The sequence below is a fragment of the Salinivibrio sp. ML323 genome (assembly GCF_001995745.1).
GTDB classification, from domain to species: Bacteria; Pseudomonadota; Gammaproteobacteria; order Enterobacterales; family Vibrionaceae; genus Salinivibrio; species Salinivibrio kushneri.
The window spans coordinates 1-230,686 of the sequence record NZ_MUES01000006.1 but is presented as its reverse complement, the minus strand read 5'-3'; the positions used below and the strand labels follow the sequence as shown (position 1 = coordinate 230,686).

Sequence of the window (230,686 nt, the reverse complement as noted above, 5' to 3'; positions counted from 1 at the left end):
TGGTTTTTCGATGGAAAACCGAATCAAACGGCGCACGCTGGATGAAGCTGAGATCGCCGCCGAGTGTGAAGCGATCAAAAAAATGGGCTTTGACAGTGTGCTCTTGGTGACCGGTGAGCATGAAACCAAGGTAGGGCTCGAGTATTTTCTCCGCGCCTTACCGGTGGTGAAGCAATACTTTCATCATGTGGCGATGGAGGTGCAGCCGCTGGATACCGAGGCGTATCGCGCCTTGGTGGCACAGGGTGTGGATGCGGTGATGGTTTACCAAGAAACCTACCACGCTCCAACCTATGGGGAACACCACAAGCGCGGCAATAAAACCGACTTTCACTACCGGCTGCAAACCCCAGATAGGTTGGCACAAGCAGGGGTCGATAAGATTGGTCTCGGCGCCTTGATTGGCCTTGAGGACTGGCGTACCGACAGCTTTTTTACCGCCCAGCATCTCGATTATTTGGAAAAGCAATACTGGCAAAGCCGCTATTCGCTATCTTTTCCGCGCTTACGCCCTTGCGCGGGGGCGTTACAGCCGAAATCGGTGATGACGGATAAGCAGCTGGTTCAGCTGATTTGTGCCTATCGGTTGTGGAATCCGCAAGTGGAGCTGTCGCTATCGACACGGGAGTCACCCCRCTTTCGCGACAATGTGTTACCGCTTGGCGTCACGAGCTTATCCGCGGCGTCAAAAACCCAACCAGGCGGTTACGCGAACCCTGAGCCACAATTGGAGCAGTTTGCTATCAGTGATGAGCGCAGCGCGGCAGAGGTGGCCGCCAGCGTCCGTGCCCTTGGGTTTGAGGTGGTATGGAAAGATTGGGATAACATCTACGATATCGCGCGTCAGGTGCAAATGGCTTCACAAACGGCAGCGGGTTAGCGACAATGCGGGCATGAAACGTATTACTTTATATGTGGGCCCGCGCTGTCCTCACTGTGAGGCGGCCAAAGCTTACTTGGATAAAAAGGGGCTGCGTTATCGTGTCGTCGATACGGCCACGCCCAAAGGCAAGAAGCTGCTGGCGGCAACAGGCTCGCGGGGTGTCCCAGTGATTTGCATTGGCGATACGACTTTGCGCGGCTTTTCGCCTAAAGCGGTCGAGAAAGCTCTGAAAGGGGAATAAAAAAAGCGTCCAATCGGACGCTTTTCATCTTTTCACACTCGGTAAAGACGCGACTTAACGGCTTAGTGGCGCGGTCGCTTGTTTTAACCAAGCTTGGTCTTGCTCATCTAAAGATGGGCTAACTTCATCCCACACGGTTTGATGATAGCGATTCCACCACTGGATTTCCGCCTCGCTGAGTAAGCTCACATCGACCAAACGACGATCGATCGGTGCACGCGTGAGTGAGGCAAACCCGAGCATCGTCATGTCGCCCTCGGTGGGCTTTTCTTCAATCAACTCGAGGTTTTCAATCCGGATCCCAAACGCCTCGGCGCGGTAGTAGCCCGGCTCGTTTGACACCACCATGCCCGGCAATAGCGCGACGCTATTGGGCGCTTTGGAAATGCGCTGCGGACCCTCGTGTACGTCCAAGAAATGCCCGACACCGTGACCGGTGCCATGGTCAAAATCATAGCCGTGTTGCCACAAATACTGGCGTGCTAAGGCATCAAGCTGGCTGCCTGAGGTGCCTTTCGGGAACAGCGCGGTGGCCAGCGCAATATGCCCTTTAAGCACCAGCGTGAAGGCCTTTTTGATCTCAGCGCTGCATTCGCCCACCGGCACGGTACGGGTAATGTCGGTGGTGCCGTCATAGTATTGGCCGCCTGAGTCGACCAAGTAGACGTTGTTGCTCTCAATCACGCTCGGTTTGGGCTGATTGTTGTGGTTATAGTGACACATGGCCGCATTGCCACCGGCGGCGGAAATGGTATCAAAGCTTAAGTCGACCAGTTGATCGTCTTGTTGGCGGAATTGATACAGGGTGTCTGCGAGCACGGCTTCATCAGGGCGTTCACCGGCGTCGACTTGACGGTCAAACCAGGCCAAAAAGCGAGTCACGGCAACACCATCGCGCACGTGACAGGCACGCATACCGGCGATTTCTTGCGGGTTCTTGGCCGCTTTTTCGAGCGCACATGGGTCTTGCGCTTCCACTACGGTGACTTGCGCTTGTTGGAGCGTGTCCAGTGTCCACGCATTGGCACCGTTTGGGTCGACCAATACACGTTGACCACTCAGTGCTTGCAGGGCATCAACTAGGCTGTCTGGGTGCGCGACGCTCACGCCTTCGCCCACGTGTGCATCAAAGCCTTCGGGCAGACGCGCGGGGTCGATAAATACGGTCACGTCACCGGATTGCTTGATAATCGCTTGGGTCAGTACCACGGGCAAACGTGGGATATCGCGACCACGGATATTGAGCAGCCAACAGACGGCAYCTGGTTGAGTGAGTACCGCGGCATCAAGACTCTGATCGGCCAGCTGCTGGCCAATAGTTTGACGCTTATCTAAGCTGGCGCGGCCGGTTTTCTCTTCACCCAGTAAAATGGCAGGGCTATTAAGCGGGGCGGGGCGATCGTCCCACAAGCTTTCAATCGGGTTTTGCTCAACGCTCACCAGTGTCAAAGCCCCATCCAGCGCACGTTGGGTGCGTTTGTACCAAGCAGCGCTATGCATGCGAGCGTCGATAGCCAGCTTGGCACCCTTGGGTAATTGTTGCTGGGCCCATTGCACCGGTGGCTCATCAATCAGATGGCAGTAGTCAAACAGGCCGGCGGGGACTTGCTTACGGACTTGAACCACATAGCGGCCATCAACAAAAATCGCCGCCTTGTCGCGGGTGATCACCGCGGCCCCTGCGGAGCCGGTAAAGCCGGTTGCCCAATGCAGGCGCTCATTGTGCTCAGGCACGTATTCGCCGAGGTATTCGTCTTCGTGGGGGATGAGTAAGGCGTCATAGTCGTGTTGAGCCAGCCAGTGTCTTAGCTGCTCAATACGCTTGGTAAGGGTCGCGTCCATTATTCTTCCTTCTTTAAATTGGGTGAACTTGCCATGTTCGGCCTCGCGTAAAAACCCGTGGATTAGACCCTAGCGCGATGGGCGATAGGTTGCAATTTTGCCGGGCTAAACTGCTGACAGCGCGAAATAATCAAGGCTTTCAGCCATTGGTGCCCCGGGTCATTTTCTTGATTTTGATGCCAAAACAAGGTGTACGCCATTGGCGGGATTGGCGTCGGTAACGGCCGCACCACCAAATTGAGCGACGCGGCAATATAATGCGCAAACTGGCTTGGTGAGGTAAACACCAGGTCGGTATAGGTACACAGGCTCGCCGCACTGTTGAAATCTGGCACGTACATGGCAATGTCACGCTCAATATTACGCTCTGCCAGTTTATAGTCCAACAGCCAGCGGTCATTCCCGTCACACTTCACCTGTACATGTCGCAGTCCAAGGTAACGCGCTTCATCCCATGGGCCCTTGAGCGCTGGGTGATCAGCGCGCATCAACACACACTGGTGATCTTGGCAAAGCTCTTGGTAGCGCACACCCTTGGGCGGCATCATGGTCAACATGGCATCGGCGGGATTTAAATCTTTACCGGTAATACCAAAATCGATATTGCCGCGGGCGAGGCCATCAAAGGTAGTTTGATCCCAAGCGGCGGTATTGAGGGTGATCGATGGGGCGGCCTCTAACATATCGCCAATAAATTGGGGCAGCAGTAATGGGTAGGCACTTTCTACGAGCGCAAAGCGAAAACAGCGATCACTTAAGTGTGGCTGAAAATGGTCAGGTTCGGTCATCGCCGCGATATCATTGAGCAAAGCGCGTAATTTAGGTTGTAAGGTTTGTGCACGAACCGTGGGTTTTAAGCCGTGGGCGGCTCGAGTAAAAAGCGGATCGTTAAATTGCGATCTTAGCCGGGCCAGATTTTTACTCACCGCCGATTGACTTAAATGCAGGCGTTTGGCTGTGCCCGTGACATTGCACTCTTCTAAAAGTACATGCAAACACACCAATAAATTGAGGTCGGTACGTTGCAGTTGGTCCAAATCCATCTTTGGTATTCTCCTTGGGAATAACTGCTTTTACTATAAACCATTATGGTTCATACCCTGAAGCCACTATACTACGTGCTTGTATAGAGGAGTAACCCATGTCACACACTGACTCACCGACATCAAATCGCTTACTGGTCGCCTTAATGGTGTTACTGGTGCTGTTTAGCCCGATGGCGATTGATATTTACCTGCCTGCATTACCGTATATGGCAGGTGACTTTAATGTGAGCCCAACCTTGGCGCAAGATACCGTCACTTGGTTTATGTTTAGTTTGGGTTTGGGCCAGCTGTTTGCGGGGCCATTGGCTGACCGCTTTGGCCGTAAGCCTGTCGCGATCATTGGTATTTCACTATACGGTCTTAGCTCGCTGATGGCGTGGCTCGCCACCTCGATGGATATGATGCTGGTGGCGCGTTTGCTACAAGGTTTTGGTGCATGTGCGACGTCCGTGTGTGCGTTTGCGGCAGTGCGTGACCGCTTTGGTGCAGAGCGCAGCGGCCATATGATTAGCTATCTCAATGGTGCGATTTGCTTTGTGCCCGCCTTGGCCCCGCTACTGGGTAGCTGGCTCACGCAAATGTTTGATTGGCGCGCTAACTTCACCTTTATGCTCGGTTATGCGGCATTGGGCTTGGTCTTGGTCAGCGTATTTTTGCCTGAGACGCGCCCGACACATACAGATAACGCTGGGCGCTTATTCAGCTTACGTCGGTATTGGCAGGTGCTACGCGTGCCGACATTTACCTATCACATTATTCTTTGCATGCTGGCCATGGCGGTGATCTTAGCGTATGTCACCTCCGCGCCTGTATTGCTRATGGATAGATACGGTATTTCCATGAACAGCTTCACTTTTTGGTTTGGTGCTAACGCGGCACTAAACATTGCCGCGGCGATGTTAGCGCCGCGCTATATGGAAAAATTTGGTAGCCGCCGTGCGCTCAATATTGGCTTGATGATGCTGGTAGGCTCGGGTGGGCTGATGCTGGCATTAAGCTCTATTGCGACGCCTTGGGCCTTTATGTTGCCGATTTTTACCTCATCATTTGGCTTTGCTTGGGTGTTAGGCGCGTCAGCCGGCGCCGCTTTAGCCCCATTTTCTGACCGTGCTGGCACAGCGGCAGCCTTGTTGGGATTGTTCCAAATGAGTGGCGCAGGGCTGCTGGTTAGCCTGACTCAGCGTTTAGGTTTATCCGCCAGTGATTTAATGACCGTGCATATGTGGTTGCTGCTACCTGGCTTAATTATTTTGTGGTCACCGAAAGGTAAGCAATGGCATGGGAAAGCAGTAAGAGATTAAATAATCAGTAAAAACGACAATTCAGTTGGCAAATATAATAAGACGTGCAAAACGCTGGGGTCTCGACAACCCATTATCCCTTTTCGCTGGCTTCGGCCAGCGTTTTTTTATTTTGCTAAAAACCCCAAATTGAGAGTATATTTACTGAGCAAACCAAATTAATGCTCATTCCTTATCGTTTTATATCCAAAGGTCAGTTACACACTATGTCATTATCGACAATCGAAATGGCGCGCGTCCTTGAGCAACTTGAGGAATCGCCCGAGAAAATCATGTTTGGCAAATTGCTGGCAGAATTAGGCAGTCAAAGTGAAGAGCGTGTACGTAGCGCCGCCCACCAGGTGCCACTGAAATATTTACGCGAACTGGTTTATCAATTTAATCAGGTGATAGATGAGCGCCGATCTGAGCGTATTGAAGAAATCACCCAAGGCTTGGCGCAAGACGGTTTATCTGCCGACGAGCTTTATGAATATGTAATCCAACGCAAGATGGGCTGATCGCCGCCCATCCTCAAAGGAATAAACAAGACTGAGCGGCGTGTGGCGCTAGGATCGTTAGGTACTCGCCGCTGGTTGTTTGCTATTTTTGGGTTTGCGTTGCTGAATCAGTAGGCCCACGACAATAAAGCTAAGACCGATCAGGGTGCTGATATGAATCGTCTCGCCAATAATGGTGGCCAATAACACCAAGGAGATAAAAGGCGAGATAAAAATCAGATTGCTGATCCGTGAGGCATTCTGAGTATATTTCATTGCGCTCAACCACAGCATAAAGGTTATCCCCATTTCAAAAAGCCCCACATAGCTCACCGCGAGCCAGCCTTGCCAGGGGATCCCTGCCCACGACGCTGTCATGCCGGCTAACAGTAATGACACCGGCAGCGACAGCATAAAACTTAACAGAATGCCGAGCACCGGGTCGGCAGGATTTTTAGTATTCAGTACCCAAAAACCTGCCCACAATAGCGTGGAGAGCAACGCAAGCCCAATGCCTAGCGGGCTGTCAAATTGTAGCGAGAGCAATTGGCCTTTGGTTGCTATGACCACCACACCAAAATAGCCCAACGCCGCCGCAATCCAATCTTGACGACGAATAGTATGGCCGAGAAACACCGCTGCCATTAAGGTCAAAGTAATGGCCCAGCTGTAGTTCAAGGGTTGCGCCAAGGAGGCGGGAAGAAGATCATAGGCTTTGAAAAGAACCAAATAATAAATTAAGGGATTAATCATTCCGAGCAGGCAATAATAGCCAGGCCGGCGACGAAACGTCGGCCACAGTGCCGATAGTTTGCCTTGCGCGGCGGCAATAGCGGCGAGTACGACGACCGATACCACGCTGGCGGCGGCCAGCATTTGAATCGGGGTCATGTAGCTTAAGGTGATTTTGAACGCGGTCGCGACTGTTGACCACAACAGCACGGCAGATAATCCAAATATCAGTGCTTTACGTTCATTGTGCATACTGCCTCCCTGCAAAGATGCCTTCGATTCCAGGCAGTCTACGGTATTCGTACGCACCGAGATAGACTGGACATCTATCCAGTATCCCATTAGCCTTGCTGACATCAGTGACCGTACAATAGAGAACCCATTATGCTTGATGGTCTGTCATTATCCACCTTGTCTATCCTGACGTTTTGTTTCGGCGTTATCAGTGCCTCAGGGCTGAGCTATTGGCTGCATCGACGCGTAGTCACCCAATATCAACAGTGGTTTGACACGCAATATGGCCAACAGCAGGCGACCGCTGACATGCAACAACAACAGCTTCGTCAGCAACTGGAACAACAACAACAAGAGTTGGATAGCTTGGATGTTGAACGCGATCGTCTAACGCAAGAGCTACGCCAGTATTACGGCAAATTAACTTCTGCTAGTGAGAAGCTACGTCAACTGGAGCAATTACGCCAAGACAATCAAGCGCTGTCAGACAAACTGGATGCGGTACGTGAGGATAAATCAGAACTGTTAGCTGAGCTTCGTGAAGTCAAAGCGAGTGCGGAGCAACAACTCAATGCGGCGAAAGAAAAGCACGCGTTATTGGAAAATGCGGAAGAGAGGCTGCGCACCCAATTTGAACAGCTGGCCAACCAGGTATTTGAGCAAAAAGTCCATTCTGTTGATGAGCAGAATAAAATGAGCTTAGAGAGCTTACTGGGGCCGCTGAAGTCGCAGTTGGAAGGGTTTAAAAAGCAAGTGACTGACAGCTTTGGCGAACAAGCGAAAGAGCGTCACACCCTGATTCATGAAATCAAAAACCTCCAGCAACTGAATGCGGATATGACCCGTGAAGCGCACAATCTGACCCAGGCGCTAAAAGGTGACAACAAGCAACAGGGCAACTGGGGCGAAGTGGTGTTGGCGCGTATTTTGGAAGAGTCCGGCTTGCGTGAAGGGCGTGAGTATCAAACCCAAGTGAGCTTTGAGAACGAGCAAGGTAAGCGTTATCAGCCCGATGTGGTGGTGAAATTACCCCAAGAAAAAGACGTGGTAATAGATGCCAAAATGGCCCTCGTCGCCTATGAACGTTACTACAACGCAGAGACCTTGGCTGAGCAAGATGCGGCGCTAAAAGAGCATGTACAAGCCATACGCCAGCATATCCGCGGGCTGGGGCGTAAAGATTATCATCAGCTTCATGGCGTGCGTTCGCTGGATTACGTACTGATGTTTATTCCGGTGGAGCCGGCTTTCCAAGTCGCGGTTGAGGCGGATGCCCGCCTGATCCGTGAGGCGATGGACAATAATATTATGCTGGTCAGTCCTACCACTTTGCTGGTGGCACTGCGTACCATCAATAATTTATGGCGCTATGAATACCAAAACCAAAATGCCAAACAAATCGCAGAGAAAGCGAGCAAGCTCTATGACAAGGTGCGCCTATTTGTTGGTGATATGGAAGCGCTCGGCAATGCGCTGGGTAAAGCCAGTGACAGTTATCAAGGGGCGATGAACAAACTCAGCCAAGGCCGCGGTAATATTATTCGCCAAGCGGAAGGGTTTAAAGCGCTGGGGGTGGAGGTGAAACGGGATATCAGCCCGTCGCTCGCCAGTGTCGCTACCGAGCCGGCGGCAGATGAACCTCTCAACCTGACCCAGGCCGAACGGGACGCCAACCAGCAATAATCATAATAAACTTGGCCGCACGCTTGGAGTCGGGATGGGCGATAAAGTAAACTGGAGCCAATATGTTAGGGGAATACAATGACAGATAAAAACGCGCACCAGGATCAAGAGACCATCGACTTTGGCTACCAGCAAGTCAAACGCCAAGAAAAAGAAAGCCTCGTGGCCAATGTGTTTCATTCGGTGGCGGCGAAGTACGATCTGATGAATGATGTGATGTCGATGGGCATTCACCGGATCTGGAAACGCTTTACCATTGATTGCAGTGGTGTTCGTCCTGGGCAAAAAGTGCTCGACTTAGCCGGTGGTACTGGTGACCTTACGGCAAAATTTTCTCGCCTTGTTGGTGAGCGCGGTGAAGTGGTGCTCGCCGACATTAATAACTCAATGCTCAAGGTGGGTCGCGACAAACTGCGCGACAAAGGCATTGTTGGCAATGTCAGTTACGTGCAAGCCAACGCCGAGGCACTGCCTTTCCCTGATGACCACTTCGATTGCATCACTATCGCGTTTGGTCTGCGCAACGTCACCGATAAAGATGCTGCCTTACGCTCAATGTTTCGTGTCCTCAAGCCTGGAGGGCGTTTGCTGGTGCTGGAGTTTTCCAAACCGGTTGCCGAGCCGTTATCAAAAGTCTACGACGCCTACTCTTTCCATGTGTTACCGAAAATGGGGCAACTGATTGTTAACGACCCAGACAGCTACCGTTATTTGGCCGAATCGATTCGCATGCACCCAGATCAAGAAACCTTAAAAGGAATGATGGAGCAAGCCGGTTTTGAACAAGCCAGCTACTACAATCTCACGGGTGGCATTGTAGCGCTGCACCGTGGATATAAATTCTAAGGAGCCCACATGGCGCTTGATTCACTTTTATGCGCGGCCCTGGAAACAGCGCTTAATGCGGTGATTGCCAAAGATGCCGATAGCCAGCGTCGCCTTGCGCGTCTAAAAGGGCGTTGTATCGGCGTTACGCTCCAAGAGCTTGATCGCCAACTGATTTTTATCTTCGACCAACGCATTGATGTACTCAGCCATTATGAGGGTGAGCGTGATGCTAATTTGTCGTTATCGCTATCGGCATTGCCGCAGTTACAGCAAAAGGCCAATTTAACCGCGCTAATCAAAGCGGATAAACTCACGCTGGAGGGGGATATCGATGTCGCCCAGCAGTTCTCTCAGTTGCTCAGTGGTATCGAACTGGATGTGGCAGAGTGGTTGGCACCGTATACTGGCGATGTGATTGCCCACACGGTGGTGAGTCACGCCCAGCAGCGCTGGCAGCAACTGCAACAATTGGCTCAGCGACAACAGCGCTATGCGGGGGATGTGATTACTGAAGAGTGGCGTTTAGCGCCAGGGGCGCTTGAAGTGGCCGCTTACAGTGACCAAGTGGACGAATTGCGCAGCGATGTCGCGCGATTGGAAGCCAGGTTTAAGCAGTTGGTAGAACGGGTGGAGTCTGCATGACGCTCAATGAAATTCGTCGCTTGCATTTTATCATCCGCACCTTACTGTTGTACGGTGTCGATGCTTTGTTGCCCAAACAACCTTTAACACGGCTGGCGCATCTTGGTCGTCAATCACTGTTTTGGCTGAAAAATCAGCACCCAGATAAGCCGGTAGGAGAACGTTTACGGTTGGCCTTACAAAGCTTGGGCCCGGTATGGGTAAAGCTTGGGCAAATGATGTCGACGCGCCGCGATCTCTTTCCGGGTGATATCGCCAACGAGCTGGCGCAACTGCAAGATAAGGTGGCACCGTTTGATGGCCACAAAGCCAAAGCGCAAATCGAAGCCTCGTTAGGCGGCCCATTGGAAACCTGGTTCAGCGATTTTGACCCCAATCCGCTCGCCTCCGCCTCAATCGCGCAAGTGCATACCGCTACGCTCAAATCGAACGGCCGCGAAGTGGTGCTGAAGGTGATCCGTCCCGATATTTTGCCGGTGATCCAAGCTGACTTGCGACTGATGTATCGTGTGGCACGGTTGGTGGCGCGCTTTTTGCCCGATGCGCGTCGGTTAAAACCGGTCGAAGTCATCCGCGAGTACGAAAAAACCTTGCTTGATGAGCTGGACTTAATGCGCGAAGCGGCCAATACCATTCAGCTGCGCCGCAACTTTGAAAACGACCCAGCGCTGTATGTGCCCGAAGTGTTCAGCGATTACTGCCGCAAAGACGTGATGGTGTCTGAGCGAATCTATGGCATTCAAGTGTCGGATATCGAGGCGCTACAAGCCAATGGCACTGATATGAAGCTGCTGGCTGAGCGCGGGGTGGAGGTCTTCTTTACTCAGGTGTTTCGTGACAGCTTTTTCCATGCGGATATGCACCCGGGCAACGTGTTTGTCTCCTACGAGCACCCGGATGACCCGCAGTGGATTGGGCTGGATTGCGGGATTGTCGGCACCTTAAATCGCGACGATAAACGCTATTTGGCGGAAAACTTTATCGCCTTTTTTAACCGCGATTACCGCAAAGTGGCCGAATTGCACGTCGACTCTGGCTGGGTGCCGCACGACACCAACGTGGATGATTTTGAGTTTGCCATTCGCACCGTGTGTGAGCCGATTTTCGAAAAGCCACTGTGCGAAATCTCGTTCGGTAATGTGTTATTAAACCTATTTAATACCGCGCGCCGGTTTAATATGGAAGTGCAGCCGCAGCTGGTGTTGTTGCAAAAAACCTTACTCTACATTGAAGGACTGGGGCGTCAGCTCTATCCGCAGTTAGATTTGTGGACCACGGCCAAGCCGTTTTTAGAGTCGTGGATGAAACAGCAAGTGGGGCCCCAAGCGGTGTGGGCAGCGGTCAAAGAGAAAGCGCCATTTTGGGCCGAGAAGTTACCTGAAATCCCAGAGCTGGTGTATGACGGATTGCGCCAAGGGCGACAAATTAACCAACGGCTCGATGCTTACTATCATGGTTATTTGCAAACCCGGCAACGTCATTCACGCGCCACCTACATGCTCGGCATTGGGGCCACCTTGCTGCTGACGGCGACCATTTTGTTCGCCAATCATGTCGAGACCTTGCCGGGCGTCGCTGCCACAGGTGCGGTGATCTTTTGGTTGTGGGGCTGGCGACTTTGTAATAAAACTTGTAATAAATAGCAGTTACACTGCTGCGCACATCAAGTTAACCAAACGGAAGAAAGGGAACCGGTATGGGTGGAATTAGTATTTGGCAGTTGCTGATCATTGCGGTGATTGTGGTGTTGTTATTTGGCACTAAGAAGCTGCGCAACATGGGTGGCGATCTTGGCTCGGCGGTCAAAGGCTTTAAAAAAGCGATGAACGATGACGACGCAAAGACCACTGACAAAGATGCGGATTTTCAGCAGCAGTCGTTGGATAGCAGTGATAGCGACGCGTCGAAAAAAGAGCAAGCACGCAAAGATAAAGAGCAGGTGTAAGCCGTGTTTGATATTGGTTTCTGGGAGCTAGTGCTGATTGCCATTATTGGCCTCGTGGTGCTTGGCCCGGAGCGATTACCGGTCGCGATACGCAATGTGTCGCGCTGGGTGGGGGCGGCGAAACGGATGGCTGGCTCCGTCCGTGATGAGCTTGAGCAAGAGCTCAAACTCAAAGAGCTCCAGGACAACTTACATAAGGCCGAACAAGCGGGGATGAAAGATTTGTCACCTGAGTTACAAGAGTCGGTCGACACCCTACGTCAACGCGCGGCGGATGTACAACGCCCTTATGCAGCATCACCTGCTTCTCATCACCCAGATGAAGGCGACGATGCGCCATCAACGGATAAGCGATAACGAGCCCGACGCTTTATGTTTTCGGTGAACAAACCACTATGTCTTCTGTGAACGATACTCAGCCCCTTATCAGCCACTTGATGGAGCTTCGTAACCGCCTGCTGCGCGCAATTATCGCCATCTTAGTGGTCTTTGCCTGCTTGGTGTATTTTGCCAATGATATTTACAGCCTGATTGCCCAACCGCTGATCGACAAACTGCCCGAAGGGGCGAGCATGATCGCCACCGATGTGGCCTCACCCTTTTTTACCCCCATTAAGCTTACGCTAGTGATATCGGTATTCGTGGCCATCCCTGTGGTGCTATATCAAATCTGGGCGTTCGTTGCTCCCGGCCTGTATAAGCATGAACAGCGGTTGGTGATGCCGCTTTTGGTTTCCAGTTCGTTGCTGTTCTACGCGGGCGTGGCATTTGCGTACTGGGTGGTGCTGCCATTGGTGTTTGGCTTTTTCACGTCTATTGCGCCAGAAGGGGTGCAAGTGGCAACGGATATTGCCAGTTATCTCGACTTTATCTTGGCGCTGTTCCTCGCCTTTGGCATTGCCTTTGAGATCCCCATCGCGATTATACTGCTGGTTTGGACAGGGGCGACCACGGCACAAAGCTTAACCCGCAAGCGGCCCTATGTGATTGTGGCCGCGTTTGTGGTGGGGATGATGCTGACGCCACCGGATATGATTTCACAAACCTTGCTGGCCATTCCCATGTGCTTGCTGTTCGAGCTGGGCGTGGTGCTATCGCGTTTTTACGTCCCACGTGAAAAATCAGAATCCGAGGAGGCCAGCGAATGATCGATATTGGTGTCAATCTGACCAGCACACGGTTTGATCAAGACAGAGACACCGTGGTGGCTGGTGCCAAACAGGCGGGTGTCACTGGCATGATTCTGACCGGCACCAGTGTTGAAGAAAGCCAAGCGGCGGCCGCGCTAGCGAGGTCTTATCCTGGTTTTGCCTATGCCACAGCGGGGATTCATCCGCATGATGCCAAATCGGTCGAGGCGACAGATTTAAGCGCTATTCAGCAATTAGCGCAGCGTCCCGAGGTGGTCGCAATCGGTGAGTGTGGGCTCGATTTCAATCGCGATTTTTCGCCGCGGCCGCAACAAGAAGCGGTGTTCGAGGCGCAGCTTGCGCTAGCGGCTGAGTTGTCGATGCCAGTGTTTATGCACTGTCGTGATGCCCACGATCGCTGGTTCGCCATTTTGCGGCCATGGCTCGACAAACTGCCCGCAGCGGTACTGCATTGTTTTACTGGCGATGACCGTGCACTGCGCGATTGCCTCGATGCCGGCTTATATATAGGGGTGACGGGGTGGCTATGCGACGAGCGCCGCGGACAGCAGCTGCAGCAACAGGTAAGCTGGTTGCCCGATGATAGGCTGATGATAGAAACCGATGCACCGTATTTGCAGCCTCGCGATATACGGCCGCGACCCAAACGCAGTCGCAATGAGCCGAAATATTTGCCACACATTGCCCAAACAGTGGCACGATTGCGCCAACAGCCTGTCGAACATATTATTGATTGTACAATAAAAAACACTCAGCGCTGCTTTTCGATTCAGTGACTGGGTGAACACTACACGAGGCAGTTCGCTGCCCCAAAGCCCAGGTCTGCAACTTAAAGGAGGATACTGTGACCGTATCCATTCAAGGCGCCTTTCCTGCTCGACGCCTGCGTCGTACACGCAAAACTGACTTTAGCCGCCGTATGGTGGCGGAGCACTCATTGTCCGCAAGCGATTTGATTTACCCAATCTTCGTGCTCATGGGTAAGAATCGTCGTGAGCCAGTGGCATCCATGCCCGGCATCGAGCGACTCTCGATTGATTTATTGCTCCATGAAGCGGATTACCTGGCCAAGCTGGGTGTCCCTGCCATTGCCCTGTTTCCTGTGATCCCGAAAGAGTTTAAAACCAGCTGTGCCTCAGAGGCATTTAACCCCGAAGGGTTAGTGCCACGCGCGGTGCGCTTGCTTAAAGAGCATGTGCCGCAAATGGGCGTGATCACTGATGTGGCGCTAGACCCTTATACCGTGCACGGCCAAGATGGGATCATTGATGAAGACGGCTATGTGATGAACGAGCCCACCACCGAGGTACTGATCAAGCAAGCCCTATCTCATGCCGAAGCGGGCGTCGATATTGTCGCGCCTTCCGACATGATGGATGGACGAATTGGTCGTATTCGTGAGTCGTTGGAAGCCAATGGTCATATCAATACCCAGATCATGGCGTACTCTGCCAAGTATGCGTCCAATTACTATGGCCCGTTTCGCGATGCATTAGGCTCGGCGGCGAACCTGAAAGGCGGTAACAAAGCCAACTATCAAATGGATCCGGCCAACAGTGATGAAGCCTTGCACGAAGTGGCGATGGATATTGCTGAAGGGGCGGATACCGTGATGGTTAAACCCGGGATGCCGTATTTGGATGTGGTACGCCGGGTAAAAAATGAGCTTAAGGTGCCAACCTTTGCTTACCAAGTATCGGGTGAATATGCGATGCACAAAGCGGCAATCGATAATGGTTGGCTAAAAGAGCGCGAGACGGTGATGGAATCACTATTGTGCTTTAAGCGAGCGGGGGCAGATGGGATCCTCACCTACTTTGCTAAGCAAGTGGCCGAGTGGTTAGCGGAAGACGCTGGCGTTACTTTGCCTCCCAGACCGGAAGAGACGGTCGGTTAACTCTCCTTTTATGACAGCGCCCTTGCCCCGAGCAAGGGCGTTTTTTTAGCCTGCCCAGTATCACCCCACAAAATTTAAGGGATCACATTGCGGTTAATGGGGTTCTGTAGTGAGATCAGTGTTTCGGTGGATTGCACTTCGTCGATGGCTTGTAGCTTGTCAATCAACACAAACTGTAACTCTTCGATAGAGCGACACATGAGCTTAACGAAAATATTATAGGCCCCCGTGGTGTAGTAGGCTTCTACTACCTCGTCGAGCTGATTGAGTTTGTCTAGCGCCGAGTGGTAATCCCGCGCCGCTTTAAGGTTGATACCGATAAAGCAGCACACGTCGTAGCCGAGTTTTTTGGTATTGACCAATATTTCCGTGCCTTCGATGATGCCCGCGGCTTTCATTTTCTCAACCCGCACGTGAACCGTGGCGGGACTGACATTAAAGCGCTTGGCCATTTCTGCGTAAGGGACGCGAGCGTCATCCAACAGGGTAGAGAGAATACGGCGATCTAGGTCATCTAATTTTGGCAACTCGTTCATTGTTTTAATCTTTTTGTTATAGCATGGCCAGACTTTTCGTTAACGCGGTTGCTTAGCTACTTCGTTAACGCCTAATGTAGGGTATCGCGTTGTTTAGCAAGATACCAACAAACCAACAGGAAGGGGATGTGGGGATCAAATACGTTTTCGGTGGTTTATTACTGCTTATCGCCAGTAGCGTCAATGCCGCACAAAAAGATGTGCTGGTGGTGCATTCCTATCATCCTGGCTTTTTTTGGAATCAGGCGTTGGTTGAAGGGTTGGAAACGGCGACACAAGGCGAAGAGATCGCCTTCCAGCATTCCTACCTAGAAAGTAAACGCTACCAATCGGATGCCTATCGCGAACAGCTTAAAGATGTTTATATCCATAAACTGACCAACCATGATTTTGATGCCATTCTCACCACGGATAATGCCGCACTCTGGCTCATCCATGAGCTGCATGAATACGTGGGAGAGACACCGGTGGTGTATGCGGGGCTCAATAACTTTGGTCGTCAACACTACCCCTTGTTGCCCAAGGTCACTGGGGTGAAAGAAGAAATAGACTTACCGCGCAACTTGTCGTTAATGAAGCGCTTACACCCAGATTTAAAGCGGGTGTACGTACTGCTCGATGAGACCTTTTCCAGTCGTCAGTATTGGAATGTGGTGAAGGCTCAGCTGAGAAACGATGGTAACGCGGGTGTTGAGGTTGTCAGGCTATCTAGCCTCTCTTTCCAAGCGTTGCATGACCGCATTCAAGCGATGCAGCCGGGCGAGGCGGTATATTATTTATCCTACTTTCGCGATAAAAATGGCACCTTTCTCGATAGGCTCAGTGGCATCAACTCACTGATCCAAAACGCGCCCGTGCCAATTTATGGTGCGATGAGCTTTATGCTGGGTCAGGGGGTGATCGGGGGCATTGTCATCGATGGAAAAACTCAAGGTCAGCACCAAGGTCAGCTGCTGTTGGATGTACTGGCAGGCAAGCTTCCTCCTGAGCGAGACAGTACTAACCTGATGTTATTCGATTACCCGGCGCTGAAAGATTGGGGCGTGGATGTGAGCGCCATCGAAGACGCTGTGGTGATCAATAAGCCTCAGCCGCTGTGGCTAAAGCACCAAGTTGCGTTTCAAGCCGTGGCATTGGCGGTGTTGGTATTGGGAAGCGTGATTGCCATGCTCGGTGCCAATATTCGCCAGCTACGCCGTAGTGAGTCAGCGTTAAAGCGCCACCGAGCGATGCTTAAAGGCATTTTTGATCAAAGTAACCAGTTTATTGCGCTGTTGGATGAGAACGGGATCTTGGTCTCAGGCAATGCCAGTTTTAACCAATTAATCAGCGTGAGTCACCCTTATCGTGGGCGGCCTTTGTGGTTTTGGCCGATTTGGCGTAACCCCGCCCGCCTGGAGGAGTACCTCAAGCTTACCGATTTCTCCCAGCCTCGCCGCTTTGAGCTTTGCCTCAGTGAAGCGCATCGTGAGGTGATCTTGGATGTAGCGGTCAAGGGGTTTCCCAGCGAAAATGGCCAACGGCGCGTCCTGTTAGAGGCCCGTGATATTACCCAGCGCAAACAAACCGAAGAGAAGCTACAACGAAGCGAAATTGAATACCGCATGTTGTATGAACAGCAACCTGTGATCCTATTAACCATTGATTACCAAGCACGTATTCAATCRCTCAATCAGTATGCCGCCGATTTGTTTGGTTATGACAAAGCCGCCTTATTAGGGCACAAGATCACCACTTTATATGTCGAGCATCAAGTGCCTCCCCATCGAATGATTAAACGCGATCACAACAACCAAGAGCAGGTATGGCGGCGTGAGATCCCGTATCGTGCCGGCAATGGTCATACCTTGTGGGTGCGTGAAACCGTGCGCGCGATGCATAATCAGACGCAGTTGCTGGTGGTGGGCGAAGACATCACTGCGCATCGAGAAATGGAAAACCAGCTGACTTATCAAGCCCATCACGACTACTTAACAGGGCTGTATAATCGTAGCTATTTTGAGCAAAAGCTCGCCGCGGCGCTGTTACAAGCGCGAGAGGAAGATCAGTGTCACGCGATGTACTACATCGATATGGATCAATTTAAGCTGATTAATGACACCGCCGGACATGAAGCAGGGGACGAGGCGCTCAAACAAGTGGCGCAGATTATCCAGCAACATCTGCCAACAGGGGCGGTCTTATCGCGACTCGGGGGCGATGAATTTGGCGTGATTGCCTATCATCACTCGGCCGAACGCGCGCTGACTTGGGGACACCAACTCCTGGCAACCTTGGCGGACAGTGAGTTTTTCTGGCATGGCAGCCGTATGCGCTTAGCATGCTCATTGGGTATTCGCCTTCTGGATCGCACCGCCGGTTCGCCGCAGCAAGTGCATGCGCAAGCGGATACCGCCTGCTATGCCGCCAAAGACGAAGGGCGTAACCGTTTACATCTTTATCACCCGGATGATGAAGAGCTGCAACGTCGCGAGCAAGAAATGGCGTATGTCAGCCACATTCATGATGCCATTGCCCACGACCGCTTTGATATCTATGCACAGCAGATCGTCGATATTCGACCGGGTAGGCAAGATACGCTCTACATTGAAGCCTTGGTAAGGATGCGCGATACCCAAGGCGGTTGGTTGCCGCCGAGCATGTTTATCCCAGCGGCCGAACGTTACAACATGGCGCATCAACTGGACACTGTGGTGGTGACCAAAACGCTAGCGTGGTTTGATGCCCACCCGGATCAAATTGCCAAGCTGGGTAAAGTGTCGATTAACCTGTCGGGACGGTCGATCACTCAAAAGGATTTTGTCACCTTCTTAATCGCTGCGATTAAGCAAACCCAAGTGCCTAGCGAGTGCATCTGTCTGGAGATCACTGAAACCGCGGCTATTACCAACATGAGCAGTGCGATCGAGCTTTTCTCGCAGCTAAAAGCCTTGGGGTGCGTGATTGCCTTGGATGACTTTGGCGCGGGGATTTCGTCGTTTGGATACTTGAAGCGCTTGCCGGTCGATATCATTAAGATCGATGGTCAATTTATTCGCGATATCGCCACCGATGACACCGATTATGCGATGGTGAAAGCCATTAATGATCTGGCCAAGCAAATGGGGAAACAAACCGTGGCAGAGTTTGTGGAAAATGCACATATTCTCAATAAACTGCGCGCATTGGATGTCGATTATGCCCAAGGCTATCACTTTAGCGTACCCACGCCCTTGGGTGAGCAGGTAAAAAATTGGTCGGCACGTCGAGAGACGATGAAGGAAAAAATCCATCTCTGATATACTCGGCGCATAACCAGCCGCGGAGAGCCAATGTGCAACTCAGTTTGATTTGCGACGCCCCTGACAAATCTGAGCAATTTGAGGGATTAAAAAGAAAGTGGTCACTGACACACACACCTGATTCGTCATTTGCGTTGATCATGACCGCGACACGCCTTGAGCTGCGCAAACAGGATGAGCCTAAGTTAGGCGCTGTGTATGTGGACTTTGTTGGCGGTGCGGTCGGCCATCGGCGTAAGTTCGGCGGTGGCAAAGGGCAAGCCATTGCCAAGGCGGTGGGGCTCAACAAAGGGGTCACGCCACGGGTGTTGGATGCCACGGCTGGCTTGGGGCGTGATGCGTTTGTATTAGCATCCTTAGGCTGTCAGGTGCAGATGATTGAGCGGCATCCCGTGGTCGCCGCGCTGCTCGATGATGGGTTACAGCGCGCCTATCAAGACACTGAGATTGGTACCTGGATGCAATCACGGATGACACTGCTGCATGCCAGTAGTGCGCAAGCACTCACTGATATGGCACAGACTCCCGGGCTACAACGACCTGATGTGGTCTACTTAGACCCCATGTATCCGCACAAGAAAAAAAACGCGTTGGTGAAAAAAGAAATGCGTGTGTTCCAAGCTTTGGTGGGCGCTGACACGGACGCCGATGCCTTGTTAGCGCCTGCGTGCCAGCTCGCGCGCAGCCGCGTAGTGGTGAAGCGTCCAGATTATGCTGAGCCCTTGGCGGCAACGCCACCACACTCTAGTATTACTACCAAGAAAAACCGCTTTGACATGTACATCAACGCAGCGTTAAGTGCGGAGGCGTAAATGGCGAAGTCTTTGTGTAAGTGGCGACGGGGTGAGGTAGAGGCCAACTTAAGTGCGCTCGCATCGATTACCACGCCACCGCGAGCGGCTTGCAGCAAGTGTGCGCGAGTCGCCAGTGAAAAAGGCTACCTCTGTCGCCCTGTGCCTCTTACCAGTGAAAGCACTAAAAAAGCGCAAAAAGCCAAGAATAAAGCGGACAAGAAAGATAAAAAGGGTAAAAAAGCGAACAAAGAAAAAAAGAAAGCGAAAAAACGGAAGGAAAAATAAAGGCTCCATAGCGAACTAGGGAGCCTTAGCGGGCTTAGTCGAGGCCTTTGACCATCAGTACGGTCAGCAGTCCGGTAATGACTGAGATGATCAGGCCAGAAACGATTAGCCAAGGCAACATATCCATCATGTTCTGCACTCACTTCTTTGTTATGAATTGGGGGAAAAGCGAGCATGATTGAGCCTGAGTTTAGCCACATTCTCAATGTGCTAGACGTAGACAGTTAAGCTTAGTAACGATTAGAAACAAGGTGGTGGCAAAGCCATCAATCCGCCCTCGTGGCACATCGGTCTATCAGTACAAAGGGTCCATCATGAGTGTCAATCAAGGAAAAGCCGACGTATCGGTTTGGGATAAAGAAGAAGCCTTAAGCCGGCTAATGGATAGCCCGGCGCTTCTTGATGAGGCTTGCAGTATTTTTGTTGAAGAAAGTGAGCAACAACTGCCAAGCATGGAAACGCAGCTTGCCAATGCCGACTATGCCGCCTTGGCGCGCGAAGCACATAAGATGAAAGGCAGTGCGGGCAACCTTGCCGCGCTAGAGCTGCATCAGCAAGCATTGACGCTCGAGCAAGCGGCCAAGCAGGAGGCTGCTGAACAAGCGGCTGCCGCGTTAGCGGATGTTAAAGAAGGCTTGGCACGATTTTGCGCGCAACTCACTCACTAGTCGCCTGTCTTATCATGCTCGCGAGTGACCTATAAAAAACGCCGTGTGTCGACACGGCGTTTTATTACCAGCCTGTCTTATGCGGTTTAGCGCATGGTGACAAACTCTTCTGACCCGGTAGGGTGAATCGCGACCACACTATCAAAGTCTGCTTTGGTGGCGCCCATCTTCATCGCTACCGCAAAACCTTGAATCATTTCATCAACGGTAAAGCCAATACCGTGCAGACCGACCACTTTTTCTTCATCGCCCGCGCAAACCAGTTTCATCTTACAAGGTTGACGGTGCTGAGTAACCGCGGTGTACATGGCCGCAAAGCTGGAGGTATAGACCTTAACGTTATCATCGCCGTACTTGGCGCGTGCCTCTGGCTCGCTCAAACCAATGGTGCCGATTGGCGGGTGGCTAAAGACTACGGTGGGAACCAAATCATAGTCCATTTTGGCATGCGTTTGGCCGTTAAACAGACGCTCTGAGAGTAAGCGTCCGGATTTGACGGCGACTGGCGTCAGCTCAATCCCGCCATCCATAATATCACCGACACAGTGAATGTGCGGGACGCTGGTGGTCTGATAGGGGTCAACCTTGATGTAGCCATCGGCCGTGGTCTGCACGTCGGTCGCGCCGAGGTTAATTTTATCCGTGGTCGGATGGCGGCCAATCGCCCAAATCAGGGTGTCCGTGTTGTGGGTGGTGCCGTTTTCAAAGGCTAGAGTCAGGCTACCATCACTTTCCTCTGTGACCGACACGGGCACATGTTGGGTGTGAAGAGTGGGGCCTTCTTTTTCCATCACTTCGACCAAGGTGTCGGTGACCATGGGGTCGAAGGTGCGCAGTGGGCGATCTTTACGCACAAACAAGTGGGTATCAGAGCCCAAGGCATGCAGTACACCGGCGATTTCGACCGCGATGTAACCGGCACCGACTACGGCCACGCGTTTAGGCTGCTCGGGAAGGGCAAAGAAGCCATCGGAGTCGATCCCTAATTCTGCCCCCGGAATATTGGGAATCGTGGGCGTGCCGCCGACTGCGATCAAAAAATGATCGGCGGTATAGTGCTCGCCATCCACTTCAACCGTGTGGTTGTCGACAAAGCGGGCAAAGCCACGGATGACATCGATATTATTTTTGCCCAGTACGTTGTCGTAGGCGTTGTGAATACGGCCGATGTAGGCTTCACGATTATCCACTAAGGTTGACCAATTAAAGCCTTTTACATCCACATCAAAGCCGTAGTCTGATGCATAGAGGTTAAGCGCTTCAGCGACTTGGGCGCCATGCCACATGACTTTTTTAGGCACACAACCTACGTTTACGCAGGTGCCGCCAAGGTGTTTTGCTTCAATAAGGGCGACGTTAGCACCGTGCATCGCAGCACGGTTGGCTGAGGCAATACCGCCGCTGCCGCCACCGATACAGATGTAGTCGAAATGCTTTGCCATGTCTTTCTCCATCTTATAGGCACTGGGTGCCTCTGGCATTGATATCGAGGTCAGCTTGTCGTGTTTGGCGCCGCTTGTAAAGCCACCATCTCTGACCCACTGAGCAATAGCATACCAAACCGGCAGTGAGGCAGCAGTCTCAGAATCATTTTGTAACGCTCGCAATACACGCCGGTAAACGGGGAGGGATTGAAAAGCGTCAAGAGAGACGGCATATAAAGAAAGTTACTTATCTGCCCGGGGCTCGCAATGTGAGCGCCTTATCAGCAAAAAGGAAGGCACTATGTCCAACCCGCTTCTTCAATTTGAGGATTTACCTCCGTTTTCCGCCATTAAGCCAGAGCATGTTAAACCGGCAGTGGAAGCCGCGATTGCTGACTGTCGCCAAGCGGTGGATGCCGCAGCGGCGGCCGAGCAACCAAGCTGGGATACTGTTAGCGTGCCCGTCACAGAGGCGGAAGATCGTCTTGGCCGCATCTGGTCACCGGTGAGCCATATGAATGCGGTGGTCAATAGTCAGCCATTGCGTGAGGCGTATGAAAGCTGCCTGGCGTTGCTGTCGGAATACTCCACCTGGCGCGGTCAGCATAAAGGCCTATACCACGCATACAAAGCGATGAAAGACAGTGCTGAGTTTGCCGCTCTCGATGTGGCGCAGCAAAAAGCGATTAACGATGCGTTGCAAGACTTTGAGCTGTCCGGGATTGCGCTTCCAGCCGATCAGCAACACCGCTTTGGTGAAATTCAAAAACGCTTGTCGGAATTGTCGTCATCCTTTAGTAACAATGTGCTCGATGCCACCATGGGCTGGAGCAGGCTGATTAGCGATGAAAGTGAGTTAGCCGGTTTGCCTGAATCGGCGCGCAACGCGGCGAAAGCCCAAGCCGAGAGCAAGTCGCAATCAGGTTACTTATTTACGTTGGATATCCCCTCGTATCTGCCTGTCATGATGTACTGTGATAACCGAGCGCTGCGCCAGGAAATGTATGAAGCCTTTACCACACGCGCCTCTGATCGCGGCCCGCAGGCAGGGCAGTGGGACAATACTGAGTTGATGAATGAGTCGCTACGCCTCAAACATGAGTTGGCACGTTTGCTCGGCTTTAATCACTATAGTGAGCTGTCATTGGCCACCAAAATGGCGGAAACCCCAGACCAAGTGATGGGCTTTTTAAACGATCTGGTTGATAAAGCGCGTCCGCAAGGTGAGCGAGAGTTTGCGGAAGTGAAAGCCTATGCCAAAGAAGAGTTTGGTGTTGATGTGCTCGAGCCTTGGGATATCCCTTACTACAGTGAAAAACTCAAGCAAGCCCGTTACACCATCTCTGATGAAGTGCTGCGTCCTTATTTCCCCGAAGCACGCGTACTCTCCGGCTTGTTCGAAGTCATGCATCGTGTGTTTGGCATGACCATTACCGAGCGCAAAGGTGTTGAAACCTGGCATGACAGTGTGCGCTTTTATGATATTCATGATAGCCAAGGCACTCTGCGCGGCAGCTTCTACCTTGACCTGTACGCACGTGAAAACAAACGTGGTGGCGCATGGATGGATGAATGTCGTGTCCGTCGCCGCAAAGCGAACGGAGAGCTTCAAACGCCAGTCGCATATCTAACCTGTAACTTTAACCCGCCAGTGGGCGATGATCCGGCGCTGTTTACCCATGACGAAGTGGTCACTTTGTTCCACGAATTTGGCCATGGCATTCACCACATGCTGACGCAAATCGATGTGGCGGATGTGTCGGGGATCAATGGCGTCCCTTGGGATGCGGTTGAGCTGCCAAGCCAGTTTTTAGAGAACTGGTGCTGGGAGCAAGAGGCACTGAGCTTTATCTCGGGGCATTATCAAACCGGGGAAGCCCTACCGGAAGATATGTTGGAAAAAATGCTCGCTGCGAAAAACTTTAACTCGGCGATGGGGATGTTGCGCCAGCTCGAATTTAGTTTATTCGACTTCCGTTTATTCAGCGAGTTTGACCCAGAGGTGGGCCCTCGGATTATGGAAACACTCAGTGCGGTGCGTGAGAAGGTCTCTGTCGTGCCAACCCCGGAGTGGAACCGTTTCCCACACGCCTTTGGGCATATTTTTGCTGGTGGCTACAGTGCAGGCTACTACAGCTATAAATGGGCTGAGGTGTTGTCGAGCGATGCTTACTCGCGCTTTGAAGAAGAAGGGATATTTAACCGCGATACCGGCGAGGACTTCCTGAATCATATTCTTAGTCGTGGTGGCAGTGAAGCACCGAAAGACTTGTTTGTGCGCTTTAGAGGGCGTGAACCAAGCTCTGACGCCTTACTGCGTCATAGCGGGATCACCACAGCGTAGTGTTGTCAGCGCTTCCATAAAAAAGCCCGCATCATCACTGGTGCGGGCTTTTTATTCACCGATGGGATTAGATGCGACGCTCGTCAGTGAGCACGACCAGGGGTAATCCAAGGCTTGATTGGCGCAGGGCTTCTTGCTCTAGCTCTGCGCGGAGCAAGGGACTGGCCTCGAGCAGTGTGGTATCCAAGTGGAGGGTCAGGGCGTCATCCTTGGCGGTAAGCGCTATCATCGGTCGGACGCGGCTGTCACGGCGATGGCATAAGATCACCGCAATTCGCAGTAGGCGCAACAGACGATTGGCGCTGGTGGTGGATAGCGCGTGCTGGCCATCAATCAACACCAATTGCTCTCGGTAGTAGCGGAGCAAGGTGGCGACTAATTGCTTCTGTGCTCGGGTGAAGCCGGGCAGGTCGAGATGGGTGATTAAATACGCGGCATGATCACCATCTTGCTTAAAGCCAATGCTTAAGCCAATCTCATGCACGCAGGCGGCGGCATGGAGCAAGCTTTTTGCTTCGGACTCTGGTACCCAGGATGTAGGACACTGGCTGAGCAGCTCGAGAGCGGTATCGGCGACATTAATACCGTGGGCTTCATCCAGCTGATAGCGGGATTGAATGCTGGCGATGGTACGGGCGCGAATATCACTGTGGCGCATCGCGGTCATCATTTCATAAACCAACCCCTCGCGCAGAGCCCCACCTGCTAAGGTCATGCGTGTCACCTCTAAACACTCGAAAATAGCGATCAGTATTGATAAACCGCTGGGAAAGACCAGTGCACGCTCTAAGGTCAAGCCTTCGATGTCCAGCGCGTCCATTTGCCCGCAGGCAATGGCTTGATCGCGCAGCCGGTGAAGCTTCTCTAGCGTGATCACTTCATCCATGCCTTGGGTGACCATGATCTCTTGCAGTGCTTGCACGGTACCGCTGGCGCCGACGCAGCAATCCCAACCGAGCGCACCATATTGCTCTATCAGCGGGGCTAATTCGGCTTTGGCGCCAGCAATCGCAGTATCGAAGGCGGATTGATTGAGCACCCGATCGGCAAAATAGTCTTCTAAAAAGGTGACACAGCCCATGTTGAGGCTTTGTAGCACGGTCGGCTCAAACTGCTCACCGATGATAAGCTCGGTGCTGGCACCACCGATATCGACCACCAAGCGCTTGCCTGCTCCGCCAGAGGTATGCGCCACCCCTTGATAAATAGTACGCGCCTCTTCTTCCCCGGAGATGATTTCAATCGGATGGCCAAGCAGGGTGTTGGCTTTCGCTAAAAACGCGTCGGCGTTACTGGCGCGGCGCAGCGCCGCGGTGGCGACGACACGAATGTTGTCTGCGTTGAAGTCTTGTAAACGCTCGGCGAACAAAGCTAAGCAATCCCAGCCACGCTGCATGGCTTCGTCACTCAGCTGTTGTTGGTTGTCCATGCCAGCGGCAAGACGAACTTTTCGCTTAATTTTCGCGAGCGTTTGCACGCTACCCGCCACTTGGCGCACCACCAGCATATGAAAGCTGTTGGAGCCTAAATCAATCGCGGCGTACAGCGACGGGGTCGATGTGGGATGTCCGTGACCACTCATGATGCGCTCTGACCTATCTGTCGTGAAACCTTATGCCGACTTTTGTGGACGACGACGTTGGCGGTTACGGTTGTTTCCGCCCCCTTTATTGTTGTTACTGCGACGCTGCGTATTGGGACGCTTCGCCATTTTCTTAGGCGGTGGCAAATCTTTTAGCAGTGCACTGCGGTCGAACTCGCTAACCGGGATGCTGTGTTCGATGTACTCTTCGATCGCGGGCAGGTTTACCGCATAGTCTTCACAGGCAAAGCTAATGGAGCTGCCACTGGCACCCGCGCGCCCAGTACGGCCAATACGATGGACATAGTCTTGCGCGTCGTCTGGCAGATCATAATTAAACACATGGGTCACTTGCGGAATATGCAGCCCGCGCGCCGCGACATCGGTCGCTACTAGCAGATCCAACTCGCCATTAGTAAATTGCTCGAGGATTTTCACCCGTTTTTTCTGAGGCACGTCCCCGGTGAGCAAACCCACACGATGGTTATCGGCGGCTAAATGGGCCCAAATTGACTCGCAGCGATGCTTGGTGTTGGCAAAAATGATCGCGCGTTCAGGCCAGTCTTCTTCAATCAAGGTTTGCAGCAGCGGCATCTTTTCTTTGTTTGATGGCTGGAACAACTCTTCTTTGATGCGATGGCCAGTAATTTGCTCTGGCTCCACCACCACATGCTCTGGGTTGGTCATATGCTCGAAGGCCAGCTCTTGAACACGATACGACAAGGTCGCCGAAAACAGCATGTTCAAGCGTTGAGCGGGGGCGGGCATGCGGTTAAACAAAAAGCGAATGTCTTTGATAAAACCGAGATCAAACATACGATCAGCTTCATCGAGGACCACGGCTTGAATGCCATGCAAATCAATCACTTTCTTTTTGTAAAAATCAATGATTCGACCGCAAGTTCCGATTAAAATATCAACGCCTTGCTCAAGGGTCTGTTGCTGTTTGTCATAACCTTCGCCACCATAGGCGAGGCCTGCGCTGATCGACGTATTGGCTAGCAGCGGCTCAGCATCGTTATAGATCTGAATCGCTAATTCACGCGTAGGGGCTAATATGATGGCGCGCGGTTGATTCTTTTTACGCGATGCAGGGGCATCGGTGGTAAGGAGGTGATGAAATGTCGCAGCCAGGAACGCCAGGGTTTTGCCTGTCCCTGTTTGCGCCTGCCCTGCAATGTCTTGGCCGGTGAGCAGGACCGGCAATGCCAAGGCTTGGATAGGGGTACATTGAGTAAACCCTTTGGCCTCCAAGCTTTTAAGAACATCGGCGTGCAAGCCGAGCTCGGCAAATTTCTGCTCTGTGATATGCGTCATTTTCATCCGGATAGAATATCAGCTTAGGCTTGCAATACGGAAGCGAATCCAGTCAAATAGTCCCATAATTTACTGGTCGCAATTTAGCCAGTAACAAAAACATGTATTGGAGTAGAAGATGAGCGACAAAATTATGCAGCTAACCGACGACAGCTTTGAAGCAGACGTTCTTAAAGCTGCAGGGCCTGTGTTGGTAGATTTTTGGGCAGAATGGTGTGGACCTTGCAAAATGATCGCGCCAATTCTGGACGAAATTGCTGAAGAATACGCAGGTAAAGTCACCATCGGAAAACTGAACATCGACCAGAACGCAGGTACACCGCCTAAGTTCGGCATCCGTGGTATCCCAACTCTGCTATTGTTTAAAGATGGCAGTGTAGCAGCAACCAAGGTTGGTGCAGTGTCAAAAACTCAGTTGAAAGAGTTTCTTGACGCCAACCTGTAATGCTAAAGTAACCGCCGCTGCCTCTCAGCGGCGGTTGTTTTTCTGCTAACTAGACGATACCCCATTTAGGTGCTACCTTATTGCACGGAATTTGTACTTCTGTTCATCTCTCGAACATACCACTGGTCTCGACACGCTAACTAATTTCAGACCTCAATTTTGACAAACAAGACACTCACCACTATGAATCTTACCGAACTGAAGACTCAACCCGTCTCGACGCTGGTTGCGCTTGGCGAAAGCATGGGACTTGAAAACCTGGCTCGCTTGCGTAAGCAGGACATCATTTTCTCGATCCTCAAACAGCACGCAAAAAGCGGTGAAGATATTTTCGGCAATGGCGTACTGGAAATTCTTCAAGACGGGTTTGGCTTCTTGCGCAGCGCAGACAGCTCGTATTTGGCCGGCCCAGATGACATCTATGTGTCGCCAAGCCAAATTCGCCGCTTTAACCTGCGCACAGGCGATACCATCGCGGGTAAAATTCGTCCCCCGAAAGACGGCGAGCGCTACTTCGCGCTATTGAAAGTTAACCAAGTTAACAGCGACAAACCAGACAACGCCCGCAGTAAAATCCTCTTCGAAAACTTAACGCCTTTGCACGCCAGCGAACGTATGGTGATGGAGCGCGGCAACGGCTCTACCGAAGACATCACTGCCCGTGTGCTCGACTTAGCCTCGCCGATTGGTAAAGGCCAGCGCGGCTTGATTGTGGCACCACCCAAAGCGGGTAAAACCATGTTGCTGCAAAACATTGCGCAAAGCATCGCGTTTAACCAGCCAGACTGTGAATTGATGGTGCTGTTGATTGATGAGCGTCCGGAAGAAGTGACCGAAATGCAGCGCCTAGTACAAGGCGAAGTGGTTGCCTCAACCTTTGATGAGCCGGCGAACCGCCACGTGCAAGTCGCCGAAATGGTGATTGAAAAAGCCAAGCGTTTGGTCGAACACAAAAAAGACGTGGTGATCTTGCTTGACTCGATCACGCGTCTGGCGCGTGCTTACAACACGGTTGTGCCATCATCAGGCAAAGTATTGACTGGTGGTGTTGATGCCAATGCTCTTCATCGACCCAAGCGTTTCTTTGGTGCAGCGCGGAATGTAGAAGAAGGCGGCAGCCTGACCATCATTGCCACGGCGCTGGTAGACACGGGCTCGAAGATGGACGAAGTCATCTACGAAGAGTTTAAAGGCACGGGTAATATGGAACTGCACCTATCCCGTAAGATTGCGGAAAAACGTGTTTTCCCTGCCATTGATTTCACCCGCTCTGGTACCCGCCGTGAAGAGTTACTGACCAAGCCCGATGAGCTACAAAAAATGTGGATTCTTCGCAAAATAGTGCATCCAATGGGTGAGCTGGAAGGCATGGAATTCTTGATTGGTAAATTGGCGATGTCCAAAACCAACAACGAGTTCTTTGATGCCATGCGTCGGCAAAACTCGTAACGGATGACGTAATAATGTTAAGCACTGCGCATTCGCAGTGCTTTTTTATTGCCCAGTTGATACTGAACTCGCACAATCATTGTCACCAAGGAAAGGTGGCGCAGGACGCGTGGCACCGAAGATAGGATTGCAACGGATGGCAAGACGTTTTCGCATCAAGCTAGTCGGGATATGCCTGGGGATAGTGGGCTTTGTTTCCCCCACTGTTTTGGCATCCAACGCGCCAGCGGCCGATGGGCAAATCGTGGCGCAGCCTTTTATTGAGCAAGTGTTAGATAAAGCGAGTACGGCGGATGCGATGCGTACTGCCTTTACCCTCCAAGCCAAGGGCGATATCAATGCGCTTGAGTCACACATTCGCCAGCTTCCTCCTCTGACGCGTGAGGCAACCTTGTATCGGCTGCTCTCCTCACCATTGCGGCTTGATAACGACAAGTGGCGCGAGTATCTCGTGACCTTAAGTCAGCAGCAGCCACACTTTCTGTTACGTCACCAACAAGACGGCTATTGGGTGACCACGCCCGCATTCCACTACGCCGCCGCGGCGCGCAAGCAGCTTAATCGCTATCGTCAGCAGCAATTAACCCAAGAGCTAGGCATGCTATTAAGCTATCGCCAGCTAGTCATTGCTGATTGGGTTCACCCCGACCAACCCGATTATCGCCAACGTCGTGATGCCTTGGTAACCATGATCGCCGACTATGACGACGATGGTTTAGCGTATTTAGCCGATCAGTACCTAAATGATCCGACCTTAATGTGGATGCCAGACAATGCGATTTTAGCCGCATTGGCGCAAGCCACTGAGCGTCCCGCGCTGTATGAAAGGTTATGGCGTCGAGGCACGGACTCGTATAGCCTCGCGGCCTTGCACGCGCTGCGAGCGCGCGGTACAGAACCCTTTGCACTGCAGCAGATGATGGCGGCGGCCGATAACCCCTCGTTGCGTGGACCTGCGATTCGCCAGCTGGCCAACTTATCGCCACTGCCTGCGCCGGTTGCCGATTTTCTGCAGACACAACTGTCGCTACGACAAGGCAACCAAGTGGCGCAGCTGCTGGTGGAGGCGGGGAAAGGTGATTGGTTGAGTAGCTTGCAAGATCAGTTAGGGCCGCTTGGGCAGCAGCACATTGCATCTGCGTTGTCGTCGCGCTAATGTCGAGCCTTTACCGATCCGGATACCGCTTAACTTGGTATCATAGAGGCGACCATTAACCCTTTGAGCCTGATATGAAACTTTCCGATCTGCGCGATTTTATTGACTACCTTGAAGCGCAAGGTGAGCTAAAACGCATTACCCAGCCGGTTGACCCCGATCTTGAGATGACCGAGATTTGCGACCGYACCCTACGAGCGGGCGGGCCGGCGCTGTTATTCGAAAACCCAGTGGGTTATGACATTCCGGTGCTGGCGAATCTATTTGGTACGCCCAAGCGTGTTGCCCTAGGCATGGGCCGAGAAGACGTGCTCGAGCTGCGTGACGTGGGCAAATTGCTTGCGTATCTCAAAGAGCCAGAGCCACCCAAAGGCTTTCGTGATGCCCTCGATAAACTGCCCGTATTTCGGCAAGTGCTTAATATGCCGGCCAAAACCGTGCGTCGTCCGCGTTGCCAAGAGGTGGTGCTGAGCGGCGATGAGGTCGATCTGGATAAGATTCCGGTGATGCGCTGCTGGCCCGGGGATGTCGCCCCCTTGCTGACCTGGGGGCTGACGATTACCCGCGGACCCAATAAAAAGCGGCAAAACCTCGGCATTTATCGCCAGCAAAAAATCGGCAAAAACAAATTGATTATGCGCTGGTTGGCTCATCGCGGTGGCGCGTTAGATTTGCATGATTGGATGCAAACGCATCCCAACGAGCCTTTTCCGGTCACCGTGGCTTATGGCGCTGATCCTGCCACCATTCTAGGCGCGGTGACGCCCGTGCCGGATACCTTGTCGGAATACGCATTTGCTGGCTTATTGCGGGGCAGTAAAACCGAAGTGGCTAAGTGTATCAGCAACGACTTGGATGTACCGGCCAGTGCGGAAATCGTGATGGAAGGCTATATCGATCCCAATGAGTACGCGGACGAAGGCCCTTATGGCGACCATACTGGCTATTATAATGAGGTTGAGCGCCACCATGTGTTCACTGTGACGCATCTGACCATGCGCAAAAAGCCGATTTATCATAGCACTTACACGGGGCGTCCACCGGATGAGCCCGCGGTACTGGGCGTGGCGCTGAACGAAGTCTTTGTGCCGATTTTGCAAAAGCAGTTCCCAGAGATTGTCGACTTCTATCTGCCGCCTGAGGGTTGCTCGTACCGCATGGCGGTGGTGACCATGAAAAAACAATACCCCGGTCACGCCAAGCGGGTGATGATGGGAGTGTGGTCCTTCTTGCGCCAGTTCATGTACACCAAGTTTGTGATAGTGTGTGACGACGACGTCAACGCGCGTGATTGGAATGACGTGATTTGGGCGATCACTACGCGTATGGACCCGTCGCGAGATACTGTGATGATAGACAACACCCCTATCGACTCACTCGACTTTGCCTCGCCTGTGGTGGGGCTGGGCTCGAAAATGGGCCTTGATGCCACCAATAAATGGCAAGGAGAAACCGATCGCGAGTGGGGCACACCGATCGCGAAAGACCCAGAGATCGTCGCACGTGTCGATGCGATTTGGGACGAATTGGGGATCTTAGACTAATCCTATTGGAATGCGCTAGCATTCACCGTTAACGATAAAACACAGCCAAGGCGGTAGTGATGCCGCCTCTTATAACCTCATCGGCTGTAGCAAAACGAACAGAGGAACAGAATGTCGATACTATGTGAAGTGACAGCCGTTGAGCCGTTGGCATGTCACACCTACCGCATTGTCCTGAAACCACAGCAGGCGGTGAGCTACCAGCCTGGACAATACGTGATGGCAGTAATGGGCGAAAAAGATAAACGCCCGTTTTCGCTGGCGAGTAGCCCATGTCGTGAAGATGGTGCCGAACTCGAGCTACACGTCGGTGCGGCGGACGAAAATCCGTTTGCCTTGGAAGTGGTAGAAAAAGCCAAAGCCGTGCTAGAAAGCGGTGAAGCGAGCTTTGAAATCACTGAACCGGCCGGCGATGCCTGGTTGCGTGAGAGTGAGCGTCCCTTGCTGTTGATTGCCGGTGGGACCGGTTTTTCGTATGTTCGAAGCATGGTCGAGCACTGTATTAATCAAGGAATACAGTCTCCAATCTTTATTTATTGGGGGGCACGCAATCCGTGTCAGCTTTACGCTCATGACGAGCTGCAAGCACTATCTGAATCGCATCGCAATATTACCTTTATGCCTGTGGTTGAACAGGCGGAAGGCGAATGGCGAGGCAAAGTAGGCAATGTGTTAGAAGCGGTGATGGAAGATTTTGTTAGCCTCGGCGCTTATGACATCTACATCGCGGGCCGTTTTGAAATGGCCGGTGTTGCACGCGACATGTTCTGCAAAGAGCGGGGCGTGAGCCGTGATCACCTCTACTCAGACGCGTTTGCCTTTATCTGAGTGAGTATTCGCTCTCGGGAAAGTAAACAGGCAGGGACTTCCCTGCCTGTTTTGCATTCGGGTCACTGAGGCTTTGGGACGGCCCACCGTGGGACGGCCTACCGTGGGACGGCCTACTGTGGAGTGGGCTATCGCTGGGCGGCCTACCGCTGGGCGACGACCCCCCGCTGGGTCTCGACGCGGCGCTTGACCCAGGTTTGGTTAAACCACAGCGCGGCTAAAATCAGTACCCCGCCACTGAGTAAGGGCAGCAGATCCGCATCGCGGTTCCAGATTAGTACATTGACCACAATCCCAGCTGGAATTAAAGCGTTGTTCATTACCGCGAGCGCCCCCGCATTGACCAGCGTCGCGCCTTTATTCCAAAAGAAATAGCCCAGCCCTGAGGCGATGGTGCCTRGATAAATTAATACGCCCCACTGGGTGGGTGTCGTGGGTAGCTTGTCACTGTTGCCGAGCAAGGCGAAAGCCAGCACGCCCACCACTAAAGCGCCAAGATAGAACCAGCCGAATACTGCATGTTGAGGCAGCTGAGTTTGCTCTTTCTCAAGCAGGTACTTGTAACCGACTTGGCCAATCGCAAAGCAAAGGTTCGCCCCTTGTACCACCAAAAAGCCGACCAGAAAATCTGGGTTGACGGTCGCATAGCGGATCACCACGGCACCGAGCACCGCCATCGCGGCCGTGAGCAGATACCAAGCGCTAAACTGGCGTTTTAAGGCATCGTAAATCAAGGTGACGTAAAGCGGGGTAAAGACGGTAAACAGCAGCACCTCTGGCACCGACAAAAATAAAAAGGACTGATAGAAAAAGCAGTACATAATACCGAGTTGAAAGGCGCCGACCAGCATCAGCTTGGCGGCAAACGCTGGTTTTACTTGGCGAGGGCGTAAAAAGGGCAAAAACACCAATCCAGCCAATACAATACGCATCAACACAGAAAAATAACTGTCCACTTGGCCGGCGAGATACACGCCAATCAGGCTAAATGAAAAGGCCCACAGCAGTGTGACGCCGCTAAGATACCCCATGACTTCGGTTCCTTCGATATCGTAAATAAAAAGGCAGTGTACCGTTTCATCGCGGGGACGCAATCGGTTCGTCTTGGTGTGGATAAGAGAGAAAGCAATGATGAAAGCAAGWAGGCGGCATCACCGCCTTCACAGGGCCTTCACAGGTAAGAGAGGCGGTGCAGCTAGTCGCGGATAGGCACCATTAACAAATCGACCGGTGTTTTATTGAGTAATTGCTTGGTGGAGGACAGCAGCGAGCTCCAAAAGTCTTGGTGGTGGCCGACCACGACCAGATCAATGCCCATGTTTTGAATCGACTCCGTGATTTCTTCGGCAAGATCGCCACTGCTGACCAAGGTATGTGTCACCGAGCTTTGCGCATCACTGGCCAGTTGATTCAGCTTTTGCTGCGCCTCTTCAATCACACGATTACGCGATTCGACCAAGTTGATGTCGATGAGCCCGGTGTAAAGCTCGGCGTAATTGACGTCGATGTGTACCAAAGAGAGCTGAGCGTCGAGGGCACAGGCTAAGACATCGGCTTTCTTGAGCAGGCGTTCACTGTCATCTGACAAATCGACAGCAACCAAAATATGCTTATATGACATAGGGTTATCCTTTTTCTATGAGGCTGTCATCGCAGTTTAGCGAGCTTGCGTATAAAAAACAGTCACTGTGATCGCATTCCGATCAACAATTCGACGATGACACGAGTCATAAATTCGATACAAGACTCGGTATCGATGCCGTTAGTCGGCGTGATCCGCTTGAAAACCAACGTGCTGCTGGTCAGAATGGCAGCTAACCCCAAATAAAGAGGATGTTTTATATGCTAGCACCTGCCATGGTTGACAGGCTCAATGAGCAGATCAATTTGGAGTTTTTCTCATCAAATCTATACTTACAAATGAGCGCTTGGTGTGAGGATCAAGGCTTCGAAGGAGCCGCGCGATTCCTACATAAGCACGCACAAGAAGAGATGCAGCATATGCAGCGCCTTTTTACTTACGTCAGTGAGACAGGGGCAATGCCTATTTTGGGTTCGATTGATGCACCGCGTCACGAATTTGCATCACTGGGCGAAGTGTTTCGTGAAACCTATCAGCACGAGCGCTTGATTACGGAAAAGATTAACAGCTTGGCGCACGTTGCGTTTACCACGCAAGATTATTCAACTTTTAACTTCTTGCAGTGGTATGTAGCGGAGCAGCATGAAGAAGAGAAGCTGTTTAAAGGCATACTCGATAAGATCGAGTTAGTCGGCGAAGATGGCAAGGCGCTGTTCTTTATCGACAAAGACTTGGCATCGATGGCAGTTGAAGAGTCTACGTCAGTGATGGACGGCTCAGCAGGGCAGTAATCGACTTACCTCTCCCTCTGAGCGCTATCCGGCGTAGCGGAGGGAGAGGTCTATGAACGGTGATATCCTGATCATGGCGGTATTTACTGTCATGCTAGTCAATTTCGCGCGCTACCTATCTTCATTGCGTGCACTGGTAGTGATGTTACGCGACGCCAATCCGCTGCTTTATCAGCAAATCTGTCGTGGCGATAACAACTTTTTCTCACTCTCACCCCAAGGCGATATCTCTCGGCAAAAACGCTTGTACCAGTACATTCGTAGTCAGGAGTATCTGCATCATCACGATGAAGTATTCGTGGGAAAATGCAACAAAGTACGCCACTTGTTCATCCTTAACGCTGCGTTGTCTGGTGCCTTGCTCGCGACCTTTTTTCTCGTCGCTTTTGCGGGCTTGTAAGCGGACGCCAATAATTTCGACAAAATGCTGACCGAGGTCAGCATTTTTTTTGTTAGTCTGACAAGCATAAACGCCTAGACACCGTAATCGTGAGGGAAGCATGCAAAGCCTAATCCAATGGTGGCAATCACTCTATCAAGCCGCCGCGTGGGACTGGATCTCAGATATTGTCATTTTGATGGGGCTTGGAGCCGTCGCCTGGGCGCTATGGCGTGTGTTGATGGGGCGCTTAAAGGCACTGGCAGAGCGCACGCAAACACGTTGGGATGATGTGCTGTGGCCCGCGATTGATACGCCATTTTCCCTCTTAATCTGGGGCTGGCCTGCGTTTCATGCTCTAGAAATTTTTCTTGATAATACCGCAGGTCACTTGAATTTAAGCTGGGTGAGCGTGATCAGAGAGCTGCTGGTCGTGTTCTTATTGATCTGGTTTTTGCTCCGATTGGTCAACAGTGGAGAGCAGCTGTTATTTGACGAAGGGCGCCGTGATCACACCACGATTAACGCCATTGGTAACGTCTTACGCGCACTCGCCGTCTGCATTGGCGTGATTACGCTGCTACAAAGCCTGGGTGTCAGTGTCTCCGGGTTACTCACGGTTGGTGGTGTGGGGGGCTTAATTGTCGGTCTTGCCGCCAAAGATTTGCTTTCCAACTTTTTCGGCGGGGTGATGATCTACTTTGATCGCCCATTTAAAGTCGGCGACTGGGTGCGCTCCCCTGATCGCAACATTGAGGGCACGGTGGAGAAAATTGGTATTCGCATGACAGTGGTTCGCACCTTTGATTTGCGCCCTTTATACGTGCCCAACTCGGTATTCAGTAACGTGGTGGTGGAAAACCCCTCGCGGATGCTGAACCGTCGGATTTACGAAACCATTGGGCTGCGTTATCAAGACGCCGATAAAATCAGTGCGGTAATTGATGATGTGTATGCGATGTTGGAAGCGCATTCAGATATTGAAACGCGGCAAACCTTGATTGTGAACTTCAACAGTTTTGGCCCGCATTCACTTGATTTCTTTATTTACACCTTCACCAAAACGGTCAACTGGCAGCGTTACCATCAGGTAAAACAAGACGTGTTATTAAAAGCGATTGAAATTATTCATCAGCACGGTGCGGATATTGCTTTCCCAACCCGTACGTTGCATATGGACCCTAGTATGATTGAGCAAAACGCAGGTGCCATGATGGCACCGCCTGACGCGCAGACGCGTTAAATCGCGCTTGCCGCTCACGTGCGGGCTGCTACAATGCCGCTCCCACAGGGTGAGCAGAGAATAAACAGGTAAGCGTGTGACTGAGTATGATGTAATTGTGATTGGCGCCGGTGCCGCCGGATTGATGTGTGCGGCACAAGCTGGCCAACGTGGTCGCCGTGTTTTGGTGGTGGACCATGCCAAAAAGCCGGGCCGCAAGATCCTGATCTCGGGCGGCGGACGCTGCAATTTCACTAACTATGATGTCACCGCCAATAACTTCTTGTGTGAAAACCCGCACTTCGTCAAATCCGCATTGGCGCAATACAGCCAATGGGACTTTATTGGTCTGGTGGCCACCCATGGTGTGGCCTATCACGAGCGTGACCATGGCCAGTTATTTTGTGATGACAGCGCCAAAGATATCGTTAACCTGCTCTTGGCCGAATGCGACCAAGCCACCATCAGTCAACGCTATCGCTGCGAAGTGCATGATATCGAACAAGAAGAAGCCGGCTTTCGCCTTAAACTCAATGGCGAGTCGGTGCGCTGCCAGTCGTTGGTGGTCGCCACGGGCGGCCTTTCCATGCCCAAGCTCGGTGCCACGCCCTTTGGTTACCAGCTTGCCGAACAATTTGGTTTAAAGGTACTGCCCACCCGCGCTGCCTTAGTGCCGTATACCTTGCACCAAGAAGACAAAACCCGCTTTGCCGATATTTCCGGGGTGTCGGTGCCGTGTTCGATCACCACCGAGTCTGGGGTGTGCTTTAGCGAGAACCTGCTCTTTACCCATCGCGGCTTATCAGGGCCGGCGGTCTTGCAAACCTCCTCGTTTTGGCAGCCGGGTGAAGCGGTCACCATCGATTTACTCCCCAGTGAGTCGCTAAAAGACGTGCTGGTGGCGATGCGTGATAAGCACCCCAACCAAACCTTAAAAACCGCACTGTCTCGCCTATTCCCCAAACGCTTGGTCGAGGTCTTGATTGCGCGCGATAGCTTGCCGGATAAACCGCTCAAGCAGCTCGATGACAAGCAGCTTGATAGGCTTCATCACTATTTTCACCAGTGGTCTATTGCCCCAAACGGCACTGAAGGTTACCGCACCGCAGAAGTGACGCTTGGTGGGGTAGATACCCACGCAATTTCCTCGAAAACCCTTGAAGCGCGAGATATCCCCGGCCTGTATTTTATCGGTGAAGTGCTTGATGTCACCGGCTGGCTCGGCGGCTATAACTTCCAATGGGCTTGGAGCTCCGGCTGGGTCGCCGGTCAGTATGTGTGACGGAGGGGTCAAGAAAAACCACCAAGTTGATGCTTGGTGGTTTGTCGGAGCGTCGATGGTGTTATGTGAATTTACCGATGTTGTTTAGCTATATTCGACATCCCTTTAAAAGGGTTCGTCACCCGTATCGGCCTTGATGAAAGCCTTGGTGTGCTCAGCGGTAAAATCTTCTTCGTAGTTTCTGCCAGTCCAACTATAAGACGGTTTTATCTTACCGCCGTTTAGCCTGATGGGCTGAAAGTTTTCATCTGTAAACGTGGTATATTTTGTTTGTGCGATTACGATTTTTTGGCCTGTTGTTTTGATCTCGAATGCTGCCCCTGGGACGAAAACAAAATAGTACTTGTTGCCAATCATTTCACGGGCTTGCTCTGCATCCGCTTTAATGAACGTTGCCGCGCGTTTGGTATCGGCATAGCTTTTTCGTGCGTTTTTAACAGGATCGAACTTAGGGCGCGCTTTGTGGTGCGAAAAACCAACGTGTCGCCCGTAGCGATTGTGCTGCGTGATAAGGCTCGACATCAAATAGACATTCTTTTCAACGTCGTCAGTAAAACCCATGAAATCTAGCCATGTCAGCTTATCTTGTTTCTCGGTGAGCGGGTTTTTACCGCCGCGCATACCTCTGGTTTTGGCGTATAGGTCAGAAATGGGCGTATCAATCGCCGCCACGGCCATGCCGCGCAAGATCTGGCGGTTGTATTTTGAATAATAAATGTCGTCTGACGTGTGACTGTTATACAGGTTATTGGTGGACAGAATTGCGAAATCTTCGAGTGGTTTTTCAATCGCGCCTTTTTCCAACAACCATTGACTGTCGAGCGCGATGGAAAATCCGTTGTAGTCACCGTTATACATTTCAGGTGTGAGCGTGACTTCTAAGCTGAGGTATCGTGGCTCCATTTGGAGGTCGATAATTTGCCGAGCGGCTGAATACAATGCCTGATCGACATATTCTTGCTCCCCTTGAAATTGATCTTCTTCGATATTGATAGGGGTGGTGTTATCAATAATATCTTGTACGACTGCGTTCGTTATCGGCTTTGCCGCTAGCGCCGCTTCTCTGTTTACATCGTAGGTTGATTTGCAGGCCGTCAATGATAAGGCGGCAAGCAAGATTATCATTTTGTATTTCATGTGTGCCTCAAAGGTAAAAGTATCGTGGTACACGTCGTTAACGGTTGGGTGTTGCTGTCGTTAGCGACGTGTTTAAAAAGGTTATCATAACACAGTGATTGTACAGTTAATTAGCTGTCTTTTAGGCGTCCTCAACAATATAATTACGTCCGTTCTAGTGAGAGAAGTGAGTTAATTGCGTCACGTAAACGCCAATTGCGATCACGGTAGTGGATGCTGCTAACACCCAAGCTAGCTCACTTGTGCGAGGGTTAAACACATTGGTGAACAAAACGAGTCCGCTTAAATTCATAATCATATGAATGGCATTAAAGTGCGTGAAATTTGCCGTAATTAGCGTCAGCATCGAGGCCAAGTTCTGCTGGGCTGGGTCGGTATACACATAAGCGAACCGTACCTTTTAAAAATGCAACCCCACCAGTCTTGTTCTGTAAGTGGCTGATTGTATGTGGCCGCTTTGTACAAGCGTTATTGTGCGAACACAAACGTTAGTTCTAAATAATACCTACTTGACTGTTTTTTAACTTAAAAATAGCAATCCTTTCTCAGTATTGATACATTAGCGCGCTTGCCATGTCGGATAAAAATTATTCGGCGCTGTGAACCCGCGATGCGCTGGATGGGCTCGCGGTACCCTAGGGACGGGGTGACGGCTGTTCACTATTGCTACCTCGGTTATCGGGGAGTTTGGAATTAACCTGTCGTTGCTTTGAGAGCCGTTCCCATGCAGTTATCACTAAAACAAAAATTAATTGGGGCATGCTTATCTGCTGTATTGCTGATGGCCGCCTTTCTCACCTGGCTTGCGGTAAGCCAAATTCAAGCCCAAACCCAGTCGAGCATCTATAGCCGCGTCAGTGGTATCGCCGATGCGGCGACTGAATCGATCAGCGGTTGGGTGCAAATCCGTGCTGATATCACCAGTGCCTTTACCGATTACACCAGCAGTAGCCATCGTGTGAGTTATTTGCAGCAAGCGCGCGAGGCCGGTGGGTTTGACGATATCTACTTTGGCACCCCAAAAGGCGCCATGTATCGTTCGCGTCCTGAGCGCAACCGCGATGATTATGACCCTCGCGTCCGTCCGTGGTACAAGCAAGCCGTGAGCGAAGGTAGCCCGATTATTACCACTGCTTACAGTGATGCGATTACCGGTGCGATGTTGGTGACTTTGGCCGAGCCAGTACGTCGCAATGGTGAATTGATGGGTGTGGTGGGCGCAGATGTGTTGATTGACCAGCTGATCCGTGACGTGACCCAATTAAACGTGGGCAAAAATGCGAACGCGATGCTGTTAGGCGCTGATGGCACTTTTCTCGCCCACAAAGACAAAGCGCGCCTGCTAAAACCGTATCGCAGCTTGTCTCCTGAGCTGAATGAAAACCGCGTGCGTCAGGCGTTGGCACAGCAATCGCTGGTAGAATTGCCTGTCGATGGCGTTGATAAACTGTTTTACTTTGCCTCGGTTCCTAACACCGATTGGGTGCTGGCGATTGAGCTGGATAAGCGCACCGAATACGCCAGCCAGGGTGATGCCTTGTTCGATCTTATACTGACAGCCCTCGTTATCACCTTGCTGGTGGCCGGTGCTGTGACGTGGTTGATGCACGTGTTGTTCCGTGATTTGCTCAATGTGTCCGCCGCGCTAGAAGAAATTGCCTCCGGTGAAGGGGACTTAACCCAGCGCCTTGAGCCACACAGCAATGATGAAATTGGTAAGCTCGCCAATAACTTCAACCGTTTTGTCGGCAACATGCACACCATGGTGTCGCATTTACGCCAGCTGTCTGGCTCGCTCAAGCAACAGGCCGAGCTGACCGCGGCACAAGCCGAAGAGCGCTCTACCCGGATTGGTCATCAGCAAGATGAAATCAATATGGTGGCGACCGCTATCCATGAAATGGCCTCGGCGACCCAAGATATTGCCGGCAATGCGGATAACACCGCGCGCACCGCCCAAGAGACCGAAAGCGTCGCCAACGATGGCGGCCAACAAGTGGAGCAAAGTAAGCACTCGATTACCGAGCTTGCCCGTGAAGTGGAAGCGGCGACCGGTGTGATTGGTGAGCTCGACCAGCATGCGCATAGCATAACTAGCATCTTGTCGACCATTCAAGAAGTGGCCGAGCAAACCAATCTGCTGGCGTTGAATGCCGCGATTGAAGCAGCACGCGCCGGTGAGCATGGCCGTGGTTTTGCGGTAGTGGCTGATGAGGTACGGATATTGAGCCAGCGTACTCATGCTTCAACCACCGAAATTCAGCAGATGATTGATACCTTGCAGCAGGCAACCGGTCGCGCGGTGACCATGATGCAAGATAGCCAGCAACGTGCGCATGCCAGTGTGGACGATGCCAGCGCGGCGAACGAAAGCTTGAGCCAGATTGTTGCGGCGGTGAGCCAAATTAGCGATATGGCCACCCAAATTGCCTCGGCAGCGGAAGAGCAATCGAGCGTCACTGCGGAGATCACCCGTAACTCAGAGGGCATTCGCGATGTGTCCAATGAGCTATCGACCGAAGCGGATGAAGCCGCGCGTCAAGCCGCGACGTTATCCGAGCTTTCTCATAGCCTTGAGCAAGAGATCAGCCGCTTTAAGCTGTAGCCCATAAACGACTTAAACGCCGAGCATGGCAGTGCGCTGTGCTCGGCGTTTTTTGTTCATTCTTTTGGGGGCAGCATCTTTGGGGCGGCGAGCGGTGTGGTGTGATGGTGGCGATCGGCCTCGTAGCTCTTCATAAAGTGGACCAGAAAATGGTCCAGCTGCGTGGCGGCGTTCACGTCGCCTTGGCTTCGTAGTAATGCACTCACCGCTTCACTGGTACACAAGTGTCCCGGTGGTTGGTTGCGCCTGAGTGTATATTGTGAGGCCGCAGTCGACGGCAAACTGACCCGCGGCAGACGATGGAGCCACGGGCTTTTATTGAGCATTTTTTGCGCCTGCTGCCAAGTCGCATCCAGCACCACAAACTGTAACGGCGCGCGAGGCGCTTTGGTGGCGGCTAACGCCTCCGCGCAAGAGACTGACCCATCCGCGCAAGAGACAGACCGAACCGCGTCAGCAAATAGCCTATCTGCCGGGATAGCATCACCACTGGGAAACAACAACCAAGGTGACACATCACCGCGCGCCCAGCTGTCGAGCAAGGCTTGCGGTGGTTGCTTGCGTTGCCAAATTTCGATTTTCGTGTCGGGCAGCGCCGCTTTAACCAGTTTGCCGGTGTTGGATTGGCGCGCCGCTTCGTTTTCGTGCATCACCAGCACGCATTGCAATTGGCTTTCCAGCGGCCAATAGCAGTGACAGATACAGTGATAGGTAAAACCGCATTGGCGGCAGGGCGAACGGGCCATCAGACTCTCCTCAAGGTGTCAGGTTGCTATTGTGCGCAAGTCCGACAAGGAATGCGAGCTCACGTGCCACGGTCGCGCGCGTCTACGTTATTCTTCTCCCAATACCGCCCCTTGCTGGGTGGCATAGATGCCATCGGCAAATAAGGCGGTGTCTGAGCCATCCGGTTTGGGCGCGCGAGGCGCAGTGCTGGGGTTAAGTGGATAACGCTGCCCATCAAATCGCATCACATGGTGGCCTGCCGGCGCACCACCGCCACCGACCGGCACGATTAGATCATGCCAACCCTGGCTTTGGTTGCGTGCTAATAAAAGCGGCACATGCACCAGTGTCATGCGGCTATTAAACTGCCAGCCTTGCGCGTCGCCTTTAAACACCAATAAGGTGCAGCCGCCACTGCCACAGCTGTCGGTCAAGACCAACAGCTCAGGCTGCCCGTCTTGATTGAGATCGTGGGTGAGCCAGCGATAGGTGAGTGGGCCGGTTTGGCCGTTATCGCTGAGGTAGTCTTTGAGTGCTTGCTCAACGCGCGGGTTTTTCTCGGCGCTGCCTTTAATGCCGGTTTGGTTTGATACGTTCACGGCATCCCCGACTTTGAGCCTCAGCGTTAAGCCGTCATGACCTAATGAGTAGGTATTGCCATTAAAGGTTTCCTCGGAGGCGGTGAGGGTAAACCCGTTACGTGTATATATGCGCTCAGACACCACCATTTGCTCACCACTGCGAGTAGTGAGCACTTGCACTTGATTGTCCCCGATCGGCTGCCAAATCCCGGTTTCTTTGGTCACCGCTTCCCCTTGTGGGTGGTAGCTGGTGATGGCGCTATGATCGGGCAGCAAGGTCAGTTGTGTGGTCAGTGTCGGTTGGCCGGGCGACTGGCTGGTACCTTGGTATTCGCCCGCCCAATGCTGACTGGTATCCACTGACGGCAAGATCGCACACCCTTGGTAAGTGCCTTTCGCTGTTTTTAAACGTGCTTGCCAGCCATAGAGGGTGTTAGCGCTTTGTTGGCAGCCTTGCGCGCTAAGCGTTAAAGCGGCTTGTTGGGCTCGGAATTGTGCTTGCTCTTGGCTCATGCTTTGTCCGCTGAGCGGGCGCTCTTGTGAGTCTTGCTCGCTTTCCCAAGCGAGGTGTCCTTGACCGACGGCCGCCGACCAGGTGGTCGGGGTCTGTCCTTCCGCCAACAAGGTATTACGCGGTTGCGCGCATCCCTCTAGTTCGCTGGTGAGCATATTTAAGCGTGTCATGGTCACCGCGGCGGGGTAATCAGCACTGTATCCGCGGCGTGACACCGGCGTAAAGTAGCCCTCAAATTCACTGTATACCGGCCCGGCCTGCTGGGATAAGGTTGCGCGTTGATCGGCGGTTAAATCCAGCCAATATTGCTTTTGACTGCCGCACGGCGTGAAGCTAGCTGTTTCGGGACTGACAGAGATTTGGCCGGTTTGCATAAAAGGCTGCGGCGTATGAACCAGACCCGTGTCAACTTTATCGCTACGATGCCCAAGCTCTACGGGGCCCGAAGGACTGCTGCTGCAAGCTGCGAGGGTCAGCATACTGACCGACACGATAATAAGAGGGCGAAAAGATGGCACGAAAAACTCCTTGTACTGAGCGAAAAGAGAGGCTTGCGCCTGGATTACGGGCAGGGCAAGATTGCCGCCATCATCCGGTTAAGAGCAAGCTAGCATGAGTTATTGGTTATTTAAAACAGAGCCAGATACCTTTTCGATAGACACACTAAAGCAGCAAAAGGTTTCATGTTGGGAGGGCGTGCGCAATTACCAGGCACGCAATATGTTGCGTGATGAGGTAAGCGTTGGCGATGAAGTGTTGATTTATCACTCCTCGTGCAAACACGTGGGTGTGGTGGGGATCGCCACCGTCGTGCGCGCGTGTTACCCCGATCATACTCAGTTTGAGCCACAAAGCGGCTACTTTGATCCGAAAGCCACGCCTGAGACACCGCGTTGGTTTATGGTGGATGTGGCATATCAGCGTCATCTGCCACTGATTAAGTTGGCTGAAATGAAGCAAAACCCGGCACTGGCTGAGATGCCGTTGGTGAAAAAAGGTAACCGGCTGAGTGTGATGCCGGTTACCACAGCGCAATGGCAGGCAATCTTGGCGATGGCGGGGGAATAGTGCATCGCTATCAGACGCCTGTTGGCTCACGGTGAGAGCCAGGTCGCTTATAAAAGTGAGTCTAATAGGTGCGCTTTCAAATAGCGCGCTACCGCCTCATCAGCGTGACTACCAATAATGGCTTTATCTGAGAGGGTGGATTTGACACGTGCTTGGGCGGTAGCCATCACCAAACCTTGCCCAGCGGCGCGCAACATTTCCACATCGTTCATGCCATCACCAAAGGCAATACAGTCGGCCAAGTTGAGCTGATGACGACGTGCCACTTCCTCTAACGCCGCGCCTTTGGACACGCCATTACCCATGACTTCCAAGCAGAATGGCGTCGAAAATGCCACGCTGATGCTCTCGCCATACTGGGACAAAAACTGGTGTTCGTATTTGAGTAAGTGGTCGTGATCGTGGCGAATAAAGAAAATCTTCGCGATGTTATCGACCGGTGGGTTGTCGACATCAAACTCCTGGGCGTTAAAGCCAGAGTCTTTATGATAGCGGGCGAGCTCTTCATCCATTTTGCTCAGCAGCCAGTCATTATCGCGATACAGATGAATAGTGACGGTCGGATCTTGTTTCACCTCATTGATGAGGTTGGCAACAATCTCAGGGTCAACATTGTGTTGGAATACCAAATTGTCATCGCTGTCATGCACGCGTGCGCCATTGGAGGTGATCATGTATGCAGGAATGCCGACGGTCTCACGAATGCTAGCCACGTCAACATGATGACGCCCGGTGGCAAATACAAAGTGGATGCCTTGCTGATGCAGTTGTTCCAACACCTGTTTGGTATAGGGCGCGATACTGTGCTCTGGGGTGAGCAGGGTACCATCGAGATCAGAAGCGACGAGTTTGTACATCATGTCCTCATTAGTTAGGCGATCACAATCACAGTATGTTTGAGTCTACTGCAACTGACGACGGCGAAAAAGGGAACCTTCTCACTGTTCGATTTCCGCTTTTAACGTTGGCACTGAGTTTGAAAAAAATCATCGATGGCCGTGAATGCTGCTTGGCGATGTGTATCGGTTTCAAACAAGATTTCGTGCCGCGCACCTTGGAAAAACTGCCATTGACTCGGCTGATTGGCTTGCCGGCGTAAAAAATGGAACTCGGCCATGGCGGGATTAGACACAATCTGTTCGCCGCCGGCTTGGCAAATAAGTATCGGGGTCGCCAATTGGGGGGCGATGGCTAAACAGTGCTGGGCCGCTCCCATGCCCTCGGCAATCCAGCGCGCACTTGGCCCGCCGATTTGCAACTGAGGCTGATTGATGTAGAGCTGACGAAACCAGGCGTAGCGTGCGCGTGAATGGGTTAAGCGGTTTTGCTCAAACGGCACATGGCGATAACCCACTTGGCCGGGCCCAAAGCGAGGTGGATGCTGATAGCGCGCTAACGAGCGGCATAGCCAAGGCGCGATACGCCCAAGCCAAGGATTCACTTGCACGCCAAACATGGGTGCGGTCATCGCAAGCCCGTCTATGGCATGGGGAAATTGGTGCGCATAGAGTGTGGCGATGGCTCCGCCCATGGAATGGGCGAGCATAAATGTTTGGTCGTATTGCCGATGCGCGGCAATAAATTGCATAAAAGTCGCTAGATCAGTGACATAGTCGTCAAAGCGTTCGACATGACCCAGATCGCGCGGTTTGATCACGAGCCGCTCGGACAACCCTTGGCCGCGGTGATCAAAGCTGTAGACGTCATAGCCCATCTGAAAGAGGTCATAAAAAATCTCTTGATACTTCATCACGCTTTCTATGCGGCCATTGACCACCACGACTGCCCGCGTGTTCTGCGGATGGGTAAAGCTGCACCAGTGCAAACGCAACCCGCCCTCACCGTGGAAGTAGCCTTGTTCACGCTGTTGCCAAAAAGGTGTTATCTGGTGTTTAAATGCATCGCTCAGCACTGCTTCACGGGCGAGAGAGTGCGCATCAAAAGCCGGCTGATCCTGACTGTCGGCGAGATCTGTCATCTTGGTTTACCATCACTGAGATAGACTTACTATAACCGTCTTGAGGGATGGATGAAAATGACACTTGTGGGAAAAGCGCCGCGGCAAAAAGAAAAGGCAAGCGCGAGCGCTTGCCTTAACACCGAATAACGATAAGTTACTGGTTGAAGTTGTAGTAGGTTTCTGCGCCAGGGCCAACGGGTAGACCGAGCACGAACACCCATACGTAGAATAGGATGCTCCATCCAACCATAAAGATCATCGAATAAGGCAACATGGTGGCAATCAAGGTACCAATCCCCAGATTTTTCACATAGCGACACGCCACCGCCAAAATCAGCCCGAAGTAACTCATCATCGGGGTAATGATGTTGGTCACTGAATCGCCAATTCGATAGGCCGATTGAATCGTCTCTGGGGCATACCCGACCAGCATTAACATCGGCACAAAGATCGGGGCAGTGATCGCCCACTGCGCGGATGCTGAGCCGACCGAGAGGTTAATCAGGCCACACATCAAGATGAAGGCAAAGAACAACGCTGGCCCTGTTAAACCGATGGTTTGCAAGAAGTCAGCACCGCCGACGGCAATCACTTGGCCAAAATTAGTCCATTTAAAGAAGGCCACAAATTGCGCGGCGAAGAACACCAGCACGATATACATGCCCATGGCGCTCATCGACTTAGACATCGAATCAATCACGTCGCGATCGTTATTGATGGTGCCGACGGTGCGGCCAAACACGATACCTGGGACGGCAAAGAACACCATGATAAAGGCCACAATGCCTTTCAAAAACGGCGAGCCTGCCACTTCATTGGTCTCGGGGTGACGCAGTGGTCCCCACTCAGGGACGATGGTAAGCGCTAAAATACCGCTGACAATCAGCACCGCAATCCCGGCATTGCGAAGACCGCGTTTCTCGTCATCATTCAGCTTGCTCGCGGAGGCGGCGGCGACATCTTCAGAGGCTTGGTCGTGGTCATACTGTCCCAGCTTAGGCTCGACAATCTTATCGGTGATCCACGCGCCCACAATGGCAATGAAGAAGGTAGAAATGAACATAAAGTACCAGTTCATTTCAGGCCCAACGCTGTAATCCGGGTCAATCATCTGCGCGGCTGACTCGGTGATCCCTGAGAGCAAAGGGTCGACAGTTCCCAACAATAAATTGGCTGAATAGCCGCCGGATACACCCGCAAACGCGGCGGCAAGCCCGGCTAATGGATGGCGGCCTAATGAGTGGAAAATCATCGCCGCAAGCGGGATTAACACCACATAACCAAGCTCTGAAGCCGTATTCGAGATAATACCGGCGAACACGATGGTAAAGGTCACGGTGCGACGCGACGCGCCCATTACCAGACCGCGCATCGAAGCGGACAGCAGCCCGGAGTGCTCTGCGACTGACACACCGAGCATGGCGACCAGCACGGTGCCGAGTGGGGCAAAGCCGGTAAAGTTTTTCACCAAATTGGTGACGATCATTTGCAAGCCTTCGGCGTTGAGCAGGCTTTGCACATAAATCATGCCATCGGCCGCGCGCCCTTTGGCACCCTCTGGGCGGGGGTCGGCGACAGACACATCAAAGTAGCCAGCAATACCCGAGGCGAGCAGGATAGCGACACAGAAAATCGCGAATAAAGTCACTGGATGAGGGAGCAGGTTACCGAGCCACTCGACGGTATCGAGAAAGCGCGTAAACAGTGTGCGCTTGTGCGGCCCACCTTGTTGCTCAGTGGTACTTGAGTGCATGGGATTGGTCTCCTTGGTTGTACTGCATTTCCCGTCTATGGGAAAAGGAGGCCGAATGTTAATTGTTTTTTAACTTAAATAGCAAGATTAAAAGCTAGTTATTAAGGTTAAAACGCGATCTGTGTGCTGCTAATTAACTTAAAAAACAACATATTTGACTGGATAATGACTTTAACGGACATCATTTGACGGGAAGTTGGCGTATGATGGATGGGTGCTCGAACCGGTAACGGGTTAAAAGTGTTAACAAATGCAACAGACTAAAACACAGACACATATTGATTACCTCGACATATTGCGTGTCCTCGCCGCTTTTTTCGTGGTGGCGATTCATGTACTCGGCCCGTATCGGTTTCAAATCGGTGATATCGCGCTGAGTGATTGGACCGTCGCGGTGGGGCTAAACAGTGCGAGTCGCTGGGCAGTGCCGATTTTTATCATGATTTCCGGCTTACTGTTGCTCTCGTCGACGCGCCCTTTCAGTTTGCGCCATTTTATCCGCCGCCGCGTGGTTAAGGTGGTGGTGCCCTTTTTGGTGTGGTCGTTGGCTTTTGCGTGCCTGTCTGGACTGACGCCGGATGGTTTTTCGTGGCAGACCGTCGTTCAAACACTCGAGGCGGCGCCTGATCATGAAACCTATTATCACCTCGGTTTTTTTTACTATTACATTCCGCTGCTACTTTGGGTGCCCTTGCTGCGTCCGTTAGTGCCACGCTTACCGCCATGGTCAGTGGCGTTGGTTGGCATGGCGTGGATAGGCGTCACCGCTTGGTATTTAACCGGCGCGCATGGCTGGTGGCGGAATGATTTTATCCTGTACGGCGGTTACTTATGGCTCGGCTATTGGCTGCACCAAGCGCCACGTGCGTTGTCACTGTGGTGGGGGCTGGGCCTGTTGGCATTGGGGATGACCGAGTATCACGTGTTGACCACCAGTGTTACGCATCAACAATATATTACCGAGGGGTGGCTGTCGTATACCACGGTTAATACGGTACTGATCAGTGCTGCTCTGTTTCTGGCGGTGAGGCAATGGCGAGCGGGGAAAGCAACCCCATCGTGGTTGGCGACCTTAAGTCGTTATAGTCTCGGGATCTACCTGATTCACCCGGTGTTTCTCTGGCCCGTGCGTGCTTATTGGCCCACCTTATCGCCCGCACTGGTTTGGATCCCCTTACTGACGCTGTATGCCTTTGCGGGGGCGGCGTTGACCACTGCTGTACTCCAGCGTTATCGCGCCACCGCGTGGTTGGTGCCATAAATGATGACACTTTTGACGACAAGGGCGGTCATAACTGATTGAATATAGGATGACAGGATCAGATCGCAATCATGAAGCCTGATGCCCCTAAATGGTATAAAAACCACCATACTTATAAGGTGGGGGCCGGTAAGGAGAGAGACCATGGATGACGTCGCAGTGGTGATTAAGCACAGTAAGCGCCTAGAAAGCTTGCTGCGTGAGCACTATCACGCCGAAGGGAAAGGGCTCCATCAGCTTATCGACAGTAGCCAAAAACGGCTGCCGCATGAGGTGATCAAGAAATTGCGCTTTGTGGCGACGATTCGTAATAAGGTCGTTCATGAAGAGGGTTACGAAGTGGACGATATACGTGAATTTATATCGGTGAGCAAATATTGTGAGTCAGAATTAGTGCCGCGAAGCAACCGATTGATTTGGCGGCTTGCCGCGGGGCTTATCCTGCTGTTTACCGCGGGGGCAATTGGTTTTTACGCGCAAGTGTGGCCGCAGTGGAGTGGTTAGCTAACCATAATGATCGGTTGTCACCTCACGGTTAACGTTACGATTTTTTTAAACTGGATCTTGTTCTCATCAAGGGACGCTGGACATCTCCGCCAGCCTGCCTAGACTTGGCGTCCTTGTCTTGAAAGGAATGATACTCATGTGGAGCTGGTTCGCTGTCTGTTGTTCTGGACTGCTGCATATCTCCGCAGCCTACCGGGGCCCGCGTTGGCAGTTTTATCTGTTTAAACCGCTGACTATTGCGATGCTAATGGCGATAGTGGGCACTCACATTAGCGCCTCTCATTATGCGCAATGGGTGTTCGTCGCGTTGTTGTTTTCCGTGGTGGGTGATGTCTTTTTAATGCTCCCTAAAGACAGATTTGTGCAGGGGTTAACCAGCTTTTTGCTCGCCCATCTTGTCTATATCTTCGCGTTTTGGGCACAGTTTGATGGCCATATGGTGTGGTGGTTGCCCGCTATGCTATCGGGACTGGGCATTATCGTCTTTCTTTTACTGCTCCCAAACTTAGGCCAGCTCGCGCTGCCTGTGGCCGTGTATATTGCCGTGATCACCCAGATGGTCTGGGCGGCGGGTGAATATTGGCTGAATACCCACTCGCCCGCGGCGGCGCTCGCACTGGCTGGCGCTATCTGTTTTATGGTGTCAGATACGGTGCTGGCGTTTGTCCGCTTTAAAGGTGAATTTCGCCCTGCACAAGCGATGGTGATGTCGAGTTACTTTTTCGCGCAAGCACTGATCAGTGCCTCGGTGGTGATCGCTCAAGGAGGGTGAGGATGGAAAAAGTCTATCAAGCGATGAATACACTGGAGGCCCATAGCCTAAAAGGCCTGTTAGCCAGCCACCACATTGATTGTGTATTGAAAGGCGAAGCGTTAAGTGCAGCAGTGGGCGAGTTACCCGCCGATGTGCAAGGTGTGACCTTATGGGTTGCCCCAGAAAACGTCGCTCAAGCAAGACAATTACTGCAGGCGTATGAAGCGCAAAGCGAGACGCACTGGGTATGCGAGCACTGTGGGGAAGAGAACGCCGGCAGTTTTGAACTATGCTGGCAATGCCAGCATAGTCGTGAGTGAGGGCTACATCATATGCTTGCGGCGAATATCGAGCAGCGCAAAAATCCCAAAAATTAGGATTGACCACTTTTCCCAGCGGCTCATGGCAATTTTATCGCCAAACGCCCCCAAAAAAATCAGCATTTGTAGCCCGTGCATGACCAGCAAAAAACCCGTCATAATATAAAGTGCCATGGCGGCCACACCCGGAAACGGATGGACAATATTGGCAATCAATACGAGCCACACAAAGGCGATGGCGGCTTTGGCGAGTAAAATTAATCCTTTCATTGCGTTTCTCTTATGCCTTGTCGTTGAAATAGAGACGGAAGTTGACTTGTCCAGCACGCTTTTCACGGTGGCAGTGCCAGCTTCCTGGGACGTGATAGTCATCCAGCTCACTCTCCGCTTCAACGTAAATACATGCCCCAGGTGCGAGCCATCCGTTGTTTTCTAGCGCAGCCAAGGTGTCGTTAAGCAACCCTTGATGAAACGGGGGATCGACGAAGACCACATCGAATGGGCCGTTTTTCGGCGGGGTCGCGAGAAGCGCTAGGGCATCGGTGCTGTCTACTTGCGCATTCTCTGCGCCAAGCTGCGCGAGGTTATCTCGCAGTTGCTTGGCTGCCGCGGGGTTTTTTTCGCAAAACTGCGTCCAAGCGGCGCCGCGAGAGAGGGACTCAAAGCCCAATCCGCCACTGCCAGCAAACACATCCAGACAGCGTGCCCCCGGTAAATAGGGTGCCAGCCAATTAAACACGGTTTCTTTTACCCGGTCGGTCGTCGGGCGTAACCCTTGCGCATCTTGCACCACAAGCTTACGGCCACGCCAGCGGCCAGCAATAATACGAACAGACCCAGCTCCCCGAGAGGCGTGAGCCGATGAAGATTTGCGGTTGGCGCGTTTAACCATAGATTTTTTGACCGTAAAGAAGGTGATAGACTATGTCGATTCGGTATTGAGTCGCTGATTGTATCAAGCATGCTTTAGGATTTGCCAATGGCAGAAAAAAAGAAACGTGGATTTATGTCATGGTTGGGTTTGGGTCGGAAAAAAGACCAGACACAGCCTGAACCAGAACAAGCGTCGCCAACGACTGCGTCAGACGGGGCGGAAGAGACGGCAGAGTCAACCACATCGGTAGAAACACCGATTGATGAGGCGAGCCCGCAACAATCGCAAGAAACCCTTGCATCTGATAGCSARAGCCAGAGCCAGAGCCAGAGCCAGAGCCAGAGCCAGAGCCAGAGCCAGCTGCGGTTCGCGAGCGTGAAAAACCGCAACGCGAAGGCTTCTTTACCCGCTTAAAACGTGGCTTACAAAAAACCAAAACCAACTTAGGGTCGGGGTTCTTTGGCCTGTTTAGCGGTAAGAAAATCGATGATGACTTGTTTGAGGAGCTCGAAGAGCAGCTGCTTATCTCTGATGTGGGGATGGAAGCGACCACCAAAATCATCGATAACCTGACCGATAAAGCCAGTCGCCGCGATTTAAAAGATGGCGAAGCCTTATATGGCATCCTCAAACAAGAAATGGCGAACATGCTGGAAAAGGTCGAGCAACCGCTGGTGCTGACCGATCAAAAGCCGTATGTGATCTTAATGGTCGGGGTCAATGGCGTGGGGAAAACCACCACCATTGGTAAATTGGCGCGCCAATTCCAAGACCAAGGCAAGTCGGTGATGCTGGCTGCCGGTGACACCTTCCGTGCGGCGGCGGTGGAACAGCTGCAAGCCTGGGGTGAGCGCAACCAGGTGCCTGTGGTCGCGCAACACACGGGCGCCGACAGTGCCTCTGTGCTGTATGACGCGATTGAAGCGGCCAAAGCGCGCAACGTCGATGTGGTGATTGCGGATACGGCAGGGCGCTTGCAGAACAAAGCCAATTTGATGGAAGAGCTGCGTAAGATTGTGCGTGTGATGCAAAAGCTGGATGTGGGGGCCCCACACGAGGTGATGCTGACACTGGATGCTGGCACCGGGCAAAACGCCATCAGCCAAGCCAAGTTGTTTAATGAGATTGCACCGATAACGGGTATTACGCTGACAAAATTAGACGGTACTGCCAAAGGCGGAGTGATTTTTGCCGTGGCAGAACAATTTAATATTCCGATTCGCTATATTGGTGTCGGTGAAGGCATTGAAGATTTACGCACCTTTAACGCCAACGACTTTATCGAGGCGCTCTTTAGCCGGGAGGAATAACCGTGATTCAGTTTCAGCAGGTAAGTAAAGCCTATCGGGGCGGTCGTCAGGCGCTGCAAAAAGTCAGCTTTGAGCTTCCCAAAGGGGATATGGCGCTGTTAACCGGCCATTCTGGTGCCGGAAAGAGCACGCTGCTGAAACTGATCTGCGCCATTGAACGCCCCAGCGATGGGCAGATTTACTTCAATGGCCATGATATTTCCCGCATTCCGCGCCAAGATATCCCCTTTTTGCGTCGCCATTTAGGGATCATTTTTCAGGATCATAACCTGCTGATGGACGCGACTGTCTACGAGAATGTGGCGTTGCCGTTGCGTATTGAGCAGCAGCCAGAAGGTGAAATCAAAAAACGTGTGTCAGCGGCGTTGGATAAAGTGGGGCTGTTGGATAAAGCGCGTTGTTTCCCGATTCAGCTATCAGGGGGCGAACAGCAGCGCGTTGGGATTGCCCGGGCGGTGGTCAATCGCCCGCAAGTCCTGTTGGCGGACGAGCCAACGGGGAATCTCGATGCCGCGTTATCAGCGCAAATCATGGAGCTTTTTCGCCTGTTCAACCAAGTAGGCGTGACCATTCTCATGGCAACCCATGACACTAGCTTGCTGGAGCAATATCGTCATCTTAGGCGCTTTGACCTTCAGCAAGGCAGTTTGGCGGAGGTCAGTCATGGCTGAATCTTTTATGCAGACGCAAAAGCGTCATGCCTCGACGGCCTGGCGGGATCTGTTTCAACGCCCGATGGGGAATCTACTCACCTTGATGGTGTTAGCGGTTGCACTTTCCTTACCCGCGACCTTCTACTTATTGGCCAAGAATGTGGTGGCAGTGAGCGCGCAGTGGCATAGCCCTGCTGAGCTCAATGTGTTTTTAACCCCCGAGCAATCGTCGCAGCAAGGTGAAGCACTGGCGAAGCAGCTGGGGGGTTGGCCCGCCATTGATAGCATTGAGTACATCTCGCCCGACCAAGGGATGGCGTCGCTCAAACAGCAGCGAGGCTTTAATCAAGCGGTGAGCTTGTTAGATAATAATCCTTTGCCTGCTGTTTTGGTGGTGGTACCTGACGTGACCCGTGCAGACGGAGAAGACGCCATCTCTTTGACCGCCCGTGTTGAAGCTTTGTCCGACAAACTTTCGGCACTGGCTGAAGTCGACGAAGTGCGGTTAGATACGGATTGGCTAGCACGGTTGGACGCGATCAAAACGCTGGCCATTACGCTTGCCTGGCTTTTTTCYGGGTTGATGTTGGCAGCTGTCGTGCTACTCGTGGGGAATACCTTGCGGTTGCAGGTACTCCATCATCGTGCACGGATCCAAGTGATGAAAATGGTCGGAGCGACCGATCGTTTTATCTTACGGCCTTATCTTTATATGGGCGCATGGTTGGGCGGACTGGCGGCGATCGTCGCGTGGTTACTCACCGGCTTAAACACCTGGTTAATGGATGGGGCGGTGCGGCAATTTGCACAGCTTTATGACAGTCCCTTTACCCTTAGCGGACTCAATTGGGATGAATCTTTGCTATTGTTAATGGGCTCCATCTTACTTGGGGTGTTGGCGGCGCTGCTGGCGACGCGCCGACATTTAAAAGAAATTGAACCTGTGTAGGGTGAATATGGTCATAGACCCACAACACACAGATAAAGGCTTGCAGTTTGCCCCTGCTTGGGTATATTTTTGCATGCTTAATCAGCAATTCGGTCTTCGACGATTCGGAAACGAGGTTTGAATGACAAAAGAGATGAACGCATTGGCACCGATTGTTCAAGATAACATCGACGGTTATCTGCAAGCGGTAAACAGCCACCCTATGCTCAGCGCTGAAGAGGAGCATTCGCTGGCCGAGCGTCTCCATTATCATGGTGATCTGGAGGCGGCGAAGTCGCTGATCTTATCTCACTTGCGTTTTGTTGTTCATATCGCCCGTGGATACACCGGATACGGTCTCCCGATGGCAGACTTGGTACAAGAAGGCAACATTGGCTTGATGAAGGCGGTGAAGCGTTTCAACCCAGAGGTTGGCGTGCGCCTCGTGTCCTTTGCTGTCCATTGGATCAAAGCTGAAATTCACGAGTACGTATTGCGTAACTGGCGTATCGTTAAAGTGGCAACCACCAAAGCGCAGCGTAAGCTTTTCTTTAACTTGCGTAAAAACAAAAAGCGCTTGGGTTGGTTTAATAACGACGAAGTGAATATGGTCGCAGAGCAACTCGGCGTGGAAGCGTCTGAGGTGCGCGAAATGGAAGCGCGGTTGGCCGCACAAGATGCGACCTTTGAAGCGCCGGCGAATGCCGACGATGAGCGCGAAAACGGTCCAATGGCCCCTGTCTATTATCTGGAGGACAAAACCTCCGATATTGCCGCGTCGCTAGAGGCGGAGAACTGGGAATCGCACGCCAATCGCCGCTTGGCCAGCGCACTCTCGGCACTGGACGAGCGCAGCCAACATATTGTTCGCTCGCGTTGGTTAGACGATGATAAGGCCACATTGCAAGATCTCGCGGATCATTATCAAGTGTCGGCGGAGCGTATTCGTCAACTTGAGAAGAACGCGATGAAAAAACTGAAGCAAGCAATGGGTGATGCGCTGTAAGCGCGCAGTCAATCGAAGATGAACCGGCCACTAGGCCGGTTTTTTTATGTCTATCGAATAGATGAAAACCGTGATATTAAAAAGTTATTCACAGCTTATCCTGGATCCTTACTACATCTAGTGGATCCTAATCAAGGATCATCGCTTATCAACGCAATCCACACCTTTTTCCACAGTCGATCAAAAAACGCACGTTGCTGGTTTGGTGACGCAGACGTGTGCGCGCAAACTCAGGTACAATGCAGGTTCACCGTGAGGAGCACGTTATCGCCGTGTGACGTCAGTTGGGAATAACTTTGTGAGTGAAGAGGTAAAAGGTATGGATCAGTTTGCACACATCTCTGTGACCGATGCGTGGGAAATGCTGCGTGATGATCAGCAAAATGCAGTATTAGTGGATATTCGCGATCCGCAAACATTTCAGGTTGCTCACCCTCAAGATGCGTACCACCTGACTAACGATACCTTGGTCTCGTTTATGGATCAGGTCGACTTTGATCAGCCGGTGCTGGTGATGTGTTATCACGGGATCAGCAGCCAAGGCGCGGCACAGTATTTGATCAATCAAGGCTTTGATGCGGTATACAGTGTCGATGGTGGCTTTGAGGCTTGGCAGCGCCAAGCGCTGCCGACCGCGTCGGGTATCGATCTTAAATAGTGATCATCAATAGGACACGTCATGCAAAAACTCGCGGTACTGCCAAATGCACGCTTGGCACAGGCGTTTGTCGATTATGCGGCGGCGCATCGGGTCAGTCTTGAGCTTGCCCCCGAGCCARACGCACAAGTGGCGATTTGGTTAGTCAACGATGATGATAAGGCGTGGGTGGATAGCGAGCTGGAACGATTTATCGCTGATCCCATGCACAGTCGTTATCAAGCGGCATCTTGGCAAGTCGCCGAAACCCGTCATGCCCGTTTTCATTATCCGTCAGCCGGATTGTGGCAAACCGTTAAAGATAAATCTGGCCCGGTCACTCTAATGGTTATGAGTGCCAGCGTGGTGTTGTTTGCACTTATGACGCTCGGTGGGTTTGAGGTCGTGGTGCGCAGCTTGCTGTTTCCGGCAGACAGTGAACAGCGCTGGCAGCTGTGGCGTCTATTCAGCCATGCACTGCTGCATTTTTCCGCGTTGCATATTATTTTCAACTTACTCTGGTGGTGGGTGCTTGGTGGTCGCATCGAGCGCCTCGGCAGCAGCAGTAAGCTGGTTCAAATCTTTTTATTCGCCGCGCTTTTCTCGGGACTCGGCCAGTATTGGTTGGAAGGGCCTTACTTTGGTGGTCTCTCGGGCGTGGTTTACGCGCTGTTAGGCTATTTATGGTGGATGACTTGGCTGGCGCCATCGCGTGGTCTCACGGTAGAAAAGCCGTATGTTGTCTTTATGCTGGCATGGCTGGTGATTGGCTTTTTCCAGCCGATGGGCATGAACATTGCCAATATGGCGCATTTATTTGGTTTGATCATCGGCTGTTTGCTGGCGCTTTGGGATGCAAAACGCCATTCAACGGGCTGAAAGGGGTCTACACGTGGTGGGTTTATCCGCCGTTGATAGAAAAAAGAGCAGGTATCTGCTCTTTTTTTGTTCGTAAGCGCAATTTTATTGCGTCAGATCTATGTTTTTATGTTCGCTTTCACGGTTTTTGTTTTCAATTTGAGTGATTATTCTACCTGTTGAGCGAATACGAAAATTTATTGCTCACTTCTTTGATTTTTATCCTTTTATAAATCCATCGCGTACATCTTACTGAGGACCCTCTCATGTTTGGAATCTTCCGTCCGGCTGCTCACCGGCAAAGATTGCCCCAAGCGCAGATCGGTGACACCTACACTCGACTGCGTTGGCAATTGTTTATTGGGATTTTTATCGGCTACGCCGGTTATTATCTCGTGCGTAAAAACTTTAGCTTGGCCATGCCGTATTTGATTGATGAGTATGGCTTTAGTCGTGGTGATTTGGGGGTGGCGCTCGCCGCTGTGTCCATCGCTTACGGCTTATCAAAATTCTTAATGGGCAGTGTCTCTGACCGCTCAAACCCACGTTATTTCCTCAGTGCTGGGCTGTTAATGTCATCGTTGGTGATGTTCAGTTTTGGTTTCCTTCCTTGGACAACCAGCAGCATTGCCATCATGTTTGTCTTGCTGTTTATTAATGGCTGGGTACAAGGCATGGGCTGGCCTGCCTGTGGGCGCACCATGGTGCACTGGTGGTCACGGAAAGAGCGTGGTGAGCTGGTGTCGGTTTGGAACGTGGCGCACAACGTCGGGGGTGGCTTGATTGGGCCGCTATTCTTGCTCGGCTTGTGGCTGTTCAATGATGACTGGCGTGCGTCTTTTTATGTGCCCGCATTTTTTGCCGCATTGGTCGCTGTGTTTATCTGGTTAACCCTACGTGACACGCCACAGTCGTGTGGCTTGCCACCGATTGAGGAGTATAAAGACGATTACCCAGAAAACTATGACGAGGACGCGTTCGAGAAAGAGATGACCGCCAAAGACATTTTCGTCACCTACGTGATGAAAAACCGTCTGCTGTGGTACATCGCGATTGCTAACGCCTTTGTCTATTTGATTCGTTATGGCGTACTCGATTGGGCACCGGTTTATCTTGATGAAGCCAAAGGCTTTACCGTGGATAAATCCTCATGGGCCTACTTCCTCTATGAATGGGCGGGGATCCCAGGCACCTTATTATGTGGCTGGATGTCTGATAAATTCTTCAAAGGGGCACGGGCGCCAGCCGGTGTGTTGTTTATGGTGCTGGTGACCGTGGCAGTGTTGGTATACTGGTTTAACCCAGCTGGCAATCCGGGCATCGACATGGTCGCACTGGTGGCGATTGGTTTCTTGATTTACGGGCCGGTGATGCTGATTGGTCTGTATGCCTTGGAGCTGGCACCGAAAAAAGCGGCGGGCACTGCGGCCGGCCTGACCGGTTTATTCGGCTATCTGGGTGGCGCGGTTGTCGCGAATATCGCGCTTGGCTATACCGTCGACCACTTTGGCTGGGACGGTGGCTTTATGCTGCTCACCGGCGGGTGTGGGTTGGCCATCTTCTTCTTGTGCTTAGCCTGGGTTGGGGAGCATCGTGTGCGCCGTGACACAGCTGTGCACGCTGCCTAAATGATCTGTCTTGGCATCGCCTAGTGGCTAGGCGTAAACTAGGAAGCCCTCGTGTTCGCGGGGGCTTTTTTGTAAGGGGAGAAGCAGTGAAGCAAAACAAACGTCATCAGCAAATCATTGATCTGGTTAAGTCACAAGGATACGTGAGCACGGAAGACTTGGTTGAGCGCTTCAATGTCAGCCCGCAAACCATTCGACGCGATCTTAATGAATTGGCGGCAGAGAACCATATTCGTCGCCATCATGGGGGCGCAACGGTGCCGTCCAGCTCTGAAAATACCGCGTATGCCACCCGTAAAGTGCTTCAGCAGCACGAAAAAGACACCATCGCCCAAGCGCTTGTTCAACACATTCCCGATGGTGCCACCTTGTTTATCGATATTGGCACCACACCTGAAGCCGTGGCACGGGCGTTGTTAGATCACCAAAACTTACGGGTAGTGACCAACAACTTGAATGCCGCCGCGATCCTGATGCCAAAGCAGGATTTTACGGTGATTATTGCGGGCGGCGAAGTACGTAACCGTGATGGCGGGATTGTGGGTGAAGCCACACTCGACTTTGTCTCTCAGTTTCGGCTCGACTTTGGCATTCTTGGTATCAGTGGCATTGACGATGATGGCTCACTGCTCGACTTTGACTACCATGAAGTGCGGGTCAAAAAAGCCATTCTTGATAATAGTCGTTGTGTGATGTTAGCGGCAGACCATACCAAATTCGGCCGTAATGCCATGGTGAATCTGGGAAATATCACCCAGCTTGATATGGTCTTTACTGACGCGACGCCACCGGCACAGATCCGCGACATGCTAAGCGCGCAGGGGAKCCATCTTGAGGTGATCAGCCACCCTGGATGGGTCGCTGACGTCACCGCCGAGTCATTGGTATAAGTATTTAGTGAATAATAGGTCGGTGAGCATGCGGCGATTGGTTTCGGCGAGTAAGAGCTCATTGACCTTCTCTAAACACTTTTTCCTAATCGTTTCCCGGCCAGACAAAGATTTTATCTGGGTAGCGGTTTGCTGGTTCAAGGTTTCAATAATCACATCGCGGATCAGGGGAGAGTGATACTCAAGCTCACTGACGAGCTTGGGGTTATCGACCATCAACTCCACTTTTATCTTGATAAAGCCGAGCCGGCGACCTTCGGTCACATAGTTGGTGGTGATCTCAGGCTCCAAAGAAAAGTAACTGTATTTAGGGTTACGCTCACCCTCTTCTTGTGCATGGACGGCGGCACTAAGCCAGAACAACACGCTCAGTACGACCATTAATAGGGGTTGCTTTTTACTCATAGTGACCCAGTTATTCCGTTCATGGTGTGATAAGGGTAGGCCGAGCGCATTCTCCAAACGCAGCCAGCCTGATACAATTACCAGCCGAGTATAGCAACATTGTCCACCCCTTAGCGGTAAGGACAGGCGAATTTTGCGCGATGTGGCACAGGAAACAATGTCGGAATTAAATCATACCTATTTAGAAGCGCTGCAAATGGCACGCTGGGAGCGACCAGATATTGCGGCGCTAAAGCGCACCGCAGAGGGCAGTTGGTTACTCGAATCGCACTCGATGACAGCGAGGCTAAAGCGCCACTGTCATGATTTTGATGTGGATGTGATTGCTGTTTATCAATTAACCCCAGATAAACTGACCGACGGCGAAATCGCGCTGATTGGCCAAGAGGCTTGTGTGGTGCGCGAAGTGGTATTAAAAGGGGATGGGCGTCCTTGGCTGTGCGCACGCACCCTGATGCCCGCTTCCACCTTAGAAGGGCAAGGAGGACACTTGCACGCGTTGGGCACCGAGCCATTGGGTCAACATGTATTTAAACAGCGCGCCTCTCGCCGCGATGCGATTGAAACCGCCAATGTGGCGTGTCTATCGCATCAGTTACATGCGCGTCGCTCTCGCCTTTGGCTTCACAATCGGCCAATGTTAGTGGCGGAGCTGTTTTTGCCAGACTCACCTGTGTATGGAAAGGAGATCCCGGCATGAGCGCAAAACTGGCGGCCTTTGGACAGTTAGCACGTTTAGACCGACCTATTGGCACCTTACTGCTGTTATGGCCCACTCTATGGGCTTTGTTTTTAGCGGCGGAGGGTCTACCGCCACTATCAACTTTAGCGGTCTTTGTGCTCGGTGTGTATATGATGCGTGCGGCAGGTTGCGTGATTAATGACTATGCAGATCGCCACGTCGATGGCCATGTTAAGCGTACTAAAGACAGGCCGTTACCGGCCGGACGGATCAACGAAAAAGAGGCCATTGGCTTTTTTGTTGCGTTGGTATTGGGCGCTTTTTTGTTGGTGCTCACTCAAAACCGTTTGACCATTCAACTTTCTTTTGTCGGCGTTGCGCTGGCGTTTATTTATCCTTTTATGAAGCGCTACACCCATCTGCCCCAGTTAGTATTAGGGCTGGCGTTTAGTTGGGCGATCCCGATGGCGTTTGCGGCGGCGCAAAATGCGCTGCCCCCCGTAGTTTGGCTGTTGTTTCTGGCTAACATTTGTTGGACTATCGCTTACGACACCTTGTATGCCATGGTCGACAGAGACGATGACGTTAAAATTGGCATCAAATCGACCGCCATTTTATTTGGCCGCTGGGACAAAGCGGCAGTGGGTGGCTTGCAATTATTCACCTTGGGGCTGCTGATGCTCGCTGGGCAGTGGTTAGCGCTGTCGCCAGCCTATCAGTGGAGCTTATTGGCCGCTTTTGCCTTGTTTGTTTATCAGCAATACCTTGCCAGAGAGCGCGAGCGAATGGCGTGCTTTAAAGCCTTTTTGAACAATAACTATGTCGGCTTAGTGATTTTTATTGGTGTATTGCTGGGTGTGTACGGTTAGCCCAATTTGAAAAGAAAGATAAGAAAGGCGCTTCTTGGTAAAGCGCCTTTTTTGATCAGGGTTGATTGGTGAACGGACGGTTTCGCTTAGCTTTTGTCCGTCTTGTGCGTACCTAGTGGCTGATTAAGCACCGCTTGAATGGTCAATTGCACTTCCGGTGAAATTAACCCACACACCAGATCGTTGAGTGCGGCGATACGCTCGGCATTGGCTTTGGCATCATCATCCAAATAGCCTTGCTCACGGAGCGTGTCGACGAAGGTGCTAAATACGCCTTTGTCAAAAAACTCAGGTGCATTAATACCGTGTAAGCGGCTCAGACGCTGCGCCAGCATTTGGCTGTGTTTTTCCAAATCGCGCTTATCAATGTGCGGCTGGTGGCTGAATAAGGTGAGCGTAATCGCGTAGCGCTGCAGCGTTTCGGCAATGGTACGGCCAAGTAATTGCAGCTCACCGAGCTTGGCATTATTCATGGTCACTTTGCCATCGTCACAACATAGCAGCGACTGCTCGTGCATCGCATGTAGCAAGGCATCGAAATAGCTTTCGAGTCCCGCGTTATCAAAACTCATAAAAAGTTCTGCTTTGAGCAAGGGATACAGCTGCTGTACGCAGGCGCGTAAGCCCGATTGGCTAATCGATTTGTGGGTCACCAATATTTGCGCGATCAGCGACGGCAGCGCCACCAGATGAATCATATTGTTGCGATAATAGGTCATTAGGATCGCTTGTTGGCGATCTAAGGAAATCACCTCGCCCATGGTGTCTTTTTCGACCACCAATTTGTTGAGTGATAACGCGTGATCGACCAAATCCGCCGGTGATGCTTGAGGCACGCTGCTGCTTGGTGAGTAAGGCGCTTGCGTTAACAAAGCCTTATACACACCCAGTTGTGTTTCCAGTGCTTCACGGCTTAAGGCGCGCTGGCGCGAGGCGAGTAATGCAGTGGCACATAAGTTGAGGGCATTCGTGGCCGCCGCATCGTTAATGTGGGTCATCACCTTGGTGGCCAAATCGCTGACGACTGGGTTCATCCACGCCGGCTTTTGTGGCTCGATGGGATTGACGTAGTCGTGCCAATCAGGGACTTGTTCATTAAGGTGCTGATTGAGGGCAATGGGCTCGCCAAAGTTAACGTAACCGAGGCCATAATTACGCAGTTTGCGCACAATACCAAGCACCTGGCCAAAGCTTTCTTTCTCTTTGCGTTGGCCTTGGAGCTCTTTGGCGTAGGTGTTGACCTCCATGACGTGCTCGTAGCCGATATAGACAGGCACCAAGGTAATGGGACGTTGTTGACCGCGCAGCATGGCTTGCAAGGTCATGGCGAGCATGCCTGTTTTTGCTGGCAGTAAGCGGCCTGTGCGAGAGCGGCCACCTTCGGCAAAGTACTCGACCGAGTAACCTCGGGCAAATAACTCGGCCAAGTACTCGCGGAAAACGGTGGAATACAGGCGGTTGCCCTTAAAGCTGCGGCGAATAAAGAAGGCACCACCACGACGGAAAAGCGGCCCAGCGGGGAAGAAGTTGAGGTTCACGCCAGCGGCAATATGCGGTGGCACCAACCCTTCTTTGTACAGCACATACGACAGCAATAAGTAGTCCATGTGTGAGCGGTGGCAGGGCACATAAACGATTTCATGACCGTCTTGTGCTAACTGACGTACTCGTTCGGCATTATTGACGTTGATGCCTTGATAGAGCTTGTTCCAAAGCCAGGTAAGAATGCGGTCACTGTAACGGATCAAGCGATAGGAAAAGTTAGCGGCGATCTCTTCCATCATATCGACCGCTTCTTTACGAACTTTTTCAACCGATACATCACGGCTTTGCGCTTCGTCGTGGACGACTTTGTCGATGGCCTTTGATGCCAGCAGGCGTTTGAATAGCAGAGCGCGATTAGGCAAACGAGGGCCTGAAGCCGCGAGTTTTTGCCGCGAGAAGTGGATCATCGCCACCCGCGCCAATTTATGGGCGATGGCTTGGTCGGTGCCGTGCTTGTCGGCCATGTAGCGCAGCGACACCGCTTGGCTAAGTCGCACCATGCCATCACGGCCACGGGTAAGAATGGTCCACAGCTTCTCGGGGCCATTCATCGCGCGCAGAATGGCTTGGTGGCGCTGGGTCTCATTGCCCGGATCGCGCTGCCAAAGCACCGAGGCAGGCACAAGTTGAATATCTAACTCGCTGTCTTGCCGGTGTAAGTGGAGTAAGTCTTTAAAATGCGCGAGCGAGCGCGCAGGCAGATCGTCATCACCGGAAAACACCTTGCGTCCGTGACTAATAAACACGTAGCGCGGCAAGGTGACATCGCCAATGGTCAAGGGCGTTAACGGATCGGGAAGCCCTTGACGCAGACAGGTACGCCGTAAGGTTAATAAATCCGAATGAGACCGAAACGGCAACACATACACGATGGGGCGTGCGAGTGACAGATTAAGCTGTTCGACCGGTTCAGAGGGAATACATTGGGTTTTTACCCAGGCAGAAAGCGGCAAATTCAATAGCTTGTAATAAATCTTTTGCCAGAGCGCCATGATTGTCAGTGCCTCAAATTCAAAATGCGCGCCAAGGATAGCAGAAAAGTGCCGCGAACTTGCAAACAAAGGTCGAGATTGACCGCTCTGCTGCGCGTCATCGGCGGCGTTCACGAGAATGAGATCCGCTTCTCCTGGGCATAATTAGTGCTTTTCAAGCTGCAGTTTACTGGATATACTCACAGTTAACTGTATAAAAAGACAGGTAAGAGCATGAAGCCGTTAACCGCGAGACAGCAACAGATCTTCGATTTGATTAAAGCACACATTGAAGAGACAGGAATGCCCCCCACCCGCGCCGAGATCGCCCGTCAATTGGGGTTTCGTTCGGCGAATGCCGCTGAGGAGCATTTAAAAGCCTTGGCCCGCAAAGGGGTACTGGAGATTATCCCAGGCGCCTCGCGTGGTATTCGTTTGATCAGTGAAGAAGAAGTGGTGACGCCGGAAGAGCAAGGGCTGCCCTTAATTGGTCGTGTCGCCGCCGGGGAGCCGATACTGGCGCAAGAGCACGTGGAAAGCCACTATCAGGTCGATCCTGCGCTATTCAAGCCTAATGCTGACTTCCTGCTTCGTGTGAATGGCATGAGCATGAAAGACATTGGTATCCTCGATGGTGATTTGCTCGCCGTCCACAAAACGCAAGATGTGCACAACGGCCAAGTGGTGGTTGCCCGTGTTGATGACGATGTGACCGTGAAGCGTCTTGAGAAAAAAGGCGCACAAGTGGTCCTTCATGCTGAAAACGATGAGTTTATGCCTATTTCGGTGGATTTAACCGCCCAGTCGCTGACCATTGAAGGCGTCGCTGTGGGAGTGATCCGTAATACCGACTGGATGTAATCTGAACCTTGGCGGACGATAGCGTCCGCCATTGGAACGCGGTTAAAAAAACACCTTTGCATTCTTGCTCAGCTAAACGATAATTATTATCATCAGTGATTATCGTGTGTGGAGGTGTCCGTGCGTACTCAACAGCATTCTGTTCCCAGTAAGCTATTTAAGCCCATGTGGCTGCGCAGTCGTGAGAGCCTGACTGACGACGGGGTGATCTATGATCCTATGGCGGCCGCTGCCTGTCAGGGGTGCGTGTTGCAGCCCGAATGCGATTGGCGCAACCTCGATCAAACCCAGCTGCTATATGCCACACTCACTAGCCAATGTGATGCCATCGTCAAACAGTTTTTGGCCCAGCATCCCACTGCGTGGATTATTAACGTGGGTGGCGGATTAGATACCCGCTTTTATCGATTGGATAACGGCCGCTGTCGCTGGTTGGAAGTGGACGTGGACGAAACCCTGCTCTGGCGTGAGCGCCTCTTTCATACCAGTGAGCGGTTTCGGATGGTGCAAGGCTCGGTCAAGCAGCTTGACTGGTTGGCGCAGTTGGCGGTGCCGGCCGGTCACCCGACGATGCTGATTTGCGATCAAGCCTTGTTAGAATGCACTAACCAAGACATTTCTGCTTTTTGCCACCATATTAGCCGTTATTTCCCCCAACTTGAGGCTTGCTTGGTCTTGGCGGGGGACAAATGTCATACTCGCATGGGCCAAAAGCTCGGCTGTGAGCGCTACCAACACGGGTTCACCGACCCCAGAATGGCGATTATTAATGCGTTACCTTGGGCGTGTCGCGTGGAAGAAAAATCCCCGCTCGATAAGCCGTGTCCGCGTTGGCGACTTTGGCAGCGTGCCCTGGCGGCGATGCCGCGTTACCGTCTGCGTTTTACCCCGGTGGTTCTGCACCTAGAACTCTAGTGCGGCGTGGTTCGCCGCCTGCCGCGCCTGCGTGATGTATCAGTATGTGCTTGGCATCACGATCTTTTTCTGCTGTTTTTTTGTCCTTTAGGCAAACCTCTCCTAAATTAAATGTAAATAAAACGTTAATGAATGTGACCGGCTGTATCGCGTTTTTTCCTTAACGACGGCTTGCTGATATCGCCACTCTGACTGCTATTACGGCGTGAGACGTTGGTATGTGGCCATAGGCAGCGAGGCTTTGCATTGATGCCGTGAGGCAGGAGGGAGCCGTGCTGAGGCACCAACGACGAATCCTAGCATTGGGAATGGCTTTGCTCAGTGGCCCAGCGCTGGCCGCCGAGCGTGAAGGCTGGAACCTCACTCAAGGGGTCACGGCCATCAGTCAGCAGGTGTATGACCTGCATATGACGATTTTCTATATTTGCGTGGCGATAGGGGTATTGGTGTTCGGCGTAATGTTTTGGGCCATTATCCGCCATCGTAAATCCAAAGGCGCCAAGCCTGCCTCGTTTCATGAAAGCACCAAAGTAGAAATTGCGTGGACGCTCGTGCCGTTTTTGATTTTGGTGGGCATGGCAATTCCGGCCACCCAGGTGTTACTCGATATGGAAGATACCAGCGAGCCGGCACTCACGGTGCAGGTAACGGGCTCACAATGGAAGTGGCATTACCGTTATTTTGACCATGACGTTGCCTTCTTTTCACTGCTTGCCTCGAGTCCGGAACAAATCCGCAATGAAAGACAAAAGCGTGATACCTATTTGCTCGAGGTCGATCAGCCTTTGGTGTTGCCAGTTGGGCGTAAGGTGCGCTTTTTGATCACCTCACAAGATGTGATTCATTCGTGGTGGGTGCCCGCCTTTGCGGTGAAGAAAGATGCCAACCCCGGCTTTATTAACGAGGCGTGGACCAAAATTGATAAGCCTGGCATTTACCGCGGCCAATGTGCAGAGCTGTGCGGGAAAGACCACGGCTTTATGCCGATTGTGGTGATCGCCAAGCCCCAAGCGGAATTTGATGCTTGGGTGCAAGAAACCGCCTTGGCACAGCAGAAAGCGCGCGAAGAGGAGCAACGCTTGCTGGACATGGAAATGCCGATGGATGAGCTGATGGCGCTCGGCAAACAAGTGTATGACAGCCGCTGTGGCATGTGTCACCAAAGCGAAGGGCAAGGGATGCCGGGCGTGTTCCCCGCGTTGGCCGGCGCTGAGATTGCTACTCAACCGGATAGATTGGTCGACCATATCGATATTGTCGTCAACGGTAAAGCGGGCACTGCCATGCAAGCGTTTGGCCCGCAATTGTCGCTCAAAGAATTGGCAGCGGTGGTGACCTATGAGCGTAATGCGTGGGGCAATGACACTGGTGAGACCGTACAAGCTGCGCAAATCAACGCGGTAAAGTCAGGTGAAGATCTTTAGGAGCGCGTGATGACAGATACTACCCCAGATAACCTGCATGACGATCATCACCACAAACCACGTGGGATCATGCGTTGGGTGTTGACCACCAACCACAAAGACATTGGCTCCATGTACCTGATTTTCAGCTTCACCATGTTTTTACTGGGTGGGGCAATGGCTATGGTGATCCGCGCTGAGCTTTTCCAGCCCGGACTACAATTGGTTGAGCCTAACTTTTTCAACCAAATGACCACAGTGCATGGCCTGATCATGGTGTTTGGCGCGGTGATGCCCGCGTTTACCGGTTTGGCTAACTGGATGGTGCCGATGATGATTGGGGCGCCGGACATGGCGCTGCCACGGATGAATAACTGGAGCTTTTGGATCCTGCCGTTCGCATTCTTGCTACTCATTGGCTCCTTGTTTATGGAAGGCGGCGGCCCTAACTTTGGTTGGACTTTCTACGCACCGCTGTCGACCACCTATAGCCCAGACAGTACCGGCTTATTTGTATTTGCCCTGCATATCATGGGGATCAGCTCGATCATGGGGGCCATCAATGTGATTGTCACCATCACCAATATGCGTGCGCCGGGCATGACCTACATGAAAATGCCGCTGTTTGTTTGGACGTGGCTGATCACCGCCTTTTTGCTCATTGCAGTGATGCCGGTATTGGCGGGCGCGGCCACCATGGTGCTTACCGATAAGTACTTTGGTACCAGCTTTTTCGATGCCGCGGGGGGCGGCGATCCAGTTTTGTTTCAGCATATTTTCTGGTTCTTTGGTCACCCCGAGGTCTACATCATGATTTTGCCAAGCTTTGGCATTATCTCGGCCATTGTCCCTGCGTTTTCACGCAAGCGCCTGTTCGGTTATAGCTCCATGGTGTATGCCACCGCCTCGATTGCGGGGTTGAGCTTTTTGGTGTGGGCGCACCATATGTTCACCACCGGGATGCCGGTGTTTGCCGAGCTGTTTTTCATGTTCTGTACCATGCTGATTTCGGTGCCCACTGGGGTGAAGGTCTTTAACTGGGTCGCCACCATGTGGCGGGGATCCTTGACCTTTGAAGTGCCCATGTTGTTTGCGATTGCCTTTATTGTGCTGTTTACCATCGGCGGGTTTTCGGGCTTGATGCTGGCCATTACCCCGGTCGATTTTCAGTATCACGATACCTATTTTGTGGTCGCACATTTCCACTATGTGCTGGTTTCGGGGGCGGTGTTCTCGATTATGGCCGCCGCTTACTACTGGCTCCCCAAGTGGACGGGTCATATGTTTAATGAAACCTTGGCCAAGTGGCACTTTTGGTGTTCGGTGATTTCGGTGAATGTGCTTTTCTTCCCCATGCACTTTCTGGGACTGGCGGGAATGCCACGCCGGATCCCCGATTATGCCCTGCAGTTTGCCGACGTGAACGCCATTGTCAGTATCGGTGGCTTTGCCTTTGGTCTGTCGCAACTTATCTTCTTGGTGGTGGTGATTCAATGCGCACGGGGTGGCGCGCCAGCGGCCGCTAAACCGTGGGAAGGTGCCGAAGGGCTGGAGTGGACTGTACCTTCACCGGCACCGTATCACACCTTTGAGACACCGCCTGATCTCAAGGAGGTGCGAGATGGCCACTAAATCAACCCGCTCCGCTCGCCGATTACTGCTACTCGCAGTGGTGATGTTTGGCTTTGCCTTTGCCTTAGTGCCTTTGTATGACGTGTTCTGTGAGGTGACGGGGATTAATGGTAAAACCGATACCGAGGCGGCCGCATCCAGCGCAGGCATTGACCAAGACCGCTTGGTGACCATTGAGTTTATCGCCTATATCAACCCCGGCATGCGTTGGACGTTTGAGCCCCAAGTCAACCAGATGCAAGTGCACCCTGGTGCGACTCATACGATTAATTATCTCGCAACCAATAACGCGCGCTACGACACCATTGGCCAAGCCGTGCCTTCGGTCTCGCCGGGTCTAGCGGCGCAGTACTTGAACAAAATTGAATGTTTTTGCTTTAACCGTCAGCCATTACCACGTGGGGAGGATGCTGCGTTGCCCCTGGTTTTTTACGTGGATCCTGAGTTGCCGGATGACATTAACCACTTAACGCTGGCTTACACCTTGTTTGATGTGACCGCCAGCGCCGAGGAATAAGGAGGCGCTCATGGCGACGCCTGAACGTTATTATGTCCCAGCGGCGAGTATTTGGCCGATTGTCGGTGCCGTGGCGCTGTTTTTAATCGCTGCTGGCGCGGGGGCGACCGTGGGTGGTTTATTTGGTGGCAGTGGCCCTTGGCTGTTGCTGGCAGGCACCGTGCTTATTTTGATTATGCTCACCGGCTGGTTTCGCGACGTGATCCGTGAGTCCATGCAAGGGCTGTACTCGGCGCAAATGGACCGCTCTTTTCGCCAAGGAATGAGCTGGTTTATTTTCTCTGAGGTGATGTTTTTTGGTGCCTTCTTCGGTGCGCTCTTTTATGCCCGCTTTATCGCCGTTCCGTGGCTCGGTGGTGCGAGCAATAACGCGATGACCGCGGCGGTGCTGTGGCCGGATTTTGTCGCTCAGTGGCCACTTACGTTGACCCCGGGCGGAATTGAAACCACTGCGATGCCGGCAATGGGACTGCCCTTGCTTAACACACTTATCCTACTGACCTCATCGGTCACGCTCCATATTGCCCATACCGCGATTGAAAAAAATCAGCGCGAGCGACTGAAAGGCTTTTTACTGGTCACGGTATTGCTTGGGGCACTGTTTATGTTCTTTCAAGGTGAAGAGTATGTGCACGCCTATCAAGAAATGAATCTGCGTCTCGATTCCGGGGTGTATGGCAACACCTTTTATTTATTAACTGGCTTTCATGGCCTACACGTTACATTAGGTACCATCATGCTGTTGGTGGTTTGGCTGCGTGTGATGCGGGGGCATTTTAGCCCTGAGCATCACTTTGGCTTTCAAGCTAGCGCCTGGTATTGGCACTTTGTCGATGTGGTCTGGCTATGCTTGTTTGTCTTTGTGTATATCTTGTAGATCAGTAAGGACGCGGGTTAGGGGCTATCCAGCCCAGGGAGAGCGCAATCAGCAATAATACGAAGACAACCACGGAAAACAGCACACGCCGACCGAGATAACGCGATAAAGGCACGGAACTATCGCCTTTTAGGAGTACCGGCAAGGCACGAAAAAGATTAAACAGAATAAAAACCAGTAAACAAATCAGAATAGCTTTGACCAACATAAGCGCTCCTTAGCGCAATAGGTAATCATGAAACAAGGACGGCGAATGGGGTTTGTGATATTGACTGTGGTTGTGGTCCTGCTGCTCGTCAAGTTAAGCCATTGGCAATGGACGCGTGGCGAGCAAAAAGCCCAACATCTGGCACAGTTTGAGGCCAATCAAGCACCGGAATCGCTCTCAGGCTCGGTGCAAAAAGGGCAATACCTGGCGATTGATGGCCAGTTTCGTCCCGAGTTTGCCGTGTGGCTCGACAATCAGACCCATCAAGGTCGCGTGGGCTACCGCCTTTTTCTTCCCTTCATTCCAAGCCAGCAGCCATCGCAATGGTGGTTGGTGGAGTTGGGCTGGATGGCCGCGCCTGCGCTGCGCCGCTTGCCGGCGGTGCCAGAGTTGGCATCGCGTTACCAGCTGTCTGGCTTCGTTGATACACCGTCTAAGCGGGTGGTACTCAAAAAAGAAACGGCATCGCATGATTGGCCCGCTCGGAGGCAGCGCATTGACTTACAAGCCTTGAAGGCCCAATTGCCAACGCTTAATCCGCAGTGGCTGATACGGACAGAAAAACTGGTGGATGTGACCACGCCGAGCACAGATGCCTTGGCGCAAGCTGGGGTGACGCCAGTGTGGCAGCCGGTGGTGATGCCGCCAGCAAAACATTATGGCTATGCTTTGCAATGGGCATTGATGGCGCTCGCGGTCAGTATTGGCGCAGGTATTTGGTGGTACAAAACAAAACAGAGGGAAGCGATGTGAAAGGACGCATGACGCTGGTGGCATTGATTGGCATTTTTGTCCTGCCCGTGGTGGTGGCGAAATTGGTGCTGGAGAAAAGCTGGTATGAAAAAGGGGTCACCAATTACGGACAGTTTCTCTCTGAGCCAGCGACCCTAAATTGGTTACCCGAACAAGGCCAGTGGCGGTTGATTTATCGGGTGCCAGAGCAATGTGATTCTGTGTGTGAACAAGCGCTGTTTCAGTTAACACAAATTCCCATTGCGGTGGGCAAAGAGCGAGACCGGGTCAGTAGCGTGGCACTGACGAGCACCGCCCAGAAAGCGCCGGAGGTACTGACACGGCAAACCCTGACGACGGAGCAGGCGCAGGCATGGCAGCAGCAAGCGTTTGATAAAAATACCATTTATCTTAGCGACCCGATGAACAATGTGGTGCTGGCCTATCCAGTCAGTGACGACAAAACGAAGTGGGTGGCGCAAGGCAAAGGCTTATTGCGCGATCTCAAACGGCTTCTCAAGTTGTCTAAGGTAGGCTGATTATGGCAACGCGTCGCTACCAACTCGCCGTCTTATCGACACTGATGCTGGCCGTGCTGGTGGTTGGACTCGGCGCGTATACCCGCCTGACTGAAGCGGGACTGGGCTGCCCAGACTGGCCCGGCTGCTATGGCCATTTAGGAGTGCCGGCCAGTGACAGCGCGCAATCGGTCGCCGTGTCGCGTTTCCCAGATGCGCCGCTCGATATCAATAAAGCGTGGAATGAAATGCTGCACCGCTACGTGGCCGGCACCCTAGGGCTGGCGATGTTTGCGTTGGCCTGGATCAGCTGGCGACGTCCTGACTATCAGGCGTTGCGACCGCTGACCACCTTGCTCAGTGTGGTGGTCATCGCGCAAGCCGCCCTAGGGATGTGGACGGTGACCCTAAGTTTAATGCCGGTGGTGGTAATGGCGCACTTACTCGGTGGTTTCACCACGGTATGCTTGCTGGTTTGGCTGGCGGTGGCAACAGGCGCGCTCCGATTGCCGGCAATTGCGGTGTCGTCATCCGCACGTCGTGTGGGCACGTTGGCCTTGGTGGCGGTGATTATACAAATCGGACTCGGCGGCTGGACCTCCGCCAACTATGCCGCCACTGTATGCACTCAGCTTCCTATCTGTGAAAGCCCTTGGTGGCAGCTTTTCACCCCTTCCGCTTTTCATCCTGTCAGTCCGCTTAGCGATACCTATCAGTTTGGGGTGCTGAACCATGCCGAGCGGGTGACCATTCATGCCACGCACCGTCTGGGCGCCATGGTGGTCACCGCGTTAGTGCTCGCTTGGGCATGGGGGCTGTGGCGTGCTGGGGCGCGTGCGCTGGCAATGAGTGTCAGCGCCGTGTTGGCGATGCAAATTACGCTGGGCGTGACCAATGTGGTCGCGCTACTGCCGCTGAGTGTGGCGGTGGCGCATAACCTCGGTGGATTGTCGCTATTGGCCACATTGCTCCTCACCCGATTTTTATGTCTTTCAGCGTCGACCCGACAAGGAGCCCGTGATGGCACAGTTTCAACGTACCGCTAGTGTTTCGACGCCTGCTGGCGCCAGTTGGCGAGATTATTATGAGCTGACCAAGCCGCGCGTGGTCGCCATGTTGCTCCTCACTGCGCTGGTGGGAATGTGTTTAGCCACCCCCGGCTGGCCACCTTGGTCGGCCGTATTGGTAGGGTTATTTGGCATTGGCGCACAAGCCAGTGCGGCGGCGGTGTTTAATCATGTTATCGACTGGAAAATTGATACGAAAATGCAGCGCACCCGCCATCGTCCCGTTGCCGAGGGGCGAGTCACTCAAGGCGCCGCGTTGGCCTTTGCGGTAGGGCTGATGGTGAGCGGTTTTATCGCCTGTTGGTGGCTGAACCCGCTCACGGCTTGGCTAACGTTTGCTAGCCTGGTCGGGTATGCGTTGGTGTATACCCAGTGGCTTAAACCCGCGACCCCGCAAAATATCGTGATTGGTGGTTTGGCCGGTGCAATGCCACCACTGCTGGGCTGGACCGCGGTGACCGGAGAGCTTCACGCGCATGCGTTGCTGTTGGTGATGATCATTTTTACCTGGACGCCGCCTCACTTTTGGGCGTTAGCGATACATCGTCGCCATGATTATGCCAAAGCCGATGTGCCAATGCTGCCGGTCACTCACGGGGTAGGGTTTACCCAAACCATGGTGTTGCTTTATACCCTACTGCTGGTCATCGTGGGCATTTTCCCTTGGCTGACTGGAATGAGTGGTTGGCTGTATCTGGTAGGGGCGACCACGCTAAACCTGGTCTTTGTTGGCTATGCGTGGCGACTGAAAACCCAGTCGCAAAAAGGCATCGCGTGGCAGACCTTTAAGTTCTCGATATGGCATATCTTCGCGACCTTTTTGGTGCTGCTTGCCGACCACGCGTTGCGCTATTGAGTTGCGCTATGGGAGGGACTATTTTAGCCCTTTYGCCGACAGCACGGTGGCTTTGTCGGCGACAAACGAGACTTTGATGTGTTGACCATCACCACCCCATACACAGTGGGTCAATCCCATGGTGTCGTCGCATTGGCTTGGCTCGCCAATGTGGCTCACAACCACGTCATAGCTCATGCCGACTTCAAGTTGATCATAGTTTTGCTTGGTGACTTTCGAGCAGCCCGCGAGTAATACCACCAACACACAAGCAAAAAATACACGCATAACCCTTCCTTATTCATTCAGTGATGAGGGCAGTTGACCCAGTGTAACTGACGCAGTGTAACTGGCGCAGTGAGGCTGCCGCTCGTCGATGAGATTGCTGCAATGGTACACTGCTGCACCCATCAGGGCTACCCAAGGATGTGAGCGCTTGTCGATGCAATCATGTTCTTTATCAAAAATAGATTATCTCCCCCACTCAGTGTGGGTTCTTTAAGATTCAAAACGAGGCAGTATGTGGCAGTCTTTAACTCAGCGTGAACTTCACTGGCGCGTTTTATCGCTGGCTTTACCCATGGTGATCTCCAACATTACCGTCCCCTTGTTAGGGCTCGTGGATGCCGCGGTGATCGGCCATTTGGAGCATGCGTGGTATCTAGGTGGCGTGGCGGTTGGCAGCACCATGATTAATGTCACCTTTTGGTTGTTGGGCTTTTTGCGCATGGCGACCACCGGGTTTACCGCGCAAGCCTATGGCGCGAATGATAACCGTGAGCTGGCAGCGACCTTTGTGCGTGGCGCGACCTTAGCGGGTCTGTTGGCTACGCTATTAATCGCACTGCATGTGCCCATTTTAGAGGGGGTCATGCACTTTAGTGATGCCAGTGCTGAAGTCAAACATTACGCGAGCCAGTATTTCTCCATTCGGATCTTTAGTGCGCCGGCGACCTTGATGAACTTGGTGATCATGGGCTGGCTACTAGGGGCGCAAAATGCGCGTCAGCCGATGTGGCTGCTGATTGTGGTTAATAGTGCCAATATTATCCTTGATTTGCTGTTTGTAGTGGGTCTCGATATGAAAGTCGAGGGGGCCGCGGCGGCGAGTGTGGTTGCCGATTATCTCGGCCTCATGCTGGGGCTCTATTTTGTTAAAGGCATCTGGCAATCGCGCCAGTTACCGACCGTTCGGTCGGTGTTTGAGCGCGGGCTGACTGGGATGAGCCGTTTGCTAAAGCTTAATCGAGACATCTTTTTGCGCAGCCTTAGTTTGCAGTTGGCGTTTACTTTTATGACCTTCCAAGGGGCGACGCTTGGTGACGAGATTGTGGCCGCCAATGCGGTATTGATGAGCTTTCTGATGCTGATTTCCTTTGCGATGGACGGCTTTGCTTATGCGATGGAGGCGATGGTGGGGAAAGCGGTTGGCGCGCAGAGTAAGTCTGCGTTGTTGGTGTCACTGATAGGCAGCACTTTTTGGTCGTTGGTGATTTGCTTGGCGATCACGCTGGCGTTTGGCGTGGCAGGCCATCACATCATTGCGCTGATTTCCGATATTGAGGCGGTGCGTGACCAAGCGGCACGCTATTTACCTTGGCTAGTAGCTATGCCTTTGGTGTCGATGTGGTGCTTTTTGCTCGACGGTATCTTTATTGGCGCGACGCGGGGTAAAGACATGCGCAATGGGATGTTTGTCGCCACTGCAGGCTTTTTTGCTGCCTGGTGGCTAGCGCAAGGATGGGGCAATCACGCCTTGTGGTTAGCGATGCTTACTTTTATGGCGCTAAGAGGGCTCAGTCTCGCGGTGTGCTTTGTTTACCACTGGCGACGAGACAGCTTTTTTGATGTCACCCGCTGAGTCCTATCAACCAAAAAAAACAGGCCAGTTGGCCTGTTTTTGCGATAAGAGACGGCGTTTATTAGTAGTAAGAATGATCGCCACGGGCGTGCTCGGTGACATCACGCACGCCGTTTAACTCGCCGCTGAACTCAGCCAGCAACTGCTTTTCGATCCCTTCTTTTAAGGTCACGTCTACCATTGAGCAGCCATTACAACCGCCACCGAATTGCAAAATCGCCACCGCGTCATCGGTGATTTCAATCAAGTTCACATGGCCGCCATGGCTGGCAAGCTGTGGGTTAACTTGGCTTTGAATCACGTAATCAACCCGCTCCATCAAAGGCGCATCGGAGGCCACTTTCCGCATTTTCGCATTCGGTGCTTTCAACGTCAGCTGTGAGCCCATTTTATCGGTGACAAAGTCGATTTCCGCTTCGTCTAAAAAGGGCAGGCTCATCTCATCGATAAAGGCCGAAAAGCCGTTAAATTTGAGTTCGGTATCGCTGCCTTCTATCGCTTCGGGGGGACAATAAGAAACACCGCACTCGGCGTTTGGCGTGCCTGGGTTAACCACAAACACGCGAATATTGGTGCCCTCGGGCTGTTGCTCAAGCAGCTTCACAAAGTGGCTTTGTGCATTTTCTGAAATATTGACTTCTGACACGACAAATACCTGACTAATCCAGTGTGTTTTATACAGTGTACTCCGGTTTGCGTTGGCTATCACCCCTTGAAGCATGTGGCTACTTTATGAGCATGGATAGCACGCTTTCCGTTAGGGTAGATCGGTACGTGCCAAACAGTAAATATCGATCGTTTCTGCTCCCGCACGGCGTAATAACCGGCACAGTTGTGACACCGTTTGTCCGGTTGTTACCACGTCGTCAATGATAGCCACATGCGAACCTGGCAGCTCGCCGTTGATCGCAAACGCATGTTTCAGATTAGAGAGCCGCGCCTGTCGGCTTAAACCTTGTTGTGGCGCAGTATGGCGATGTCGGACTAAAACGTTATCGACGACGTGAGTATCCAGGTAGTCGGCCAGTGCCCAGGCTAAATGCCCGCTTTGATTAAAGCCGCGCTGCCAGCGGCGCCGCCAATGGAGTGGAACAGGCAGCAATACGGGGGCGGGGTGATGGATACGTTCACTTAACTGGCGGGCAAAAGGTATCGCTAATTCAAAGGCCTGTTGGTATTTAAATGCATGGATAAGCTGCGGCAGCGGATCCTCGTAGGCACTGATCGCGACCAAGCGGTCCCATGCTGGAGGGTGGCTAAGGCAGACACCACAGCGTGCTTGTGGGGTTGGGACCGGTAGGCCGCAACATTGGCATAGACAATAAGAGTAGTGCGCATCCCAGCAGGCGGCACAGCATAAAGCCGGGGTGGCACTCTCGGGTGCGGCATCCAATGACAAGTGGCAAACCGGACACTGAGAGGGCAAGAGTTTGCCTCCCCAGTGGGTGAGTAAACGCGTGAAGCGCCGTGGTGTGATTGCTGATATCATAGGCACCTTGATTGAAAAGCAACCAAGGCAGTGTAAAGCATGGCGTTATGTGATTGGCAATCTCACGGGCAAGGTCCCGATCTGGTTCTCATTCATGGCTGGGGAATGAACAGCGCTGTCTGGTCAATGCTAATCCCTTACTTGACCGCGCACTATCGTGTTCACTGTGTTGACCTGCCGGGTTTTGGCGACAGCGCCCACCAACCGGATCTTGATATCGAGAAACTGGCACAAGTGTTGCTTAAAGAATCACCAGCGCATGCAACTTGGATAGGTTGGTCACTGGGCGGATTAGTGGCAACACAAGCCGCACTGTTATCGCCACAGCGCGTGACTGGATTGGTCACTATCGCCAGCTCACCCAAGTTTGTCGCAGAGCCAGGGTGGCGTGGGATCAAGTCGGCGGTACTCACCGACTTTGCCGACCAGCTTGAGCGTGATTTTTCGCAAACGGTGGAGCGCTTTATGGCGCTACAAGCCATGGGGTCACCCACGGCGAGAAAAGATGTGAAAGCGCTCAAACAAGCGGTATTTTCGCGCCCGGCGCCCGACCCTCGCGCGTTGGCGGATGGCTTGGCGATGCTGGCAAACACGGATCTGCGCCAGCAGTGTGAGGCGGTTTGTGTGCCGTGGCTGCGGTTATACGGGCGGCTAGACGGTTTGGTGCCTGCGTCGGTGGCGGAAGCTGTCTCTGCGTTAGCGCCTCATTCGCAATGTGCGGTATTGGCACACAGTGCTCATGCCCCCTTTGTGACGGAGCCTGACGAAGTGGTGGACAAGCTACTTGCCTTTTTAGGCACAAACTTGCCGCCCAAATAGTGTGCGCTGATCGTTTTTTGGTAGAATTGACTAAATCCTGTCATGGTTCTGCCGATAAGTTAACTATGTCACTTGCTCTGACATTAGGAGAGACCATAATGAACGTAGGTAACGTTGGGCAGTCTCAGGCGTATCATCAACAAACGATGAAGCCAAAAGCGCCGACACAACCGCAACAAAATGCGGACAACGCGGCCAAAGACACGAAAACAGCCAAGGCGGCTGAGACGCTTTCCGCTGCCGAGGCAGCAAAAGAAAGCAAAGATGTGAAAGCAGCGAAAAACGCTGAAGGTGTTAAAAAGCCAGAAGAGAAATCATCGGTTGAATCCTTTACCTATGGTGCGTTGGGCATGGACCACCCGGACAAAGTGAAAGAAAACGATGATGCGGCCTATGGTGCTGGGCAGTTTTTGTCTGCGCTGGGCACAATAGGTACCATACTTGCGGTTGTCGTCTAAACTATAAGGAGACGAGGCCGCACTGACAATTAGGCCTTCAGCTGATGTTGGGAGGTAGCATCAGATGAATATATCGCCAGCAAGCGTCAGTATCCCAACTGTCGCGCCATCGGTGAACCCGCCAACTGAACAAGTTGCGCGGGGTAATCGCATGCGCGAAAAAATTGTCCCTACCAAGCAAGCCCCAGAGCCAGAACACGGCAAAGCGGCGACCGATCAAGGTAAGCAGCTCGGCCGCTCATCCTGGGATCCGTCACAGCACCCTAATTATTCGCTCGACTACAGTCGCGAGTCCTTGTCCGACGCTGATTACGACGGCGCCAATATTGCTGGGCGTGTTGATGCCATGGCACGTAATGAACCTGGAGAGCAAGCACGCAAAGACAACGGCTACCCCTTGGGGTTGAAAATGCCGGAAGAGGTGCTGGAGAAAGTTGAAGAGCTGAAAAGGTTCGAGCAAACGCGTGCGGTGGTTGCCATGCGTTATCAGCAAGCAACCGTGGCGAACATGCCCTCAGAAGTGCTGATTGTGATATAAGTGGTGTCCATGATGCCACGATGAAAAAGCCCCACGATGTTGCGTGGGGCTTTTTGGTTAGGAGCGCTTGGCGCGGGCAAAGGCATCGGCCATGCTGCCCATTGCGGTGGGTTTGTCCTGGCGCTTTTTCGGACTTTTGTCACGCGGCTTAGGGGCGGCTGCTGAGGGTTCGCTGGCGGCTGGGGTATCGTCGAGGCGCATCGATAACCCAATTCGCTTGCGCGGCGCATCCACCTCCATGACTTTCACTTTCACCACGTCACCGGCTTTGACCACGTCGCGTGGATCGCTAATAAAGCGGTTTGATAGCGCGGAGATGTGTACGAGGCCGTCTTGGTGAACGCCGATATCGACGAACGCACCAAAGTGCGTGACATTCGTGACCACGCCTTCGAGTTGCATACCTGGTTTTAAGTCACTGATTTGATTGACGCCCTCGGCAAAGGTTGCGGTTTTAAACTCAGGGCGCGGATCGCGGCCGGGTTTGGCCAGCTCGTTCAATACATCGGTGACGGTGATTTGGCCAAAGGTGTCATCCGCGTAGTCACTGGCGGTTAAGCTTTGTAATAAGCCCGTGTTACCCACTAAGGCATCGATGGCCTTGCCAGTCTTTTGGGCGATATGTTTGACCAATGGATAGGTCTCTGGGTGGACACCCGAGCGGTCAAGCGGGTTGGCGCCATCCATTACCCGTAAAAAGCCAGCGCATTGCTCATAGGCTTTGGGGCCAAGACGCGGCACTTTCAGCAGGGTTTTACGATCGCCAAATCGACCATTTTCATCGCGAAAGGCAACAATGTTTTGCGCCATGGTTTGGCTAAGGCCTGCCACCCGGGTGAGCAGCGGCGCGGACGCGATATTGACATCGACCCCTACGGCGTTCACACAGTCTTCCACCACTGCATCAAGCTTTTTCGCCAGCTGGTGTTGAGAGACATCGTGCTGGTACTGACCGACGCCAATCGATTTAGGATCAATTTTAACCAGCTCGGCGAGGGGGTCTTGCAGGCGGCGAGCGATAGAAACCGCGCCACGTAGCGAGACATCCAGATCGGGAAATTCTTTGGCTGCCAGCTCTGACGCTGAGTAAACCGAGGCACCGGCCTCACTGACCATCACGGTTTGGATGCTCAAATCGGCTTGTTTGAGCATGGTGGTGACAAAGTGTTCGGTTTCACGTGAGGCGGTGCCATTGCCGACCGCAATCAAGTTCACGCCATGGCGATCAATAAAACGGCGTAGTGTTTTACTCGCCCCTTCAATATCGTGTTTAGGCGCGGTGGGGTAAATGGTGGCGGTGTCGAGCAGTTTGCCCGTGCCATCCACCACCGCCACTTTACAGCCGGTACGTAGGCCTGGGTCTATCCCCATGGTGCAGCGAGGGCCAGCCGGTGCAGCCATCAATACATCTTTTAAGTTGGCGGCAAACACATCAATGGCGTCGTTCTCTGCGCGCTCTTTCAGGTTGGCCATGAACTCGGTCTCAAGATGCATCAAGATTTTTACTCGCCAGGCAAAGGCGATGACTTGTTTGCGCCAACGGTCTGCCGGGGCGGTGCCCAAAGACAGCTGATAGTGTTGAGCAATCATGGTTTCGCACACGCTTTGCTTGCTGTCTGGTGCTTGGTCGGGGTCAGCAACCAGTGCCAGCTGTAGCACGCCTTCATTGCGACCACGAAGCATGGCTAAGGCACGATGAGACGGCACTTTGGCAATTGGCTCTTGGTGAGCAAAGTAGTCTTTGAACTTGGCACCGGCTTCTTCCTGGCCAGCAACCACGGTGGCGCGCAGCACCGCGTATTGCTTAAGGTATTGGCGCAGCGTCTCTAATAAGCTCGCATCCTCGGCAAGGCGCTCCATCATAATGGCGCGGGCGCCATCCAGCGCGGCTTTGCTATCAGCGACGCCCTTTTCCGCATTGATGTATTGCTCAGCAAGTGTGTCAGGGTTGTGTGAGGCGTCTTGCCATAAGGCCTCAGCCAAGGGTGCTAGGCCGGCCTCAATCGCAATTTGGCCTTTGGTTCGGCGCTTGGGTTTGTAAGGCAGATAGAGATCTTCTAAGCGGTTTTTACTCTCGGCAGCGAGAATATCGCGGCGCAAGCTCTGGGTCAGTTTGCCTTGCTCGTCAATCGATTTGAGAATGGTATCACGACGAGCGTCCAATTCGCGCAGATAGACCAAACGGGTCTCAAGGGTGCGCAATTGCGAGTCATCCAGGCCCTGGGTCGCTTCTTTACGATAGCGGGCGATAAAAGGGACAGTGTTACCATCGTCAAGCAGATCGACCGCTGTCTTAACTTGACCTGGTGCGACATTGAGTTCGTGCGCCAGGGTGTGTGTAATGGATGTGTGCATGTGTTTCCTTTTCTCTACAAGCACGGCAGGGGAACGCCCTGCCAAGGGATAGCATTTTTGACCGCGATGGGGACGAAGGTTCCCTCAGGTGTTACTGAGCGTCGCTGTCACTGGGTTTCGGGTAGGTAATGGTATTCACAAACCATTGCTTTTCGCCTTCAGGGGTTGAGACCACCACCTCGTCATCAACGGCTTTTTTTAATAGCGCCCGCGCCATGGGGGCATCGATAGAAATGTAATCTTTGCGTTCATAAATCTCATCAGGACCAACGATTCGAAATTGCTTGGTGTCGCCGGCTTCGTTTTCAATTTCCACCCAGGCGCCAAAAAAGACCCGTCCTTCTTGCTCGGGCGCGTAATCAACAATAGTTAAGTCATTGAGACGTTTGCGCAGATAACGGACGCGGCGGTCTATTTGGCGTAACAAACGTTTGTTGTAGGTGTAGTCTGCATTTTCTGAGCGATCACCCAAACTGGCGGCCCAACTGACAATTTTGGTCACTTCTGGGCGCCGTTCGTGCCACAGGTAATCGTGCTCGGCTTTGAGCGCGTTAAACCCTTCTCGGGTCACCAATTTGGTTTTCACGTTACCTCTCCTTTCGCTAGCCATTCGGCGTCGCGCGATATAACCTTGTCCAGGAAAGTACAAGAAGCGGGCAAACTTGTCGAGGCAACACTCGGTAACAATTTACCCTTGGCTTGGCGTCAGACAAACACGCGGTCTGAAAGAGAACTGTGGCAAAATTCAGTATGATATAAGTGACGGTCAATCGATGGCCGGGCAACGATCAGCATTGAGGGCTTAGCATGCAAGAGAACTATAAAATTCTAGTGGTGGATGATGATATGCGTCTGCGCTCGCTACTGGAACGCTACCTGACCGAGCAAGGTTTTCAGGTGCGTAGTGTGGCCAATGCCGAGCAAATGGATCGCTTACTCGCGCGTGAAGCCTTTCACCTGATGGTGCTGGATCTGATGTTGCCGGGGGAAGATGGCCTGTCCGTGTGTCGCCGTTTACGTCAAGCGAATAACCAGTTGCCCATTTTGATGTTGACCGCCAAGGGCGATGAGATTGATCGCATTGTCGGTTTAGAAGTGGGTGCCGATGATTACCTACCCAAGCCTTTTAACCCGCGTGAACTATTGGCGCGGGTACGCGCAGTATTGCGCCGGCAGACCATTGAAGCGCCAGGCGCCCCGAGTGCAGACTCTACCACGGTGACCTTTGGCGAGTTTCGTCTCAACCTCGGCACCCGGGAAATGTTTCGCAATGATGAGCCCATGACGCTCACATCCGGCGAGTTCGCAGTGCTTAAGGCCTTGGTCACCAATGCGCGAGAACCTTTGTCACGTGATAAGCTGATGAACATGGCGCGTGGCCGTGAGTATTCGGCGATGGAGCGCTCGATTGATGTACAAATCTCGCGTTTGCGTCGGATGATAGAAGAAGACCCGAGTAAACCGCGTTACATTCAAACCGTATGGGGGCTCGGCTACGTATTCGTGCCGGATGGAGAGGTATAGCGATGCGGATGTCACCGCGGACTAACTTTGCACGTACCTTGTTTATCTTGGCTGGCTTATTAATTGCCAGCCAAGTTTTTTCTTATCTAACCATCGTTAATTATGCCTTGCTGCCCAGTTTGCAGCAGTTCAACAAGATCCTCGCTTTTGAAGTACGCTTGATGCTGGAAGAAGACTGGTATCTTAAGGGTGGTGAAGTCCTTCACCTGGGTGAACCCGTGCGGCGGCAATTGTTGGAGCAGATTGGGGTCACCTTGCATGCGCCCAACAGTGAGCCTGCGGCGGCGTTTAAAGACGCCATGGAAATTGATTATTTAAGCGAACATATCAGCGAGGAGTTGGGCACCCAAACCGAAGTGCGCTTGGTCAGTGGTGAAGACAGCTACGTGCTGTGGCTGAAGTTTGACCAGATTGACGATTTTTTAATGCGGATCCCGCTTTCCGAGCTGCATCAAGACGACTTTGCGCCTTTATTTCAATACAGCTTAGTGATTGCCCTGTTGGTGATAGCGGGCGGGTGGCTATTTATCAAGATGCAAAACCGCCCACTTGTGGCCCTTGAGCGCGCGGCGTTAGATGTGGCGGATGGCCGTTTTCCTGACCCTGTCACACCACGAGGGGCATCAGAAATTCAGGCGGTGACGGTCGCGTTTAATAAAATGTCAGCCGGTATCCGTAAGTTGGAAGAAGACCGCGCCTTACTGATGGCGGGTGTGAGCCATGATTTGCGCACGCCACTAACGCGCATTCGCCTTGCCACTGAAATGATGTCATCGGATGACGCCTATTTGGCCGATAGCATTACCGAGGACACCGAAGAGTGTAATGAAATCATCAACCAGTTTATGGATTACTTGCGCGCCGTGCAGCAGCAAGACCCTGATCCTGTCGACTTAGCGAGCATTTGCCGCGATGTGGCGAGTAATCAGCAACAAATGGGGGTCGATATTGATCTCGATTTAGGGGCATTGCACGGAGAGTTATTTGCTAACTCGGTAGCGTTAAAGCGTGCGGTGACCAATTTGGTGGTTAATGCGGTGCGATACGGTCATGGCTGGGTCCGTCTCGGTTGTGGCAGCAATGCCGATCACACCTATCAGTGGGTGGAAGTGGAAGACAATGGCCCGGGGATCGAGGCGAGTTTAGAGAATTCGCTATTTCAACCTTTTACTCGCGGTGACACCGCTCGCGGCAGCGAAGGAACGGGGCTAGGACTAGCGATCGTGAAACGGATTGTGGAACAGCTTCATGGTGATATTCGCTTGTCGTCACGCACTGAAGGTGGGTTAAGAATTCAGATGACATTTCCTGTGGGCAATAAAAAATAACGCCCTTGTGTGCGTGTGACCACGTTTTTAGCCGCGGAAGTCGCGGAACCAGGGGGGTAGGCCATACTGTCATAGAGACTCAATACACTGGGAAACGGCCATGCGTTTATCGCTAGACAGTCAGGATCCGACGCCTAAATTTCAGCAGCTGATTGATCAAATTCAACGGCAAATTGCCAGCGGCACCCTCTACCCCGGTGCGCGACTTCCCTCAGTGCGGCAACTGGCCAAAACATTGGCGATGAACCCAATGACGGTGTCGCGCAGCTATCAACAATTGGCCGATGAGGGGTGGCTTGAGCGCTTGCCTGGAGTGGGCATGCAGGTGAGTGAAACCATGCGCCCGGCTGAACCCGAGCAGCGTTTGCACTACGTTGAAGGCGCACTGGCGCACTTTATCCAGGCGGCCAGTGAAGCGGGATACAGCAAGTCAGAAACCATGGCGCTGATCATGACGCATTGGGAGCGTTATAGCGGCGATCAGGCATTGGAGTAGTGGGTTTTATGCCCCAGCCAGCGGCGAATAATCGCTTGAGCATGTTGTGGGTAGTGTTGATGTAGGTGCGTGGCCAGTTTTTGCACTTCAGGGATCAGCCCCTGATCTCTGACCAAATCGGCAATCTTAAACTCAGCCAGCCCGGTCTGGCGGGTGCCGAGAAGCTCGCCAGGTCCACGAATATCGAGATCGTGCTGCGCAATCACAAAGCCGTCATTGCTATCGCGCAGCACCCCAAGCCGATGACTGGCGGTTTTGGATAAAGGGGCATGGTAAAGCAGCACACAATGACTGGCGACGGAACCACGGCCGACACGGCCACGTAGCTGGTGGAGTTGTGCCAGCCCGAGTCGCTCGGGGTTTTCGATAATCATTAGGCTGGCGTTAGGGACATCGACGCCCACTTCAATAACCGTTGTCGCCACCAATAACTGTAACTCGCCTTGTTTAAAGGCTTCCATGACCGCTTGCTTTTCTGCCGCTTTCATTCGCCCGTGAACTAAGCCAATCTCCAGGTTGGGGAGGGCTTCTTTAAGCGCGGTGGCTGTGTCTTCCGCGGCTTGCGCTTCTAAGGCGTCGGACTCTTCAATCAAGGTGCACACCCAATATGCTTGTCGACCGGCTGCACATGCGGCACTGACGCGGGCGATGATATCGTCGCGGCGGGTGTCGGGGACGGCGACGGTTTGGATGGGTGTGCGCCCCGGGGGTAATTCATCGATGACGGACGTTTCAAGATCCGCATACGCGGTCATCGCCAAGGTACGGGGAATGGGGGTCGCGGTCATGATAAGCTGGTGCGGATGGGCGCCTTGCTGCTCGCCTTTTTCACGCAGCGCGAGACGTTGGTGAACACCAAAGCGGTGTTGTTCATCAATAATGACCAACGCTAGGCTGTCGAACTGGACGCTCGCTTGAAACAAAGCATGGGTACCGACCACCATTTTCGCTTCGCCGTCAGCAATGCTTGCCAGGGTTTGCTCCCGCGCTTTCCCTTTTAGCTTGCCGGCCAGCCAACCGACTTGAATGCCCAGTGGTTCGAGCCACTGAGCGAAGTTAGTGGCGTGTTGCTCGGCCAATAGCTCGGTCGGTGCCATCAACGCAACTTGATGGCCTTGTTCAATCGCTTGCAAGGCGGCGAGCACGGCGACCAAGGTTTTACCTGCCCCCACATCGCCTTGCACGAGGCGCATCATCGGAAACGGCTTGGCCAAATCGGCGCTGATCTCGCTCACCACCCGAGTTTGTGCGCCGGTGGGAGTGAAAGGCAGGTTGTCTAAAAGGCGCTGCCCTAATGACTGACTGGGTGCGAGGGCAAAGCCTTTCACTTGTTGGGCTTGGTGGCGCACAGACAGCATCGACAGGTGTTGGGCAAGGAGCTCTTCAATGATCAAGCGTCGCTGAGCAGGGTGTTGCCCTGCTAATAAGTCTTCCAACACGGTCTCGGGCGGCGGACGATGCAAAAGGTGTAATGCATCGCGCAGCGAAAGCTGTCTATCGTACAAGCCTTCGGGCAGCAGCTCGTCGACGCCACTTTTGTCTAACAAAGCCAGGGCTTGATCGGTCAGGCTACGCAGCGTCGCTTGGCGAAGCCCCTCCGTGGTGGGATACACGGGGGTGAGGGTTTCTTCCATCACCAACTCGGTAGGCTCGGAAAATACCTGATACTCGGGGTGAATGATCTCCAGCCCGTGCTTTCCGCGCTTGAGCTCACCGTAGGCTTTTACTTGCTTGCCTACGGCTAAACTGTTTTTCATTGCGGCATTAAAGTTGAAAAATCGCAGCGTTAATGCGCCACTGCTATCTTGCACCCGAACCGTGAGCATCCTGCGACGACCAAACACGGTGTCATTGTGGGTGATTTCACCTTCGATGGTGGCATGTTGGCCCGGTAAGAGACTTGCGACCGGCCACACACGGGTGCGATCTTCATAACGATAAGGCAGGTGAAATAAAACATCCTGCACCGTATGCAGGCCTATTTTCGCCAGTTTTTCTGCCATTTTGCTGCCAACGCCACTTAAGGTATCAACAGTCACCGCACTTAGCATCGAAGATCGCATCCGTTTCTCTATGGGTTCGCTCTGGCTCGCGTGTCGGACTAACGTGGATGTTTGGCCGCCTGCATCTGTGCCCACCACGCCTCGTCGGCCACAATTTGACCGTGTTCATCTAAGGGCGGATAAGGCAAGCCTTTTTGTTTTGCCACGCGGGCAAGCACCGGGTGACCACGCTCGAACAAAATGTGGTGAACCTCGTGGTCGGGCAAGCGTGTCTTATCCAACTGATACATGCCAGCCGCTTGGCGTTGGCGCTGTGCTTCGTACAAAATCAAGGCACTGGCCACTGACACATTGAGTGACTGTACCATACCTACCATAGGAATGAGGATGTCTTGGTCCGCTTTGTCGAGCGCTTCGCGACTGATGCCTTGTTTTTCTTGCCCCAGCACGATGGCCGTCGGACGGGTGTAGTCGATCTCGCGAAAATCGACCGCGGTATCCGACAAGTTAGTGACTAACACCTGCATCCCTTGGGCGTGCATGGCATCAAAGGCTTCTTCCGTGGTGTTGTGAGTGACCACATCTATCCAGTTGCGCGAGCCGGCCGATGTGCCGCCGAGAGTGCGCATCTTGGTGCCTTCTGGCCATACCGCATGCATGCGGTGAATGCCTACCGCGTCGGCCGTGCGAATGATAGCGGAAATATTATTGGGCTTGTGAACTTGCTCCATGCAGACAGTGAGATCAGGCTGGCGTTGGGCCAAGACCTGATGAATGCGTTCAAAGCGTTCAGGGGTCATGATTCAATTCCGTCAATAACAGGCAAAAAACGGTGACGCCCGCCAAAGGGCGGGCGACGGGTAATGATGGGTTGGGGCACTCAGTTTTTCTGGCGGCTTACTTTCACCACATTAGGCATCACGCGAAGGCGACGCATAATGTTGGCCAAATGCACTCTGTCTTTGGTCGTTAAGCGAACAAAGATAGTGTATAGGCGACCATCACGCTCTTCGGTGGTTAACCCTTGGATATTGGATCCGGTTGCGGCGATGGTGTTGGTGAGGTCGGCCAATGCTCCCTGGTGGTTTTGCATATCCACGCGTACCCGGGTGCTGAACTCTTGTTCAAAATCGTCCGCCCACTCGACCGGCATATATTTATCCGGCTCTTGGCGGTGGCCGCGGATGTTAGCACAGGTTTCACGGTGGATAACCAAGCCTTTACCTGGGCTGACATGCGCAATGATGGGGTCACCTGGGATAGGACGACAGCAATTGGCATAAGTGACCAAGATGCCATCTGCCCCGCGAATCGGCATTTTGCCCTCGGTAGGGGCGGCCGGATCTTGATCTAGCAAGCGACGAGCGATCACCACGCTCATGAGTTCGCCAAGACCAATCGATGCCAGTAAGTCGTCACTGGTTTTGAGCTTCAAGTCGCTCAGTACAGCGTCAACGCGTTCAGGATTAATATCCGCTAGATTTTTCTCTCCGAGCGCGTGATTGAGCAGGCGACGCCCTAGGGTGACCGACTCTTCTCGGCGCATGGTTTTTAACACCTGACGGAWTTTCGTTCGTGCTCGCGCGGTGACCACATAGTTAAGCCAAGCGGCATTCGGACGCGCCCCCGGTGCGGTGATAATCTCAACCGTTTGACCATTTTTGAGCGGCTGGCTCAGCGGGTAAGGCTGACGATTAACCCTTGCCCCAACACAGGTGTTGCCGACATCGGTGTGGACGGCATAGGCAAAGTCGACCGCGGTGGCATCGACAGGCAGCTCGACAATCCGCCCTTTGGGGGTAAAGACGTACAGCTCGTCAGGGAAGAGATCCGATTTGACGCTCTCGATAAATTCGAACGAGCTGCCGGCGCTTTGCTGCAGCTCGATAATGTTCTGCATCCAACGCTGCGCCCGTTTTTGCGCGGTGGTGCCAGAGGGTCTGTCGGTGCCACTTTTGTACGCCCAGTGTGCCGCGACCCCTTTATCCGCCATTTGATCCATGTCTTCGGTACGAATTTGTACTTCCACCGGGACACCATGTGGGCCAATCATAGAGGTGTGCAGTGACTGGTATCCGTTGGCTTTGGGCACCGCGATATAGTCTTTGAGCCGGCCTGGGCGTGGCTTATACAAGTTATGCATTTGCCCCAGCACGCGGTAGCAGGTATCGAGATCACCCACAATCACCCGAAACGCGTATAAATCCATGATGGTGTGGAAACGCTGCTCTTTGTTCTTCATCTTGTTATAGATGGAGTAGAGATTTTTCTCTCGGCCCAACACACGGGCTTTAATTCCTGCATCTTCCAAGCGGCCTTCAATTTCCGCATGGATTTTTTGGATCATCTCTTTGCGGTTGCCCCGCGCTTGCGCGATCACCTTTTTAAGCACGCGGTAGCGATTGGGGTACAAGGCCTCAAAGCCGAGCTCTTCAAGCTCGACTTTTATATTATGGATACCCAGACGATGGGCGAGGGGCGCGAAGATTTCTAGCGTTTCACGGGCGATACGGCGCTTTTTATCTGGGCGTAGGGCGCCCAAGGTACGCATATTGTGGGTGCGGTCACTCAGTTTTATCAGGATCACGCGAATGTCATGGGCCATCGCCATGACCATTTTGCGGAAGTTCTCGGCCTGGGCCTCTTTGCGATCGCGGAATTTAAGCTTATCAAGCTTAGACACCCCGTCCACCAAGTCGGCTACCACATCACCAAAGCGTTGCTGCAGATCGTCTTTGGTCACCTCAGTGTCCTCAATCACATCATGCAGCAATGCCGCCATCAAGGTTTCACAGTCCAAGCGCATTTCTGCCAAGATCCGTGCTACCGCGATGGGGTGAATAATATAAGGTTCGCCGGTTGAGCGAGTTTGCCCGTCGTGGGCATCCCTGGCTACTAGATAAGCTTGCCGAAGCGCTTCAAGCTGTGACTCCGGCAAATACTGGCTAGCAACTTCTTTCAGGCTATCAAATAGATACAAACGGCCTGTCCCTGATAAATGCAGCGTTTAACGTTGACCAGAAATGGTGCTTACCGCGGCCATTTCAGCGGCTTCTTGCTCTTGCTTCTCCTGACGCTCACGTGCGTCGAGGACTTCTTTGTTGATCAGTCCTTCTTCAACTTCACGCAAAGAGATCACTGTGTACTTGTCGTTTTCTTCTGCGACGAGGGCATCTTTGCCGCCCGTTTGCATTTGACGGGCGCGGCGAGCCGCAACCAGAACGAGATCGAAGCGGTTACCAATTTTTTCAACGGCGTCTTGAACAGTTACGCGTGCCATGAAGGACTCCAGCTATGTCATCAATAGGTCATTCAAAATGACCGAAAAGTATACAAAAGGCCGCGACCTATTGCCAGCGTTGGCTGGGGCAATGGCCACGTCTCAATGTGGTGGTTAGTCAGCCAACAGTTCGTCGATCATTGCATGATACTTGCTGGCTTGTTTGGCTTGTGCCATCCGCTCGGCACGGATGATGGCCTTAATATCCATCAATGCGACATCAAAGTCATCATTAATAATCAGGTAATCATAATCAGCATAGTGAGAGATCTCGGTGCGTGCTTCCTGCATGCGTTGCGCAATCACTTCCTCACTGTCTTGACCACGTGTCGTGAGGCGTCGTTCTAACTCTTCACGGCTGGGTGGCAAAATGAAAATACTCTTGCTGTTCGGCATTTGCTGACGAATTTGCTCAGCGCCTTGCCAATCGATATCGAGAAAAATATCGACACCATTATTAAGCATTTTTTCAATCCATACGCGCGAGGTGCCGTAATAATTGCCAAACACTTGCGCGTGCTCTAAGAACGCTTCCTGTGCAATCAGTGACTGAAATTCTTCCTCGGAGACAAAATGATAATGCACACCGTTTTCTTCACCAGGACGCATAGCGCGCGTCGTGTGAGACACAGACACTTTCATGTCATAGCGAGGGTTATCATTCAGCAGCGCTGAAATCAGACTAGATTTGCCCGCACCACTTGGGGCGGAAACAATGTAAAGCGTACCTTGGCTCATGGATTGATCACTTTCACTGGCTGATGCCCATCCGCAGTATAGCGTATACGTACAGGCGTCGATCGACGAATAGATAGTTGTTCCCCGTGGGAGGTGCGCAGGGTAGCACGAACTCATTAGGATTTGAACGGGAACGGTGTGAAAGCGATCCGCAGGATCCTTCGAGAGGCATGATGAGGTTGTGGTGTGACAAAGGTTCACTGTTCGATGCTGAGCTGATAGGGTAGGTCGCCGTTATCCAAGAAGATGCATAGCACGCGTTGGGGGTTGATTTTCAATCAGTCACCCACATTTGTGTTGTGCGCAATTCACGCCCTTTAGGGCCTTAAACAGCGAGAAGATATCACTAAAAAACGAACGACATGAAGGAGGTGTCAATAATGGAAGGTACACCCGATTTGTATCCCTCACGCGTCAATGGAAAAGAAACCCTCTCCCCACGTCTAGACCCTGTTGTGTACGGCGGTGCGCAGCCAGAGGTACCACATAGCTTAAGCCCGCACGAGCTGGATACGTTTGATCGCCAAGGCTTTTTGGTGATGAATGACTATATGCCGGAAATGGTGGCACCGCTTAAACGTGAAATCGCCCGTTTACGCGATGATATGGCCGGCTATGAAGAGCTATATACCGAGCCGGATAGTGACGAGCTGCGTACTATTTTTAAACCCTTTGCCTACAGTGACTTAATTGATCGCTTCTCACGTGATCCGCGCATTCTCAATAAAGTTCGGCAAATTTTGGGCTCGGATGCATATTTGATGCAATCGCGCGTCAATATTAAGCCTGCGTTTAAAGGCAAGTCGTTTCCTTGGCATTCTGACTTCGAGACTTGGCACGTTGAGGATGGAATGCCACGGATGCGAGCCGTGACTGTATGGCTGATGTTAACCGATAACACCGAGCATAATGGGCCTTTGTATGTGATCCCCGGCTCGCACCATCACTATGCGTCTTGTGAAGGCAATACCGGCGAGAAGAACTATCAGCAGTCGCTGAAAAAACAAATGCTGGGCGTGCCTAAGCCAGAGACCATGGAGGCATTGTTAGAAGACAATGGCATTGCCTCGGTAACGGGACAAGCCGGTACCTTGGTGTTCCATGATTGTAACTTGATGCATGGCTCGCCCGATAATATCGCCAACGACCCACGTTCGATTTTAATGTTTGTCTATAACAGTGTGGAGAATAAACCGGTGACGCCATTTAGTGGGTTGCCACCGCGCCCCCACTATTTATCCAATCCCGACCAACGCCCTCTGCAGGCGGTTGAGTCACTCTGGCCGCTGGCCTCTTAACCGTGCTAACGCCCACGTTGTTGTGGGCGTTTTTAGTTTTTTTCGCTTTGAATCAGGGTTTTGCTATGCTGTCTCGATAATTGAACAAGCGTTTAATTATCTCGCTAATTTCAACGACATTAAGGAGTTTCCGTTGAACACATCATCAAAAACGACCCTGAGCGTGACTGTTGCCGCCCTGAGTGTAGCCAGTGCCGTATCCTTCTCTTCTTTTGCTCAAGCCAGTGACAGTGCGCTTAGCGAACAACTTGGCATTGCTGATCATGCGGTGATTGCTCACCGTGGTGACTCTTACAATGCGCCAGAGTCGACCTTGCCGGCCTACCAACTTGCCTGTGAAGTGGGCGCCGATTATCTCGAGCTTGACCTGCAGCGCACAAAAGACGGCAAACTGATCGCGGTGCATGACGACAACCTTAAGCGCAACACCAATATTGAGACAGTCTATCCTGAGCGTGCCGGCGACCCGGTCAATACCTTTACTTGGGCAGAGCTAGAAAAGCTGGATGCGGGCAGCTGGTTTAATCAGTCATACCCAGAGCGTGCGCGTGAAAGCTTCCGCGGCTTGAAGCTAGTGACGCTGGATCAGGTACGTGAAATCGCGGAAGACTGTGCGCACCAGCCTGGGCTTTATATTGAAACCAAGGTGCCTGAATTCTTCCCAGGGATTGAGCAGGATTTGAAGCAAGACTTGACCGAGCATGGTTGGTTAGATGACGACGCCAAAGGCAAAGTGATCCTGCAGACTTTTAACAAATCGAGCCTTGAAACATTGCAAGATGTGATGCCGAATGTGCCAAAAATCTTGCTGCTATGGGCAGGTGATGGCTATATTCCCACCAAAGATAGCGCACCGAAAGCGGATGATGAGTCCTACGCCCAGTACTACGCGCGTCAAGAAGTGGCCTCGAAAGCGGACTACGCAGAGTGGTTGGATTATGCCAAGGAGCACGGTGCCATTGGTGTAGGCCCTTCAGGCACCCAAGCCAACTTTGATGATGCTTGGTCAAGCCAGTTTAGCTATATGGATCTGGCGAAGAAATGGATGGTGGACATGAGCCATGAAAAAGGCTTGCTGATGCACATGTATACCTTGGACGATCGCGAAGATTTGATCCGTTACCGTGAGCGCGGCGTGGATGGCTTCTTTACCAACCGTCCTAACGTGGCGGTCAAAGCCTTAACCGACAGCGACGGTAAAGACATTGAAGCGACCTTAACGCAACTGGGTTATTAACCCGGCGCGTTAACTGTATTTACCCTTTGAGCCCGCCTTTTATTAGCGGGCTTTTTTCGTTGGGGGCAAACGCTAGAGAGGGTTCGGTTCGGCTTATTTCGCTAAGCAGACCCTCCGCGCCATGGATGGCGCGGCGGAGCCTCCAGGGATGGATTGACGGCGTGTCTGTGTGCGACTGAGCCGATGCCCCAAGGTTAACTTTTTGGCTATCTACTCGCTCGCCATTAGTTTAGCCAGCGTACGTCGGTACATGGCATAAGCCACTGCGCCCGCAAGGAGGTTACCGATTAAGGCACCGGCAAACAGGCCAAACAGCTCGCCAATTTGTGCCCCCAGCCAGAGGCAGGGCAGGAAAAACGCAAATAGGCGAAGCGCAGAAATGGTCAGCGCGGTGTATGAGCGGCCCAATGCATTGGTAATCGACACCATCAACATACACACCCCTAGCGCGCCCAGGCTAAACGGCACTAGCGTAAGGTGAGTGTACAAGATATTGGTGACTTGTTGATCGCTGGTCATCAAATCGGCGAGGGGAGCGGCAGCAAGCCAGGTCACCACGGCAATCAGCAATTGAAAGCCGAGAATAAACTGACAGGCTAACTTGACCAAATGGCGCACTTCGGTCAGATCGCCTTTACCCAGCAAACGACCCACCATGGGGGGCATCGACATAGTCAGCGCCAGCACCGAGACAATGGCAAAGAATTCAAAGCGTGAACCCAATGCCCAGGCGGCCACTGCCGCTGAGCCAAAGCTGGCGAGCAGCTTGGTGGCCAGCATGGATGACACAGGCGGCAGCAGCTGGCTTATCATCGCTGGCCCCATAATATGCCCAATCGAACCCACACTTTGTTTAATGTTTAAGTCCTGCCAGTCAAACGAAACCCAACCTTTACTAAACACGCGGGGCGCGACAATGGCAATGCCAGTGCCAAAAGCAATCAGAGTAGCCACCGCCGCGCCATTGATGCCCCAATCGAGCCAAAAAATAAAGATAGGATCGAGGATAAGGTTTAATAAGCTGGTAACCACCATCATGGAGCCGGGCAACATGGTGTTGCCATTAGCGCGAGCCAAGCTATAGAAGAAGTAAAGCACCGCCCCTGTCCAGGCACTGACGAGCCAAATTTGCCAATAACTATCAATCACCGGAAATACCTTGTCTGGCGCATCGAGCAACATCAAGATCGGGTGGCGTAAGGCATAGAGCAAGCCGGCAAACAATGCCACGCCTGTGGTGCCAATAAATAAAATCAGCCCGCCTAGTTGTTGGGCATAGTGACACTGATCGGCCCCGATCGCGCGCGAGATCACCGCCGTGGTCGCAATCCCGAGTCCGACTTGAATGCCGATAATGATCATCTGAATCGGCAAAGTGAAGCCTTGCGCCGCGAGGGGGAGCACGCCCAACTGACCAATGAAGGCACTATCGACAAGTTGAAAACTCATCAGCGACAGCACACCAAACAGCATGGGGAGGGTGGTCGAGAACAAGCGCTTTGCGCGAGAAGCAGACTCCATCAGGCACTCTTTGCGTTAATAAAGGGAAAAAAGCCGAGCATTGGCATGCTCGGCATAGTCGCACCAATTGTAGAGGATTGCTGAAAATTACCAACCCCTAATGAATGCGGGTATTCAGTGCTTGAGCWCCTGATACTAAGTGTATGAGGGCGTTTAGGGGCGCTACTGCACATAATAATTGATGTCAGTGATTTGTGCTGGTGGTTAAGTTTCATGGTGAAATAAATCACTATTACTGACGCGATAATCTTGGTGAATGAATATGAGAGTGAGGTGAGGCCGGAGAAGGGTTTGCCTTTTTATCAAGACAGGCAGTCACGGTGGGTTATTAGTGCGTGAAGTGATGAGAAGACATAATATTTAGGTGAAATGTCAGTTTTATTGCATTTTAAACCAAACTTTTGTGACTATTGAGTGAAATATTTATTGCTTTTAGTGATAAAAAAGCTAGTACAACGCAGTAGAGAAACGGCATGACTTTCGCTGCTTTTTAGCAAAAAAATTACTTTTGACAGGCTGTTATCGTTGATCGTGACCAAAATTCAAGATAAATATAGACCATATTATGTAAGTGTGTAATACGTATTGTTGCTTTCAGTGCTTAGGATGGCCAAGAGAGCACAACGGCAGGTTCCATGACCTGCAAAAATATCAGACAGTGGACAGGGAGTAGTGGACTATGCTGTCGTACTTTTTACGCCGGTTACTGTTGGTGATCCCGACATTTCTTGGCATTACCATTTTGATTTTCGGTATAACTCGCCTAGTACCGGGTGGGCCGGTCGAACGAATGATGACGCAAATGCAGGCACAAGCCGATGGCGGCTCGAGCTTGCAGCGTGCTGGTGACAGCTCGGCGTTATCGGACGATCAGATTGCTGAACTCAAGGCATTTTACGGCCTCGATAAACCCGTTCTAGAAGCCTATGTCGATTGGCTGGGCAAACTGGCCAACTTCGATTTGGGTGAGTCGACTCGCTATTACGAGCCGGTTACCGACATGATTGCCGAGCGTCTGCCCGTCTCCTTGTTTTACGGCGGCATGACCTTCTTTATCAGTTATTTTATCTCTCTTCCGCTCGGTTATTACAAAGCCCTCAAACACGGCTCGGTGTTTGATTCTTCCTCCTCGGTACTGATCTTTATCGGGTTTGCCTTACCTGGCTATGTGGTGGGGGTATTGCTGATCACCTTATTTAGCTATCACCTCGAATGGTTCCCGATGGGGGGCTTTGTTGGCGATGCTTACTACGACGCTACCAGTTTTTGGGAACGCGCCAAAGATGTGATGTGGCATGCGGTACTGCCGCTGATTTGTTATCTGATTGGTGATTTTGCCACCCTGACCATGACGATGAAAAACAACCTGATGGAAAACCTCTCGGCGGATTACATCCGCACTGCGATTGCCAAAGGGTTACCGTTCCGCTCGGCGGTGCGCAAGCACGCGCTGCGCAACAGCTTGATCCCGGTTGCTAGCCATTTTGGCAACTCGTTATTGTTTTTTATGACCGGCGCGTTTTTGATTGAAGTGATTTTCAACATCAATGGTATCGGCTTACTTGGCTATGAGTCGATTATGGAGCGTGACTATCCGGTGGTGATGGGTATTGTCGCCATCAATGCGCTATTGCTGCTGGCCGGCAACATTATCTCCGATATCTGTGTTGCCTTGGTTGACCCTCGCGTGAAGTTTGGATCTTGATATGTTGACGTTTAGCCCTTTAACTCAAAAGAAAATCCGCAGCTTTAAGCAAATTAAACGCGGTTACTGGTCGTTTATTATCTTGACCACCATGTTGGTGTTATCGCTGATTGCTGAGCTTTTTATCAATAGCAAAGCATTAATGGTCAAATACGGCGGCGAGTATTATTTCCCCGTACTGAGTGATGTGTACTTGGCGAGCGATTTTGGGCAGGTAGGAACCAGTGAGGCCAACTATCGTCAGCTCGCGAAAGCCTTTGCCGCGCAAGGCGGTGACAATTATGTGGTGATGCCCCTAGTGCCGTGGAACCCGCTTGAGCAAGACTTTAGCGGTGACTTCCCGCCGACAGCGCCGAGCGCTGAGCATCAGCATTACCTCGGTACCGATGAGATTGGCCGCGACATTCTCGCTCGCTTGGTGTACGGCTTTCGTATCGCCATGGGTTTTGCGTTACTCACCATGGCCGCTTCCTATGCGATTGGTACAGCCGTCGGCTGTGCGATGGGCTTTTGGGGCGGCAAGTTTGACCTTTTCTTCCAACGCTTTATCGAAATCTGGTCGATGGTGCCGTTTTTGTACGTGATCATGATTCTGGTTTCGATTCTTCAGCCCACCTTTGCCCTGTTCGTTGCGATTAATGTGCTATTCGGCTGGATGGCGATCACCTGGTATATGCGCACCATGACGTACAAAGAATCAGCGCGTGATTATGTGATGGCCGCGCGCGCGTTGGGTGCCTCAACTAGCCGTATCTTATTCCGGCATATTTTGCCCAACACCATGGTGATGATTGTGACCTTGGCGCCCTTTACCATCGCCCTCAATATCACCGCGCTAACGGCGCTGGATTATCTTGGCCTAGGACTGATGCCACCGACACCCAGTTGGGGCGAGCTGTTGCAGCAAGGCAAATCAAATTTGGACGCGCCATGGATTGTTGCGTCTGTGGTGACCTCACTGGTGGTGGTATTGGTGATGGTGACCTTCATTGGTGAAGCGGTTCGCGCTGCGTTCGACCCGAAAAAATTCACCCGTTACGACTAACGTTAAACACAATGTGCAATGTTTGAATCACGATAAGGAAATCACGATGAAAAAACTGATCCTTGCGACCTCAATCTCAATGCTTAGCCTGACTGGCTGGGCGGCGGATTTGCCTGAAAACCTCAATTGGCAAACTAACTGGGATGCGCCTAAAATCGGCTCTCCCGACGCCAAGCGCGGCGGTACCTTGCGTACCCACTTGCAGAGTTTTCCGCAGACATTACGCACTGTGGGGCCGGATTCAAACTCAGGCCTGCGCAGTTACTTTCTTGATGAAATGCCCTCACTGGTAAAGCGCCACCCAGATACACTGGCATGGATCCCGGATTTGGCCAACGAGTGGGCCTATGGCGACGATAATAAAACCATTTATTTTAAGCTCAACCCTGAGGCAACCTGGTCGGATGGCGAGCCCGTCACCGCCGATGATTTTGTCTTTATGATGCAGTTCTACCGCTCGAAAGACATTGTTGCGCCTTGGTACAACGACTATTACACCAACACCATTGGTGGGGTAGAGAAAATTGATCAACACACCATTGCGATATCGACCGCAATAGAGAAAAGTGACGAAGATCTGATGTATACCTTGGGTAGCTTGGTCCCACGTCCGGCGCACTTTTACGCCAATCCGCGTAAAGATGACAATCAAGATGGCATTGCCGACGACTTTGTACGTCGCTATAACTTCAAAGCGACCCCCACCGTGGGCCCGTACGAGTTAGCGCGGGTGCAAAAAGGCCGTAGCGTCACCTTTGAGCATGTGGATGACTGGTGGGGCTACACCAACCCCTATTATCAACACCGTTATAACGTCGATAAGATCCGTCTGCGGGTGATCCGTGATAATGATATCGCCATGAAGCACTTTGAAAAAGGCAACTTGGATGTGTTCGATTTGGTACTTCCAGATATCTGGCATGAAAAAACCCAATCTGAACCCTATAAAAAAGGCTATATCACCAAGTTCTGGGGGTATAACGAAATGCCGGTTGGCGCGGGCGGTTTGTGGATGAACTCGGCCATGCCAATGCTGGATGACATTAATGTACGCAAAGGTATTCTCTATGCCACCGATTTTGACGGCATGATTGAAAAGATCACCCGTGGCGATTACTCGCGTAAACCGCATGCGATGGGCTTTGGTCATGGTGAATATGACAACGATGGTGCGACACCGCCAGCGTTTGATCCTGAAAAAGCGATCAGTTATTTCAAAAAAGCCGGCTTTGACCAAGTGGGCCCGGATGGTATTCGTGTCAACGACAAAGGCGAGCGTTTAAGCTTTGCCATCACTTATGGGTATCAGCAGCATACGCCACGCATTGCTTACTTGAAAGAGCAAGCGAAAAAAGCAGGGTTGGACTTTACCATTCACCTGGTTGATGGCTCATCGGCGTTTAAATACGTGCTGGAGAAAAAGCATCAACTGGCGTTTCTTAATATGGGCACCGCAGAAATCCCAGCTTATTGGGAGTACTTCCACTCGGATAACGCCAATAAAAAGCAAACCAACAACCATACCAATTATAGCTCCCCAGCGCTGGATAAGCTGATCATGGCGTACAAAACTGAGTTCGATATGGCGAAGAAATACCAGCTGTCGCACCAGATCCGCGCTAAGATCTCAGAAGCCAGTGTGATTGTACCTGGCTACATGGTGCCGTATGTGCGTCAAGGCTTCTGGCGTTATGTACAAATCCCAGACAACGCGATGACCAAGCGCACCGAAAACATGGTCACCAGTGGCCGCGTGATGGGTTTTGGCACCTTCTGGATTGATCAAGAGATGAAAGAAGCCACCGAAGAGGCCATGGACGACGGCAAGGTCTTTGAGCCGGTGACCATCATTGATGACAGATACAAGCTGTAGAGGCGATTATGACGCAGGATGTCATTCTTTCGGTTAAGGATTTGACCGTTAATTTTACCACTGACGATGGCCCCCGTGAGGTACTTCACGGGGTAAGCTTTGAGGTCAAAGCCGGGCGCACGCTCGGCTTGGTGGGCGAGTCGGGCAGCGGCAAAAGTGTCACGGCAATGTCAATTATGGGCCTGCTCCCTAAGCCTTACGGCCAGGTGACGGGCGGCGAAATCTTGTACCGCGGAACCGACTTGGTGACCTTGCCCGCCAAAGAGCGCTATGCGATGCGTGGCAACCGGATCTCGATTATCTTTCAAGACCCGATGACAGCGTTAAACCCAGTGCATACCGTGGGTCGGCAAATCAATGAAGTCTTGATGTTGCACCGCCCGGAGCTGGATAAAAAAGCGCGCGCGGCATGTGCACTGGACATGCTGGCCAAGGTAAAAATCCCATTGCCTGAAAAGCGTCTCAATGAGTATCCGCACAACCTGTCTGGTGGGATGCGCCAACGGGTCATGATTGCCATGGCACTGGCCTGTAAGCCCGATATCTTGATATGTGATGAGCCAACCACCGCCTTGGATGTGACGGTGCAGGCCTCGATTTTGGACTTGATTAACGAGCTGCAAGAAGAAACCGGCATGGCGGTGATTTTTATCACTCACGATCTGGGGGTGGTCGCCGAGGTGTGTGACGATGTGGCGGTGATGTACGACGGGCAAATTCGCGAACGGGCCGATATTTTTACCTTATTTGACAACCCTGCCCATCCGTATACCAAGCGTTTGCTGGGGTTAATGCCGGGGCGTACCCACCAACCCAAGCAGATGATTGATATTCGCCCGTTGGAAGACTTTGATGCCGCGCCATCATCGACATAGTTGCAGGAGAACGCGATGAGCAAGGAAGTCCTCAGAGTAGAAAATCTGAAGCAGCATTTTGTCTCGGGCAAAGGCCTGCTTCGTCAAGGCTACACCATTAAAGCCGTCGACGGTGTATCGCTGTCGGTGTCACAAGGTGAAACCCTCGGGCTGGTGGGCGAGTCGGGGTGTGGCAAAAGCACCCTGGGCCGTACCATGCTTAAGCTGTTTGAGCCGACCGAAGGGAAAATTTTCTTTGAAGGTAAAGACATCACCCAGTTGTCGCCACGTCAGATGCGGCCTCTGCGTAAAGATATGCAGATTGTCTTTCAAGACCCGCTCGAGTCGCTCAACCAGCGTCATAACATCGGCGGGATCTTAGAAGAGCCCTTTATTATTCACAATATAGGCACCGCGAAAGAGCGTCGTCAGTGGGTGCTTGAGCTATTAGACAAAGTCGGCTTGCCCCACGATGCGGTTAACCGCTATCCGCATGAGTTTTCGGGCGGTCAGCGCCAACGGATTGGTATTGCCCGGGCGATCGCCCTTAAACCGAAACTGCTTATTTGTGATGAGTCGGTCTCCGCCTTGGATGTGTCGGTGCAGGCACAAATTCTTAATCTGTTGCTGAAACTCCAGCAAGAGATGAACTTGGCGATGATTTTTATCTCGCACGACTTATCGGTGGTTCGTCATATCTCCGATAAGGTGGCGGTGATGTATTTTGGTCATGTGGTGGAAGAAGGGCCGACTGAAACCGTCTACCATCAGCCGCAGCACGAGTACACGCAAAAGTTACTCTCTGCCATTCCGATCACTCACCCCAAATACCGCAAACACAAGCGTCGCGCCGAGCAACCGGTGGCCGAAAAAAAGCCTGAAGCGGTGAGTTAAGTACACGCCCAGGCCCCTCTGGTAAAAATGAGGTAACCCCCAGTAGTTGGATATCCAACATTGGGGGTGCTTCATCAGCAAAAGCTTACTGTCACCCGTACGTTAAGTTCAGGAGAGCAGGTTGCTGTAGGGATCTTGGCTCAGAATCGGCAAGGTGTTTTTTTTCCAGTATACAGACGGCTATTTGCAGCAGTTTGGCAATTTATCACCGTTTACAAGAAAATACCGCGCTGTTTCTATAACAAATAAGAGAGGACAGTAATGAAGCTCGGTCGCAACGATCCTTGCCCTTGTGGCAGTGGTAAAAAATTCAAACGTTGTTGTATGGACGGCGTGTCTAAGCAACATGCGCAAGTCGTTGATGACGCTGAAACCATGCTGGCGAATAACCCAGGTATGAGTATCGATGAACTCAATGCTGTGTTACAGCGCCAAGTGCAGGATCGCAATAATCAACCTCATCCCGATTTTTGTGGTGTGACACCCACGCAAATGACCAATTGGCTTTATGCGCCGTTTGATCAATTACAGTGGGTGACGATCACGACACCCGCCGATCTTTCCGCCAGCCCAGTGATGCGATATTTGGCTCTGATGCTTGAACATGCGATGGCGCAAGGCGGTGCTTTTAAAGCAACCAACAAAGGCAACTTACCGGCTAAGTTGGTTAAACAAGCCAGTGAATTATTGCCTGAGTTTTCAGTTTCTCAATTCCAACGCCACATTAGTATCAGCGAGTTTGCTGGGTTTAACGAAGACAAATTCAATGCCTTGCACTATACCCGCGTGCTGGCCGAAATTAGCGGTATTATCTACCGACGCAGCGGCCGTTATCATGTGAAAAAAACGGCGCAAAAACAGTATCAAGACATGGGCGTGCAAGCCTTTTTTAAGCCGATGCTGGCAGCGGCAACCGGCAAATATAACTGGGCGTATTTAGATAGCTTTGAATACGATGTTGATTTGCGCACCTTTTGGGTATTCATGTTGTGGCGCATACAAGCGCATCACAGCGTCGATCAGCTTACTCAAGAAGTGATGGTTGCTTTTCCTGATGTGTTAAAGGCGTTCCCAACGGACGATTATGCCCCGCCGGAAGCGTTGTTAAGCGGACTTATCGAAACGCGATTTATTGCGCGCTTTTTGCAGTTTTGGGGATTTGTGACGATGGATCCAAGGCGTTTTATAAACGGCGAACCCATTGCGCTCACCGCTCAGGCTCAGCCGCTGTTGGAGCAAACCTTTCAATTCCACCTTAACGGATAGCAGGACATTGTGAGCGAATATCAATACTATAAATTCGAGCGTTTAGATGGGCATTTAGACAGCATCGCGCGCCAAGCACTCAGAGCCATTTCACGCCGAGCCGATATCACGGCAACGTCTTTCCAGGTGGTTTACAACTTTAGCGATCTAAAGGCTAAGGCATATGAGATCATGCTAAAGCACTTTGATATCGGTTTTTACTATGCCAACTGGGGCTCGGTGGATGCCTACATCAAACTACCTGTTGGGACCATTCCCGATGCCATGCTTGGGTTATCGAACGATGGTTTTAAGGTTCGTCAAACCGATGAGTGGCAATTGCTCACTTTCTCTATCGAAGAGTATGGTGCGTATTTTGATGATGGAGATGCTGACGATTTTTTCCAGCATTTACCCGGTCTACGCAATCAGTTAATCCAAGGTGACTGGCGGCTTATGTACTTAGCGTGGCTCAAAGCGGTAGATGACGATGATGAGCTTGACGCGATACCGTTAATCCAATTCGATTTTGAGCGCCTTAGCGAAGGATTACAGGCTTTTGCTGCGCTGTATGCGATTCCCTTACCTTGGGTTAAAGCGCTTACGATGGTGCTGAATGAACAGCCCAGTCACCCAGCCAAACACACTCAGCTTCAGTTTGAAGATTGGCTCAAAACGCTCACGGAAGCGGAGAAAAACACACTATTACGCACGTTGTTTGAGCAAGGCCAATTAACTCGTCACCAAGCCGTAGCGCTGACGCGAAAAGAACCAGCCAACAAAGACGAAACTTATCAGTATTGGTTAAACCCCGACCTCGTGGCTCCCTATATTGCAACCGCACAACGACAGTTTGAGCAACAACAAGCTGAGGCACTTGCAAAAAAACTAGCCATTGAAAAAGCAGAAAAACAAAAAGCCTTAACAGACATCTACAATCAGCGTGATCACTACTGGCAGCAAGCGCACGAGCAAGCGGATCGCACTTGTCCTAGTGGCTATGATGCGGCGTCACGCTATTTACATCAGCTCTTTGAGGCCTATCAGCTTCACGATAATGCTGCGTCCTTTGAACAGCGGTTAAAGCGCTTTGTGACAGCTAATAGGCGTCGTAAAGCACTGTTAAATCGCTTGAGTGATTTGCTTAAATGATTGGGTCCACCTCACCTTTCATAACGCCTACAATCCGTGGTTTGTAAGGTGATGCAGGCTTATAGCGTGGAAGGAAAAAATGCAGCAGATCGGAATTTACGAGCAGCTGGTAACGCAGCTTATTGAGAGCCGTATTGATCGAGAAAGATTTTATGTTGGCGAGCGGACGCTTACCAGCAACGAGGCGTCAGTTTGGTTGTCTCGCTTTTTATCGCATGTTTTGCACCATGTGCTCGACGCCGTGCCTGCCAGTGATGATCGCCTAGCGCAGCAAATCACACTATCCAACCAATTCTTGCTGTGGCTGAAAACCCAGATCCACGATAAAGACATTATCGACGATAATTTGCTCGCGAGTCAGGGGAAAATCCTGACGGCCCTTTATGAGTTTGAAAACCCGATAGCGTCTGATTTAGCGCGCTATGTGCAAGGTATTTTCCCACTCACCGGCTTAACGCAAAGTGAGCTTTTTTGTGGCAGTAATGCGGGCCTTTCATTGGAGTCAGAGCTGAAAAGAGAGATTTTATCCGCAGACAAAATCTATTGGTTGGTATCATTCATCAAGTGGGCGGGGATAAGAATTTTTCGTAAAGAGCTGGAAGAATTTACCCGCAGTGGTCGCGAGTTAAAGATCATCACTACGTCATACATGGGCGCGACAGACGCGAAAGCGGTGGAGTATTTAGCCAGCCTACCTAATACCGAGGTGAAGTTAAGCTACAATACCGAGCGTGAACGTCTGCATGCAAAAAGCTATTTGTTTTTACGCGAGACCGGCTATCACACCGGTTATATCGGATCGTCAAACCTCTCACATTCTGCACTGACGAATGGGTTGGAGTGGAACCTCAAAATCACCTCGCAAGAAATTCCCCATATTATCAATAAATCACTCAGCACCTTTGAAACGTATTGGGCGTCGAATGAATTTGAGCGGTTCGACGGGGATGCAAAAAGTACCGAAAAACTGAATCAAGCCCTTCGGCAGCAGCGCGGTGGCGAAGAAGATGGTACTACGTTTTTCTTCGAGCTCTCTCCTTTCCCGCACCAACATGAAATTCTGGAGCAGCTGACGGTTGAGCGCCAGACTCATCAACGCTTTCGCAATTTAGTGGTGGCGGCAACAGGTACTGGTAAGACACTGATCTCTGCGTTTGATTTTGCTCGTTTTTTGAAAACCCATCCTGATGCCAACTTTCTATTTGTAGCCCATCGTGAAGAAATTCTTAAGCAGGCGCGTGCGGCTTATCGGGGGGTATTACGTAACAGCACCTTTGGCGAACTGTGGGTCGGTGGTCACACGCCAGATCATTACCGTCAGCTGTTTGTCTCGATTCAAACATTGAACAACCAGCTCGATACGCTCAACTTGACGGCCGATTACTATGACTACATTGTGATTGATGAAGTGCATCATATTGCCGCGAGCAGTTATCGAGCGGTTTTGAACCACTTTTCGCCGTCAATACTACTGGGTCTGACGGCGACACCCGAGCGTCACGATGGCGGCGATATTCTCGCAGATTTTGGTGGCGTCATTGCGGCTGAGGTTCGGTTGCCAGAGGCGATTAATCGGCGTCATCTTTGCCCATTCCAATATTTTGGTATTGATGATGATACCGATCTACGGACCATCCCTTGGCAGCGTGGCCGCTATGATATTGCACAGCTGACTAACCTCTATACCTCCAACCAAGCGCGGGTGGATAAGATATTACTCAGCATGAACGAGATCATCACGGATCTTAGCCGGATGAAAGCGCTCGCTTTTTGTGTGAGTAAAGAACACGCTCAATACATGGCTCAACAGTTTTCACTGCAAGGGCTTAAGGCGGATGTGTTGACCAGCGACAATCGGCATGATCGCCAGCGAAAGCAGCAATTGCTGCGCGCCGGTGAGGTCAATGTGCTTTGTGTGGTTGATATTTTCAACGAGGGGGTCGATATCCCAGAAGTGGATACCTTATTGTTTCTGCGTCCCACCGAGAGTTTAACCATTTTCCTTCAGCAGCTAGGCCGCGGTTTACGATTAGCCGAGGGCAAAGAGTGCTGCACCGTCCTCGACTTTGTCGGTCATTCGCGTCCCGAGTATGACTTTGCAAACAAGTTTCGGGCGCTGGTGGGCAAGAGCGCTCGAGCGATTAACCGTGAGATTGAACAAGGCTTCCCTCATGCGCCTTTGGGCTGTCGCATTGAGCTTACGAAGCGCACCCAAGAAATGGTCTTGGATAACATCCGCAAAGCGTCGCTAACGCTAAGGCGCTTAGTGGCAATGGTTCGGCAATATCCTCAGCACACCCACCTGCCGCTGACGCTAGCGAACTTTCTAACCTTGTATCCGCATATTGATTTGAACGAACTATACAAGCGAGGCTGCTGGTCAGAATTGGTGTTCAAAGCAGATCTGCAGGTCAATGATTCTCCTGTTGATGAAAGTGCATTTAAAACAATCAAGAAAGCGATATTTCAGCGGATTTTAACTACTGATGATTATGCGTATCTACAGTTTTTAAAGCAGCTTTGCCAAACAGACTTTGCGCCTGATACGGGTAGCGAACGGCATCTACTCATGTGCCATTATGATGTTTGGCAACAAACCGGGCCAGCTCTTGGCTTTTCATCCATTGCGCAAAGCTTTGCCGCGTTAAGGCGGCTGGGTATCAACGCAGAATTAATGGACGTGTTGGACTGGAAACTGTCACAAACCAAGCACGAGCAGTTGAGGATGGACGATTTGCCTGATGTGCCATTGCGGCTCCATGCTCGATATGCGCGTGAGCAAATTCTAGTTGGGTTTGGCGCTACCACCTTGGAGCGGCAGCCACCTGCACGAGAGGGGCTCTATCCGCTGAAAGATCAAAACATCGAACTGTTATTTGTCACCTTGGATAAAAATGAAAAGCAATTTTCCCCGACGACCATGTATCACGATTATGCGATCAACGCATCACGCTTTCATTGGCAATCGCAAAACAGCTCGCGCCCTGATAAAGGCCGAGGCAAAGATTACATTCAACATCAAAAGATAGGGAAGCGCCTGTTTTTGTTTGTACGAGAGCAAACTAAAGATGAGTACGGACGTACCATGGGATTTGTGAATTTTGGCGAAGTGAATTATATCTCGCACACCGGATCTCAGCCGATGGATATTACGTGGGAGCTAGTCACTCCGATGCCAAACTTTATGTGGCAGCAAGCGGCGAAATTGGCGGTAGGCTAGTTGAGATGGCAGTGGCATTGGGTGATCAACGTGCCACATCGCCCAATGAAAAATTCGATGAAACTTACAACCCTCACCCGCCTAGAGAGTGTGACTACGTTTGCTGAGGTCGAAAAAGTCTACCAAGAAGCAATGGTGTGAATAAGCGTGTTCTATCAATGATGCAGAAGGTGAAATGAATGACAGAGCATATCCCTCAAGCTCCACAAGGAGAGTTTGTTCTCTTCACGAGTGCAGACGGTCAAACTCGTGTTGAGTGCCGTTTTGAATCCGATACATTATGGCTTTCTCAGGCTGTAATGGCGGAGCTGTACGATAAAGATATTCGTACGATTAATGAACACTTGGTCAATATTTACAAGGAAGGCGAGCTTGCTCAAAGTGCAACCATCCGGAAATTCCGGATAGTTCGATTGGAGGGGAGTCGCCAAGTATCTCGCGAAATCGATCATTACAATTTGGAGGCTATTCTGGCGGTGGGCTATCGAGTTCGCTCACAACGTGGTACTCAATTTCGCCAATGGGCTACGCAAACGCTCCAAGAATACCTCATTAAAGGCTTCGTAATGGATGACGAGCGCTTAAAAAATCCGCCTGTTGGGTCGTCTGCTGTTCCAGACTATTTTGATGAGATGCTGGAACGCATTCGCGACATTAGAGCCAGCGAACGACGAGTTTATCTGAGGGTGAAAGAGATCTTCACAATGGCGGCGGACTATGAGCCATCCAATCAGGAGACTAATCGTTTTTTTCAAATCATTCAGAATAAACTGCATTATGCTTGTACGCATATGACCGCTGCTGAGCTTATCGCTAGCCGTGTGGATGCCAGTAAACCAGACATGGGGTTAACCAGTTATAAAGGTGACGAAGTACGCAGGACAGACGTGACCGTTGCCAAAAACTATCTGCGTGAGAACGAAATCAAGGAACTGAATCGTATTGTTAATATGTGGCTTGACTTTGCTGAAGACCAAGCTCTTCGCCGAAAACAGGTTTTCTTGCAAGATTGGGCGGATAAACTGGATCAGTTCTTAAGTTTTAACGACCGAGAGGTTCTAAGCGGTGCCGGAAAAATATCCAAAAAAGCAGCCAATGATAAGGCGAAATTGGAGTTTGAACATTTCGCAGAACAGCGCCGTCGTTTAAAAGAGGCTGAGGGCGAAAAGGTCAACATTGCTGCGCTCAAGGCTGCGCTCAAAAAAGGCAAATAGCTGTATTAGAGATGTCACTCGTAGCGACGAGCATGGCAGCTCTCAAGAAACAACAAAGCCCATTCTTAAAATGGGCTCTGGCTGTATCACACTTAAACGATTATTTAGTGATTATTCAATATTCTGGATCTGAATGTGGGTTTTATTTAAATATTGCTATTTATCAGTTATTTATGATGGCTTCTCTCTTGAATATCGATTGTTACCCACCATGTTACCCACCTCTTGGTGAGGTGGCATATTTTGTAGCGAAATGGGGCTAGTCATTGTTGTCATTGAAAAGACTGTTGGCCACCAGCTACCAGGGATGCTTAGGGTGTACAACCACTATGATTATCTCGATGAACAGCGGGACGTCTTAGAGGCTTGGGGTGACAAGTTGCTGTCTTTAACGCAGGAGGATGTTCACCCGTTACCATCGGCCAAAACAAGTTAGCAGGGGCTTTTAAGGCTGGCAGCGAGAGCCAGCCTCTTCATGCTCAAACGCATCATCATCCCAAACGCTCTGTGTCAGTCTTTTATTTCAAAACCGTACCGTTCACCTTCTTCACGAATCAATGTCTCTACAAGCTCGTTGATACGCATTCCTTTTCTATCGGCTAGCTCGTCGAGCATTCCCTTTGCTGTTTCAGTTAAGCTGATGCTGTAAGGCTTTTTGCCGCTCTTCTTATCTCTGAACTTCTTTTGGCTCCAAGCCCTTTTCATATTTAAGATGAGCAAGTCCTTTTTGTCTAAGTTCTCGCTCAGTAAGTCAAAGCCTGTTATTAGCGCCTGTTTCTTATCACTCTTCGCTAAGAACCTGAGCAGTCTATCTCTGAAAAAATGTTGATAAGTCAGATAATCCCAAGCCCATTCAATTTGGATCTCGTTATCAGTGATCCATTTCACTATCCGCTTGTCACTCTCTATCTCTAGCCATTCCTCTACCAGGAGTTTTTTGACATCCTCAACTTCCGTGTTACTCATTTCAGAGAAGATAAAGCTGTTTTCAATCTCCTCTCTTATTCTTTTTATGTCTAAGGATAGGTCATTGAGTTCTTTTTCTGATATCGTTTTTATTTTTCTTCCTACTCTGTTAGGTCGGTCTATAAGCATAGGTGGCGACAAAGCTTCATGGATATCCTCTTTATGTTTTTTCATAAAAGTTAAAGCCCAATATAGAAACCTTGGCTCAGCTTCTTTTACCCAATCGAGAGCGCCGTTTTCTTTTCTGCTGTTGATGAACGCTTTCTTCATTTTTTTAGCAAGGTCAGAATCCCCTCTCTCTCGCTATTTTTTTATCTGCTCTTTTGAATGTGAGAGCTGGATCCTCCAGCAATGAACCCTTTTTTATTCCTAGGTTTTCTTGCAAGTAATTAATGTAAAACATCCGCTCCTTTGATGAGCGTATTTTCAACTGTGGTTTGAGGGGTTTAGTTTTCTTTATGCGAAGACTCATTACCATTACCTTGTAACAAAATATGCCCTATATCGTACATTACTAAAGTATTACTGTGTAGTATTTATCGTGGTTTTATGACAAATGTCTCGTGGTTTTACAGAGTGTTTATCGTGGTTTTATGCTAACTTTATAGTGGTTTTGAAGTGATTTTATTAAAGGGGTATACCCATAGAAACCGCTCTGAAACTGGGTTTTTATGCCTTTAGATAGGGTTCATAACTTCCACATACTCAGTTCGTCGGTCACAGAGGGAGAGGCTAGGTTGGCTGGTGGGTGACATGGTCACAGTGGGAGGGGGTGTTGTCGGTATAGTAATATACGTATTCGCTCTTCTCTTCATATACCCATTACCAGTAAAGAAGATAAGGTAAAAAATAATATAACCAGTGTTCCTTTGTAGTACTCACAGAGGAGCATGAGATGGACACACATACCTACAAAGACTTTCCTATCCTTCTACCTATCAATGAATCTAAGGCACGTTACTTAGAGAAAATACGCAATATGTTAGCTGATGGTTATCAGGACTATAATAACCTCACTGTTGCTCGTCTTGACTTAAGGTTTCCAGCTACTGATGAGTCTGATGACTTTCTGAAGCGTGATGAGGCCCTCTCTTTCGAGCGATGGAAAAAAGGCACGATTAAACGATTTATTCGAGCTATTGAATTAGAAATGGCAAAGCAAGAGTGTGAGAAGCGAGCGAAGGGTAAGCGGGTGCATCGTTGTAAGGTGCGATATGCTTGGGCAAGGGAGCGTAATCATTCACACAACGATCATTATCATTTCGCGTTGGTTTTAAATAAGGATAGGTTTTATTGCTGGGGGAAGTTTGAGAACGTCGAATGCGGTGATGGTTTATATAATATCATTGTCCGTGCCTGGGCGAAGGCAATCGGCCTGTGTAACCATCAAGCGATGGGGTTAGTGCATATCCCTGATAATAGCATTTACTACCTTCACGGTCGTCCTGAGAGCTCTGAGCGCGCTGAGCAGGAGTATAAAGATATATTCTATCGACTAAGCTATTTAGCCAAAAAAAGAACCAAGCGTCGCAACGAGGGGTTTCGTTGCTTTGGTTCTAGCACCAAGTAAATCGTGCATAATCGTTTTTTATTGATGATATATATTTAAAATCCCGTCGGCCGTACTGTCATGGTGCGGCCTTACCTCATATCTCTAAGGCAATAAAATCATTGTCGACATCCTCCTGTGTAATACCAATATAACGAAGCGTGATGCCTTCTGAGGTATGGCGCAGCATTTTCATCACCCGACCAATATCTTTTGTAGCTTGATACAGCATATAACCGCGTGTTTTTCGCATTGAGTGCGTCCCTAACGAGAGGTTGAGCTCTTGCCCGACCTGTTGGAAAGCGAGAGTAACAGCGCGCCGAGAGAGCGGTTTAGGTGGCAACTGCTTAATCTGCTGACAGCGGTGAGATTGAAACAGGTAGACGTGGTCAGGATGGTCTGCCCGTATCTTTTCAATGCGCGCCAGTGTTTTCGGGTTGAGCTGGATATCAGCAATCTTACCTGTCTTACGCTCTTTGATTCGCAACCGGTCACCGTGGATATCGTCGAACCGAATCGCAAGCAGATCGGAGATACGTAACGCCAGGTTTAACCCGATATACCAGACGTCGGCCATTTGGCGATGATAACGAATACTCAATAGGTGGCCGATAAGCTGAACAGTCTCAGCATCTTTGATGGCTTGAACTTCTGACATGGCTTACTTCCTTTTTTCTTCACAGATGGAGGTTTTGAGAAGCACAGCACGGCAGCGACAGCCGGACCCTTGTTGCGCCTGGGTTGGCTGCTTCCCGTTTTAACATAATGAGAAGCAGGGAAAGGTATCGCTGCCTGTGTGCATGTGTGACGTGTAAAAATGGGCTGTGAAGCCGCTACACGACTGGGATCCAGCCTCGCTCGGCGAAAGACACACAGTCTTCACCGACAACCACATGATCTAAAACGCGAACATCAATAAGGCCCAACGCTTTGATCAATTTGTCAGTGATGTGACGGTCTGCTTGTGATGGCTCGGCAATCCCCGATGGATGGTTGTGCGCAAAGATTACGGCGGCTGCATTGTGACTCAGTGCCGCTTTCGCCACTTCGCGTGGATAGATAGACGCGGCATCAATGGTGCCAAAGAACAGGATATCGAACTGGATCAGCCGGTGTTGGTTATCCAGCAGCATCAACGCAAACACTTCACGATCGTACGCGCCGAGTTTGAGCTTTAAGTATTCCATCACGTTGTTAGGGCTCGTGAAAGTGCCCTCGCGTTTGTACTTTTGTGCCAGTGCTTCTGCCGCGTGCTCTAGGAGCTGATTCAACTCAGAGGGCTGATGGGCAGGGTAGTTGTCTGCAGGGGTAAACAGGGGAGTGTGTGATGTACGCATAGGGAGTCTCCTTTAAGTGATTGATGTGGCTATGCGTATCGATGACATATATCTGAAATCAGGTTGGTTAAGGGAGCGGATACCCCAAAGGCTAATCAAGGTAAAAATTAACGCATGGGGACTTGTTATGAGTTGAACTACCTAACAAGGACCAATCATGAAGCTTTTAAAACTACAACAAGTTATGGAAAAGACCTCACTGTGCAGCAGTAGCATCTACAACTTGATGAAAGAAGGCGACTTCCCCAAAAACATCTCTGTGATGGGTAAGCGTAAGGCCTGGTTGGAGAGTGAAGTTGAAGAGTGGGTGATGGCAAGGATAGAGGAGAGAGATATAACCTTGATCAAGGAAGATGATTGATTTTACGTAAAAACAGGATCATGATTCTTATCATGAAAGTGGCTCTAAACAAACAGCAGAAGCGTAAACTCGGCCGTCAACATGAGATCATCTGTGATATGGGCGAGTGCGCGATCGTATCAAGGCAGTGCTACTCGCATCTGAAGGTTGGAGCACAGCGATGATTTCTCAAGCACGGTGTATTTATGGAACAAAGGTACGGCGTCACTTTGAAGACTACGCTATTGCTGAAATACTCAATCCCGAGAATGGTAGCTCAGGGGGTCGTTTGCCCGTTCGCCCCTCAAACATTGGCGATGAGGCTAAGCAATACGGATTTGTTGAAGCCAATGAAGCGCTTAAATCACGCTGCGGAACAGATGAAAACATTTTTTATAGATGCTGTTCATCCGACTCAAACAACACAAGTGACACAAGGTTGGATACGCACAGGACAAAATAAAGCAATAGAGACAACGGGGTGTCGTAGTCGCCTCAATATTGATCTGCATTACCTTCCATCTTATCGCCCAAACCTTAACCCGATAGAGCGGTTATGGGGGATCATGAATGAGCATGCAAGGAATAATCTCTACCTCAAAACCAAGCAGGATTTGGAACAAGCGATTGACCAATTCTTTACTGCGACTCTACCTGATATTGCAGGGTCTTTAACGTCTCGCATCAACGATAACTTTAAGATGTTCAATCATGCATCTTAAAGTTAATTGGGTATACAATGTTACGCGCAAAGGTCGCAACTCCCAAACTCTCAAATAGAAAACGGATACTCAATGGCAATAAAAAAATCCCAACTCTACAGCTCCCTCTGGCAGTCCTGCGACGAGCTGCGCGGCGGCATGGACGCCTCTCAGTACAAGGACTATGTTCTGACGCTGCTGTTCATGAAGTACGTCAGCGACAAGAAGGACTCGCTCATCGAGGTCCCCGAGGGCGGCAGCTTTGCCGACATGGTGGCCCTCAAGGGCGACAAGGAGATCGGCGACAAGATCAACAAGATCATTGGCAGGCTCGCCGAAGCCAACGACCTTAAAGGCGTCATCGACCAGGCGGATTTCAACGAAGAAACAAAACTCGGCTCCGGTAAGGACATGCAGGACCGGCTCTCCAAGCTCGTTGGCATCTTCGATCAGCTCGATCTGGGCGCCAACCGCGCCGACGGCGATGACCTGCTGGGCGACGCCTACGAATACCTGATGCGCCACTTCGCCACCGAATCCGGGAAGAGTAAGGGCCAGTTCTACACCCCGGGCGAGGTTTCCCGGGTGATTGCCCAGGTGGTGGGCATCGGGCCGGATACTCTTCAGGACGAGACTCTGTATGACCCGGCCTGCGGGTCCGGGTCGCTGCTGTTACGTGCCGCCTATGAGGCCCCACAAGGGATGAGCATCTACGGCCAGGAAAACGATAACGCCACCTGGGCCCTGGCCAAGATGAACATGATCCTGCACGACTACCCTACCGCCGAGATTTGGCAAGATAACACTCTCTCGCGCCCTTATTTTAAGAACGCGTCACACTCTGACGAAGGCAGCCTCAAGACCTTCGATTACGCCGTGGCCAATCCGCCGTTTTCCGCCAAATCCTGGACCAACGGCCTGGATCCGGCCAACGATGAGTTCGGCCGCTTTGAATACGGCATCCCGCCGGCCAAGAACGGTGACTACGCTTTTCTGCTGCATTTCATCAAGTCGCTCAAGTCCACCGGCAAGGGCGCCATCATCCTGCCCCACGGCGTGCTCTTTCGCGGCCACAAGGAGGCCGACATCCGCCGCAACCTGATACAGCGCGGGCTGATCAAGGGCATCATCGGCTTGCCGGCCAACCTCTTCTACGGCACCGGAATCCCGGCTTGCATCCTGGTCATCGACAAGGAGCATGCGAATAGCCGCGAGCACATCTTCATGTGTGATGCCAGCCGCGAATTCATAAAGGACGGCAACAAGAACCGACTGCGATCGCGTGACATCCACAAAATCGTGGACGTGTTCAACCACCAACGCGAATTGCCGGGCTACGCTCGCCGAGTGCCTTTGGCCGAGATTGCCTCTGAAGCCAATAACTACAACCTCAACATCCCGCGCTACATCGACGCCGGCGAGGCGGAGGACCAGCATGATCTCAGTGCGCACCTGAAAGGGGGCATCCCCGAGCGCGACGTGGACGCGCTCGAGCCTTACTGGTCCGTGCTGCCCGGACTGCGCAAGGCGCTATTTCGAGACAGCGATCGGGCCGGTTATCTGGAAGCGAAGGTCGAAACCCAAGAAGTTAAGCCCACCGTGCTGGATCACGCCGCGTTCATGGCCTTCGCCGAGCGTGTGTCGGGCGTCACCGACGACTGGCAGACGGCCCATCGCTCGGATCTTTGGGCCCTGCAAGCGGGTGATAAGCCCCGCAAAGTGATATATGGCCTGTCCGAGGACCTGCTGCAACGCTTCACTGATGTGCCCCTGCTGGATCGCTACGCCGTCTATCAGCGCCTGATGGACTACTGGGCGGATGTCATGCAGGACGATGTCTACCTTATCGCCGCCGAGAACTGGGTCGAAGCGGCCCGGCCTCGAGGCGTGATAGAGAACAAGGAGCGCAAGATCAAGGAAGAGCCAGATCTGACCGTCGGTAGAGGTAAGAAGGCGAAAAAATACAAGCTCGACCTAATTCCGCCCGAACTCGTCATCGCCCGCTATTTTGAGGATCAGACAAACGAAATTGAAGCATTAAAGACCAACGTTGAGGAGCTTCAGCGGCAACTAGAGGAAATGGAAGAAGAATATGGAGATGAAGACGCTCCGTTGTTCGAGATCCGCGACGGAAATAAGAAGCCCACGAAAACTGACGTTGAAGACCGACTATCCAGCTATGAAGCTTTACTGTTAGAAAGCTGTCGACCCGATGTTGTTCAAGGCTTGAGGGATGCGCAGAAAGAATTGGAAGACAACGAGGTCGAAAGGAAAGCGATTGAGGAAGACCCCGGTCATGTTCCCTACGTCTCACCGTTGTTAGGCAAACAGGGCAAAGTGACCAAGAAAAACCTTAAGGATCAACTAAAGCGATTGTCTGAAACGGAGAGCGTCGAGCGCAACGTACTTCAAAATTTGTTTGACGCTATAGAGGCGGTTGCAGGAGCTAAGAAAACACTCACACAGAAGCAGAAGACGGCCAAGCAAACCGTGGAAGAGTTGGTTAATAGCGTTAACGACGTGCCGGAAGTAAAAGACGTAATTGTTCTGCGCCGTTATTTAAGTCTCACGACAGAGATTCCAACGGCAGAAAGCCGACTGAAAGATGCCCAGGCCGAGCTCGACCAGGCCGTCTTGGCTCGCTACTTTGATCTCACCGAGGACGAGATCAAGCAGCTCGCCGTGGACGACAAATGGCTGGCCGACATCCGCGCCGCCACCGAATCGGAAGTCGAGCGCATCACTAACCAGCTTGCCGGCCGCGTGCGCGAGCTGGAGGAGCGCTACGCCGAGCCACTGCCAGATATCGAGCGCGAGGTGGAGACGCTAGCCACCCGAGTCACTGGCCACCTGAAACAGATGGGGGTGCGGGTCGATGGCTGAGCGCAGCGAGGCAGTGGAAAAGCAGGCCGTTCGGAATGAGTCGCCCGGCTATCCGTTGGAGACCGGGACGGCAAGTGCTGAGGATGTGCCGCCCGGGTATAAGCGGACCGAGGTGGGGGTGATTCCGGAGGATTGGGATTGTGCCGAGATATCGCAATTGCTATCCGATATTTCAATGGGACCTTTCGGGTCTGACATCAAAGTTTCGAATTTCGTAAACGAGGGAGTCCCTGTGTTGGACGGCTTCAATGTCAGACAAGAGAGGCTGTTGGACGATTTCTCAAAATTTGTCACGGAGTCAAAAGCAAAAAGCCTAAAAAAGGCCGTTGCTCGTCGCGGCGATATTGTTGTCACTCATCGAGGTACGATTGGTCAGGTTTCATATATCCCATGCGACTCCGAGTTCGCTGAGTATGTAATTTCCCAGAGTCAGTTCAGAGCTAGATTTGATTCTTCTGTTCTTCCTCAGTGGGTAACCATCTATTTTCTCTCCGAGAAAGGATCGCAAAAACTACTGGAAGGAAAAGGTCATACGGGAGTGCCAGCAATTGCACAACCGACTACGACCTTCAGAAAGCTAAGACTTCCTTTGCCTTCAACTGATGAGCAACGCGCTATTGCCACCGCCCTGTCGGACGCGGACGCGCTGATCGAATCCCTCGACCGCCTGATCGCCAAAAAGCGCGCCATCAAACAGGCCGCCATGCAACAACTCCTCACCGGCCAGACCCGCCTGCCCGGCTTCACAGGCGAGTGGGAGACGAAGCGGTTGGGGGATGTCGCCGAGATCGATCCCGAAAATCTCGGTTCCAGCACGCCACCTACTTTCACTTTTAACTATATCTCCCTTGAGCAGGTAGAACAGGGACGACTGTTGGGTTTTTCTGTCGAGAGGTTTGCCACTTCGCCATCAAGAGCGCGGCGAGTGCTGCGTAGTGGGGACATTCTGGTATCTACAGTGCGCCCAAATCTCCAGTCACATTATTACTTTGATGGCGGCTTGCCTAATCCGGTCTGTTCGACAGGGTTCGCAGTTGTGCGGTGTAATACACAGTTCGCCAATTCAGGCTATGTCTATGCACATCTGTTTGGATCCGAGGTTAATCGGCAAATTGATAGAATAATTGCCGGGTCCAACTATCCAGCGATTAGTAGCGGCGATGTTAAACGACTGAAACTACCGTTTCCGTCTCTCGAAGAACAAACCGCCATCGCCACCGTCCTGTCCGACATGGACACCGAAATCGAATCCCTGGAGCGCCGGCGCGCCAAGGCCCGCCAAATCAAGCAGGGCATGATGCAGCAGCTCCTCACCGGGCGGGTGCGGCTCGTGGAGCCAGAGTCATCAAAGGAGGCAACTGTATGAAGGCAACGGAAGCCAAGATGCTCGATTTCCTTAAGAAATCGCCGCAGTTCATTATCCCAATCTACCAGCGTACCTATTCCTGGACGGAGCCGCAGTGCCGGCAACTCTGGGATGATGTACTCCGTGCCGGTACGAACGATGCCATCAGTGCTCATTTCATCGGCTCTATCGTTTACATCGAGCAGGGCTTGTATCAGGTGTCTAGCCAGTCGCCGTTGTTGGTCATTGATGGCCAGCAACGGCTGACGACGGCGATGTTGATGATCGAGGCGCTCTGTCGCCATCTTGGCGACGATGAGCCGATCGAAGGTTTTTCGGCGAAGAAGTTGCGCAACTATTACCTGCTGAATCCGCTTGAGGAGGGGGAGCGTGGCTTCAAGCTGCTGCTCACCGAGACGGACAAGGAGAGCCTGCTGGCGCTCTTTCGGCAGAAGCCGCTCCCGCCGGAGGGTTCTCTGCGCATCAAGGAAAACTTTGAATGGTTCGAGCAGCGCGTAAAGCGCCTTGACGATTTGGGTCCGTTGTGCCGTGGACTAGCGAAGTTAATGATCGTCGATATAGCCCTGAGCCGTGACCAGGACAACCCCCAGCTCATCTTCGAAAGCATGAACTCGACTGGCCGGGAGCTGAGTCAGGCGGACCTTATACGCAACTTTGTTCTTATGGGGCTGGAGCCCGAGCACCAACGTCAGCTCTATCAAGACCATTGGCGCCCGATGGAGCTGGACTTTGGCCAGGAGGGATACGGTGCCCATTTCGACTGGTTCATGCGCCATTATCTGACCGTGCGTACGGGCGAGATCCCGAAGATCGGCGATGTCTACGAGGCCTTCAAGGCATTCGCCCGAGCGCCAAAACAGGTCGAGCGGGGTGTCGACGCGCTGGTCGCCGAAATCCATGCGTTTTCGGGCTATTACTGTGCCATGGCGCTTGGTAAGGAAAGCGACAAGCTACTTGCAGAAGCCTTTCGGGACTTGCGCGAGCTGAAGGTGGATGTCGCCTATCCCTTTCTGCTGGAGTTGTACGAGGATTATAAGGCCAGCTTGCTGCAGCGGGAGGACTTCGCCGCTGCCGTTCGGCTAGTGGAGGGATATGTGTTCCGCCGCGCTGTGTGCGCTATTCCCACCAATTCCCTCAACAAGACATTTGCCACCTTTGGTCGGGCGCTCAAGAAGGACCGCTATCTTGAGAGCATCCAGGCGCACTTGTTGAACCTTCCGTCGTATCGCCGTTTTCCGCGGGACGAGGAGTTCCGACGCGAGTTGATGACGCGGGATCTGTACAACTTCCGCAGCCGCAGCTATTGGTTGCGTCGGTTGGAAAATCACGACAGAAAGGAACGGGTGCCGGTGGACGAATACACTATCGAGCATATCCTGCCGCAGAACGAGAACCTGTCTCCAGAATGGCAGCACGCCTTGGGCGAAGACTGGCAACGTATTCAGGAGACCTGGTTGCACACGCTGGGCAACCTGACCCTGACCGGCTACAACGCCGAGTACAGCGACCGGCCTTTTGCCGCCAAGCGGGATATGAAGGGCGGCTTCAAGGAGAGCCCATTGCGCGTCAACCAAGGGCTGGGTGCGTTGGAAACCTGGAACGAGACCACGATAAAAGAGCGTGCCGAGCGATTGGCTACTGTCGCCGCAAATGTCTGGCAGGCGCCGCGTCTGAGCGAGGATGTGCTTTCAGCTTATCGGTCCGAGAAAGCACGTCAAGCGGCCTATAGCCTGGACGATCACCCGCAACTCGTGGAAGGCGCGCCCATGCGGGAGCTGTTCGAATCCTTGCGCAAGGAGCTGCTGGCGCTTGATCCGGGGGTGACCGAAGAAGTTCGCAAGCTCTATATCGCCTTCAAGGCTGAAACGAATTTTGTGGATGTGGTCCCGCAGAAGAGCCGGCTGCGCCTCTCGCTCAACATGGCATTTCATGAGCTGCATGACCCGAAGCAGTTGGCGAAAGATGTGACGAATCTCGGCCGCTGGGGGAGCGGCAATGTTGAGATTGGGCTGAGTTCACTGGACGATCTGCCCTATGTGATGGGGCTGGTGCGCCAGGCCTTCGAGAAGCAAATGGGTGATATGGAGGTCGAGGGATGAGTCAGGTTGGTGCGCGCGAACGCCTCACCCAGCAGCAGGTGCTGCGCTTCTTCCAGGATGAGCTGGGTTACCGCTACCTGGGCGACTGGAAGGACCGGGATGGCAACCGCAATATCGAGGAAGACCTGCTGCGCGACTGGCTGGCACGGCAGGGCCATGAGGAGCGGGTGATCAATCGCGCCCTGCGCGAGCTGGATCAGGCGGCGGCGATTTCGGGCAGCAAGACGCTTTATGACGCCAACCGCGCTGTCTACGAGAAGCTGCGTTACGGAGTCCACGTCAAGCCGTCGGTGCAGGAGCAGACGGTCACCGTCTGGCTGATCGACTGGGACAATCCCGGGAACAATGACTTCTCCGTGGCCGAGGAGGTTACGGTGGCCGGGGCGAATATCAAACGCCCGGATGTAGTGCTCTACGTCAACGGCATCGCCTTGGGCGTTCTGGAGCTCAAGCGCTCCACTGTGGCGGTGGCGGAAGGTATCCGCCAGAGCCTGGACAACCAGAAACCCGAGTTTATCCAATCGTTTTTCGCCACCGCGCAGTTGGTAATGGCTGGCAATCCCACTGAGGGACTGCGCTATGGGGTGATCGAGACCCCCGAAAAATTCTGGATGGAGTGGGAAGAGCAGAACCCTGATTGGTCACCGCAAACGCCGGTGGAGCCGAAGCATCTGTCTCCCTGGAATGCTGGTACTGAATCGAAGCTCGAATCCCAATTGGGTTGGATGTGCAGTAAAGCCCGATTGCTCGAAGTCATTCACGACTTCATGGTCTTCGACGCGGGTATCAAAAAGACCTGCCGCCACAATCAGTTCTTCGGCGTGCGTGCTGCGCAGGATCATGTGCAGCGTCGTCAGGGTGGCATTCTATGGCATACCCAGGGCAGCGGCAAGTCACTGACTATGGTGTGGTTGGCGAAATGGATTCGCGAAAACGTGCAGGACGCCCGTGTGCTGGTAATCACTGACCGCACAGAGTTGGACGAGCAGATCGAGAAGGTCTTCAAGGGCGTGGACGAGCAGATCCACCGTACCCGGAGCGGCGCCGACTTGATTGACGTGCTTAATCGTAGCGACGAGTGGCTCATCGCCTCGCTGATTCACAAGTTCGGGACGTCCGAGGAAGGTGATGTGGATGCCTTCCTCAAAGACATCCGCAGCCATTTACCCAAAGATTTTTCGGCCAAGGGCAATTTGTTCGTGTTTGTGGACGAGTGCCATCGAACCCAGTCCGGCAAGCTGCACGAGGCGATGAAAACTCTGCTGCCGGATGCCCTGATGATTGGCTTCACCGGCACGCCGCTATTGAAGCAGGATAAACGCAAGAGCATCGAAGTCTTCGGCCCCTACATCCATAGCTACAAGTTCGACGAAGCGGTGCAGGACGGGGTGGTGCTGGATCTCCGCTACGAAGCGCGGGACATCGACCAGCATGTAACTTCGCAGGCAAAGATTGACCAGTGGTTTGAGCTCAAGACTCAGGGCCTTAACGACTATGCCCGCGCCCAGCTCAAGAAGCGCTGGGGCACGCTGCAGAAAGTGCTTAGTTCACGGGATCGGCTGGAGAAAATCGTCTCCGATATCCTCTGGGACATGGCGACCCGTGATAGGCTAATGAGTGGCCACGGCAACGCCATGCTAGTAGCCGGCAGCATCTACTCGGCTTGCCGTTTATACGAAATGTTCGAGAAGACCGAGTTGAAGGGCAAGTGCGCCATCGTTACCTCCTATATGCCCTCTACCGCCGATATCAAGGGTGAGTCCACCGGCGAGGGCGAAACCGAGAAGTTGCACCAGTACGACATCTACCGCCGTATGCTGGCCGAGCACTTTAACGAGCCGGAAGACACGGTCGTCAACAAGGTGGAGATCTTCGAGCAGGAAGTGAAGAAGCGCTTTATCGACGAGCCTGGCCAGATGAAGCTGCTGATCGTGGTGGACAAGTTGCTTACCGGCTTCGACGCGCCGCCGGCCACCTATCTTTATATCGACAAGCAGATGCGCGACCACGGTCTGTTTCAGGCCATCTGCCGGGTCAATCGGCTGCACACGGAAGACAAGGAAGTTGGCTATATTGTCGACTACAAGGACCTGTTCAAATCTCTGGAGCAGTCGATTCAAGACTACACGGGTGGAGCCTTTGATGCCTTCGATGCGGATGACGTGGAAGGCTTGCTGGAGGAGCGATTAGACAAAGCGCGGGAACGGCTGGAAGAGACCCGCGAAGCGGTAAAAGCATTGTGTGAAGCGGTGGAGCCGCCCAAGGACAGCCCCGCCTATCGACGCTATTTCGTCGGTCCCAGCGACACGCCTGAGGTACAGAAGGACAACGAGCCGAAGCGGCTGGCTCTTTATAAACACGTTGGAGCCTTCCTGCGTGCCTATGCCGACTTGGCCAACGAAATGCAACAGGCCGGCTACAGCGAGGCCGAGGCCGAGGCTATTAAAGCGGAAGTCGAGCACTACGAAAAAGTTCGGGAAGAGGTGAAGCTAGCCAGCGGCGACTACATCGATATGAAGGTGTACGAGCCGGCTATGCGGCACCTGTTGGACACCTACATCCGGGCGGACGAGAGCGAGAAGCTCTCTGCTTTCGACGACATGACATTAGTGGAGCTGGTAGTCGAGCGCGGCGAGGACGCAGTCAACAGCCTGCCGACCTCGATAATGGGCGACCGCGAAGCGATGGCCGAGACCATCGAGAACAACGTCCGACGGCTGATTATCGATGAGATGGCCGTCAATCCGAAATACTACGAGAAGATGTCGGAACTGCTCGACGCCCTGATCGAGCAGCGTCGGCAGGAAGCTCTGGAGTACAAGGAGTACCTGCGCCGCATCGTGGAACTGACGCGCCAGGCTGCCCGGCGGGAAGATCAGAACCGTTATCCCAGTGAAATAAAAACTCGGCCACAGCGGGCTCTTTACGATAACCTGGGAGCGGCAGTTTCTTCATCAGTGGCTGAATCACAGGCGCCTTATGGTGAAACCCACACAGCCACAACGCGGGTCGACATTGTGCTCGCATTGGACCATGCCGTTCGGTCAGTCAAGAAAGACAACTGGCGTGGCAACCGATTCAAGGAGCGCGAGGTACGTAACGCCATCGCCAGGGTGCTGGAGACGCAGATGCATGAGACTGAGCTCCCCGACGTGGATACCGTGTTTGAGCTGGTAAAAAACCAAAATGAATACTGAGCTCAGTCATATTGAGGTAAGCGGCATCTTCGTGGAGATTCGCCGTAAGACGATCAAGAACCTGCACCTAGGCGTTTATCCGCCGGACGGCAGGGTGCGGGTGGCCGCGCCCTCATACCTGGACGACGAGGCAGTACGGCTGGCCGTTATTTCGCGCCTTGGCTGGATTCGCCGTCAGCAACAGGGCTTTGTGCGTCAGGCACGCCAGTCCGTCCGGGAGATGGTGACCGGTGAGAGTCACTATTTCCAGGGCAGGCGTTACCGCCTGAACGTTGTGGAGCGACCGGGCAATCCGCGAGTACGCTTGATCAACAACAGCACCCTTGAGCTGCAAGTCCGCCCAGATACCGGCCGGGCCGCTCGGCAGGAGATGCTCGATCGTTGGTACCGGCGCCAAATCAAAGCCCGCATTCCCGAACTTCTCGCCACCTGGGAGCCGGTTGTGGGTGTGAAGGTTTCGGACTGTCGTATCAAGCGAATGAAGACCCGCTGGGGGAGCTGCAATATCGAAGCGAGGCGAGTCTGGCTGAACTTGGAGCTTGCCAAGAAGTCGCCTCGCTGCCTGGAATACATACTCGTGCACGAAATGGTGCACCTGTTGGAACGTCACCACACCGAGCACTTTCGTGCGCTAATGGATCATTGCATGCCGGATTGGCGCCTGCGCAAGGATGAGTTGAACGAGACCCCACTGGCATATGACGAGTGGGATTACTGACGCCGCGCGGATTCAACCGCGAAGTGCAACACTCTCGTCTTGATGTATATATCCAGTGCTACTATGTAACCGTTTTTGTTCATAAAAGTGCTGAATATATTTCCTGATGTTCTCTCGTGAGGGCGGCTATTTGAAGCCACAGCGCAGCGAAAGAGTAGTCGCTTTGCTGACATTAGCTAGGCAATAGTATGAAGTGTATAAACTGGCCACTGGTTTATATAGTTAATCCAGTATTTGCGCTTGAGCCTGCGAAAATGAATGGTAACCATAAGTCGGTACCCATTCTGTCTTCAAACTTCTGAAAAAGCGCTCCATTGGTGCGCTATCCCAGACGTTACCTCGGCGGCTTAAGCTTTGCTTTATTTGGCGCTTCCACTACAAGTGTAAGCTATTCGCTAGAGCGGAAAGTGCTTCTTTCCGCTCGTCAAAGTAATCATACCGATCATAGATCCCTTCAACGCCTTTGAGTTTATGGTTTAGGCATCGTTCTGCAATGTGACCAGGTGTGCCTTGTCGTGCCAGTAATGTCCGGCATGTACGGCGTAAGTCGTGCACGGCAAAATGTGGCATGTCGCCCATTACATTCGGTGCAGGTTTTTTTTTGCCTGGCTCTTTACCGAATAATTTTGAAATCGCACGATTGAGCGTATCTGGGCCCATATGAGGTCGCTTGCTGGCGCGTCGGCTCGGAAATACATAGTCTGAACCACAACCTCGGATTTTTAACTCTTCTAACCAGGTAACGACCACTGGCGCTAAAGGAATATCTAACGCAACGCCGGTTTTACTGCGCTCTTTAGGGAGCATCCATACCCCCGCTTCTAAATCAAACTCTTGCCACTTCGCTTCACATAGCTCTGATTTTCGTACCCCCAAGCAAACCAATAACGCACAAGCGAGATAGTTATCGCGACCAAAACTAGTTTGATATGCCTTTGCCGTAGAAAAAAACTGGTTTAGTTCCTCTGGGGTCAAGGCTCTATCCTTGCTGTGCTCAACACCACCAGCGTCTCTTACTGTAAAAGCTGCCGCTGGGTTGCCGTTCATAAGATCGAGTTTGATGGCATGGTTAAAGAGTTGTTTACAGTAACCTAATGCATCATTCGCGATTGTTGGTCTACCGGAATTTGTAATCGCATTAATAGTAAAACGGATATCTCGCGCTGTGACTTGGTCGAGTAAGATCTCACCAATATGCGGCGCAATGTCTTTTGTGTAGATGCGTTTAGGAATATCGGGGTATTTGAGACGTATAACGAGAGTGGGGTACCAATCTTCGAAAAGGTCGTTCACTGTTTTTATTTGTACTTGTTGGACTCGTTTTCGTTGCAATAGCGGATCGAACCCATCCCGCAGTTGTTTCATCTTGGCGGCAGCGTCTAATCGAGCATCCTGGAGCGATACATCTCGTACCTTCCCGAGGCTCATCTCTCGTCGCTTTTTGTTTGAGGTATAACGTAGCATCCAGCTTSGAAGACCGGAGGCAGGTACAACAAGGTATAAGCCATCACCGTCAGCATAGCGTTGAGTCTTCTCAGCTCTTGTTTTAATCAGTGCGTCAACTTTTTTTACCGTTAGCTTTCCCATTGCATTCTCCATACCCGCAACACGATTACCCACCACCTTACTGATAGTATAATCTCATTACCCACCATATTACCCACCATTTAGTGGTGGGTAAAGGTGGTTGGCTATGTAATGCTATGGAAGTTGAATTGTCTATAAAGTGCTGTTTTTAAGTGATTATAAGGTGTTTATGTTTAGATATGGAATTTATTCAATATTTTGGATCTGCTCGCGCATTTGTTCGATAAGCACTTTGAGTTCGACGCCGGAGGCGGTGATCTCGGTGCTGATTGATTTAGAGGCGAGGGTGTTGGCTTCGCGGTTGAACTCTTGCATCATAAAGTCCAAGCGTCGGCCGCAGGCGCCGCCTTTTTTGAGGATTTTGCGCGCCTCTGRAACGTGTGAGTCTAAGCGGTCAAGCTCTTCGGCTACATCCACTTTTTGCGCCAGCATCACCATTTCTTGCTCAACGCGGGCTGGGTCGAGTTCCACTTGTGCTTCTTCTAAGCGCGTGGTCAAACGTTCACGCTGCCACTCAATCACGGTGGGCATCTTTTCGCGTACTTTGATCACTTCAGCGTTAATCGCATCGAGTCGTTGCTCAATCAGGGCTTTCATGTTCTCGCCTTCGCTGGCACGTGCGGCGATAAAGGCATCGAGCGCGTCATCAAGGCCAGCCAATAAGGCGCGGTGTAGCTCGTCGGTGTCTTGCTCCGGCGCTTCCATCACCCCTGGCCAGTTCAGGACTTGAAACGGATTGATGTTGCCTTCGCCCGCAGTCTCTTTCACCCATTTCGCTGCGTGAATCACTTGCTTGGCCAGGGCTTCATTGATGGTGAGCTTATCTTGGCTGGCTTGTGAGGTATCAAAGCGCAGGTTGCATTCCACTTTGCCGCGGGCTAGGCGCTTGCGAAAACGCTCGCGTACCACAGGCTCAAGGCTACGTAGCTGCTCAGGCATACGAATGTAGGTTTCGAGATAGCGCTGGTTGACGGAGCGGATTTCCCAAACCGCGTTGCCCCAATCGCCCTTGAGTTCTTGTCGGGCGTAGGCGGTCATACTGTGGATCATGTGTACCTGCTCTTGTGTGCTGAAGGTGAATGGCAAAGATTATACGCATCCACGCCCCTGTCGTCAGCTGTCTTGGTCTGTGGGGCGGACAGGGATCGCAAGCGGGCGGAGAAACACGTATAATCGCGCCCACATTCTGTCAGTCAATAAGGTAACTTGCATGCGCCCAAGTGGAAGAGCACTCGACCAAATTCGTCCCGTTAGCTTTACCCGCGGTTTTACGGCCCACGCAGAAGGCTCTGTGTTGGTGTGCTTTGGTGATACCAAGGTGATCTGTAATGCCACGATCGAGGAGGGCGTGCCACGCTTTTTGAAAGGCAAGGGCCAAGGTTGGGTGACTGCCGAGTATGGCATGTTGCCACGTGCAACCCACACCCGTAACCGTCGTGAAGCGTCAAGCGGTAAACAAGGTGGCCGTACCGTCGAAATTCAACGTTTGATTGGGCGCAGCTTGCGCGCCGCGGTCGATTTAAAAGCACTGGGTGAGCGTACCATTACGGTTGACTGTGACGTGATTCAAGCAGATGGCGGCACGCGCACGGCGTCCATTTCGGGGGCGAGCGTGGCACTGGCGGACGCACTTAACGCGCTGGTACGCGATGGCAAGCTTGCGGCCAACCCGATGCGTGGCCATGTGGCTGCTGTGTCAGTGGGTATTTATCAACAAACGCCGATTTGCGACCTTGAATACGTGGAAGACTCGGCCGCAGATACCGACATGAACGTGGTGATGCTCGAAGATGGCCGTATGATTGAGGTGCAGGGCACTGCCGAAGCCGAGCCGTTTACCCCCGATGAGCTCAATGCCATGCTGGCACTGGCCAGTAAGGGCATTGATGACATTGTCGTCGCGCAAAAATCGGCACTCGCCGACGCCTAACAGATTAAGTAGCTCCCGCATCGGGGGCTATTTTTTTATCTATCCGACCCCGGGTGACATGTGGCGTGTCACCAAGACAACCAAGAGAGGAACGAATGAAAGCCTATCAGCGCCAGTTTATTGAGTTTGCCTTAGAGCGTAGGTATTAAAGTTTGGCGAGTTTACCCTTAAATCAGGGCGGAAGAGTCCGTACTTTTGTAATGCCGGCTTGTTTAACACNGCCTAACAGATTAAGTAGCTCCCGCATCGGGGGCTATTTTTTTATCTATCCGACCCCGGGTGACATGTGGCGTGTCACCAAGACAACCAAGAGAGGAACGAATGAAAGCCTATCAGCGCCAGTTTATTGAGTTGCCTTAGAGCGTGAGGTATTAAAGTTTGGCGAGTTTACCCTTAAATCAGGGCGGAAGAGTCCGTACTTTTTTAATGCCGGCTTGTTTAACACCGGGCGCGATTTGGCAAAGCTGGGTGAATTTTATGCGGCCGCGTTGATGGATGCAGGGATTGATTACGATGTGTTGTTTGGCCCGGCGTACAAAGGGATCCCGATTGCGACCACCACGGCGGTGGCACTTGCTGCGCATCATGATGTGGATACGCCTTATTGTTTTAACCGCAAAGAGGCCAAAGACCATGGTGAGGGCGGCAACTTGGTCGGCAGCGCGCTGAGTGGCCGTGTGATGTTGGTGGATGATGTGATCACCGCCGGTACTGCCATTCGCGAGTCAATGACACTGATTCAAGCGCAAGGGGCGCAGCTGGCCGGTGTCTTGGTGGCAATTGACCGCCAAGAGCGTGGCCAAGGCGAGCTGTCGGCGATCCAAGAAGTAGAGCGTGACTTCGATTGTCAGGTGGTGTCTATCATTAGCTTAGCGGATTTGGTCACTTACTTAGAGCAAAGCCAAGCCGATCCGGCTCAGCTAGCGGCGGTGAAAGCGTACCAGGCGAGCTACGGGATTTAAGTTACACGTGTGCTGCTGGCTGGCTTGAGTACGCCAGCTGCACTGCGCTCGTTGCACTACGCCAGTTGCACTGCGCCATTTACTGTAGTTGGTTGGTGAGCAGCTGCCAATATTGCTCGAAATTGGCAGTCGGTAGCTGCTTAAATGATGAGCGCACGTAGCGACAAAAGCCGCCTTCCACTTGGCTAATCAATTGGCTGGCGAGTATCGCTTCATCCAATGGGAACCCTTTTCCTTCGCGTAAACGACGCTCGCGCAGTACTTGCTTTAGCTGCGCCTCGACGCGTTCAAACAGCTGGTTGATCCGCGCTTGTAATCTATCTTGCTCAAACATCAAGGCATGACCTGTCATGATGCGCGTGAGCCCCGGGTTGCGCTCACCAAAGGCCAGCAGCAATTGCAAAATCAGTTTGAGGCGCACCAAGGTGTCCTTTTCTTCCTCAATGATCAGGTTGATGCGGGACAACAGTGAATCTTCAATAAATTCGATGAGCCCCTCAAACATCCGCGCTTTACTGGGGAAGTGGCGGTAGAGTGCCGCCTCAGACACCCCGACTTGCTCGGCGAGTTTGGCCGTGGTGATGCGTTGGCTGCCTTGGTTGGATTCCAGCATTTGCGCGAGCGCTTGAAGGATCTCTTCGCGGCGATTACTTTTTTTTGGGGCTGCCATGGATGCGATTCCTTTGTCTTTTTATCTGTCACACTGGCGACCGGTAAAGGAGGCATCATGGAGAGGTGCCGCCATGTGTGGATTTTTCCCCTATCTTAGCGACGAGGTCTCTGTATTAAAAGCAAAAAGCGTGGCCATTGCGCACGCTTTTGAACTTGTATTTTGGCGATAAGTAGGTTGCCCTCTCACCCGCGTCAGTGCTCATCCTGGATGGTTTGCTGTAAATAGCGTGCATGTATGTGCGTCATCACTTCGTCGGCTAATGTACGCTTTTCCGCGACAGGTAGGGCCTTGTCTCCCCCAGGCCAGAACAGGTGTAAGGCATTTCGATCGCTGTTAAAGCCTTGGTCGGACTGGGACACATCGTTCGCACAAATCATATCAAGCTTTTTGCGCGCCAGCTTGTCACGCGCGTAGGCCGCGACATCTTGGGTTTCGGCGGCAAAGCCGATCGTAAATGGACGATGTGACGTTAAGCCCGCAACCGAAGCAATAATATCGGGGTTTTTTACCATGGTGACCGTCATCGCGTCTTTATCCACTTGCTTTTTCATTTTCTGTTCGGCGATGTGTTGTGGACGGTAGTCCGCGACCGCGGCACAGCCGATAAAAATATCTTGGTCGGTGATGCTCGCATGCACCGCATCATGCATTTGTTGGGCGCTGGTGACATCAATACGCGTGACACCTGTCGGCACTGGCAATGCGACTGGGCCAGAGACTAAGGTGATATCGGCCCCTAAACGGGCTGCCGCCTCGGCGAGGGCATAGCCCATTTTCCCTGAACTGTGGTTAGACAGATATCGGACTGGGTCTAGCGCTTCGCGGGTAGGGCCGGCGGTAATCATCACGCGCTTGCCTGAAAGCGGTTTAGGGCCGGCCCAACGTTCGCATTCAGCTACTAAGGCCAGCGGCTCGAGCATGCGCCCAAGGCCCACATCGCCGCAGGCTTGCGCGCCACTGTCGGGGCCCCATATCAGGCAGCCGCGTGTACGTAGCCCACTCAAGTTCGCCTGGGTGGCGTGGGCGCGATACATTTGCTGGTTCATCGCCGGCGCAATCGCCAGAGGGGCATCGGTGGCCAAGCACACGGTAGTGAGCAAATCATTGCCCATGCCAGCGTGGATCCGAGCAATTAAATCGGCGGTTGCGGGGGCAATCAGCACGAGATCCGCCCATTTAGCCAATTCTATGTGCCCCATAGAGGCCTCAGCCGCGGGGTCGAGTAAGCTATCCGATACCGGATGGCCAGAAACGGCTTGCAGGGTCAATGGGGTAATAAACTCTTTTGCAGCATGAGTCATCACCACCTTGACGGTAGCGCCACGCTCGATGAGGCGGCGGGTGAGATCGGCACACTTATACGCGGCAATTCCGCCGCCCATGCCAAGCAGAATACGTTTACCGGCCAGCGTCTGGGCTGGCTGCTGTGAACTATTGGCCATAATGCTCTGTGTGTTGGAACATGAATGACAAAACCATACCATAATCCTTAGCGCAAAAAGCTTGTTTGAGCGCATGAATCCGCATGGGGTGTGATGCGCGTTGGATGTGATATGGCTAGCGCACGGCTGAAAGCGTTAACGGTGGCTCATGATAAAATCGCGAACTCGCCGCAGTTACACGGAAAAGTCGTTGCGGCGTGAAAGGCGCTTACTTTAACTGGCGGCAACGTTGAAGAGGAATCACCATGAGCCTAAAAACCTTGCCGCAAGATTGTCGCCCCAGAGAACGCTTGTTAGCACGGGGAGCGGAGAGCCTCTCGGATGCCGAGTTATTAGCGATTTTTCTACGCACGGGCGTCACAGGGATGAGTGCGGTGGCGCTGGCCGACCATCTGTTGCAGGATTTTGGCTCGCTCCGGGCGCTGATGGGCGCGGACCAAGGGGCGTTTTGTCAGCGAAAAGGACTGGGTAGCGCCAAATATGCCCAGCTGCAGGCGGTACTGGAGTTGAGTCGACGTTATTTAAAAGAAACCTTGAGCAAAACCGACGCGCTGACCAGCCCGGACCATACTCGCCGTTATCTCTCGACCTTACTGCGCGACCGGCCTCGCGAGGCGTTTTACGTTTTGTTTCTTGATAATCAGCATCGCGTGATAGCCGATGAGCAACTTTTTGAAGGCACGCACAATGCGGCGAGCGTTTATCCACGAGAAATTGTCCGTCGCGCGCTTGAGTTGCATGCCGCAGCACTGATTTTGGCCCATAACCACCCATCCGGTGTGGCAGAGCCGAGCCAGGCAGACCGACATATTACCGATAGAATTGCCAATGCCTTGTCATTAGTGGATGTTCGCGTGCTTGATCACCTAGTGATTGGGGACGGAGATGTGGTATCGTTCGCCGAACGAGGTTGGTTGTTATCCCCTTAAGGATCGCCATTGGCGAAAAAAACGATCAAAAAGCGCATAAAAGGATCTGCTCGGGACTTGAGCAATGTGAATTCAGTTAGTATAATGCGCCACCTTTGATAGCCTTGACCTTCGACCTGACCTTAACGATGCAGGACTGGCGGACAAGGTTGATATCGAGCCGAAACGATTTTGGAGAGACTTTCATGTCACGAGTATGCCAAGTAACTGGCAAGCGTCCTGTAGTTGGTAACAACCGCTCTCACGCTAAGAACGCCACCAAGCGTCGTTTTCTGCCGAACCTGCAAACTCATCGTTTCTGGGTAGAAGGCGAAAAACGCTTCGTTAAACTGCGCCTATCCACTAAAGGTATGCGCATCATCGACAAAAAAGGCATTAGTTCTGTACTGACAGAAATGCGTGCCCGCGGTGAGAACGTATAAGAGGAATTAGAGAATGGCTAAAAACGGCGTTCGTGAGAAGATTCGTCTAGTATCCTCTGCAGGTACTGGTCACTTCTACACCACAGACAAGAACAAACGTAACATGCCTAGCAAATTCGAGATCAAAAAATTTGATCCTGTAGTTCGCAAGCACGTTATGTATAAAGAAGCCAAAATCAAGTAATTTGATTGACGCTTTGAGAAAGACCCAGCTTCGGCTGGGTTTTTTTATAACTAAAATCTGGTCACATTTACGGTTATACTGCGAAAGACACGCGTAACGTCCTCAGGTGAACCGACATGAAGCTAAAGCGGCAGACATGGAATAACATCCTGATTCTCTCAGTGGTGGTTTTTTTTGGCTTAATGTTGCTGCCAGATTATTTGCGCCATCAACGCCAAGCACGGGCGACGCCTGAGGGAGTGATAGCGCTGGTTGAATCGCGCAGTGATGTGCTGTCGTTGCGGTTTTCCCATTTAACCCTGACGCGTACGTTAGAGGCCTGGCAATCGGATAAACCCTTAGTGATTAGCCCGACAGAGCTTGCTCAGCGCTGGCTGGGGCTGACTGGGACACAAATCGATGACACCACCTTGCAGTCGTTGCGACCCCAATTAACCTCTCCCCGTACGTTGGAGCTTACCCGCAGCCCCGACCAAGAGCCCATTCGCATTACCTATTATCAACAACCCCAGTTTTGGTTGATGCAAAACGAACACGGCCAATGGTTAGCCGTGTCAGTGGATAGTCGGTATCTTTTCCCGCTATCAAAGTCGTAAATATTAAGAGCTGTGTTATGCCCGAGTTACCTGAAGTAGAAGTAAGCCGTTTAGGTATCATGCCGTATGTCGAAGGGCAAACGGTCACCGAGATTACCATTCGTCAGCCCAAGCTACGCTGGCCCATTCCCGAAACGTTACAACAGTTAAAAGGCCAGGTGATACGTCGCGTCACGCGTCGCGCCAAGTATCTTTTATTGGAGACGGATGTCGGTACGGCGATTGTGCATTTGGGGATGTCAGGCAGTTTGCGGGTGCTTCCCACGTCACTGGCACCGGAAAAGCATGATCATGTTGATGTGACACTCAGCAATGGTCGCTTAATTCGTTACCACGATCCGCGCCGCTTTGGCGCCTGGTTGTGGCAGGAGGGAGATTTGCCGCATCCCGTGTTGGGAAAACTCGGCCCTGAACCACTCACCGATGCGTTCAATTCAGATTATTTGCTGGCCAAGGCGGCAGGCAAAAAAATGGCGATGAAAAGCTTTATTATGGACAACGCCGTTGTGGTAGGTGTGGGGAATATTTACGCCAACGAATCGCTGTTTTGTGCTGGTATCCACCCTAAACGCCCTGCCGGTAGCCTGACGCAAACAGAAGCGACGGCGCTGGTGGATGAGATAAAAACGGTGTTGGCCGCGGCGATCACGCAAGGCGGCACCACGCTGAAAGACTTTACCCAGGTAGACGGGAAGGCCGGTTATTTCGCTCAAGCGCTACGTGTTTACGGTAAGTCGGGTGAGCCGTGCCCAACCTGTGACACGACCCTTGAGCGCATAGTCATCGGCCAGCGAGCAACCGTGTTTTGCCCGCAATGCCAGCCTTTATGAACGCTTGTCTTGCAGCTTTTCTTGCAAGGCGGTCAGTACGCTAGGCGCGACAAACTCACTGGTATCACCGTCGTGTAACGCCACTTCTTTGACCAACGTCGAGGAAATAAACGAATGCTCCTCTGACGGAGTCAGAAAGACGCTTTCCAGTGCCGGCATCAGCCGGCGGTTCATATTGGCGAGTTGAAATTCATACTCAAAGTCGGAGACCGCCCGCAAACCGCGCACTAGAATGTTGGCCTGGTACTGCTTGGCAAAATTGACCAACAACCCTGAAAAGCCAACCACAGAGACATTGGATAAGTGCGCGGTGACCGTTTGCGTCAGGGCGACGCGTTCATTCAGATCAAAAAGCGGTTGTTTGCTTGGACTGGCGGCAATGCCCACAATCACATCGTCAAACATTCGTGCCGCGCGCTCAATCAGATCCAAGTGACCGTTGGTGATCGGATCAAATGTGCCCGGGTAAATCACGCGGGTATGTTGTTTTTGTGTCAAAGCTGTCTCCCTTTTTATTAGGTCCGGAAATTTAGCTGTCATACTTATAATCCCGCGCCGCGCTATCCCATGCTATCCCTTGCTTAATTAACTTCGCAGGATTTCCACCATATATACTATGAGTGGAATCTAGTACACCACATACATTAGCATTAGATGCGATAATAGAGTGGCTTGGGATATAGCTGCCTTTTAAAATGTTACTTCGAGCACATAACCACACGGAATTTTCAGTTTTAATTGCTTTTGGTGGGTTTATTGGTAAGCCAATATTACCTTTTGAATAGATGTCGTGAAGATCACTATCTATAACTTGTACTCCCCAAGATATTAAATTGTAATCGCCGAAAGTTATTGATTTAGTACAGTATATTAAACTTTCCGCCGACAGATTAAACCTGTTTCCTAAATTTAACCTTCCCCCTTTGCATACGACTAACTTTCCGCCGTGACCCACTTTCGCGCGTCCAGAAAAAACGATCGTTCCCTCATTAAAAAAGATACTTCTACTTCTCTTTTTATCAAAAGCAGGTACATCACCAAACCCAATGCGTATKCCACCCGTTTTTATTGTATTGCTGATGATAACCGTGCCGGACATTTTTTTTAAGTAGGTGCGATGCGATATAATTACGGGTAGCTTTAATCCTTTAATACCAAAGTAGGATAAATTAAAAATCAAACTCTTGGGTAAAGATAGAATATAATCAATCGCCTTCATGAGCTAGCCTGCATAAGATATTGGAAAAATGAGAGTAGGTCAGACGCACTTTTCTGAGAAGATAAGTCCTTAATCATTTTAGCTTGTGCTAGGTTACCCATGGTTTGGCATTGTTCTGGACGTTTGTAGAGAAACTTAATTTTTTCACTGATGGCATAGGAATCTCGAGTCGGCACCACAAAGCCGCTCTGAGCCTCATCAATAAACTCCTTCGCGCCACCGGTGGTGGTAACAATGGATGGAATAGCCATTGCCATGGCTTCTACAAAAGTTTTTGGTAGCCCTTCCCCAGAAATAGAAGGTTGAACCTGTACATTGCTGGCCGCGATGAGTGCAGGCACATCATCACGATAGCCAAGAAAATGAATCCGCTCTACCATGCCACTGTCATTGGCTAATTGCTTATGTGCCTCGGTATCCATATTGCGACCAACCAGTAAGAGATGAAGACGGTTTAGCCCTCTGAGTTGCTTGGCACTTTCGAGTAGGTAAGCGACCCCTTTACTAGGCCTAGTATTCGCGATGCAGATGACGCAAAAAGCATCTTCGGGAATATGTAAACGTTCACGACAGGCAGGCTTCGTTTGGTACCAAGCAATATCATGCCCTTTATAGACAGTGGTCACTTTATCTTTGATACGCCACACTCTGGTTTTTAAATCTTTTTCCACCGCGTTGGACACACAAGCGATACCATCGACTCTTGGATGTAAATGCGTCAGATATGCGGAAGGGTCAAGGCGATATACACCACCTACTGTCCCACGGTAGGTCACAAGTTTAATACTATCAAATCCGATACACGCGAACGCAGCATTTGCAATCGTTCTTGAGTTCATGGCATAGACGATATCGATTGGCTGCTTAGCAAATAATGCTCTGAGATATTTGATCGTTTTTAAGCAAATCTTCCTCTTTGGATAATGGTCGATAACCGTAATGCCATTGGCCTTGAATCGTTGAACATAGGCGGCATCTTCTTGCGTTAAAATAGTGACGTTATGACCCGCTTTTGCGAGGGCTATAAATATTTCTGCTTCTGGCCGTACACTATTCCAAGCGTCATTGTATGAGCTTAAGACCAAGATATTCATTTATCAGTACCTTATTTACCTGAAATGTCCGATAGGATGAGTTTGCTGTGTTGTACGCTGACGGTTATGATATATGACCTTGACCCCGTATCCAAACAGATAACCATGGCTACCAAGCAGCGAGATAAAGCGTGGCGCTAGAAATGATAATTCATCAGCAAGAAAATGAGTGCATCTGGTACGATCCTACCTTGGTGGTCGGGGAGCCGCGCCAGTATTTTGATATTCATTTTTGGCACCAACAGGCTGCCGTCACCGGCTCGGTCAAAGGGCGAGGGATAACCTTTTTTGTCCGTGGCCCGAAAATGGAGATGGCACTGCGGCATTATTATCGCGGCGGCCTTTTCGGCAAATTGGTGAAAGACCAATACTGGTTTACGGGCTGGGAGGAAACGCGCTGCGGTGCGGAGTTGCGCTTATTGGCTTATTTGCGCGAGAAAAAGCTCCCTGTACCGCGCCCCGTCGCTGCTCGTGCGGTAAAGACAGGCCGTACCTATCGTGCCGATATCTTGGTAGAAAAAGTCCCAGGAGCCCGTGACTTAGTGGCGATATTAAGCGAAAACAGCTTGCTAGCTCACGATTATCACGCCATTGGCCGCTTGGTGCGTCGTTTACATGATGCCGGCGTGTGCCATTCTGATCTGAATATCCATAATATCCTTCGTGATAGAAAAGGCAAACTGTGGCTGATTGATTTTGATAAGTGCCAACAGCGTGAAGGTGAGCAATGGAAAGAAGACAACTTAGCACGCTTGCATCGCTCTTTTAAAAAAGAAAAAGAGAAGCGCCAAATCCGCTGGCAGCCCGAGGATTGGGCTGCGGTCTTAAAAGGTTACAACCATATTCGAAAGTAGTCGCCACTCAGTGCGAGTGTCGAAGCCAAGGGGTGAGTGCTTGTAAGGTTCGCTCAACGGCGCCACGGTTTTCTTCGACCACCGCCAAACCGGCTTTTCCTGCTTGCGCTGCCAGTGGCGGTGCATTAAAAAAAGCGCCAATCTTTGCCGCGAGATCTTGGCTATCGTTACATACTTGCAGTGCGCCTGCGTCTATTAAAGCATCACCAATGACTTGGAAGTTATAGTAACTGGGTCCGCTTAATAAGGGTTTGCTGAGCGCTGCGGGCTCTAACAGATTATGACCGCCAACTTTGGCGCCTAAAAAACTCCCTGCCATGACAACCACATCTGCACTGGCGAGATACATCATCATCTCACCCATGGTATCGCCAAGGTACACTTGCGTGCTCGTGGTAAGCGTCTCGCCCTGAGTCTGTCTTTGTATACTGAGGCCCTGAGCCGCGACTTGTTGCGAGACATCATCAAAGCGCTCAGGGTGGCGAGGGACCATAATCAATAAAGCATCCGGATAATCACGTAGCAAAATACGGTGGGCGGCTAACATGATGGCATCTTCGCCTGAATGGGTGCTGGCCGCTATCCAGCAAGGGCGTTCACCGCGAGCGTCACGAAGCGCAGCGCCTAAATCAGGATTTATCGCCTTGATATCAAACTTCACCGACCCAACTGCGCTTAGTTTTTCTGCGGGGACCCCCAGTGCGGCAAAACGTGCTTTATCAGTGGTATGCTGACACAGTATGAGATCGATATGCTGACTCATGGCACGAAAGAGCGGCGCAATTTTTTGATAATGGTTACATGCCTTTTCAGAAAGCCTCGCATTAATGATCGTAATGGGAACACCGGCACGACCGACATGATGCAAAGTATTGGGCCAAAGCTCGGTCTCCATGATCACGCATAGCCTTGGAGAGACTGCACGTAAAAAACCACGAATCGCAAACGGAAAATCAACCGGCATATAGCGATGGTTCACACCTTTGATGCGCATTGCCTGCTCGGCCCCAGTGGCTGTGGTGGTGGTGATGAGGATAGGAACATCGGGATAAGCTTGTTGCAGCGCGCTAATCACCGGCTTGGCGGCGAGGACCTCCCCCACGGAAACCGCATGCAACCAAATCGGCGCCCCCTCAATGTTGGGTGTGCGACCAAAGTGCTCTTGCCAGCGCTCCCCCACCGCCGGCTTACCGGGCCGTTTACGATAAAGCCCGACAAGCAAAAAAGGGGCAGCAAGCGTGAGTAATAATGTGTATAACCAGCGCACAGGGAAACTCCTATGGACGTTTGGGTGCGATAAATAGTGGCATACTCTCCAATCGAGCTCCAGGGTCTAATACTTATCAGACACTCGTCATACAATCTAGGATCCGTCTTTTATCGTTTGGTATAGAGATTGATAGGTTAGGACGGTTTGATTGATATCACAGGCTTTAGCTTGTTCGAGACCACCGACAATAAGGCGGTTTCTAAGAGTCGTATCATTGGCTATATCTTTGATAGAGCTCGCTAGTTGATCAGCGTCTCCCACTTCGATAAGCCGTCCAGATACACTATGTGTGATGATATCAGGGATCCCGCCAGCACGCGTTGCAACAACAGGGAGCCCGGCTGCCATTGCTTCTAAAATGACCGAGCCTAAGCCTTCTGAATAGGAAGGGTGGACGAGTAAATCGGCCGCTGCGAACCAATCGCCCATATTCGTTTGTTTACCAGCAAAGTGAACGTTGCTGAGTCCTTTCGCTTGAAGCGCTAACGCTTCACGCTCTTTACCATCACCAAGCAAACAAAACTGGATGTTGGGCGATGTGTTACCAAGTAACCGTGCCGCTTCTATCGTGACATCAAAGCCTTTATGCGCATACATATTGGCGGCATGAATCACTAAGAACTTCCCATGAAATTGCGCTTTGATTTTCTCAACCTTATCTTGCGATACAGGGTAGGTGACAGGAGAGCTAGGAATTTTGACTAACTTGGCATCAGGGTAACGTTTTTCTAGTTGATGGATGATCTCCGAACTCAAACCGACCAGGGCACTCGCTTCGCGTATGCAAGTTGAGATAACCACTTTTTCTTTAAAGGATTATTAATGCGGCGTGTCACGATATAAGGCACATTGTGTAATAAGCGCTGGAGCAATGCCCAATAAATCGCTCGGCCTTCGTGGACATGGACCAGATCACATGTTGCGGTGATTGAGCGCGCTGGCGTTGTTTTCCAAACCCACGCCAGTCTGAAGCTACGTAGACTTTATCCGTATACTGTTTAGCTATTTCAGTTGTGTTATCTGAACTTCCCGCGTCCAGTACAACGATTTCATCCACCCAATTGCATACAGACTGCAAACATAGATCAATGTTATGTGCCTCGTTTTTAACGATAAGTGCAACGGCAACGGTTGTATTCCCTTCACTCATGACGCTTTATCCATTTTTATTAAAGAAATAACGCGGCTAGGGTCCAAATCCTTTAAACACTTCAAATGCCCAAGTGGACATTCGCGTTGAAAGCAAGGGCGACATTCAATATCTGTATGCACAATGTCGACCTTACTGGTTAAAGGCGGCGTGTAATCGGGGGACGTTGAGCCATAAATGGCAATGACCTGGCAGTTGACCGCCGCGGCGATGTGCATCAAGCCGGAGTCATTACTGACGACGGTTTGGCAAGCGCCTAATAGATCAACAGCCTCAATTAAATTGGTTTTACCCGCTAACACATGAATATTCGGTGCGTTGTTGGCAAGGGCGGCAATTTTTTCACAGGTGTCGATATCTTTGGCTGAGCCAAACAGCCAAACTTGAAACCCCTTAGCATGCATCTGGCGAGCGACCTCGGCATAGTGTTGCTCAGGCCACTTTTTGGCTGGGCCGAACTCGGCACCCGGGCAAAGACCCACTATGGGTCTATCTTGGTTTAAGCCCAGCTTAGTGATCACAGCCGCTTGTGCGTCAGGATCAATGGTTAATTCAGGTTTTGGTAGGCCTTCAAGGCCACCGAGTGAGACCGAACTTTGCATCGTGGCGCGTGGGTGTGCCAGGGCAACATAGCGCTCAACCATATATTGAAACGCTTTTTTATTGGGACGCAGGTCGTTGAGCAAACCATAACGCATTTCACCTTTCCAACCGGTACGTGTTGGGATCCCAGCAAACCAAGGGATCAGCGCCGATTTGGCGGAATTAGGCAATACATAGGCATGGTCATAGCCATGTTTTGCTAAGCGTTTACCTAATTGGTAGCGCTTACCGAGTGCAAATTCTCCATGACCCAGTGGCATGTCGATACTGCGATTAACTTCTGGCATACGCGCCAAAATAGGGGCGCACCATCCAGGCGCCATCACGTCAATGGTGGCGTCAGGGTGTTGTTGTTTGATGGCTTTATACAGTGATTGCGACATCACCATATCGCCGACCCAAGACGGGCCAATGACGAGTACTCGTGTCATGATGCCCGTTTCCTTTTTGCCTCTTGGTAGATATTACGGCCGTCTTCGCGTGTGCGGAGCAGTTTTAGGATCCACATGTATTGGTCGTATTGACCCTCGAGCATGGTTTCGATGTGTTGGTTCATCATGTGGGCGTCCGTTTTGCTATCACCGGTTGGAAACTCGCTAAATGCTGGATGGATGGTAATGACAAACCGGCCGGTTTTGGCATCAAAGCCAGATAGCACAGGCACGATATGCGAGCGGGTGACTTTGCTTAATTTCCCGAGGCTGGGCAAGGTCGCTTTGGTGGTAGCAAAAAACGGCACAAACTCGCTGCTCTCATCGCGCATATCTTCGTCGGGCAAGTAGTAGCCCAAAAAGCCGCGTTTAACTGCGCGGATAAAGGGCTTAATCCCTGCTTCGCGCTCATAACAATTGCCGCCATATTGCACGCGTTGACGGTGCATGAGCCAGTCCAGCAGCTGATTTTTTTGCCGTTTTGAGAATGCCGCCACGGGGAGCCCTTGAGAGGCAAATAAAATCGCGGCGGCATCAATGGCCCAAGTATGCGGCACAAAGAGGATCACCGCTTCGTCGTTATCAGTGTGCCGAGTAATATGTTCCATGCCAATCACATCACAGTGGTCCTGAAACCACTGGCGACTGCGCAAGGTGATCAGCGGAAAGCTCAGCAAAAAAGCCCCGGCGGTGGTCAAGGTGTCGATTAATACGGTCTCACGCGCTTGCGCGGATTTCTCGGGAAAGCAGGCTTCAAGGTTGAGCCATGCATTCAAAATCGTGCCTTTTTTCTTTTTCACCAGTTTGCGTGCCACCCATTGGGCAAAGCGATACTTTGCTCGCGCAGGCACCAACAAACAGATTGGCAAGGCAGCCAATAACATCAGCCAGGTGCCCCAATATTTCGGTGCGAGGAAGGCACGCGAAAATTCGGGGTTATAGGCATTTGGATCGTAATCGGGTCGCTGTTTTGTCATTATTCGATTTTCTCATACGCCAAGCGTCACGGCTTGGCGTAAACATCATTATATTAGCGATTGATTTCGGCTAGGTAAGCGGCGACACCTTCTGCCACTGTCTTAAAGGATGCCGTGTATCCCGCTTCACGTACCTTGGTCAGATCGGCTTGTGTGTAGGCTTGGTAGCGACCTTTTAGGTGGTCGGGAAAGGGAATTTCCTCTATCTCTCCTTGACCGTGGAAGTCAATCACCGCGTTGGCAACGGCGCTAAAGGGCTCGGCACGACCGGTACCGCAGTTGTAAATACCGCTGATCTGTTGTTGCCAGAACCAAATGTTCATTGCGCAGACATCACCGACATAGACAAAGTCACGCTTGAACGTATCACTACCCTCAAAAAGTTTAGGGTTTTCACCTTTTAGAATTTGTTGATTGAGGTGATAAGCCACTGACGCCATGCTGCCTTTGTGCTGCTCGCGCGGACCATACACATTAAAGTAGCGGAAGCCCGTAATCGGTGGCAGTGCCTCGCCATGGGCCTTAGCATCTTCTTGCACGCGACGGACATAGTTGTCGAATTGCTGTTTGGAATACCCGTACACATTCAGCGCGCCTTCATACTCTGGCGCTTCAATAAAGTCACTGTCACGTCCGCCATAAGTAGCCGCTGACGAGGCATAAAGAAAGGGGATATCGCGATCAATACAATAATGCAACAGCTCTTTGGAGTACTCGTAGTTGTTGAGCATCATGTATTTGCCATCCCACTCTGTGGTGGCCGAGCAGGCACCTTGGTGGAAAATGGCTTCGATCGGGCCGAAATTTTCACCGGCCATGATTTGGGTAAGGAAATCTTCCTTATCCATATAATCTGCAATGTCGAGGTCAACCAGGTTAACGAATTTGGTGCCGTCTTTGAGGTTATCGACGACCACGATGTCACGGTAGCCTTGCTCGTTCAGTGCTTTTACTAAGTTGCTGCCAATCATGCCAGCACCACCAGTCACAAAAATCATATCGTTACCTAATTCATCTTTATCTGACGACAGACCCCGTCGCCATTACTGTTGACTGTGATAGTATGGTTGCTCATCAACCGGGCAGAGGACTGAACCATACATGAAAACCCGAGACCGAATTATCCATGCTGCACTGGCTTTATTCAATCAACATGGTGAGCCGAATATCACCACCAACCATATCGCGGCAGATCTCGGGATAAGCCCGGGCAACCTTTACTACCACTTCCGTAATAAAGAAGCGATTATACACAGTATATTCGACCAATACGCGCAAGATCTTGCCCTTGCCTTTGATCCTAGTCAGCCTCGTGACGATACCCAAGCTTTATTGCAGCACTATCTCGACGCGACCTTTAGCTTGATGTGGCGTTATCGATTTTTTTACGCCAATTTGCCGGACATTTTGCGCCGAGACGATGCACTGCAGCAAAAATACCTGGGAGCGCAGCAACAGCTGCAAACCAACTTGATGACCATCTTGCTCCACTATCGGCAAGCCGGTTGGCTGAGCCTCAACGACAGCGCTTTGTCTGCGGTGGGAGAAACGCTTAAGCAAGTGGCGTCGAGCTGGATTTTTTATCAAAGTGCACAAGCTCCCCAAACGCAAATTCATGCAGGGGTGATCTACAAAGGTATTTTGCAGATGTTGGCATTGCTTCACCCGCTGACATCGGCACAGGGACAAATGGCCATCACTGCGTTAATAGACCACTACGAGCAGCAGTTAGTTCGCCAAGACTCACGCTCACTGGATACATTGAACTGAGCTATCTCTCTAGGCGGTGATCGCATTGCGCGATATTCGTCCAGCTTGCCAGTGATTACACGATATGAATCACTGTCTAGCGCCCCTTGTTGGCACAAAACACGCGAACGTGCCATGATAGCAAGCATTCATTCGTCGTACACAATGTGTGCGGCGGCCTTCCCAAAGTAATCATCACCAGCATGGAGATTGCGATGACGGCTGCCTTCTATCAGCAAATGCGTCATCAGCTTGAGCAAGTAAAAGCTGATGGCTTGTACAAAAGTGAACGCCTTATTACCTCACCACAAGCGGCCAGTGTCGCCGTCAATCATGAACAGCAGGTACTGAACTTTTGCGCCAATAACTACCTAGGGTTAGCCAATCATCCTGCTTTGGTTGAGGCTGCCAAAGCGGGGATGGATGAGCACGGCTTTGGTATGGCGTCGGTGCGATTTATTTGTGGCACGCAAGATGCTCACAAAACGCTGGAAGCCAAGTTATCTGACTTTCTCGGGATGGAAGATACCATCCTGTATTCCTCATGCTTTGATGCCAATGCGGGATTGTTCGAGACCATTCTCGGCCCAGACGATGCCATTATTTCTGATGCGCTTAACCATGCGTCAATTATTGATGGCGTGCGCTTGTGTAAAGCCAAGCGTTTCCGTTATGCCAATAATGATATGGATGAGTTGGAAGCCCAGTTAAAAGCGGCGAAAGCGGCGGGTGTGGCCAATATCTTGATTGTCACGGATGGTGTCTTCTCGATGGACGGCGTGGTGGCGAACTTGCCGGCTGTGTGCGATCTGGCGGAGCAATATGGCGCGTTGGTGATGGTGGATGACTCCCATGCGGTCGGCTTTATGGGTCAGAACGGTCGAGGCACCCACGAATACCATCAAGTGATGGATCGTGTCGACATCATCACCGGTACCTTGGGCAAAGCCATGGGCGGTGCTTCAGGAGGCTACACCTCAGGCAAAAAAGAGGTGATTGATTGGTTGCGTCAACGTTCGCGCCCTTACCTTTTCTCCAACTCGCTGGCCCCCGCGATTGTATCTGCCTCTATTCGCGTACTGGATATGCTGGCCGAAAGTGATCACTTGCGTGAGCAGCTTTGGGATAACAGCCAACACTTCCGTGCACGCATGACGGAAGCGGGCTTTACCTTGGCGGGCGCTGATCATGCCATTATTCCCGTGATGCTCGGTGATGCCAAAGTGGCCAGTGATTTTGCCGAGCGGATGATGGAAGAGGGCGTCTATGTGGTGGGCTTCTCCTACCCAGTGGTGCCCAAAGGGCAAGCACGTATTCGCACCCAGATGTCAGCCGCGCATACACGTGAGCAACTGGACCGTGCCATTGATGCCTTCATCAAAGTGGGCAAAGAGATGAAATTGATTGGGTAATGTCATGACACAAACAACCATGAAAGCCTTGGCCAAACTCAAGGCGGAGCCCGGCATTTGGATGACGGAGGCCGAGCTTCCTGAGCTGGGGCATAACGATCTGCTGATCAAAATTCGTAAAACGGCCATCTGTGGCACCGATGTGCATATTTATAAGTGGGACGAGTGGTCACAAAACACCATCCCTGTTCCTATGGTGGTCGGCCATGAATATGTCGGTGAAGTGGTCGGCATTGGCCAGGAGGTACGCGGTTTCTCATTGGGGGATCGCGTATCGGGTGAGGGCCATATCACCTGTGGGCATTGCCGTAACTGTCGTGGCGGTCGTACTCACCTGTGCCGCAACACGGTTGGTGTGGGCGTCAACCGTGAAGGTGCGTTTGCCGAGTACTTGGTGATCCCTGCGTATAATGCGTTCAAAATCCCCGATGAGATTTCGGATGACTTAGCCTCGATTTTTGACCCATTTGGCAACGCCGTCCATACCGCGCTCTCGTTTGATTTGGTCGGTGAAGACGTATTAATCACTGGCGCGGGCCCGATTGGCATCATGGCCGCTGCGGTGGCGCGCCATGTAGGGGCGCGTCATGTGGTGATCACCGATGTGAACGAATATCGCCTCGAGCTTGCCCGAAAAATGGGCGTGACCCGCGCGGTCAACGTCGCCAATACCTCGCTGGAATCGGTGATGGAAGAGCTGGGGATGAGTGAAGGCTTTGATGTTGGCCTCGAAATGTCCGGCGTGCCCGCAGCGTTTAATAGCATGCTGGCAGCCATGAACCATGGTGGCAATATTGCGCTTCTTGGGATCCCACCCAGTGATATGGGGATTGATTGGAACCAGGTGATTTTTAAAGGCTTGGTGATCAAAGGCATCTATGGCCGTGAGATGTTCGAAACCTGGTACAAGATGGCGTCGCTCATCCAATCAGGGTTGGATTTAACCCCGATCATCACCCATCACTACAGCGTGGATGACTTTCAACAAGGCTTTGATGTGATGTGCTCAGGCCAATCAGGCAAGGTGATCCTCGATTGGCAAGACTAATGCCCGGCAGCCGGAACCATGTTTAGCCGTGTTGATGCGCGCTAGGCACGAGTGAAAACGCCCGCCTACCCGGTGGGCGTGTTTAATCCAGCCAAGGGATGGGGTTGGTGGTGTTGCCTTTGCGGCGAATTTCGAAATACAGAGAAGGGGTGGATTGGCCACCGCTGTCGCCCACCAAGGCGATAGCTTCCCCGGCGGTCACCGTATCGCCCACATCTTTGAGCAAGGCTTGGTTGTAGCCATACAAGGTCATGTCCCCTTTACCGTGATCGACGGCAATCAACAGGCCATAGCCACGCAACCAACTCGACAGCACCACTTTACCGGCATGGGCGGCTTTGACCTCGGTACCGCGCTTGGCACCAATCACGATACCATTCCATGACACCTCACCGGATTGGCGCTCGCCAAAACGATGGAGCAGCTTCCCTTGGGTGGGCCAGTGAAGTTTGCCTTTGGCCTTGCCAATGCCCGCCATTTTTACTTGCGCACGCCGCGCGGCCGCGGCGATCTGCTCTTGCAGCCGTTGCTTATTGGCCTTGAGTTCAGCTAAATAAGCATTGTCGCTGGCAATTTTGGCCCGGATTTTTTTCGCGGTTTGGCTTTGCGAGGCTTGCTCCCGTTCCAACGCTTGTTTTTTCTCGGTTAACTCTGCGACCAAGCTCGCCTGCTTATCACGTTGCTGTTTGAGCTGATGGGCCGTGAGTTGGTAATCGGTGCGAGTCGCAGCTAGTGACTCGATCGCCTCCCGCATGGTGCTTGCAAGTACCTCAGCGTACTTTGTGAGGCGGTCAAGTTTCGCGGGTGACTCTTGGCTAAGCAGACGTTTAAGCTGATCATGCTCGCCTTGGCGATATTGAGCATCGATCAATTCGGCCAACTGTGCCTGCTGGGCAATCATCTCTTGTTTGAGTCGCGCTTGTTTTTTGCTGAGGCGCGTGATTTGAGTATCAGTCTGCTGCAGGGTTTGCTGGGCTTGTCGTGTTTTTTTAGACAGGGTATCAATGCGTGTCGACTGTGCTTTTAGATCGCTTTGTAACGCATTGAGCTTTTTATTATGCGCCGCCAATTGCGATTGCTGGCGTGCAATTTCATCGCTCACTCCCTCTAGCTCAGAGTTGGCATTGGCTGAGCCAATCAACAGGCAGAGAAAAACGCCAGTGCATAATGCACTGGCGCGGAGGGTTTGGCGTAAGCGTGTTCGTTTTTCCCGCATAGGGGGATTATTTCAGATCGAACAGTGGCTTGCCAGTCATCTCTTCAGGAATCTCCATACCGGTCAATGCCAGCATGGTCGGTGCCAGATCAGACAGCTTACCGCCCTCTTTCAAGGTCACTGGTTTGCTACCCACATACATCAGTGGCACTGGCAAGTTGGTGTGTGCGGTATACGCACCACCGGTCTCTTCGTTGACCATCATCTCAGCGTTACCGTGGTCGGCGGTGATCAGCATCTGACCATCGACTTCTTTGATGGCTTCCAAGACACGGCCGATGCAATGATCGACAGCTTCACAAGCTTGAACTGCCGCGTCATACACCCCAGTGTGGCCCACCATGTCACCGTTTGGATAGTTACAGATGATCATATCGAACTTACCAGACTTAATCGCATCAACGAGCTTGTCGGTCAGCTCTTCTGAACTCATTTCTGGTTGCAGATCGTAGGTAGCGACTTTCGGTGAGGCGACCAAGGCACGCTCTTCGCCTTCAAACACGGTCTCGATACCGCCGTTGAAGAAGAAAGTCACGTGTGCGTACTTCTCGGTTTCAGAGATACGCAGCTGAGTTTTACCATTTTTTGATAGCCACTCGCCAAGGGTGTTGGAGAGGCTTTCAGGTGGGAAGGCCACCGTGGTATCGATGTCGGCTGCATATTCTGTCAGCATCACAAAGTCAGACAGCTCGGCGTATTTTTTACGCGTAAAGCCATCGAAATCCGGCATAAAGGCACGCGTCATTTGACGGGCACGGTCGGCTCGGAAGTTCATGAAAACGACCGCATCGCCATCGTTGATGGTCGCTTTGTTGTCACCGTCACGGTAAATTTCCGTCGGGGCGACGAACTCATCATTTTCTTCACGTGCGTAAGCCGCTTCCAAGCCTTCTACGGCGCTGGTCGCAGTGAATTCACCTTGCGCTTGGGTGAGCAAGTCATAGGCGCGCTCGACACGGTCCCAGTTGTTGTCACGGTCCATGGCGTAGTAGCGACCAACCAGTGATGCGGTACGGCCTTTACCCAGCTTTTCAAACAGGGCATCGAAGCGCTCTAGCGATGCTTTTGCACTGCGTGGCGGCGTATCACGGCCATCCAGGAAGCAGTGTAGATAAATCTGATCGGCGCCACGCTCTGCGGCCAGTTCAACCATGGCGGCAATATGATCTTCATGGCTGTGCACACCGCCTGGCGACATCAGGCCCATGATGTGCACGGCTTTGCCCTTATCGACGGCTTTATCAACAGCGGCGGTCAGTGCGGGCGTTTGATTAAACTCACCGTCCGCAATGGATTTGGCAATACGGGTCAAGTCTTGGTAAACCACGCGGCCAGCGCCGATGTTGACATGGCCAACTTCTGAGTTACCCATTTGTCCATCAGGCAGACCCACATCGAAACCGGACGCTGAAATCAGTGTGCTGTTATCGGCCATGAGGCTATCGATCACAGGCGTGTTGGCGTTGGTAATCGCGTTATCACTTTGAGGGTCGCGATAGCCCCAGCCATCGAGAATCACCAGTGCAAGTGGTTTTTTCGCAGACATGTTACGTCCTCTTAATTCAAGCAAAAGACTGACATTGGATGCCAATGACATTGGATGTCATGGAGCAACCACTGAGGCATGGAGCCAGATTCATGGCTAGCTTCAGGACTCAGTGTGTGCGTAATTTTACAACATTTTACGGGCTGATATGTAGGCTAAGATCAATTATCCCAGCTGACAAGTTAACCAGCAAGCCTTGGTTCACTTGCCTTCGACCCTTGACTCCCCTCATTATGGCGAAGATCGCCGCTGTGCGCGAATGGCTTGGCTCAATTTCTGCGATTGATGAAACCTTCTTTCTTTTCAAGTTATTGAGCGGAAGGTGAAAACGCGTGGACGTGCGTATGAGTGAGCAAACGCGCGATTTCGTCTCGGCAGGCTGTAAAACCATGGCGAGCAGGTTATACTCGACACTATTTTCACCCTTGATGGACTCTCGCCTTTGGCGAGACAAGCAAGCAGTATAGAGCAAAGGTTATGCAGGAATATATTGATTTTGTCTCCAACAACATGATTCTCACCCTTGTCTGGGTGGGTTTGGCGGCCGCTTTACTGATGTCGCTGATTAAACAAAAAACGGCTGCCTACAAAGTGGTCGGTCCTAATGACGCGGCGATCCTTAACAACCGAGAGAATGGGGTGTTTGTCGACATTCGTAGCCACGATGAATTTCGCGCTGGTCACATCACGGGTGCGCTTAATGTGTTACCGAGCGAAATCAAATCACAGTCGTTTGGTGAACTTGAAAAACACAAAAATGACCCCATTATCGTGGTATGTAAAACTGGTCAAACGGCGACTGACAGTGCCAATCAACTGGCGAAAGCGGGCTTCGAATCCGTGTATATTCTCAAAGACGGTTTGACCTCTTGGAACGATGCCAAAATGCCACTTGTTCGCGCCAAAAGCGGCAAGGGCAAAAGCAAAAAGAAAAAGTGATCCTTCACTCAATTCTCGAGCGACCGCATGACGCGGTGGCTCGCATTTTTTAATGTGCCAGGCGCATTTGCAATTTTTTAAATAAGGACGAACCATCATGGCTGAAGCCGAAAACAACCAACAAGCCGAGCAAAATTTTGCCATTCAACGCGTTTTTCTCAAGGACGTGTCTTTTGAAGCGCCAAACTCTCCAGAAGTGTTCCAGCAAGATTGGGCGCCAGACGTTAACCTCGATTTGGATACGCAAAGCCGCGAGTTGGGTGAAGGCATCTATGAAGTGATCTTGCGTTTGACCGTGACGGTGAAAAACCAAGAAAGTAATGCCTTCCTTTGTGAAGTGCAGCAGGGTGGTATTTTCTCTGTGTCAGGCATGGAATCGCCTCAATTGGCACATTGCCTGGGCGCGTTCTGTCCTAACATTCTTTTCCCTTATGCGCGTGAAACCATTTCTAGCCTCGTTGTGAAAGGGACCTTCCCGCAGCTAAACCTGGCACCGGTTAACTTTGATGCCTTGTTCATGAACTACCTGCAGCAGCAGGCAGGCGAAGCATCTAGCGAAGAAGACGCGCAAGCGTAAGGTGTGATGATGACAGATCTTGCTCCCACTCAAGACGCAGCGATTACGGTTCTGGGCGCTGGCTCTTACGGGACAGCGCTGGCGATCTCGTTGGCCAGAAACGGCGCTAACGTGGTGTTATGGGGGCACGATCCGAGTCATGTCGCGCAGCTAGAAATTGATCGCGCCAACCAAGCGTTTCTTCCCGATGTGGCGTTTCCAGACTCATTAGTGCTCTGTGCGGATCTTTCTGTTGCGGTTAATGCCAGTCGCGATTTGCTTGTGGTCGTTCCCAGCCATGTGTTTGCTGATGTACTGAGCCAGGTGCGCCCTCACTTACGGGCCGACTCTCGCATATGTTGGGCGACCAAAGGCCTAGAACCGGAAACCGGGCGCTTATTGCAAGAGGTGGCGCGGGAACAATTGGGTGACGATATTCCGCTCGCGGTGTTATCTGGCCCTACGTTTGCCAAAGAACTTGCCGCGGGCATGCCGACCGCGATTTCGGTGGCCTCGCCCGATACAGAGTTCGTGAGTGATTTACAAGAAACCATTCATTGCCAACACAGCTTCCGTGTGTATGGCAATCATGATTTTATCGGTATGCAGCTTGGCGGCGCGGTGAAAAATGTGATTGCGATTGGGGCAGGGATTTCCGATGGCATTGGCTTTGGCGCCAACGCACGGACGGCATTGATTACCCGCGGGCTTGCCGAAATGACCCGGCTGGGTGAAGCACTGGGCGCCTCTCGAGATACCTTTATGGGGATGGCGGGATTAGGGGATTTGGTGCTGACCTGCACCGATAACCAATCACGTAACCGTCGCTTTGGCCTGGCATTAGGCCAAGGTGAAGATGTGCAAGGTGCCCAAGACAACATCGGCCAAGTAGTCGAAGGGTATCGCAACACCAAAGAAGTATGGGCACTGGCCCAGCGTGCGGGGGTTGAGATGCCGATTGTTGAGCAGATTTATCAAGTGCTGTATCAAGGCAAACTGGCCCACCATGCTGCGCGCGATTTGCTGGCACGAGACAAAAAGTCCGAATAACAGCAAAGACAAAGAGAATAACGCGCGGGGTGAGAACCGCGCGTTTTTTTTATACACTGGCGTGGGGCGGTGTTGTCGCCTGAGTGGTAGATCATTTGGGATAAGGATGAAGGCAGTGAATCAGGCCAAAAAACAATGCCAACAAGATCGTGTCTGGCAAGCAGTGAAAAAAGAAGCGCGTGAGCATTCAGAGCGTGAGCCGATGTTGGCGAGTTTTTACCACGCCACCATTATTAAGCACGACAATTTAGCCAGCGCACTGAGCTATATTCTCGCCAACAAGCTTTCCACGCCCTCGATGCCTTCAATGGCGGTGCGAGAGGTGATAGAAGAAGTCTATGCCAATGATGCTTGTGTCGCGGAATCCGCGGCGTGTGATATTTGTGCCACCGTTGAGCGCGATCCGGCTGTCGAATTGTATTCAACGCCACTTTTATACTTGAAAGGCTTTCATGCGTTGCAAGGCTTTCGGGTTGCCAACTGGCTATGGCGTCAAGGACGCAAAGAGTTAGCCACTTACTTACAAAACCAAATTTCGGTGACCAGCCAAGTGGACGTTCATCCAGCGGCCTGTATTGGTCGTGGCATTATGTTTGACCACGCCACGGGTATTGTTATTGGTGAAACCGCGGTCATTGAAGACAATGTGTCTATTCTCCAAGATGTCACCTTGGGCGGCACCGGCAAAGAGGGCGGCGACCGCCATCCGAAGATCCGCACTGGGGTGATGATTGGTGCAGGGGCGAAAATACTGGGTAATATTGATATCGGTGAAGGCGCGAAAATTGGCTCTTGCTCTGTGGTGCTTAACCCCGTACCGCCTCATACCACGGTGGCTGGCGTACCGGCAAAGATCGTAGGTCGACCCAGCTCGCACATGCCATCGCTGGATATGGATCAAGAATTTAATGGCTCGCACAAGACATTTATCTCGGGAGACGGGATATGATGCGGCTTGCATAAGCGCGGATTGCATAATCGCGGATTGCATAATCGCGGCTTGCATAAGTGCGGATTGCACAAGCGCGAGTATTGTTTTCTAGAGTGACGGGATAATGCGCCGACTCAAGTGTGGGGTCAGAACGAAAAACGGAGCCCTCGGCTCCGTTTTGGCAATAGATGAAAGCTTCGCCGCGAGTTAGAACAGCTTTTCAGCGACTTCGTATAAGTCATCGCGGAATGGGCGCTTCATGTTTTCAATCGCATCAACGATGTCATGGTGCACCATTTTGTCATTCTGAATACCGACACAGCGTCCCCCTTCACCTTGTTGCAGAAGGTCAACGGCGTAAGCGCCCATGCGCGAGGCAAGAATGCGGTCAAAGGCGCCGGGCTGGCCACCACGTTGAATATGACCAAGAATGGTCGCGCGTGTTTCGCGGCCAGTTTCTGTCTCGATGAACTTCGCGAGTTCATTCGCGTCGGTCATCAGCTCAGTGATCGCGATAATCGCGTGTTTCTTACCTTTGTAGATGCCTTCTTTCACTTTGGCGAGAAGCTTGTCTTTATCCAAGCCGATCTCTGGGGTGATGATGTATTCACAGCCACCGGCAATCGAAGCCATCAAGGTTAAGTCACCACAATGGCGTCCCATCACCTCAACAATAGAGATACGCTGGTGAGAAGATGAGGTGTCGCGCAGGCGGTCAATGGCGTCAATCACCGTGTTCATCGCCGTCATATAGCCGATGGTGTAGTCCGTCCCCGCAACATCATTATCAATGGTGCCCGGCAGGCCAATACAGGGGTAACCCATTTCGGTCAGTTTCTTTGCCCCCATGAATGAGCCATCACCACCAATGACGACCAAGGCGTCGATACCGTGCATCTTCAGGTTCTGAATCGCTTGCTCACGGACTTTTTCGTCGGCAAACTCAGGAAAACGTGCCGAACCTAAAAATGTCCCGCCGCGGTTAATCACGTCGGAAACACTGGTGCGGTTGAGGCGTTCAATACGGTTTTGATGCAGGCCGAGAAAGCCATCATAAATACCACATACTTCTAAGCCTTCGCTGAGCGCGCTGCGAACCACACCGCGAATCGCTGCGTTCATACCTGGCGCATCACCGCCACTGGTCAAAACACCAATTTTTCTAACCATGGGTTACCCTCTAACTGTTCGTCACTTAATTCGTGCCGATTGCGGTAATGGCAACCTGCTTGCCCCAGTGAACCCGCAATGACGATCGCTTAAACTGTAATTTTCCTACTTCTGTAATAGTATTACAATTGCTATAGAAAAAAAGTTGATACATGTCAGCCCGATGAGCTTTTGTTCAGGTTACCTCTCACGCCTTTGCCTCTTTTGGCACCACGGATTTGGGATCTTGATGGATGATCACATCTGCCCCGGGAAAGGCGACGAGCAACCTATCTTCCACTTCATCGGCGATAGTATGTGCATCCACTAAGGGTAGCTCGTCATCCAGCTCTATGTGTAATTGGATAAACTTTGTCATCCCCGCCTGACGTGTGCGTAATTGATGAATGCCGTGCACCCCAACCACTGAGCTGGAGAGCACGGCAATTTTTTCTTGCTCTTCAAGCGGTAATTGCCTATCGAGTAGTGATTGGATGGCCTCATAAGCCATTTTAAGCGCTTGCGATAAGATAAACAGGCTGATGGCAATCGCAAACCAGGCATCGGCGTGTGTCCAGCCGTACCAACTCAGTCCAAGGGCAATAATAATCGCGACGTTCATTAATAAATCAGATTGATAATGAAGGGCATCGGCGGCGATGGCGGGGCTGGCGGTTTTGCGGATCACCCACTTTTGAAACAGCACCAAGCCGAGGGTGATCACGGTGGCACCGACACTGACCATAATCCCCAGTTCAGGGGCGGCAATCGGTACAGGCTTGAACAAACGTTCGAGTCCACTGAGCAGCAAGAAGGAGGCGGAGCCAATAATGAAGGTGGATTGCGCCAAGGCGGCCAGTGATTCGGCTTTACCGTGGCCAAAACTGTGTTCGCTATCTGCCGGTTGTACTGCATAGCGCACCACGAGCAAGTTGGTGAGCGAGGCGAGCAAATCGAGCAATGAGTCAACAAACGAGGCCAGCACACTGACCGAGCCGGTGAGCCACCACGCGATGAGTTTGGCTAACAGGAGAAGGGTCGCCACACAGGTGGCTGCCCACGCCGCGGCTTCAACCCAAAACGCATACTTTTTTGTCATACAGAGGGCAGTCGGTTAATTAACACTGCCCTCAGTATATATGCCATTGACGGCAAACGTATGACACGGCGCAGGTTTAGCGCCAACAGTCACCTTTTTGACCCGGTTGACGATTCTCCCCTTTACCACGGTGACCGTGGCCGCGTTGCGCCCGCTTTTCCGTCATCGCATCAAAAAAGGCGCTCTGTTGCTCAGCGGTCAGCACTTGTAACATCGCATGCTGATGGCGGGCATGACTAACGCGTCGCTCAAGATTAGGTTGTGACTGAGACGACAATAGGTCGCGCACCGCTGCTTCATCGAACGTCTCTTGGGTAAGCAGTGTATGCATATTGGTATGGAAGTCGCTTCGTGCTTGTTGACGCTGGGCGCGATAGTCATCTCGCAATGCTTCAAGCTGCGTCTTTTGCTCAGCGGTCAAATCCAGATCACGCCACAGACTGCGGTCCATGCCACCACTAAAGTGCGGGGCAGCCAAGGTGGGAAGGGTCACTGCCGCAAGTGCTAAGCCAATCGTAAAGCGTTTCATCATCTCTCTCCTAATTGGAATGTTTACCCTGTTAGCCTACGGACTGGGATGTAAAGTGACGTTATTGGGTGTAAAGATGGGTAAAGTCACGCATGTGTGTGAGCCGCTATGATAGAAATACACCCTGTTGGGTGTCACAAACACGCCACCTTGGGAGTGAGTGTAAAAGCATGTATCAGGTTTTAATCATCGATGATGACACAGCGTTAACGGACCTTCTGAGCGAACTACTGTCTTTGGAGGGATTTGCGGTGCGCTGCGCGGATAACGGCCAAGTGGGGGTGGAGATGGCAAATGCGTCCCCGCCCGATATCATTTTGCTGGATGTGATGATGCCAGTACTCAACGGGATGGAAACCTTGCGCCAGCTACGCGCGACCTCCAACGTGGCGATTTTGATGCTCACTGCGCGAGGTGAGGAAGTGGATCGTGTGATGGGACTAGAATTAGGCGCGGACGACTATTTGGCTAAACCCTTTAGTGATCGTGAACTGCTTGCCCGAATGCGTGCCATTTTACGCCGGACGCAGGGAGATGGCGTTGAACCGACGCAATCGGACGAGGAGCCTGTCCTCGCCCACCATGACGTGCGGGTCTACCCACGCCGGTTAGAAACCCTATGTCAAGACAGGCCCGTGGAGCTAACGGGGATGGAAACCGAAATGCTCGCCTGTTTACTTCATCACCCTGGCGAAGTGGTGAGTAAATCCTTGCTCAGCGAACAGGTACTGGGCAAGCGCTTAATGCCGTTTGATCGGGCGGTCGATGTGCATATCTCCAACTTACGCAAGAAGCTGCCCGAGCGCCTTGATGGTAAGCCAAGGATCAAAACATTGCGCGGGAAAGGTTACTTATGGGTCGATTAATAGCGCTGCGGCAGCGTATCGGTGAACGTTGGGCGCGATTACCCTTTCTTGGCAGCCTTTATGGTCGGGTTTTTATTATTTTTTGGCTCACTTTGCTGGTGGTGCTCGCGGCAGTGATGTGGGCACAGCGTGGTGACCCGCGTAGCTTACATGCGATCTCATCCGTCGAAAAAGCGCGCATACAAAGTCAGATTGAGAAATTGATGGCCATCGCGCAGCGCCGAGAGGTACCGCTCTCTGTGCTGGTGGCACGGCAACATCAATATCGCGGACACCGCCGCACACCGTACAAGCTCTACTGGGTGCCTGACAGCGCACCGCTCGACGCGCTTCCTCGCGAGTTACGCCACTTTATGTCACGAACGTCAGACACTGCCGAGCCTTTGCAACGCCTCTATCATCGCCACATGTTCGCGGGGCCGTTTCCGGTCCAGACCTCCGATGCGTCGGGGCGTTTTTATCACGCCAGACGCTGGCAGCCCAGACTGCCCTTTGTCCTGAAAATATTGGAAAAGCCGGAGCATCTATTAGGTGTCACCATGTTGGTGAGCACACCTTTATTATTGTGGTTAGCGTATACCTTAACGCGCCCGGCCAGGCGCTTTCAGGCGGCCAGTCAACGGGTGGCCCACGGGGAGTTAGTGACAGACTCTGATCTTGAGCAAGGCCCGAGGGAGTTTCGCGACGCGGGGCAGGGCTTTAACCAAATGGTGACCGCGCTTAATCAGATGGTGACCGGACAACAACAGCTGGTCTCAGATATTTCTCATGAATTACGCTCACCGCTCACGCGTTTGCAAATGGCGCGGGCCCTCGCTGCGCGTGAGCTGGGCGATAGCGAGGCGTTAGCGAGAATTGAACGCGAAGCGAGCCAACTTGAGGCGTTGATCAGCGAGTTACTCACTTTGTCACGCTTACAATCCCAAGGCCACCTGGCGCGAGAAAGAATCAGTGCTGATGCCTTGTGGCAAACAGTGATAGAGGATGCCCAGTTTGAAGCCGGTCAACAGGGTAAGCAGGTCACCAGCAAGGGGATCCCAGATGCCATGCTGACCGTCAATGTGCGCCTGGCGCGTAGTGCCTTAGATAACGTATTACGCAATGCCATTCACTATGCCGGCCAACACGTTCACATCACGGTGGAACGAGACGCGGGACAGCTCTGCCTCTCGGTTGTTGATGATGGGCCTGGGGTGCCAGAGAGCATGTTAAAAGACATTTTCCGCCCGTTTTACCGGGTATCGGCCGCGCGCGATCGCCACAGTGGCGGCTCAGGATTGGGACTGGCGATTACCGCACAAGCGATTCAACAGCACGGTGGGCAGGTTAACGCATCCAACCGTCCACAAGGTGGGCTAGCGGTGTGTTTATACTGGCCATGTGGTTAATATTGCGCAATCCACAAGCGGTTGCGACAATACCGCCTTTGCTGGATTTTGCAGGTTACTGCCATGTTTGATATTGCGCTCTATGAGCCTGAAATTGCACCGAATACGGGCAACATTATTCGCCTGTGTGCCAATTGCGGCGCGCACTTACATCTGATTGAGCCGTTGGGTTTTGATCTTGACGAGAAGAAAGTCCGTCGCGCGGGATTGGATTATCATGATTTGGCGCGTGTGACACGTCATCAGGACTACACGGCGTTTGCAAAAGCGATGGCCGGCCGGCGGATCTTTGCGTGTACCACCAAAGCCACCCAGTTTCACACTGAGGCGACGTTTGCGGACGGTGATGTGTTGTTGTTTGGGCCAGAAACGCGCGGCTTACCCGATGCGTTGATCCAAGCATTACCAGACGCGCAGCGGTTACGCATTCCAATGCAGCCAGAGGCACGTAGCCTTAACCTGTCTAATGCCGTGGCGATTATTGGGTATGAAGCGTGGCGGCAGTTTGGTTTTAATGGCGCGCAATAAAAAACGCCCCCAGCGATGGCTGAGGGCGTGGATCTTTCATGTCTTCGGCGCGTAATTTACGCTTTTTTCGCTTCTGCCGCGGCTTTAGCAATCGCCGCAAAGCCAGCAGCGTCAAGCGCGGCACCGCCAACGAGCGCGCCGTCGATGTCTGGCATTGCAAACAGCTCAGCGGCGTTGCCGGCTTTCACAGAACCACCATATTGAATCACGACTTTGCTTGCCACGTCTTCACTATAAGACGCAATATGCTTGCGGATCGCTGCATGGATATCTTGTGCTTGCTGCGCGGTCGCCGCTTTACCGGTGCCAATTGCCCAGATTGGCTCATAGGCGATCACGGCATCGTTCAAGGCTTCAACCCCTTGTGATTGGATTACAGCGTCAAGCTGACGTGCGCATACCGCGAGAGTTTCACCCGCTTCGTTTTGCGCGTCAGACTCACCGATACACAACACAGGCGTGAGGCCGTTTTCTTTCAAGAAAGCAAATTTCTGCGCGACAAATTCGTCAGACTCTTGATGATACTCGCGACGCTCTGAGTGGCCGATAATGATATGGGTCGCACCAAAGTCTTTCAGCATCTCTGCAGAGATATCACCGGTGAATGCGCCGCTGTTGTGTGTATCGACGTTTTGCGTACCGAGTTTAATCGCGCTATCAGCCAGCAGTTGCTCAGCTTGTGCCAAATACATCACTGGTGGCGCAACGGCCACATCGACGCCTTCAACGCCTTTCAGTTCAGCGTTAAGGCCGTTAAGCAGTTCAGTGACCATGGCTTTGCTGCCATTGAGTTTCCAGTTACCCATTACCAATGGACGGCGCATAGGAATTCCTCCGCGGTTTAGTTGATTTGAAGTCAAAAGATGTAAAGAAGGTAGTCTATTGTAGCGCGGCCTTCTCTGTTTAAAATCATAGAATGGCGAGAATGCTTTCGTTTTTACCCGTTTTAGGCCAAAAAGGGAACCTTAGGTAGTAAATTTTCATCATAAGGGCAGGCGGGTATCGACAAAAGTGTGACAGTCGCGCTCGTGGTAAGGCAAGACTTTCGGCACTATACGCGTGGGCGTGTTTAATGGAGGGAGGTTTTATGCCCCATCTGGTAATGGAATACACAGACGCATTGGCCGAGCGCGTCAATATTGATCAACTGGTGGATGACTTACACCATGCTGCGATTGCTACCGGCAGCTTCGACCCCGAGGCCTTAAAATCACGCGCGGTACCGTGCGGTGTTTGGCGTGTGGGGGCACAGGCAGATCGCAGTGAGTTTGTTCATGTTGAATTTCGGTTACTCGCGGGGCGCAGTACCCAGCAAAAAGAAGCGATCAGTGATGCGTTGACCGTGCCGCTGCGTGAGCATGCCGGGCACGTCAGTAGTCTTACGGTAGACGTCCGTGATATGGATACCAGTAGCTACCGTAAGTGGGTGGGGACCACGCGCGCGATGTAGCGCACTTATGCGGGGGTAGGGCTCTCACACAAGGGTGACTAAGTGGGACGGTCCGATCCTTTTGTCGCGCCTTTTTTCGCGGCCTGCCCAACGCGAAAGTCCATAATGTCCGCTTGATGACGGCATAGTTCATCGGGTGCGGTAAACGCGGTGGCAAAGCGCGAATACTGGCGCGTCAGTGCTTGGAACAACAGCATATTGACGTGTAATGGGTTCTTACCATGATCTATCATTCGATTGATATGGCTTAACATCGCATGTAGCTGAGGTTGGGTGGCGTAAGATGCATTGGCGATGACATCTTCACTCATACTAAGCCTCAATGCTTCTAATGCGTGTGGGTCTGACTCAGCCAGTGCCGCCAACTCATCGAAAGAGGGTAGGGTCTTCATCGCTTACTCCTTACACGCCGCCGATCATCTGATCGTGTTACCAAAGCGTTAATTTAACTATGAGCCGGAGGCTGGAGGGGATCAAATAAGCGATGTCTGGCTATATTGGCGGCCTGAATGAGGATGCAGACGGAGGCGGGGGCAATCGACTGAATCCGAATGGGTTTTTGTGATTAATTCTCGTCGATAAAAATGCCCTGCTTTACCGTATGCTTGTCAGCAAAGCAGGGGAGCGGCTTACCAGTAGTGCTCGGTGGTCACGTTGCCTGGTTTACGGCGCAGGTTTTTGCTCAGTCCTTTACCTTCTAAGAGTGTTTTCACTTCTTTGACCATGGCCGGGTTGCCACACAGCATCACTTGGCTGTGTTCAGGCGTGAGGGGCAGACCCACTACCCGCTCAAGTAGCCCATCTTCCAGTGCGTGGGTCACGCGTCCAGAGAGCGCGCCCGCGGTTGGCTCGCGGCTGACGAAAGGTTGAACCACCAACTGATCGGGATACTTTTCTTGCAGCGCGTTAATGCGTGCTTGATAGGTTAAATCGGCGGCGAAGCGTACGGCATGCACCAATATCACTTTACGAAAACGTGACCACAGATCGCCTTGTTCCATGAGTGAGATGTACGGGCCGATTGCCGTCCCAGTGGCAAACATCCAAAGGTGTTGGCCTTGCGGCACTTCATCGAGGGTAAAGTAGCCAGCCGGATCTTGCGTAATCATCACGTTGTCACCCGGCTCAAGCGCGTGGAGGCGGGGTGACATTAACCCGTCGGCGACACGGGTGGCATAAACTTCTAAATATTTACTTTGTGGAGGATTCACGAACGAGTAGGCACGCTGGATCAACTTGCCATCGATCTCCATGCCGAGTTTTGTGAATTGGCCTGCCTTAAACGGCTCGACAGGGGCGGATAACACCAGGCTGAAGAGATCCTTTGTCCAATGTTGGTTCTCCACGACCTCAGCCTTAATCCAAGTGGCCATATTACCTCCTCAGGTCTTTTCTCCAATACGATATGTGCAGCGGTGCTGTCCAGAGACAATGTGCTCTTCGCGTTCGACCCGATAGGCCTCACCGAGCAGGTGGCGGAATAACTGGATTTCTGAGCGGCATAACGCCGGACAGGACTTTGCTGCATGACAGATAGGGCAGTGATGTTCAATCAGTATATAGTCGGTGCCGTCTTGATGAAGCTCGGCCATATATCCCTCGCTCTCTCTAAGATACGTCAAGGTTTGCAATTTAGCCTCTAAATTATCGCAATCTTTGAGCGCGTCTTGATATTGGGCAAAGGTGGCGGCTTCACGTTGGGCAATGACATCGGCAACACCTTGCTCGCCAAACACGTTTTGCACGGAATCGATAAGGGTAACCGATAAATCATGGTGGCTGTCGGCAAACCGCCGATGACCCTGGGCGGTTAGGGACCAATGACGAGAAGGTCTGCCCACTTTAGCGCGGATATCCTCAAAGTCGACCAAGCCATCGCGCTCTAAGCTTTGCAAATGCTGACGTACGCCCATGGTGGTCATGCCGAGCTGATCGGCCAAGAATTTCGCACTTACGCTGCCTTCGCGTTTGATGGTGTGTAGAATGCGGTCAGTGGACTTCATGATTCGATTTCGATTACCCCAATCGTGTCGTCGCAAATAAATAAAGTAAACTCTTTATAAAAGGATAATCGAAATCGACGGGCTTGACCAGTCTAGGGCCGTATTCACGGCCACTGGGGTTACAGGATGTGCGGTTTGATCGCCGTATCTTTGCGACTTAAATAATGGGTCGAACGGATCCGACGAATGGTGCGGCATTGCCCGCGTACCACCAAGGTTTCTGTGGTGGCTAAATCCCCGTGTCGGGTAATGCCATCGAGCAGATCGCCCTTGGTGATCCCAGTCGCCGCGAATACCACATTATCACTGCTGGCCATGTCCGATAGCGTCAACACCTGATGAGCGGCAATCCCCATTTGCGCACATCGTGTCATTTCTTGTTCACCGAGCAAGCGGTTGTCTGGGGTATCCCCTTTCACGTCGTGACGTGGTAGCAATCGTCCTTGCATATCGCCGCCCAGGGCCCGGATCACGGCCGCGGATACCACACCTTCTGGCGCACCGCCAATGCCAACCATCACATCGACTTCACTTTCTGGCATACAGGTGAGAATAGAGGCCGCCACATCCCCATCGGGGAAGGCAAAGACACGGATCCCTTTGGCCTGCATGCTGGCAATGATTTCATCATGACGCGGTTTGGCCAAGGTGGCGACCACCAAGCTGTCGAGTGGTTTACCCAACGCTATCGCGACGTTTTCGAGGTTGTCGAGCAAAGGCTTATTGAGGTCAATCGCCCCTTTGGCACCGGGGCCGACCACCAGTTTTTCCATGTACATATCAGGGGCTTTTAAAAAGCTGCCTTTCTCGCCAGCGGCGAGGACTGCCAATGCGTTGGCTTGCCCCATGGCTGTCATTCGCGTGCCCTCAATCGGGTCAACGGCGATATCGACCGCATCGCCGCCTAAACCAACCTGTTCGCCAATGTAGAGCATGGGGGCATCATCGATTTCACCTTCCCCTATCACGATTTCACCGTCGATATCGGTGAGGTTAAGCAGGGTGCGCATTACTTCAACCGCCGCACCATCGGCCGCGTTCTTGTCTCCACGTCCCAGCCATTTGTACCCAGCCAATGCTGCGCCTTCGGTTACGCGCGAGAATGCCAATGCGAGATCACGTTTCATCAGTACTCCGGAAATGTCAGCCACACTAAGACGGGCCTTAGCCCAATTTGCGCGCAAGTCTACCAGAAAGAGAAAACGTTTGCGTGGAGTCGGGGCGCGCGTTTTTGTCTCATCCGGAAGGGGGATGACAAAAGGCGCTGCTTTTTTGCGCACTTGTACGCGAGCAGGTAGCGAGAACAGTGGCAGTCTGGTATCACCTGAGTACAATAAAGCCGGGGTGCACGTTCCGTTGCACGGGTTGCTGCGCATGAGGCAGTAACGGGATCAATCGTCAGAAATAAGGTGGCCTTGATGTCATTGGAAGTATTAGAACAACTCGAAGCGAAAGTACAAATGGCGGTGGATACCATTTCGCTGCTACAAATGGAAATCGAAGAACTCAAAGAAACGAACGGCTCACTAGAGCAAGATGCCGCCGCGGAAAAAGAGCGCCGTGAGCAGCTTGAGCAGGAGAACGCCAAACTGCGCGATGAGCAGCAAGCATGGCAAGAGCGCATTCGGAGCTTGTTAGGTAAGATTGAGAACGTTGAATAAACAAAAACAGAGCCAATTGGCTCTGTTTTGCTATTCGGTATCAGACGACGAGTCAGTCGTCTTCCGCATCGTCGAAGTCTTCGTCTGCCATGGTCAGCGCATCCGGTGAAAGGATCACGCCAGTGGTGTCGGCATAAACGTGATCATCGGGCAAGAAAGTGACGCCGCCAAAGTTGACGGGGACATCCGTTTCACCGATACCTTGCTCATCAGTCCCCACTGGAATCGAAGCCAGTGCTTGAATGCCGATATCGATTTCATCGATGGTATCGACATCACGAACACAACCGTAAACAATCATGCCAGCCCAGTCGTTGTCAGCGGCAAGCTGCGCAATCTCGCCGTCAATAAGGGCGCGACGTAACGAACCGCCGCCATCAATCAGCATAATTCGCTGCTCGCCGGCTTGCTCGGCCATTTCACGAATTAACCCATTGTCCTCAAAGCATTTTACTGTGGTAATTTGGCCACCAAACGAGCTGCGGCCCCCATAAGAGCTAAACATTGGCTCCACGACATCCACGTGTTCGGGGTACATGTCGCATAGTTCCGAGGTATTATATTCCATAGTCTAACTTCTTGTTGAGGCAGAAAAAGGCTGGCAAGCTAGCGTTGCCAACATGGCAAGTCCAAGTATAACGAGCCCATAAGGGTTTGCAATGTTAAAGCGGTCAATCTGTGGCCTAATTAGACCAACAGCATACCCGTCATAAATAGGCCATTGGTGATCAGTGCACAACGCACCATGGTTCCCATCATGGGGCGCAGGGCGCTGGCATTAGTGGCTTGATAGACGTCACGCCCATGGCGCGCCAGAAATGGGACACCAGCGAGGAACAACCAACCCAACCAAGCTTGCAAGGTAAGGGCAGCAAACAAGGAATAACAAACGATGGCGCTGGCCAGCAAGATCACGTGATACTGACGCCCGCGCTCCGGCCCTAAACGCACCACCAAGGTATGCTTACCACAAGCGCGATCGTTATCAATATCTCGTAAATTGTTGATGTTTAATACGCCCACCGCCAGCAAGCCGCAAGCGGTGGCAGGAAGTATGATTAAAGAATCAATATGGCCGACCTGCAAATAGTAGGTGCCAGCCACCCCGAGCCAGCCAAAAAACATCAGTACCGATAAATCCCCTAACCCGCGATAGCCATACGGTTTGTTGCCCACGGTGTAGGTAATGGCTGCCACAATCGCCATCACGCCAAGCAGCAAGAAACTGATAATGTCGGTCGGTTGTTGGCAGGCTATCGCAATCAGTGAGCCACCACTGAGTAGGGTCAAACCAATATTGAGCATGAGCGCGCGGCGCATGGTGGTCAGGCTGACATGGCCGGATTGGATGGCACGCATGGGGCCGATACGCGTCGCGTTATCCGTGCCTTTTAGTGCATCACCATAGTCGTTCGCGAGGTTAGACAGGATCTGCAGCAATAAGGCAGTCACCAGCGCCATCAAGCTGATTGACCATGACAGGCTCCCTTGTGAAGCGGCGACAGCACTGCCGGACAAAATCGAGGTAACGGCCAGCGGTAGGGTTTTAGGTCGCGCCGCATCCAGCCATATCGCAAGAGTAGAAGGCCGCATAGCGATCCTCAAGACGAAAAAACGATGCCACTATTATCGCGCAAGCGGGGAGAGGAGTAACCCATTGTTGGCTGAAATCCGACTTGCTATTGCGCTAGCTCAACTTTTGATGCAAAAAAGGGCAGCGTTTGCTGCCCTAGTGTTGTGGTCTCTCGCACGCTTAGAGGATGAAACGACTCAAATCTTCGTCGTCAACTAACTCTTCGAGGTGGCGGCGGACATAATCGGCATCGACGGTGACGCTTTGACCGGCACGCTCGCTGGCGTCGTATGAGACCTCTTCCATCAAGCGCTCCATCAAGGTATGTAGACGACGGGCACCGATGTTTTCGGTTTTCTCGTTCACACGCCATGCGGCAGAGGCCAGCTCATCAATACCACTTTCCTCAAACGTCAGATCAATGTCTTCGGTTTTCAGCAGTGCGGTATATTGCTGGGTGAGCGAGGCATTTGGCTCGGTGAGGATCCGCTTGAAGTCATCGGTAGATAGTGCTTCAAGCTCAACACGGATGGGCAAGCGGCCTTGCAATTCCGGGATCAGATCAGACGGCCGTGATACTTGGAAAGCGCCTGAGGCGATAAACAAGATATGGTCGGTTTTGATCATCCCGTGCTTGGTGGACACTGTGCTGCCTTCGACCAATGGCAAGAGATCGCGTTGCACCCCTTCGCGAGACACATCGCCACCGCTGGTGTTGCCTGATTTACAGATCTTATCGATTTCATCCACGAACACGATACCGTTGTTCTCCACCATGTGGATGGCTTGCTCTTTGATTTCTTCTTGGTTAACCAGCTTGGCGGCTTCTTCCTCGGTCAGCGCTTTCATGGCGTCTTTGATTTTCATCTTACGCTTTTTGGTGCTGTTGCCACCGAGGTTTTGGAACATGCTCTGCAGCTGGTTGGTCATCTCTTCCATGCCTGGTGGCGACATGATTTCTACGCCCATTTGTGGGGCGGCGACATCGACTTCCACTTCTTTATCATCAAGCTGGCCTTCGCGTAACTTTTTACGGAAGCTTTGCCGCGTTGAAGAGTCCTCTTGGCTGTCCTCGTTTTGGCCCCATGCGTCGCGTGCTGGTGGCAGCAAGATATCGAGGATACGATCTTCTGCTTGTTCTTCTGCGCGGAATTTGACCTTTTCCATCGCTTGCTGCTGGGTCATGTTCATCGCCACATCCGCGAGATCGCGAATAATGGTTTCTACTTCTTTCCCTACATAACCCACTTCGGTGAATTTGGTGGCTTCCACCTTGATAAAAGGCGCGTTCGCGAGTCGTGCCAACCGGCGAGCGATCTCCGTTTTACCCACACCGGTTGGACCAATCATCAAGATGTTTTTCGGGGTGACTTCCGCACGCAGCTCTTCGGCAAGCTGCATTCGGCGCCAGCGGTTTCGCAGTGCGATCGCCACCGCACGTTTGGCATTGTCTTGACCGATAATGTGACGGTCAAGCTCATGCACGATTTCGCGTGGAGTCATTTCAGACATCACTAATCCTGTTTCTTACTCTCGAGTTCTTCAACGGTGTGCTGCTGGTTAGTAAACACACATATATCACCGGCGATGGTTAGCGCTTTCTCTGCGATCTCGCGGGCATCTAACGCCGTGTTTTCAAGCATAGCAACGGCGGCGGCTTGGGCATAGTTGCCGCCAGAGCCAATGGCGATCAAGTCGCGCTCTGGTTCAACCACATCGCCGTTACCGGTAATGATCAATGAGGCGGTTTCATCGGCGACGGCCAGTAGGGCCTCTAATCGACGTAGTGCGCGATCAGTACGCCATTCCTTAGCAAGTTCAACGGCCGCTTTGGTTAGGTGCCCTTGGTGTAATTCAAGCTTGCGCTCGAAGCGCTCAAATAAGGTGAAGGCATCAGCAGTGCCGCCAGCAAATCCGGCGAGTACTTGGCCGTTATACAAGCGGCGAACTTTTCGGGCATTGCCTTTCATGACAGTATTGCCGAGTGACACTTGGCCATCGCCAGCAATAACCACTTTACCTTCGCGACGAACGGAGACGATTGTAGTCACGGTAACCTCTTTCTTTGTGTCTGGTACACCAGATGGGTGATTACTGTATGAGGTTGGGCTTTACCGATCACTTTTCAAGGGGTGAGGAGAGGATTTCAATCAAGGCTGGGCAAGGAATAGACTTGGCCCAGCCGATACAATGCAGCAGTGTTATTCCCAGTACCAAATGGCACAAGGTTCAACTCCGGCGCGTCGGAGCATATTACGGTCACGCTCTGCTTGACGCTTACGCGGGTAAGGACCCAATACCACGCGGTACCAGGTGCCTTTTTCCCCTTGGCTTATCTTGATTTGGCTTTCTAGCCCTTGAAAGGCAATGATCGCTTTACGCTCATTCGCCTGATCTTGACTGCGGTACGCGCCGCATTGCATCAGATAAGGACGCGTGGATTGTGGCAGTGCTTTGGCCTTCACTTCCACCTCTTTACTCTCCAGCTCCTCGATGTAACTCCATTTTTCTTCAGGCTTTTTAGGCAGATGTGCCTTATCGCTCTGCGCGGAAGGCTGAGGCTGTGCGTTTGTTGCCGGTTTAGGCGCGGGCGCGTCAGTGTTGCTCAATAGGTACAGGCCATAGCCAAACGCGCCAACCAAGCAGACAGCCAGTAATGCCCACTTTAATGGGAAACGAGCACGCGCTTTGGGTGGTTGCCGACGGGTATTTTTTTTACGCGGTGCTTTACCACGTTTTACGTAATCACGAGTTGCCACAGCAAATATTCAAATTCAAAAAGCCAGTAAAGCGTTCATGTTACTGGCTTCGACCCGTGCTGACCAGTCTTACTACCGAGACGGTGGGGCAACGCTCTCACGGATCACTAACTTGGCATCTAAAAGCCGTGATCCTGCGTTCACTTCACGTCCTTGCAAGGTGTTGAGCAGCATTAACATGGCCTGACGACCAATGTCATAGCGAGGTTGGGAGACGGTGGTCAGGGGAGGATCGCAATATTCCGCGAACTGGATGTCATCAAATCCGACAATCGAAATATCTTGCGGTACGCGCATGCCTAAGCGTTTGGCTTGTTGCATTGCGCCCACGGCCATCACGTCGCAATGACAGAAGACGGCGGTGGGTGGCTCGGGCAGGGAGAGTAGGTTGGTCATTGCCCGTGCCCCCGAGGCAAAGCTGAAATCCCCCACCACGCTGTAGGCTGGGTTGACGGTAATCCCCGCGCGCTGTAGCGCTTGTTGATAGCCTTGCGAGCGGAATTGTGTCAGTGCGGTTTCTGGTACCCCAGTAATATTGGCGATACGGGTGTGGCCGACTTGGGTGAGGTAATTGACCGCCTCAAACGCGGCAGTTAGGTTGTCGATATGCACCGTCGGCAGTTCAAGATCCGGGGCATACTCACAGGCCATCACCAGCGGCGGCAGGTTTTTCTGCTCGGGCTTACTCACATCAAAGGGCACATCGGCGCCCAGCAGTAGCATGCCGTCTGCCTGCTTGGTGAACACCAAGTTGACGAATGCGTTTTCGCGGTGGTGTTGTTGGGCACTATCGCCGAGCAAAACCAGGTAACCGTGCTCCATCGCCGCTTCTTCGATCCCACGGATGATCTCACTAAAGTAAGGATCGCAGATATCTGGGACAATCGCGACGATGGTTTTGGACTCGTTGCGGCGTAGATTACGCGCAAGTGAGTTAGGGGAATAGCCAGCTTCTACGACCGCTTGCTCAACCTTTTTACGGGTTGTGGCCGAGACCTTTTCAGGGTTCATCAGCGCGCGTGATACGGTTGCTGTAGATACACCGGCAATGTGGGCAACGTCCTTCATTGTCGCCATAGTGACAGTCCTCTTGTTATCTGTATTGTGAGATCAGACAGTTATTAGCTCATCTGACCTGTTCTCTTAGCCAATTGCGGCCTTATTCTACCTAGCCTTGTCCGATTTAAACACGGACAAGCTAACACTTATTGCAATGAAAGTGTGATTGCTGTCGCTTTACTGCAAGGGAATATTAAGAAAGGTCTTGCGGCTCGACGTCTAATGACCATCTGACTTTACGTGACAGGGGGAGCTGTTGGATGGCCGGAAGTGCCACCTGGAGCCATTGCTGCATCACTTTTCGGCTGGGCGCTTGAATGAGGAGTTGCCACCGATAGCGACCCGCGCGTTTCGCCATGGCGGCGGGCATCGGCCCCATAATATGACAATCATCCTGTTGAACCGGTGAGGCAGCCAGTGTTTGACGGACTTGTTGTAAAAACTGCTGGACACTGTTTTCTTCATGCCCATCGGCGCGAAAGAGGCTAAGAAACGTGTAAGGCGGCAGCCATGCCTGACGCCGTTCATTTAACGCCGATTCGGCAAAGGCTTGATAGCCTTGGTGCACCAAAGATTGGATCAGGGCGTGCTCTGGATGGTGGGTTTGTAATAACACAGTACCTGGTTTGCTGGCGCGGCCGGCGCGCCCGGCCACCTGAACCATCAATTGGGCTAAACGCTCAGGCGCGCGAAAATCATTGCTGAACAGCGCCCCGTCCACATCGACTAAGGCGACCAGGGTGACGTTAGGAAAGTGATGGCCTTTGGCGAGCATTTGCGTGCCCAGTAGAATTTGATACTCACCTTTTTCAATATCGGCCAAGTAACCTTCAAGGCTCCCTTTTCGCCGGGTATTATCGCGATCAATGCGAACGGTATTGTATTCGGGAAATAACTCGCCAAGCTGGGATTCGAGTTGCTCGGTGCCTACGCCAACACTAATCAACTGGGTAGAACCACAGTCGCCACATTGCGGGGGCACTCGTTTTTGGTGGCCGCAGTGATGGCAGCGTAACTCTTGGTGTCGCTGATGAAGGGTGTAGTAGGCATCACAGCGTTGGCAGTTCGCCAGCCAGCCACACTCATGGCACATCATCGCCGGCGCATAACCGCGGCGATTTAAAAACAGCATCACCTGGTTACCTCGTTGCAAGTGCTGACGCATTTCRGCAATCAGCGGCGCAGACAAGCCAGCTTCGAGGTGATGGCCTTTGATATCGAGTATCCCTTGCCGGGCGGTGACCGCATTACCAGGACGTTGAGTCAGTTTGAGGTATTGGTATTTACCGGTCTTTGCGTTATGCAAGCTTTCTAGCGACGGCGTGGCTGAGCCCAAGATCACCGGTACGTTTTCTTCATGCCCCCGCATGACGGCCAGATCGCGGGCGTGATAGCGAAAGCTATCTTGCTGTTTATAAGAGGGGTCGTGTTCCTCATCGATAATGATGATGCCAAGCTTTGCCATGGGGGTAAAAAGTGCAGAGCGGGTACCAATCACAATGGCTGCTTGGTTTTCGCGTGCGGCCAGCCAAGCGTTGAGACGGTCGGTATCGCTGAGCCCTGAATGCATCACGGTCACAGGGACAGCAAAGCGACGCTCAAAACGGCGAATGGTTTGTGGTGTCAGGCCAATTTCTGGCACCAAGATTAGCGCCTGCTGGCCGCGTGCGAGCACCGGTTCTAGCACATTGAGGTAAACCTCGGTTTTGCCTGAGCCTGTGATCCCCTCTAGTAACGCGCAGGCAAAACCATCGCTGGCATTGAGGGTGGCAACCGCCATCGCTTGCTCGTGATTAAGCGTCGGCTTTTCTTCGGTGACCGCAAAGCTTTTTACCCAAGCATTGGCCTGAGAAGGGGGCGAGTAGGGCGCGATCCAGCCTTTTTCTGCCACTGTTTTGAGTACCGGCGCGCCGATGTCTTGTTCGATTAAGTCGGCTTGGGTGGCCGGGCCGTGAGTGAGCAGCTGCAACACTCGGGCTTGTTTGGGGGCGCGGCTCAGACCTGATAGAGGTTGGTTTTGTCCTGATTCGGTAATTTGCCACCATTTTTGTTGCTGTAATGTCGCCGGGCGTCCTTTACGCAGCGAAGTCGGCATCACCGCCCCCATCGCATCGCCAAGCGGGTGATGGTAAAAGCGACTGGCCCATTGCAAAAGGTTATAAACGGCGGGGGTCCAGACCGGTTGCGCGTCGAGTACGGTATCAATTGCTTTGAGTTGGCTGGTTTCCACACTGGCCGTGGACGACAAGCCGGTAACGATGCCGACTTTATGCTGGCGTCCAAACGGCACCTTGACGCGCCCGCCGACGACCGGGTGCTGATCGTCTGCGATACGGTAATCAAAGGTTTTCGGCAAAGGGACAGGCAACGCTACCTGAGCAAACTGTTCCATCACAACATCTTATTGGCCAGAAGGAATCTCAGTGTAACGGTTAGCCACACGTTGGCAAAGCCTTGATGCCTTTCAGCTGGCGCTATGATTGCACAAAAAAGTTGCGAAAAAGAGGGCGCTTGATTAGAATTGCGCGCCTTAGAAAATGTTTGTTAACGACGTGTGGTGCCCGGCTTAGGATCGGGAGAGCGACACGGCCTTCAAGATGAGGTTATCCCTATGAAAGCTGGTATCCATCCAGAGTACAAAGCCGTCACAGCAAAATGCTCTTGCGGTAACGAATTCGCGTTCAGCACAACCCTAGGCAAAGACATCTACCTAGACGTGTGTGACAAGTGTCACCCATTCTACACTGGTAAGCAGCGTATCCTTGATACCGGTGGCCGTGTTGACCGCTTTAAGAAGCGTTTCGGTGCCCTTAGCAGCAAAAAATAAGCCGCTATTGACCGAATACAGAGAAGGGACGCATCAGCGTCCCTTTTTTTGATCGTATCGTCCTTGTATTGGGGCAACAGGTCCGAGCATCATCGCGAATGCGTGTTAGCACTGGTGGACGTTTGCTCCCTGCGTTACCATCTTTATGCGAATGCAAACCTTCCCTGTGTGGTTTGTCGAGTGTCTGGCTAATATCGTTCACGCTTCCCTGGCGATATTGGTTATCTATCCCTTCACGATAATAATTAGGAACACTAGATGTCGGACGATAAACGCCAGCAAGCGCTGGATTATCATGCATACCCTACTCCCGGAAAAATTTCTGTTGAATTGAGCAAACCGGCCGACTCGGCCGCGGATCTCGCCCTAGCGTATAGTCCTGGCGTTGCTGAGCCGGTGCGAGAGATAGCGCAAGACGCAGATGCGGTTTACCGCTATACGGGTAAAGGCAACATGGTGGCGGTGATCTCAAACGGCACCGCGATTTTGGGATTGGGGAACTTAGGCCCGATGGCTTCTAAGCCCGTCATGGAAGGTAAAGCGTTATTATTCAAGCGTTTTGCCGGTTTGGACTCGATTGATATTGAAGTGAAACACCGCACTATCGATGAGTTCGTTGATACCGTGGCCAATATTGCTGACACCTTTGGCGGTATCAACCTCGAAGATATTAAAGCCCCTGATTGTTTTGAAATTGAAAAACAACTGATTGCACGGTGCGAAGTGCCTGTATTGCAWGATGACCAACACGGTACTGCCATCGTGACTGCTGCCGGCATGCTTAACGCGCTCGAGCTACAAGGCAAAGATATCCGTGAGGCGACGGTGGTGTGCATGGGTGCTGGCGCGGCCGCGGTTGCCTGTATGGAGCTATTAATAAAATGTGGTGCGCAGCGAGAAAAAATCTATATGTTGGATCGTAAAGGCGTGATCCATACGCGTCGTGATGATATCAACAAATACAAGCAGCTGTTTGCCAATAACACCGATAAACGTACCCTCGAAGATGTGATTGAAGGCGCGGACATGTTCGTTGGCGTATCTGGCCCTGACTTACTCTCACCAGAGGCCTTGAAGCTGATGGCAGACAAGCCCGTGATATTTGCCTGCTCGAATCCGGATCCTGAAATCCACCCGGATGTGGCACATCAAGTCCGGGATGATCTGATCATGGGAACCGGGCGTTCGGATTATCCCAACCAGGTCAATAACGTACTTTGTTTCCCGTTTATTTTCCGTGGTGCATTGGATGTGCGTGCCAGTGAAATTAACGATGCGATGAAACTGGCCGCGGTCGAGGCCATTCGCAGTTTGGCCAAAGAGCCGGTGCCACAAACAGTATTAGACGCCGCCGGCTTGTCTTCGCTCAGCTTTGGTCCTGATTACATCATTCCCAAGCCCATGGACGCGCGTTTGTTGCCGAAAGTAGCACGTGCAGTGGCGCTGGCGGCCGTCGAAACCGGCGTAGCTCGTATCGAGATGCCAGAAAACTATATGATGTAGCGAGGCATGTTGTCATGCGTAAGTGGCAGACAGCACGATGCTGCAGGTAATGAAAAACCCGCCGGTTGGCGGGTTTTTTTAGTATTCGCTATCGTCGAATTCGATACCCAGCTCTTTCATGATCCGACGCGCTTCGGCGGGGATGCTGTCGGGTTTATCCTTACGGATATCGTCATCGGTTGGCAGAGGTTGACCGGTGTAGGCATGAAGAAATGCCTCACACAACAACTCGCTGTTGGTCGCGTGACGCAGGTTTTGCACCTGACGACGAGTGCGCTCATCAGTAAGAATTTTTAGTACTTTTAATGGGATAGAGACGGTGATCTTCTTTACCTGCTCTTTCTTTTTACCATGTTCGGCATACGGATTAATGTAGTCGCCGTTCCACTGCGCCATGTCTCACCTATCTTGATTAAGGAATACCCAGGATGATGCTGCGGAGATTTTAGCTATATTAACCGCCACATGCAAAGGAGTGTAGACGTCTAGAAGTATTGACGTCCCAAAAAGCGACGGGTAAGGTGGCAGTATGACGCCTGGATCACGCCCACCATGCGCAAACAGACTAGCAAGGACAGATAATGACAGAGAAAAAAACCGACACCATCGCCGTTCGCACTGGGATTGGCACCGACACCCAGCACCATGCGGTAGTGCCTCCCTTGTATTTATCGACCAATTACCGTTTCCCGGCTCTGGGGGATGTGCCTACCTACGACTACGCGCGAGGCGGCAACCCAACGCGTGCGCAGTTGGAACAAGCGCTGACTGACTTAGAGGGGGGCGCGGGTGCGGTAGTGACTAACTGTGGCATGTCGGCGATAAACTTGGTGTTATCTCTATTGGAGGCGGGTGATCATATCGTCGCCCCGCACGATTGTTATGGCGGCACCTATCGCTTGCTCGAATCACGCGCCAAACAAGGCATTTGGCAGGTGAGTTTTGTCGATCAATCCGACCATGAGGGGTTGGCGCAGGCATTGGCTAAGCAGCCCAAGTTGGTGCTGGTGGAAACTCCATCTAATCCACTTCTACGCGTGGTCGATATCGCAGAAATAAGCCAAAAGGCCCATCAAGTTGGGGCCCGGGTGGTGGTGGATAACACCTTTTTATCGCCCGCCTTGCAAAAGCCGTTTGCGCTGGGCGCGGATATGGTGGTCCATTCCACCACCAAGTTTATTAATGGTCACTCCGATATTGTCGGTGGCGCGGTGGTCGCGCGTACGGATGAATTGGCAGACACACTGGCTTGGTGGGGAAATTGCCTAGGGGCGACGGGCAATGCCTTTGACAGTTATATGACATTGCGAGGGTTGCGTACACTGGGCGCGCGCGTTAAACAACACCAGCACAACACTGAAGCGGTACTGAGCTACCTACAAACGGTGCCGGCGGTGCGGAAAATATACTATCCCGGGTTGGCCTCTCACCCTGGTCACCAAATTGCTGCGCGTCAGCAAGCGGGGTTTGGTAGCATGCTGAGCCTAGAGTTAGAGACCGACCAAGCTGGTGTGGCGCGGTTTATTGACGGCCTTTCGTTATTTGCTCTGGCCGAATCGCTAGGGGGCGTGGAAAGCTTGATCACTCACCCTGGCTCGATGACGCACCGAGCTATGAGTGACGCCGCGCAAGCAGAAGCCGGCATTTCGCCGACCTTATTACGCTTGTCGATTGGATTAGAAGATGCGCAAGATTTGGTCGCCGATTTGGCGAATGCTTTTGCCCGTTTAGGGGACAACCCCCGATAGAGGCTGCGCCGCCGTGCGCGCCGTTTTACCGAGATTGATAGACATTAAGAGAGACCTTGCCATGCATGCGCAACCGATGGAAACGTCCCCAGAGTCACCACGCCAATTACACAAGTTTGGTGGCAGTAGCCTTGCGAGCCCTGATTGCTATCGCCGCGTGGTCGATGTATTGACCGCGCATGCGAGCCAGCAAGACTTGATCGTGGTGTCTGCGGCAGGAAAAACCACTAACCAGCTGATCATGTGGTTGGCGCAATTAGACAAGGATGGACGAGTGGCGCATGAGACCTTACAAACGGTGCGCGCCTTCCAGCAAGATTTGATTGAAAACTTGGTGGATGGAGAGACAAAACAACAGCTAGTGGATGCACTTTATGCGGATATTGCCACCATCGCGTCGCTGGGCGATAAGGGCGTGAGTGAAAATGACAAAGCTTACGTGCAAGGTTTTGGTGAGGTCTGGTCGGCGCGCCTGTTGGCCCAGTTATTGAAGCAGCATCAGCGTGCGGCGGTGATGTTAGACTCACGCCAGTGTTTGCGCGCCGAGCGCGCCGCTCAACCAGAAGTGGATCGGGGGGCGTCCTGGCCTTTACTGCAAAATCAGCTTTCGCAGCATAGCGATACACATGTGGTGATCACTGGCTTTATGGCACAAAACCAAGCGGGAGAGACGGTGCTGTTGGGGCGCAATGGCTCCGATTACTCGGCTACTGTCTTGGGGGCGCTGGCGGGCGTCAGCCGTGTGACTATTTGGAGTGATGTCGCCGGGGTGTATAGCGCCGATCCTCGCCATGTTGATAATGCCTGTTTGCTACCTTTGATTCGTCTTGACGAGGCGGGCGAGCTGGCGCGTCTTGCCGCTCCCGTGCTGCATAGCCGCACCTTACAGCCGGTGGCGCAAAGTGCCACCGACCTAACCTTGCGTTGCACCCAAGCGCCGGATAGCGGCTCAACACGTATTGAACGCGTATTAGCCACCGGGCGCGGGGCAAAAATCATTACGGCGTTGGATGAGGTAAGCTTACTCCAGTTTGATGTTGCGCGAGGACAAGACTTTCAGGCGATAAAGCAGGAGCTTAGTCGGATTTTGTCACAGCTGAAGGTGCAGCCACTGGCAACCGATTATCAAGACGATCAATACCGAATATTGTTGGCATTTACCACAGAAGTGGTGGCGCTAGTAATGGCGCAAATTCAAGATGCTGGCCTTTCGGCTGAACTCAAACTGCGTGAAGGCTTTACCATGGTGGCGGCTGTAGGAGCGGGCGTGGTGAACAATCCCGTCCATTGCCATGGCTTTTATCAACAATTGAAATCCCAACCGGTGGAGTTTATCAGTGAGTCTGCGTCTGGACTGAGCATGGTGGCGATCCTTCGCCAAGTACATACTCAAGCCCTCGTCGCTAGCTTGCATGATGCCTTGTTTCAAGCCCAGCGCCGGATCGGTTTGGTGTTGGTGGGCAAAGGCAATATTGGCACCCGCTGGTTAAGCCTTTTTGCCGAGCAAAAAGCACACCTGGAAAAACGCCATGGCAAGGAAGTGTCATTGATCTCAGTGGTGGACAGTCGCAACCAGTGGCTTGATTTCGCCGGCATTGATGCCACGCAGGTATTAGAGGGGTTTGATGAGCGTTGCGAGCCTTATTTTGATGACGAATGGCTCACCCGCTTACTTAATCACCCGTATGACGATGTGATTGTATTGGATGTTACCGCCAGTGCGTCATTAGCGTACTTGTACCCGCGACTGGCAGAGCATGGCTTTCACTTAATCTCCGCCAACAAAGAAGCGGGGGCCGCGCCAGCCGAGCAGTATCACGCGATTCAGCAGGCGTTTAGCAAAACCGGGCGCCATTGGCTCTACAATGCGACCGTGGGCGCAGGGTTACCCATTAACTACGCGGTGCAAGATCTGCGTGAAAGTGGCGACACGATTGTTGCGCTGTCTGGGATCTTTTCTGGCACCTTGTCGTGGCTGTTCTTGCAATTTAGTGGTGAAGTGCCATTCAGCGTATTACTGGAACAAGCATGGCAGCAAGGGCTCACCGAGCCTGATCCTCGGGATGACCTGTCGGGTGCCGACGTGGTGCGTAAATTGGTGATTTTGGCACGCGAAGCGCGCATGTCGCTTGAGCCAGAGCAGGTCAAGGTCGAATCCCTGGTGCCTAAACCACTGGCTGATCTGTCTTTGGATGCGTTTCTTGATCATGCCCACCAAATGGATGAACAACTACAAGAGCGATTAGACAAGGCGCATAAAAACCGGTCAGTGCTCCGCTATGTCGCGCGCTTAAATGCTCACGGTAAAGCGCAAGTGAGCCTAGAAACCTTACCCAGCGAGCACCCACTGGCTCATCTGTTGCCGTGTGACAATGTATTTGCGATTGAAAGCCAATGGTATCGCGAAAATCCATTAGTCATTCGTGGCCCCGGGGCGGGACGTGATGTCACGGCGGGCGCCATTCAATCCGACTTAAATCGCTTGATAAGTCGCCTTCACTAGTCTGCTCGTGGATAACCGTGATCAAGCTGTCTACGCGCTGCGTAGACAGCTTTTTTTGTGTGAAACATGGGCAATCTAGGCGCATTTTGGTGGCCGCGTCGTCTATCTTCATCACACCATGAGTATTTTTCATGGCCCGTATCGTTGACATTTTCATCGAATCACGACAATCTTTAGACATATGGACGTCTAAACGTATAAGTATAAAACACAGCAGATACAGTCATACTGAACAGCGCCGTTCGGTGTCAGGGAGAGGATATGAGCTACACGCACGCAGGCCACATTGATGCACTCAATCAGAATATTGCTGACTTAGATGGCGATATTAATGTCTCATTCGAGTTTTTTCCGCCCAGCACCCCAACCATGGAGGAGACGCTTTGGAACTCCGTGCATCGCTTAAAAGCGCTTAAACCTAAGTTCATGTCGGTGACCTATGGCGCCAACTCGGGTGAGCGTGATCGCACCCATGACATCGTGAAAAGCATTCATGATCAAACCGGTATCGCCGCGGCGCCCCATCTAACCTGCATTGATGCCACTGAAGATGAGCTTCGCCACATTGCCCGCGACTATTGGCAGAATGGCATCCGTGACATTGTGGCGTTACGCGGGGATTTACCCTCGCCAGAGAAAAAGCCGGATATGTATGCGGTGGACTTGGTGCGTTTGCTCAAAGAGGAGCATGACTTTGATATCTCGGTTGCCGCTTACCCTGAGGTACATCCAGAAGCGAAAAGCGCACAGGCGGATTTAATTAACCTTAAACGCAAAGTGGATGCGGGGGCCAGCCGGGCGATTACCCAATTTTTCTTCGATGTTGAAAGCTATCTGCGCTTTCGTGACCGCTGTGTGGCCGCGGGGATTGATGTGGAGATTGTGCCGGGGATTTTGCCCGTCTCTAACTTCAAGCAGGCGTCACGCTTTGCCAAGATGACCAATGTGCGTGTGCCGCAGTGGATGCACAAACAGTATCAAGGACTGGAAGATGATCCCGTCACGCGCCAGATGGTGGGCGCCTCGATTGCGCTTGATATGGTGCGGGTGCTAAGCCGCGAAGGGGTGAAAGATTTTCACTTTTATACCCTTAACCGTGCGGAATTAACCTATGCCCTGTGTCATACCTTGGGGGTTCGCCCACTAGCGGTCACACCTTAAAAAATACGCCCCGGTTATGTCGGGGCGTATTAGGTTGCGTGTTGTGTTTGTTGTATTGATTAAGCACTGGCCGCGAGCATAGTGAGTTCGTCGCGCACTTCCTGCRCCCAGGCCAACCAGGCGCGGCGTTGATGAATACTGCGTCGCAGTGCGAGGCGCATTAAACGTTGTTGTGAAGTCAGTAGTGTGACTTGGCCATATTCACGTTGTTCCAGTAGCGTATAGTGATTAAGTAGCTGCTGAGACTCGGCAATCAAGTTATTCACATGATCCAGCATGGGAGCGGGGTCGAGCACCTCACAACTGAGTAATCTTGCCACGTACTCGTCACGCGGTGGCGCTAACTTGGGCGTTTGAATAAACCACGCTTCTAGCATGTCGGTGCCAACAGGCGTGATGGCGTACACCTTTCTATCCGGTTTCCCGACTTGCGGTTCAAGCCGGTAGGTGACCGCACCTCGATCGGCGAGCTTATTGAGTTCACGATATACCTGTTGATGGCTGGCTTTCCACACATTACTGATGGTGGTGGAAAACGCCTTGGTAATATCATAACCCGTCGCCTCACAGTTGCTTAGCACTGTCAGTATTACATGGGGAAGTGACATCTCTTATATCCACAGTTTTGTTGGTACAACGATTGTTTAGCCTGGGAGCGGCTAGCCTTCTTTGGGCTATTTTGCCGTCGCCAAGGCTTGTTCTAAATCGGCAATGATGTCATCGATATGCTCAATGCCGACACAAAGACGGATCATCTCGGGTGTCACCCCGGCTTTCGCTTGCTCTTGCTCGTTCAACTGGCGGTGCGTGGTCGAGGCGGGATGGCACGCCAGTGACTTGGCATCACCAATATTCACCAAGCGCTTGAAAAGATTCAGCGCATCATAAAATTTCACTCCCTCGTCAAAGCCGCCTTTTAAGCCGAATGACAGCAATGAGGCCGGCAGTCCACCGCGGATAAGCGACTTAGCACGTTGGTAATGAGGATGATTGAGTTGACCGGCATAGTTGACCCACGCCACGGCCGGGTGATTGGCAAGGTAATCGGCCACGGCTTTGGCGTTCTCGCAATGGCGCTCCATACGTAGGCTTAAGGTTTCTAACCCCTGCATCAACATAAAAGCATTCATCGGCGAGAGGGCCGCGCCACTGTTACGTAGCGGCACTGTACGTGCGCGGGCAATAAACGCGGCTGGGCCAAAGGTCTCACTATAAACCACGCCGTGATAGGCCGGCTCCGGTTGTGAGAATTGCGGGAAGCGGGCTTGATGTGCCACCCAATCAAAGGTGCCGCCATCGACAATTATACCGCCAAGGGTAGTGCCATGACCGCCAATGTACTTGGTGAGTGAGTGCACCACGATATCGGCACCATGCTCAATCGGTTTGCACAGAACAGGCGTGGCCACGGTATTATCGACGACCAAGGGGACCCCATGCGCGTGAGCGACCTTGGCAAAACCGGGGATATCCGCGATATTGCCGGCAGGGTTACCAATCGACTCGCAATATACCGCTTTGGTGTTGTCATCAATCAGCGCCTCAATCGCACTGGCGTCGTCACTGGGGGCAAAACGTACTTCAATGCCTTGCTCGGGGAGCATATGGGCAAACAAGGTATAGGTGCCCCCGTAAAGCTGTGGTGTGGCGACGATGTTATCACCGGCCTTGGCGAGAGTTTGCATGGTATAGGTGATGGCGGCCGCACCAGCACTGACACAAAGCCCCGCGATGCCGCCCTCTAATGCCGCCACCCGTTGCTCCAACACGTCGTTGGTCGGGTTCATTATCCGAGAGTAGATATTGCCTGGAACATCAAGGTTGAACAGGTCAGCACCATGTTGCGCATTATCAAACTCGTAAGCGACGGTTTGATAAATGGGCGTTGCCACCGATTTGGTAGTGGGGTCGGTCTGGTAGCCGTGATGAATCGAGAGGGTTTCGTCTTTCATGGCAATTCCTTTGCGTTGTTGGGTCGCGTCAGTGCGACCTTTAATAGTAATAATATTATCAATGTAACAGCAAGCATTCGCTGACGCTTTAGCGAAAAAAAACGAGCAGCGGTCTCTGTGACACGACAAATCGATACAAAAACAAAAAAGCCGCACCCGAGGGTACGGCTTGACTAACAAGGATTAGCCGGTATTACGCAGGCCGGCGGCAATCCCCGCAATGGAGATCATCAAGGCATCGTCGAGCGATTGGTCCGGATCCGCTTGCTGACGCGTACGGTATAACAGCTCGGCTTGCAGCATATTGAGTGGCTCGACGTAAATATTACGTAAGCGAATCGCTTCCGCCCCCCACGGGTTTTGCTCCATCAGGTTATCGCTGTTTTCCACCGCCAGTACCACTTGGATATCTTGGCGCAACTGATCCCGCAAGGATTCACCCAGCGGCCAGAGGCTTTCATCGACCAAGCGCTGATCATAGTACTTGGCAATGTCTAAGTTGGTTTTGGTAAACACCATCTCCAGCATCCCAAGACGGGTGGAGAAAAACGGCCATTCGCGGCACATTTCTTCCAGCTGGGCTTTATGGCCTTTGGAAATGGCGTGATCGATCGCTTGTCCAGCCCCCAGCCAAGCCGGCAGCAATAAACGATTTTGACTCCAGGCGAAAATCCAAGGAATCGCGCGCAAGCTCTCGACACCGCCATCGGGATTGCGTTTGGAAGGGCGCGACCCCAATGGCAGTTTGCCTAACTCAAGCTCCGGCGTGGTAGAGCGGAAGTAAGGCACAAATTGCTCATGACCACGCACTACATCACGGTAGGCTTGGCAGGAGATGTCACTTAAGGTGTCCATCAGCTGACGCCATTCCTGCTTAGGCTCCGGTGGTGGCAGCAAGTTCGCTTCCAAAATCGCGCTGGTGTAAAGGTTTAAGCTGTTGACGGCAACGTCGGGCAGCCCCAGCTTGAAGCGGATCATCTCCCCTTGCTCGGTCACCCGTAGGCCACCTTTTAGGCTGCGAGGAGGCTGTGAGAGCAAAGCCGCATGCGCGGGCGCCCCACCGCGACCCACGGTGCCACCGCGGCCATGGAAAAGGGTGAGATTAACTCCTTGCTCATCACATAAATTGACCAAGGCTTCCATGGCGCGATATTGCGCCCACCCGGCAGACATTACCCCAGCGTCTTTGGCGGAATCCGAGTAACCGATCATCACCATTTGAACGTTCTGGGTAAAGCCACGGTACCAATCAATGGCTAGCAGCTCCCCAATCACTGCCTCGGCATTATTCAGATCATCCAAGGTTTCGAACAACGGACACACGTCCATACGGAACGAGCAGCCGGCTTCTTTCAGCAATAGATGCACGGCCAGCACGTCGGAGGCGGTGCGTGCCATGGAAATCACATAGGCACCCAAGGCTTCGCGTGGCTGTTCGGCGATCACGCGGCAGGTGTCGATCACCTCTTGTACCTCAGGTGACGGTGACCAATCACGCGGCAGCAACGGACGTTTAGACGCCAGTTCGCGGGTTAAGAAGGCTTGCTTGTCTTGCTCGCTCCATTGGGCGTAATCGCCCATCCCCAAATAACGGGTCACTTCTGAGAGCACATCGGCATGGCGGGTACTTTCTTGGCGAATATCGAGCTTGATCAGGTGTACACCAAAACATTGCACGCAGCGAAGCACATCAAGCAACTTGCCGTCGGCAATAATGCCCATGCCACAGTGGTGGAGAGACTGGTAACACGCCAGTAATGGTTGCCACAACTGCTGGGTGTCGGTCAGGATCCCTTGTGAGGAGGCGCGCTCGCCTTTCAGTTTGGCGTCCAAATAGCTCAGGGTGTGCGTTAGCTGACTGCGCAAGGTTTTGAGGATGGCGCGATACGGTTCGTGTGCCTCGCCGGCCATCTCACGCACAGTGTCATCACACTGGGTCATTGACAGTTCACTGATCAAATCCTGGACATCGCGCAAATACAAATCCGCCGCTTTCCAGCGTGATAACAGCATCACTTCACGGGTGACCTCGCTGGTGACATACGGGTTACCGTCGCGGTCGCCACCCATCCACGAGGAAATTTGTACTGGCTTGGCATCAATGGGCAAGTTGATATCGAGATGGCTTGCAAGCTGCTGATCAAATTGGCGTAAAAACGCGGGCACCGCTTGCCACAGTGAATTTTCAATCACCGCGAAGCCCCACTTGGCTTCATCAAGCGGGGTAGGTCGGTCTTGGCGGATCACATCGGTGTGCCAGGCTTGCGCAATCAACTGCTCGAGACGTTTCTCGGTTTTGGCGCGCTCTGCCGCCCCCAAATGTTCACTGAGCTCTAATTTCGATAAACATTTATTAATCTGCACCAAGTTATGAATGGTGGTACGGCGTGCGATTTCGGTCGGGTGAGCGGTCAGGACTAACTCAATTTTTAAATCGGCGATCGCTTGTTGCGCGTCATTGGCATTAATCTCACCTTGGCTGACACGGCGGAGTAAATCGTCGATAGCATCCGGGCTGCACTCCAGCGCGTCGCATTGACGCGAGACGGTGTGATATTGCTCGGCGATATTAGTCAGATTCAAAAATTGGCTAAAGGCGCGGGCGACCGGAAGCAGTTGGTCAGCCGGCAAGTTTTGCAGCACGGTTTTCAGCTTAGCATGATCGTCCTGATTGCCAGCGGCAGCCGATTTTGAGAGCTGACGAATTTCCTCAACTTTTTCTAAAAGTGCGGGGCCATGGGCATCTTGGATGGTGTTACCCAGCAGACGGCCAAGCATACTGACATTGCTTTTTAAGGCAGAGTACTTTTCGTTCATAGCGTATCCATTCTGTAACAAAGTTACATCCTACTGTGACTGTAAAGAACCAATCTAGCGAATATTGCGCGATCGGGTCAACTTAACCGCAAATTAGCGCGAAAACTGGCCGCCGGATTTGATGCTTATCATAGAGCCACCCCAAAAGCTGAAAAAAAGTTTCAGCTTTCAGGCTTGCCAGTCTTCCGAGGGCTTCTCCGCGCCCGCCATATCGCGACTTTCTCGTGAATAGCGTCAGTGTCATTTGCATGGTTAGATGGAATTATTGCTCTAATATGAATGAATAGACATTAAAAGTGATTTTTTACGCTTTTGGGGGTTGACGGCCAAACGGGAATACGATAAAAAATAACCATTCACTATTTATGAATAAAAATATTTTATTGAGAGTTGACCATGATGCCACTCGCTGCCAAACACAACGCCCTTTCTGCTCGACGACGCTAGCCTGCTTTGCGTGGCTATCGGCTACGCCCTCGATCCTCTGCTGCCCCGCAGCACGCCTTAAACACCCATAAAGAGAGACACCCATGACACTTAACACCATTATTGTCGGTGCCAGTGGCTACACAGGAGCCGAGCTTATTGCCCTTGTCCATCGCCATCCGCAATTGCACTTGGCCGGTTTATATGTCTCGGCAGGCAGTGAAGACGCTAATCGCCCTGTGAGCGCGTTGCACGGCCAACTGCGTGGCGTGGTGGATATGCCACTGATGCCGTTGTCCTCGCCACAGGATGTCGCCAAGCAAGCCGATGTGGTGTTTTTAGCCACCGCGCACGCGGTCAGTCATGACTTGGCGCCGATTTTTCTGGCTCAAGGTTGCGTGGTGTTTGATTTGTCGGGGGCGTATCGGGTCAATCAAGCCGATTTTTATCCTGCCCATTACGGCTTTGCGCACCAATCACCGACATGGCTTGAGCAAGCCGTGTATGGCTTGGCGGAGTGGCAACAGGAAGCATTATCGGCAGCACAGCTGGTCGCCGTGCCGGGATGCTATCCCACCGCCAGTCAATTAGCGCTCAAACCTGTGCTGGATGCAGGCTTGTTGGATAAACAAATGTGGCCGGTGATCAATGCCACCAGTGGCGTGACGGGCGCGGGGCGCAAAGCGAGTCTGACCAACAGTTTTTGCGAAGTGAGCCTGCATGCCTACGGGGTGTTTTCTCATCGTCATCAGCCAGAAATTGCCGCACACCTAGATACGCCGGTGATTTTCACCCCGCACCTGGGCAGCTACAAGCGCGGCATTCTTGCCACCATTACCGCCAAATTAGCCCCAGGTGTCAGTGAGGCCGAGGTGGGGCAGGCACTCTCTTACGCCTATCAAGAGGCGCCGCTGGTACGGGTGCTCCCAGCCGGTGAGGTGGCCAAGCTGCAAGCGGTGCAGCATACCGGCTTTTGCGATATTGGTTATCAGGCCGCGCATGGGCACCTGATCCTCACCAGTGCGATCGATAACTTACTCAAAGGCGCGGCCAGCCAAGCCGTGCAGTGTTTAAACCTCAAGTTTGGCTTTGCCGAAACCACAGCGATTGTCTAGGAGAAACGGATGAAAACGCCATTAGTGATTAAGTTAGGCGGCGCGGCACTGAGCTGCAGCGAGACTCTCGCCAAGGTTTTCGGCGCGATCAACACCTATCGCAGTGAGGCTGAGCGCCCGTTAGTGCTGGTGCACGGTGGCGGCTACTTGGTCGATGATCTGCTCAAAAAGCTCGCCCTCACCAGTGTGAAAAAACAAGGCTTGCGGGTCACGCCGGCCGACCAGATTGATTATGTCACCGGTGCCCTCGCCGGGACGGCGAATAAGCTGCTGTTAGCCGAAGCGCGTAAGGCGAAGATTAAAAGCTGTGGCTTGAGCTTGGCCGATGGCGGCTTGTGTCAGGTCAGCCAGCTGGACCCTGAACTAGGTGCAGTGGGGGAAGCTAGCGCCGGTGATCCTAGCCTGCTACAGGCGGTATTGGCCGCCGATTGTGTCCCCATTATTAGCTCGATTGGCATCAGTGACCAAGGTGAGCTGATGAATGTCAACGCCGACCAAGCGGCGGTGGCGGTGGCAACCACGCTAGGCGCTGAGCTGGTGTTGCTGTCAGATGTCAGCGGTGTGTTAGACGGCAAAGGGCACTTACTGCCTTGCCTCACCGAGTTAGATGCGCAGCACTTGATGGAAAAAGGCGTGATCACCGATGGCATGGTGGTCAAGGTCAACGCGGCGTTTGCCGCCGCCCGCGAATTAGGTAAACCGGTAGAGATTGCCACCTGGCGTTATCCAGAAAAACTCACGCAATTATTCGATGGCCAGCAAATCGGTACCCGGTTTAGCGCCAGTTAATAAGACGTATAACGACGCGACGACACCGTCGATTTAGGATTTAAGGAGAGCAAGATGAGCAAGGTAAATAAAGTGGTACTGGCCTATTCGGGTGGATTGGATACCTCGGCCATCATTCCATGGCTAAAAGAAAACTATGACTGTGAGGTGGTGGCTTTTGTGGCCGACGTCGGTCAAGGCGAACAAGAGCTCGAAGGCATTGAGCAAAAAGCGATCGCCTCCGGGGCGTCACAGTGTTTTATCGCCGATCTGAAACACGAAATGGTGGCAGATTATATTTACCCTAGCCTAAAAACCGGTGGGGTGTATGAAGGTAAATATCTACTAGGCACCTCGATGGCGCGTCCTATCATTGCTAAAGCGCAGGTCGAGTGCGCCCTTGAGGTCGGGGCAGATGCACTTTGCCACGGCTGTACCGGCAAGGGGAACGATCAGGTTCGTTTTGAGAGCACCTTCTCCGCGCTGGCGCCGCAACTGAAAGTGATTGCGCCGTGGCGGGAGTGGGATCTCACCAGTCGTGAAGCCTTGCTCGATTACTTGGCCGCCCGCGACATTCCCTGTACGGCGAGCCTTGAGAAAATTTATTCACGTGATGCCAATGCTTGGCACGTGTCAACCGAAGGCGGTGTGCTGGAAGATACCTGGACAGCGGCCAACCAAGATTGCTGGGTATGGACAGTGGCACCGGAAGAGGCACCCAACACGCCTGAGTTTGTCACCTTGGGTGTACAAAGCGGGGAAGTGGTCTCGGTCGATGGTGAGTCCATGTCGCCTTATGACGTGCTAACGCTATTGAATGACAAAGGGGCAGCCCACGGGGTGGGGCGGATTGATATCGTTGAGAACCGTTTGGTGGGGATGAAATCCCGCGGCTGCTATGAAACCCCGGGTGGCACAATCATCATGGAAGCGTTGCGTGGCGTTGAACAACTGGTGCTGGATAAAGAGAGTTATCAGTTCCGTGAGGAGCTCGGTTTAAAAGCCTCTCACCTGATTTATGATGGGCGTTGGTTTACGCCACTTTGCCAGTCGATTGTTGCCGCGGCCAATTCTCTTGCCGCGTCGGTAACGGGCGAGGTGGTGATCAAACTCTATAAAGGACAAGCGACTGTGGTACAAAAGCGCTCGACCAATAGCTTGTACTCGGAAGACTTTGCCACCTTTGGTGATGATGATGTCTACGATCACAGCCATGCCGAAGGCTTTATCCGTTTGTATTCGCTGTCGAGCCGGATTCGTACGCTGAACAAACAAAAACAATCCTAATTAAAAAAGCATCGTGAGCAGTAAGGAGAGACAGCATGGCATTATGGGGCGGACGCTTTAGTCAGGCAGCCGACAAACGGTTTCAAGCGTTTAACGATTCACTGCGCTTTGACTATCGCCTAGCAGAGCAAGACATTGTGGGCTCCATTGCTTGGTCGAAAGCCTTGCGTTCAGTGGGCGTGCTGAGTGATGACGAGCAACAGCAATTGGAGCTGGCGCTCAATGAGCTCAAGCTGTCGGTGATGGAAAATCCTGAGCAGATCTTAAACTCAGACGCCGAAGATATTCACAGCTGGGTCGAGCAGCAACTGATCGATAAAGTCGGAGACTTGGGCAAAAAGCTGCATACCGGACGCTCGCGCAACGATCAGGTAGCCACGGATCTTAAACTCTGGTGTCGGCAACAAGGCCAGCAAATCTTGCTGTCTCTCGACAAGCTTCAGCAGCAGCTGGTGGATGTGGCCAGCCAACACCATGATACCGTGTTGCCCGGCTATACCCACTTACAGCGTGCACAGCCGGTGACCTTTGCCCATTGGTGTTTGGCCTATCTGGAGATGTTTGAGCGCGACACTACCCGTTTAAAAGATGCACTTAATCGTCTGGATACCTGCCCGTTAGGATCTGGGGCGCTGGCAGGCACCGCGTACCCGATTGACCGCGATGCCTTGGCACAAAATCTGGGATTTAAACGCGCCACCCGTAATAGTTTGGATTCGGTCTCAGACCGAGACCATGTGATGGAGATGATGTCCGCCGCGTCTATGTCGATGCTGCATCTCTCACGGATGGCCGAAGATATGATCTTCTACAATTCGGGCGAGTCCGGGTTTATCGAGCTGGCGGATACGGTGACGTCAGGCTCGTCGCTGATGCCACAAAAGAAAAACCCCGATGCGCTAGAGTTGATACGTGGCCGAACGGGGCGGGTGTACGGTGCTTTGTCGGCGATGATGATGACGGTCAAAGCCTTGCCGCTTGCTTACAACAAGGATATGCAAGAAGACAAGGAAGGACTCTTCGATGCCATGGACACTTGGCATGATTGTTTGGACATGGCCGCCTTGTGTTTTGAAGGTATTACCATTCACAAAGACAAAACCTTGCAAGCGGCGCAGCAAGGTCATGCCAATGCGACCGAGTTGGCCGATTATTTGGTGAGCAAAGGGATCCCGTTCCGTGAAGCGCACCATATTGTGGGTGTGGCGGTGGTGTCCGCTATTGAGCAAGGCTGTGGACTGGAAGATCTACCGCTCGCCACCTTGCAGCAATTCTCGCCGGTGATTGAAGACGATGTGTATGCCATGCTCACGATTGAATCCTGCTTGGCCCAACGTCGTGCACTCGGTGGGGTCGCGCCCGAGCAGGTTAGCTTTGCCATTCAAGAAGCGCAAAAGCGTTTGGATAAGCGCTTTACCCCCAAAGTCACGGTGCGCTCAGCGCGGCTGACGGATCTCGATACCATCGAAGGCATGGTGGTGTATTGGGCGAAGTTGGGGGAGAACTTACCTCGTGATCGCCATGAATTGGTGCGTAATATCGGCCTGTTTGCGGTATCCGAGCATCAAGGGGATTTGACCGGTTGCGGCTCGCTGTATATTTACGACTCAGGGCTGGCAGAAATTCGCTCTTTGGGAATCGAAGCTGGCTGGCAGCGCCAAGGTCACGGTACGGCGTTGATGATGCACTTGATTAAAAAAGCCAAGCAAATGGCGATTGAGCAAGTTTTTGTCCTCACCCGAGTGCCAGAGTTTTTCACCCAATTAGGCTTTACCCCAGTGTCAAAATCGCAACTGCCTGAGAAAGTAATGAAAGATTGTGAAATCTGTCCTCGCCTCCACGCCTGTGACGAAGTGGCGCTAACTTATAACATTGCTGGGCCAGCCACGATCTCGACTTTCTCGCCGCTCGAGGGAGAGTGAAAGCGGCATTAGTGTCGCTTTTTATTGCGCCGAAATGGATAAATCAATAAATGAAGCATGAGCAAGGCGCTGGCACTGCCGGCGGCGAACAACAAGGCAATCGACTCCACTTGTCGTGGTGTGTCGGCATAGGCCCACCACCAAAGCGGCCACAGTATGGCAGACATGATAGCAAGTTGGGCCATACAGCGCGTGCAGCGTCCCAGCTTCTGCTTCCAAATGCTAGATTGACAGGATTTGCAAGCCATGTGGTTTCTCTTGGTGGGTAACGGCGATAGCTTATTGTGACGCAGTGAACCGCGGGATACAAAAAAGCCCTCCGCGAAGGAGGGCAAAGGTAAGCAAGTGCTTGGGGAAGCAACAGGCAGTGCCTGTAAAGCGCCGAGCGTCGGCGAAAAGGGCAGTGGATTAGCAGCCAGGGCCGCAGTCCATGCAGTGTTTGATCATTTCAGGACCGAGCTTGAGCTTGGCATTCACATCTCGCAGCGCGGTGCGCACGCCTTCTTCAATCACTGGGTGATAGAAGGGCATATCCAACATTTGCGAAATCGTCATTTGGTTTTGATGTGCCCATGCCAACAAGTGGGCCAAGTGCTCGGCGTTCGGGCCAATCATTTCAGCGCCCAAGAAACGGCCAGTGCCTTGTTCGGCATAAACGTGTAACAAGCCTTTATTGCGTAGCATGACCCGTGAGCGACCTTGTCCCTCAAAGGAAACCACACCGATTTCAAAACAGCCACATGGGCCGAGACGATCGGTAATTGCTTTATAGCTTTCGCCCACCATCGCAATTTGTGGATCGGAGAAGACCGCGGATAGCTTGCTACGGCGCAGTCCCGCACGGATATCTTTGCCGCGCCCCGCGTTGTCACCGGCAATTCTGGCTTGGTCAGCCGCTTCGTGCAGCAGTGGAATTTGGTTGTTAGCATCACCGGCAATAAAAATATGCGCTGCGGTGGTTTGCAGGGTGTAGCTATCGGCTACTGGGACACCGCGTGCGTCTACTTTGATGCTGGTCGCGTCAAGGTTAAGTTTGTCGACATTGGGGCGACGACCGGTGGCGGCAACCACGTAATCAACCCAACGCAACTGGCTTTCGCCGTTTTTGTCGCGGTAACGGATTTGGACCTTATCACCTTCACGGATCATCTCTTCAACCTTGGCATCGGCATCGAGATAAAACTCCTCGCTGAAGGTTTTATCCGCATATGCCATGATATCTGGGTCGGTGAGTGGACCCACTTGGCCGCCGACACCAAACATAGTCATTTCGACACCGAGTCGGTGTAACGCTTGGCCCAGTTCAAGGCCAATCACGCCCGGACCAAACACGGCAACCGATTCAGGTAAGTCATCCCATTCGAAAATATCATCGTTGACCACCAAACGATCACCGAGGTGATTCCAGGCCTCGGGCCAGCTCGGACGCGAGCCGGTCGCAATCACAATGCGGTCAGCATGGATAGTGGTGTGATCGTCAACCATCAAGGTATGATCATCGACAAAACGTGCATAGCCATCGATTTTGTCTTGGGCGGGGATGTCGTCGACACTTTCCAATACAAAGCCGACAAAGCGATCACGCTCGCGTTTAACCCGATCCATTACCTCACGACCATTTATCTCGGTACTTCCGCCTGGATAGACACCAAAACCGGGCGCTTTGTCGATATGGTGCGCCGCTTCGGCGGCCGCAATTAACAGTTTGGATGGCATGCAGCCAACACGCGCACAGGTGGTGCCATACGGGCCGCCTTCAATCATCACCACGCTATCTGTCTGTGCTTTTGCCGCGCGATAGGCACCGAGTCCGGCGGTCCCGCCACCAATCACAGCCACATCAACCGTTAATGTCTTCATTGCTTTCTCCTGGGAAAATAACGGGCGGCAAGGCTGCCGCCCAAACAGCGGATTACTGGTTTAGGTAAGTGTCGAGCTCTTCGCTGCCACCGATGTGACGGCCACCGATAAATACTTGTGGCACCGTGGCACGGCCGGTGACTGCGCGTAAAGAGACCGTGGTGGCATCTTTACCGAGGATGATTTCTTCGAACTGAAGTCCTTCATCGATCAGTGCTTGTTTTGCTTTGGCACAGAATGGGCAGCCTGGCTTGCTAAACACGGTGATCGAATCTTGCAGTTTATGCTCAGGAGCAATATAGCCCAGCATGGTGTCGGCATCAGAGACCTTGAACGGGTCACCTGGTTCGTTTGGCTCAACAAACATTTTTTCGACCACGCCGTTTTTTACCAGCATGCTGTAGCGCCATGAGCGTTTGCCAAAGCCAAGATCATTTTTGTCGACCAGCATGTCCATGCCATCGGTAAATTCACCGTTACCATCAGGTAGTACATGGATGTTGTCAGCATCTTGGTCGGCTTTCCATGCGTTCATTACAAAGGTGTCATTGACCGAGACACAAACGATGTCATCAACGCCGTGTTGTTGAAAGACAGGGTACAGCTCGTTATAACGTGGTAGATGCGAAGAAGAACACGTCGGGGTGAACGCGCCTGGCAGGCTGAACACAATGACGGTTTTGTTGGCAAAGATGTCATCGCTGGTCACGTCTTTCCACTGATCGCCTTCGCGAGTGCGGAAGGTTACTTGTGGTACTGGCTGGCCTTCTTTGGTTGCTGTCATGAATCGTTCCTTTTGTTTTCAATTAAAGTTGTTAAGCGAGAAGTGACTCGCTGTGTTTTGATGGGTCTAGTATTGCTAAATAAGATTGATAGCTCTAATCGCTTGATGCTATGGTTTTGATAGTTATCCCCTATAGAAGAGACAACGATGAACATTCGTGACTTGGAGTATTTGGTTGCGTTGGCTGAACACCGCCATTTTCGCAAAGCCGCTGAGGCTTGCTTTGTCAGCCAGCCGACCTTGAGTGGCCAAATTCGTAAACTGGAGGATGAACTCGGCGTCAGCTTACTTGAGCGTACCAGTCGTCGGGTTTTGTTCACCGATGCCGGTATGAGGTTAGTACAACAGGCACGTAACGTATTGCGCGAAGTCACAATTTTGACCGAATTGGCCAGTGAGCAAGGGGAAAGCATGACCGGCCCTTTGCATATTGGTCTGATCCCTACAGTTGGGCCTTACCTGCTGCCTAAAATTATCCCACTGCTGCGTGATCGTTTCCCTGAGCTGGAGCTGTTTATTCACGAAGGACAGACGCAGCAGCTAGTGCAGCAACTGGAAGAGGGCAAACTCGATTGCATTATTCTGGCCTCAGTGGAGGAAACGCAGCATCTTAAAGAGCTGCCTCTTTACGACGAGCCGATGCTGCTCGCGGTCAATGAAAAGCATCACCTCGCCGATTGTGCCGAGGTGGCGTTAGATGTGCTGCAAGGCGAAACCTTATTAATGCTTGGTGATGGCCATTGTTTGCGCGATCAGGCGATGGGTTTTTGTTTTAAAGTGGGCGCGCGTGAAGATCAACGCTTTCGTGCCACGAGTTTAGAGACCTTGCGCAACATGGTGGCCGCAGGAAGTGGGATCACCTTATTACCGCAATTGTCTGTTCCTGCTGATAAGCGAGATGGTGTGGTGTATATACCCACCACGTCACCAACGCCATCTCGCCAAATCACGCTCGATTACCGTCCTGGCTCGCCGCTACGAGGACGTTATGAGCAGCTGGCTGACGCTATCCGTGAACAAATGACCGACGTGATGAGTGATCGCCACCGCCACTAGCTTATCGCGTGACGTGGATATAAAAAGACGCCCGCATGATGATGCGGGCGTCTTGATGTGAGGAGGCTATTGACGATGCGACAGGGTCAGAACAGCGACTCTGTGCCTGACTCATAAATGTTGCCATCCGGCTGTGACGATACATACTCGGTGGGTTCAGTGCCTTTTATAAAGTACTCAAACATCGACGTATGATCGGTTTTTCTGGTTAAAAGCCCGGTCTCACGGTCAATCCGCACTTTCACAATACCAGGGGGGACGGCTTTATTCTGCTCAGGCACATCCGCGAGAGCATGCTGCATAAAATCAATCCATGCCGGTTCCGCTGTTTTTGCGCCTGATTCTGCCCCGCGGATAGGCTGACGCTCGTCGCCTAGATTGGCATTGCGAGTGGTGCGCCCAAGCTTGCGCGAATGATCATCAAAACCGACCCAAACCGTGGTGACAATCCCTGGGCCGTATCCGGTGTACCAGGTGTCCTTGGAGTCGTTGGTGGTACCGGTTTTACCGCCGATATCGCGTCGTTTGAGGGCTTGCGCGCGCCAGCCCGTGCCATTCCAGCCTGTCCCATAGCGCCAATCACCGCCACCCCAGATGTTGCTTTGCATCATCTCGCGTACCAAAAATGCATTTTGTTCATCAATGACTTGTTTGGCATGACGCTGTGTGGTGGTGTCATCTTGCGCGAGCAAATTCTGCTCATTAAACGGATCGGCTTGTTCCGTTTGCTGCTCGCAATTATCACAAATCACTGGTGGGTTAGCGCGATAAATCTCTTCACCGAATGGGGTTTCGACCCGATCAATGATAAAGGGCTCCATAAAATAGCCGCCATTGGCAAACACGCTAAAGCCCTGTGCCATCTCAACCGGCGTCAAGCTCCCAGCGCCAAGTGCAATCGCCTCTGCACGCGGCAAATCATCACGCTTAAAGCCAAAGCGGGTGAGATAATCTAGGGTATCATCCAGTCCGACACGACGTAGTACCCTTACCGCCATCACGTTTTTCGACTGTGCCAGACCCAGTCGCGCTCGCAGTGGCCCTTCATAACGTGGTGGCGAGTTTTTCGGCCGCCAGGCCACGCCTTGACTGCGATCCCAGCGATTGATGGGGGCGTCATTAATCAAGGTGGCGAGTGTCATGCCCTCATTCACTGCGGCGGAGTAAATAAATGGCTTGATACTTGAGCCCACTTGGCGAACTGACTGTGTGGCACGATTAAACTTGCTATGGACAAAGTTAAAGCCGCCCACCAGTGCTTTGATTGCCCCCGTTGAGGGTGACATAGAGACCAAGGCTGTATTGGTGGTAGGGACTTGGGCCAAATGCCAGCTGTTATCCACCTGGCGAATAAATATTTGTTGGCCACTGGCGAGGAACTCGTCAGCTCGTTTGGGCGCTGGGCCTTGGCGACTATCAGTGATATAAGGTCGCGCCCAGTCTAGCCCTTTCCAAGGCAGTTCGATTTCACGGCCATTGGGCCCAATAACCTGTGCCGATTGCGCTTGGACATCGATCACAACCGCTGGCTCTAGCGGGCCGTAGCTGGGCTGCTTGGCAAGATGGTCGACAATCCGCTGGTGCTGCCAACGCTGGCTTGGCGCTTGCCACAAGGTCGCAACGGGGCCACGGAAACCATGGCGGCGATCGTAGGCGAGAACGTTTTCTACTGCCGCCTCATTCGCGGCGCGTTGCTTATCAGCATCAACGCTGGTGAAGATACGCACCCCTGAGGTATAGGCGTCTTCGCCAAACTGCTCAACCGCCCATGCGCGGGCCATTTCTGCCACGTAAGGTGCGGACAGTTCAATTTCAGCCCCATGATAGCGGGCCACAATCGGCTCATTCTTCGCTTGCTGATACTCGGCATTGGAAATATACCCCTCTTTCAGCATCCGCCCCAGCACCACATTCCGGCGATCGGTGGCGCGCGAGAGCGAATACAAAGGGTTCATGGTGGAGGGGGCTTTGGGTAATCCGACAATAACTGCCATTTCGCTCAAGGTGAGTTGATCAAGGGTTTTGCCAAAGTACACCTGGGCGGCGGCTCCCACCCCGTATGAGCGATAGCCTAAGAAGACCTTATTAAAGTACAGCTCGAGGATTTCTTCCTTGCTAAGCAGTTGCTCAATATGCACCGCGATAAAAATCTCTTTTATCTTGCGCATAATACGTTTTTCGTTGGAAAGGAAGAAGTTACGCGCCAGCTGCTGGGTGATGGTACTGGCCCCTTGCTTGGCCGTACCTGACATCGCCACCACCACCGCGGCGCGGACAATGCCGATAGGGTCAATCCCTGGATGTTGATAAAAGCGACTATCTTCTGTCGCAATCAATGCATCAATCATGGGCTGAGGGATGTCCTCGAGCATGACGGGGATGCGACGCTTTTCACCAAACTGGGAGATCAACGCCCCATCGGCGCTATAAACCTGCATCGGAGTCTGCAGTTCGACACTTTTGAGTGTCGCTACATCGGGGAGGTCAGGTTTTACATACAGGTAAAACCCAAAGATTGTAGTGACTCCAAGCACTGTGCAAACCAGTGCAAAGATAAGCAAACGCTTTATGAACTTCACCTGAGATTTCCCGTTCTATTGCCATTGAGCCGTTCAATAATCATACGTGAGTAGTATAAAGGCACCAGCATTAAAAATAACCCGTGATGCGGTCAGTTTTGTAAATACTGACTTCACGCTAACGTTGGGAGCCTAACACGAAATGATGCGAAGTTCGGCAGTTTTAGGTCTCGCTTTGGGCCGACAGACGAGTCATGCGGTGGCCATTCAGCCATCGTCCGCGACTCAGCAGGTAGTCAGCTTACACACACTGGCTACCGATCACGATGATCACTTGGTTGAGTCAATTAAAACGTTGAAAGCCGACATGCTCGAGCCGCTGCCTTGGTACCAGCGCTGGATGACGAGTGTAGTGATTGGTGTCGATGACGACACTGTGATCAGCAAAACATTAACGGCGGCGGATGTCGATGATCCGCTAGAGCAAGAAGCGATGGTCGGACAGGCGCTGAGCCAAGCGCTCAATATGGACATCAGCGATCTCCTGTTCGACTTTTCTAAAAAAGACGTCGGGACGCAGCCTGGCGACGCACATTACCAGGTAACCGCATGCCGCCAATCCACGCTAGCGCCCATCCTTGCCGCTTGTCACCAGGCCAAGCTAAACGTGAGTGTGGTTGACCGACAACAGCATGGTCTTCAAGCATTGTATGAGGCGTTAGTGGCCTACCATCAACCCGATGCTTGGCCCCTTTGGTTACATGTGTGTGCGGGGGCACTAACGGTCACCGGAAAACGCACCGATGGGGAGGATTACCAGCAGCGATTATCGCTGACGTCCCCGAGACAGGCTGACGCCGATGACCTGTCCTATCAGGTGCTATGCCAACATATTGAACACGCCTATCACGCCTACCTGACGCAACCTGGTAGCCACTCTGATGCCAGCGTTTGGTTAAGTGGTGATTGGCCGGAAGCGATGCGCTTTCCGGCTCAGATAGCGTGCCATTCTATCAATCCTGGTGCGCCGTTTGGTTGTGAAAACTTGAATGCCCCCGCCACTGTGGCACTTGGGCTGGCTCTGCGAGGTGCGCAATGATGGCGATTAACTTATTACCGTGGCGGGCACAAGCACAGCGCCGCCAACAGCGTGCCTTCGCCATGGCCACACTGATGGTCGTGGCGGTAACACTCCTGTTTGGCTGGACAGTCACGGCAGTACAGCAGCACAGGATCGCGATTCAGCAAGAACGCAACCAACAACTCGAACAAGGTATCAAGCAGTTTAAACACACCTTGGCTCAGTTTGAGAAACAAGACACGCAGCGTCGCGCGTTGCAGTCACGATTGGGGCTGGTAAACCAATTGCAGCAACAGCGTAATAATGTGACCGCCGTACTCAACTTTATTCCTCGTGTGATGCCCCCTGGGGCCTACCTTACTCGCATTGCACAACAGGCGGAGCGCATCAGTCTAGAAGGTTGGGTTCATTCCAACGCGGAGCTTGCGCGTTTACTGGCCTCACTGGAAACGGACCAAGCCGTGGACGATCTGGATATAGAGACGGTCGTCACGAATGGCAAAGCGGCTGGGCCCAATAAACGCTTTACGCTCAGCTTTTCCTTTACCCAGTATGTTGCCCCCGAACGATTAAGTGGCGAGGAGGATGCATCGTGATCGAATGTGACTGGCGAGATCTCCCCTTTGCACCGCGATGGGTCAAGCTGAGTGTATGGCTCTTCTTGGGCGGGATAATCTTAAGCCTCATTTGGGTGGTGGGGATTGGGCCGCAACATGCGCAGTGGCAGCGAGTGAGCCAGCAAGAACAACCATTAAAAGCTCAGTATCGAAAGCTTGCGCATGAAGTGGCGGGATTGCCGGATGTTGAAGCGCAACTCAACGCGTTGAATCAACAGTATAACCAGCTGATCGCGCAGTTGCCCGAAGAAGAGGAATTGGCGGAATTATTGGCCGGCATTAGCGACGTTGGGGGGCGCCATCAACTCAATTTCGACACTTTAGCTTGGCGGCCTCGTCGGCAGGGGCAATGGTTGGATGCGATCCCCATCGATATTGTCTTACACGGGCAGTATCGAGATATTGGCGCATTCAGCGCTGATATCGCGGCAATGACGCGTTTGGTGTCACTGCAAAACTTTACCTTGACGCGTGACCAAGCGTCACCAGCCGACGACTTACGACTGTCAGTGTCGGCCACCACCTATCGATACACTGGCCCTGATGGGCGTCGTTAATCATGGTAGTAAGGAGCAGTATGAGACGCTACGGGTACATCTTTCTAGCACTTCTCAGTGGCTGTCATCATGATCATACCGACATTGATCAGTTTATGAGACAGGCAAAATCGCACGCCGAGGTGAGCGCCACCCGGATCCCGCCCGCGCCAACCTACCAGCCGCTTGCTTTTTCCGCGAGCGGTCGCGACCCCTTTTTTCTTGCGCCTGATAGTCGACAGGATCTCGCAGCAATGGGGGATTGTTGGCAGCCCACTTCGGGAGAGCAGACGTCTCCACTGACGGCGGTGCCACTCGATCAGCTTCAGATGACAGGCAGTTTAACCAAAGGTGAGCAGAGGCAAGCACTCATGGCATTACCTAGCGGTTTGGTGCGCAAAGTGAAGCGGGGAGAGCGATTAGGACCGCATCATGGTCGTGTGATTCAGGTAGCACCTAACCAGGTGAGAATTAAACAGCTGTTGCCAGATGGGTTGGGTTGCTGGCAGCCGCGTTTTGTGACTTTGTCAACCCACCCCGGCGTGTCGGAAAAAGGATGGCGTGAATGAAAGCAAGCAGGGTAAAACGCACACTCGGATCAGGACTGGCGCAAGCTGTCATTGTGACTGTTTTCGTTTGTGGGATGGTATGGAGTACCGCAGTGGAGGCCGCTGAGGCAGTGACCTTAGTGCAGGCGCAACTTACGTCTCCCACGCCGCAAGAGACGCAGATCAGCTTGCGTTTTGACAGTGCCTCGGTGATGGCGGACTTTCGCCAGTTGAGCCCTAAGCAGCTCATGATTCGATTACCTCAGGTGGTCGTCAAGCCAGACTTACTTGGGCGGATGAAAGGGCAAGAGACGGGGTTGCCTGTGAACGCCGTTCACATCAACCAGGTCGCAGGCTACACCAAGATAGAAATTGATGCCCAGCAAGCGATGACGTTTGATTACCAACAACAGCATCAGCAATTAATTATCACCTTGCGCGACGCCGATCCGGCGACTGCTCAAGTCCCTGCTCCCGACGCACCGATTTCCATCAATTTCCAAGATATTCCTGTGCGGGCGGTGTTACAACTGATTGCCGAACAAAATCAATTTAATTTGGTGACCACTGACAGTGTGCAGGGCAATATCACCATGCGTATCGACGGGGTACCCTGGCAAGATGTGTTGGATGTGATTCTCAGGGTCAAGGGGTTAGACAAGCGCCAACGTGGGGATGTGATGTTAGTGGCCCCTCGTAAAGAACTGATGGCGCAAGAAAAACAAGATCTCGAGATGGCGCAACAAGCAGACGCGCTGTTGCCTTTGTCTTCTGCCGTGATCACCGTTAACTACGCCAAAGCCACTGACGTCGCGGCGTTAATCCGAGGCCAGGGGCAGGGAGTCAGCTTGCTGTCTCCTCGTGGTGCCGTCTCACTCGATTCGCGCACCAATGCGATCATCATTCGTGATATCGAGAAGAACATCGATCGTATTCGCACGTTAGTGAGTCATTTAGATGTGCCGGTCAAGCAAGTCGAGATAGAGGCACGCATTGTGACCGTCGAGCAAGGCTCAGTGGATGAACTCGGTGTGCGTTGGGGGCTATTGAATCGAAATGGCTCAACCACGGTTGGTCCGTCTGTGGAAGGTAACTTGATGTGGGATAGCAACGTGACGGGGCAAGGGCCTGAAAGCTTAAACGAGGCGGCGACAGACGGCGTTAATATGGGGGACTTTCTCAATGTGAACCTTGCGGCTGCTAACCCCTCCGCCTCGAGTATGGCGATGCAAGTGGCGAAGCTCGGCAATGACCTTCTACTCGATTTGGAGCTGTCGGCACTTGAAAGTGAAAGGAAAGCAGAAGTGGTATCCAGCCCTCGTCTGATCACCACCAATAAAAAAGCAGCCTACATTGAACAAGGGACAGAGCTGCCTTACCTCGAGGCGTCTTCAAGCGGTGCGGTGGCGGTGTCGTTTAAAAAAGCGGTGTTGAGCTTGTCGGTGACCCCACAAATTACGCCCAACAATACGCTGGTCTTGGATTTAAAGTTAACCCAAGATATGCCCGAAAAAGCGGTGGTGGCCGGAAAAGGCGAAGCGATGTCGATCAGTACCAAGCGCATTAATACCCAAGTGTTGGCGGAAAATGGTGAAACTGTCGTCTTAGGGGGGATCTTTCAGCAAACCATGATCAACAAAGAGACCCAAGTGCCGCTGCTGGGGGATATTCCGTTGGTTGGTAACTTGTTTAAGCACCAGTTAAAAGACCATGCAAAACGCGAACTTCTGATCTTTGTGACCCCTAAAATCGTCACAGGCTAGGTTAGGTGTTGCCAAAGGGGCCACTGTCCTGAGATAATTTTTAATCTGATCACGAAATATCTGTGAGGAATTGGCGCCTCGGGCTTTTTTCATTAAGCCTGCGGGCGGTGTTGTCTTATTTAACCGCGCGTAAAATTGCTTAAAATGGCTGAAAAACGAAACATCTTTTTGGTAGGCCCTATGGGGGCTGGTAAAAGCACAATTGGTCGTCATCTCGCTCAGCAACTTCATATGGAATTCTATGATTCTGATTCAGTGATTGAAGATCGTACTGGAGCAGACATTGCATGGGTATTTGACGTTGAGGGTGAAGAAGGTTTCCGTAAACGCGAAGAAAACGTGATAAACGACCTCACTGAAGAGCAAGGTATCGTTCTCGCGACTGGCGGTGGCTCGATCATGAGCAAAGAAAGCCGCAACCGTCTCTCTGCTCGTGGTGTGGTGGTGTATTTAGAAACCACCATCGAGAAGCAGCTGGCACGCACCCAACGCGATAAGAAACGACCACTATTACAAACTGACCAACCACGTGAAGTGCTTGAGGCGTTAGCGGAAGAGCGTAATCCTCTTTATCAAGWAATTGCTGATTATGTTGTCCGTACTGACGATCAAAGTGCCAAAGTGGTGGCGWATCAAATCATGGCGCTGTTAGAGCAGCAATAACCAAACACAGGACCCGACCATGGAACGGATAGACGTTAACCTAGGGGCACGTAGCTACCCTATCTCGATCGGTGAAGGGCTGTTAGCTGATGCTAGCCTATTTGGGAGCGTCCATTCGCGTCGGGTTGCTGTCATCAGTAATGAGACAGTGATGCCGCTATACGGCGACGCACTGGTCTCAACCTTAAAACAGGCAGGCGCGGCGGATGTCGCTCGCTTGAGTCTCCCCGATGGTGAGGCTTACAAGTCTTTAGAGACGTTTAATACCATCAATACCTTCCTATTAGAAAACAATTACAACCGTGATGTGGTACTCGTCGCGCTGGGCGGCGGCGTGATTGGTGACATCGTTGGTTTTGCCAGCGCCTGCTATCAGCGCGGGGTGGACTTTATCCAAGTGCCCACCACGTTATTGGCGCAGGTGGATTCATCGGTTGGTGGCAAAACAGCCATTAATCACCCACTGGGCAAAAACATGATTGGGGCTTTTTATCAGCCCCAAGCGGTGGTGATTGATACGCAAGTGCTTAGTTCTCTACCGCGTCGTGAGTTTGCCGCTGGCATGGCCGAAGTGATCAAATACGGCATTATCGCCGATGCGTCTTTCTTTGATTGGCTAGACAGCGAAATGACGGCACTGACAGCGCTCTCGCCGGATGCGCTCAGTTATGCCATTCGCCGCTGTTGCCAGATAAAAGCCGATGTGGTCGCACAAGATGAAACCGAGGCGGGCGTCCGTGCACTCTTAAACTTGGGTCATACGTTTGGCCATGCGATTGAGGCAGAAATGGGATATGGCAACTGGCTTCACGGTGAAGCGGTCTCGGCAGGGACGGTGTTGGCCGCTAAAACGGCGCAGCGACACGGTCTTATTGAGCCAAAAACTGTGTCACGCATCACTGCCTTACTGGAAAGTGCGGATCTTCCCATACAGGCACCCAGTGAGATGAACTACGATGCTTTTATTAAGCACATGATGCGTGATAAAAAAGTGCTTTCAGGACAGTTGCGCCTGGTTTTGCCGACAGCGATAGGCCAGGCTCAAGTGGTTGCAGATGTGCCCCATCAGTGTATTGCTGATGTGATTGATGCCGGTTAACCATTGAATGCATGACAGACACTTTTGATACTCTAGCATTGGATCTGGAAAGCCAAACCCAGCTCCTTTCTCGACTGCAATTTATTACCCGCTTTAGCGCCAACTTACTCCAAGTGACCGGGCCTGAGGGGGCAGGTAAAACCTGGCTCAGTGAGCGCTATATGGAGCAGTGGGCAGATGCGCATGTTCACGCCTTATTGGCGTGCCATACCGCCCAGAGCGATGCACAGCGCCGCGCTATCTTGTTGCGGCAAATTGTTAAAGATGGCGTGTTTAACGAAGCCGACCCGCTTATCGATAGCCTCACCATGATGCTCGATGGCGGAGGGTGCGATGCCTTATTGGTGATTGATGATGCGCACCGTTTGACCCCAGGCTTGTTGTCAGAGTTGTGGGCCTTGGTGCAACACGCACAGCATCAGGCTAATTGGCGTATCAATGTGGTGCTTTTCGCGCTCCCTGGAAAGTTGAACAAGTGGCTAAGCCAGGTGTCTTACGGGCACGAGCAAAAACCCCTGGAGCTGGAAATCTCCCCCCTCAATGAGGGAGAAGCCGAGATGTTTATTGATGTGTTGGCGGTTACCCAGCGCATCGGTGGCGAGAAAAAGAAACAGTGGTTAGCCAAACTTGCCAATCAAACCGTTTACCCCGGCACCATTATGGGAAAGGACAATCAGGAGACAGGCGCTGTGAGTAAAGATAAGAAAAAGCCCGCTAAAAACAACAAACCCTTCTTAATGCTGATTCTCGCTGTGGTATTGATGATCCTTGGAGCCGGTGCAATTTGGTGGGTATTTCCAAGCCAACAAGCTGACTCTGCGTCAGAGGCGGTGCTTCCTGAAGGGCTCAAGCAGTTAGACGATTTGCTCAGTGAACAAGAGGAGCAGACGCTCACTGACCCGCAAACAACGACCCAAACAGATGCACAACCTAGTGCGTCTAGCGCGGACGCGGGGAGTGGGACGATTGCCTCGCCATCTAGCGATAATGGTGCGGTAACGGAAGATCAGGCCGCCCTGCCAGATGATATCAATGGGGAAGGGCTGACTGTCGGGCGCAGTGATGAAGGCCAGCGAGTCGTGGTACCGGATGACGTGGTTGATGCGATTATTGATGAACAAGATGCCGGGGGAGACGGTACCGACGCCGTTGAGGAGCCGTTAGCCAGCGAAATCAGTGAGGCAGTGCCTTCACCTGCGGCACCGCAAACCACCGCTGATAACAGCGCGAGTTCAGATCAAGCGACCGATGAGGGCGCAACGGCGTCGCCGACCAACTCTGAATCAGACAATCGCAGCCAAAACAATCTCAGCCAGAATGAGGATGGGCTGCCATTCGCGCCACAAGCTTTGCTTAATGTTCCAGCCCAGCGTTATGCCTTGCAATTGGCCGCGCTGCAATCGCGGCAAGATGCCGTTGCCTTGATTGAGGATTATCAATTGGCTGACCGCGTGCAGGTGTACCAAACACCGCGAAACAACGCGACCTGGTATATGGTCTTGTTAGGTGACTATGCCAGTGTGACGGAAGCGCGTCGTGCTGAATTAAACTTAGCGGATAATGTCCGTGCACTGCAGCCTTTTGTGAAATCATTCAGTCAGATTCATCGCGAAATTAACCGAGCGAATGGCCAGTAAAATCCGCTGATTGATGACGCAAAATAGGGTACAATCCGCCCCTTTTCAGACCGCAGAGATAGATTAGGGGCAATGAGAAAGCATCGCGCGTTTCTAAAGTGGGCGGGAGGTAAGTACTCACTGGTTGATGACATTCGTCGTCATCTTCCTGAGGGTGACACGCTGATAGAGCCCTTTGTTGGGGCCGGATCGGTGTTTCTCAATACCGATTATGACCACTATATCTTGGCGGACATCAATCCTGATCTGATCAACTTGTACAACATTATAAAACAAACGCCATCGCGGTTTGTGACGGATGCGCGCGCGTTTTTCTGCCAAGAGTACAACCAAAAAGAGCGTTATTTGGATGTGCGCCGCGAGTTTAATCTCACCACGGATCCCTACTTACGTTCGCTGTTTTTCCTTTATATGAATCGTCACGGCTTCAATGGCTTGTGTCGCTACAATAAAAAGGGTGGCTTTAATGTCCCCTTTGGCTCCTACAAAAAACCTTACTTTCCGGAAAAAGAACTGGCGGTTTTTGCCGAAAAAGCGCAACGGGCAGAGTTCGTGTGTGAGGGGTACGCGGAAAGCTTTGCCCGAGCAAGCAAAGGCGACGTGATTTACTGTGATCCGCCGTATGCGCCGCTCACCGCCACGGCAAACTTTACCACCTACGCCACCAATGGCTTTACGCTGGACGATCAAGCCTTACTGGCCGAACAGGCTGAGCAGGCCTCTGTCAGCCAAGGGGTCCCGGTTCTTATCTCTAATCATGATACGCCTTACACCCGCCGCCTATACCGTGGCGCGTCGTTTAATGTCGTGAAAGTGAAACGCACCATCAGCCGTAATGGCCAAGGTCGCAATAAAGTGGATGAGTTGCTGGCACTGTTCGCTCCGCCATCTTCTAAGCAGTAACGTTTCCCTCCATCCCGACCGTTAGGCCAACACACTGACTAACGCCAGCAAAGCGGCGACAAAGATCCCAATCATCACCACACCGGTGATGATATACGCCGCCGGCGAATCATGGCCAAAATCTCGCTCGCGATTTTGTTGCGATTGGACGCCAAATAATGCCGCGATGACGCTTTTCATAACGTCAATGAGCCTAGGTTTTTTATCCATGATGCCTCCTTTTTTGGCGCCTCTGTTTACTCTAGTCAAGCGACGATAACTTGTCAGTGTCAGCGATGAGAAAACCGCGAACGGGTAAGACTTCACGGCCAATATCGGGTAGAATTGCGGCAACTTTTTGGTAATTGAGGCGACCGTGCTATGAAGGATTTTTTGATCGCGCCATCGATTTTGTCTGCTGATTTTGCGCGACTGGGTGAAGAAGTGGACAAGGTGCTCGCCGCGGGGGCGGACGTGGTCCATTTTGATGTGATGGATAATCATTATGTCCCCAACCTCACCTTTGGTGCCCCGGTTTGTCAGGCGTTACGTGACTATGGCATTACCGCCCCCATTGATGTCCACTTGATGGTTAAACCCGTCGACAGGATTATTCCGGATTTTGCCAAAGCTGGCGCGAGTATGGTGACGTTTCATGCCGAGGCCAGCGAGCATATCGATCGCACGTTACAACTGATCAAAGAGCATGACATGAAAGCGGGTCTGGTCTTTAACCCGGCCACCCCCTTGCACCATCTTGACTATGTGATGGATAAGTTGGATATGATCTTGCTGATGTCGGTCAACCCGGGGTTCGGCGGTCAGTCATTTATTCCTACCACGCTTGATAAACTGCGGGCAGTGCGTGAGCGTATTGATGCCAGCGGTCGAGACATCCGTCTCGAAATCGATGGTGGGGTGAAAGCGAACAACATCGCGGATGTTGCTGAGGCCGGCGCAGATATGTTTGTGGCGGGCTCCGCCATTTTTGGTCAGCCGGATTACAAGGCTGCCATTGATGAAATGCGTGCCGAACTGGCAAAAGTAGAAAGGTAATGAAGTCGTATGAGCCTGCGTTATATTGCATTTGATTTAGATGGCACCTTAGTTGATAGCGTGCCAGATTTGACCCAAGCGCTACAGATGATGCTGGCGGATTTGGACCGATCCACAGTGAGCGTGGCCGAGGTGACCGGCTGGATTGGCAACGGTGCCGATATCATGATCCGTCGCGCCTTGTCGCGCGCCCACGCGCACGATCCCGATTTAGACCCAGCCTTGGTGGCACAAGCCAGAGAGCGCTTCAATTTCCACTATGAAAACAATGGGCACGAAAAGACGGTGTTGTACCCTGGGGTGAAAGACACCTTGAACCACTTACACCAGCAAGGTTATCAACTGGGGGTGGTCACCAATAAGCCCTACGCCTTTGTGCCGGCCATTTTAGCGGATTTAGGCCTGGCCGAATTATTTACCGATGTGATCGGCGGCGATAGTTTATCGACCAGCAAGCCTGATCCTGAAGGCCTACACCTGCTTCGCGACAAGCACGGATTAACCAATGCCCAGATGTTGATGGTCGGTGATTCAAAAAATGATATTTTAGCGGCCCAGAATGCCGGATTCGCCTCCGTTGGCCTGACCTATGGCTACAACTATGGCGAGCCTATCAGTGACAGCCGACCTACCTATATCTTGGATCAGTTTAGTGAGTTAGGTTCTGTGGTTGCTAACCACTCCGTATAACGCGTTTAATAAGTAAATTAAGACCGCCCCCACGGGCAATATGTAAAGGAATCAAATCATCATGAGTCAACCTTCAAAACCCATTGTATTGAGTGGTGTGCAACCCTCTGGCGAGCTAAGTATTGGTAACTATCTGGGCGCGTTGCGTCAGTGGGAACAGATGCAAGATGATTATGACTGCCAATATTGCGTGGTGGATTTACATGCGATCACCGTCCACCAGGATGCTGACGCGTTACGCGAAGCCACGCTTGATGCCTTAGCCCTTTGCTTGGCGGTGGGGGTGAGCCCAGAAAAAAGTAACCTGTTTGTGCAGTCACACGTGCCTGAGCACGCGCAACTGAGCTGGGTCCTTAACTGTTACACCCAAATGGGTGAGCTAAACCGGATGACCCAGTTCAAAGATAAGTCGCAGCGCCATGCTGAGAACATTAACGCGGGATTATTTAGTTATCCGGTATTGATGGCGGCAGACATTCTTTTGTATCAAACCAACCAGGTGCCCGTTGGTCATGACCAAAAGCAACACCTGGAGTTGGCGCGTGATGTGGCGACTCGCTTTAACAATCGTTATGGCGATGTATTTGTGCTCCCAGAGCCGTATACACCCGACGTCAATGCCCGGGTCATGAGCCTGCAAGATCCGACCAAAAAAATGTCTAAATCGGACGATAATCGCAACAATGTGATTGGTTTGCTGGAAGACCCTAAAGTGATCGCGAAAAAAATTAAACGTGCGGTGACTGACTCCGAAGAGCCACCACGGGTGCGTTTCGATATTGCGCAAAAGCCAGGGGTGTCTAATCTGCTTGGATTATTGTCGGGCGCCACGGGTGAGTCGATTGACGCGCTCGAGCAAGCCTACGAGGGCAAGATGTACGGGCATTTGAAAAAGGATACCGCAGACGCGGTGGTCGCTATGCTTGAGCCGTTGCAAGCGCGTTATCACGAGTACCGTGCCGATCGCGCATTGCTTGATAGTGTGATGCAAAAAGGGGCTGCTCATGCCTCGGCGCGCGCGCAAGAGACATTGCGCAAAGTCTATGACGCAGTGGGCTTTGTTCCTCGCGTATAGCACGTCACTAAACGATGGCAAAAGCAGCGGGTGAAAGCTCGCTGCTTTTTTTTAACATAACTGAACCAGCTTCTCACTTCTAATTACTTCATCAATAATCGCTGATTCCGGTGCGATTCATATCACGTCATATCCTGTACCTATCATGAATAATACACTCGATTTTCGAGTAAACACTCAATTACGTGAAGGAACAGGTATGAAAAAGCCAATGATGTGGTCACCGCTTGCGCTGGTAATGGCGGGGATTGCACTGCCCGCGGCGGCAAAAGCGCCACTTACCGAGAACTACCAATGTGGGGTGACCACCCCGACCCCCATTTATGCCATTCAAGGTGATGGTGCACGGAGCCCGCTCGTCCCAGATGGCCAATATAGCTCAGACAAAACCTATGCCGTACAAGGGGTGGTGACGGCGATCACCCAAGGCCTATACAAAGGGGTCTGGATTCAAGATCCGCAAGGCGATGGTAACCCGGCAACGTCCGACGGATTGTTTGTCTATTTGCGTGACGCGCAAGACTTAGACTTGGTGCCCGGTGATACGCTTTGTGCCAGCGGGAAAATCAAAGAGTACTACGGCCATACCCAGCTAGGTGTCACGGACGGACAGGTAGCAAAGGGGGCTTACCAAGGTGACGTGCTACCTACTGCTATCCGTGTGGGGGCCGAGGAAACCCTCGATCAGGCACTGGAGCGCTATGAAGGCATGAAGGTGACCATGGACGCTGACAGTGAATTAGTGATCACCCGTAATTTCGGTTTTGATTACGATGCGTTCCGCAACAACATGGTGTTATCGCATCAGGCCCCTTTGTATAAACCGACACAATGGCATCCAGCGTTAACACCAGGTGCTGAGGCGCTGGCAGAGAAAAATGACCAAAACCAGCTTTATATTGAAACCGATAAAAAAGCGAAAGATGGCGAGATCCCGTACTTCCCTGGCCTCGATGCCGAGCAAGGCTATTTGCGGATTGGCGATCGCATCGAACGGTTAAGTGGTGTGCTGGGCTATAGCTACAGCCAGTATCGTCTGGTGGCGACTAACACCATCACCGCTGGGGATATTGTGCATCGCAATGACCGTCAAGCGGCGCCTAAAACGGTACCAGGCACAGATATTAAGGTCGCGAGCTTTAATGTGCTTAACTACTTTACTAGCGCCAGTGCGGTCGGTGGCCCACTCAATGTCACTTGCGAGGATCAGGCGGATGCCGATGCAAACCGCGGCTGTAATCGCGGGGCAAAAACGGCGGCTGAGTTTGAACTGCAACGCGCGAAAATCGTTAACGCGTTGACGGCAATGGATGCTGATATCGTTGGGCTGATGGAGATTGAAAACAACGGCTTTGCAGCGGGTAGTGCCATCGATGATCTGGTGACTCAACTTAACGCCCAGTTTGCTGATCCCCGTGATCACTACCAATTTGTTGAGCCGAGTGAGGCGGAGAAAACCCAAGGCGCTTACTTTGGCTCTGATGCCATCATGGTAGGCATGATTTATCGTCCGGCGACAGTCGCATTAGCAGGTGATGCCCAGGCTATCCCAATGCCGGAACAGCATATCAGTGGCGAAAGCCCAGACGGAGAAACCAAGACACTCGACAAATACCAGCGTGATAGCTTGATCCAACGCTTTATGGTCAATGATCAACCTTTGAGTGTGGTGGTGAATCATTTTAAATCAAAGGGCTCGGGCTGTTATGAAGATTGGATTGCCGGCGAGTTTGATAGTGAAACGGCTGATCTGCAGGGGCGTTGCAATGAGTTCCGCGTCTCGGCGGCGGTGGCATTAGGTGAGCGATTAGACACCGTAGATGGCGATGTCCTGATCTTGGGTGACCTAAATGCGTACGCCAAAGAAGATCCTGTTCGTGTGCTGACGGACTATCAGCGCCGCGAGGGGCAGCGCGATATTCTCACCGCTGCGGGCACCGAAATTCGTGGTGTGCCTATGCATGCAACCGGCCAACCGGTGGAAGAGGGATTGGGGTATACCAATTTGGCCACCGACTGGCTAGGGGACAAAGCCTATTCATATTCGTTCTCGGGTGAGCTGGGTGCCTTGGATCATGCTTTGGCCAATGCCAGCTTGGCGAGCAAAGTGGTTGGCGTGGAAGAGTGGCACATTAACTCGGTAGAAAGTACGCTGTTTGAATATAGCCGCAAATATACCGGCGATTTGGTGAAATCGGACAATGTGTTCTCATCCTCTGATCACGACCCTGTCTTGATCTCGCTTGACTACCCAGAGCCTGTGGTGCCTGTTTCTGTGACCGTGAACAATCGCAGCATTTTACCCATTGTACCGCTGCTTAATGGGCAAAAAAGCCCGGCTCATGCGTGGATGAAATGGCGCGCGACGCGCACGTTCAACCAAGCCAGTCCTTTGGTTCAATCCTTGGAGTTAACCGCAGATGACCGTATCGCGGTGTCGGTAAAAGCCTTGGGGCTGTTCCCTGTTTATTGTGGTCGTGCGCCTGCCGACACGCCGATGACAGTGACATACACTGGCTTTCGCTGTCAGTTAAACCGTTAACCAATAAGCGTCGTCCCAGGTTCACGCTAGGATGACGCTCTATAAGCACTGTGTTAGCATCATGCCGGTTTTCAATCGCATGGCCGAGCACAGTGCTTCTTATCATCGATAACTACGATTCTTTCACCTATAACTTGTATCAATACTTTTGTGAATTGGGCGCGTCTGTTTGCGTCAAACGCAATGATGCGATTAGCTTGGCGGAGATAGAGGCGATGGCGCCCACGCATATCGTGGTCTCGCCAGGCCCTTGTACCCCCGATGAGGCGGGGATCTCGCTGGCGGTGATTGAGCACTTTGCGGGAAAGGTTCCCCTTTTAGGTGTTTGTCTAGGCTACCAAGCCCTGGCGCAAGTATTTGGTGCTAAGGTGATACGCGCAAAGGCAGTGATGCATGGTAAAACATCGCCCGTCGACCACAAAGAACAAGGTATCTTTGCGCATTTGCCAAGCCCGCTTACCGTCACGCGATATCACTCCTTAGTGGTGGATCTACACAGCTTACCTGCTTGTTTGATGGTAACAGCGACCACCACGGAGGCGGATGGGCGCGAAATCATCATGGGGTTAAAACACCGAGAGCTGGCGGTAGAAGGGATACAATTTCATCCAGAAAGCATTCTCACCCAAGAGGGGCATGCGTTACTGGCCAACTTTCTCCAACAATAACCCCGTCAACTAAAGGTCACGACCGTTTTAAGCGCTATGACTTGGGGCCATCTCAGTCGTGCGCCATTACACAGCATTGCACTAAATCGCGATCTTTATCACTAATTTTACATTTCGCGATTTTTGACTGCCTTATCAATGGCTGCAACCTTATGCAGCCTGGGTAGTCTCTCCCTTCAGTCTTGCCTATTTGGCATCATAGTCTTGCTTGCTCTGCGCTTCTCCCTGCTCACAGTTTATGCATAACTATCTCTGTAAACTGCATGAGTTCGGTTACCCTGCTGAAAACAAAACATAATCTGCTATTGCTGCAGTTAAAATAATGTAAATACTATGCGTCATAGATAAAACACAGAAGGATTGAGTGATGACAATGGAGCACAAAGTAGAACGTAAACTCTTCGACGAAGTCATGGTGCCATGTTACAACCCAATGCCGATGATCCCGGATCATGGTAAAGGATCGCGTATCTGGGATCAGGAAGGTCGAGAGTATATCGATTTTGCCGGTGGTATCGCGGTGAGCTGTTTAGGTCATTGTCATCCGGTCATGGTGGATGCACTGACTGAGCAAGCGCAGAAGCTGTGGCACTTGAGCAATGTGATGACCAATGCGCCCGCGTTGCGCCTCGCCAAACGCCTCACTGAGCTTTCCTTTGCCGACCGCGTGTTTTACGCGAACTCAGGCGCCGAAGCCAACGAAGCAGCGCTTAAACTGGCGCGCCGCTGGGCAAAAGAGGAGCACGGCGAGCACAAAAGTGAAATTATCGCGTTCACCAAAGGTTTCCACGGTCGCACCTTCTTTACCGTGACAGTGGGCGGTCAGCCTGCCTACTCTGACGGTTTTGGTCCAAAGCCTGGCGATGTTACCCACCTTCCTTATAACGATATCGCCGCATTGGCTGACCATATTTCCGATCGCACCTGTGCGGTGATGATGGAGCCATTGCAAGGTGAAGGTGGGATCGTGCCGCCAGAGCCAGGCTTTTTGCAGGCCGTGCGCGAGCTGTGTGATAAGCACAATGCGTTGCTGATATTTGACGAAGTACAAACTGGCAATGGCCGTACTGGTACCTTCTATGCCTATCAAGAATCAGGGGTCGAGCCAGACATTCTGGCGACGGCTAAATCATTGGGTGGCGGTATCCCCATTGGTGCCATGCTTACCACCGAACGTCTCGCGGCACATATGAAGCCGGGTGTTCATGGCTCCACCTATGGCGGTAATCCATTGACGTGTGCGGTGGCAGAAGCGGTGGTCAATGAAGTGACCAAGCCTGACGTCTTAGACGGTGTGATGGCGCGCGAGCAATGGTTCCGTGATGGTTTAGAAGCGATTAACGATAAGTACGGCATTTTCAGTGAAGTCCGTGGCAAAGGCTTGCTACTCGGTGCGGCACTGAACCAAGACTGGGAAGGCCGTGCACGTGATATTCTGGTTGCTGCGGGTGAAGAAGGCCTGTTGGTATTAGTCGCCGGCCCAAATGTGGTGCGGTTTACTCCCTCATTGGTGATTACCAAAGCCGATATTGAAGAAGGGATGGCACGCCTGGAGCGCGCGATTGCGAAGGTTGTTGCAGGATAAGCGACCTCATACACTCGGAGGGATTTGAGATGTTAGTTATTCGGCCTATCCGTGCATCAGATTTTGATGCACTGATGTTGTGTGCGGAAGCGTCCGGCCACGGGTTTACCTCGTTGCCGGTAGATGCCGATTTGCTCCAAGGGCGAATTGATAATTCGTTAGAAAGTTTTGCCAAAAAGGTGACTGAACCTGGCCCGGAAGGGTATTTGATGGTCGCTGAAGATTTAGAAACCGGCGAAATTGCGGGAACAACAGGCATCGAAGCCGCGATTGGTCTCGACAATCCATTTTACAGTTACCACCTGACTAAGGTGGTGCACTCGTCGCGTAAATTGAATGTGCACAACATTGTGGAAGTGCTGACGTTTGGCAACAACTACACCGGCACCACAGAGATCTGCACCTTATTTATGCGCCCTGAGTTTCGTGGCGGCCTAAACGGCAAGCTTTTATCTAAGTGTCGGTTCTTGATGTTGGCACAATTTCCCGAGCGTTTCGCAGACGTGGTCTTTGCAGAAATGCGTGGCGTGTCGGATGACGACGGCAACTCGCCGTTTTGGCAATGGTTGAAGGATAACTTCTTTAACATTGACTTCACGTTGGCCGACTACCTCACCGGGATTGGGGCCAAGGGCTTTATTGCCGACTTGATGCCAAAATTACCGATTTACGTGAGCTTACTCAGTGAAGAAGCACGTGCTGTCATTGGGCAAGTGCATCCAAATACCCGTCCAGCACTGCGTTTGTTGGAAAAAGAGGGCTTTTCGTGCCGAGGTTATGTCGACATCTTTGATGCCGGCCCCACGGTAGAATGCTTACGTCACAATATCGAATCCGTGCGTCATTCTTTCAACGCCTCGGCAAGCGTCAGAGAGCACAGCAGCGCGCAGGACTATTTAATATCGAACACGGAGTTTGCCGGTTTCCGCGCCACGGCGGCGAAAGCGGCGGTCGATCATGAAACCAATCAGGCAGTGATTAGCCCCGCGGTAGCAGACGCATTGAATGTAAAAGAAGGCGATCAGCTGCGTTTGATTGCCATGGAGGGATAAGATGACAACGCAATCAGCAGGCCATCTGATTAACGGTGAATGGGTCAAAGGCGAGGGTGAGGTAATGACCTCGCAAAATCCCTTTGATAGTCAATGTATTTGGCAAGGTGAAGAAGCGACGCGCCCTCAGGTTGAACAAGCGGTGAGTGCCGCTCGTGAGGCCTTCCTCCGTTGGCGAAATACCGACTTTGCCGAGCGCCAAGCGCTGGTTGAACGCTTTGCCGAGATAGTAAAAGCGAATACCGATGATTTAGCGCGCACTATTGCTGAAGAGACGGGCAAACCGTTCTGGGAAACCAAAACCGAAGTCGGTGCCATGGTAGGCAAAGTGGCGATTTCATTGCGCGCTTACCACGAGAGAACAGGATCCCGCGAGAAGGACGTCAATGGTACGCAAGCTGTGTTGCGTCACCGTCCGTTAGGTGTGATGGCGGTTTTTGGTCCGTACAACTTCCCGGGTCATCTGCCCAATGGCCACATTGTTCCCGCATTACTGGCCGGTAATAGTGTGGTGTTTAAACCCTCAGAGCTAACGCCAAAAGTGGCGGAGAAAACGCTGGAATATTGGGTAGAGGCGGGGCTGCCGCATGGCCTTATCAATTTGGTGCAAGGTGGCCGTCATACCGGTGAGGCACTGGCGCAAGCCCGAGGCATTGATGGTTTGTTGTTTACCGGTAGCGCCAATACCGGCCATATCCTCCATCGCCAGTTCGCCGGTCAGCCCGATAAGATGTTGGCGCTAGAAATGGGGGGAAATAATCCCCTAGTGGTCAGTGATCAGTTTGGTGATTTAGACGCCACCGTCTATGCCATCATTCAGTCCGCGTATCTCAGTGCGGGGCAACGTTGCACCTGTGCACGCCGCCTGCTGCTGCCTGAGGGAGAAGTGGGTGACAAGATCTTAACGCGCCTAGCACAATGGACAAAAACCGTGCGAGTGGGCGGCCAGTTTGATGATCCGGCCCCGTTTATGGGCGCACAGATCTCAGTGGCAGCGGCGGAAGGTATTTTGGCCACACAGCAAAAGTTGGTCGACCTCGGCGCGAAGCCGGTGATTGAGTGTGAACATCAGCATGATGCGGTGATCTCGCCAGGGATCTTGGATGTCAGTGGTATCCAAGACTTGCCGGATGAAGAGTATTTTGGTCCGCTGCTGCAAGTGCAGCGCTATCAGAATATGGTCGATGCGGTGACCAAAGCCAATGACACCCGTTATGGGTTGTCTGCTGGGCTCATCAGTGAAGACGATGGGGAATGGCAATATTTCCTTGACCATATTCGTGCCGGGATTGTTAACCGCAACCGTCAATTGACCGGAGCCAGTGGCGATGCACCCTTTGGTGGGCCAGGCGCGTCGGGGAACTTACGCCCTAGCGCGTATTATGCGGCAGACTATTGTGCTTATCCCATGGCCTCCATGGAGGGCGAGCAGGTAGTGCTGCCCGATACGTTCGCCCCCGGTATACCGACTCAACAGGACTAAGGAGAGCAACATGGACAGTGGCCAAGCGTTATTCGACAAACTGTGGCAGGACTACATCAACCGCCTGTGCCCATCGGCACACAAGGTGCATGCCTTGTTAGAAGAAGGGCAGCCTTTGATCAATGATCATATTGCTTTGCGGACATTTGGGTTGCCCAAGGTTGGGCTTGAGGTATTGGCGCGCCCTTTCCTGGCGTTAGGCTATCAGCAAAAAGGGGACTATACCTTTGAAGCGAAAAAGCTCAACGCCTGCCATTTTGAGCACCCCGATCCTCTGATGCCAAAAGTCTTTATCAGTGAGTTGATGGTCGAGCAATGCTCGCCCGCGCTTCAGGCGATTGTTGAGAAGCTGGTGGCACAAGTTGATGCGTCGTCACTCACAGGCAGTGACTTTCTCCATCAGGGTCGCTTGTGGGACATTGACTGGGCAACCTATCAAACACTTGCCGAAGAGAGTGAATATGCGTCTTGGGTGGCGGCACACGGTTATGGTGCCAACCATTTTACCGTGAGTGTGAATCAGCTGAATGCGCATGATGATTGCCTCTCGGTGAATAACCGATTGCGCGACAATGGCTTTGCGATTAACGAGTCAGGCGGGGAAGTCAAAGGTGACGCGTCGGTGTATCTGGAGCAATCCTCCACCATGGCAGATCGCGTGCCAGTTGCTTTTTCTGATGACACGCAAACCATCCCGGGTGGTTTTTATGAGTTTGCTAAGCGTTATGTTCTGCCCAATGGTGAGCTTTACCAAGGTTTTGTGGCTGCCTCGGCAGACAAAATCTTTGAAAGCACCCATTAGTGCGCCACACATCGCTTAATCGACATCATAGGGAAAAGGGAGCGTATGCTATGCTCCCTTTTTTATCGTCTATTGAGCCTCGATATCGAGCCAATACGTGTCTGGAATGGCTTGTGTTTCGTTGCTTAAATGCGGGTTATCGACCCGGATCACGGTGCGTTCACCAATGTTGGCTTTTTCAAACGTTTCTTTGACCAGCGGAGCGTTGTTGAAAAACTCAATAAATGATCCGTCTTGGTATGCCGCTTCAAAAGCACCATTCAACATGTCGGCGACGTCAGCATGTTGCGGAGACACAAACAGGAACATCGGGAAGCGATAGATCAGCATCAGATGCGGGTCAACTAACAGATTACCGTATTGTGGCCGCTCGGCTAATTCACTAAAAGGCTCAATCAAGGCACGCGGGAAGAGATCAGCACGACCTGTATCAACCACTTTGAAAATATTTTCAAAGCTCGATATTTCGCGTACGCGAAATCCCGCTGAGTTGAGCACCTTGACGTCGGCCCAGCCCTGTCCCTGAATCATAGTAAGAGACTGCAAATCACCCGCGCTACTTATCTGAGCGAGTTGGGGCTCCGTGGCTTGGTTGGTAATAAACAGGCGATGGCCGAGTAGACCACGAAACACGGGATAGCGAATGGGGATCAGTTCAGATTCCAGCGTGCGGTCGGCACCCAGCCAGTCGATAGTGAGCTTGCCTTGCTTGAGCATTTCCACCTTACGAGACTGAGAGCCAATTTGGCCGTCAAAAGCTTGCAAGGTGACAGGCTCTCCTGATTTTTCGGCAAGAAACTCAATCAGCTCAATGGCATAGAGATCAAGCGCCGACCCAGCGCGTGGCTCGGGGTGCACAATTGTGGTATTGGACACGGCATGGGCTGAAAACACAGAGAGCGCCAAGGCGGTGAGAGAAACCATGAGTTTTTTCATAAACGATACCTTGTTAGTTTTATGTTAACCATATCGTTTTGAGTGTAGAAGTTATCCAGACGCTTGCCAGAAAGCGGAGATAAAAAAACCGACGCCAGGGCGTCGGTTGGTGATACAGAGAGCGGCGCAATTAGCGTGTGCCGTATACCACGATGGTTTTACCGTGTGCGGAAATGAGGTTTTGCTCTTCCAGCATTTTGAGGATACGTCCCACGGTTTCACGCGAACAGCCGACGATTTGGCCAATTTCCTGACGGGTGATCTTAATTTGCATACCATCAGGGTGAGTCATGGCATCCGGCTGTTTAGCCAAGTTCAACAAGGTTTGCGCGATGCGGCCTGTGACGTCCAGGAAGGCGAGATCCCCGACCTTTTGGCTCGTTACCTGCAAACGACGCGCCATTTGTGAAGACAGGCGCATTAAGATGTCAGGATTCACTTGAATGAGCTGGCGGAACTTCTTAAACGAAATTTCTGCCACTTCACACGGTGATTTAGCGCGCACCCAAGCAGTGCGCTCCTGGTCTTCTTCGAAAAGTCCGAGCTCACCAATGAAGTCACCTTGGTTAAGGTAAGACAGGATCATTTCCTTGCCTTCTTCATCTTTGATCAGTACGGCCACAGACCCTTTCACGATGTAATACAAGGTCTCCGCCTTCTCACCTGCATGGATAAGCGTGCTTTTAGACGGATACTTATGAATATGACAATGTGAAAGGAACCACTCGAGTGTAGGGTCTGTTTGAGGTTTTCCTGGAACCATATAACTTATTTCCTCTGCATGTGTTGCCCGGCAACAACGTCCTATCTTTGTCTGAGGGGTAACCCATCAGATCATTGCACAGAATACGAAGTCTGAACGCGGGCTACAAGCTCACTGTATGTTAACAAGAGTGTATCTTTTTTTGTTGGTGATTTCTTGATTTTGATCTAGGCCAACCGCCTAAAAATCTGGCAAAAACGTGGCTAAGATCACGGCTTGAGAAGTAATACATCATGGATGCGCTACGCCTTAGCCAATCTTGCCTTTTTCTATCAATTGTTGGATCAATGGACGGATGATCAATTCCATCGCAAAGCCCATTTTTCCTCCCGGTACCACTAAGGTGTTATGCCGTGACATAAACGACCCAGTGATCATTTGCAACAGATAAGGGAAGTCGACGTTTTTCATTCCACGAAAGCGGATCACCACAAAACTTTCATCCAAAGACGGGATCCCTTTGGCATTTAATGGGTTTGAGGTATCTACCGTCGGCACGCGTTGAAAGTTGATATGGGTACGAGAAAACTGCGGGGTGATGTAGTGCAGGTAATCATCCATTGAGCGCACAATCGAGTCGGTCACCGCCTCACGAGAGTGGCCTCTATCGCGCGTATCGCGGACAAATTTTTGAATCCACTCTAGGTTGACGATCGGCACCATTCCAATCAAGAGATCGACATGCTGTGCAACATTGACATCACCATCGACCACTCCGCCGTGCAGTCCCTCGTAAAACAATACATTGGTATTGTCGGCTAAGTCTTGCCATGGCGTGAAGGTGCCAGGCATTTGGTTATAGGGCACCGCTTCATCAAAGGTATGTAAATAGCGGCGATATTTCCCGGTGCCTTGCTCACCATACTCACGGAAAAACTGCTCTAGCCGCGGGAAATCGTTGGCCGTGGGGCCAAAGTAGCTGATATGTTTGCCTTGTTCACGTGCTTTACGGATCTCGACGTCCATTTCAGGACGGGTAAAGCGATGAAAGCTATCCCCTTCTAGCCAGGCCGCTTTGATGTTCATCATCTGGAACATCTTTCGGAAGGCTTCCGAGGTGGTGGTGGTACCGGCTCCTGATGAGCCGGTGACCGCAATAATAGGATGTTTAGCCGACATGACGCGCCCTGTCATTCAGTCTGAATTTGTATCGCGATACGGCGTGTACTGCGATGCTAAGAGCCGAGTGCTGTTTTACGACGAATATCCACTGTCTCGTGCAACTCGGAATATACAATCACGGCGTCCCCGGATTGCAATTGTTGGCGAACATCATCCACTTTTTGTGCAAAGCTGACTTCTTGCTCACCATAATCGGTTCCTTCCCGTAACACAAAGTGCTCGATTAACGCTGTCAGCGTCTCGTCAGGAATCGACTGCCATGGAACCATCATACTACATCACCTTTTATTGATCTCAGGATGGCATCCTCGGATGCCTGATGTGAATGTTGTGAATTGGCTCGCATTTTACCCGATCATACCAGTCAATGCAGTGGTTCTCTTTGCTTCCTTTGACGGTGCTAACGCGCCGACTTACTCAGTGACTCATGCGGCAAATAAGCGGCGAGCCAGCCAGGCACCGCTTGCTCAAGCCAAAACTGAGGTTGGCGCCAACTACCGGCGACAAAGCCAACATGGCCGCCATGCTCAGTGAGTTGATAATCAATGTTCGCGGGTAATGGGGAGGTTGGGATCACCGCGTCGGTCATAAAAGGATCGTCTTTGGCATGAATGATGGCCAACGGTGTCTTAATGGTATTAAGCACGGAAAGGCCGCTACAGGCGTGATAATAATGGTGCGCATCGTCAAAGCCATGAAGCGGGGCAGTCACGGTTTGGTCAAACTCGAACAGGGTTTTTATCGTCGGGCGCTCCCCCGCGTGCCATCGGCCCACTTGCTGATGACGTGTGAGTTTTTCCGCTAGGGTTTGGCGCATCGATCGCAACAAATAGGCTTGATAAATACGGGAAAAGCCTTGTTGGATACGCATCGAGCAAGCGGCAAGGTCAAGTGGCGGCGACACGGCGCAACCACAGGCCACGATGGGATCATCGTGATAGTCCGCCAGGTAACGCACCAGCATGTTCCCCCCCAAAGAGACCCCGACTGCGCCAATTTGACTCTTTGGATAGGTTTGACGCAAATGGGTGAAGAAGGCACGCGCGTCCTGGGTTTCTCCCGAGTGATAGGTTCGCGCGGCACGATTAAGGCGGCCACTGCAGCTGCGAAAGTGCATCACCACGCCGCACCAACCTTGGCGTTGGAAGGCCGCGAGCAAGCCGTTGGCATACGGGCTGTCGAAACTGCCTGCTAAGCCATGGAATAAAACAACAATCGGCTGTCCAGGCTGCGGCTGATGTGTCCATGCCAGATCGACAAAATCGCCATCAGGCAGATCAAATTGCTGCCAGCGAGGGGTGAAAAGCGGGGCTCGACGCAAAAAGCGAGGCAACAAGGTTTGTAAGTGCGCGTTCCGCGCGCTGGGAATGGGTTTAAACGGTGTCATCATGGTTGCTTCCCTCTTCCTCGGCGGGCGTCACCTTCAGTGATGTATATAGGTTGCGTGCTGATGGTGACAGCTGACGGCAATAGTAGGCGAGAGGAGAGGCGGTGTCCGTGAGCCAGGTTTGACGATTGAGGGCATCGACTAAATCTTGCTGTTGGAATTTTTCTAAACTGAGCTCAAAGTTGAGCATTTTTTTGTACTGCCCACTGCCGACCCGCGGCTTCAACTCTCGCCGAAGGTGACGATAGGCAATAAGCAAATGCTCAGAGCGGCTTAACGCATGCTTCAGTTGTGTGAGGCTCTCGGGCGCAAGCCCATAGCCGTGTTGTTCAATCCAGGCGAGTAACAAGGCAAGATTTACGTTGCCTTGGTGCTCGTCTTGCAGCCTGAGGCAAGCTTGCTTTACCTCGGGCTTGCCATAATGATGTAAACAAAACTGCCACAGGTCGGCGGGATTCGCCATCCCAGGGGTTAGTCCTGATTGAATGTCGCCTCCAGGGCTTCCAGCTCTTCTTGTCGCTCCATCCATTCTTGTTCCACCTCTTCGAGCGTCGATTTAGCATCCGCTTGACGTTGCAATTGCGCCGTGAGCCGCGCCTTATTATCACTGTGGTAAATCTCGGGGTCCGCCAACTGATTTTCTGCGTCAGAGATAATGGCAGAGAGTTGTTCTATCTGTGTGTCTAGATTGTCAATTTTTTTCCGCAAAGGCGCGGTTTGCTTACGTAACTCGGCATCGCGGCGTTTTTGCGCTTTACGATCCACCTGTGTTTGTTGCGGCGCCGTTTTCTCCGCGGCCGCTTGTTTTTTGCTCTCGGCACGATCGGCGCGCTGTTGATCGGTCAGCCAACGGTGATAATCGTTCAAGTCTCCATCAAAGGGTAGCACTGCGCCATTGTCGACCAAATACAAGTCATCGGTGGTGGCGCGCAGCAAGAAGCGATCGTGACTGACAATCACCATCGCGCCCTCGTAAGACTGTAAGGCGAGTGTCAGCGCTTGGCGCATATCCAAGTCCAGATGGTTGGTTGGCTCATCGAGTAACAGTAAGTTCGGTTTTTGCCATACCAATAAGGCGAGCACCAAGCGGGCTTTTTCGCCTCCAGAGAAGGGCCCGATGGGCTCGAGCGCCTTGTCGCTTTGAAAGCCAAACCGGCCGAGAAAATCACGTAAGGTTTGCTCAGCGGTGGTGGGGGCTAACCGGTTTAGGTGCTGAAGTGGCGTATCGTCGATGCGCAACGTATCGAGTTGGTGTTGGGCAAAGTAGCCAATTTTCACCCCTTGTGAATAGGTTAATTCACCGGCCATGGCGGGTAAGCTGCCCGCGAGGAGTTTAATCAGGGTCGACTTACCCGCCCCATTGCGCCCCAGCAAGCCAATGCGCGCCCCCGGCACCAGGTTAAGGCGAATGTTTTCAATAATAGGTGTCTTATCATAACCCGCCGCCACTTTGTCCATCATTAAAATGGGGGTGGGTAAGGCATCCGGCGTGAAGAAGGTAAAACTAAACGGGTTATCGTATTGCGCGGGCAATACCTTCTCCATCCGCTCAAGGGCTTTGATCCGGCTTTGCGCTTGGCGGGCCTTGGTGGCTTTGTAACGAAAGCGATCGATATACGATTGCATGTGGGCAATTTGCTTTTGTTGCTTTTCGTACTGCGCCTGTTGCTGCGCCAATTTTTGCGCGCGCATTTGCTCAAAGTCGGAATAATTACCCGTGTATTCATTGAGCTGTTGATGCTCGATGTGAATGATGCGATTGACAACAGGATCCAAGAAATCCCGGTCGTGAGAGATCAACACCAAGGTACCTGGATATTGCTGTAGCCATTTTTCTAGCCACATGACCGCATCGAGATCTAGGTGGTTAGTGGGTTCATCGAGCAACAATAGATCAGAGCGACATAATAGCGCTTGTGCTAAGTTCAGCCGCATTCGCCAGCCACCTGAGAACTGGGTGAGTGACCAGTGGATTTGTGGTTGGCTAAAGCCCAAACCATCTAATAAGCTGGCCGCACGCGCTTCAATGGTATAACCACCAATGGCATCCAATTTATCGTGTAACATCGCCACCGCGTTACCGTCATCACGGGCTTCGGCGTCGCGTAGGGCTTGCTGTAGCGCGCGGTATTCGCTGTCGCCATCAATCACGTACTCGAGCGCGCTTTTGTCGAGCGCGGGGGTTTCTTGCGCCACCCATGCTACCTGCCACTGACTCGGGTAGTCACAATGGCCGGCATCCAACGATAATTGATGGCGCAGCAAGGCAAACAAGCTCGATTTGCCACAGCCATTTTTGCCCACCAGACCGACTTTGTCGCCCGGTGAGATAGTGGCAGAAGTGTGGTCAAGCAGGGGCTTACCCCCTCGAAGCAGTTGAATATCGGAGAAGCGAATCATGATTTCTCAGTCTGTCTCGGGTTGATGGGTGCGCATTGTCGCGCGGTCGTTATACCAGCTTGATACCGGGATTGCCAAATTCTACCGCGTCATCCCACTGGTCAGACACAGACGGGGCATGTTTGTGTGTTAAAGTTAAAAACACGGAATAAATGAACAGATTGCGTTCTGACCATAATCATAAGACAAGGAAGCCTATGCCCCGAGATAAGGCTGAAAGCCCCTCTCTTCCCAAGGTACTGGTGATTTTTGCTCACCCCGACCCCGATGAATCCGTTGCCAATCGTCGTTTAATTGAGGCCATTACGCCGCTGGCCCATGTCAGCGTGCACGATATTTACGCCGCCTACCCGGATTTTGTGGTGGACGTCCATCATGAGCGCGCGTTGGTCACTGACGCCGATGTGTTGGTCTTTCAGCATCCACTGCAAATGTATTCCTGTCCGGCGCTGTTGAAAGAGTGGATAGATGTGGTGCTCGGGAAAGGGTTTGCACATGGGCAAGGCGGGGATGCGTTGGCCGGTAAAACCTGCCGCTTTGTGGTGACCACCGGGGGAGCGGCCGAAGCGTTTAGTCAACAAGGTTACAACAAATATTCGATGGCCGAGCTACTGCAGCCTTTTGAGTTAACCGCCTCATTATGTCGGATGGATTGGATCCCACCGTTGGTCTTGCACTGGGCGCGCCGCGTTGGCGATGCCGATCGCGAAGCGTTTGCTGAGATTTATGCCGATTGGCTCGCTGACCCATTGGCGCACCAAGGAGGCGAGGATGGATAACAACCTCTTATCGGTGGCCTTTGTTTTTTTATTGGCGGCGGTGATTGCGGTTCCTCTTGCCCAGCGCTTGGGTATGGGCTCGGTGCTTGGCTATTTGCTGGCAGGCATAGTGATCGGGCCCTGGGGGCTGGGCCTGGTCCGTGATGTGGATGCGATTCTCCATTTTGCCGAATTTGGCGTGGTGCTGCTGCTTTTTCTGATTGGCTTGGAGCTTAACCCTAAAAAGCTATTGAAAATGTGGCGCCCTATTATCGGCCTTGGTGGTAGCCAAGTGGTGCTGACCGGGATCGTGATAGGGTCATTAAGTATCTTCGCTGGGCTCACGTTGCCACAAGGTGTGGTGATCGGGGCGGGGCTGGCGCTTTCTTCTACCGCGATTGCGATGAAAATCATCGAAGACCAACGTTTAATGCGCAGCGAAACCGGACAATCTGGATTTGCCGTTTTATTATTTCAAGATATCGCCGTGATCCCGATACTGGCTGTGATCCCAGCGTTGGCCGGTGGCAGTGCTGGCAGTTGGCTCGACGTATTATGGATGTTTGTCGGCATTGGTATTTTGCTGGTGGGCGGTCATTTCCTTCTGCGTCCGCTGTTTCGTTTAGTGGCCATGAGCGGCGTCACCGAGCTATTTACAGTGACCTCGCTGGCCTTGGTGATCGGGATTGCCCTGGCGATGCAAGCGTTAGGCCTATCGATGGCGCTGGGGGCGTTTCTTGCGGGCGTATTGCTTGCGGAAAGTGAATACCGTCATGAATTAGAAACTGCGATTGAGCCTTTTAAAGGTTTGTTGCTTGGGCTGTTCTTTATTGCAGTGGGAATGACCGTTGATCTCGGTCTATTGCTCGACTACCCACTGGCCATACTGGGAGCGGTCGCGGCGTTGATCTTGGTGAAGACCTTGCTGCTTTATGGCTTGGCGCGTGCCTTTGGGGTGGTGCCAAAAGCGCGTAGTCAAATGGCGGTATTGCTTAGTCAAGGTGGGGAGTTTGCGTTTGTTATTTTCACTGCTGCGCGCAGCCAGGGCTTACTTGACCAAGAGTTAAACGCGTTTTTGTTGGTGGTGGTGAGCTTGTCGATGATGACCACGCCTTTAATGCTGACGCTTCAACAACGCTGGTTTGCTCGCACGTTTAATGAGCCTGAAGAAGCGCCACCACAAGGGCAGTTTGAGCAGGCCGATGCGCGCGTGATCATTGCCGGTTTTGGTCGCTTTGGTCAGGTGGTGGGCCGGTTGATGTTCGCTAACAAAATTGGCGTGACCCTGTTAGAACGTGATCCGACGCAAATTAAGCTGCTACGTCGTTTTGGCTATGAAGTGTATTATGGCGACGCAACCCAGCTCAGTTTATTACGGGCGGCAGGCGCGCATACCGCTGAAGCGATTGTGATTTGTACCGACTCGCCTGATGAAGTGATGGAGATTGTTGATCTTTGTGCGCGCCATTTCCCTAACCTTAAAGTAATGGCGCGGGCGCGGAGTCGTGTCGAGGCCTATCAATTGATGGCACAGGGCGTGGATCAATTCTCGCGTGAAACCTTTTTGGGGGCCCTTGAGCTCGGGAGGCAGACGCTAGAGTCACTGGGTATGCATCCGTATAAAGCCAAGCGAGCCGAAATTTTATTTCGTAAGCTGGATATGCGGGTATTGCAAGATCTCTTGCCGCAACACAGCGAAGACTTGGCGACGGCCTCCCGAGCGAAAGAAGCACGCAAAGAGTTGGAAGAAATTTTTGACCGAGAAATGCGTGGTGATAGTGAGCGGCRCCAAAGTTGGAATCGAGATGAGTAAGGTGTTGAAGTGAAAAAACGTTTCATTGCTGGGGCAGCGTGCCCGGCGTGCCAACAGCTCGATACGTTACGAGTATGGCGCGAAAATAATATTGACAAAGTAGAGTGTGTCAGCTGCGATTATCATGATAGTCGGTTGCCTGATTCGGCACAACAGTCACACTCTGGTGCCGAGTCAGCAGAGAATGTCATTGGGATCTTTAAACCGGAGTAGGGGATCCGTTATCATCGTCAGTCCATTTACCTTCCGGTCTCGGAGCGAGCATGAAAATTGCAAAAGATGTGGTAGTCAGCCTGGCTTACCAAGTAAAAAATGAAGATGGTGCACTTGTTGACGAATCAACAGCACAAGAGCCTCTCCAATACCTGCACGGTCACCGTAACCTGATTGTAGGTCTTGAGAACGCGCTGGAAGGCCGCGAAAAAGGTGAGAGCTTTGACGTGACTGTAGGCCCAGATGAAGCCTACGGTGATTACCAAGAAGCTATGGTACAACGCGTACCAGCTAACGTATTCCAAGGCGTAGACCAAGTAGAAGTGGGCATGCGCTTTATGGCAGAAACGGACCAAGGCCAAATCCCAGTTGAAGTGACGGAAGTGGATGGTGAAGAAGTGGTAGTTGACGCTAACCACATGCTAGCCGGTCAAACCCTGTCTTTCTCTGTGGAAGTGGTTGACGTTCGCGAAGCGACAGAAGAGGAAGTGTCTCACGGTCATATTCACCAAGACGGTGAAAGCTGTGGTCACGACCACTAAGACGGTATCCGTCTGTGGTGAATGAAAGGCGCCGAATGGCGCCTTTTTCGTATCAATAGTGTGGTGGCGGGGTTTCTTCTGCTTGGCTGGCAATGTTTTCCGGCTCTATGTTTTTTAACTTACTGACTAAGTATTGAATTTGCACTGTCATACGCTCAATGTCCCCCTGCTGCTGGGTTAACGCGTGGTTGAGCTGCTCGATGGTGTCTTCTTGAAAAGCGACCTTATATTCCAGGTCGTCGATTTGCTGCTGTAACTTATCAATCTCGCTCATACTGCTCTCTCGCTATTGCGCGTCGGTTAACCAAGCTTGGGCGATACCGGCTGATGTCCCGGAAATCACTCGCCCGGTGGGGTCGATAGCCACATCATACACGACTGCGCTAGGTGGGCGAGTGTCTGGTTGCGCCAAGGCTTGCCAGCGGCCAATGTTTTCACCGCTTTGTACGTCCCATAATTCGACCCGCTGTGAGGGGGTGCCTGTGGCCAACTGACGGCCATCATCGGAAAAACGGGCACTGGCGTAAATCGCTTGGCGAGCAAAAATATCCAGCTCACTTACCTTTTCACCACTGGGCAAAGCCCAAATCACCGCGCGATTGCCGCCATCAGAGACGAACGCGTATTGCCCTTCACGATGCAAGGCCACTTGCTTAACCCGTTGATCATAGGCGAAGTCGTTGATAATTTGCCCCGACTCGGTATCCCAAAAATAGGCATGATGGTCATTCCCCCCTGACAGAACGTAAGCACCATTGGGGGAAATCGCGACCGCATTGACTTTATCGCGATGCGCAAGGAACTCTAGGCGCCTTCCCGTGCCTAAGTCGATGAATAATGCTTTACCGCTAGACATGGCCAGTACCAGCTTTTCACCATTGTTGCTGATCGCGGCATCGCGGATGATGCCGTCAGAAATAGACCAGAGTCCTTGAGACTGGCTCCAAGCCAGATCCCAAACGGCAAAGTTTTGTGCCGTTGCGGTGATAGCGTAGCGCTTATTATCGGAAATATGGCTGACCACGACAGGGTTGGCATTGGGATCTTGCGGCCCTAGCTCCGCCAACTGCTGATTGGTGACCAGATCCCACAGCACAATGTCGGTTTCGTCCGAGGCGAGTAAAGCAAAACGGCCATCGCGGCTAAGACTAAAGCTGGTGGCGCCCTCAGGGTGGATTGACCAGCGCTGGGCTTCTTTGCCAGACTGCCAGCAGCCCGTTAGGCTGCTTAACAGAATAAAAATGCCAACAATGTGGCGGATTTTGGGCATCATACTTGAGTTCCAGAGTGTGCAGCCATATAACCACGAGTATATGGATAGAATCAGGCTTTCGCATGGTGGATGCGTCAGTAAATACAATACGAGGATTAATCCTTACCATCAACGGAGTACCCAATGAAATCAGTAATGAAGATGTCGCTACTCGCGGCAACCGTTGCCTTTGCCGTCGGCTGTCAACAAGAAGACGCAAAAGTAGAGCAAACCAACCAAGCGGCTGAACAAGCTGAAGCGGCGTTTGCCAACGAAGACGACAAAGCAGCCTACGCGATTGGCGCTTCTTTGGCGCAATACCTCAACGCCAACTTGGAGCAGCAGGCCGAAATTGGTCTCGAGCTGGATAAAGAGGTGGTATTGCAAGGGGTGCAAGACGTCTTTCAAGGTGAGTCAAAGTTAACCGATGAGCAAGCACAGTCGGCGTTGCAATCGCTTGATCAGCGTGTGACCAAGCTTGCCCAGCAACAAGCAAAAGAAAAAGCAGAAGCCGCGATCGCTGACGGTGAAAAATACCGCACTGAGTTCGCGCAGAAAGAAGGCGTGAAAGAAACTGATTCTGGGCTGTTGTACAAAGTCGATAGCATGGGTGATGGTGAGAAGCCATCAGCAGAAGATACGGTTGTGGTGCATTATAAAGGTACCCTGACTGACGGTACGCAATTCGATAGCTCATACGATCGTGGTGAACCGGCCACTTTCCCACTCAATCGAGTGATCCCTGGCTGGACTGAAGGGGTGCAGCTGATGCCGGTCGGCTCTAAGTTTACCTTTGTTGTACCGCCAGAGCTGGCTTATGGTGACCAAGACACCGCATCGATTCCTGCCAACTCAACCTTGGTATTTGATGTTGAGTTGCTCGAAATCAAAGATGATGCGAAAGAAGGTGATAGCGCGAGCCAAGGCTAAAAGCTAAGGTCTTGACCCGTGATACCAGCCCCGGCGTTGCCGGGGCTTTTTGCATTTTTAGATAGGAATTCTGTTAAACTGAGCGCAGAGCAATAAAGATAAATGGTCGAATAAGGGTAGGCGTACGTGGTACCGACAGAGGGTTTTGGCGCGAACATTATGACGGAAAGTGAGCTCATCGAGCCCAATCCACTTAACCAACAAGACAGCATTATCTTGCAGTCCTACTCGGCCGTGGTCGATGGGCTAGCCGCCTTGATTGGTGAGCACTGTGAAATCGTGCTGCATGCATTAGACGATTTAAATAAGTCGGCGATAAAAATCGCCAACGGTGAAAATACCGGGCGTCAGGTGGGTTCACCCATCACTGACTTAGCCTTGCGCATGCTGCGTGATATCGAGGGCTCCGAGCGCAACTTCTCTCGCGCTTACTTTACCCGTGCGAAAAGTGGCACCTTGATGAAATCAATCACGGTGGCCATTCGTAACGGGGACAACCGCATCATTGGGCTGTTATGTATCAATATCAATTTAGACGCGCCTTTTTCTCAGGTACTGCAAGCCTTTATTCCCGACGACCAAGCGAAGCAAGCGGCCTCATCGGTTAATTTTGCCAGTGATGTGGAAGAGCTGGTGGATCAAACGGTCGAGCGTACCGTTGAAGAAGTGAACGCCGATAAAAGCGTGTCTAACAATACCAAAAACCGCCAAATCGTCATGGCGCTCTATGATAAAGGGATTTTTGATATCAAAGATGCCATTAATCGGGTCGCGGCTAGGCTTAATATTTCTAAACACACGGTGTACCTCTACGTTAGACAACGTAAAACCGAAGAGGCGGCGTCATGAAATTGCAATATGTGTTAGTGGTCACGGAGCCGGCTTACGGCACACAAATGGCACGTACCGCGTATCAGTTTGCTTGTGCGGCAATAGAGGCTGGGCACCAAGTCAGTAAGGTATTTTTCTATCAAGATGGTGTATTGAATGGGGCAGCGAGCACCGTCCCTGCAAATGATGAATTTGATTTGGTGGGCGCGTGGCAGGCGTTAGCCCGTGATCATCACGTGGAACTGGAAACCTGTGTAGCTGCAGCGCTGCGCCGTGGTGTGATCAGTGATCAGGAAGCGGCACAACATGGGTTATCGCAAAGCACCTTGGCAACCGACTTTTCCCAAGCGGGGCTTGGGGGGCTGGCGGAAGCTTTATTGACCGCCGACCGTGTGATGCAATTTTAAGAGGGCAGTGATGAAAATAGGGTTTGTTTTTTCCTCGGCACCTCATGGCAGCGCAAGTGGCCGAGAAGGGCTTGATGCACTGCTTGCTGCGTCCGCCTTTTGTGACAACTTGGTGGTGTTTTTTATCGGCGACGGTGTTTTTCAATTGCTTGAAGGGCAGCAACCGGGCCAGATTTTGAGCCGTGACTATATCGCCAGCTTTAAAATGCTCCCCTTGTGTGATGTCGAAACGATTTATGCCTGTCAGGCCTCGTTGACTGCACGAGGACTTGAGCAAACGTCTACGGTGCTGTCAACTCAAGCGTTATCCCTCGAGCAAATCAAAACGCAGCTGTCAGGCTGCGATCGCATTCTACATTTTTAAGGAGAAGGCCGTGCTGCACCTGGTCAAACACTCACCATACAGCCGTCAAGCCTTGGCACAGTGCTTAGACTACGCGCCATCGAACAGTGCGATTGTCTTGATCAGTGATGCTGTTGTCGCCGGGGTGGCGGGGAGCGAGTGGGCAATCCGATTGTTTACCGAGACGCATGCTGTTTATTTGCTGAAAGAGGATGTGGACGCTCGTGGGCTTGGTGAGAAACTACACCCCAGTGCTGAGCTGATTGATATGCATCAATTGGTCGWTTTGAGCGCTGAACATGTCACGCAAATGACATGGTAATCGGCTAGTCTTTGTCGTGTGTGAAAATCCCCCGCGTGCTGTTCGAAAAACAAACAATGCAAAGATCTCTGTATAAATCTTGACACCCCATACCCCGACGCCTAAAATTTCGCGTCCCTGTTGTATTGGGGCTAGATTTTTCACACTTATACGTTAAGTAATATCAGGAGCTATTTAATGGCAACTATTAACCAGCTGGTTCGCAAGCCACGCTTGAAGCAAGTTGCGAAAAGCAACGTGCCTGCGTTGGAAGCGTGTCCACAAAAACGTGGTGTATGTACTCGTGTTTACACCACTACTCCAAAGAAACCAAACTCTGCACTGCGTAAAGTATGCCGTGTGCGTTTGACCAATGGCTTTGAAGTCACCTCTTACATTGGTGGTGAAGGCCACAACCTGCAAGAGCACAGTGTTGTGCTTATCCGCGGCGGTCGTGTTAAAGACTTGCCGGGTGTGCGTTACCACACTGTTCGTGGCGCACTTGACTGTGCAGGCGTTAACGGCCGTAAACAAGGTCGTTCTAAGTACGGTGTGAAGCGTCCTAAGTCTTAATGGATTCCGTTAAGTAAGGCCAAACACTCAAACAATTGAATTTTGAAAAAACTGAAAAGTTTTGGATAAAACCTGAAGAAGACAACGGAGATAATCCATGCCACGTCGTCGCGTAATTGGTCAGCGTAAAATTCTTCCAGATCCTAAGTTCGGATCAGAATTGCTGGCAAAATTTGTAAACATCCTGATGGTTGACGGTAAGAAGTCAACGGCTGAAAAAATCGTTTATGGTGCACTAGACATCATGGCTGAGCGTTCTGGTAAAGAGCACTTGGCTGTATTCGAACAAGCTCTTGAAAACGTACGCCCAGCGGTCGAGGTTAAATCTCGCCGTGTAGGTGGTTCAACTTACCAAGTGCCAGTAGAAGTACGTCCTGTACGTCGTAACGCACTGGCTATGCGTTGGTTGGTTGAAGCCGCTCGTAAGCGTGGTGAAAAATCTATGGCTCAGCGCCTAGCAAGCGAGATGCTAGACGCGTCAGAAAACAAAGGTACTGCTGTTAAGAAACGTGAAGACGTTCACCGTATGGCAGACGCGAACAAAGCGTTCGCACATTACCGCTGGTAATGCCTTCATGGCGTGTCCCACTCGGGGCACGCCAAACCCATTTTCTAAGGTTAACCTTAGCAAGAGGATACTATTGTGGCTCGTAAAACCCCTATCGAGCGCTACCGTAACATCGGTATTTGTGCTCACGTAGACGCCGGTAAAACCACGACTACCGAGCGGATCCTGTTCTACACAGGTCTGTCACACAAAATCGGTGAGGTACACGACGGCGCCGCTACCATGGACTGGATGTCGCAAGAGCAGGAGCGTGGTATCACCATCACCTCAGCCGCGACCACGACTTTCTGGGCCGGTTCTGATCAGCAGTTCAAACAACACCGCGTAAACATCATCGATACTCCTGGACACGTTGACTTCACTATCGAAGTTGAGCGTTCTTTGCGTGTGCTTGATGGTGCTGTGGTTGTATTCTGTGGTTCATCAGGTGTTGAGCCTCAGTCTGAAACCGTATGGCGTCAGGCTGATAAATACGAAGTACCGCGTATGGTATTCGTCAACAAGATGGACCGTGCGGGTGCTGATTACCTGCGCGTTGTTGATCAAATCAAAAACCGTCTTGGCGCACACCCTGTGCCAATTCACTTGAACATTGGTGCAGAGCACGAGTTCAAGGGCGTGATTGACCTGATCAAAATGAAAGCAATCAACTGGAACGAAGCAGACATGGGTATGACGTATACCTATGAAGACATTCCAGCTGAACTTCAAGAACAAGCAGAAGAGTGGCACAACTTCTTGGTTGAGTCTGCTGCTGAAGCCTCTGAAGAGCTGATGGACAAGTACCTTGAAGAAGGTGAGTTGTCTGAAGAAGAAATCAAAAAAGCTCTGCGTCAGCGTACCCTTGATAACGAAATCGTACTGGCAACCTGTGGTTCTGCGTTTAAGAACAAAGGCGTTCAGGCAGTACTGGATGCGGTTATCGAATACCTGCCATCACCGATTGATGTGAAGTCAATCAAAGGTGAAGACGAAGACGGTAACCCAATCGCACGTCACGCAGACGACAAAGAACCCTTCTCAGCATTGGCATTTAAAGTCGCGACTGACCCATTCGTAGGGACGCTGACCTTTATGCGTGTTTACTCTGGTGTGGTTAACTCGGGCGACACTGTGTACAACTCAGTGAAGCAAAAACGTGAGCGTTTGGGTCGTATCGTACAGATGCACTCTAACAAGCGTGAAGAGATCAAAGAAATCCGCGCCGGTGATATTGCTGCAGGTGTTGGTCTGAAAGACGTAACCACGGGTGACACCCTATGTGCAATGGATTCAAAAGTTATCCTAGAGCGCATGGAATTCCCTGATCCAGTTATCCAAATCGCGGTTGAGCCTAAGTCGAAAGCTGACCAAGAGAAAATGGGTATCGCGCTAGGTAAACTGGCGGCAGAAGATCCATCTTTCCGCGTTGAGTCTGACGAAGAGTCTGGCCAGACCCTGATTTCAGGTATGGGTGAGCTTCACCTAGACGTGATCGTTGACCGTATGCGTCGCGAATTCAACGTAGAGTGTAACGTTGGTAAGCCTCAGGTTGCTTATCGCGAAACCATCCGTGGTAGCACCAAAGTTGAAGGTAAATTCGTGAAGCAGTCTGGTGGTCGTGGTCAATTCGGTCACGTATGGCTGAAGATCGAACCTTCAGAGCCAAACGAAGGCTTTGTCTTTGTTGACGAAATCGTTGGTGGTGTGATTCCACGCGAATACATCAGCTCGGTGGCTAAAGGTATCGAAGAGCAGATGGCTAACGGTGTACTCGCCGGTTATCCAGTGCTCGACGTTAAAGCGACCTTGTTCGATGGTTCTTACCACGATGTTGACTCCAACGAAATGGCGTTTAAGATCGCCGCATCAATGGCATTCAAGAAAGGTGCACACGACGCGCAACCTGTTATGCTTGAACCAATGATGAAGGTTGAAGTAACCACGCCAGAAGAGTGGATGGGTGACGTTGTCGGTGACTTGAACCGTCGTCGTGGCCTGATTGGCGGTATGGACGAAGGCCCAGCGGGTCTGAAGGTCGTACGCGCCCAGGTTCCACTGTCTGAAATGTTCGGTTACGCTACTGACCTACGTAGTGCAACACAAGGCCGTGCATCTTACTCGATGGAATTTAGCGAGTATGGTGAAGTGCCGAAGAACATCGCTGACGCCCTGATCGCAGAGCGTAGCTAATTATTTTGGTCCAGATGCCGACATCATGGTCGGCATCAAACACTGACTTCTGAGTTACTAGGCCAAGTCCTTTAACTCACAACTAGGAAGGAAGACGATCGTGTCTAAAGAAAAATTTGAACGTACGAAAACGCACGTTAACGTTGGTACTATCGGCCACGTTGACCATGGTAAAACTACGCTGACTGCCGCTATCTGTACGGTACTTGCAAAAGTACACGGCGGTGCTGCTCGTGACTTCGCGTCAATCGATAATGCACCAGAAGAGCGTGATCGTGGTATCACCATCGCAACGTCTCACGTTGAGTACGATACACCGACTCGCCACTACGCACACGTTGACTGCCCAGGACACGCTGACTATGTGAAAAACATGATCACCGGTGCGGCGCAGATGGACGGTGGTATCCTGGTTGTTGCGGCAACTGATGGCCCAATGCCACAGACGCGTGAGCACATCCTACTTGGCCGTCAGGTTGGTATTCCAAACATCATCGTGTTCATGAACAAATGTGACATGGTTGATGACGAAGAGCTGCTTGAGCTGGTTGAAATGGAAGT

General features: G+C 52.1%; 217 protein-coding genes and 9 pseudogenes (1 of these 226 cut by a window edge). 143 read left to right on the top strand and 83 right to left on the bottom strand.

Going from position 1 to position 230,686, the window contains the following annotated elements; all coding sequences use genetic code 11:
- Positions 1 to 880, top strand: partial view of a 2-iminoacetate synthase ThiH gene (gene thiH / locus BZG13_RS06905; protein ID WP_077486022.1) — the 3' portion only. It extends 272 nt beyond the left edge of the window; only the last 880 of its 1,152 coding nucleotides appear in the window; the start codon falls outside the window, past its left edge; it ends in the stop codon at positions 878 to 880.
- A gap of 13 nt (positions 881 to 893) precedes the next feature.
- Positions 894 to 1,124 (top strand): glutaredoxin family protein, encoded by a 231-nt coding sequence (locus tag BZG13_RS06900; RefSeq protein ID WP_077486020.1) that lies wholly within the window; start codon positions 894 to 896, stop codon positions 1,122 to 1,124.
- 54 nt (positions 1,125 to 1,178) lie between these two features.
- Here BZG13_RS06900 and BZG13_RS06895 read toward each other — a convergent pair whose 3' ends face one another.
- Together BZG13_RS06895 and BZG13_RS06890 are read right to left on the bottom strand one after the other, a co-directional pair.
- Entirely contained in the window at positions 1,179 to 2,966 is a 1,788-nt protein-coding gene (locus tag BZG13_RS06895; protein ID WP_077486018.1) for an aminopeptidase P family protein, read from the bottom strand.
- Between the two features lie 62 nt (positions 2,967 to 3,028).
- On the bottom strand, positions 3,029 to 4,009 hold the full coding sequence (locus BZG13_RS06890; RefSeq protein WP_077486016.1) for a LysR family transcriptional regulator: 981 nt from the start codon (positions 4,007 to 4,009) through the stop codon (positions 3,029 to 3,031).
- A 98-nt stretch (positions 4,010 to 4,107) separates the two neighbouring features.
- On the opposite strand from BZG13_RS06890, the gene BZG13_RS06885 reads away from it, so the two are divergent.
- On the top strand, positions 4,108 to 5,313 hold the full coding sequence (locus tag BZG13_RS06885) for a multidrug effflux MFS transporter (RefSeq protein WP_077486014.1): 1,206 nt from the start codon (positions 4,108 to 4,110) through the stop codon (positions 5,311 to 5,313).
- A gap of 206 nt (positions 5,314 to 5,519) precedes the next feature.
- Complete coding sequence (gene tsrA, locus BZG13_RS06880; RefSeq protein WP_069361829.1) at positions 5,520 to 5,813, top strand: H-NS-like global regulator TsrA; 294 nt, start codon at positions 5,520 to 5,522, stop codon at positions 5,811 to 5,813.
- Between the two features lie 57 nt (positions 5,814 to 5,870).
- Here the strand turns inward: tsrA and BZG13_RS06875 are convergent, their stop codons facing one another.
- The gene (locus BZG13_RS06875) at positions 5,871 to 6,776 is read right to left on the bottom strand and encodes a DMT family transporter (RefSeq protein ID WP_077486012.1); all 906 of its coding nucleotides are present in this window, start codon (positions 6,774 to 6,776) and stop codon (positions 5,871 to 5,873) included.
- A gap of 132 nt (positions 6,777 to 6,908) precedes the next feature.
- Between BZG13_RS06875 and rmuC the strand changes: the two genes are divergently transcribed.
- The 9 genes from rmuC to hemB all read left to right on the top strand — a co-directional run bounded on the left by rmuC (position 6,909) and on the right by hemB (position 14,904).
- Complete coding sequence (gene rmuC, locus BZG13_RS06870; RefSeq protein ID WP_077486010.1) at positions 6,909 to 8,441, top strand: DNA recombination protein RmuC; 1,533 nt, start codon at positions 6,909 to 6,911, stop codon at positions 8,439 to 8,441.
- A 78-nt stretch (positions 8,442 to 8,519) separates the two neighbouring features.
- Positions 8,520 to 9,287: a bifunctional demethylmenaquinone methyltransferase/2-methoxy-6-polyprenyl-1,4-benzoquinol methylase UbiE gene (ubiE, locus tag BZG13_RS06865; protein ID WP_069361813.1), complete on the top strand. Its 768-nt coding sequence runs from the start codon at positions 8,520 to 8,522 to the stop codon at positions 9,285 to 9,287.
- Positions 9,288 to 9,296: 9 nt separating this feature from the next.
- On the top strand, positions 9,297 to 9,911 hold the full coding sequence (locus tag BZG13_RS06860) for a ubiquinone biosynthesis accessory factor UbiJ (RefSeq protein ID WP_069361812.1): 615 nt from the start codon (positions 9,297 to 9,299) through the stop codon (positions 9,909 to 9,911).
- Complete coding sequence (ubiB, locus tag BZG13_RS06855) at positions 9,908 to 11,554, top strand: ubiquinone biosynthesis regulatory protein kinase UbiB (protein ID WP_077486008.1); 1,647 nt, start codon at positions 9,908 to 9,910, stop codon at positions 11,552 to 11,554. Before BZG13_RS06860 ends, ubiB begins: the two co-directional genes overlap by 4 nt.
- Before the next feature lie 53 nt (positions 11,555 to 11,607).
- Positions 11,608 to 11,856, top strand: a complete 249-nt coding sequence (gene tatA / locus BZG13_RS06850; RefSeq protein ID WP_069361810.1) for a Sec-independent protein translocase subunit TatA — start codon at positions 11,608 to 11,610, stop codon at positions 11,854 to 11,856.
- A 3-nt stretch (positions 11,857 to 11,859) separates the two neighbouring features.
- Positions 11,860 to 12,213, top strand: a complete 354-nt coding sequence (gene tatB / locus BZG13_RS06845) for a Sec-independent protein translocase protein TatB (RefSeq protein ID WP_069361809.1) — start codon at positions 11,860 to 11,862, stop codon at positions 12,211 to 12,213.
- 38 nt (positions 12,214 to 12,251) lie between these two features.
- Positions 12,252 to 13,004, top strand: a complete 753-nt coding sequence (gene tatC, locus BZG13_RS06840; protein ID WP_077486006.1) for a twin-arginine translocase subunit TatC — start codon at positions 12,252 to 12,254, stop codon at positions 13,002 to 13,004.
- Complete coding sequence (locus tag BZG13_RS06835; RefSeq protein WP_077486004.1) at positions 13,001 to 13,783, top strand: TatD family hydrolase; 783 nt, start codon at positions 13,001 to 13,003, stop codon at positions 13,781 to 13,783. Before tatC ends, BZG13_RS06835 begins: the two co-directional genes overlap by 4 nt.
- Before the next feature lie 68 nt (positions 13,784 to 13,851).
- A complete protein-coding gene (hemB, locus tag BZG13_RS06830) occupies positions 13,852 to 14,904 on the top strand; it encodes a porphobilinogen synthase (protein ID WP_077486002.1) in 1,053 nt (350 codons plus the stop codon).
- Positions 14,905 to 14,978: 74 nt separating this feature from the next.
- Here hemB and asnC read toward each other — a convergent pair whose 3' ends face one another.
- A complete protein-coding gene (gene asnC, locus BZG13_RS06825) occupies positions 14,979 to 15,440 on the bottom strand; it encodes a transcriptional regulator AsnC (protein ID WP_074213846.1) in 462 nt (153 codons plus the stop codon).
- Between the two features lie 128 nt (positions 15,441 to 15,568).
- Here asnC and BZG13_RS06820 point away from each other — a divergent pair, with 128 nt between their 5' ends.
- The 4 genes from BZG13_RS06820 (at position 15,569) to BZG13_RS06805 (ending at position 20,468) form a co-directional block, all read left to right on the top strand.
- Entirely contained in the window at positions 15,569 to 18,718 is a 3,150-nt protein-coding gene (locus tag BZG13_RS06820) for an ABC transporter substrate binding protein (protein WP_241824785.1), read from the top strand.
- Positions 18,719 to 18,753: 35 nt separating this feature from the next.
- Positions 18,754 to 19,533 (top strand): class I SAM-dependent methyltransferase, encoded by a 780-nt coding sequence (locus tag BZG13_RS06815; RefSeq protein ID WP_077486000.1) that lies wholly within the window; start codon positions 18,754 to 18,756, stop codon positions 19,531 to 19,533.
- Entirely contained in the window at positions 19,534 to 19,800 is a 267-nt protein-coding gene (locus BZG13_RS06810; protein ID WP_077485998.1) for a hypothetical protein, read from the top strand.
- 314 nt (positions 19,801 to 20,114) lie between these two features.
- Complete coding sequence (locus BZG13_RS06805) at positions 20,115 to 20,468, top strand: Hpt domain-containing protein (protein WP_077485996.1); 354 nt, start codon at positions 20,115 to 20,117, stop codon at positions 20,466 to 20,468.
- An 86-nt stretch (positions 20,469 to 20,554) separates the two neighbouring features.
- On the opposite strand, the gene gorA is transcribed toward BZG13_RS06805, so the two are convergent.
- Complete coding sequence (gene gorA, locus BZG13_RS06800; protein ID WP_069361801.1) at positions 20,555 to 21,910, bottom strand: glutathione-disulfide reductase; 1,356 nt, start codon at positions 21,908 to 21,910, stop codon at positions 20,555 to 20,557.
- A 283-nt stretch (positions 21,911 to 22,193) separates the two neighbouring features.
- On the opposite strand from gorA, the gene prlC reads away from it, so the two are divergent.
- The gene (gene prlC / locus BZG13_RS06795) at positions 22,194 to 24,236 is read left to right on the top strand and encodes an oligopeptidase A (protein ID WP_077485994.1); all 2,043 of its coding nucleotides are present in this window, start codon (positions 22,194 to 22,196) and stop codon (positions 24,234 to 24,236) included.
- A gap of 67 nt (positions 24,237 to 24,303) precedes the next feature.
- On the opposite strand, the gene gppA is transcribed toward prlC, so the two are convergent.
- Together gppA and rhlB are read right to left on the bottom strand one after the other, a co-directional pair.
- Complete coding sequence (gene gppA, locus BZG13_RS06790; protein ID WP_077485992.1) at positions 24,304 to 25,818, bottom strand: guanosine-5'-triphosphate,3'-diphosphate diphosphatase; 1,515 nt, start codon at positions 25,816 to 25,818, stop codon at positions 24,304 to 24,306.
- A 30-nt stretch (positions 25,819 to 25,848) separates the two neighbouring features.
- On the bottom strand, positions 25,849 to 27,141 hold the full coding sequence (rhlB, locus tag BZG13_RS06785; RefSeq protein ID WP_069361798.1) for an ATP-dependent RNA helicase RhlB: 1,293 nt from the start codon (positions 27,139 to 27,141) through the stop codon (positions 25,849 to 25,851).
- A gap of 112 nt (positions 27,142 to 27,253) precedes the next feature.
- Here rhlB and trxA point away from each other — a divergent pair, with 112 nt between their 5' ends.
- The 5 genes and pseudogenes from trxA (at position 27,254) to fre (ending at position 32,557) form a co-directional block, all read left to right on the top strand.
- Positions 27,254 to 27,580 (top strand): thioredoxin TrxA, encoded by a 327-nt coding sequence (trxA, locus tag BZG13_RS06780; protein ID WP_021022211.1) that lies wholly within the window; start codon positions 27,254 to 27,256, stop codon positions 27,578 to 27,580.
- A gap of 183 nt (positions 27,581 to 27,763) precedes the next feature.
- Positions 27,764 to 29,029, top strand: a complete 1,266-nt coding sequence (rho, locus tag BZG13_RS06775; protein WP_069361797.1) for a transcription termination factor Rho — start codon at positions 27,764 to 27,766, stop codon at positions 29,027 to 29,029.
- A gap of 136 nt (positions 29,030 to 29,165) precedes the next feature.
- Positions 29,166 to 30,185 (top strand): hypothetical protein, encoded by a 1,020-nt coding sequence (locus tag BZG13_RS06770; protein ID WP_077485990.1) that lies wholly within the window; start codon positions 29,166 to 29,168, stop codon positions 30,183 to 30,185.
- A gap of 74 nt (positions 30,186 to 30,259) precedes the next feature.
- Positions 30,260 to 31,711, top strand: a pseudogene (gene ubiD / locus BZG13_RS06765) (4-hydroxy-3-polyprenylbenzoate decarboxylase); the annotation flags it as partial.
- Between the two features lie 129 nt (positions 31,712 to 31,840).
- Positions 31,841 to 32,557 carry an NAD(P)H-flavin reductase gene (fre, locus tag BZG13_RS06760; RefSeq protein WP_077485986.1) on the top strand — a complete coding sequence of 239 codons (717 nt, stop codon included), beginning with the start codon at positions 31,841 to 31,843 and terminating at the stop codon, positions 32,555 to 32,557.
- Positions 32,558 to 32,700: 143 nt separating this feature from the next.
- Here fre and BZG13_RS06755 read toward each other — a convergent pair whose 3' ends face one another.
- Both BZG13_RS06755 and BZG13_RS06750 read right to left on the bottom strand, forming a co-directional pair.
- Complete coding sequence (locus BZG13_RS06755) at positions 32,701 to 33,588, bottom strand: carboxylate/amino acid/amine transporter (protein ID WP_077485984.1); 888 nt, start codon at positions 33,586 to 33,588, stop codon at positions 32,701 to 32,703.
- Positions 33,589 to 33,752: 164 nt separating this feature from the next.
- Positions 33,753 to 34,178 (bottom strand): universal stress protein, encoded by a 426-nt coding sequence (locus BZG13_RS06750; protein WP_069361792.1) that lies wholly within the window; start codon positions 34,176 to 34,178, stop codon positions 33,753 to 33,755.
- Positions 34,179 to 34,399: 221 nt separating this feature from the next.
- On the opposite strand from BZG13_RS06750, the gene ftnA reads away from it, so the two are divergent.
- The 4 genes from ftnA to BZG13_RS06730 all read left to right on the top strand — a co-directional run bounded on the left by ftnA (position 34,400) and on the right by BZG13_RS06730 (position 37,813).
- On the top strand, positions 34,400 to 34,930 hold the full coding sequence (gene ftnA, locus BZG13_RS06745; protein WP_046074610.1) for a non-heme ferritin: 531 nt from the start codon (positions 34,400 to 34,402) through the stop codon (positions 34,928 to 34,930).
- Positions 34,931 to 34,982: 52 nt separating this feature from the next.
- On the top strand, positions 34,983 to 35,330 hold the full coding sequence (locus BZG13_RS06740) for a universal stress protein UspB (RefSeq protein WP_077485982.1): 348 nt from the start codon (positions 34,983 to 34,985) through the stop codon (positions 35,328 to 35,330).
- A gap of 100 nt (positions 35,331 to 35,430) precedes the next feature.
- Positions 35,431 to 36,552 (top strand): mechanosensitive ion channel family protein, encoded by a 1,122-nt coding sequence (locus BZG13_RS06735; protein WP_077485980.1) that lies wholly within the window; start codon positions 35,431 to 35,433, stop codon positions 36,550 to 36,552.
- A gap of 76 nt (positions 36,553 to 36,628) precedes the next feature.
- On the top strand, positions 36,629 to 37,813 hold the full coding sequence (locus BZG13_RS06730) for an NAD(P)/FAD-dependent oxidoreductase (protein ID WP_077485978.1): 1,185 nt from the start codon (positions 36,629 to 36,631) through the stop codon (positions 37,811 to 37,813).
- Between the two features lie 105 nt (positions 37,814 to 37,918).
- On the opposite strand, the gene BZG13_RS06725 is transcribed toward BZG13_RS06730, so the two are convergent.
- A complete protein-coding gene (locus BZG13_RS06725; RefSeq protein WP_077485976.1) occupies positions 37,919 to 38,950 on the bottom strand; it encodes a hypothetical protein in 1,032 nt (343 codons plus the stop codon).
- Between the two features lie 724 nt (positions 38,951 to 39,674).
- Between BZG13_RS06725 and BZG13_RS06715 the strand changes: the two genes are divergently transcribed.
- Positions 39,675 to 41,555, top strand: a complete 1,881-nt coding sequence (locus BZG13_RS06715) for a methyl-accepting chemotaxis protein (RefSeq protein WP_077485972.1) — start codon at positions 39,675 to 39,677, stop codon at positions 41,553 to 41,555.
- 56 nt (positions 41,556 to 41,611) lie between these two features.
- On the opposite strand, the gene BZG13_RS06710 is transcribed toward BZG13_RS06715, so the two are convergent.
- Together BZG13_RS06710 and BZG13_RS06705 are read right to left on the bottom strand one after the other, a co-directional pair.
- Entirely contained in the window at positions 41,612 to 42,301 is a 690-nt protein-coding gene (locus tag BZG13_RS06710) for a tRNA-uridine aminocarboxypropyltransferase (RefSeq protein WP_077485970.1), read from the bottom strand.
- Positions 42,302 to 42,388: 87 nt separating this feature from the next.
- On the bottom strand, positions 42,389 to 43,894 hold the full coding sequence (locus tag BZG13_RS06705) for a hypothetical protein (protein ID WP_077485968.1): 1,506 nt from the start codon (positions 43,892 to 43,894) through the stop codon (positions 42,389 to 42,391).
- A gap of 94 nt (positions 43,895 to 43,988) precedes the next feature.
- On the opposite strand from BZG13_RS06705, the gene BZG13_RS06700 reads away from it, so the two are divergent.
- The gene (locus BZG13_RS06700; protein WP_077456826.1) at positions 43,989 to 44,444 is read left to right on the top strand and encodes an EVE domain-containing protein; all 456 of its coding nucleotides are present in this window, start codon (positions 43,989 to 43,991) and stop codon (positions 44,442 to 44,444) included.
- 47 nt (positions 44,445 to 44,491) lie between these two features.
- On the opposite strand, the gene BZG13_RS06695 is transcribed toward BZG13_RS06700, so the two are convergent.
- From BZG13_RS06695 to BZG13_RS06685, 3 genes are all read right to left on the bottom strand, one after another.
- On the bottom strand, positions 44,492 to 45,301 hold the full coding sequence (locus BZG13_RS06695) for a Cof-type HAD-IIB family hydrolase (protein ID WP_069361785.1): 810 nt from the start codon (positions 45,299 to 45,301) through the stop codon (positions 44,492 to 44,494).
- Positions 45,302 to 45,402: 101 nt separating this feature from the next.
- Positions 45,403 to 46,422: an alpha/beta fold hydrolase gene (locus BZG13_RS06690; protein ID WP_077456824.1), complete on the bottom strand. Its 1,020-nt coding sequence runs from the start codon at positions 46,420 to 46,422 to the stop codon at positions 45,403 to 45,405.
- Positions 46,423 to 46,558: 136 nt separating this feature from the next.
- Positions 46,559 to 48,157: an AbgT family transporter gene (locus BZG13_RS06685; protein ID WP_077485966.1), complete on the bottom strand. Its 1,599-nt coding sequence runs from the start codon at positions 48,155 to 48,157 to the stop codon at positions 46,559 to 46,561.
- A 250-nt stretch (positions 48,158 to 48,407) separates the two neighbouring features.
- On the opposite strand from BZG13_RS06685, the gene BZG13_RS06680 reads away from it, so the two are divergent.
- From BZG13_RS06680 to BZG13_RS06665, 4 genes are all read left to right on the top strand, one after another.
- A complete protein-coding gene (locus BZG13_RS06680) occupies positions 48,408 to 49,418 on the top strand; it encodes an acyltransferase (protein WP_077485964.1) in 1,011 nt (336 codons plus the stop codon).
- Between the two features lie 144 nt (positions 49,419 to 49,562).
- Positions 49,563 to 49,922, top strand: a complete 360-nt coding sequence (locus BZG13_RS06675) for a DUF4145 domain-containing protein (RefSeq protein WP_069361781.1) — start codon at positions 49,563 to 49,565, stop codon at positions 49,920 to 49,922.
- 139 nt (positions 49,923 to 50,061) lie between these two features.
- Entirely contained in the window at positions 50,062 to 50,697 is a 636-nt protein-coding gene (locus tag BZG13_RS06670) for a lysoplasmalogenase (RefSeq protein WP_077485962.1), read from the top strand.
- 2 nt (positions 50,698 to 50,699) lie between these two features.
- Positions 50,700 to 50,999 (top strand): putative signal transducing protein, encoded by a 300-nt coding sequence (locus BZG13_RS06665; RefSeq protein WP_069361779.1) that lies wholly within the window; start codon positions 50,700 to 50,702, stop codon positions 50,997 to 50,999.
- Positions 51,000 to 51,002: 3 nt separating this feature from the next.
- On the opposite strand, the gene BZG13_RS06660 is transcribed toward BZG13_RS06665, so the two are convergent.
- A complete protein-coding gene (locus BZG13_RS06660) occupies positions 51,003 to 51,269 on the bottom strand; it encodes a DUF1145 domain-containing protein (protein ID WP_069361778.1) in 267 nt (88 codons plus the stop codon).
- Between the two features lie 10 nt (positions 51,270 to 51,279).
- Positions 51,280 to 51,891, bottom strand: coding sequence for a 16S rRNA (guanine(966)-N(2))-methyltransferase RsmD (rsmD, locus tag BZG13_RS06655; protein WP_077485960.1), 612 nt, complete (start codon positions 51,889 to 51,891; stop codon positions 51,280 to 51,282).
- An 87-nt stretch (positions 51,892 to 51,978) separates the two neighbouring features.
- Here rsmD and BZG13_RS15445 point away from each other — a divergent pair, with 87 nt between their 5' ends.
- From BZG13_RS15445 to BZG13_RS06615, 9 genes and pseudogenes are all read left to right on the top strand, one after another.
- Positions 51,979 to 52,287: a hypothetical protein gene (locus tag BZG13_RS15445; RefSeq protein WP_241824784.1), complete on the top strand. Its 309-nt coding sequence runs from the start codon at positions 51,979 to 51,981 to the stop codon at positions 52,285 to 52,287.
- Positions 52,227 to 53,183: pseudogene (ftsY, locus tag BZG13_RS06650) on the top strand (signal recognition particle-docking protein FtsY); the annotation flags it as partial. The gene BZG13_RS15445 and the pseudogene ftsY, both read left to right, overlap by 61 nt.
- Before the next feature lie 2 nt (positions 53,184 to 53,185).
- Complete coding sequence (gene ftsE / locus BZG13_RS06645) at positions 53,186 to 53,854, top strand: cell division ATP-binding protein FtsE (RefSeq protein ID WP_046074629.1); 669 nt, start codon at positions 53,186 to 53,188, stop codon at positions 53,852 to 53,854.
- Positions 53,847 to 54,785, top strand: a complete 939-nt coding sequence (gene ftsX / locus BZG13_RS06640) for a permease-like cell division protein FtsX (protein ID WP_069361988.1) — start codon at positions 53,847 to 53,849, stop codon at positions 54,783 to 54,785. Before ftsE ends, ftsX begins: the two co-directional genes overlap by 8 nt.
- 121 nt (positions 54,786 to 54,906) lie before the next feature.
- Positions 54,907 to 55,770: an RNA polymerase sigma factor RpoH gene (gene rpoH / locus BZG13_RS06635; RefSeq protein WP_069361987.1), complete on the top strand. Its 864-nt coding sequence runs from the start codon at positions 54,907 to 54,909 to the stop codon at positions 55,768 to 55,770.
- Positions 55,771 to 56,089: 319 nt separating this feature from the next.
- On the top strand, positions 56,090 to 56,428 hold the full coding sequence (glpE, locus tag BZG13_RS06630) for a thiosulfate sulfurtransferase GlpE (protein WP_069361999.1): 339 nt from the start codon (positions 56,090 to 56,092) through the stop codon (positions 56,426 to 56,428).
- Positions 56,429 to 56,449: 21 nt separating this feature from the next.
- Positions 56,450 to 57,286: a rhomboid family intramembrane serine protease GlpG gene (gene glpG, locus BZG13_RS06625; RefSeq protein ID WP_077485959.1), complete on the top strand. Its 837-nt coding sequence runs from the start codon at positions 56,450 to 56,452 to the stop codon at positions 57,284 to 57,286.
- Between the two features lie 245 nt (positions 57,287 to 57,531).
- The gene (gene glpT / locus BZG13_RS06620; protein WP_077485957.1) at positions 57,532 to 58,893 is read left to right on the top strand and encodes a glycerol-3-phosphate transporter; all 1,362 of its coding nucleotides are present in this window, start codon (positions 57,532 to 57,534) and stop codon (positions 58,891 to 58,893) included.
- Between the two features lie 86 nt (positions 58,894 to 58,979).
- Positions 58,980 to 59,783, top strand: a complete 804-nt coding sequence (locus tag BZG13_RS06615; RefSeq protein WP_077485955.1) for a DeoR/GlpR family transcriptional regulator — start codon at positions 58,980 to 58,982, stop codon at positions 59,781 to 59,783.
- On the opposite strand, the gene BZG13_RS06610 is transcribed toward BZG13_RS06615, so the two are convergent.
- Positions 59,772 to 60,188, bottom strand: a complete 417-nt coding sequence (locus tag BZG13_RS06610; RefSeq protein WP_069361983.1) for a flagellar basal body-associated protein FliL — start codon at positions 60,186 to 60,188, stop codon at positions 59,772 to 59,774. The two genes, BZG13_RS06615 and BZG13_RS06610, sit on opposite strands and share 12 nt — an antisense overlap.
- A 157-nt stretch (positions 60,189 to 60,345) precedes the next feature.
- Here BZG13_RS06610 and BZG13_RS06605 point away from each other — a divergent pair, with 157 nt between their 5' ends.
- Positions 60,346 to 60,888 (top strand): chorismate lyase, encoded by a 543-nt coding sequence (locus BZG13_RS06605; RefSeq protein ID WP_069361982.1) that lies wholly within the window; start codon positions 60,346 to 60,348, stop codon positions 60,886 to 60,888.
- Positions 60,885 to 61,739, top strand: coding sequence for a 4-hydroxybenzoate octaprenyltransferase (ubiA, locus tag BZG13_RS06600; protein WP_077485953.1), 855 nt, complete (start codon positions 60,885 to 60,887; stop codon positions 61,737 to 61,739). Before BZG13_RS06605 ends, ubiA begins: the two co-directional genes overlap by 4 nt.
- Positions 61,740 to 61,825: 86 nt before the next feature.
- On the opposite strand, the gene plsB is transcribed toward ubiA, so the two are convergent.
- Positions 61,826 to 64,276: a glycerol-3-phosphate 1-O-acyltransferase PlsB gene (plsB, locus tag BZG13_RS06595; RefSeq protein ID WP_077486034.1), complete on the bottom strand. Its 2,451-nt coding sequence runs from the start codon at positions 64,274 to 64,276 to the stop codon at positions 61,826 to 61,828.
- Between the two features lie 213 nt (positions 64,277 to 64,489).
- On the opposite strand from plsB, the gene lexA reads away from it, so the two are divergent.
- The 6 genes from lexA to BZG13_RS06565 all read left to right on the top strand — a co-directional run bounded on the left by lexA (position 64,490) and on the right by BZG13_RS06565 (position 70,460).
- Entirely contained in the window at positions 64,490 to 65,116 is a 627-nt protein-coding gene (gene lexA / locus BZG13_RS06590) for a transcriptional repressor LexA (RefSeq protein WP_077456800.1), read from the top strand.
- A gap of 120 nt (positions 65,117 to 65,236) precedes the next feature.
- Complete coding sequence (locus BZG13_RS06585; RefSeq protein ID WP_321166655.1) at positions 65,237 to 66,031, top strand: class I SAM-dependent methyltransferase; 795 nt, start codon at positions 65,237 to 65,239, stop codon at positions 66,029 to 66,031.
- A gap of 308 nt (positions 66,032 to 66,339) precedes the next feature.
- Entirely contained in the window at positions 66,340 to 67,455 is a 1,116-nt protein-coding gene (gene coxB / locus BZG13_RS06580) for a cytochrome c oxidase subunit II (RefSeq protein WP_069361978.1), read from the top strand.
- Between the two features lie 9 nt (positions 67,456 to 67,464).
- A complete protein-coding gene (ctaD, locus tag BZG13_RS06575) occupies positions 67,465 to 69,066 on the top strand; it encodes a cytochrome c oxidase subunit I (RefSeq protein WP_069361977.1) in 1,602 nt (533 codons plus the stop codon).
- Complete coding sequence (locus BZG13_RS06570; protein WP_077485951.1) at positions 69,056 to 69,583, top strand: cytochrome c oxidase assembly protein; 528 nt, start codon at positions 69,056 to 69,058, stop codon at positions 69,581 to 69,583. Before ctaD ends, BZG13_RS06570 begins: the two co-directional genes overlap by 11 nt.
- 10 nt (positions 69,584 to 69,593) lie before the next feature.
- Positions 69,594 to 70,460: a cytochrome c oxidase subunit 3 gene (locus tag BZG13_RS06565; protein ID WP_077456799.1), complete on the top strand. Its 867-nt coding sequence runs from the start codon at positions 69,594 to 69,596 to the stop codon at positions 70,458 to 70,460.
- Position 70,461: 1 nt separating this feature from the next.
- On the opposite strand, the gene BZG13_RS06560 is transcribed toward BZG13_RS06565, so the two are convergent.
- The gene (locus BZG13_RS06560) at positions 70,462 to 70,668 is read right to left on the bottom strand and encodes a DUF2909 family protein (protein WP_077485949.1); all 207 of its coding nucleotides are present in this window, start codon (positions 70,666 to 70,668) and stop codon (positions 70,462 to 70,464) included.
- 45 nt (positions 70,669 to 70,713) lie between these two features.
- Here BZG13_RS06560 and BZG13_RS06555 point away from each other — a divergent pair, with 45 nt between their 5' ends.
- From BZG13_RS06555 to cyoE, 4 genes are read left to right on the top strand one after another with little or no spacing between them, the layout of a single operon-like run.
- Positions 70,714 to 71,421: an SURF1 family protein gene (locus BZG13_RS06555; protein ID WP_158074869.1), complete on the top strand. Its 708-nt coding sequence runs from the start codon at positions 70,714 to 70,716 to the stop codon at positions 71,419 to 71,421.
- Entirely contained in the window at positions 71,418 to 71,939 is a 522-nt protein-coding gene (locus BZG13_RS06550) for a hypothetical protein (protein WP_077485945.1), read from the top strand. The genes BZG13_RS06555 and BZG13_RS06550 overlap by 4 nt, the downstream gene beginning before the upstream one ends.
- 2 nt (positions 71,940 to 71,941) lie before the next feature.
- Positions 71,942 to 72,964 (top strand): COX15/CtaA family protein, encoded by a 1,023-nt coding sequence (locus tag BZG13_RS06545; RefSeq protein ID WP_077485943.1) that lies wholly within the window; start codon positions 71,942 to 71,944, stop codon positions 72,962 to 72,964.
- Positions 72,939 to 73,841 carry a heme o synthase gene (gene cyoE, locus BZG13_RS06540; protein WP_077485941.1) on the top strand — a complete coding sequence of 301 codons (903 nt, stop codon included), beginning with the start codon at positions 72,939 to 72,941 and terminating at the stop codon, positions 73,839 to 73,841. The genes BZG13_RS06545 and cyoE overlap by 26 nt, the downstream gene beginning before the upstream one ends.
- 18 nt (positions 73,842 to 73,859) lie before the next feature.
- On the opposite strand, the gene BZG13_RS06535 is transcribed toward cyoE, so the two are convergent.
- Positions 73,860 to 74,108 carry a DUF3862 domain-containing protein gene (locus BZG13_RS06535; protein WP_077456791.1) on the bottom strand — a complete coding sequence of 83 codons (249 nt, stop codon included), beginning with the start codon at positions 74,106 to 74,108 and terminating at the stop codon, positions 73,860 to 73,862.
- Positions 74,109 to 74,340: 232 nt separating this feature from the next.
- Here BZG13_RS06535 and dinF point away from each other — a divergent pair, with 232 nt between their 5' ends.
- Positions 74,341 to 75,681: an MATE family efflux transporter DinF gene (dinF, locus tag BZG13_RS06530; RefSeq protein ID WP_077485939.1), complete on the top strand. Its 1,341-nt coding sequence runs from the start codon at positions 74,341 to 74,343 to the stop codon at positions 75,679 to 75,681.
- 61 nt (positions 75,682 to 75,742) lie between these two features.
- Here dinF and nfuA read toward each other — a convergent pair whose 3' ends face one another.
- Positions 75,743 to 76,402, bottom strand: a complete 660-nt coding sequence (gene nfuA / locus BZG13_RS06525; RefSeq protein ID WP_176719644.1) for a Fe-S biogenesis protein NfuA — start codon at positions 76,400 to 76,402, stop codon at positions 75,743 to 75,745.
- Positions 76,403 to 76,438: 36 nt separating this feature from the next.
- Entirely contained in the window at positions 76,439 to 77,170 is a 732-nt protein-coding gene (locus BZG13_RS06520; protein WP_077485937.1) for a ComF family protein, read from the bottom strand.
- 39 nt (positions 77,171 to 77,209) lie between these two features.
- Here BZG13_RS06520 and bioH point away from each other — a divergent pair, with 39 nt between their 5' ends.
- The 3 genes from bioH (at position 77,210) to BZG13_RS06505 (ending at position 78,985) form a co-directional block, all read left to right on the top strand.
- A complete protein-coding gene (gene bioH / locus BZG13_RS06515; protein ID WP_077485935.1) occupies positions 77,210 to 77,989 on the top strand; it encodes a pimeloyl-ACP methyl ester esterase BioH in 780 nt (259 codons plus the stop codon).
- A 98-nt stretch (positions 77,990 to 78,087) separates the two neighbouring features.
- Positions 78,088 to 78,447, top strand: a complete 360-nt coding sequence (locus BZG13_RS06510) for a hypothetical protein (RefSeq protein ID WP_077485933.1) — start codon at positions 78,088 to 78,090, stop codon at positions 78,445 to 78,447.
- Between the two features lie 64 nt (positions 78,448 to 78,511).
- A complete protein-coding gene (locus BZG13_RS06505) occupies positions 78,512 to 78,985 on the top strand; it encodes a hypothetical protein (protein WP_077485931.1) in 474 nt (157 codons plus the stop codon).
- 57 nt (positions 78,986 to 79,042) lie between these two features.
- Here BZG13_RS06505 and BZG13_RS06500 read toward each other — a convergent pair whose 3' ends face one another.
- Positions 79,043 to 81,340, bottom strand: a complete 2,298-nt coding sequence (locus tag BZG13_RS06500; protein ID WP_077485929.1) for a Tex family protein — start codon at positions 81,338 to 81,340, stop codon at positions 79,043 to 79,045.
- A gap of 91 nt (positions 81,341 to 81,431) precedes the next feature.
- Positions 81,432 to 81,926, bottom strand: a complete 495-nt coding sequence (gene greB / locus BZG13_RS06495; protein WP_069361963.1) for a transcription elongation factor GreB — start codon at positions 81,924 to 81,926, stop codon at positions 81,432 to 81,434.
- A gap of 221 nt (positions 81,927 to 82,147) precedes the next feature.
- Here greB and ompR point away from each other — a divergent pair, with 221 nt between their 5' ends.
- From ompR to BZG13_RS06480, 3 genes are all read left to right on the top strand, one after another.
- Positions 82,148 to 82,864: an osmolarity response regulator transcription factor OmpR gene (gene ompR / locus BZG13_RS06490; RefSeq protein ID WP_046074657.1), complete on the top strand. Its 717-nt coding sequence runs from the start codon at positions 82,148 to 82,150 to the stop codon at positions 82,862 to 82,864.
- Positions 82,865 to 82,866: 2 nt separating this feature from the next.
- A complete protein-coding gene (envZ, locus tag BZG13_RS06485; protein WP_077485927.1) occupies positions 82,867 to 84,192 on the top strand; it encodes a two-component system sensor histidine kinase EnvZ in 1,326 nt (441 codons plus the stop codon).
- A 100-nt stretch (positions 84,193 to 84,292) separates the two neighbouring features.
- A complete protein-coding gene (locus BZG13_RS06480) occupies positions 84,293 to 84,688 on the top strand; it encodes a GntR family transcriptional regulator (RefSeq protein WP_069361961.1) in 396 nt (131 codons plus the stop codon).
- On the opposite strand, the gene recG is transcribed toward BZG13_RS06480, so the two are convergent.
- From recG to gmk, 5 genes are all read right to left on the bottom strand, one after another.
- Positions 84,673 to 86,751, bottom strand: a complete 2,079-nt coding sequence (gene recG, locus BZG13_RS06475; RefSeq protein ID WP_077485925.1) for an ATP-dependent DNA helicase RecG — start codon at positions 86,749 to 86,751, stop codon at positions 84,673 to 84,675. The genes BZG13_RS06480 and recG overlap by 16 nt on opposite strands.
- A 38-nt stretch (positions 86,752 to 86,789) precedes the next feature.
- Positions 86,790 to 87,491, bottom strand: coding sequence for a tRNA (guanosine(18)-2'-O)-methyltransferase TrmH (gene trmH / locus BZG13_RS06470; protein ID WP_069361959.1), 702 nt, complete (start codon positions 87,489 to 87,491; stop codon positions 86,790 to 86,792).
- 80 nt (positions 87,492 to 87,571) lie between these two features.
- Positions 87,572 to 89,671 (bottom strand): bifunctional GTP diphosphokinase/guanosine-3',5'-bis pyrophosphate 3'-pyrophosphohydrolase, encoded by a 2,100-nt coding sequence (spoT, locus tag BZG13_RS06465; protein WP_077485923.1) that lies wholly within the window; start codon positions 89,669 to 89,671, stop codon positions 87,572 to 87,574.
- 27 nt (positions 89,672 to 89,698) lie between these two features.
- Positions 89,699 to 89,971, bottom strand: a complete 273-nt coding sequence (gene rpoZ / locus BZG13_RS06460; RefSeq protein WP_046074663.1) for a DNA-directed RNA polymerase subunit omega — start codon at positions 89,969 to 89,971, stop codon at positions 89,699 to 89,701.
- Positions 89,972 to 90,085: 114 nt separating this feature from the next.
- A complete protein-coding gene (gmk, locus tag BZG13_RS06455) occupies positions 90,086 to 90,709 on the bottom strand; it encodes a guanylate kinase (RefSeq protein WP_077456769.1) in 624 nt (207 codons plus the stop codon).
- 380 nt (positions 90,710 to 91,089) lie between these two features.
- Here gmk and BZG13_RS06450 point away from each other — a divergent pair, with 380 nt between their 5' ends.
- The gene (locus BZG13_RS06450; RefSeq protein ID WP_077485922.1) at positions 91,090 to 92,007 is read left to right on the top strand and encodes a phytanoyl-CoA dioxygenase family protein; all 918 of its coding nucleotides are present in this window, start codon (positions 91,090 to 91,092) and stop codon (positions 92,005 to 92,007) included.
- Between the two features lie 133 nt (positions 92,008 to 92,140).
- Positions 92,141 to 93,244, top strand: a complete 1,104-nt coding sequence (locus BZG13_RS06445) for a glycerophosphodiester phosphodiesterase (protein ID WP_077485920.1) — start codon at positions 92,141 to 92,143, stop codon at positions 93,242 to 93,244.
- 210 nt (positions 93,245 to 93,454) lie between these two features.
- Here the strand turns inward: BZG13_RS06445 and BZG13_RS06440 are convergent, their stop codons facing one another.
- Positions 93,455 to 94,765, bottom strand: coding sequence for an MATE family efflux transporter (locus BZG13_RS06440; protein WP_077485918.1), 1,311 nt, complete (start codon positions 94,763 to 94,765; stop codon positions 93,455 to 93,457).
- Positions 94,766 to 95,444: 679 nt separating this feature from the next.
- On the opposite strand from BZG13_RS06440, the gene BZG13_RS06435 reads away from it, so the two are divergent.
- The 10 genes and pseudogenes from BZG13_RS06435 to BZG13_RS15440 all read left to right on the top strand — a co-directional run.
- Entirely contained in the window at positions 95,445 to 96,470 is a 1,026-nt protein-coding gene (locus BZG13_RS06435) for an ABC transporter permease subunit (protein ID WP_077485916.1), read from the top strand.
- A 1-nt stretch (position 96,471) separates the two neighbouring features.
- Positions 96,472 to 97,515: an ABC transporter permease gene (locus tag BZG13_RS06430; RefSeq protein WP_077485914.1), complete on the top strand. Its 1,044-nt coding sequence runs from the start codon at positions 96,472 to 96,474 to the stop codon at positions 97,513 to 97,515.
- A gap of 46 nt (positions 97,516 to 97,561) precedes the next feature.
- Positions 97,562 to 99,388, top strand: a complete 1,827-nt coding sequence (locus BZG13_RS06425) for an extracellular solute-binding protein (protein ID WP_077485912.1) — start codon at positions 97,562 to 97,564, stop codon at positions 99,386 to 99,388.
- Positions 99,389 to 99,396: 8 nt separating this feature from the next.
- Entirely contained in the window at positions 99,397 to 100,263 is an 867-nt protein-coding gene (locus BZG13_RS06420) for an ABC transporter ATP-binding protein (RefSeq protein ID WP_077485910.1), read from the top strand.
- 15 nt (positions 100,264 to 100,278) lie between these two features.
- Positions 100,279 to 101,136, top strand: a complete 858-nt coding sequence (locus BZG13_RS06415; protein ID WP_077485908.1) for an ABC transporter ATP-binding protein — start codon at positions 100,279 to 100,281, stop codon at positions 101,134 to 101,136.
- A gap of 261 nt (positions 101,137 to 101,397) precedes the next feature.
- Positions 101,398 to 102,402 (top strand): YecA family protein, encoded by a 1,005-nt coding sequence (locus BZG13_RS06410; protein ID WP_077485906.1) that lies wholly within the window; start codon positions 101,398 to 101,400, stop codon positions 102,400 to 102,402.
- A gap of 9 nt (positions 102,403 to 102,411) precedes the next feature.
- Positions 102,412 to 103,533 carry a hypothetical protein gene (locus BZG13_RS06405; protein WP_077485904.1) on the top strand — a complete coding sequence of 374 codons (1,122 nt, stop codon included), beginning with the start codon at positions 102,412 to 102,414 and terminating at the stop codon, positions 103,531 to 103,533.
- Positions 103,534 to 103,612: 79 nt separating this feature from the next.
- Positions 103,613 to 106,753 carry a DUF3427 domain-containing protein gene (locus tag BZG13_RS06400; RefSeq protein ID WP_077485902.1) on the top strand — a complete coding sequence of 1,047 codons (3,141 nt, stop codon included), beginning with the start codon at positions 103,613 to 103,615 and terminating at the stop codon, positions 106,751 to 106,753.
- A gap of 179 nt (positions 106,754 to 106,932) precedes the next feature.
- Positions 106,933 to 107,967, top strand: coding sequence for a virulence RhuM family protein (locus BZG13_RS06395; protein ID WP_077455053.1), 1,035 nt, complete (start codon positions 106,933 to 106,935; stop codon positions 107,965 to 107,967).
- 244 nt (positions 107,968 to 108,211) lie between these two features.
- A pseudogene (locus BZG13_RS15440) lies at positions 108,212 to 108,403 on the top strand (tyrosine-type recombinase/integrase); the annotation flags it as partial.
- A 74-nt stretch (positions 108,404 to 108,477) separates the two neighbouring features.
- Here BZG13_RS15440 and BZG13_RS06380 read toward each other — a convergent pair.
- The gene (locus BZG13_RS06380) at positions 108,478 to 109,203 is read right to left on the bottom strand and encodes a hypothetical protein (RefSeq protein WP_077485898.1); all 726 of its coding nucleotides are present in this window, start codon (positions 109,201 to 109,203) and stop codon (positions 108,478 to 108,480) included.
- Between the two features lie 625 nt (positions 109,204 to 109,828).
- Here BZG13_RS06380 and BZG13_RS06370 point away from each other — a divergent pair.
- Positions 109,829 to 110,503, top strand: coding sequence for an inovirus Gp2 family protein (locus BZG13_RS06370; RefSeq protein ID WP_077485894.1), 675 nt, complete (start codon positions 109,829 to 109,831; stop codon positions 110,501 to 110,503).
- Positions 110,504 to 110,579: 76 nt separating this feature from the next.
- On the opposite strand, the gene BZG13_RS06365 is transcribed toward BZG13_RS06370, so the two are convergent.
- Positions 110,580 to 111,140 (bottom strand): tyrosine-type recombinase/integrase, encoded by a 561-nt coding sequence (locus BZG13_RS06365; protein WP_021024426.1) that lies wholly within the window; start codon positions 111,138 to 111,140, stop codon positions 110,580 to 110,582.
- Positions 111,141 to 111,315: 175 nt separating this feature from the next.
- Positions 111,316 to 111,819, bottom strand: a complete 504-nt coding sequence (gene radC / locus BZG13_RS06360) for a RadC family protein (RefSeq protein ID WP_021024425.1) — start codon at positions 111,817 to 111,819, stop codon at positions 111,316 to 111,318.
- 157 nt (positions 111,820 to 111,976) lie between these two features.
- Between radC (BZG13_RS06360) and BZG13_RS06355 the strand changes: the two genes are divergently transcribed.
- The 7 genes and pseudogenes from BZG13_RS06355 to BZG13_RS06325 all read left to right on the top strand — a co-directional run bounded on the left by BZG13_RS06355 (position 111,977) and on the right by BZG13_RS06325 (position 123,123).
- Positions 111,977 to 112,180: an AlpA family phage regulatory protein gene (locus tag BZG13_RS06355; protein ID WP_077485892.1), complete on the top strand. Its 204-nt coding sequence runs from the start codon at positions 111,977 to 111,979 to the stop codon at positions 112,178 to 112,180.
- Between the two features lie 32 nt (positions 112,181 to 112,212).
- A pseudogene (locus BZG13_RS06350) lies at positions 112,213 to 112,881 on the top strand (transposase).
- A 72-nt stretch (positions 112,882 to 112,953) separates the two neighbouring features.
- Complete coding sequence (locus BZG13_RS06345; protein ID WP_077485890.1) at positions 112,954 to 115,743, top strand: type I restriction-modification system subunit M; 2,790 nt, start codon at positions 112,954 to 112,956, stop codon at positions 115,741 to 115,743.
- Positions 115,736 to 117,109: a restriction endonuclease subunit S gene (locus BZG13_RS06340; protein WP_077485888.1), complete on the top strand. Its 1,374-nt coding sequence runs from the start codon at positions 115,736 to 115,738 to the stop codon at positions 117,107 to 117,109. The genes BZG13_RS06345 and BZG13_RS06340 overlap by 8 nt, the downstream gene beginning before the upstream one ends.
- Positions 117,106 to 119,208, top strand: coding sequence for a GmrSD restriction endonuclease domain-containing protein (locus tag BZG13_RS06335; RefSeq protein ID WP_077485886.1), 2,103 nt, complete (start codon positions 117,106 to 117,108; stop codon positions 119,206 to 119,208). Before BZG13_RS06340 ends, BZG13_RS06335 begins: the two co-directional genes overlap by 4 nt.
- Positions 119,205 to 122,405 carry a type I restriction endonuclease subunit R gene (locus BZG13_RS06330; protein WP_077485884.1) on the top strand — a complete coding sequence of 1,067 codons (3,201 nt, stop codon included), beginning with the start codon at positions 119,205 to 119,207 and terminating at the stop codon, positions 122,403 to 122,405. The genes BZG13_RS06335 and BZG13_RS06330 overlap by 4 nt, the downstream gene beginning before the upstream one ends.
- Entirely contained in the window at positions 122,395 to 123,123 is a 729-nt protein-coding gene (locus BZG13_RS06325) for a M48 family metallopeptidase (protein ID WP_077485882.1), read from the top strand. Before BZG13_RS06330 ends, BZG13_RS06325 begins: the two co-directional genes overlap by 11 nt.
- A gap of 231 nt (positions 123,124 to 123,354) precedes the next feature.
- On the opposite strand, the pseudogene BZG13_RS15180 reads toward BZG13_RS06325, so the two are convergent.
- The 3 genes and pseudogenes from BZG13_RS15180 to BZG13_RS06315 all read right to left on the bottom strand — a co-directional run.
- Positions 123,355 to 123,498 (bottom strand): annotated as a pseudogene (locus BZG13_RS15180) (IS3 family transposase); the annotation flags it as partial.
- A complete protein-coding gene (locus tag BZG13_RS06320) occupies positions 123,499 to 124,710 on the bottom strand; it encodes a tyrosine-type recombinase/integrase (RefSeq protein ID WP_077485880.1) in 1,212 nt (403 codons plus the stop codon). It lies immediately after the preceding pseudogene.
- 186 nt (positions 124,711 to 124,896) lie between these two features.
- Positions 124,897 to 125,760: a YicC/YloC family endoribonuclease gene (locus BZG13_RS06315; protein ID WP_077485878.1), complete on the bottom strand. Its 864-nt coding sequence runs from the start codon at positions 125,758 to 125,760 to the stop codon at positions 124,897 to 124,899.
- A gap of 160 nt (positions 125,761 to 125,920) precedes the next feature.
- Here BZG13_RS06315 and rph point away from each other — a divergent pair, with 160 nt between their 5' ends.
- The 3 genes and pseudogenes from rph (at position 125,921) to pyrE (BZG13_RS06305) (ending at position 127,602) form a co-directional block, all read left to right on the top strand.
- Positions 125,921 to 126,640, top strand: coding sequence for a ribonuclease PH (rph, locus tag BZG13_RS06310; RefSeq protein ID WP_046074690.1), 720 nt, complete (start codon positions 125,921 to 125,923; stop codon positions 126,638 to 126,640).
- Positions 126,641 to 126,735: 95 nt separating this feature from the next.
- A pseudogene (pyrE, locus tag BZG13_RS15175) lies at positions 126,736 to 126,857 on the top strand (orotate phosphoribosyltransferase); the annotation flags it as partial.
- Between the two features lie 104 nt (positions 126,858 to 126,961).
- Positions 126,962 to 127,602 (top strand): annotated as a pseudogene (gene pyrE / locus BZG13_RS06305) (orotate phosphoribosyltransferase).
- Positions 127,603 to 127,681: 79 nt separating this feature from the next.
- Here pyrE (BZG13_RS06305) and slmA read toward each other — a convergent pair.
- Entirely contained in the window at positions 127,682 to 128,272 is a 591-nt protein-coding gene (gene slmA, locus BZG13_RS06300; RefSeq protein WP_077485876.1) for a nucleoid occlusion factor SlmA, read from the bottom strand.
- 194 nt (positions 128,273 to 128,466) lie between these two features.
- Positions 128,467 to 129,717, bottom strand: coding sequence for a bifunctional phosphopantothenoylcysteine decarboxylase/phosphopantothenate--cysteine ligase CoaBC (coaBC, locus tag BZG13_RS06295; RefSeq protein ID WP_077485874.1), 1,251 nt, complete (start codon positions 129,715 to 129,717; stop codon positions 128,467 to 128,469).
- Between the two features lie 245 nt (positions 129,718 to 129,962).
- Between coaBC and radC (BZG13_RS06290) the strand changes: the two genes are divergently transcribed.
- From radC (BZG13_RS06290) to mutM, 5 genes are all read left to right on the top strand, one after another.
- A complete protein-coding gene (radC, locus tag BZG13_RS06290) occupies positions 129,963 to 130,646 on the top strand; it encodes a RadC family protein (protein WP_046074694.1) in 684 nt (227 codons plus the stop codon).
- A gap of 185 nt (positions 130,647 to 130,831) precedes the next feature.
- Positions 130,832 to 131,068, top strand: coding sequence for a 50S ribosomal protein L28 (gene rpmB / locus BZG13_RS06285; RefSeq protein WP_069361922.1), 237 nt, complete (start codon positions 130,832 to 130,834; stop codon positions 131,066 to 131,068).
- Positions 131,069 to 131,081: 13 nt separating this feature from the next.
- On the top strand, positions 131,082 to 131,252 hold the full coding sequence (gene rpmG / locus BZG13_RS06280) for a 50S ribosomal protein L33 (protein WP_046074696.1): 171 nt from the start codon (positions 131,082 to 131,084) through the stop codon (positions 131,250 to 131,252).
- A 116-nt stretch (positions 131,253 to 131,368) separates the two neighbouring features.
- The gene (locus BZG13_RS06275; RefSeq protein WP_077485872.1) at positions 131,369 to 131,848 is read left to right on the top strand and encodes a hypothetical protein; all 480 of its coding nucleotides are present in this window, start codon (positions 131,369 to 131,371) and stop codon (positions 131,846 to 131,848) included.
- Between the two features lie 17 nt (positions 131,849 to 131,865).
- Entirely contained in the window at positions 131,866 to 132,678 is an 813-nt protein-coding gene (gene mutM, locus BZG13_RS06270; RefSeq protein ID WP_069361920.1) for a bifunctional DNA-formamidopyrimidine glycosylase/DNA-(apurinic or apyrimidinic site) lyase, read from the top strand.
- On the opposite strand, the gene coaD is transcribed toward mutM, so the two are convergent.
- From coaD to BZG13_RS06255, 3 genes are read right to left on the bottom strand one after another with little or no spacing between them, the layout of a single operon-like run.
- Complete coding sequence (gene coaD, locus BZG13_RS06265; protein WP_241824620.1) at positions 132,673 to 133,176, bottom strand: pantetheine-phosphate adenylyltransferase; 504 nt, start codon at positions 133,174 to 133,176, stop codon at positions 132,673 to 132,675. The genes mutM and coaD overlap by 6 nt on opposite strands.
- A gap of 31 nt (positions 133,177 to 133,207) precedes the next feature.
- The gene (locus BZG13_RS06260; RefSeq protein ID WP_077485868.1) at positions 133,208 to 133,897 is read right to left on the bottom strand and encodes an acyltransferase; all 690 of its coding nucleotides are present in this window, start codon (positions 133,895 to 133,897) and stop codon (positions 133,208 to 133,210) included.
- On the bottom strand, positions 133,894 to 134,991 hold the full coding sequence (locus tag BZG13_RS06255) for a glycosyltransferase family 4 protein (RefSeq protein WP_077485866.1): 1,098 nt from the start codon (positions 134,989 to 134,991) through the stop codon (positions 133,894 to 133,896). Before BZG13_RS06255 ends, BZG13_RS06260 begins: the two co-directional genes overlap by 4 nt.
- Before the next feature lie 143 nt (positions 134,992 to 135,134).
- On the opposite strand from BZG13_RS06255, the gene BZG13_RS06250 reads away from it, so the two are divergent.
- A complete protein-coding gene (locus BZG13_RS06250) occupies positions 135,135 to 135,845 on the top strand; it encodes a 3-deoxy-D-manno-octulosonic acid kinase (protein WP_077486032.1) in 711 nt (236 codons plus the stop codon).
- Between the two features lie 7 nt (positions 135,846 to 135,852).
- On the opposite strand, the gene waaA is transcribed toward BZG13_RS06250, so the two are convergent.
- The 6 genes and pseudogenes from waaA to rfaD form a co-directional block, all read right to left on the bottom strand.
- Entirely contained in the window at positions 135,853 to 137,112 is a 1,260-nt protein-coding gene (gene waaA / locus BZG13_RS06245) for a lipid IV(A) 3-deoxy-D-manno-octulosonic acid transferase (RefSeq protein ID WP_077485864.1), read from the bottom strand.
- A gap of 96 nt (positions 137,113 to 137,208) precedes the next feature.
- Positions 137,209 to 137,871 carry a glycosyltransferase family 4 protein gene (locus BZG13_RS06240; protein ID WP_241824782.1) on the bottom strand — a complete coding sequence of 221 codons (663 nt, stop codon included), beginning with the start codon at positions 137,869 to 137,871 and terminating at the stop codon, positions 137,209 to 137,211.
- Between the two features lie 151 nt (positions 137,872 to 138,022).
- Positions 138,023 to 138,265, bottom strand: a pseudogene (locus BZG13_RS06235) (glycosyltransferase); the annotation flags it as partial.
- Positions 138,262 to 139,299 carry a lipopolysaccharide heptosyltransferase II gene (waaF, locus tag BZG13_RS06230; RefSeq protein ID WP_077485862.1) on the bottom strand — a complete coding sequence of 346 codons (1,038 nt, stop codon included), beginning with the start codon at positions 139,297 to 139,299 and terminating at the stop codon, positions 138,262 to 138,264. The gene waaF and the pseudogene BZG13_RS06235, both read right to left, overlap by 4 nt.
- A complete protein-coding gene (gene lpxM / locus BZG13_RS06225; protein WP_077485860.1) occupies positions 139,296 to 140,276 on the bottom strand; it encodes a lauroyl-Kdo(2)-lipid IV(A) myristoyltransferase in 981 nt (326 codons plus the stop codon). Before lpxM ends, waaF begins: the two co-directional genes overlap by 4 nt.
- Before the next feature lie 53 nt (positions 140,277 to 140,329).
- Positions 140,330 to 141,274, bottom strand: coding sequence for an ADP-glyceromanno-heptose 6-epimerase (gene rfaD, locus BZG13_RS06220; protein ID WP_077485858.1), 945 nt, complete (start codon positions 141,272 to 141,274; stop codon positions 140,330 to 140,332).
- A gap of 103 nt (positions 141,275 to 141,377) precedes the next feature.
- Between rfaD and BZG13_RS06215 the strand changes: the two genes are divergently transcribed.
- From BZG13_RS06215 to tdh, 3 genes are all read left to right on the top strand, one after another.
- Positions 141,378 to 142,046: a TetR/AcrR family transcriptional regulator gene (locus tag BZG13_RS06215; protein ID WP_077485857.1), complete on the top strand. Its 669-nt coding sequence runs from the start codon at positions 141,378 to 141,380 to the stop codon at positions 142,044 to 142,046.
- 194 nt (positions 142,047 to 142,240) lie between these two features.
- Positions 142,241 to 143,437 carry a glycine C-acetyltransferase gene (locus tag BZG13_RS06210; RefSeq protein WP_077485855.1) on the top strand — a complete coding sequence of 399 codons (1,197 nt, stop codon included), beginning with the start codon at positions 142,241 to 142,243 and terminating at the stop codon, positions 143,435 to 143,437.
- Between the two features lie 19 nt (positions 143,438 to 143,456).
- A complete protein-coding gene (gene tdh, locus BZG13_RS06205) occupies positions 143,457 to 144,485 on the top strand; it encodes an L-threonine 3-dehydrogenase (protein ID WP_108743522.1) in 1,029 nt (342 codons plus the stop codon).
- An 82-nt stretch (positions 144,486 to 144,567) separates the two neighbouring features.
- On the opposite strand, the gene BZG13_RS06200 is transcribed toward tdh, so the two are convergent.
- Together BZG13_RS06200 and gpmM are read right to left on the bottom strand one after the other, a co-directional pair.
- Complete coding sequence (locus tag BZG13_RS06200) at positions 144,568 to 145,701, bottom strand: peptidoglycan DD-metalloendopeptidase family protein (RefSeq protein ID WP_077485851.1); 1,134 nt, start codon at positions 145,699 to 145,701, stop codon at positions 144,568 to 144,570.
- A gap of 7 nt (positions 145,702 to 145,708) precedes the next feature.
- Complete coding sequence (gene gpmM / locus BZG13_RS06195; RefSeq protein WP_077485849.1) at positions 145,709 to 147,247, bottom strand: 2,3-bisphosphoglycerate-independent phosphoglycerate mutase; 1,539 nt, start codon at positions 147,245 to 147,247, stop codon at positions 145,709 to 145,711.
- A 477-nt stretch (positions 147,248 to 147,724) separates the two neighbouring features.
- On the opposite strand from gpmM, the gene BZG13_RS06185 reads away from it, so the two are divergent.
- The 4 genes from BZG13_RS06185 (at position 147,725) to cysE (ending at position 150,741) form a co-directional block, all read left to right on the top strand.
- The gene (locus BZG13_RS06185) at positions 147,725 to 148,186 is read left to right on the top strand and encodes a rhodanese-like domain-containing protein (RefSeq protein ID WP_069361902.1); all 462 of its coding nucleotides are present in this window, start codon (positions 147,725 to 147,727) and stop codon (positions 148,184 to 148,186) included.
- Positions 148,187 to 148,283: 97 nt separating this feature from the next.
- Positions 148,284 to 148,763, top strand: a complete 480-nt coding sequence (secB, locus tag BZG13_RS06180) for a protein-export chaperone SecB (RefSeq protein WP_069361901.1) — start codon at positions 148,284 to 148,286, stop codon at positions 148,761 to 148,763.
- Positions 148,764 to 148,772: 9 nt separating this feature from the next.
- Entirely contained in the window at positions 148,773 to 149,792 is a 1,020-nt protein-coding gene (gene gpsA / locus BZG13_RS06175; protein WP_077485845.1) for an NAD(P)H-dependent glycerol-3-phosphate dehydrogenase, read from the top strand.
- Between the two features lie 115 nt (positions 149,793 to 149,907).
- A complete protein-coding gene (cysE, locus tag BZG13_RS06170; protein WP_231637427.1) occupies positions 149,908 to 150,741 on the top strand; it encodes a serine O-acetyltransferase in 834 nt (277 codons plus the stop codon).
- A gap of 189 nt (positions 150,742 to 150,930) precedes the next feature.
- On the opposite strand, the gene pfkA is transcribed toward cysE, so the two are convergent.
- The 3 genes from pfkA to BZG13_RS06155 all read right to left on the bottom strand — a co-directional run bounded on the left by pfkA (position 150,931) and on the right by BZG13_RS06155 (position 153,503).
- Positions 150,931 to 151,893 carry a 6-phosphofructokinase gene (gene pfkA / locus BZG13_RS06165; protein ID WP_069361899.1) on the bottom strand — a complete coding sequence of 321 codons (963 nt, stop codon included), beginning with the start codon at positions 151,891 to 151,893 and terminating at the stop codon, positions 150,931 to 150,933.
- 187 nt (positions 151,894 to 152,080) lie between these two features.
- A complete protein-coding gene (gene fieF, locus BZG13_RS06160) occupies positions 152,081 to 152,971 on the bottom strand; it encodes a CDF family cation-efflux transporter FieF (RefSeq protein WP_069361898.1) in 891 nt (296 codons plus the stop codon).
- 76 nt (positions 152,972 to 153,047) lie between these two features.
- On the bottom strand, positions 153,048 to 153,503 hold the full coding sequence (locus tag BZG13_RS06155) for a Spy/CpxP family protein refolding chaperone (protein WP_077485844.1): 456 nt from the start codon (positions 153,501 to 153,503) through the stop codon (positions 153,048 to 153,050).
- 167 nt (positions 153,504 to 153,670) lie between these two features.
- Here BZG13_RS06155 and BZG13_RS06150 point away from each other — a divergent pair, with 167 nt between their 5' ends.
- From BZG13_RS06150 to BZG13_RS06140, 3 genes are all read left to right on the top strand, one after another.
- Positions 153,671 to 154,366, top strand: coding sequence for a response regulator (locus tag BZG13_RS06150; protein WP_077485842.1), 696 nt, complete (start codon positions 153,671 to 153,673; stop codon positions 154,364 to 154,366).
- Complete coding sequence (gene cpxA / locus BZG13_RS06145) at positions 154,354 to 155,754, top strand: envelope stress sensor histidine kinase CpxA (RefSeq protein ID WP_077485840.1); 1,401 nt, start codon at positions 154,354 to 154,356, stop codon at positions 155,752 to 155,754. Before BZG13_RS06150 ends, cpxA begins: the two co-directional genes overlap by 13 nt.
- A 63-nt stretch (positions 155,755 to 155,817) precedes the next feature.
- Positions 155,818 to 156,282: a tRNA (cytidine(34)-2'-O)-methyltransferase gene (locus tag BZG13_RS06140; RefSeq protein ID WP_077459035.1), complete on the top strand. Its 465-nt coding sequence runs from the start codon at positions 155,818 to 155,820 to the stop codon at positions 156,280 to 156,282.
- 56 nt (positions 156,283 to 156,338) lie between these two features.
- Here BZG13_RS06140 and tpiA read toward each other — a convergent pair whose 3' ends face one another.
- Complete coding sequence (gene tpiA / locus BZG13_RS06135) at positions 156,339 to 157,106, bottom strand: triose-phosphate isomerase (RefSeq protein WP_069361893.1); 768 nt, start codon at positions 157,104 to 157,106, stop codon at positions 156,339 to 156,341.
- A gap of 263 nt (positions 157,107 to 157,369) precedes the next feature.
- Here tpiA and BZG13_RS06130 point away from each other — a divergent pair, with 263 nt between their 5' ends.
- Positions 157,370 to 157,732, top strand: a complete 363-nt coding sequence (locus BZG13_RS06130) for a 5-carboxymethyl-2-hydroxymuconate Delta-isomerase (RefSeq protein WP_077485838.1) — start codon at positions 157,370 to 157,372, stop codon at positions 157,730 to 157,732.
- Between the two features lie 38 nt (positions 157,733 to 157,770).
- Here BZG13_RS06130 and BZG13_RS06125 read toward each other — a convergent pair whose 3' ends face one another.
- The 4 genes from BZG13_RS06125 to glpX all read right to left on the bottom strand — a co-directional run bounded on the left by BZG13_RS06125 (position 157,771) and on the right by glpX (position 160,862).
- Complete coding sequence (locus BZG13_RS06125) at positions 157,771 to 158,124, bottom strand: DUF3135 domain-containing protein (protein WP_077485836.1); 354 nt, start codon at positions 158,122 to 158,124, stop codon at positions 157,771 to 157,773.
- A gap of 237 nt (positions 158,125 to 158,361) precedes the next feature.
- Positions 158,362 to 159,105 carry a ferredoxin--NADP reductase gene (locus BZG13_RS06120; RefSeq protein ID WP_077485834.1) on the bottom strand — a complete coding sequence of 248 codons (744 nt, stop codon included), beginning with the start codon at positions 159,103 to 159,105 and terminating at the stop codon, positions 158,362 to 158,364.
- A 9-nt stretch (positions 159,106 to 159,114) separates the two neighbouring features.
- The gene (locus tag BZG13_RS06115; protein ID WP_077485832.1) at positions 159,115 to 159,735 is read right to left on the bottom strand and encodes a helix-turn-helix transcriptional regulator; all 621 of its coding nucleotides are present in this window, start codon (positions 159,733 to 159,735) and stop codon (positions 159,115 to 159,117) included.
- Between the two features lie 119 nt (positions 159,736 to 159,854).
- A complete protein-coding gene (gene glpX, locus BZG13_RS06110; protein ID WP_077485830.1) occupies positions 159,855 to 160,862 on the bottom strand; it encodes a class II fructose-bisphosphatase in 1,008 nt (335 codons plus the stop codon).
- A 291-nt stretch (positions 160,863 to 161,153) separates the two neighbouring features.
- Here glpX and zapB point away from each other — a divergent pair, with 291 nt between their 5' ends.
- Complete coding sequence (gene zapB, locus BZG13_RS06105; protein ID WP_077485828.1) at positions 161,154 to 161,396, top strand: cell division protein ZapB; 243 nt, start codon at positions 161,154 to 161,156, stop codon at positions 161,394 to 161,396.
- Positions 161,397 to 161,448: 52 nt separating this feature from the next.
- On the opposite strand, the gene rraA is transcribed toward zapB, so the two are convergent.
- The 7 genes and pseudogenes from rraA to priA all read right to left on the bottom strand — a co-directional run bounded on the left by rraA (position 161,449) and on the right by priA (position 169,182).
- Positions 161,449 to 161,964 carry a ribonuclease E activity regulator RraA gene (gene rraA / locus BZG13_RS06100; protein WP_077485826.1) on the bottom strand — a complete coding sequence of 172 codons (516 nt, stop codon included), beginning with the start codon at positions 161,962 to 161,964 and terminating at the stop codon, positions 161,449 to 161,451.
- A gap of 119 nt (positions 161,965 to 162,083) precedes the next feature.
- Positions 162,084 to 162,989, bottom strand: a complete 906-nt coding sequence (locus BZG13_RS06095) for a 1,4-dihydroxy-2-naphthoate polyprenyltransferase (protein WP_077485824.1) — start codon at positions 162,987 to 162,989, stop codon at positions 162,084 to 162,086.
- 160 nt (positions 162,990 to 163,149) lie between these two features.
- Positions 163,150 to 164,481 (bottom strand): HslU--HslV peptidase ATPase subunit, encoded by a 1,332-nt coding sequence (gene hslU, locus BZG13_RS06090; protein WP_069361884.1) that lies wholly within the window; start codon positions 164,479 to 164,481, stop codon positions 163,150 to 163,152.
- A gap of 2 nt (positions 164,482 to 164,483) precedes the next feature.
- On the bottom strand, positions 164,484 to 165,020 hold the full coding sequence (gene hslV, locus BZG13_RS06085) for an ATP-dependent protease subunit HslV (protein ID WP_069361883.1): 537 nt from the start codon (positions 165,018 to 165,020) through the stop codon (positions 164,484 to 164,486).
- A gap of 150 nt (positions 165,021 to 165,170) precedes the next feature.
- A complete protein-coding gene (locus tag BZG13_RS06080) occupies positions 165,171 to 165,728 on the bottom strand; it encodes an SPOR domain-containing protein (RefSeq protein WP_069361882.1) in 558 nt (185 codons plus the stop codon).
- A 72-nt stretch (positions 165,729 to 165,800) separates the two neighbouring features.
- Positions 165,801 to 166,811 (bottom strand): annotated as a pseudogene (cytR, locus tag BZG13_RS06075) (DNA-binding transcriptional regulator CytR); the annotation flags it as partial.
- 169 nt (positions 166,812 to 166,980) lie between these two features.
- Positions 166,981 to 169,182 carry a primosomal protein N' gene (priA, locus tag BZG13_RS06070; protein ID WP_077459029.1) on the bottom strand — a complete coding sequence of 734 codons (2,202 nt, stop codon included), beginning with the start codon at positions 169,180 to 169,182 and terminating at the stop codon, positions 166,981 to 166,983.
- A 216-nt stretch (positions 169,183 to 169,398) separates the two neighbouring features.
- Between priA and rpmE the strand changes: the two genes are divergently transcribed.
- Together rpmE and BZG13_RS06060 are read left to right on the top strand one after the other, a co-directional pair.
- Positions 169,399 to 169,614 carry a 50S ribosomal protein L31 gene (gene rpmE / locus BZG13_RS06065; RefSeq protein WP_046074736.1) on the top strand — a complete coding sequence of 72 codons (216 nt, stop codon included), beginning with the start codon at positions 169,399 to 169,401 and terminating at the stop codon, positions 169,612 to 169,614.
- A 258-nt stretch (positions 169,615 to 169,872) separates the two neighbouring features.
- Positions 169,873 to 171,117, top strand: coding sequence for a malic enzyme-like NAD(P)-binding protein (locus BZG13_RS06060; protein WP_077485822.1), 1,245 nt, complete (start codon positions 169,873 to 169,875; stop codon positions 171,115 to 171,117).
- A 78-nt stretch (positions 171,118 to 171,195) separates the two neighbouring features.
- Here BZG13_RS06060 and metJ read toward each other — a convergent pair whose 3' ends face one another.
- Positions 171,196 to 171,513, bottom strand: coding sequence for a met regulon transcriptional regulator MetJ (metJ, locus tag BZG13_RS06055; protein WP_069361878.1), 318 nt, complete (start codon positions 171,511 to 171,513; stop codon positions 171,196 to 171,198).
- Between the two features lie 185 nt (positions 171,514 to 171,698).
- Here metJ and metB point away from each other — a divergent pair, with 185 nt between their 5' ends.
- The 3 genes from metB to metF all read left to right on the top strand — a co-directional run bounded on the left by metB (position 171,699) and on the right by metF (position 176,529).
- Complete coding sequence (gene metB / locus BZG13_RS06050; protein ID WP_077485820.1) at positions 171,699 to 172,865, top strand: cystathionine gamma-synthase; 1,167 nt, start codon at positions 171,699 to 171,701, stop codon at positions 172,863 to 172,865.
- Between the two features lie 61 nt (positions 172,866 to 172,926).
- Positions 172,927 to 175,368, top strand: a complete 2,442-nt coding sequence (locus tag BZG13_RS06045) for a bifunctional aspartate kinase/homoserine dehydrogenase II (protein WP_077458683.1) — start codon at positions 172,927 to 172,929, stop codon at positions 175,366 to 175,368.
- Between the two features lie 261 nt (positions 175,369 to 175,629).
- Positions 175,630 to 176,529, top strand: a complete 900-nt coding sequence (metF, locus tag BZG13_RS06040; protein WP_069361875.1) for a methylenetetrahydrofolate reductase — start codon at positions 175,630 to 175,632, stop codon at positions 176,527 to 176,529.
- Positions 176,530 to 176,588: 59 nt separating this feature from the next.
- On the opposite strand, the gene BZG13_RS06035 is transcribed toward metF, so the two are convergent.
- The 3 genes from BZG13_RS06035 to ppc form a co-directional block, all read right to left on the bottom strand.
- Positions 176,589 to 177,137, bottom strand: coding sequence for a PadR family transcriptional regulator (locus BZG13_RS06035; protein WP_077485818.1), 549 nt, complete (start codon positions 177,135 to 177,137; stop codon positions 176,589 to 176,591).
- 66 nt (positions 177,138 to 177,203) lie between these two features.
- Complete coding sequence (locus tag BZG13_RS06030) at positions 177,204 to 178,481, bottom strand: O-acetylhomoserine aminocarboxypropyltransferase/cysteine synthase family protein (RefSeq protein ID WP_069361873.1); 1,278 nt, start codon at positions 178,479 to 178,481, stop codon at positions 177,204 to 177,206.
- 183 nt (positions 178,482 to 178,664) lie between these two features.
- Positions 178,665 to 181,298 carry a phosphoenolpyruvate carboxylase gene (gene ppc / locus BZG13_RS06025; RefSeq protein WP_077485816.1) on the bottom strand — a complete coding sequence of 878 codons (2,634 nt, stop codon included), beginning with the start codon at positions 181,296 to 181,298 and terminating at the stop codon, positions 178,665 to 178,667.
- 530 nt (positions 181,299 to 181,828) lie between these two features.
- On the opposite strand from ppc, the gene argC reads away from it, so the two are divergent.
- From argC to argH, 4 genes are read left to right on the top strand one after another with little or no spacing between them, the layout of a single operon-like run.
- Complete coding sequence (gene argC, locus BZG13_RS06015) at positions 181,829 to 182,839, top strand: N-acetyl-gamma-glutamyl-phosphate reductase (RefSeq protein WP_077485812.1); 1,011 nt, start codon at positions 181,829 to 181,831, stop codon at positions 182,837 to 182,839.
- 9 nt (positions 182,840 to 182,848) lie between these two features.
- Entirely contained in the window at positions 182,849 to 183,628 is a 780-nt protein-coding gene (argB, locus tag BZG13_RS06010; RefSeq protein WP_077458679.1) for an acetylglutamate kinase, read from the top strand.
- A gap of 54 nt (positions 183,629 to 183,682) precedes the next feature.
- Complete coding sequence (locus BZG13_RS06005) at positions 183,683 to 184,894, top strand: argininosuccinate synthase (RefSeq protein WP_077485810.1); 1,212 nt, start codon at positions 183,683 to 183,685, stop codon at positions 184,892 to 184,894.
- Positions 184,895 to 184,929: 35 nt separating this feature from the next.
- On the top strand, positions 184,930 to 186,816 hold the full coding sequence (gene argH / locus BZG13_RS06000; RefSeq protein WP_077485808.1) for an argininosuccinate lyase: 1,887 nt from the start codon (positions 184,930 to 184,932) through the stop codon (positions 186,814 to 186,816).
- A gap of 8 nt (positions 186,817 to 186,824) precedes the next feature.
- Here the strand turns inward: argH and BZG13_RS05995 are convergent, their stop codons facing one another.
- The 3 genes from BZG13_RS05995 to BZG13_RS05985 all read right to left on the bottom strand — a co-directional run bounded on the left by BZG13_RS05995 (position 186,825) and on the right by BZG13_RS05985 (position 189,460).
- Positions 186,825 to 187,064: a DUF3624 domain-containing protein gene (locus tag BZG13_RS05995; RefSeq protein ID WP_077485806.1), complete on the bottom strand. Its 240-nt coding sequence runs from the start codon at positions 187,062 to 187,064 to the stop codon at positions 186,825 to 186,827.
- A gap of 160 nt (positions 187,065 to 187,224) precedes the next feature.
- On the bottom strand, positions 187,225 to 188,676 hold the full coding sequence (locus tag BZG13_RS05990) for a dihydrolipoyl dehydrogenase (RefSeq protein WP_077485804.1): 1,452 nt from the start codon (positions 188,674 to 188,676) through the stop codon (positions 187,225 to 187,227).
- 52 nt (positions 188,677 to 188,728) lie between these two features.
- A complete protein-coding gene (locus BZG13_RS05985) occupies positions 188,729 to 189,460 on the bottom strand; it encodes a glutathione peroxidase (protein ID WP_025744251.1) in 732 nt (243 codons plus the stop codon).
- A 147-nt stretch (positions 189,461 to 189,607) separates the two neighbouring features.
- Here BZG13_RS05985 and oxyR point away from each other — a divergent pair, with 147 nt between their 5' ends.
- Complete coding sequence (gene oxyR / locus BZG13_RS05980; RefSeq protein ID WP_077458674.1) at positions 189,608 to 190,516, top strand: DNA-binding transcriptional regulator OxyR; 909 nt, start codon at positions 189,608 to 189,610, stop codon at positions 190,514 to 190,516.
- An 86-nt stretch (positions 190,517 to 190,602) separates the two neighbouring features.
- Here oxyR and BZG13_RS05975 read toward each other — a convergent pair whose 3' ends face one another.
- Positions 190,603 to 193,095, bottom strand: coding sequence for a penicillin-binding protein 1A (locus BZG13_RS05975; protein ID WP_077458673.1), 2,493 nt, complete (start codon positions 193,093 to 193,095; stop codon positions 190,603 to 190,605).
- Positions 193,096 to 193,237: 142 nt separating this feature from the next.
- Between BZG13_RS05975 and BZG13_RS05970 the strand changes: the two genes are divergently transcribed.
- The 9 genes from BZG13_RS05970 (at position 193,238) to dam (ending at position 201,882) form a co-directional block, all read left to right on the top strand.
- Positions 193,238 to 194,134: a hypothetical protein gene (locus tag BZG13_RS05970; RefSeq protein ID WP_077458672.1), complete on the top strand. Its 897-nt coding sequence runs from the start codon at positions 193,238 to 193,240 to the stop codon at positions 194,132 to 194,134.
- Positions 194,131 to 194,712, top strand: a complete 582-nt coding sequence (locus tag BZG13_RS05965) for a PilN domain-containing protein (protein WP_077458671.1) — start codon at positions 194,131 to 194,133, stop codon at positions 194,710 to 194,712. The genes BZG13_RS05970 and BZG13_RS05965 overlap by 4 nt, the downstream gene beginning before the upstream one ends.
- Entirely contained in the window at positions 194,709 to 195,290 is a 582-nt protein-coding gene (locus tag BZG13_RS05960) for a type 4a pilus biogenesis protein PilO (RefSeq protein WP_158011728.1), read from the top strand. The genes BZG13_RS05965 and BZG13_RS05960 overlap by 4 nt, the downstream gene beginning before the upstream one ends.
- Positions 195,291 to 195,310: 20 nt before the next feature.
- Complete coding sequence (locus tag BZG13_RS05955) at positions 195,311 to 195,838, top strand: pilus assembly protein PilP (RefSeq protein ID WP_158011727.1); 528 nt, start codon at positions 195,311 to 195,313, stop codon at positions 195,836 to 195,838.
- Complete coding sequence (locus BZG13_RS05950) at positions 195,835 to 197,580, top strand: type IV pilus secretin PilQ (RefSeq protein ID WP_077458668.1); 1,746 nt, start codon at positions 195,835 to 195,837, stop codon at positions 197,578 to 197,580. The genes BZG13_RS05955 and BZG13_RS05950 overlap by 4 nt, the downstream gene beginning before the upstream one ends.
- 144 nt (positions 197,581 to 197,724) lie before the next feature.
- Positions 197,725 to 198,243 carry a shikimate kinase AroK gene (aroK, locus tag BZG13_RS05945; protein ID WP_077485802.1) on the top strand — a complete coding sequence of 173 codons (519 nt, stop codon included), beginning with the start codon at positions 197,725 to 197,727 and terminating at the stop codon, positions 198,241 to 198,243.
- 19 nt (positions 198,244 to 198,262) lie between these two features.
- The gene (aroB, locus tag BZG13_RS05940; protein ID WP_077458666.1) at positions 198,263 to 199,342 is read left to right on the top strand and encodes a 3-dehydroquinate synthase; all 1,080 of its coding nucleotides are present in this window, start codon (positions 198,263 to 198,265) and stop codon (positions 199,340 to 199,342) included.
- Positions 199,343 to 199,353: 11 nt separating this feature from the next.
- The gene (locus tag BZG13_RS05935; protein ID WP_077458665.1) at positions 199,354 to 200,979 is read left to right on the top strand and encodes an AAA family ATPase; all 1,626 of its coding nucleotides are present in this window, start codon (positions 199,354 to 199,356) and stop codon (positions 200,977 to 200,979) included.
- 72 nt (positions 200,980 to 201,051) lie between these two features.
- Entirely contained in the window at positions 201,052 to 201,882 is an 831-nt protein-coding gene (gene dam / locus BZG13_RS05930; protein WP_077485800.1) for an adenine-specific DNA-methyltransferase, read from the top strand.
- Positions 201,883 to 201,903: 21 nt separating this feature from the next.
- Here the strand turns inward: dam and BZG13_RS05925 are convergent, their stop codons facing one another.
- Entirely contained in the window at positions 201,904 to 202,092 is a 189-nt protein-coding gene (locus BZG13_RS05925) for a DUF2970 domain-containing protein (protein WP_069361854.1), read from the bottom strand.
- A 150-nt stretch (positions 202,093 to 202,242) separates the two neighbouring features.
- On the opposite strand from BZG13_RS05925, the gene rpe reads away from it, so the two are divergent.
- The 9 genes from rpe to BZG13_RS05880 all read left to right on the top strand — a co-directional run bounded on the left by rpe (position 202,243) and on the right by BZG13_RS05880 (position 212,814).
- Positions 202,243 to 202,917, top strand: coding sequence for a ribulose-phosphate 3-epimerase (rpe, locus tag BZG13_RS05920; RefSeq protein ID WP_077458663.1), 675 nt, complete (start codon positions 202,243 to 202,245; stop codon positions 202,915 to 202,917).
- Positions 202,918 to 202,926: 9 nt separating this feature from the next.
- Positions 202,927 to 203,607, top strand: a complete 681-nt coding sequence (locus tag BZG13_RS05915; protein WP_077458662.1) for a phosphoglycolate phosphatase — start codon at positions 202,927 to 202,929, stop codon at positions 203,605 to 203,607.
- A gap of 61 nt (positions 203,608 to 203,668) precedes the next feature.
- Complete coding sequence (trpS, locus tag BZG13_RS05910) at positions 203,669 to 204,682, top strand: tryptophan--tRNA ligase (RefSeq protein WP_069361851.1); 1,014 nt, start codon at positions 203,669 to 203,671, stop codon at positions 204,680 to 204,682.
- 199 nt (positions 204,683 to 204,881) lie between these two features.
- Complete coding sequence (locus tag BZG13_RS05905; protein WP_077485798.1) at positions 204,882 to 207,224, top strand: ExeM/NucH family extracellular endonuclease; 2,343 nt, start codon at positions 204,882 to 204,884, stop codon at positions 207,222 to 207,224.
- A 92-nt stretch (positions 207,225 to 207,316) separates the two neighbouring features.
- A complete protein-coding gene (locus BZG13_RS05900) occupies positions 207,317 to 207,892 on the top strand; it encodes an anthranilate synthase component II (RefSeq protein ID WP_069361849.1) in 576 nt (191 codons plus the stop codon).
- 367 nt (positions 207,893 to 208,259) lie between these two features.
- The gene (locus BZG13_RS05895; protein WP_077485796.1) at positions 208,260 to 209,477 is read left to right on the top strand and encodes an aspartate aminotransferase family protein; all 1,218 of its coding nucleotides are present in this window, start codon (positions 208,260 to 208,262) and stop codon (positions 209,475 to 209,477) included.
- 29 nt (positions 209,478 to 209,506) lie between these two features.
- Entirely contained in the window at positions 209,507 to 210,529 is a 1,023-nt protein-coding gene (gene astA / locus BZG13_RS05890) for an arginine N-succinyltransferase (protein WP_077485794.1), read from the top strand.
- 1 nt (position 210,530) lies between these two features.
- Positions 210,531 to 212,012, top strand: coding sequence for a succinylglutamate-semialdehyde dehydrogenase (gene astD / locus BZG13_RS05885; protein ID WP_077458658.1), 1,482 nt, complete (start codon positions 210,531 to 210,533; stop codon positions 212,010 to 212,012).
- A 10-nt stretch (positions 212,013 to 212,022) separates the two neighbouring features.
- Positions 212,023 to 212,814, top strand: a complete 792-nt coding sequence (locus tag BZG13_RS05880) for a DUF1338 domain-containing protein (RefSeq protein WP_077485792.1) — start codon at positions 212,023 to 212,025, stop codon at positions 212,812 to 212,814.
- A gap of 69 nt (positions 212,815 to 212,883) precedes the next feature.
- Here the strand turns inward: BZG13_RS05880 and BZG13_RS05875 are convergent, their stop codons facing one another.
- The 7 genes from BZG13_RS05875 to BZG13_RS05845 form a co-directional block, all read right to left on the bottom strand.
- Positions 212,884 to 213,750, bottom strand: coding sequence for a hypothetical protein (locus BZG13_RS05875; RefSeq protein ID WP_069361844.1), 867 nt, complete (start codon positions 213,748 to 213,750; stop codon positions 212,884 to 212,886).
- Positions 213,751 to 213,880: 130 nt separating this feature from the next.
- Positions 213,881 to 214,513 (bottom strand): cAMP-activated global transcriptional regulator CRP, encoded by a 633-nt coding sequence (crp, locus tag BZG13_RS05870; protein ID WP_002535199.1) that lies wholly within the window; start codon positions 214,511 to 214,513, stop codon positions 213,881 to 213,883.
- A 249-nt stretch (positions 214,514 to 214,762) separates the two neighbouring features.
- Positions 214,763 to 215,632, bottom strand: a complete 870-nt coding sequence (locus BZG13_RS05865; RefSeq protein ID WP_069361843.1) for a phosphoribulokinase — start codon at positions 215,630 to 215,632, stop codon at positions 214,763 to 214,765.
- A 56-nt stretch (positions 215,633 to 215,688) separates the two neighbouring features.
- The gene (locus BZG13_RS05860) at positions 215,689 to 215,907 is read right to left on the bottom strand and encodes a YheU family protein (protein ID WP_069361842.1); all 219 of its coding nucleotides are present in this window, start codon (positions 215,905 to 215,907) and stop codon (positions 215,689 to 215,691) included.
- Positions 215,908 to 216,035: 128 nt separating this feature from the next.
- Positions 216,036 to 217,025 carry a hydrolase gene (locus BZG13_RS05855; protein ID WP_077485790.1) on the bottom strand — a complete coding sequence of 330 codons (990 nt, stop codon included), beginning with the start codon at positions 217,023 to 217,025 and terminating at the stop codon, positions 216,036 to 216,038.
- On the bottom strand, positions 217,009 to 217,485 hold the full coding sequence (locus BZG13_RS05850) for a TIGR02444 family protein (RefSeq protein ID WP_100297956.1): 477 nt from the start codon (positions 217,483 to 217,485) through the stop codon (positions 217,009 to 217,011). The genes BZG13_RS05855 and BZG13_RS05850 overlap by 17 nt, the downstream gene beginning before the upstream one ends.
- Positions 217,486 to 217,493: 8 nt before the next feature.
- A complete protein-coding gene (locus BZG13_RS05845; protein WP_077485788.1) occupies positions 217,494 to 219,422 on the bottom strand; it encodes an ABC transporter ATP-binding protein in 1,929 nt (642 codons plus the stop codon).
- 197 nt (positions 219,423 to 219,619) lie between these two features.
- Here BZG13_RS05845 and kefG point away from each other — a divergent pair, with 197 nt between their 5' ends.
- From kefG to slyD, 4 genes are read left to right on the top strand one after another with little or no spacing between them, the layout of a single operon-like run.
- Entirely contained in the window at positions 219,620 to 220,201 is a 582-nt protein-coding gene (kefG, locus tag BZG13_RS05840; protein WP_077458654.1) for a glutathione-regulated potassium-efflux system ancillary protein KefG, read from the top strand.
- A complete protein-coding gene (kefB, locus tag BZG13_RS05835; RefSeq protein ID WP_077485786.1) occupies positions 220,194 to 221,993 on the top strand; it encodes a glutathione-regulated potassium-efflux system protein KefB in 1,800 nt (599 codons plus the stop codon). Before kefG ends, kefB begins: the two co-directional genes overlap by 8 nt.
- Before the next feature lie 9 nt (positions 221,994 to 222,002).
- Complete coding sequence (locus BZG13_RS05830) at positions 222,003 to 222,206, top strand: YheV family putative zinc ribbon protein (RefSeq protein ID WP_046074780.1); 204 nt, start codon at positions 222,003 to 222,005, stop codon at positions 222,204 to 222,206.
- A gap of 50 nt (positions 222,207 to 222,256) precedes the next feature.
- On the top strand, positions 222,257 to 222,748 hold the full coding sequence (gene slyD / locus BZG13_RS05825; RefSeq protein WP_046074781.1) for a peptidylprolyl isomerase: 492 nt from the start codon (positions 222,257 to 222,259) through the stop codon (positions 222,746 to 222,748).
- A 52-nt stretch (positions 222,749 to 222,800) separates the two neighbouring features.
- Here slyD and BZG13_RS05820 read toward each other — a convergent pair whose 3' ends face one another.
- A complete protein-coding gene (locus BZG13_RS05820) occupies positions 222,801 to 223,022 on the bottom strand; it encodes a SlyX family protein (protein ID WP_077459360.1) in 222 nt (73 codons plus the stop codon).
- 12 nt (positions 223,023 to 223,034) lie between these two features.
- Complete coding sequence (locus BZG13_RS05815) at positions 223,035 to 224,018, bottom strand: WD40 repeat domain-containing protein (RefSeq protein ID WP_077459381.1); 984 nt, start codon at positions 224,016 to 224,018, stop codon at positions 223,035 to 223,037.
- Between the two features lie 126 nt (positions 224,019 to 224,144).
- Between BZG13_RS05815 and fkpA the strand changes: the two genes are divergently transcribed.
- From fkpA to BZG13_RS05770, 9 genes are all read left to right on the top strand, one after another.
- Entirely contained in the window at positions 224,145 to 224,930 is a 786-nt protein-coding gene (fkpA, locus tag BZG13_RS05810; protein WP_077459362.1) for an FKBP-type peptidyl-prolyl cis-trans isomerase, read from the top strand.
- A 159-nt stretch (positions 224,931 to 225,089) separates the two neighbouring features.
- Positions 225,090 to 225,779, top strand: a complete 690-nt coding sequence (locus BZG13_RS05805) for a helix-turn-helix transcriptional regulator (protein ID WP_077522054.1) — start codon at positions 225,090 to 225,092, stop codon at positions 225,777 to 225,779.
- Positions 225,776 to 226,168 (top strand): sulfurtransferase complex subunit TusD, encoded by a 393-nt coding sequence (tusD, locus tag BZG13_RS05800; protein ID WP_077485782.1) that lies wholly within the window; start codon positions 225,776 to 225,778, stop codon positions 226,166 to 226,168. Before BZG13_RS05805 ends, tusD begins: the two co-directional genes overlap by 4 nt.
- A 7-nt stretch (positions 226,169 to 226,175) precedes the next feature.
- Positions 226,176 to 226,532: a sulfurtransferase complex subunit TusC gene (tusC, locus tag BZG13_RS05795; RefSeq protein WP_077485780.1), complete on the top strand. Its 357-nt coding sequence runs from the start codon at positions 226,176 to 226,178 to the stop codon at positions 226,530 to 226,532.
- Positions 226,533 to 226,542: 10 nt separating this feature from the next.
- Positions 226,543 to 226,833 (top strand): sulfurtransferase complex subunit TusB, encoded by a 291-nt coding sequence (gene tusB, locus BZG13_RS05790; RefSeq protein ID WP_158074868.1) that lies wholly within the window; start codon positions 226,543 to 226,545, stop codon positions 226,831 to 226,833.
- 177 nt (positions 226,834 to 227,010) lie between these two features.
- Entirely contained in the window at positions 227,011 to 227,385 is a 375-nt protein-coding gene (gene rpsL / locus BZG13_RS05785; protein ID WP_025673238.1) for a 30S ribosomal protein S12, read from the top strand.
- Between the two features lie 97 nt (positions 227,386 to 227,482).
- The gene (gene rpsG, locus BZG13_RS05780; protein WP_025673237.1) at positions 227,483 to 227,953 is read left to right on the top strand and encodes a 30S ribosomal protein S7; all 471 of its coding nucleotides are present in this window, start codon (positions 227,483 to 227,485) and stop codon (positions 227,951 to 227,953) included.
- Between the two features lie 75 nt (positions 227,954 to 228,028).
- Positions 228,029 to 230,125 (top strand): elongation factor G, encoded by a 2,097-nt coding sequence (gene fusA / locus BZG13_RS05775; protein WP_077485776.1) that lies wholly within the window; start codon positions 228,029 to 228,031, stop codon positions 230,123 to 230,125.
- A 100-nt stretch (positions 230,126 to 230,225) separates the two neighbouring features.
- Positions 230,226 to 230,686 (top strand): GTP-binding protein (locus BZG13_RS05770; protein WP_131825391.1); only part of this gene is annotated, 461 nt, incomplete at its 3' end.

Excerpts from the sequence above, each read along its gene's own strand:
- BZG13_RS06900 (WP_077486020.1), top strand. The coding sequence starts at position 894 with ATGAAACGTATTACTTTATATGTGGGCCCGCGCTGTCCTCACTGTGAG.
- BZG13_RS06890 (WP_077486016.1), bottom strand. The coding sequence starts at position 4,009 with ATGGATTTGGACCAACTGCAACGTACCGACCTCAATTTATTGGTGTGT.
- tsrA (WP_069361829.1), top strand. The coding sequence starts at position 5,520 with ATGTCATTATCGACAATCGAAATGGCGCGCGTCCTTGAGCAACTTGAG.
- BZG13_RS06875 (WP_077486012.1), bottom strand. The coding sequence starts at position 6,776 with ATGCACAATGAACGTAAAGCACTGATATTTGGATTATCTGCCGTGCTG.
- rmuC (WP_077486010.1), top strand. The coding sequence starts at position 6,909 with ATGCTTGATGGTCTGTCATTATCCACCTTGTCTATCCTGACGTTTTGT.
- ubiE (WP_069361813.1), top strand. The coding sequence starts at position 8,520 with ATGACAGATAAAAACGCGCACCAGGATCAAGAGACCATCGACTTTGGC.
- BZG13_RS06860 (WP_069361812.1), top strand. The coding sequence starts at position 9,297 with ATGGCGCTTGATTCACTTTTATGCGCGGCCCTGGAAACAGCGCTTAAT.
- ubiB (WP_077486008.1), top strand. The coding sequence starts at position 9,908 with ATGACGCTCAATGAAATTCGTCGCTTGCATTTTATCATCCGCACCTTA.
- tatA (WP_069361810.1), top strand. The coding sequence starts at position 11,608 with ATGGGTGGAATTAGTATTTGGCAGTTGCTGATCATTGCGGTGATTGTG.
- tatC (WP_077486006.1), top strand. The coding sequence starts at position 12,252 with ATGTCTTCTGTGAACGATACTCAGCCCCTTATCAGCCACTTGATGGAG.
- BZG13_RS06835 (WP_077486004.1), top strand. The coding sequence starts at position 13,001 with ATGATCGATATTGGTGTCAATCTGACCAGCACACGGTTTGATCAAGAC.
- asnC (WP_074213846.1), bottom strand. The coding sequence starts at position 15,440 with ATGAACGAGTTGCCAAAATTAGATGACCTAGATCGCCGTATTCTCTCT.
- BZG13_RS06810 (WP_077485998.1), top strand. The coding sequence starts at position 19,534 with ATGGCGAAGTCTTTGTGTAAGTGGCGACGGGGTGAGGTAGAGGCCAAC.
- BZG13_RS06805 (WP_077485996.1), top strand. The coding sequence starts at position 20,115 with ATGAGTGTCAATCAAGGAAAAGCCGACGTATCGGTTTGGGATAAAGAA.
- gorA (WP_069361801.1), bottom strand. The coding sequence starts at position 21,910 with ATGGCAAAGCATTTCGACTACATCTGTATCGGTGGCGGCAGCGGCGGT.
- prlC (WP_077485994.1), top strand. The coding sequence starts at position 22,194 with ATGTCCAACCCGCTTCTTCAATTTGAGGATTTACCTCCGTTTTCCGCC.
- gppA (WP_077485992.1), bottom strand. The coding sequence starts at position 25,818 with ATGAGTGGTCACGGACATCCCACATCGACCCCGTCGCTGTACGCCGCG.
- rhlB (WP_069361798.1), bottom strand. The coding sequence starts at position 27,141 with ATGAAAATGACGCATATCACAGAGCAGAAATTTGCCGAGCTCGGCTTG.
- trxA (WP_021022211.1), top strand. The coding sequence starts at position 27,254 with ATGAGCGACAAAATTATGCAGCTAACCGACGACAGCTTTGAAGCAGAC.
- rho (WP_069361797.1), top strand. The coding sequence starts at position 27,764 with ATGAATCTTACCGAACTGAAGACTCAACCCGTCTCGACGCTGGTTGCG.
- BZG13_RS06770 (WP_077485990.1), top strand. The coding sequence starts at position 29,166 with ATGGCAAGACGTTTTCGCATCAAGCTAGTCGGGATATGCCTGGGGATA.
- fre (WP_077485986.1), top strand. The coding sequence starts at position 31,841 with ATGTCGATACTATGTGAAGTGACAGCCGTTGAGCCGTTGGCATGTCAC.
- BZG13_RS06750 (WP_069361792.1), bottom strand. The coding sequence starts at position 34,178 with ATGTCATATAAGCATATTTTGGTTGCTGTCGATTTGTCAGATGACAGT.
- ftnA (WP_046074610.1), top strand. The coding sequence starts at position 34,400 with ATGCTAGCACCTGCCATGGTTGACAGGCTCAATGAGCAGATCAATTTG.
- BZG13_RS06740 (WP_077485982.1), top strand. The coding sequence starts at position 34,983 with ATGAACGGTGATATCCTGATCATGGCGGTATTTACTGTCATGCTAGTC.
- BZG13_RS06735 (WP_077485980.1), top strand. The coding sequence starts at position 35,431 with ATGCAAAGCCTAATCCAATGGTGGCAATCACTCTATCAAGCCGCCGCG.
- BZG13_RS06725 (WP_077485976.1), bottom strand. The coding sequence starts at position 38,950 with ATGAAATACAAAATGATAATCTTGCTTGCCGCCTTATCATTGACGGCC.
- BZG13_RS06715 (WP_077485972.1), top strand. The coding sequence starts at position 39,675 with ATGCAGTTATCACTAAAACAAAAATTAATTGGGGCATGCTTATCTGCT.
- BZG13_RS06710 (WP_077485970.1), bottom strand. The coding sequence starts at position 42,301 with ATGGCCCGTTCGCCCTGCCGCCAATGCGGTTTTACCTATCACTGTATC.
- BZG13_RS06700 (WP_077456826.1), top strand. The coding sequence starts at position 43,989 with ATGAGTTATTGGTTATTTAAAACAGAGCCAGATACCTTTTCGATAGAC.
- BZG13_RS06695 (WP_069361785.1), bottom strand. The coding sequence starts at position 45,301 with ATGTACAAACTCGTCGCTTCTGATCTCGATGGTACCCTGCTCACCCCA.
- BZG13_RS06690 (WP_077456824.1), bottom strand. The coding sequence starts at position 46,422 with ATGACAGATCTCGCCGACAGTCAGGATCAGCCGGCTTTTGATGCGCAC.
- BZG13_RS06685 (WP_077485966.1), bottom strand. The coding sequence starts at position 48,157 with ATGCACTCAAGTACCACTGAGCAACAAGGTGGGCCGCACAAGCGCACA.
- BZG13_RS06680 (WP_077485964.1), top strand. The coding sequence starts at position 48,408 with ATGCAACAGACTAAAACACAGACACATATTGATTACCTCGACATATTG.
- BZG13_RS06675 (WP_069361781.1), top strand. The coding sequence starts at position 49,563 with ATGGATGACGTCGCAGTGGTGATTAAGCACAGTAAGCGCCTAGAAAGC.
- BZG13_RS06670 (WP_077485962.1), top strand. The coding sequence starts at position 50,062 with ATGTGGAGCTGGTTCGCTGTCTGTTGTTCTGGACTGCTGCATATCTCC.
- BZG13_RS06665 (WP_069361779.1), top strand. The coding sequence starts at position 50,700 with ATGGAAAAAGTCTATCAAGCGATGAATACACTGGAGGCCCATAGCCTA.
- BZG13_RS06660 (WP_069361778.1), bottom strand. The coding sequence starts at position 51,269 with ATGAAAGGATTAATTTTACTCGCCAAAGCCGCCATCGCCTTTGTGTGG.
- rsmD (WP_077485960.1), bottom strand. The coding sequence starts at position 51,891 with ATGGTTAAACGCGCCAACCGCAAATCTTCATCGGCTCACGCCTCTCGG.
- rpoH (WP_069361987.1), top strand. The coding sequence starts at position 54,907 with ATGACAAAAGAGATGAACGCATTGGCACCGATTGTTCAAGATAACATC.
- glpE (WP_069361999.1), top strand. The coding sequence starts at position 56,090 with ATGGATCAGTTTGCACACATCTCTGTGACCGATGCGTGGGAAATGCTG.
- glpT (WP_077485957.1), top strand. The coding sequence starts at position 57,532 with ATGTTTGGAATCTTCCGTCCGGCTGCTCACCGGCAAAGATTGCCCCAA.
- BZG13_RS06610 (WP_069361983.1), bottom strand. The coding sequence starts at position 60,188 with ATGAGTAAAAAGCAACCCCTATTAATGGTCGTACTGAGCGTGTTGTTC.
- BZG13_RS06605 (WP_069361982.1), top strand. The coding sequence starts at position 60,346 with ATGTCGGAATTAAATCATACCTATTTAGAAGCGCTGCAAATGGCACGC.
- ubiA (WP_077485953.1), top strand. The coding sequence starts at position 60,885 with ATGAGCGCAAAACTGGCGGCCTTTGGACAGTTAGCACGTTTAGACCGA.
- plsB (WP_077486034.1), bottom strand. The coding sequence starts at position 64,276 with ATGGCGCTCTGGCAAAAGATTTATTACAAGCTATTGAATTTGCCGCTT.
- lexA (WP_077456800.1), top strand. The coding sequence starts at position 64,490 with ATGAAGCCGTTAACCGCGAGACAGCAACAGATCTTCGATTTGATTAAA.
- coxB (WP_069361978.1), top strand. The coding sequence starts at position 66,340 with ATGGCTTTGCTCAGTGGCCCAGCGCTGGCCGCCGAGCGTGAAGGCTGG.
- ctaD (WP_069361977.1), top strand. The coding sequence starts at position 67,465 with ATGACAGATACTACCCCAGATAACCTGCATGACGATCATCACCACAAA.
- BZG13_RS06570 (WP_077485951.1), top strand. The coding sequence starts at position 69,056 with ATGGCCACTAAATCAACCCGCTCCGCTCGCCGATTACTGCTACTCGCA.
- BZG13_RS06565 (WP_077456799.1), top strand. The coding sequence starts at position 69,594 with ATGGCGACGCCTGAACGTTATTATGTCCCAGCGGCGAGTATTTGGCCG.
- BZG13_RS06560 (WP_077485949.1), bottom strand. The coding sequence starts at position 70,668 with ATGTTGGTCAAAGCTATTCTGATTTGTTTACTGGTTTTTATTCTGTTT.
- BZG13_RS06555 (WP_158074869.1), top strand. The coding sequence starts at position 70,714 with ATGGGGTTTGTGATATTGACTGTGGTTGTGGTCCTGCTGCTCGTCAAG.
- BZG13_RS06545 (WP_077485943.1), top strand. The coding sequence starts at position 71,942 with ATGGCAACGCGTCGCTACCAACTCGCCGTCTTATCGACACTGATGCTG.
- cyoE (WP_077485941.1), top strand. The coding sequence starts at position 72,939 with ATGGCACAGTTTCAACGTACCGCTAGTGTTTCGACGCCTGCTGGCGCC.
- dinF (WP_077485939.1), top strand. The coding sequence starts at position 74,341 with ATGTGGCAGTCTTTAACTCAGCGTGAACTTCACTGGCGCGTTTTATCG.
- nfuA (WP_176719644.1), bottom strand. The coding sequence starts at position 76,402 with ATGCTTCAAGGGGTGATAGCCAACGCAAACCGGAGTACACTGTATAAA.
- BZG13_RS06520 (WP_077485937.1), bottom strand. The coding sequence starts at position 77,170 with ATGATATCAGCAATCACACCACGGCGCTTCACGCGTTTACTCACCCAC.
- bioH (WP_077485935.1), top strand. The coding sequence starts at position 77,210 with ATGGCGTTATGTGATTGGCAATCTCACGGGCAAGGTCCCGATCTGGTT.
- BZG13_RS06510 (WP_077485933.1), top strand. The coding sequence starts at position 78,088 with ATGAACGTAGGTAACGTTGGGCAGTCTCAGGCGTATCATCAACAAACG.
- BZG13_RS06505 (WP_077485931.1), top strand. The coding sequence starts at position 78,512 with ATGAATATATCGCCAGCAAGCGTCAGTATCCCAACTGTCGCGCCATCG.
- BZG13_RS06500 (WP_077485929.1), bottom strand. The coding sequence starts at position 81,340 with ATGCACACATCCATTACACACACCCTGGCGCACGAACTCAATGTCGCA.
- ompR (WP_046074657.1), top strand. The coding sequence starts at position 82,148 with ATGCAAGAGAACTATAAAATTCTAGTGGTGGATGATGATATGCGTCTG.
- envZ (WP_077485927.1), top strand. The coding sequence starts at position 82,867 with ATGCGGATGTCACCGCGGACTAACTTTGCACGTACCTTGTTTATCTTG.
- BZG13_RS06480 (WP_069361961.1), top strand. The coding sequence starts at position 84,293 with ATGCGTTTATCGCTAGACAGTCAGGATCCGACGCCTAAATTTCAGCAG.
- recG (WP_077485925.1), bottom strand. The coding sequence starts at position 86,751 with ATGCGATCTTCGATGCTAAGTGCGGTGACTGTTGATACCTTAAGTGGC.
- trmH (WP_069361959.1), bottom strand. The coding sequence starts at position 87,491 with ATGACCCCTGAACGCTTTGAACGCATTCATCAGGTCTTGGCCCAACGC.
- rpoZ (WP_046074663.1), bottom strand. The coding sequence starts at position 89,971 with ATGGCACGCGTAACTGTTCAAGACGCCGTTGAAAAAATTGGTAACCGC.
- gmk (WP_077456769.1), bottom strand. The coding sequence starts at position 90,709 with ATGAGCCAAGGTACGCTTTACATTGTTTCCGCCCCAAGTGGTGCGGGC.
- BZG13_RS06450 (WP_077485922.1), top strand. The coding sequence starts at position 91,090 with ATGGAAGGTACACCCGATTTGTATCCCTCACGCGTCAATGGAAAAGAA.
- BZG13_RS06440 (WP_077485918.1), bottom strand. The coding sequence starts at position 94,765 with ATGGAGTCTGCTTCTCGCGCAAAGCGCTTGTTCTCGACCACCCTCCCC.
- BZG13_RS06435 (WP_077485916.1), top strand. The coding sequence starts at position 95,445 with ATGCTGTCGTACTTTTTACGCCGGTTACTGTTGGTGATCCCGACATTT.
- BZG13_RS06430 (WP_077485914.1), top strand. The coding sequence starts at position 96,472 with ATGTTGACGTTTAGCCCTTTAACTCAAAAGAAAATCCGCAGCTTTAAG.
- BZG13_RS06425 (WP_077485912.1), top strand. The coding sequence starts at position 97,562 with ATGAAAAAACTGATCCTTGCGACCTCAATCTCAATGCTTAGCCTGACT.
- BZG13_RS06420 (WP_077485910.1), top strand. The coding sequence starts at position 99,397 with ATGACGCAGGATGTCATTCTTTCGGTTAAGGATTTGACCGTTAATTTT.
- BZG13_RS06415 (WP_077485908.1), top strand. The coding sequence starts at position 100,279 with ATGAGCAAGGAAGTCCTCAGAGTAGAAAATCTGAAGCAGCATTTTGTC.
- BZG13_RS06410 (WP_077485906.1), top strand. The coding sequence starts at position 101,398 with ATGAAGCTCGGTCGCAACGATCCTTGCCCTTGTGGCAGTGGTAAAAAA.
- BZG13_RS06400 (WP_077485902.1), top strand. The coding sequence starts at position 103,613 with ATGCAGCAGATCGGAATTTACGAGCAGCTGGTAACGCAGCTTATTGAG.
- BZG13_RS06395 (WP_077455053.1), top strand. The coding sequence starts at position 106,933 with ATGACAGAGCATATCCCTCAAGCTCCACAAGGAGAGTTTGTTCTCTTC.
- BZG13_RS06380 (WP_077485898.1), bottom strand. The coding sequence starts at position 109,203 with ATGAAGAAAGCGTTCATCAACAGCAGAAAAGAAAACGGCGCTCTCGAT.
- BZG13_RS06370 (WP_077485894.1), top strand. The coding sequence starts at position 109,829 with ATGGACACACATACCTACAAAGACTTTCCTATCCTTCTACCTATCAAT.
- BZG13_RS06365 (WP_021024426.1), bottom strand. The coding sequence starts at position 111,140 with ATGTCAGAAGTTCAAGCCATCAAAGATGCTGAGACTGTTCAGCTTATC.
- radC (WP_021024425.1), bottom strand. The coding sequence starts at position 111,819 with ATGCGTACATCACACACTCCCCTGTTTACCCCTGCAGACAACTACCCT.
- BZG13_RS06355 (WP_077485892.1), top strand. The coding sequence starts at position 111,977 with ATGAAGCTTTTAAAACTACAACAAGTTATGGAAAAGACCTCACTGTGC.
- BZG13_RS06345 (WP_077485890.1), top strand. The coding sequence starts at position 112,954 with ATGGCAATAAAAAAATCCCAACTCTACAGCTCCCTCTGGCAGTCCTGC.
- BZG13_RS06340 (WP_077485888.1), top strand. The coding sequence starts at position 115,736 with ATGGCTGAGCGCAGCGAGGCAGTGGAAAAGCAGGCCGTTCGGAATGAG.
- BZG13_RS06335 (WP_077485886.1), top strand. The coding sequence starts at position 117,106 with ATGAAGGCAACGGAAGCCAAGATGCTCGATTTCCTTAAGAAATCGCCG.
- BZG13_RS06330 (WP_077485884.1), top strand. The coding sequence starts at position 119,205 with ATGAGTCAGGTTGGTGCGCGCGAACGCCTCACCCAGCAGCAGGTGCTG.
- BZG13_RS06325 (WP_077485882.1), top strand. The coding sequence starts at position 122,395 with ATGAATACTGAGCTCAGTCATATTGAGGTAAGCGGCATCTTCGTGGAG.
- rph (WP_046074690.1), top strand. The coding sequence starts at position 125,921 with ATGCGCCCAAGTGGAAGAGCACTCGACCAAATTCGTCCCGTTAGCTTT.
- slmA (WP_077485876.1), bottom strand. The coding sequence starts at position 128,272 with ATGGCAGCCCCAAAAAAAAGTAATCGCCGCGAAGAGATCCTTCAAGCG.
- coaBC (WP_077485874.1), bottom strand. The coding sequence starts at position 129,717 with ATGGCCAATAGTTCACAGCAGCCAGCCCAGACGCTGGCCGGTAAACGT.
- radC (WP_046074694.1), top strand. The coding sequence starts at position 129,963 with ATGAGCCTAAAAACCTTGCCGCAAGATTGTCGCCCCAGAGAACGCTTG.
- rpmB (WP_069361922.1), top strand. The coding sequence starts at position 130,832 with ATGTCACGAGTATGCCAAGTAACTGGCAAGCGTCCTGTAGTTGGTAAC.
- rpmG (WP_046074696.1), top strand. The coding sequence starts at position 131,082 with ATGGCTAAAAACGGCGTTCGTGAGAAGATTCGTCTAGTATCCTCTGCA.
- BZG13_RS06275 (WP_077485872.1), top strand. The coding sequence starts at position 131,369 with ATGAAGCTAAAGCGGCAGACATGGAATAACATCCTGATTCTCTCAGTG.
- mutM (WP_069361920.1), top strand. The coding sequence starts at position 131,866 with ATGCCCGAGTTACCTGAAGTAGAAGTAAGCCGTTTAGGTATCATGCCG.
- BZG13_RS06255 (WP_077485866.1), bottom strand. The coding sequence starts at position 134,991 with ATGAATATCTTGGTCTTAAGCTCATACAATGACGCTTGGAATAGTGTA.
- BZG13_RS06250 (WP_077486032.1), top strand. The coding sequence starts at position 135,135 with ATGATAATTCATCAGCAAGAAAATGAGTGCATCTGGTACGATCCTACC.
- waaF (WP_077485862.1), bottom strand. The coding sequence starts at position 139,299 with ATGACACGAGTACTCGTCATTGGCCCGTCTTGGGTCGGCGATATGGTG.
- lpxM (WP_077485860.1), bottom strand. The coding sequence starts at position 140,276 with ATGACAAAACAGCGACCCGATTACGATCCAAATGCCTATAACCCCGAA.
- rfaD (WP_077485858.1), bottom strand. The coding sequence starts at position 141,274 with ATGATTTTTGTGACTGGTGGTGCTGGCATGATTGGCAGCAACTTAGTA.
- BZG13_RS06215 (WP_077485857.1), top strand. The coding sequence starts at position 141,378 with ATGAAAACCCGAGACCGAATTATCCATGCTGCACTGGCTTTATTCAAT.
- BZG13_RS06210 (WP_077485855.1), top strand. The coding sequence starts at position 142,241 with ATGACGGCTGCCTTCTATCAGCAAATGCGTCATCAGCTTGAGCAAGTA.
- tdh (WP_108743522.1), top strand. The coding sequence starts at position 143,457 with ATGAAAGCCTTGGCCAAACTCAAGGCGGAGCCCGGCATTTGGATGACG.
- BZG13_RS06200 (WP_077485851.1), bottom strand. The coding sequence starts at position 145,701 with ATGCGGGAAAAACGAACACGCTTACGCCAAACCCTCCGCGCCAGTGCA.
- gpmM (WP_077485849.1), bottom strand. The coding sequence starts at position 147,247 with ATGTCTGCGAAAAAACCACTTGCACTGGTGATTCTCGATGGCTGGGGC.
- BZG13_RS06185 (WP_069361902.1), top strand. The coding sequence starts at position 147,725 with ATGCAGGAATATATTGATTTTGTCTCCAACAACATGATTCTCACCCTT.
- secB (WP_069361901.1), top strand. The coding sequence starts at position 148,284 with ATGGCTGAAGCCGAAAACAACCAACAAGCCGAGCAAAATTTTGCCATT.
- gpsA (WP_077485845.1), top strand. The coding sequence starts at position 148,773 with ATGACAGATCTTGCTCCCACTCAAGACGCAGCGATTACGGTTCTGGGC.
- pfkA (WP_069361899.1), bottom strand. The coding sequence starts at position 151,893 with ATGGTTAGAAAAATTGGTGTTTTGACCAGTGGCGGTGATGCGCCAGGT.
- fieF (WP_069361898.1), bottom strand. The coding sequence starts at position 152,971 with ATGACAAAAAAGTATGCGTTTTGGGTTGAAGCCGCGGCGTGGGCAGCC.
- BZG13_RS06155 (WP_077485844.1), bottom strand. The coding sequence starts at position 153,503 with ATGATGAAACGCTTTACGATTGGCTTAGCACTTGCGGCAGTGACCCTT.
- BZG13_RS06150 (WP_077485842.1), top strand. The coding sequence starts at position 153,671 with ATGTATCAGGTTTTAATCATCGATGATGACACAGCGTTAACGGACCTT.
- cpxA (WP_077485840.1), top strand. The coding sequence starts at position 154,354 with ATGGGTCGATTAATAGCGCTGCGGCAGCGTATCGGTGAACGTTGGGCG.
- BZG13_RS06140 (WP_077459035.1), top strand. The coding sequence starts at position 155,818 with ATGTTTGATATTGCGCTCTATGAGCCTGAAATTGCACCGAATACGGGC.
- tpiA (WP_069361893.1), bottom strand. The coding sequence starts at position 157,106 with ATGCGCCGTCCATTGGTAATGGGTAACTGGAAACTCAATGGCAGCAAA.
- BZG13_RS06130 (WP_077485838.1), top strand. The coding sequence starts at position 157,370 with ATGCCCCATCTGGTAATGGAATACACAGACGCATTGGCCGAGCGCGTC.
- BZG13_RS06125 (WP_077485836.1), bottom strand. The coding sequence starts at position 158,124 with ATGAAGACCCTACCCTCTTTCGATGAGTTGGCGGCACTGGCTGAGTCA.
- BZG13_RS06120 (WP_077485834.1), bottom strand. The coding sequence starts at position 159,105 with ATGGCCACTTGGATTAAGGCTGAGGTCGTGGAGAACCAACATTGGACA.
- BZG13_RS06115 (WP_077485832.1), bottom strand. The coding sequence starts at position 159,735 with ATGAAGTCCACTGACCGCATTCTACACACCATCAAACGCGAAGGCAGC.
- glpX (WP_077485830.1), bottom strand. The coding sequence starts at position 160,862 with ATGAAACGTGATCTCGCATTGGCATTCTCGCGCGTAACCGAAGGCGCA.
- zapB (WP_077485828.1), top strand. The coding sequence starts at position 161,154 with ATGTCATTGGAAGTATTAGAACAACTCGAAGCGAAAGTACAAATGGCG.
- rraA (WP_077485826.1), bottom strand. The coding sequence starts at position 161,964 with ATGGAATATAATACCTCGGAACTATGCGACATGTACCCCGAACACGTG.
- BZG13_RS06095 (WP_077485824.1), bottom strand. The coding sequence starts at position 162,989 with ATGCGGCCTTCTACTCTTGCGATATGGCTGGATGCGGCGCGACCTAAA.
- hslU (WP_069361884.1), bottom strand. The coding sequence starts at position 164,481 with ATGTCTGAAATGACTCCACGCGAAATCGTGCATGAGCTTGACCGTCAC.
- rpmE (WP_046074736.1), top strand. The coding sequence starts at position 169,399 with ATGAAAGCTGGTATCCATCCAGAGTACAAAGCCGTCACAGCAAAATGC.
- metJ (WP_069361878.1), bottom strand. The coding sequence starts at position 171,513 with ATGGCGCAGTGGAACGGCGACTACATTAATCCGTATGCCGAACATGGT.
- metB (WP_077485820.1), top strand. The coding sequence starts at position 171,699 with ATGACAGAGAAAAAAACCGACACCATCGCCGTTCGCACTGGGATTGGC.
- BZG13_RS06045 (WP_077458683.1), top strand. The coding sequence starts at position 172,927 with ATGCATGCGCAACCGATGGAAACGTCCCCAGAGTCACCACGCCAATTA.
- metF (WP_069361875.1), top strand. The coding sequence starts at position 175,630 with ATGAGCTACACGCACGCAGGCCACATTGATGCACTCAATCAGAATATT.
- BZG13_RS06030 (WP_069361873.1), bottom strand. The coding sequence starts at position 178,481 with ATGAAAGACGAAACCCTCTCGATTCATCACGGCTACCAGACCGACCCC.
- ppc (WP_077485816.1), bottom strand. The coding sequence starts at position 181,298 with ATGAACGAAAAGTACTCTGCCTTAAAAAGCAATGTCAGTATGCTTGGC.
- argC (WP_077485812.1), top strand. The coding sequence starts at position 181,829 with ATGACACTTAACACCATTATTGTCGGTGCCAGTGGCTACACAGGAGCC.
- argB (WP_077458679.1), top strand. The coding sequence starts at position 182,849 with ATGAAAACGCCATTAGTGATTAAGTTAGGCGGCGCGGCACTGAGCTGC.
- BZG13_RS06005 (WP_077485810.1), top strand. The coding sequence starts at position 183,683 with ATGAGCAAGGTAAATAAAGTGGTACTGGCCTATTCGGGTGGATTGGAT.
- argH (WP_077485808.1), top strand. The coding sequence starts at position 184,930 with ATGGCATTATGGGGCGGACGCTTTAGTCAGGCAGCCGACAAACGGTTT.
- BZG13_RS05995 (WP_077485806.1), bottom strand. The coding sequence starts at position 187,064 with ATGGCTTGCAAATCCTGTCAATCTAGCATTTGGAAGCAGAAGCTGGGA.
- BZG13_RS05990 (WP_077485804.1), bottom strand. The coding sequence starts at position 188,676 with ATGAAGACATTAACGGTTGATGTGGCTGTGATTGGTGGCGGGACCGCC.
- BZG13_RS05985 (WP_025744251.1), bottom strand. The coding sequence starts at position 189,460 with ATGACAGCAACCAAAGAAGGCCAGCCAGTACCACAAGTAACCTTCCGC.
- oxyR (WP_077458674.1), top strand. The coding sequence starts at position 189,608 with ATGAACATTCGTGACTTGGAGTATTTGGTTGCGTTGGCTGAACACCGC.
- BZG13_RS05970 (WP_077458672.1), top strand. The coding sequence starts at position 193,238 with ATGATGCGAAGTTCGGCAGTTTTAGGTCTCGCTTTGGGCCGACAGACG.
- BZG13_RS05965 (WP_077458671.1), top strand. The coding sequence starts at position 194,131 with ATGATGGCGATTAACTTATTACCGTGGCGGGCACAAGCACAGCGCCGC.
- BZG13_RS05955 (WP_158011727.1), top strand. The coding sequence starts at position 195,311 with ATGAGACGCTACGGGTACATCTTTCTAGCACTTCTCAGTGGCTGTCAT.
- BZG13_RS05950 (WP_077458668.1), top strand. The coding sequence starts at position 195,835 with ATGAAAGCAAGCAGGGTAAAACGCACACTCGGATCAGGACTGGCGCAA.
- aroB (WP_077458666.1), top strand. The coding sequence starts at position 198,263 with ATGGAACGGATAGACGTTAACCTAGGGGCACGTAGCTACCCTATCTCG.
- BZG13_RS05935 (WP_077458665.1), top strand. The coding sequence starts at position 199,354 with ATGACAGACACTTTTGATACTCTAGCATTGGATCTGGAAAGCCAAACC.
- dam (WP_077485800.1), top strand. The coding sequence starts at position 201,052 with ATGAGAAAGCATCGCGCGTTTCTAAAGTGGGCGGGAGGTAAGTACTCA.
- BZG13_RS05925 (WP_069361854.1), bottom strand. The coding sequence starts at position 202,092 with ATGGATAAAAAACCTAGGCTCATTGACGTTATGAAAAGCGTCATCGCG.
- rpe (WP_077458663.1), top strand. The coding sequence starts at position 202,243 with ATGAAGGATTTTTTGATCGCGCCATCGATTTTGTCTGCTGATTTTGCG.
- BZG13_RS05915 (WP_077458662.1), top strand. The coding sequence starts at position 202,927 with ATGAGCCTGCGTTATATTGCATTTGATTTAGATGGCACCTTAGTTGAT.
- trpS (WP_069361851.1), top strand. The coding sequence starts at position 203,669 with ATGAGTCAACCTTCAAAACCCATTGTATTGAGTGGTGTGCAACCCTCT.
- BZG13_RS05905 (WP_077485798.1), top strand. The coding sequence starts at position 204,882 with ATGAAAAAGCCAATGATGTGGTCACCGCTTGCGCTGGTAATGGCGGGG.
- BZG13_RS05895 (WP_077485796.1), top strand. The coding sequence starts at position 208,260 with ATGACAATGGAGCACAAAGTAGAACGTAAACTCTTCGACGAAGTCATG.
- astA (WP_077485794.1), top strand. The coding sequence starts at position 209,507 with ATGTTAGTTATTCGGCCTATCCGTGCATCAGATTTTGATGCACTGATG.
- astD (WP_077458658.1), top strand. The coding sequence starts at position 210,531 with ATGACAACGCAATCAGCAGGCCATCTGATTAACGGTGAATGGGTCAAA.
- BZG13_RS05880 (WP_077485792.1), top strand. The coding sequence starts at position 212,023 with ATGGACAGTGGCCAAGCGTTATTCGACAAACTGTGGCAGGACTACATC.
- BZG13_RS05875 (WP_069361844.1), bottom strand. The coding sequence starts at position 213,750 with ATGAAAAAACTCATGGTTTCTCTCACCGCCTTGGCGCTCTCTGTGTTT.
- crp (WP_002535199.1), bottom strand. The coding sequence starts at position 214,513 with ATGGTTCCAGGAAAACCTCAAACAGACCCTACACTCGAGTGGTTCCTT.
- BZG13_RS05865 (WP_069361843.1), bottom strand. The coding sequence starts at position 215,632 with ATGTCGGCTAAACATCCTATTATTGCGGTCACCGGCTCATCAGGAGCC.
- BZG13_RS05860 (WP_069361842.1), bottom strand. The coding sequence starts at position 215,907 with ATGATGGTTCCATGGCAGTCGATTCCTGACGAGACGCTGACAGCGTTA.
- BZG13_RS05855 (WP_077485790.1), bottom strand. The coding sequence starts at position 217,025 with ATGATGACACCGTTTAAACCCATTCCCAGCGCGCGGAACGCGCACTTA.
- BZG13_RS05850 (WP_100297956.1), bottom strand. The coding sequence starts at position 217,485 with ATGGCGAATCCCGCCGACCTGTGGCAGTTTTGTTTACATCATTATGGC.
- BZG13_RS05845 (WP_077485788.1), bottom strand. The coding sequence starts at position 219,422 with ATGATTCGCTTCTCCGATATTCAACTGCTTCGAGGGGGTAAGCCCCTG.
- kefG (WP_077458654.1), top strand. The coding sequence starts at position 219,620 with ATGCCCCGAGATAAGGCTGAAAGCCCCTCTCTTCCCAAGGTACTGGTG.
- slyD (WP_046074781.1), top strand. The coding sequence starts at position 222,257 with ATGAAAATTGCAAAAGATGTGGTAGTCAGCCTGGCTTACCAAGTAAAA.
- BZG13_RS05820 (WP_077459360.1), bottom strand. The coding sequence starts at position 223,022 with ATGAGCGAGATTGATAAGTTACAGCAGCAAATCGACGACCTGGAATAT.
- BZG13_RS05815 (WP_077459381.1), bottom strand. The coding sequence starts at position 224,018 with ATGCCCAAAATCCGCCACATTGTTGGCATTTTTATTCTGTTAAGCAGC.
- fkpA (WP_077459362.1), top strand. The coding sequence starts at position 224,145 with ATGAAATCAGTAATGAAGATGTCGCTACTCGCGGCAACCGTTGCCTTT.
- BZG13_RS05805 (WP_077522054.1), top strand. The coding sequence starts at position 225,090 with ATGACGGAAAGTGAGCTCATCGAGCCCAATCCACTTAACCAACAAGAC.
- tusD (WP_077485782.1), top strand. The coding sequence starts at position 225,776 with ATGAAATTGCAATATGTGTTAGTGGTCACGGAGCCGGCTTACGGCACA.
- rpsL (WP_025673238.1), top strand. The coding sequence starts at position 227,011 with ATGGCAACTATTAACCAGCTGGTTCGCAAGCCACGCTTGAAGCAAGTT.
- rpsG (WP_025673237.1), top strand. The coding sequence starts at position 227,483 with ATGCCACGTCGTCGCGTAATTGGTCAGCGTAAAATTCTTCCAGATCCT.